The 230686-nt window shown below is 70.1% G+C and carries 197 protein-coding genes and 2 pseudogenes (2 of these 199 cut by a window edge); 111 read left to right on the top strand and 88 right to left on the bottom strand.

Features of this window, described 5'->3' with window-relative positions; genetic code table 11:
- Both OHB49_RS36475 and OHB49_RS36480 read right to left on the bottom strand, forming a co-directional pair.
- Positions 1–1226: the 5' portion of a discoidin domain-containing protein gene (locus OHB49_RS36475; RefSeq protein WP_329165160.1), read on the bottom strand. Its footprint begins 958 nt before the window's first position; the window shows 1226 of its 2184 coding nt (coding positions 1–1226); it begins with the start codon at positions 1224–1226; its stop codon lies off the left edge, out of view.
- 223 nt (positions 1227–1449) lie between these two features.
- A complete protein-coding gene (locus tag OHB49_RS36480; RefSeq protein WP_329165161.1) occupies positions 1450–2325 on the bottom strand; it encodes a metallophosphoesterase family protein in 876 nt (291 codons plus the stop codon).
- A gap of 137 nt (positions 2326–2462) precedes the next feature.
- Between OHB49_RS36480 and OHB49_RS36485 the strand changes: the two genes are divergently transcribed.
- Positions 2463–3455: an aldo/keto reductase gene (locus tag OHB49_RS36485; RefSeq protein WP_326813817.1), complete on the top strand. Its 993-nt coding sequence runs from the start codon at positions 2463–2465 to the stop codon at positions 3453–3455.
- Between the two features lie 22 nt (positions 3456–3477).
- Here the strand turns inward: OHB49_RS36485 and OHB49_RS36490 are convergent, their stop codons facing one another.
- Together OHB49_RS36490 and OHB49_RS36495 are read right to left on the bottom strand one after the other, a co-directional pair.
- Positions 3478–3873: a nitroreductase family deazaflavin-dependent oxidoreductase gene (locus OHB49_RS36490; RefSeq protein ID WP_329165163.1), complete on the bottom strand. Its 396-nt coding sequence runs from the start codon at positions 3871–3873 to the stop codon at positions 3478–3480.
- Positions 3874–4011: 138 nt separating this feature from the next.
- Complete coding sequence (locus OHB49_RS36495) at positions 4012–4932, bottom strand: UbiA family prenyltransferase (RefSeq protein ID WP_329165164.1); 921 nt, start codon at positions 4930–4932, stop codon at positions 4012–4014.
- A 42-nt stretch (positions 4933–4974) separates the two neighbouring features.
- On the opposite strand from OHB49_RS36495, the gene OHB49_RS36500 reads away from it, so the two are divergent.
- From OHB49_RS36500 to OHB49_RS36510, 3 genes are read left to right on the top strand one after another with little or no spacing between them, the layout of a single operon-like run.
- Positions 4975–6039 carry a type III polyketide synthase gene (locus OHB49_RS36500; protein WP_030977389.1) on the top strand — a complete coding sequence of 355 codons (1065 nt, stop codon included), beginning with the start codon at positions 4975–4977 and terminating at the stop codon, positions 6037–6039.
- A 7-nt stretch (positions 6040–6046) separates the two neighbouring features.
- On the top strand, positions 6047–6568 hold the full coding sequence (locus OHB49_RS36505; RefSeq protein ID WP_329165165.1) for an isoprenylcysteine carboxyl methyltransferase family protein: 522 nt from the start codon (positions 6047–6049) through the stop codon (positions 6566–6568).
- On the top strand, positions 6565–7578 hold the full coding sequence (locus OHB49_RS36510; RefSeq protein WP_329165166.1) for an NAD(P)/FAD-dependent oxidoreductase: 1014 nt from the start codon (positions 6565–6567) through the stop codon (positions 7576–7578). The genes OHB49_RS36505 and OHB49_RS36510 overlap by 4 nt, the downstream gene beginning before the upstream one ends.
- Before the next feature lie 54 nt (positions 7579–7632).
- On the opposite strand, the gene lepB is transcribed toward OHB49_RS36510, so the two are convergent.
- Positions 7633–8250 (bottom strand): signal peptidase I, encoded by a 618-nt coding sequence (lepB, locus tag OHB49_RS36515; protein ID WP_329165167.1) that lies wholly within the window; start codon positions 8248–8250, stop codon positions 7633–7635.
- Between the two features lie 155 nt (positions 8251–8405).
- Positions 8406–8978 (bottom strand): hypothetical protein, encoded by a 573-nt coding sequence (locus OHB49_RS36520; RefSeq protein WP_234432995.1) that lies wholly within the window; start codon positions 8976–8978, stop codon positions 8406–8408.
- A gap of 396 nt (positions 8979–9374) precedes the next feature.
- Between OHB49_RS36520 and OHB49_RS36525 the strand changes: the two genes are divergently transcribed.
- Together OHB49_RS36525 and OHB49_RS36530 are read left to right on the top strand one after the other, a co-directional pair.
- Positions 9375–10298, top strand: a complete 924-nt coding sequence (locus OHB49_RS36525; protein WP_329165169.1) for an SDR family oxidoreductase — start codon at positions 9375–9377, stop codon at positions 10296–10298.
- A 1-nt stretch (position 10299) separates the two neighbouring features.
- The gene (locus tag OHB49_RS36530) at positions 10300–11166 is read left to right on the top strand and encodes a MaoC/PaaZ C-terminal domain-containing protein (RefSeq protein ID WP_329165170.1); all 867 of its coding nucleotides are present in this window, start codon (positions 10300–10302) and stop codon (positions 11164–11166) included.
- Between the two features lie 92 nt (positions 11167–11258).
- Here the strand turns inward: OHB49_RS36530 and OHB49_RS36535 are convergent, their stop codons facing one another.
- Positions 11259–12053: an acyl-CoA thioesterase domain-containing protein gene (locus tag OHB49_RS36535; RefSeq protein WP_329165171.1), complete on the bottom strand. Its 795-nt coding sequence runs from the start codon at positions 12051–12053 to the stop codon at positions 11259–11261.
- 120 nt (positions 12054–12173) lie between these two features.
- On the bottom strand, positions 12174–12806 hold the full coding sequence (locus OHB49_RS36540; RefSeq protein WP_329165172.1) for a TetR/AcrR family transcriptional regulator: 633 nt from the start codon (positions 12804–12806) through the stop codon (positions 12174–12176).
- Positions 12807–13114: 308 nt separating this feature from the next.
- Between OHB49_RS36540 and OHB49_RS36545 the strand changes: the two genes are divergently transcribed.
- From OHB49_RS36545 to OHB49_RS36565, 5 genes are all read left to right on the top strand, one after another.
- On the top strand, positions 13115–14287 hold the full coding sequence (locus OHB49_RS36545; protein ID WP_329165173.1) for an acyl-CoA dehydrogenase family protein: 1173 nt from the start codon (positions 13115–13117) through the stop codon (positions 14285–14287).
- A complete protein-coding gene (locus OHB49_RS36550; protein ID WP_329165174.1) occupies positions 14284–15438 on the top strand; it encodes an acetyl-CoA acetyltransferase in 1155 nt (384 codons plus the stop codon). The genes OHB49_RS36545 and OHB49_RS36550 overlap by 4 nt, the downstream gene beginning before the upstream one ends.
- Before the next feature lie 5 nt (positions 15439–15443).
- Positions 15444–15842, top strand: coding sequence for a Zn-ribbon domain-containing OB-fold protein (locus OHB49_RS36555; protein WP_329165175.1), 399 nt, complete (start codon positions 15444–15446; stop codon positions 15840–15842).
- Entirely contained in the window at positions 15839–17968 is a 2130-nt protein-coding gene (locus tag OHB49_RS36560; RefSeq protein WP_329165177.1) for an acetate--CoA ligase family protein, read from the top strand. Before OHB49_RS36555 ends, OHB49_RS36560 begins: the two co-directional genes overlap by 4 nt.
- Positions 17969–18333: 365 nt before the next feature.
- On the top strand, positions 18334–19662 hold the full coding sequence (locus tag OHB49_RS36565; RefSeq protein WP_326743843.1) for an MFS transporter: 1329 nt from the start codon (positions 18334–18336) through the stop codon (positions 19660–19662).
- A gap of 2 nt (positions 19663–19664) precedes the next feature.
- On the opposite strand, the gene OHB49_RS36570 is transcribed toward OHB49_RS36565, so the two are convergent.
- The 8 genes from OHB49_RS36570 to OHB49_RS36605 form a co-directional block, all read right to left on the bottom strand.
- Positions 19665–21152, bottom strand: a complete 1488-nt coding sequence (locus OHB49_RS36570) for an MFS transporter (RefSeq protein ID WP_329165178.1) — start codon at positions 21150–21152, stop codon at positions 19665–19667.
- 325 nt (positions 21153–21477) lie between these two features.
- Positions 21478–24348, bottom strand: a complete 2871-nt coding sequence (locus tag OHB49_RS36575; RefSeq protein WP_329165179.1) for an NHLP bacteriocin export ABC transporter permease/ATPase subunit — start codon at positions 24346–24348, stop codon at positions 21478–21480.
- Position 24349: 1 nt separating this feature from the next.
- On the bottom strand, positions 24350–26629 hold the full coding sequence (locus OHB49_RS36580) for an NHLP family bacteriocin export ABC transporter peptidase/permease/ATPase subunit (RefSeq protein WP_329165181.1): 2280 nt from the start codon (positions 26627–26629) through the stop codon (positions 24350–24352).
- Positions 26626–27432 (bottom strand): HlyD family efflux transporter periplasmic adaptor subunit, encoded by an 807-nt coding sequence (locus OHB49_RS36585; protein WP_030977362.1) that lies wholly within the window; start codon positions 27430–27432, stop codon positions 26626–26628. Before OHB49_RS36585 ends, OHB49_RS36580 begins: the two co-directional genes overlap by 4 nt.
- A gap of 73 nt (positions 27433–27505) precedes the next feature.
- On the bottom strand, positions 27506–27733 hold the full coding sequence (locus OHB49_RS36590; RefSeq protein ID WP_030977360.1) for a hypothetical protein: 228 nt from the start codon (positions 27731–27733) through the stop codon (positions 27506–27508).
- Between the two features lie 1119 nt (positions 27734–28852).
- Entirely contained in the window at positions 28853–29551 is a 699-nt protein-coding gene (locus tag OHB49_RS36595) for an HAD family hydrolase (RefSeq protein ID WP_329165182.1), read from the bottom strand.
- 26 nt (positions 29552–29577) lie between these two features.
- Complete coding sequence (locus OHB49_RS36600) at positions 29578–30063, bottom strand: Lrp/AsnC family transcriptional regulator (protein WP_030977355.1); 486 nt, start codon at positions 30061–30063, stop codon at positions 29578–29580.
- Positions 30064–30150: 87 nt separating this feature from the next.
- Positions 30151–31584, bottom strand: a complete 1434-nt coding sequence (locus OHB49_RS36605) for an APC family permease (protein ID WP_329165183.1) — start codon at positions 31582–31584, stop codon at positions 30151–30153.
- Positions 31585–32345: 761 nt separating this feature from the next.
- Between OHB49_RS36605 and OHB49_RS36610 the strand changes: the two genes are divergently transcribed.
- A complete protein-coding gene (locus tag OHB49_RS36610; RefSeq protein ID WP_329165184.1) occupies positions 32346–33860 on the top strand; it encodes an FUSC family protein in 1515 nt (504 codons plus the stop codon).
- A 134-nt stretch (positions 33861–33994) separates the two neighbouring features.
- Complete coding sequence (locus tag OHB49_RS36615; RefSeq protein ID WP_329165186.1) at positions 33995–35062, top strand: lactonase family protein; 1068 nt, start codon at positions 33995–33997, stop codon at positions 35060–35062.
- A 125-nt stretch (positions 35063–35187) separates the two neighbouring features.
- Here OHB49_RS36615 and OHB49_RS36620 read toward each other — a convergent pair whose 3' ends face one another.
- The 4 genes from OHB49_RS36620 to OHB49_RS36635 all read right to left on the bottom strand — a co-directional run bounded on the left by OHB49_RS36620 (position 35188) and on the right by OHB49_RS36635 (position 39059).
- Positions 35188–36111 carry a sirohydrochlorin chelatase gene (locus OHB49_RS36620; protein ID WP_329165187.1) on the bottom strand — a complete coding sequence of 308 codons (924 nt, stop codon included), beginning with the start codon at positions 36109–36111 and terminating at the stop codon, positions 35188–35190.
- A 119-nt stretch (positions 36112–36230) separates the two neighbouring features.
- Positions 36231–37262, bottom strand: coding sequence for an N-acetylglucosamine kinase (locus OHB49_RS36625; RefSeq protein WP_329165188.1), 1032 nt, complete (start codon positions 37260–37262; stop codon positions 36231–36233).
- Positions 37259–37936 carry a uracil-DNA glycosylase gene (locus tag OHB49_RS36630; RefSeq protein WP_329165189.1) on the bottom strand — a complete coding sequence of 226 codons (678 nt, stop codon included), beginning with the start codon at positions 37934–37936 and terminating at the stop codon, positions 37259–37261. The genes OHB49_RS36625 and OHB49_RS36630 overlap by 4 nt, the downstream gene beginning before the upstream one ends.
- A 34-nt stretch (positions 37937–37970) precedes the next feature.
- Positions 37971–39059 carry a WD40/YVTN/BNR-like repeat-containing protein gene (locus tag OHB49_RS36635; protein WP_030975798.1) on the bottom strand — a complete coding sequence of 363 codons (1089 nt, stop codon included), beginning with the start codon at positions 39057–39059 and terminating at the stop codon, positions 37971–37973.
- Positions 39060–39298: 239 nt separating this feature from the next.
- Between OHB49_RS36635 and OHB49_RS36640 the strand changes: the two genes are divergently transcribed.
- On the top strand, positions 39299–40015 hold the full coding sequence (locus tag OHB49_RS36640; RefSeq protein ID WP_030975799.1) for a cupin domain-containing protein: 717 nt from the start codon (positions 39299–39301) through the stop codon (positions 40013–40015).
- 102 nt (positions 40016–40117) lie between these two features.
- Here OHB49_RS36640 and OHB49_RS36645 read toward each other — a convergent pair whose 3' ends face one another.
- Together OHB49_RS36645 and OHB49_RS36650 are read right to left on the bottom strand one after the other, a co-directional pair.
- Positions 40118–42772: a SpoIIE family protein phosphatase gene (locus OHB49_RS36645; RefSeq protein WP_329166755.1), complete on the bottom strand. Its 2655-nt coding sequence runs from the start codon at positions 42770–42772 to the stop codon at positions 40118–40120.
- A gap of 390 nt (positions 42773–43162) precedes the next feature.
- Positions 43163–44221, bottom strand: coding sequence for a LacI family DNA-binding transcriptional regulator (locus OHB49_RS36650; protein WP_313935976.1), 1059 nt, complete (start codon positions 44219–44221; stop codon positions 43163–43165).
- Between the two features lie 213 nt (positions 44222–44434).
- Between OHB49_RS36650 and OHB49_RS36655 the strand changes: the two genes are divergently transcribed.
- From OHB49_RS36655 to OHB49_RS36700, 10 genes are all read left to right on the top strand, one after another.
- Entirely contained in the window at positions 44435–45682 is a 1248-nt protein-coding gene (locus OHB49_RS36655; protein ID WP_329165191.1) for an extracellular solute-binding protein, read from the top strand.
- 2 nt (positions 45683–45684) lie between these two features.
- The gene (locus tag OHB49_RS36660; protein WP_030975802.1) at positions 45685–46614 is read left to right on the top strand and encodes a carbohydrate ABC transporter permease; all 930 of its coding nucleotides are present in this window, start codon (positions 45685–45687) and stop codon (positions 46612–46614) included.
- 4 nt (positions 46615–46618) lie between these two features.
- Positions 46619–47512, top strand: coding sequence for a carbohydrate ABC transporter permease (locus OHB49_RS36665; protein ID WP_030975803.1), 894 nt, complete (start codon positions 46619–46621; stop codon positions 47510–47512).
- A gap of 52 nt (positions 47513–47564) precedes the next feature.
- On the top strand, positions 47565–49955 hold the full coding sequence (locus OHB49_RS36670) for a glycoside hydrolase family 3 N-terminal domain-containing protein (RefSeq protein WP_329165192.1): 2391 nt from the start codon (positions 47565–47567) through the stop codon (positions 49953–49955).
- Positions 49956–50050: 95 nt separating this feature from the next.
- The gene (locus tag OHB49_RS36675; RefSeq protein ID WP_329165193.1) at positions 50051–51151 is read left to right on the top strand and encodes an endo-1,4-beta-xylanase; all 1101 of its coding nucleotides are present in this window, start codon (positions 50051–50053) and stop codon (positions 51149–51151) included.
- Between the two features lie 37 nt (positions 51152–51188).
- The gene (locus tag OHB49_RS36680) at positions 51189–52457 is read left to right on the top strand and encodes a glucarate dehydratase family protein (RefSeq protein WP_329165194.1); all 1269 of its coding nucleotides are present in this window, start codon (positions 51189–51191) and stop codon (positions 52455–52457) included.
- 61 nt (positions 52458–52518) lie between these two features.
- Complete coding sequence (locus tag OHB49_RS36685; protein ID WP_329165195.1) at positions 52519–54054, top strand: sodium:solute symporter family protein; 1536 nt, start codon at positions 52519–52521, stop codon at positions 54052–54054.
- Positions 54055–54148: 94 nt separating this feature from the next.
- Positions 54149–57331: a glycosyl hydrolase 115 family protein gene (locus OHB49_RS36690; RefSeq protein ID WP_329165196.1), complete on the top strand. Its 3183-nt coding sequence runs from the start codon at positions 54149–54151 to the stop codon at positions 57329–57331.
- Positions 57332–57359: 28 nt separating this feature from the next.
- Positions 57360–57740, top strand: a complete 381-nt coding sequence (locus OHB49_RS36695; protein ID WP_329165197.1) for a hypothetical protein — start codon at positions 57360–57362, stop codon at positions 57738–57740.
- A gap of 155 nt (positions 57741–57895) precedes the next feature.
- Positions 57896–58993, top strand: a complete 1098-nt coding sequence (locus OHB49_RS36700) for an NADH:flavin oxidoreductase/NADH oxidase (protein WP_329165198.1) — start codon at positions 57896–57898, stop codon at positions 58991–58993.
- Positions 58994–59088: 95 nt separating this feature from the next.
- Here OHB49_RS36700 and OHB49_RS36705 read toward each other — a convergent pair whose 3' ends face one another.
- Entirely contained in the window at positions 59089–59709 is a 621-nt protein-coding gene (locus tag OHB49_RS36705) for a DinB family protein (protein WP_030975811.1), read from the bottom strand.
- A 29-nt stretch (positions 59710–59738) separates the two neighbouring features.
- Here OHB49_RS36705 and OHB49_RS36710 point away from each other — a divergent pair, with 29 nt between their 5' ends.
- Together OHB49_RS36710 and OHB49_RS36715 are read left to right on the top strand one after the other, a co-directional pair.
- On the top strand, positions 59739–60353 hold the full coding sequence (locus tag OHB49_RS36710) for a glycoside hydrolase domain-containing protein (RefSeq protein WP_443079600.1): 615 nt from the start codon (positions 59739–59741) through the stop codon (positions 60351–60353).
- Positions 60354–60591: 238 nt separating this feature from the next.
- Entirely contained in the window at positions 60592–63846 is a 3255-nt protein-coding gene (locus OHB49_RS36715) for a LamG-like jellyroll fold domain-containing protein (protein ID WP_329166758.1), read from the top strand.
- Between the two features lie 76 nt (positions 63847–63922).
- On the opposite strand, the gene OHB49_RS36720 is transcribed toward OHB49_RS36715, so the two are convergent.
- Positions 63923–66373: an RICIN domain-containing protein gene (locus OHB49_RS36720; RefSeq protein WP_329165200.1), complete on the bottom strand. Its 2451-nt coding sequence runs from the start codon at positions 66371–66373 to the stop codon at positions 63923–63925.
- 520 nt (positions 66374–66893) lie between these two features.
- Between OHB49_RS36720 and OHB49_RS36725 the strand changes: the two genes are divergently transcribed.
- The 6 genes from OHB49_RS36725 to OHB49_RS36750 all read left to right on the top strand — a co-directional run bounded on the left by OHB49_RS36725 (position 66894) and on the right by OHB49_RS36750 (position 74091).
- Entirely contained in the window at positions 66894–67979 is a 1086-nt protein-coding gene (locus tag OHB49_RS36725) for an ABC transporter substrate-binding protein (protein WP_030975816.1), read from the top strand.
- A 108-nt stretch (positions 67980–68087) separates the two neighbouring features.
- The gene (locus OHB49_RS36730; protein ID WP_329165201.1) at positions 68088–69728 is read left to right on the top strand and encodes a sugar ABC transporter ATP-binding protein; all 1641 of its coding nucleotides are present in this window, start codon (positions 68088–68090) and stop codon (positions 69726–69728) included.
- The gene (locus tag OHB49_RS36735) at positions 69725–70699 is read left to right on the top strand and encodes an ABC transporter permease (RefSeq protein ID WP_329165203.1); all 975 of its coding nucleotides are present in this window, start codon (positions 69725–69727) and stop codon (positions 70697–70699) included. The genes OHB49_RS36730 and OHB49_RS36735 overlap by 4 nt, the downstream gene beginning before the upstream one ends.
- Complete coding sequence (locus OHB49_RS36740; RefSeq protein ID WP_329165204.1) at positions 70696–71760, top strand: ABC transporter permease; 1065 nt, start codon at positions 70696–70698, stop codon at positions 71758–71760. The genes OHB49_RS36735 and OHB49_RS36740 overlap by 4 nt, the downstream gene beginning before the upstream one ends.
- 88 nt (positions 71761–71848) lie before the next feature.
- Complete coding sequence (locus OHB49_RS36745; RefSeq protein ID WP_329165205.1) at positions 71849–72883, top strand: LacI family DNA-binding transcriptional regulator; 1035 nt, start codon at positions 71849–71851, stop codon at positions 72881–72883.
- A 125-nt stretch (positions 72884–73008) separates the two neighbouring features.
- Positions 73009–74091 carry an aldose epimerase family protein gene (locus OHB49_RS36750; RefSeq protein WP_329165206.1) on the top strand — a complete coding sequence of 361 codons (1083 nt, stop codon included), beginning with the start codon at positions 73009–73011 and terminating at the stop codon, positions 74089–74091.
- A 187-nt stretch (positions 74092–74278) separates the two neighbouring features.
- On the opposite strand, the gene OHB49_RS36755 is transcribed toward OHB49_RS36750, so the two are convergent.
- Positions 74279–75808: a glycoside hydrolase family 3 N-terminal domain-containing protein gene (locus OHB49_RS36755; protein ID WP_329165207.1), complete on the bottom strand. Its 1530-nt coding sequence runs from the start codon at positions 75806–75808 to the stop codon at positions 74279–74281.
- 68 nt (positions 75809–75876) lie between these two features.
- Positions 75877–76797: a GNAT family N-acetyltransferase gene (locus OHB49_RS36760; RefSeq protein ID WP_329165208.1), complete on the bottom strand. Its 921-nt coding sequence runs from the start codon at positions 76795–76797 to the stop codon at positions 75877–75879.
- Positions 76798–76933: 136 nt separating this feature from the next.
- Here OHB49_RS36760 and OHB49_RS36765 point away from each other — a divergent pair, with 136 nt between their 5' ends.
- Together OHB49_RS36765 and OHB49_RS36770 are read left to right on the top strand one after the other, a co-directional pair.
- Positions 76934–78010, top strand: coding sequence for a serine hydrolase domain-containing protein (locus tag OHB49_RS36765; RefSeq protein ID WP_063756399.1), 1077 nt, complete (start codon positions 76934–76936; stop codon positions 78008–78010).
- Between the two features lie 86 nt (positions 78011–78096).
- Positions 78097–79044, top strand: a complete 948-nt coding sequence (locus OHB49_RS36770) for a MurR/RpiR family transcriptional regulator (protein ID WP_030975840.1) — start codon at positions 78097–78099, stop codon at positions 79042–79044.
- 62 nt (positions 79045–79106) lie between these two features.
- Here the strand turns inward: OHB49_RS36770 and murQ are convergent, their stop codons facing one another.
- Positions 79107–80015, bottom strand: coding sequence for an N-acetylmuramic acid 6-phosphate etherase (gene murQ, locus OHB49_RS36775; protein ID WP_329165210.1), 909 nt, complete (start codon positions 80013–80015; stop codon positions 79107–79109).
- Positions 80016–80297: 282 nt separating this feature from the next.
- Between murQ and OHB49_RS36780 the strand changes: the two genes are divergently transcribed.
- The 6 genes from OHB49_RS36780 to OHB49_RS36805 all read left to right on the top strand — a co-directional run bounded on the left by OHB49_RS36780 (position 80298) and on the right by OHB49_RS36805 (position 87468).
- On the top strand, positions 80298–82130 hold the full coding sequence (locus OHB49_RS36780) for an ABC transporter substrate-binding protein (RefSeq protein WP_030975844.1): 1833 nt from the start codon (positions 80298–80300) through the stop codon (positions 82128–82130).
- Positions 82131–82263: 133 nt separating this feature from the next.
- A complete protein-coding gene (locus OHB49_RS36785; protein WP_030975846.1) occupies positions 82264–83262 on the top strand; it encodes an ABC transporter permease in 999 nt (332 codons plus the stop codon).
- Between the two features lie 2 nt (positions 83263–83264).
- Complete coding sequence (locus OHB49_RS36790; protein WP_030975848.1) at positions 83265–84176, top strand: ABC transporter permease; 912 nt, start codon at positions 83265–83267, stop codon at positions 84174–84176.
- Positions 84176–85216 carry an ABC transporter ATP-binding protein gene (locus tag OHB49_RS36795; RefSeq protein WP_329165211.1) on the top strand — a complete coding sequence of 347 codons (1041 nt, stop codon included), beginning with the start codon at positions 84176–84178 and terminating at the stop codon, positions 85214–85216. Before OHB49_RS36790 ends, OHB49_RS36795 begins: the two co-directional genes overlap by 1 nt.
- A complete protein-coding gene (locus OHB49_RS36800; protein ID WP_030975853.1) occupies positions 85213–86235 on the top strand; it encodes an ABC transporter ATP-binding protein in 1023 nt (340 codons plus the stop codon). Before OHB49_RS36795 ends, OHB49_RS36800 begins: the two co-directional genes overlap by 4 nt.
- Before the next feature lie 78 nt (positions 86236–86313).
- A complete protein-coding gene (locus OHB49_RS36805) occupies positions 86314–87468 on the top strand; it encodes an anhydro-N-acetylmuramic acid kinase (protein ID WP_329165213.1) in 1155 nt (384 codons plus the stop codon).
- An 88-nt stretch (positions 87469–87556) separates the two neighbouring features.
- Here the strand turns inward: OHB49_RS36805 and OHB49_RS36810 are convergent, their stop codons facing one another.
- Genes OHB49_RS36810 through OHB49_RS36820 form a run of 3 tightly spaced genes read right to left on the bottom strand, consistent with a single transcriptional unit; the run spans position 87557 to position 91586 of the window.
- Positions 87557–89587 carry a prolyl oligopeptidase family serine peptidase gene (locus OHB49_RS36810; RefSeq protein WP_329165215.1) on the bottom strand — a complete coding sequence of 677 codons (2031 nt, stop codon included), beginning with the start codon at positions 89585–89587 and terminating at the stop codon, positions 87557–87559.
- Positions 89584–90957 (bottom strand): diaminopimelate decarboxylase, encoded by a 1374-nt coding sequence (lysA, locus tag OHB49_RS36815; RefSeq protein ID WP_329165216.1) that lies wholly within the window; start codon positions 90955–90957, stop codon positions 89584–89586. The genes OHB49_RS36810 and lysA overlap by 4 nt, the downstream gene beginning before the upstream one ends.
- 5 nt (positions 90958–90962) lie before the next feature.
- Positions 90963–91586, bottom strand: coding sequence for a helix-turn-helix domain-containing protein (locus OHB49_RS36820; RefSeq protein WP_329165217.1), 624 nt, complete (start codon positions 91584–91586; stop codon positions 90963–90965).
- Between the two features lie 114 nt (positions 91587–91700).
- Between OHB49_RS36820 and OHB49_RS36825 the strand changes: the two genes are divergently transcribed.
- The 19 genes from OHB49_RS36825 (at position 91701) to OHB49_RS36915 (ending at position 112892) form a co-directional block, all read left to right on the top strand.
- A complete protein-coding gene (locus OHB49_RS36825; RefSeq protein ID WP_052189902.1) occupies positions 91701–92603 on the top strand; it encodes a MurR/RpiR family transcriptional regulator in 903 nt (300 codons plus the stop codon).
- Positions 92600–93964 (top strand): M20/M25/M40 family metallo-hydrolase, encoded by a 1365-nt coding sequence (locus OHB49_RS36830; RefSeq protein WP_329165218.1) that lies wholly within the window; start codon positions 92600–92602, stop codon positions 93962–93964. The genes OHB49_RS36825 and OHB49_RS36830 overlap by 4 nt, the downstream gene beginning before the upstream one ends.
- A 144-nt stretch (positions 93965–94108) precedes the next feature.
- Positions 94109–95953: an ABC transporter substrate-binding protein gene (locus tag OHB49_RS36835; protein WP_329165219.1), complete on the top strand. Its 1845-nt coding sequence runs from the start codon at positions 94109–94111 to the stop codon at positions 95951–95953.
- Between the two features lie 76 nt (positions 95954–96029).
- Complete coding sequence (locus OHB49_RS36840; protein WP_267006696.1) at positions 96030–97100, top strand: ABC transporter permease; 1071 nt, start codon at positions 96030–96032, stop codon at positions 97098–97100.
- Positions 97097–98011 (top strand): ABC transporter permease, encoded by a 915-nt coding sequence (locus tag OHB49_RS36845; RefSeq protein WP_329165220.1) that lies wholly within the window; start codon positions 97097–97099, stop codon positions 98009–98011. Before OHB49_RS36840 ends, OHB49_RS36845 begins: the two co-directional genes overlap by 4 nt.
- A gap of 2 nt (positions 98012–98013) precedes the next feature.
- Positions 98014–99006: an ABC transporter ATP-binding protein gene (locus OHB49_RS36850; RefSeq protein WP_030975872.1), complete on the top strand. Its 993-nt coding sequence runs from the start codon at positions 98014–98016 to the stop codon at positions 99004–99006.
- Positions 99003–99989: an ABC transporter ATP-binding protein gene (locus OHB49_RS36855; protein ID WP_329165221.1), complete on the top strand. Its 987-nt coding sequence runs from the start codon at positions 99003–99005 to the stop codon at positions 99987–99989. The genes OHB49_RS36850 and OHB49_RS36855 overlap by 4 nt, the downstream gene beginning before the upstream one ends.
- Positions 99979–100773, top strand: coding sequence for a hypothetical protein (locus OHB49_RS36860; protein WP_329165223.1), 795 nt, complete (start codon positions 99979–99981; stop codon positions 100771–100773). The genes OHB49_RS36855 and OHB49_RS36860 overlap by 11 nt, the downstream gene beginning before the upstream one ends.
- Positions 100770–101900, top strand: coding sequence for an o-succinylbenzoate synthase (gene menC / locus OHB49_RS36865; RefSeq protein ID WP_329165224.1), 1131 nt, complete (start codon positions 100770–100772; stop codon positions 101898–101900). The genes OHB49_RS36860 and menC overlap by 4 nt, the downstream gene beginning before the upstream one ends.
- A 4-nt stretch (positions 101901–101904) precedes the next feature.
- Entirely contained in the window at positions 101905–103044 is a 1140-nt protein-coding gene (locus OHB49_RS36870; protein WP_329165226.1) for a M20/M25/M40 family metallo-hydrolase, read from the top strand.
- Positions 103041–103979 carry a S66 peptidase family protein gene (locus tag OHB49_RS36875; RefSeq protein ID WP_329165228.1) on the top strand — a complete coding sequence of 313 codons (939 nt, stop codon included), beginning with the start codon at positions 103041–103043 and terminating at the stop codon, positions 103977–103979. The genes OHB49_RS36870 and OHB49_RS36875 overlap by 4 nt, the downstream gene beginning before the upstream one ends.
- Positions 103980–104305: 326 nt before the next feature.
- Positions 104306–104914, top strand: coding sequence for a helix-turn-helix domain-containing protein (locus OHB49_RS36880; RefSeq protein WP_052189904.1), 609 nt, complete (start codon positions 104306–104308; stop codon positions 104912–104914).
- A 106-nt stretch (positions 104915–105020) separates the two neighbouring features.
- Positions 105021–106337, top strand: a complete 1317-nt coding sequence (locus tag OHB49_RS36885) for an MFS transporter (protein ID WP_030975886.1) — start codon at positions 105021–105023, stop codon at positions 106335–106337.
- Between the two features lie 13 nt (positions 106338–106350).
- Positions 106351–107742, top strand: a complete 1392-nt coding sequence (locus tag OHB49_RS36890; protein WP_329165231.1) for an FAD-dependent oxidoreductase — start codon at positions 106351–106353, stop codon at positions 107740–107742.
- Positions 107739–108926 (top strand): CaiB/BaiF CoA transferase family protein, encoded by a 1188-nt coding sequence (locus OHB49_RS36895; protein ID WP_030975890.1) that lies wholly within the window; start codon positions 107739–107741, stop codon positions 108924–108926. The genes OHB49_RS36890 and OHB49_RS36895 overlap by 4 nt, the downstream gene beginning before the upstream one ends.
- Positions 108923–109720, top strand: a complete 798-nt coding sequence (locus OHB49_RS36900) for an enoyl-CoA hydratase-related protein (protein WP_329165234.1) — start codon at positions 108923–108925, stop codon at positions 109718–109720. The genes OHB49_RS36895 and OHB49_RS36900 overlap by 4 nt, the downstream gene beginning before the upstream one ends.
- A 12-nt stretch (positions 109721–109732) precedes the next feature.
- The gene (locus tag OHB49_RS36905; protein WP_329165236.1) at positions 109733–110638 is read left to right on the top strand and encodes a dihydrodipicolinate synthase family protein; all 906 of its coding nucleotides are present in this window, start codon (positions 109733–109735) and stop codon (positions 110636–110638) included.
- Entirely contained in the window at positions 110638–111417 is a 780-nt protein-coding gene (locus OHB49_RS36910) for an SDR family oxidoreductase (protein WP_329165237.1), read from the top strand. The genes OHB49_RS36905 and OHB49_RS36910 overlap by 1 nt, the downstream gene beginning before the upstream one ends.
- Before the next feature lie 35 nt (positions 111418–111452).
- Positions 111453–112892 carry an aldehyde dehydrogenase family protein gene (locus tag OHB49_RS36915; protein ID WP_329165238.1) on the top strand — a complete coding sequence of 480 codons (1440 nt, stop codon included), beginning with the start codon at positions 111453–111455 and terminating at the stop codon, positions 112890–112892.
- A 135-nt stretch (positions 112893–113027) separates the two neighbouring features.
- Here the strand turns inward: OHB49_RS36915 and OHB49_RS36920 are convergent, their stop codons facing one another.
- The 3 genes from OHB49_RS36920 to OHB49_RS36930 form a co-directional block, all read right to left on the bottom strand.
- Positions 113028–114845: an ABC transporter substrate-binding protein gene (locus OHB49_RS36920; protein WP_329165240.1), complete on the bottom strand. Its 1818-nt coding sequence runs from the start codon at positions 114843–114845 to the stop codon at positions 113028–113030.
- 189 nt (positions 114846–115034) lie between these two features.
- On the bottom strand, positions 115035–116114 hold the full coding sequence (locus tag OHB49_RS36925) for a C40 family peptidase (protein WP_329165242.1): 1080 nt from the start codon (positions 116112–116114) through the stop codon (positions 115035–115037).
- A gap of 37 nt (positions 116115–116151) precedes the next feature.
- A complete protein-coding gene (locus OHB49_RS36930; RefSeq protein ID WP_329165243.1) occupies positions 116152–117912 on the bottom strand; it encodes a glycoside hydrolase domain-containing protein in 1761 nt (586 codons plus the stop codon).
- Positions 117913–118219: 307 nt separating this feature from the next.
- On the opposite strand from OHB49_RS36930, the gene OHB49_RS36935 reads away from it, so the two are divergent.
- Together OHB49_RS36935 and OHB49_RS36940 are read left to right on the top strand one after the other, a co-directional pair.
- Complete coding sequence (locus OHB49_RS36935) at positions 118220–118636, top strand: acyl-CoA thioesterase (protein WP_030975907.1); 417 nt, start codon at positions 118220–118222, stop codon at positions 118634–118636.
- 194 nt (positions 118637–118830) lie between these two features.
- Positions 118831–119217 carry an ArsR/SmtB family transcription factor gene (locus OHB49_RS36940; protein ID WP_052189908.1) on the top strand — a complete coding sequence of 129 codons (387 nt, stop codon included), beginning with the start codon at positions 118831–118833 and terminating at the stop codon, positions 119215–119217.
- Positions 119218–119271: 54 nt separating this feature from the next.
- Here OHB49_RS36940 and OHB49_RS36945 read toward each other — a convergent pair whose 3' ends face one another.
- Together OHB49_RS36945 and OHB49_RS36950 are read right to left on the bottom strand one after the other, a co-directional pair.
- Positions 119272–120654, bottom strand: a complete 1383-nt coding sequence (locus OHB49_RS36945; RefSeq protein WP_329165244.1) for an FAD-dependent oxidoreductase — start codon at positions 120652–120654, stop codon at positions 119272–119274.
- 78 nt (positions 120655–120732) lie between these two features.
- On the bottom strand, positions 120733–121413 hold the full coding sequence (locus OHB49_RS36950) for a DUF305 domain-containing protein (RefSeq protein WP_329165245.1): 681 nt from the start codon (positions 121411–121413) through the stop codon (positions 120733–120735).
- Positions 121414–121577: 164 nt separating this feature from the next.
- Here OHB49_RS36950 and OHB49_RS36955 point away from each other — a divergent pair, with 164 nt between their 5' ends.
- Entirely contained in the window at positions 121578–123068 is a 1491-nt protein-coding gene (locus OHB49_RS36955; protein WP_329165246.1) for an LVIVD repeat-containing protein, read from the top strand.
- Between the two features lie 259 nt (positions 123069–123327).
- Here OHB49_RS36955 and OHB49_RS36960 read toward each other — a convergent pair whose 3' ends face one another.
- From OHB49_RS36960 to OHB49_RS36990, 7 genes are all read right to left on the bottom strand, one after another.
- Complete coding sequence (locus OHB49_RS36960) at positions 123328–123552, bottom strand: hypothetical protein (protein ID WP_267006717.1); 225 nt, start codon at positions 123550–123552, stop codon at positions 123328–123330.
- 60 nt (positions 123553–123612) lie between these two features.
- Positions 123613–123792 (bottom strand): hypothetical protein, encoded by a 180-nt coding sequence (locus OHB49_RS36965; protein ID WP_078852872.1) that lies wholly within the window; start codon positions 123790–123792, stop codon positions 123613–123615.
- Between the two features lie 79 nt (positions 123793–123871).
- Positions 123872–124564, bottom strand: coding sequence for an HAD family hydrolase (locus OHB49_RS36970; RefSeq protein WP_329165247.1), 693 nt, complete (start codon positions 124562–124564; stop codon positions 123872–123874).
- Positions 124565–124583: 19 nt separating this feature from the next.
- Positions 124584–125303 carry a phosphatase PAP2 family protein gene (locus OHB49_RS36975; RefSeq protein WP_329165248.1) on the bottom strand — a complete coding sequence of 240 codons (720 nt, stop codon included), beginning with the start codon at positions 125301–125303 and terminating at the stop codon, positions 124584–124586.
- A 34-nt stretch (positions 125304–125337) separates the two neighbouring features.
- Positions 125338–126273 carry a M56 family metallopeptidase gene (locus OHB49_RS36980; RefSeq protein WP_329165249.1) on the bottom strand — a complete coding sequence of 312 codons (936 nt, stop codon included), beginning with the start codon at positions 126271–126273 and terminating at the stop codon, positions 125338–125340.
- An 86-nt stretch (positions 126274–126359) separates the two neighbouring features.
- Positions 126360–126935 carry a DUF5134 domain-containing protein gene (locus tag OHB49_RS36985; protein ID WP_030975934.1) on the bottom strand — a complete coding sequence of 192 codons (576 nt, stop codon included), beginning with the start codon at positions 126933–126935 and terminating at the stop codon, positions 126360–126362.
- A gap of 144 nt (positions 126936–127079) precedes the next feature.
- On the bottom strand, positions 127080–127466 hold the full coding sequence (locus OHB49_RS36990) for a VOC family protein (RefSeq protein ID WP_329165250.1): 387 nt from the start codon (positions 127464–127466) through the stop codon (positions 127080–127082).
- A gap of 74 nt (positions 127467–127540) precedes the next feature.
- Between OHB49_RS36990 and OHB49_RS36995 the strand changes: the two genes are divergently transcribed.
- On the top strand, positions 127541–128098 hold the full coding sequence (locus OHB49_RS36995) for a GNAT family N-acetyltransferase (RefSeq protein WP_329165251.1): 558 nt from the start codon (positions 127541–127543) through the stop codon (positions 128096–128098).
- A gap of 64 nt (positions 128099–128162) precedes the next feature.
- Here OHB49_RS36995 and OHB49_RS37000 read toward each other — a convergent pair whose 3' ends face one another.
- Complete coding sequence (locus OHB49_RS37000; protein ID WP_078852873.1) at positions 128163–128846, bottom strand: glycerophosphodiester phosphodiesterase; 684 nt, start codon at positions 128844–128846, stop codon at positions 128163–128165.
- Between the two features lie 91 nt (positions 128847–128937).
- Entirely contained in the window at positions 128938–129063 is a 126-nt protein-coding gene (locus OHB49_RS37005) for a hypothetical protein (protein WP_267881595.1), read from the bottom strand.
- A gap of 337 nt (positions 129064–129400) precedes the next feature.
- Between OHB49_RS37005 and OHB49_RS37010 the strand changes: the two genes are divergently transcribed.
- The 5 genes from OHB49_RS37010 (at position 129401) to OHB49_RS37030 (ending at position 134044) form a co-directional block, all read left to right on the top strand.
- Positions 129401–130798, top strand: coding sequence for a DUF6421 family protein (locus tag OHB49_RS37010; RefSeq protein ID WP_329165254.1), 1398 nt, complete (start codon positions 129401–129403; stop codon positions 130796–130798).
- 26 nt (positions 130799–130824) lie between these two features.
- On the top strand, positions 130825–131592 hold the full coding sequence (locus tag OHB49_RS37015) for an SDR family NAD(P)-dependent oxidoreductase (RefSeq protein WP_329166760.1): 768 nt from the start codon (positions 130825–130827) through the stop codon (positions 131590–131592).
- Positions 131589–132650 carry a threonine aldolase family protein gene (locus OHB49_RS37020; RefSeq protein WP_199919259.1) on the top strand — a complete coding sequence of 354 codons (1062 nt, stop codon included), beginning with the start codon at positions 131589–131591 and terminating at the stop codon, positions 132648–132650. The genes OHB49_RS37015 and OHB49_RS37020 overlap by 4 nt, the downstream gene beginning before the upstream one ends.
- Positions 132651–132728: 78 nt before the next feature.
- A complete protein-coding gene (locus tag OHB49_RS37025) occupies positions 132729–133328 on the top strand; it encodes a transglutaminase family protein (RefSeq protein WP_329165256.1) in 600 nt (199 codons plus the stop codon).
- A 23-nt stretch (positions 133329–133351) separates the two neighbouring features.
- Positions 133352–134044 carry a B3/B4 domain-containing protein gene (locus tag OHB49_RS37030; RefSeq protein ID WP_329165257.1) on the top strand — a complete coding sequence of 231 codons (693 nt, stop codon included), beginning with the start codon at positions 133352–133354 and terminating at the stop codon, positions 134042–134044.
- Between the two features lie 30 nt (positions 134045–134074).
- Here OHB49_RS37030 and OHB49_RS37035 read toward each other — a convergent pair whose 3' ends face one another.
- Positions 134075–134797, bottom strand: a complete 723-nt coding sequence (locus OHB49_RS37035; protein ID WP_030975952.1) for a lysophospholipid acyltransferase family protein — start codon at positions 134795–134797, stop codon at positions 134075–134077.
- 218 nt (positions 134798–135015) lie between these two features.
- Between OHB49_RS37035 and OHB49_RS37040 the strand changes: the two genes are divergently transcribed.
- The 5 genes from OHB49_RS37040 to OHB49_RS37060 all read left to right on the top strand — a co-directional run bounded on the left by OHB49_RS37040 (position 135016) and on the right by OHB49_RS37060 (position 139526).
- A complete protein-coding gene (locus OHB49_RS37040; protein WP_030925389.1) occupies positions 135016–135342 on the top strand; it encodes a TlpA family protein disulfide reductase in 327 nt (108 codons plus the stop codon).
- A gap of 196 nt (positions 135343–135538) precedes the next feature.
- Positions 135539–136045 (top strand): flavin reductase family protein, encoded by a 507-nt coding sequence (locus OHB49_RS37045; protein ID WP_030975954.1) that lies wholly within the window; start codon positions 135539–135541, stop codon positions 136043–136045.
- Between the two features lie 200 nt (positions 136046–136245).
- Complete coding sequence (locus OHB49_RS37050) at positions 136246–137031, top strand: electron transfer flavoprotein subunit beta/FixA family protein (RefSeq protein ID WP_329165259.1); 786 nt, start codon at positions 136246–136248, stop codon at positions 137029–137031.
- A gap of 57 nt (positions 137032–137088) precedes the next feature.
- A complete protein-coding gene (locus OHB49_RS37055) occupies positions 137089–138051 on the top strand; it encodes an electron transfer flavoprotein subunit alpha/FixB family protein (protein WP_030980959.1) in 963 nt (320 codons plus the stop codon).
- Positions 138052–138227: 176 nt separating this feature from the next.
- Positions 138228–139526, top strand: a complete 1299-nt coding sequence (locus tag OHB49_RS37060; protein ID WP_329165260.1) for a DUF6986 family protein — start codon at positions 138228–138230, stop codon at positions 139524–139526.
- A 65-nt stretch (positions 139527–139591) separates the two neighbouring features.
- Here OHB49_RS37060 and OHB49_RS37065 read toward each other — a convergent pair whose 3' ends face one another.
- Complete coding sequence (locus tag OHB49_RS37065) at positions 139592–140434, bottom strand: alpha/beta fold hydrolase (RefSeq protein ID WP_329165261.1); 843 nt, start codon at positions 140432–140434, stop codon at positions 139592–139594.
- A 143-nt stretch (positions 140435–140577) separates the two neighbouring features.
- Here OHB49_RS37065 and OHB49_RS37070 point away from each other — a divergent pair, with 143 nt between their 5' ends.
- Positions 140578–141795, top strand: a complete 1218-nt coding sequence (locus tag OHB49_RS37070; RefSeq protein WP_329165262.1) for a M20 metallopeptidase family protein — start codon at positions 140578–140580, stop codon at positions 141793–141795.
- Positions 141796–141815: 20 nt separating this feature from the next.
- Here the strand turns inward: OHB49_RS37070 and OHB49_RS37075 are convergent, their stop codons facing one another.
- On the bottom strand, positions 141816–143006 hold the full coding sequence (locus tag OHB49_RS37075) for an MFS transporter (RefSeq protein WP_329165263.1): 1191 nt from the start codon (positions 143004–143006) through the stop codon (positions 141816–141818).
- Positions 143007–143106: 100 nt separating this feature from the next.
- Between OHB49_RS37075 and OHB49_RS37080 the strand changes: the two genes are divergently transcribed.
- Complete coding sequence (locus OHB49_RS37080; RefSeq protein ID WP_329165264.1) at positions 143107–144093, top strand: ArsR/SmtB family transcription factor; 987 nt, start codon at positions 143107–143109, stop codon at positions 144091–144093.
- A gap of 31 nt (positions 144094–144124) precedes the next feature.
- On the opposite strand, the gene OHB49_RS37085 is transcribed toward OHB49_RS37080, so the two are convergent.
- The gene (locus OHB49_RS37085; protein WP_030975253.1) at positions 144125–145153 is read right to left on the bottom strand and encodes a LacI family DNA-binding transcriptional regulator; all 1029 of its coding nucleotides are present in this window, start codon (positions 145151–145153) and stop codon (positions 144125–144127) included.
- A gap of 184 nt (positions 145154–145337) precedes the next feature.
- On the opposite strand from OHB49_RS37085, the gene OHB49_RS37090 reads away from it, so the two are divergent.
- Positions 145338–146303 (top strand): ROK family protein, encoded by a 966-nt coding sequence (locus OHB49_RS37090; protein ID WP_329165265.1) that lies wholly within the window; start codon positions 145338–145340, stop codon positions 146301–146303.
- A gap of 141 nt (positions 146304–146444) precedes the next feature.
- Here the strand turns inward: OHB49_RS37090 and OHB49_RS37095 are convergent.
- A pseudogene (locus OHB49_RS37095) lies at positions 146445–147349 on the bottom strand (helix-turn-helix domain-containing protein).
- 237 nt (positions 147350–147586) lie between these two features.
- On the opposite strand from OHB49_RS37095, the gene OHB49_RS37100 reads away from it, so the two are divergent.
- Together OHB49_RS37100 and OHB49_RS37105 are read left to right on the top strand one after the other, a co-directional pair.
- On the top strand, positions 147587–148252 hold the full coding sequence (locus OHB49_RS37100; RefSeq protein ID WP_329165266.1) for a DUF4097 family beta strand repeat-containing protein: 666 nt from the start codon (positions 147587–147589) through the stop codon (positions 148250–148252).
- 38 nt (positions 148253–148290) lie between these two features.
- Entirely contained in the window at positions 148291–149262 is a 972-nt protein-coding gene (locus OHB49_RS37105) for an alpha/beta fold hydrolase (protein ID WP_329165267.1), read from the top strand.
- A gap of 247 nt (positions 149263–149509) precedes the next feature.
- On the opposite strand, the gene OHB49_RS37110 is transcribed toward OHB49_RS37105, so the two are convergent.
- The gene (locus tag OHB49_RS37110; protein ID WP_329165269.1) at positions 149510–151552 is read right to left on the bottom strand and encodes an NPCBM/NEW2 domain-containing protein; all 2043 of its coding nucleotides are present in this window, start codon (positions 151550–151552) and stop codon (positions 149510–149512) included.
- A 268-nt stretch (positions 151553–151820) separates the two neighbouring features.
- Between OHB49_RS37110 and OHB49_RS37115 the strand changes: the two genes are divergently transcribed.
- From OHB49_RS37115 to OHB49_RS37130, 4 genes are all read left to right on the top strand, one after another.
- Entirely contained in the window at positions 151821–153110 is a 1290-nt protein-coding gene (locus tag OHB49_RS37115) for an ABC transporter substrate-binding protein (RefSeq protein WP_030975240.1), read from the top strand.
- A gap of 16 nt (positions 153111–153126) precedes the next feature.
- Positions 153127–154041, top strand: a complete 915-nt coding sequence (locus tag OHB49_RS37120; protein WP_030975238.1) for a carbohydrate ABC transporter permease — start codon at positions 153127–153129, stop codon at positions 154039–154041.
- Complete coding sequence (locus OHB49_RS37125; RefSeq protein ID WP_329165271.1) at positions 154038–154964, top strand: carbohydrate ABC transporter permease; 927 nt, start codon at positions 154038–154040, stop codon at positions 154962–154964. Before OHB49_RS37120 ends, OHB49_RS37125 begins: the two co-directional genes overlap by 4 nt.
- Positions 154965–155048: 84 nt before the next feature.
- Positions 155049–155729 carry a formylglycine-generating enzyme family protein gene (locus tag OHB49_RS37130; protein WP_329165273.1) on the top strand — a complete coding sequence of 227 codons (681 nt, stop codon included), beginning with the start codon at positions 155049–155051 and terminating at the stop codon, positions 155727–155729.
- A gap of 103 nt (positions 155730–155832) precedes the next feature.
- On the opposite strand, the gene OHB49_RS37135 is transcribed toward OHB49_RS37130, so the two are convergent.
- Positions 155833–156009: a hypothetical protein gene (locus tag OHB49_RS37135; RefSeq protein ID WP_107055353.1), complete on the bottom strand. Its 177-nt coding sequence runs from the start codon at positions 156007–156009 to the stop codon at positions 155833–155835.
- A gap of 198 nt (positions 156010–156207) precedes the next feature.
- Here OHB49_RS37135 and OHB49_RS37140 point away from each other — a divergent pair, with 198 nt between their 5' ends.
- Positions 156208–157245: an NUDIX hydrolase gene (locus OHB49_RS37140; RefSeq protein ID WP_329165275.1), complete on the top strand. Its 1038-nt coding sequence runs from the start codon at positions 156208–156210 to the stop codon at positions 157243–157245.
- Here OHB49_RS37140 and OHB49_RS37145 read toward each other — a convergent pair.
- Both OHB49_RS37145 and OHB49_RS37150 read right to left on the bottom strand, forming a co-directional pair.
- Positions 157204–157374 (bottom strand): annotated as a pseudogene (locus tag OHB49_RS37145) (MBL fold metallo-hydrolase); the annotation flags it as partial. The gene OHB49_RS37140 and the pseudogene OHB49_RS37145 sit on opposite strands and share 42 nt — an antisense overlap.
- 103 nt (positions 157375–157477) lie before the next feature.
- Positions 157478–158842 carry a dipeptidase gene (locus OHB49_RS37150; RefSeq protein ID WP_329165276.1) on the bottom strand — a complete coding sequence of 455 codons (1365 nt, stop codon included), beginning with the start codon at positions 158840–158842 and terminating at the stop codon, positions 157478–157480.
- Positions 158843–159026: 184 nt separating this feature from the next.
- On the opposite strand from OHB49_RS37150, the gene OHB49_RS37155 reads away from it, so the two are divergent.
- On the top strand, positions 159027–160241 hold the full coding sequence (locus OHB49_RS37155) for a geranylgeranyl reductase family protein (RefSeq protein WP_030975080.1): 1215 nt from the start codon (positions 159027–159029) through the stop codon (positions 160239–160241).
- A gap of 185 nt (positions 160242–160426) precedes the next feature.
- On the opposite strand, the gene OHB49_RS37160 is transcribed toward OHB49_RS37155, so the two are convergent.
- Positions 160427–160876, bottom strand: a complete 450-nt coding sequence (locus OHB49_RS37160) for a nitroreductase family deazaflavin-dependent oxidoreductase (protein WP_030975078.1) — start codon at positions 160874–160876, stop codon at positions 160427–160429.
- 130 nt (positions 160877–161006) lie between these two features.
- Here OHB49_RS37160 and OHB49_RS37165 point away from each other — a divergent pair, with 130 nt between their 5' ends.
- From OHB49_RS37165 to OHB49_RS37175, 3 genes are all read left to right on the top strand, one after another.
- Complete coding sequence (locus OHB49_RS37165; protein ID WP_329165277.1) at positions 161007–161744, top strand: TetR/AcrR family transcriptional regulator; 738 nt, start codon at positions 161007–161009, stop codon at positions 161742–161744.
- A 131-nt stretch (positions 161745–161875) separates the two neighbouring features.
- Positions 161876–163261 (top strand): sensor histidine kinase, encoded by a 1386-nt coding sequence (locus OHB49_RS37170; RefSeq protein WP_443079601.1) that lies wholly within the window; start codon positions 161876–161878, stop codon positions 163259–163261.
- The gene (locus tag OHB49_RS37175) at positions 163258–163923 is read left to right on the top strand and encodes a response regulator (protein ID WP_030975072.1); all 666 of its coding nucleotides are present in this window, start codon (positions 163258–163260) and stop codon (positions 163921–163923) included. The genes OHB49_RS37170 and OHB49_RS37175 overlap by 4 nt, the downstream gene beginning before the upstream one ends.
- Here OHB49_RS37175 and OHB49_RS37180 read toward each other — a convergent pair.
- A complete protein-coding gene (locus tag OHB49_RS37180) occupies positions 163884–164198 on the bottom strand; it encodes a DUF6332 family protein (protein WP_030975069.1) in 315 nt (104 codons plus the stop codon). The two genes, OHB49_RS37175 and OHB49_RS37180, sit on opposite strands and share 40 nt — an antisense overlap.
- 103 nt (positions 164199–164301) lie before the next feature.
- Positions 164302–165816, bottom strand: a complete 1515-nt coding sequence (locus OHB49_RS37185) for an MFS transporter (protein ID WP_329165278.1) — start codon at positions 165814–165816, stop codon at positions 164302–164304.
- 87 nt (positions 165817–165903) lie between these two features.
- Here OHB49_RS37185 and OHB49_RS37190 point away from each other — a divergent pair, with 87 nt between their 5' ends.
- On the top strand, positions 165904–166305 hold the full coding sequence (locus tag OHB49_RS37190) for a MarR family winged helix-turn-helix transcriptional regulator (protein WP_030975065.1): 402 nt from the start codon (positions 165904–165906) through the stop codon (positions 166303–166305).
- A gap of 39 nt (positions 166306–166344) precedes the next feature.
- On the opposite strand, the gene OHB49_RS37195 is transcribed toward OHB49_RS37190, so the two are convergent.
- The 3 genes from OHB49_RS37195 to OHB49_RS37205 all read right to left on the bottom strand — a co-directional run bounded on the left by OHB49_RS37195 (position 166345) and on the right by OHB49_RS37205 (position 168835).
- Positions 166345–167106 carry a maleylpyruvate isomerase family mycothiol-dependent enzyme gene (locus OHB49_RS37195; RefSeq protein ID WP_329165279.1) on the bottom strand — a complete coding sequence of 254 codons (762 nt, stop codon included), beginning with the start codon at positions 167104–167106 and terminating at the stop codon, positions 166345–166347.
- Positions 167107–167127: 21 nt separating this feature from the next.
- Positions 167128–167496, bottom strand: a complete 369-nt coding sequence (locus OHB49_RS37200; protein WP_329165280.1) for an SCO4225 family membrane protein — start codon at positions 167494–167496, stop codon at positions 167128–167130.
- 121 nt (positions 167497–167617) lie between these two features.
- Positions 167618–168835 carry an MFS transporter gene (locus tag OHB49_RS37205; protein WP_078852837.1) on the bottom strand — a complete coding sequence of 406 codons (1218 nt, stop codon included), beginning with the start codon at positions 168833–168835 and terminating at the stop codon, positions 167618–167620.
- Positions 168836–169068: 233 nt separating this feature from the next.
- Between OHB49_RS37205 and OHB49_RS37210 the strand changes: the two genes are divergently transcribed.
- On the top strand, positions 169069–170283 hold the full coding sequence (locus OHB49_RS37210) for an ROK family protein (RefSeq protein WP_030975057.1): 1215 nt from the start codon (positions 169069–169071) through the stop codon (positions 170281–170283).
- Between the two features lie 337 nt (positions 170284–170620).
- Here OHB49_RS37210 and OHB49_RS37220 read toward each other — a convergent pair whose 3' ends face one another.
- Positions 170621–171202, bottom strand: a complete 582-nt coding sequence (locus tag OHB49_RS37220; protein WP_329165282.1) for a DUF4865 family protein — start codon at positions 171200–171202, stop codon at positions 170621–170623.
- A gap of 37 nt (positions 171203–171239) precedes the next feature.
- Complete coding sequence (locus OHB49_RS37225) at positions 171240–171809, bottom strand: TetR/AcrR family transcriptional regulator (RefSeq protein ID WP_329165284.1); 570 nt, start codon at positions 171807–171809, stop codon at positions 171240–171242.
- A 201-nt stretch (positions 171810–172010) separates the two neighbouring features.
- Between OHB49_RS37225 and OHB49_RS37230 the strand changes: the two genes are divergently transcribed.
- The 3 genes from OHB49_RS37230 to OHB49_RS37240 are packed head-to-tail and all read left to right on the top strand — an operon-like array spanning position 172011 to position 175656.
- Positions 172011–172313: an SHOCT domain-containing protein gene (locus OHB49_RS37230; RefSeq protein ID WP_329165285.1), complete on the top strand. Its 303-nt coding sequence runs from the start codon at positions 172011–172013 to the stop codon at positions 172311–172313.
- Positions 172310–173089, top strand: coding sequence for an ABC transporter ATP-binding protein (locus OHB49_RS37235; RefSeq protein ID WP_329165286.1), 780 nt, complete (start codon positions 172310–172312; stop codon positions 173087–173089). Before OHB49_RS37230 ends, OHB49_RS37235 begins: the two co-directional genes overlap by 4 nt.
- Entirely contained in the window at positions 173086–175656 is a 2571-nt protein-coding gene (locus tag OHB49_RS37240) for an ABC transporter permease (protein ID WP_329165288.1), read from the top strand. The genes OHB49_RS37235 and OHB49_RS37240 overlap by 4 nt, the downstream gene beginning before the upstream one ends.
- Positions 175657–175770: 114 nt before the next feature.
- Here the strand turns inward: OHB49_RS37240 and OHB49_RS37245 are convergent, their stop codons facing one another.
- Together OHB49_RS37245 and OHB49_RS37250 are read right to left on the bottom strand one after the other, a co-directional pair.
- Positions 175771–176292 (bottom strand): ATP-binding protein, encoded by a 522-nt coding sequence (locus OHB49_RS37245; protein WP_030975048.1) that lies wholly within the window; start codon positions 176290–176292, stop codon positions 175771–175773.
- Between the two features lie 242 nt (positions 176293–176534).
- Positions 176535–176852, bottom strand: coding sequence for a hypothetical protein (locus OHB49_RS37250; RefSeq protein WP_329165289.1), 318 nt, complete (start codon positions 176850–176852; stop codon positions 176535–176537).
- Between the two features lie 417 nt (positions 176853–177269).
- On the opposite strand from OHB49_RS37250, the gene OHB49_RS37255 reads away from it, so the two are divergent.
- Positions 177270–178403: a PLP-dependent cysteine synthase family protein gene (locus tag OHB49_RS37255; RefSeq protein WP_329165290.1), complete on the top strand. Its 1134-nt coding sequence runs from the start codon at positions 177270–177272 to the stop codon at positions 178401–178403.
- 28 nt (positions 178404–178431) lie between these two features.
- Here OHB49_RS37255 and OHB49_RS37260 read toward each other — a convergent pair whose 3' ends face one another.
- The 3 genes from OHB49_RS37260 to OHB49_RS37270 form a co-directional block, all read right to left on the bottom strand.
- Positions 178432–178917, bottom strand: a complete 486-nt coding sequence (locus OHB49_RS37260) for an SRPBCC family protein (protein WP_329165291.1) — start codon at positions 178915–178917, stop codon at positions 178432–178434.
- A gap of 102 nt (positions 178918–179019) precedes the next feature.
- Positions 179020–179466: an SRPBCC family protein gene (locus OHB49_RS37265; RefSeq protein WP_030975040.1), complete on the bottom strand. Its 447-nt coding sequence runs from the start codon at positions 179464–179466 to the stop codon at positions 179020–179022.
- 88 nt (positions 179467–179554) lie between these two features.
- The gene (locus tag OHB49_RS37270) at positions 179555–180400 is read right to left on the bottom strand and encodes a DeoR/GlpR family DNA-binding transcription regulator (RefSeq protein WP_329165294.1); all 846 of its coding nucleotides are present in this window, start codon (positions 180398–180400) and stop codon (positions 179555–179557) included.
- Between the two features lie 202 nt (positions 180401–180602).
- On the opposite strand from OHB49_RS37270, the gene OHB49_RS37275 reads away from it, so the two are divergent.
- Positions 180603–183041: a hypothetical protein gene (locus tag OHB49_RS37275; protein WP_329165296.1), complete on the top strand. Its 2439-nt coding sequence runs from the start codon at positions 180603–180605 to the stop codon at positions 183039–183041.
- Here OHB49_RS37275 and OHB49_RS37280 read toward each other — a convergent pair.
- From OHB49_RS37280 to OHB49_RS37290, 3 genes are all read right to left on the bottom strand, one after another.
- Positions 183011–185443 (bottom strand): right-handed parallel beta-helix repeat-containing protein, encoded by a 2433-nt coding sequence (locus OHB49_RS37280; RefSeq protein ID WP_329165298.1) that lies wholly within the window; start codon positions 185441–185443, stop codon positions 183011–183013. The two genes, OHB49_RS37275 and OHB49_RS37280, sit on opposite strands and share 31 nt — an antisense overlap.
- Positions 185444–185594: 151 nt before the next feature.
- Entirely contained in the window at positions 185595–186203 is a 609-nt protein-coding gene (locus OHB49_RS37285) for an Rv1733c family protein (protein WP_329165299.1), read from the bottom strand.
- A gap of 388 nt (positions 186204–186591) precedes the next feature.
- Positions 186592–187065, bottom strand: coding sequence for a DUF6643 family protein (locus OHB49_RS37290; protein ID WP_329165300.1), 474 nt, complete (start codon positions 187063–187065; stop codon positions 186592–186594).
- Positions 187066–187322: 257 nt separating this feature from the next.
- On the opposite strand from OHB49_RS37290, the gene OHB49_RS37295 reads away from it, so the two are divergent.
- Positions 187323–188642, top strand: a complete 1320-nt coding sequence (locus OHB49_RS37295) for a TerD family protein (protein ID WP_329165301.1) — start codon at positions 187323–187325, stop codon at positions 188640–188642.
- A gap of 52 nt (positions 188643–188694) precedes the next feature.
- Here the strand turns inward: OHB49_RS37295 and OHB49_RS37300 are convergent, their stop codons facing one another.
- On the bottom strand, positions 188695–189873 hold the full coding sequence (locus OHB49_RS37300; RefSeq protein ID WP_329165302.1) for a glycosyltransferase: 1179 nt from the start codon (positions 189871–189873) through the stop codon (positions 188695–188697).
- Between the two features lie 58 nt (positions 189874–189931).
- Here OHB49_RS37300 and OHB49_RS37305 point away from each other — a divergent pair, with 58 nt between their 5' ends.
- Positions 189932–190717: a glutamate racemase gene (locus OHB49_RS37305; RefSeq protein WP_329165304.1), complete on the top strand. Its 786-nt coding sequence runs from the start codon at positions 189932–189934 to the stop codon at positions 190715–190717.
- Positions 190718–190785: 68 nt separating this feature from the next.
- Positions 190786–191349 (top strand): hypothetical protein, encoded by a 564-nt coding sequence (locus tag OHB49_RS37310; RefSeq protein ID WP_329165305.1) that lies wholly within the window; start codon positions 190786–190788, stop codon positions 191347–191349.
- Positions 191350–191370: 21 nt separating this feature from the next.
- Here OHB49_RS37310 and OHB49_RS37315 read toward each other — a convergent pair whose 3' ends face one another.
- Positions 191371–192546 (bottom strand): O-antigen ligase family protein, encoded by a 1176-nt coding sequence (locus OHB49_RS37315; protein ID WP_329165306.1) that lies wholly within the window; start codon positions 192544–192546, stop codon positions 191371–191373.
- Between the two features lie 194 nt (positions 192547–192740).
- On the opposite strand from OHB49_RS37315, the gene lnt reads away from it, so the two are divergent.
- Both lnt and OHB49_RS37325 read left to right on the top strand, forming a co-directional pair.
- Positions 192741–194333, top strand: a complete 1593-nt coding sequence (lnt, locus tag OHB49_RS37320; protein WP_329165307.1) for an apolipoprotein N-acyltransferase — start codon at positions 192741–192743, stop codon at positions 194331–194333.
- A gap of 33 nt (positions 194334–194366) precedes the next feature.
- A complete protein-coding gene (locus OHB49_RS37325) occupies positions 194367–194846 on the top strand; it encodes an NUDIX hydrolase (RefSeq protein WP_030975009.1) in 480 nt (159 codons plus the stop codon).
- Positions 194847–194934: 88 nt separating this feature from the next.
- On the opposite strand, the gene OHB49_RS37330 is transcribed toward OHB49_RS37325, so the two are convergent.
- A complete protein-coding gene (locus OHB49_RS37330; protein ID WP_329165309.1) occupies positions 194935–196317 on the bottom strand; it encodes an MFS transporter in 1383 nt (460 codons plus the stop codon).
- Between the two features lie 537 nt (positions 196318–196854).
- Here OHB49_RS37330 and OHB49_RS37335 point away from each other — a divergent pair.
- The gene (locus OHB49_RS37335) at positions 196855–197880 is read left to right on the top strand and encodes an alcohol dehydrogenase catalytic domain-containing protein (protein ID WP_329165311.1); all 1026 of its coding nucleotides are present in this window, start codon (positions 196855–196857) and stop codon (positions 197878–197880) included.
- Between the two features lie 574 nt (positions 197881–198454).
- Here the strand turns inward: OHB49_RS37335 and OHB49_RS37340 are convergent.
- Together OHB49_RS37340 and OHB49_RS37345 are read right to left on the bottom strand one after the other, a co-directional pair.
- On the bottom strand, positions 198455–199084 hold the full coding sequence (locus OHB49_RS37340; RefSeq protein WP_329165312.1) for a molybdopterin-dependent oxidoreductase: 630 nt from the start codon (positions 199082–199084) through the stop codon (positions 198455–198457).
- A 145-nt stretch (positions 199085–199229) separates the two neighbouring features.
- Positions 199230–199649, bottom strand: a complete 420-nt coding sequence (locus OHB49_RS37345; protein WP_329165313.1) for a TOBE domain-containing protein — start codon at positions 199647–199649, stop codon at positions 199230–199232.
- Between the two features lie 333 nt (positions 199650–199982).
- Between OHB49_RS37345 and OHB49_RS37350 the strand changes: the two genes are divergently transcribed.
- A complete protein-coding gene (locus OHB49_RS37350) occupies positions 199983–200837 on the top strand; it encodes a PucR family transcriptional regulator (RefSeq protein WP_329165315.1) in 855 nt (284 codons plus the stop codon).
- Here the strand turns inward: OHB49_RS37350 and OHB49_RS37355 are convergent.
- Positions 200779–201192, bottom strand: a complete 414-nt coding sequence (locus OHB49_RS37355) for a TOBE domain-containing protein (RefSeq protein WP_329165317.1) — start codon at positions 201190–201192, stop codon at positions 200779–200781. The two genes, OHB49_RS37350 and OHB49_RS37355, sit on opposite strands and share 59 nt — an antisense overlap.
- A gap of 46 nt (positions 201193–201238) precedes the next feature.
- Here OHB49_RS37355 and OHB49_RS37360 point away from each other — a divergent pair, with 46 nt between their 5' ends.
- The 3 genes from OHB49_RS37360 (at position 201239) to OHB49_RS37370 (ending at position 204200) form a co-directional block, all read left to right on the top strand.
- The gene (locus OHB49_RS37360) at positions 201239–202174 is read left to right on the top strand and encodes a LysR family transcriptional regulator (RefSeq protein WP_329165318.1); all 936 of its coding nucleotides are present in this window, start codon (positions 201239–201241) and stop codon (positions 202172–202174) included.
- 407 nt (positions 202175–202581) lie between these two features.
- Entirely contained in the window at positions 202582–203241 is a 660-nt protein-coding gene (locus OHB49_RS37365) for an MSMEG_1061 family FMN-dependent PPOX-type flavoprotein (protein ID WP_329165319.1), read from the top strand.
- A 695-nt stretch (positions 203242–203936) separates the two neighbouring features.
- On the top strand, positions 203937–204200 hold the full coding sequence (locus OHB49_RS37370) for a DUF6234 family protein (RefSeq protein WP_234432874.1): 264 nt from the start codon (positions 203937–203939) through the stop codon (positions 204198–204200).
- A 143-nt stretch (positions 204201–204343) separates the two neighbouring features.
- Here the strand turns inward: OHB49_RS37370 and zwf are convergent, their stop codons facing one another.
- The 3 genes from zwf to OHB49_RS37385 form a co-directional block, all read right to left on the bottom strand.
- Positions 204344–205801, bottom strand: coding sequence for a glucose-6-phosphate dehydrogenase (zwf, locus tag OHB49_RS37375; RefSeq protein WP_329165322.1), 1458 nt, complete (start codon positions 205799–205801; stop codon positions 204344–204346).
- Between the two features lie 3 nt (positions 205802–205804).
- Complete coding sequence (gnd, locus tag OHB49_RS37380; RefSeq protein WP_443079602.1) at positions 205805–206836, bottom strand: phosphogluconate dehydrogenase (NAD(+)-dependent, decarboxylating); 1032 nt, start codon at positions 206834–206836, stop codon at positions 205805–205807.
- Between the two features lie 280 nt (positions 206837–207116).
- On the bottom strand, positions 207117–207266 hold the full coding sequence (locus OHB49_RS37385) for a hypothetical protein (RefSeq protein WP_329165323.1): 150 nt from the start codon (positions 207264–207266) through the stop codon (positions 207117–207119).
- A 622-nt stretch (positions 207267–207888) separates the two neighbouring features.
- Here OHB49_RS37385 and ltnD point away from each other — a divergent pair.
- Genes ltnD through OHB49_RS37420 form a run of 7 tightly spaced genes read left to right on the top strand, consistent with a single transcriptional unit; the run spans position 207889 to position 214779 of the window.
- Positions 207889–208806, top strand: a complete 918-nt coding sequence (ltnD, locus tag OHB49_RS37390; protein ID WP_329165324.1) for an L-threonate dehydrogenase — start codon at positions 207889–207891, stop codon at positions 208804–208806.
- Position 208807: 1 nt separating this feature from the next.
- Positions 208808–210091, top strand: a complete 1284-nt coding sequence (otnK, locus tag OHB49_RS37395) for a 3-oxo-tetronate kinase (RefSeq protein ID WP_329165326.1) — start codon at positions 208808–208810, stop codon at positions 210089–210091.
- Positions 210088–210762: a class II aldolase/adducin family protein gene (locus OHB49_RS37400; RefSeq protein WP_329165327.1), complete on the top strand. Its 675-nt coding sequence runs from the start codon at positions 210088–210090 to the stop codon at positions 210760–210762. The genes otnK and OHB49_RS37400 overlap by 4 nt, the downstream gene beginning before the upstream one ends.
- Before the next feature lie 51 nt (positions 210763–210813).
- Positions 210814–212121, top strand: coding sequence for an MFS transporter (locus tag OHB49_RS37405; RefSeq protein WP_329165329.1), 1308 nt, complete (start codon positions 210814–210816; stop codon positions 212119–212121).
- Between the two features lie 54 nt (positions 212122–212175).
- Positions 212176–212979, top strand: coding sequence for a 2-oxo-tetronate isomerase (gene otnI, locus OHB49_RS37410; protein WP_329165331.1), 804 nt, complete (start codon positions 212176–212178; stop codon positions 212977–212979).
- Entirely contained in the window at positions 212976–214028 is a 1053-nt protein-coding gene (denD, locus tag OHB49_RS37415; RefSeq protein WP_329165333.1) for a D-erythronate dehydrogenase, read from the top strand. Before otnI ends, denD begins: the two co-directional genes overlap by 4 nt.
- Positions 214029–214044: 16 nt before the next feature.
- Positions 214045–214779: a FadR/GntR family transcriptional regulator gene (locus tag OHB49_RS37420; protein WP_329165335.1), complete on the top strand. Its 735-nt coding sequence runs from the start codon at positions 214045–214047 to the stop codon at positions 214777–214779.
- A 230-nt stretch (positions 214780–215009) separates the two neighbouring features.
- Here the strand turns inward: OHB49_RS37420 and sbnA are convergent, their stop codons facing one another.
- From sbnA to OHB49_RS37470, 10 genes are all read right to left on the bottom strand, one after another.
- Positions 215010–216092 (bottom strand): 2,3-diaminopropionate biosynthesis protein SbnA, encoded by a 1083-nt coding sequence (gene sbnA / locus OHB49_RS37425; protein WP_329165336.1) that lies wholly within the window; start codon positions 216090–216092, stop codon positions 215010–215012.
- Positions 216093–216300: 208 nt separating this feature from the next.
- A complete protein-coding gene (sbnB, locus tag OHB49_RS37430) occupies positions 216301–217371 on the bottom strand; it encodes a 2,3-diaminopropionate biosynthesis protein SbnB (RefSeq protein WP_030973036.1) in 1071 nt (356 codons plus the stop codon).
- Positions 217368–218372: a TauD/TfdA family dioxygenase gene (locus OHB49_RS37435; protein WP_329165338.1), complete on the bottom strand. Its 1005-nt coding sequence runs from the start codon at positions 218370–218372 to the stop codon at positions 217368–217370. The genes sbnB and OHB49_RS37435 overlap by 4 nt, the downstream gene beginning before the upstream one ends.
- Positions 218373–218395: 23 nt before the next feature.
- Positions 218396–221650 carry a non-ribosomal peptide synthetase gene (locus OHB49_RS37440; RefSeq protein ID WP_329165339.1) on the bottom strand — a complete coding sequence of 1085 codons (3255 nt, stop codon included), beginning with the start codon at positions 221648–221650 and terminating at the stop codon, positions 218396–218398.
- A gap of 62 nt (positions 221651–221712) precedes the next feature.
- Complete coding sequence (locus tag OHB49_RS37445) at positions 221713–224247, bottom strand: Pls/PosA family non-ribosomal peptide synthetase (protein WP_329165340.1); 2535 nt, start codon at positions 224245–224247, stop codon at positions 221713–221715.
- Between the two features lie 720 nt (positions 224248–224967).
- Positions 224968–226158: a thiolase family protein gene (locus OHB49_RS37450; RefSeq protein WP_030973043.1), complete on the bottom strand. Its 1191-nt coding sequence runs from the start codon at positions 226156–226158 to the stop codon at positions 224968–224970.
- 115 nt (positions 226159–226273) lie between these two features.
- Entirely contained in the window at positions 226274–226918 is a 645-nt protein-coding gene (locus OHB49_RS37455) for a CoA transferase subunit B (RefSeq protein WP_329165341.1), read from the bottom strand.
- Complete coding sequence (locus OHB49_RS37460) at positions 226918–227700, bottom strand: CoA transferase subunit A (RefSeq protein ID WP_030973047.1); 783 nt, start codon at positions 227698–227700, stop codon at positions 226918–226920. Before OHB49_RS37460 ends, OHB49_RS37455 begins: the two co-directional genes overlap by 1 nt.
- 89 nt (positions 227701–227789) lie before the next feature.
- Positions 227790–229553: an FAD-dependent oxidoreductase gene (locus tag OHB49_RS37465; RefSeq protein WP_329165343.1), complete on the bottom strand. Its 1764-nt coding sequence runs from the start codon at positions 229551–229553 to the stop codon at positions 227790–227792.
- Between the two features lie 14 nt (positions 229554–229567).
- Positions 229568–230686 carry the 3' portion of a maleylacetate reductase and hydroxyquinol 1,2-dioxygenase domain-containing protein gene (locus OHB49_RS37470; RefSeq protein WP_329165344.1) on the bottom strand. It continues 843 nt past the right edge of the window, so 1119 of the gene's 1962 nt are visible here — the last part of the coding sequence; the start codon falls outside the window, past its right edge; its stop codon occupies positions 229568–229570.

Consider the following 230686-nt stretch of genomic DNA (forward strand, 5'->3'; position numbering starts at 1 on the left):
TTGGTGCGCTTGGCCGGGACGAAGACCTTGTACTCGGAGCCGTCCAGGTAGAGGAACGGCTTCTCACGGGAGACCGGGGTGGTGTCGAGCGTGGTGTACGGAGGGTCGGGGAAGCTCTGCGCGGGGGCGCCCTCGACCCCGGAGAACGTCATGTTCCAGACGCCGTTGGTCCAGCCCCCGACCGAGCTGTCGCGGGTGTACCACTGCTGCTGGGAGTACGGGCCGACCTGGCCGTCGATCTTGCTGTCGGCGATGTAGCCGCCGCTGGCCCAGCCGTAGCCGTCGGGCGCCAGGTTGAGCCCGCCCTTGACGTGCATCCGCCGGAACGGCGCGGCCTGCGACACGGCCCAACGGTCCGTGCCGTTCACCGGGTTGAGCGCCAGGTTCTCCGCCGACCGCCAGAAGTTCTGCGTGGCGTTCCCGTTGAACCAGCCGGCGTCGACGGTCACGTCACCGTTGAAGGTCGTGTCGTCCGGCTTGAGGCCGAGTCCCGCGATGGACGTGTAGAAGCCGAGCTGCGCGTTGATGTTGTTGTACGTGCCCGGCTTGAACAGGAGCGCATAGCGGCCGTTCCCGAACTGCGCGGACTCCTGCTGCTTGAAGATCTCGTCCACCTTGGCCTGGATGCCGGGCGTCGACGGGTCGAAGACCAGCACATTCGGTCCCAGGTCGCCACCGCCGGGAATCTGCGGGCCGCCCTGGTCGCCGGTGGTGCCGAACACCTGGAACTCCCAGAGCGAATAGCCGTACGGCGTGGCCCGGGCGGTGCCGGTCAGCCGGACGTAGCGAGCCGTGCCGGAGACGTTCAGGGTCTCCGTGCCGCCGGGGCCGCTGGTGGTGGAGTAGGCGGTGGTCCATGTGCTGTTGTCCGTGGAGAACTCGATCCGGTAGCCGGTGGCGTAGGCCGCCTCCCACTTCAGCACGATCTGGGAGACCGAGGCGGAGGCGCCAAGATCGACCTTGATCCACTGCGGGTCGGAGAAGGCGCTCGACCAGCGGGTGCCGTCGTTGCCGTCCACGGCGGAGGTGGCGGGTGCGCCGGCGTTCTCCTCGCTGGAGGACGTCACCGTTCTGCCCTGGGAGAGCAGCGAGGGCGCCGCGTCGGCCGGGGTCGCGGGGACGAACGCCAGCAGCGAGATGATGAGACCGGCGACGACGGCGAGTACACCGGTGCGTCGTCCGTCCGATGAGGGGGCAGGTCTGCGGAGTACGGGGGGTGCGTACATGGGGGTTCGTCTCCTGAGTCGTGGTGCGGGTGCACGACGCGCAGCCTGAGAGCGCTCTCAGGTTGCGGAAGATGCTTCTCCATTGACTCGGACACGTCAATAGGTGTGCAACGGGTGCTGCTTCAGGGCCCGTTGAGAACAAGAGTTGAACGAACGGTGTGCACCGACCGGCCCATAGGTTTGCCCTTACCGGCGGCGCAGGGCAGTCGGCGGAGTGCCGACTTCAGGGGGTGTCGCCGGACGGCCATGGCGGCAGCCGGACCGTCCGCAGTGGCTCGCGCGGCGGGCGGGCCCGCCACTCGCGCGGGTAGCCGATCGACACCTCCTCGAACCGCACTCCGTCGTGATGGGTCACCCGCGGGATGTGCAGATGCCCGTAGATCACCGCCGCGGCACGGAAGCGGCGATGCCAGTCCCGGGTGAGCTCCGTCCCGCACCACTGCGCGAACTCCGGGTGCCGCAGCACGTCCGTCGGTTCACGCACCAGCGGGTAGTGGTTCACCAGGACCGTGCGGTGGTCCTCGGGGATGCCGGCCAGCCGCAGCTCGGTCTCCCGTACCCGCGCCCGGCACCAGTCGTCGCGCGTCGGGTACGGATCGGGGTGGAGGAAGTGCTCGTCGGCGCAGACGACCCCGGCCCTGTGGGCGACGGCGAGGGACTCGTCCCGGGTGGTCGCGCCGGGGGCGCGGAACGTGTAGTCGTAGAGCAGGAAGAGGGGGGCGACGGTCACCGGCCCGTCCGCGTCCTCCCACACCGGATAGGGATCCTCGGGGGTGAGGACGCCCAGGCTTCGGCAGAGGTCGACCAGGTGCAGGTAGCGTGCCTCGCCCCGCAGTCGCACGGGATCGCTCGGGTGGGTCCACAGCTCGTGGTTCCCGGGGACCCAGACGACTCTCGCGAAGCGCTCGCTGAGCAGCGTCATTGCCCGCTCGACATCGGCGACCTTCTCGCCGACATCACCTGCGACGATGAGCCAGTCGGCGTCGGTGCCGGGGTGCAGGGACGAGACGATGTCACGGTTGTCCGCGTACGCGACGTGCAGGTCGCTGACCGCCAGCAGGTGTCCGTTCAGGGCAAGAACTCCTCGCTCCGTAAGCATCGCCCGGCAGCCACTCTATCGGCATGCCGCACGAGGCGGCCGATAGCCTTTCGGGGAACCGGTGTTCGAGCGGGGCGGCGGTTCGGGGCAGTCATGTGCTCGGCCGCCCCCCAGCGGCCCATGCGTACCGGCGTAGCATGATCCCCATGGAACAGCGCACTCTGGGCAGGACCGGACAGGACGTATCCGTCGTCGGGCAGGGCACCTGGCAGCTCGGCGGTGACTGGGGCGAGGTGCAGGAGGCGGACGCCTTCGGTGTCCTGGACGCGGCGGTCGAGTCGGGCGTCACCTTCTTCGACACGGCGGACGTGTACGGCGACGGCCGCAGCGAACAGCTCATCGGCCGCTATCTGAAGGACCGCCCGGACGCCGGTGTGTTCGTCGCCACCAAGATGGGGCGGCGTGCCGACCAGGTACCGGAGAACTACGTCCTCGACAACTTCCGTGCCTGGAACGACCGCTCGAGGGCCAACCTCGGCGTCGACACGCTCGACCTCGTGCAGCTGCACTGCCCGCCCACCGCGGTCTACTCCTCGGACGAGGTCTACGACGCGCTCGACACCCTCGTCGCCGAGCAGCGGATCGCCGCCTACGCGGTGAGTGTCGAGACGTGCGCCGAGGCGCTCACCGCCATCGCCCGACCCGGCGTCGCGAGCGTCCAGATCATCCTCAACCCGTTCCGCCTCAAGCCGCTCGACGAAGTCCTTCCGGCTGCCCGTGCGGCGGGTGTGGGCATCATCGCGCGGGTCCCGCTCGCCTCCGGACTGCTCTCGGGGAAGTACACCAAGGACACCGTCTTCGCCCCCGAGGACCACCGCTCGTACAACCGGCATGGCGAGGCGTTCGACCAGGGCGAGACCTTCTCCGGCATCGAGTACGGGAACGGGGTGGCCGCGGCCGCCGAGTTCGCCGAACTCGCACCACAGGGGGCGACACCGGCCCAGACCGCACTGCGCTGGATCATCCAGCAGCCCGGAGTCACCAGCGTCATCCCCGGCGCGCGCTCAGTCGAGCAGGCCCGTGCCAACGCGGCGGCGGCATCGCTTCCGCCGTTGCCGCAGAGCACCCTGGACGCGGTACGGGACCTCTACGACCGCCGGATCCGCGCGGAGGTCCACCACCGCTGGTAGCCGGAAGGCGCGGCCGGCCCGGTCAGCCCGTGAGATCGACCCGTACGGTCAGCAGGTTCGTGCCGACCGCCCGGACCGTGGCGCTGTTCAGGCGCGGCAACGTCCTGAGCCGTGCGCGGGCGTCGTCCTGCGGGACCAGGTGGGCGGTCCCGGCATGCCAGCGTCCCTGGATCCGGACCCTGACCTGCGGGTCGGCCTGAATGTTGCGTACGTACTGCGACTTCTCGCCGTACTCCGAGACCAGCCAGAACTCGTTGCCGACGCGGCGTCCGCCGACCGGCGTCCGGCGGGGGAGTCCGGAGGTGCGCCCCGTGGTCTCCAGGAGTGTCTGACGCGGCAACTGTCGGACCATCGGATTGCCGATCCGCCGCTGGAACGACGTGACGGCCCGGAACTTCATCTCGTGATACCTCGACATGCGTGACTCTCCCCGTCGGTGCCGGTGACCCTCGCCGGAGGCCAACCTACGGGACAGCGCTTGAGGGCTGCCCCGTATCCGGCACAGCCCTTGGCCGACGTGCCCGGCGGGGCACAGGATCCGGCGGCGTCCGTGTGATCAGCTCAGAGACGTACCACGCGCGACCAGCAGGGCGATGTCGGCCCCGGCCAGGCCGAGCGTGGCCAGGAACGGCAGACGGCTGTCGGGGGAGGTGCCCAGCGGGAGGCACAGGACGACGGCCAGCGCCCCGGTCACCGTGAGGCCGCCCCAGCCCATGGCGTCCGGCGGTCCGGGCGGGCCGAGAACGAGGACGGCCGAGGCCGCGAGCAGCGCGAGTGCCGCGGCGGTACGGGACCGGCGCCGGCCCAGACGCTGGGGCAGGCCCCGGACGCCCGCGGTCAGGTCGGTATCGATGTCGGGGAGGACGTTGGTGAAGTGTGCACCCACCCCGAGGAGGGCACCCGCGGTCACCACCCAGGCGGCCGGCCAGGGGTGGCCCGGCAGCGCGAGGGTGAGGAAGGCGGGCAGAAGTCCGAAGGCCAGCGCGTAGGGCAGCCACGACCACCGCGTCCGTTTGACGCCGAGGTTGTACGACCATGCGGCGGCCACCCCGATCAGATGCGCGCCGCCCGCCGCAGCGCCGTTCGCGAGGGACAGGGGAGCGCACAGCGCGAGCGCAGCACACGCCGCGACCGACACGCTGCGCATCTGCACCTCGCCCGCCACGAGCGGCTTGTCGCGCCGGTGTGCCGCGGTGTCCCGCGCGAGGTCGATGCGGTCATTGCTCCAGCCGACGGAGAGCTGTCCGGTGAGCACGGCCAGGGCGACCAGACAGCTGCCGAACGCGTCGCGCCCCGCTGCGACGCCCAGGGCGGTGATCAGGGCGGTCACGGCCAGCGCGGGGGCCGGGTGGGCCGACAGGAGGAGCGCCAAGGCGCCGCGGCCGAGGCCACCCGCACGCGCTGCCGCCTCCGCCGGTACGGGTGCCGGCGAGGGCGGTGCGGCCGACAAGGAGTGCGACTGAAAAGTCTGATTCATGATGTTCGATCAAAACATCCCTTCCGCACCTATGGTGACGGCATGACGCGAATCATCGCGATCCATGGTGTGCTCCCGCCGCACCGGTACGAGCAGTCCGGGATCACCGACGCCTTCGCCGACATGTGCCTGCCTCCGGGCGCGGACCGCGGCGTGCTGGAACGCCTGCACCGGTCCGCCGGCGTACGCGGCCGCCATCTGGCACTGCCCCTGGAACGGTACGCCGCGCTGAGCGGTTTCGGCGAGGCCAACGACGCGTTCATCGATGTCGCCCTGGAGCTCGGGGAACAGGCCGTACGCGGCGCCCTGGACCGGTCGGGCCTGGACCCGGGCGACATCGACCTGGTCATCTCCACCTCCGTCACCGGCATCGCCGCCCCGTCCCTGGAGGCGCGGCTCGCCGGACGGATCGGCTTGCGGTCCGATGTGAAACGCGTACCGATCTTCGGGCTCGGCTGCGTGGCCGGGGCAGCCGGCCTCGCGCGGCTCCACGACTACCTCGAGGGCCACCCCGGCCAGGTCGCGCTGCTGCTCTCCGTCGAACTCTGTTCGCTGACCCTGCAACGTGCCGACACATCCGTGCCGAACCTGGTGGCGGGCGCGCTGTTCGGTGACGGCGCCGCTGCCGTCCTCGCGGTCGGCCGGGACCACCCGCACCGTCAGGAACGGTCCGGGCCCGTCGTGGTCGCGACCCGCAGCAGCCTCTACCCCGGCACCGAACGCACACTGGGCTGGGACATCGGCGACCAGGGCTTCCGGATCGTACTCGGCGCCGACCTCCCGAATCTGGTACGTGAGACCCTGGGCGACGAGGTGCACTCCTTCCTCTCCGACCACGACCTCAAGACGCAGGACGTGACGGCCTGGATCTGCCACCCGGGCGGCCCCCAGGTACTCGAAGCCGTACGCGAGACGCTGGATCTGCCTGCCCGCGCACTGGAACTGGCCTGGCGTTCGCTGGCCGAGGTCGGCAATCTGTCCTCCGCCTCCGTCCTGCATGTCCTCAGGGACACTCTGGCGCTCCGCTCACCACCGCCCGGAACTCCCGGACTCCTCCTTGCGATGGGGCCCGGCTTCTGCACCGAACTCGTCCTGCTCCGCTGGTAGCCGCCCCGTGATCCCTTACACCGTCCTCGTCCTTCTGGTCGCCGTCGAGCGCCTCGCCGAACTCGTCACCGCCCGGCGCAATGCCGCCTGGAGCCGGCGCCACGGCGCAGCGGAGTACGGGCAGGGCCACTACCCCGTCATGGTCGCCCTCCACACCGGACTGCTGGCCGGCTGCCTGGCGGAGACCTGGCTCGGCGGCCGACCCTTCCTGCCCGCACTCGGCTGGCCGATGCTCGCCCTGGCCCTGGGCGCCCAGGGCCTGCGCTGGTGGTGCATCACCACGCTGGGGCTGCGCTGGAACACCCGCGTCATCGTGGTGCCGGACCTGCCGCTCGTCACCGCCGGACCGTACCGGTGGCTGAGCCACCCCAACTACGTCGCCGTGATCGCCGAGGGCGTCGCACTGCCGCTCGTCCACACCAACTGGCTCACCGCGACCGCCTTCACCCTGCTCAACCTGCCGCTCCTCGCGACCCGCGTACGGTGCGAGAACACCGCCCTCGCCGGGGCCGCACCGGCGGCGCCGTGATCGACCTGCTGGTCGTCGGCGGCGGACCCGCCGGCCTCGCCACCGCGATCCACGCCGCCGAGGCCGGGCTCGAAGCGGTGGTCGCCGAACCGCGCCCCACCCCGATCGACAAGGCCTGCGGCGAGGGGCTCATGCCGGGCGCCGTGAACGCTCTGGCCGGATTAGGCGTCACCGTCGCCGGACACCCGCTGCGCGGAATCCGCTACCTCGACGACCGCCACCGGGCAGAAGCCCGCTTCGCGCCCGGCCCCGGTCGCGGTGTCCGCCGCACCGAACTGCAGACCGCCCTGGCCGGCCGCGCCGCGGAACTCGGCGTGCGGGTGATTCCCGTGCGGTCGGACAGCATCCGGCAGAGCGCCGACAGCGTGTACGCCGCAGGCGTCACCGCCCGCTACCTGGCCGCAGCCGACGGCCTGCACTCACCGATCAGACGCCAACTCGGCCTGGACCTGCCGGACCCACGCCCCGCGAGGTTCGGACTGCGCCGCCACTTCGCGATCGAGCCCTGGACGGACTGCGTCGAGGTGCACTGGTCACCACGGGCCGAGGCCTATGTCACCCCGCTGGGCCCACGCCTGGTCGGCGTCGCCGTCCTGACCACGGAACGCGGCCCGTTCGACGGCCACTTGGCCCGCTTCCCCCTCCTGGCCCGCCGGCTGCCTGCGAGCGCCACCACACCGGTGCGTGGCGCCGGACCACTGCGCCAGCGGGTCGGCTCCCGCGTGGCAGGACGGGTCCTGCTGGTCGGGGACGCCGCCGGGTACATCGACGCACTGACCGGTGAAGGAGTCTCGCTTGCTCTCGCCGGAGCCGCTCAACTGGTGCGCTGCGTCCGGGACGACCGGCCGCAGGCGTACGAGCGGGCGTGGCGCAAGGTCTCCCGGCGCCACCGCCTGCTCACCGAATCGCTGCTCCTGGCCCGGCAGCACCCGCGACTGGCCCGCCGCATCGTCCCGACCGCGAGCCGTCTCCCCGCGGCCTTCACCAACCTGGTCAACCAGCTGGCCTGAGGAGCGTGGTCCGGCAGCGTCCAGCGTCCACCCGGGCCGGACCGTCGCGACGGGCTACGCCACGGGGTGTGCGATCAGCGCGGGTGGCGCCGGCCGGCGCCGCCGCTTCAACCAGCCGACCAACGTGCAGACGGCACCCGCGAGGGCAAGAACCACGCCGAGCAGCACGCCCAGTCCCAGCACCACCGGCGCGGTGGCATCGTCGAGCACCCGGCCCCGCACGGCCGTCACGGGTACGGTCCCGGGGTCCCCGCTCGCGAAGTAGCGCGAGTCGTAGGAGTTCGCACGATGGTCGCCGAGAAGGAACATCTGCCCGGCCGGTACCTTCACGTCGTACGGTCCGTGCCCGCCGTCGACCTCTCCGTCCTTCAGATAGGGCTCCTTGAGCGGGGCGTCGTCGACCGTCAGGCGTGTGCCGTCGAAGACCACATGGTCGCCCCCCAGACCGATGACGCGCTTCAGCACCGGCTTGCCCTCGAACCGCTCCGGCACGCCGAAGAGCACGACATCGCCTCGCCGTACCTTCGCGCCGGACGTCCTCGCGATGAGAATGCGGTCGCCCGGAGCGTAGGTGGGCTCCATCGACCCGCCGGAGAAGGTGACCATCGTGTAGCCGCTACGGACGGTCCAGAGCGCGCCCGCTGCCAGCACGATCCCCAGGACGGCAAGCACAGTCCCCGTGATCAACAACCCACGCCCAGCGTGCCGCATCCGCCGATCTCCCCTCAGACCCTCACTCCAGCCAGGTGGCTGCAGCGACACCGTAGAGGGTCTCTCCCGACGGGACCGCAGAGGGGTCGGGCGGACCGCCGGGCCGGGGAGTGCCGCTAATCCAAGCCGGATACCTGGAAAACCGTCTGGGCCGTCCGGCGGTCGATACGCTCCCCGAGCTGACGCAGCGCCGTCACCCCGCAGAGCAGCGTCCCGCGCTCCACGCAGGCGCGGGTGTCCTGGTCCAGCCGGTGCCACAGTGCCGGGTTGGCGACGAACACCCGCGGGTCGACCTCGACCCGGCAGCCATCGGCGTCGCGGAGCACCAGACGTTGCGAGACGCCGTCGGACCAGCGGACGGAGACCAGTCGGTCCGTACGCACCGTGTGAGCGCGCAGCAGGCCGCGCGAGGAGAGCCACCCGGCGCCCGCGCGGACCCGTGGTGGCACCAGGACCACGAACAGCGTCGTGGCGAGGGCTGCCCACAGCAGGAAGCGCAGCCAGGTGAGCCGGCCGGCGGCCGCGTCGACCGCCAGCAGGAGCCCCAGGAGCGAGGAGGCGCAGCCGACCGCGAAGCGCACGTGGCCGGCCCAGTCCTCGTCGTACGCCGTCGTACCCGGGGGAGGCAGGACGCGGCCGCGACGGCCGGAGCGGCCGTCGGGCACTGCGCGGGTGATGCGTCGTTCCATGGCGCTGAGGCTAAGGACGGCGAGTCGGCCGGTCATCGTGTCTTGACGAAGTGCTGATGCCGGTGCCGCATGTCCTGACGCATGCCTGACGGTCGCCCGGCAGCCGGCGCAAAGGGCGCGTGAAGACGCAGCCGGTCGGAGCCGACAGCTCGCCAGGTTCGGGCGTGATCGGCCAGCGGCCGTGCGGTCTGATCGGACCTGAACAGAAGGGGCCCGCTCGACGTCCGCTGTGAGGACCGAGCCGCACCGAGGGGTGGCCGTACGTCCGAAGTTGCCGCGCGTGCAGGAGGGTTGACATCCGGCTACCGCACCGAGACGCTTTTTAGAAAGTGATTCTATGATTGGCCGGCTCGCTGAAGCGCCGGGCCGGCGCGGAGTTGCGGACGGGAGAGGCGTATGGGTGGCGTCGTGGAGGGCCGGGTCGTCGTTGTCACAGGGGCGGCACGTGGGATCGGACGCGGGCACGCGCTGGAGTTCGCCCGGCAGGGCGCGAAAGTGGTGGTCAACGATCTGGGCGCGGAGGTCGATGGATCCGGTTCCTCGTCCGGACCCGCGGGCGAGGTCGTGACGCAGATCCGCGAGGCCGGCGGTGAGGCCGTTGCCAACGGTGACGACGTGTCCGACTTCGAAGGCGCTCGCAGGCTGGTGGAGTCCGCGATCAGGCACTTCGGCGACCTGAATGTGCTGGTCAACAATGCCGGCATCTTGCGCGACCGGATGCTGGTGAACATGAGCGCCGAGGAGTGGGACGCGGTGATCAGGGTGCACCTGCGCGGTACGTTCGGTCCACTGCGGCATGCGGCGGCCTATTGGCGGTCGCAGGCGAAGGCCGGCGTGCAGGTCGATGCCCGGGTCATCAACACGACGTCCTCGTCAGGTATCTATGGAAACCCGGGGCAGGCGAACTATGGAGCGGCCAAGGCAGGGATCGCGGGGCTGACCGTGATCGCCTCCCGGGAGCTGGAGCGCTACGGCGTCGCGGTGAACGCCGTGGCACCGGCTGCGCTCACCCGTATGACGGAGGGGCTGCGGTCGGACCGCACGGTGGCGGAGCCCGGCACCTTCGACCCGTCGGCGCCGGAGAACATAGCTCCGCTGGTCGTCTGGCTGGCGGGTCCCTCGGCGCGAGGCATCACCGGTCGGGTCTTCAACGTGCGCGGCGGCCTGATCAGCGTTGCGGAGGGCTGGCATGCGGGGCCGGCCGCTGACAACGAATCACGCTGGGAACAATCACAACTGGACAGGGTGATACCGGCGTTGGTCGACAAGGCCCGTCCGAACGCGCTGCAGAACGGCCGGGCGCCGGGGGAGGACCGCTGACGTGCCCCTCGACCACAGTGTGATCGGCATCGAGTCCCCACCGGTCGAGCGGACCTGGACCTCCAAGGACACCCTGCTCTACGCGGTCGGGGTCGGAGCCGGGCTGGACGACCCGCTGCGGGAACTGGCCTTCACCACGGAGAACTCGCACGGCATCGGCCAGCAGGTTCTGCCGACGTTCGCCGTGCTGGCCGCGCAGGGGGGCCGCAGCCGGAGCATCGGCGAGTTCGACCCGGCGATGCTCGTACACGCGGAGCAGTCCTTCGACCTGCATCGGCCCCTGCCGCCGGCGGGGACCGTGCGTGTCACCTCGAAGATCACCGGGATGTACGACAAGGGATCCGGTGCGCTGGTGACCAGCGAGGCGGTGGCCGTGGATCCGGGCACGGGCGATCCGGTGATCACTTCGCGCAGTGCCGTCTTCATCCGGGGGGAGGGCGGCTTCGGCGGTGACCGGGGGCCGCGTGACAGCTGGCCGGAGCCCGGTCGTGAGCCGGACCACCGGATCACCTGCCCGACCAGACCGGAGCAGGCACTGCTGTACCGGCTTTCCGGTGACCGCAATCCACTGCACTCCGATCCCGCGTTTGCCGCGAAGGCCGGATTCGAGCGTCCGATCCTGCACGGCCTGTGCACCTTCGGGGTGACCGGACGTGCCCTGTTGCACACGTTGGCGGAATCGGATCCGTCCCGGTTCGTCTCCATGTCGGGCCGGTTCAGCAGGCCGGTCCGTCCCGGCGAGTCGCTGACGGTGTCCATCTGGAGGGACGGTGACACCGCGCAGTTCCGTACCACCAAGGCCGACGGAACAGTCGTGATCGATCGCGGACGGGCCGCCGTCCGCGGGGCGGGCGGTCCTGGCGCCTGACGGCCCGTCGCTCCGGGGTGACGCCGTCGGACGCCGTCCGCGGAGACGGCGCGGCCATGGTGTCGCCCCGGGTACGGTCCGGCGGACACCGGTCAGGTGCCGGCCCTGAGGTTGGCAATCGCGGTGGTCATGCAGTAGCCGATCGGGCCTGCGGTGTCGTGCAGTGTGCAGTGCCCGACGGCGACCCCGTCCTCGCTGGTGTGGGCGGCGGACTCCAGCCCGATGGCGTCGCTGAGGGGGAGTCTGCTCAGGCACAGGGTGTAGTCGGCATTGATGAACTGCAGCCCGGTGTCGCCGGCATGGGCGAGCGGACTGGCCGTGTCGGCGGCGAGCGCTGCCCGCACGAACGGCGAGAGCGACTCGCCGGCGACCAGTTCGCACGATTCCCGCAGCCAGGCCCGGCGCCTGCCGCTTCCCTGCCCACCGTCCCGCGCAGGCGTGTTGTGCTCGTCGAACTTCCAGACCGTCCAGGCCCCTTCGCGCGGTGCGGGCAGTTCTTCAGGTGCGGGTGCGTCCCAGGGCGGTGTGGCAGGGACATGGCCCGGCGGCTGCTCGCTGCGCCGCAGCAGCACGGCGCTGGCCCGCGCGACGACGCCGTCGGCGCCGTGCACGGTCGCGTCGGCGACCCGGATGCGACGGCCGTCGCGCACCCGGAGGGTTTCCACCCGCACCGGCGCCATCGGCGCGTTGCGGAACAGGTCGACGGTCAGCCGGGTGAAGTGCAGTCCCTCGGCGGCGTGTTCGCGCTCCAGGGCCCGGGCCGCCAGCGCGCCGAGCAGCCTGCCGTGCATCATGCCGGGCGCCCACCAACTGCGCGCGTGGGGGGCGGGGACGAATACATCTCCGGCACCGGTGAAGAAGGCCTCCTGCTGTTCGGCCTGGGCCACGGGCGTTTCCTTCCTGGAGAACCGACGTGTCGACGTGTCGATGTACCGGGCTGCGCACCGTAGGGATGCCGGTGCACCGGCCGGCCGGTAGCCGTGCGGTCCCGATGTTCCGACCGCTGGTCAGGTGTCCTGGCCGGGTGAGCCGAGTCGGCGGATCAGCACGATCGCGGCTTCGGTGATCTTGTTGGCCTGGCGCTTGTTCGGGCACGTCGCGATCTCGCGTCCCGCTTCCCCGATGATCGTGGTCAGCACCGCCACCGCGAGCCGGTCGACCGAGTCGATGCCGGCGCCGAGCAGCACCGCGTTCTGCCGGACCCACTCCCGGCTGCGTGTGCGCCGGACCAGTTCGAACCCCGGTGGCCCGTCGCCGTCCATGAAGAGCCTGGCCAGATCGCGGCGCTGCCAGGAGCCCTCGAGAAATGCACGGGCGCCCACGACGAACAGATCGAGCGGGTCCTCGCCCTCGCCCGCGGCTCGGGCCGCGGCGACCGCGGTCACCGCGTTCTGCTCATGGGCGGCCTGGTGTTCCTCCCACAGAGCGAGGAAGAGCTCGGTCTTCCCGCCGAAGTGGTGGTAGAGGCTGCCCACGCTGGACCCGGCGCGTTCCACCACCCCGGCGATGCTCGCCTCGGCGAAGCCCTGCTCGCAGAACACCTCACGCGCGGCGTTCAGCAACACCCGGCGGGTCTCCGCGGTGCGGCTCCACTGCCAGGCGTTCCCGCCGGCTGCGGCGCTGCTCGCGCTTCGTGCCATGGGATCCCCTCCTTGCCTTCGTTGACGGGCACCGACACGGTCCACCGTACCGAATCCAATCTTAGAATTGCCGTCGAGGATGTTGCGTCGATGTTTCGTCACGCTTCCTTGATCGTCGCGCCCGCCGTGGTGGCGCGGATACGCAAGTTACCGCCAGGGGTGGCCGGTTGTACGTGAACCGGCTTGCGGCAGGTGTCTTGACACGCTCGTCCGGCCGGGCGCAGGCTGAGCCAATTCCTAGAGTTCCGTTCTAGAAAAGGACCCCGGGTGGTCGCCCGCGCGTCCTGAGAAGGAAAGGACACCGCTCGATGGTCGATTTCTCCCTCAGTGTCGAGGAACGTCAGATCCGGGACACGGTCCGCGCGTTCATCTCCAAGGAGGTGATGCCGCTGGAACAGGAGGTGCTGCGCAACGAACGGGCGGGCGTTCCCGCGATCGCCGTGGATGTCCTGGCCGAGCTGCGGGCCAAGGCCCGCGGGGCGGGCTTCTGGGGAATGAACACGCCCGAGGAGTACGGCGGGATGAACCTGGGCGCCGTCATGTCCGCGATCCTGGCGATGGAGACCGGCAGGACGTACGTTCCCTTCAGCTTCGGCGGCTCGGCGGACAACATCCTCTACAGCTGCAACGACGAGCAGAAGCAGCGCTACCTCATCCCGACGATCGAGGGCGAGCGGCGGTCCTGCTTCGCGATCACCGAGCCGGGAGCCGGATCCGACGCACGCAACATCCGTACCCGCGCGGTGCGCGAGGGCGGCGACTGGGTGATCAATGGGGAGAAGACCTTCATCACCGGCGGCAACGAGGCCGACTTCGTGATGGTGTTCGCCGTCACCGACCCGGACAAGGGCGCGGACGGCGGAGTGACCTGCTTCCTTGTCGACCGGGACATGGGCTGGAAGTCCGAACCGATCCCCACGATGGGCCAGTGGGGCCCGGCGGCACTGGTCTTCGACGACGTGCGTGTTCCTGACGAGAACGTACTCGGTGAAGTCGGCCGCGGCTTCGCGCTGGCGCTCCGGTGGATCGGCCAGGGCCGTTACATGATCCCGGCCCGCGCGATCGGTTCCGCCGAACGGATGCTGCAGATGGCGATCGACTACGCCAAGATCCGGCACTCCATGGGGAATCCGATCGCCGAGTACCAGGGGATCCAGTGGCAGATCGCGGACTCGCAGGTGGAGATCGAGTCCACGAAGTGGCTCACGCTGTACGCGGCTTGGCGGGTCCAGCAGGGCATGGACGCGCGCCACGCCTCCTCCATCGCCAAGCTCAACGGCGCGCTCATGGCCAACCAGGTCGTCGACCGCGTGCTGCAGATCCATGGCGGGATGGGCTACACCAAGGAACTGCCGATCGAGCGCTGGTACCGGGAGTTGCGACTGCTGCGAATATTCGAGGGCACCGACGAGATCCAGCGCCGCACCATCGCCCGCAACCTGCTCAAGGGCCATGTACGGCTGGGCGGGATCGGCGAATGAGGGCCCGCAGGCGCGCGGCCATCGTCGGGGTGGCCGAATCGGAAGTGGGCAGGACCCCGCACCTGACCGTGCTGTCTCAGCAGGCAAGGGCGAGCCGGGGGGCCCTGGCCGAGGCCGGGCTGGGTCCCAAGGACGTGGACGCCCTGTTCGTGGCCGGAAACTGGTCCTGGGCACCCGCGCTGACGCTGGCCGAGTATCTGGGACTCCAGCCGGACTACCTGGACGGCACCAACATCGGCGGATCGTCCTTCGAGGCCCACCTCGGCCATGCGGCGGCCGCCATCGATGCCGGGGTGATCGACGTCGCACTGATCACCTACGGCAGCACCCAGCGCAGCAACCGCTCACGCAACGCCCCACGGCCACCCGCGTCGCTCACCGAGCAGTTCGACCGGCCCTACGGGCTGCCGCAGCCGGTCGGCGCCTACGCGCTGGCGGCCAACCGCTACCTCCACCAGTACGGTGCGACCAGCGAGCAGCTGGCCGAAGTGGCGGTGAGCGCACGGCAGTGGGCGGCGCTCAACCCGGACGCGTACCACCGTCACCCGATCACGGTCGACGACGTGCTCGACTCGCCGATGATCAGCGATCCGCTGCACCTGCTGGACTGCTGCCTGGTCACCGATGGTGGCGGCGCGGTGGTCGTGGCGGCCGAGGACCGCTGGCCCGATGTGGACACCCATCCGGTCGTCGTGCTCGGCCACGGCGAGACCACTACGCACAGCAGCATCGCCCAGATGCCGGACCTGACCGTCACCGGTGCTGCCCGCTCGGGACCGACCGCGATGAAGATGGCCGACGTGACCCACGACGACCTCGACCTGCTGGAGATCTACGACTCCTTCACCATCACCGTCCTGCTGACCCTGGAGTCACTGGGGTTCTGCAAACCGGGCGAGGCCGGGGACTTCGTCGCCCGCGGCCGTACCGCCCCCGGTGGACCGGTGCCGATGAACACCAACGGCGGCGGTCTGTCCTACACGCACCCCGGCATGTACGGGATCTTCCTGCTCATCGAGGCGACCCGGCAGCTGCGGCACGACTTCGCCGGCGACCCGCGCCGTCAGGTCGACGGTGCCGGACTGGCCCTGGTGCACGGAACCGGCGGCGTCCTGTCGTCCACCTCGACCGTCGTACTCGGAAGGAGTTGATCAGCGTGGCGGACCTTGCTCCGGATGTCGAGACGAGGCCGTTCTGGGACGGCATAGCCGCGGGAGAGCTGCGCCTGCAGCGTTGCGGCGACTGCGGCCGTGCGGTGTTCTACCCGAGGGCGCTCTGCCCGCACTGCTTCGGTGACCGGTTGGAGTGGTTCACTTCGCCGGGAATCGGCACCGTCTACTCGTACACCGTCGCGCGCCGCGCCTTCAGCCCCTCCGCCGGAGAGCCTCCCTACACGGTTGCGCTGATCGACCTCGACGAGGGCGTGCGGATGATGTCCAGGATCGTCGGCGGGGACCGGGTAGGCATCGGCGACCGCGTCGAGCTGGAGATCACCCGCCTGGGTGGCGACGACTCTCCCGAGCTGCCGTGCTTCCGGGTGGTGGAGGCGATATGAGCGCGCCCACCACGCAAGCGGGTGCCGAGGCCATGCGCGCGCTGTTCGCCCCGAAGTCCATCGCCCTGGTCGGAGCCACCGACAAGTCGGGCTGGTCGCTGGCAACGTTCGACAACCTGCGCAACCACGGCTTCTCAGGACAGGTCCATCTGGTCAATCCACGCACCGAGATGGTGCACGGACAGCGCGCCCATCGCAGCCTCTCGGACATCGGCGAGCCGGTCGACATGGCCTATGTCATGGTGCCGACACCCGCTGTGCTTCCGGTACTTCGGGAAGGCGCCGGCCTGGGCATCCGGAGTTACGTGGTGCTCACCGCGGGCTTCGGCGAGACGGGTCCGGAGGGCAGGCGCCGGGAGGAGGAGATCCTCGACTTCGCACGCGAGAACCGGCTGACCGTACTGGGCCCGAACGGGAACGGCTACATCAACGCCACGGCCGGGACGACCCCTTACGGCCTGCCGATCCCGGCGCCGCTGCTCGGCGGGCAGGTGGGTGTGGTGCTGCAGAGCGGTGCCCTGGCCAGCTCCATACTCTCCTTCGCGCAGGCCCGGAACGTGGGGCTGAGCCTGCTCACTTCCATGGGCAACGAGACGATGGTGTCGGTCACCGACGTCATCGACTACTTGGTGGACGACCCGGCCACCAAGGTGATCGCATTGTTCCTGGAGTCCGTGCGCCACCCGGAACGGTTCGCCCGCGCCGCCCGCCGCGCCGCCCGGGCCGGCAAACCGATCGTGGCCCTCAAGATCGGGTCGAGCAAGATCGCCTCGCACACCGCGCAGGCCCACACCGGGGCGCTGGTGGGGGACGACCGCGTGATCGACGCCGCGTTCGGGCAGTTGGGTGTGGTCCGCGTCCGTTCGCTCGAGGATCTGATCATCACGTCCGGGCTGCTGGCCCAGGTCGGCCGGATCGACGGTCCGCGGATCGGTGTGGTGACGCCCTCGGGCGGGGCCTGCGAAGTCATCGCCGACCGGGCCGAGCAGGAGGGACTCGAGCTGCCGCCTTTCGCACCGGAGACGGTGGCGCGGCTGAAGGAGATCCTGCCCGGCTTCGCGACCGTGCAGAACCCTCTGGACGTCACCGGGTACGTGGTGGTGGACCGGACCCTGCTCGGCCGCGCGCTGGAGGTCGTCGCCGACGACCCGGGGATCGACGCGGTCATGCTGCTGTCCGACCTTCCCCGGGTGGTGCCGGCCGATCAGGCTCCGACACTGCTGCACTTCGGAGCCACCGCGCAGCGCATCCGCGACGCGAGCCGCCCGGTGATGGTGGCCAGCAACATCCTCACCGACATCACCGAATTCGGCCGTCATGTACAGGAGGAGACCGGCTTTCCGTACGTGGCCGGCGGGATCGAGCATGCGGTGACGGCGATCGGCGCGGCCGTGCGCTGGTCCCGGGAGTTGCCCCGGGCCGCCGCCGGCCCGGTGGGGCCCGCGCCGGACCCCCGGCCGGTGGTGCACGGCCCGACCTCCGGGGTGTGGACGGAGTACCGGGCTTCGCAGCTGCTCTGCGCCAACGGCATCCCGGTCGTGCCTTCCGCCCCGGCCGCAACGGTGGAGGAAGCGGTGGCGGCGGCCGACCGGTTCGGATACCCCGTGGTGCTCAAGGCGGTTGCCGACGGCCTCGGGCACAAGAGCGACATCGGTGGGGTCCGGCTGGGACTGGGAGGAGCCGACGAAGTGCGCCGGGCCCACCGCGACGTATCCGACGTCCTGCGGGAACGCGGACTTACGGGCATCGGGACCCTGGTGCAGCCGCAGCGCAGCAGCGGTGTGGAACTGCTCGTCGGCGTGGTCCGTGACCCCGCGTGGGGGCTGACCATGGCCGTCGGCCTCGGCGGCGTGTGGGTCGAGGTACTGCGGGACTCGGTGCTGCGGCTGTTGCCGGTCGGCGCCGACGACATACGCCGGGCGCTGGGGGAACTGCGCGGTGCCCGGCTGTTGGACGGCGCACGCGGCACCGAGCCCGCGGACCTCGACAAGGTCGCCGAGGTCATTGCCCGTATCGCCGGGCTCGCGGCCGGCCTGGGACCCGGTCTCGAATCACTGGAGGTCAACCCTCTTCTCGTGCAAGGGAGTCGGGTCGAAGCGCTGGACGCCCTGATCACCTGGAACTGAGCCGCACACCTGCGGCACCTGTCCGAGGGCCGCCGCGGTCGCCTGCTGCGACCGTGGCGGCCTTTGCCCTACCGGGGTCCCGCAGGTACCCGCATGCCCCGTTGCCGGGCCGTCGGTACAGGCCGGGTCGTGAGCGTGCGGCCCGGTTCCGAAGCAGCGCGGCCATGCGCCCTCCATCCCGACGGGGGAAGGCCACAGCCCCGGGACGCAGCCGGGAGACATGCACCGCCCTGCCCCTGGCACGGCAGCCCGAGATCGATCGAAATCGCATCACAGAGGGAAATTCTGTTCCGCGGCTCCGCCTGCGACCACGGGGCGGCACCGGTGGGACCAGCCGGAAATCCACTCGCAGAAAGGTCAGAGCGATGAAGCTCTCCTACGTACGCGAACTCGACGAATACCCGACCGGCGGGCGCCGGATGCGGATCCTCACCATGGCCGTCCTCGCCGTCCTGATCGGGTCCTACGAGGGGCAGATCGCCCCCGTGGTTCCGCTGCTGCTCAAAGACCTGCACATGTCCCTGGCCACCTACGGCACGGTGTCCGCACTGGCCACCGTTGCCGGTGCGCTCGCCTCGGTCCTCGGCGGGCGGCTCACCGACAACCTGGGCCGGGTGCGCCTGCTCATCCCGCTCATGCTGCTGACGACCGTCTGTTGCCTGGCGATGACCGCGGTCCACTCACCGACGCAGCTGATGCTGGCCCGAATCGCACTGTCCGTCATCGACGGAATGGCCATGGCCGGCACCGCCCCGCTGGTCCGCGACTTCTCGCCGCGGATGGGTCGCGCGCAGGCGTTCGGCTTCTGGACCTGGGGGCCTGTGGGGGCCAACTTCCTGGCCGCCGCGGTCGCGAGCGCCACTCTGCCGCTCTTCCACGACTCCTGGCGCTCTCAGTTCGTCATCATGGCCGCGCTCTCACTCGTGGTCTCCCTCGTGATCGCGTTCAACATCGCAGACCTCTCACCGCAGTTGCGCGCGCGTATCCAGCAGACCGAACGGCAGGCTTTCACACCGGACGGCCCCGGCACCGCGCCCCGGGCCCGAGATCTGCTCACCCACCGCACCATCTGGGCGCATGTCGTCGGCATCGGACTGTGGCTGATCCTCTACCTGACGCTCTCCCTGTACGGCCCGACCATGCTCGCACATTCCTTCGGCCTCGGCGCGGCCAACGCGTCGGGGATCATGTCGGTCTTCTGGGTACTCAATCTGCTCACCGTCGTGGTGAGCGGCCGGATCTCGGACCGGTTGCAGTTGCGCAAGCCGATCTGTGTGGCCGGCACGGCCGCGGCAGTGGCGATCACGGGCTATCTGGTGATGTTGATGGGTCGTCAGGACATTTCCCAACTCCATCTGATGCTCACCGGCGCGCTGCTGGGCGGCGCACTGGGTGTCGCGTACGGGCCGTGGATGGCGAACTTCTCCGAGGACGCCGAGGACATCGATCCGCGGCTGCAGGGCAGCGCCTGGGGCCTGTTCGGATTCGTCTCCAAGGGGGCGGCGGTCCTGGCCCTGTTCGCCGTGCCGCGCGTGGTGGAGAGCAGCAGCTGGCACACCTGGATGATCATCGCCATGTGCTGCATGGTGCTGTTCATCCCGGCGGTGCTGCTGTTCCACGGGCCGTGGCGGCGTACGGGCACCGAGGCGATGCCCGTGCTCGCGCCGACCGTGGGCAGGGGCGCGGCGGACTGAGATCACGGTGCCTTGCCGACCGGTTCCTCGCTCGGCCGGTTTCCTCCGGTGGTGACGCCCGTCGCCCGGTGCCGGCCGAGTGAGGCGATCACCGACAGTGCGGAGATCACGGTCATGACCAGCAGGGCCAGCCGGTATCCGGTGACCAGCTGCGCGACTCCGTGCGAGGAGACGTCGGCGATCGTACCGGCGAAGACGTACTGTCGCAGGCCGGCCGGCAGCGGACTGGTCACGAGCGACATGGCCAGCGCCGTGCTCACCACGACACCGGTGTTCTGCACCATCAGGCGCATCGCGTTGACGATTCCGATGCGCCGGGACGAAACCCCGTCCAGCAGGGCCGTGGTGTTGGCCGGCATGAACATTCCCGATCCGGCACCGATGAGGACCAGTCCGCAGGCGATCGGCGGGTAGCCGGTGTCCGCCGACATGTTCAGCAGCAGGAAGAGCAGGCCCGCGGTGCCGGTGGAGGTCCCCAGCAGTGCGATGGTGCGCGGCGCCAGTCTCGCGTGCAGCATCCCCGAACACGCCGAGGCGATCATTGCGGCCACCGACAGCGGCAGCACTTTCAACCCGGCCGACACCGGGGACTCGCCGTGCACTGCCTGATAGAACAAGGCGATCAGCAGCACCACCGCCATCCGCGCCACCGAGTTGAGGAACGAGGTGAGCAGGCCGAGCGCGAAGGGCGGGTCCCGGAACAACGTCACGTCCATGACCGGGTGCGGACTTCGTAGCTCGATCATCACGAACAGCGGTACCAGCACGGCGCATACGGCCAGGCAGGCAACGACCACGGGATCGGTCCAGCCGTTCTCACCGACCTGGGACAAGCCGAACAGCAGGCTTCCGAGGCTGATCAGCACGAGCAGATTGCCCGGCGCGTCGATGCCGCTGTCGCGCGCCCGACCGCCCACCTTGCGCAGCGCGACCGCACCCCAGGCCAGACACAGCAGCCCGATCGGCACGTTGTACCAGAACACCCACTGCCAGCCGAACCGGTCCGTCAGAAAGCCACCGAGGGTCGGTCCCACCAGCTGGGCGACGGAGAACGAAGCGATGTAGACGCCCATGCCCCGCCCCAGCTGACGTTGCGGGAACGCGTCGGCGAGCAGGGCCGCACTGTTGGTCAGCAGCATCGCACCACCGGCGGCCTGTACCGCCCGCAGGCCGATCAGGTACCACACGCCGGGCGCGAAGCCCAGGAGCAGACTGGCCCCGGTGTACGTGGCCAGACCGAGCAGATACATGGTGCGGCGCCCGAACATGTCAGCCAGCCGGCCGAACGCGACCATCAGCCCCGTATTGGTCAGCATGAACGACAGCAGGATCCAGTTCGCAGCTGTGGCGCTCGCATCGAAATGTCGCACCACCTGCGGTAATGCGACATTCAGTGAGCTACTGCCCAGCGCCGTCAAGATGCTCGCCAGACTGACGACCGACAACGCGCGCCAGGCGTAACGCAGTTGTACCTCCTCGGGTCCGGACATGGGCGCTCCTCCCAGGATGCGAATTGTAAATCAGAATACTAGAACTCGATTCTGTTCTGGGTGTCCTGAAGGAACCGGGCGCGAAGCGGGTCCGGTTCCTGGCGGGTCGTGCGCACCGTGATGTCCGCCGACCCGGGGACGGTGGGCGGGGCGACGGCGTGGCGGGAGGGCGGGATCTCGCGTGACGGACATCGAGATGCCGGACGTGGGGTTTCCGGGGCTGCGGCGAAGAGCCTCGGAAACCCTGGGCCGTGCCGGACAGATCCCGCCGGGCGTCGCGCGCCGGGCGCGAGCTGCCGGAAACGGCCCGGCGTGAAGGAGCCGTTCAGCGCATCTGACGCCGGACCAGCTCGTGGAGCCGACCATTGGTGTCCGCGAGAAGTTCGGCGGGCGGTCCCTGCTGGACGACACGGCCGTCCGACATGACGATCACCCGGTCGGCGTCCAGGACCGTGGAGAGCCGATGGGCGATCACGATGCGCGTGGCGTTGAGCGAGCGGGTGCTTTCGATCACGATGCGCTGTGTCTCGTTGTCGAGCGCACTGGTGGCCTCGTCGAAGAACAGGATGCGCGGACGCCGCACCAGGGCCTGGGCGATCATCAGGCGCTGGCGCTGGCCGCCGGAGATGGAGCCGCCACCGGCGATCATGGTGTGCAGACCCATCGGCATGCGCTTGATGTCCTCGGCCAGACCCGCCATCGCGGCGGCTTCCCACGCCTCTTCCTGGGTGAAGACCTCGGCGCCGCAGATGCAGTCCAGGATCGATCCGGTGAAGGGCTGGGCGTTCTGCAGGACGACCCCGCAGCTGCGGCGCACGGCCGCCTGGTCGAGGGAGGCCAGGTCCTGGCCGTCGTAGAGCACACTGCCCGACACCGGCCTGTCGAAGCCGATGAGCAGCCTCAGCAGCGTCGACTTGCCGCAGCCGCTGGGGCCGACGATCGCCACGAACTCGCCGGGGCGCACCTGCAGAGACACATCGTCGAGGACCAGGGGACCGTCGTCGGTGTATCGGAAGGAGAGATTGCGCGCCTCGATCTCCCCGGACAGGACGCCCGGCTGGGTGCTGGCGCCGCGCACCTCGGGGGCCTCGTCGAGCACCGGCTTGATCTGCTCGAACATGGGCAGCGCCGCCGCCGCGGAGACGAACGCACCCGTGAGCTGGGTGATGGACGTCAGCAGCATGGTCACGGCCGTGTTGAAGGTCAGGAACGCGCCGGCCGACATCGACCCGCGAGCCGGGCCCGCCAGCAGAACGAACATGGCCAGCGAACACAGCGGCAGATACACCGCGTTGAGGACGGTCGTCAGATTCTTGATCCGGCCCGCGCGCTGCTGCAGTTCGCGGCTTCGGGCGAACTCCCCGGCCCACGCCGCGTACGCGAAGCTCTCCGCCGCGGCGACCCGCAGTTTGGGCAGCCCGCGCAGTGTCTGGAACGCCTGGTTGTTGAGCTTGTTGCTGAGCTCGACCAGCCGGCGCTGCCACCGCAGCTCCCACAGCCCCATGGTGAGGAACACCGCGGCTATGACGATCAGCATCGCGATCGCCGTGAACGCCAGCGGGACGCTGAAACAGAACAGGAGGACGAGGTTCATCGCCCCGACCGTGCCCGCCTGCACGGCGATCGGACCGATGCCGGACAGCACCCGGCGGATGGCGCTGATGCCCATCGCCGCGCTCGCCAGCTCACCCGTGGACCGTTCGGTGAAGAACTTGGTCGGCAGACGCAACAACCGGTCCCACACGGCAGGTTGGAGCGTGCTCTCGATGCGCCCTTCCATGCGCAGGATGGTGAGGTTCTGCATCAGCATGAAGACGGCCGAGACGATGCTCGTGACGATGACGGCCAGCGAGACCTGCACGATGAGGCTGTTCTCGGCGTTGGGTACGTAGACGCCGAGCACCTGTCCCGTCGCGATCGGCACCAGCGCGCCGAGGGCGACCGTCACGACCCCCGCCAGCGCCAGGTTGCGCACGTCGGGCCGGGTACCGCGCAGACTGAACCGCAGCAGCTGCCACTTGCCCATGGGCCGCTCCGGCAGCGGACGGTAGAACATGACCGCACGCTGTTCGAACTCTTCCGCATTGGCCGCGTCGACGCGGGTGCGCCGGCCGGTCACCGGGTTCACCGCGTCGTACCCGCCGCGGCGCCACAGCAGGGCCACCGGCGCTCCGCTCGCGGCCCGGTGCCCCACCAGGGGCCCGGTGTTCTCCCGCCACCAGCGGCGGTCGAGCCGGACCGGGCGCGTACGGATCCGCGAGCCGACCGCGACACGCTCGACCGGATCGATCCGGTCGCTCACCACACCGCTCTTCGACGGCTCCGAGAGCGTGATCCCGGCCGCCTCGGCCACGAGCCGGCAAGCGGCGTACGTCGCGTCGTCGCTCGCGCCCGCCGCACGCGACGAGGTCCTCCGGGAACGCCCGATGGAGGAGAGCAGCGTCCGGTCGGCCTCGTCGCGGACGGCTTCGCCCGCCTTGATGCCGGCTGCCGTGCGGTCCTCGTGCGCGAGCTCCAGCCGTTCGATCCAACGGTCCAGCGCGGACAGCAGCCGGTACTGCTGGCTCACCATGGCCTGCCACATCGCGCCGTCGATGAGCAGGTCGCCTGCCGCCTCCGCGCTGTACGCGGCGCCGTACTGCATGCTGCCGGGGGAGACCGGCAGCCACAGGATGTCGTCGTCGGCCACCGTCTCGTCGACGGTGGTCCGGCCGTCCAGCGGTGCTTCGAACAGCACCCGTCGACTGCGCCCGACGCCGAGTGCCACGGCGTGTTCCAGCAGGCTCAGAGCCGTGTCCCCGGTGTCGTACCAGCTGCGGTACTGACCGTCGTACGCCGCGGCATCCGCGTACTCCGGCCGGTACAGCTCACGCAGCGGGATGCGGCGCAGCACGCACTCCTGCAGGGGCCTGCCGATCAGTGTGTGCCGCGGTCCCTCGACGGGGCCCAGCAACAGCGTCCCGGGTTCCAGCCGGCCGAGGAAGTGCCAGTGGCCCTGTTCCGCCGCGTCGACCGCGAACAGGTCCAGGGCACCGCCCACGACGAGCCACAGAACCTGCGGTCCCTCCAGCGAAAGCCTGCGCAGGCCATGGCAGTCGACCTGTTCGCCGAGGCCTCCCAGGGCGCCGATGACCGCGTCGTGCTCTGCGGGGGACGGGTGCGATCCCGCGCCCTCGAGATGGTGAACAGATGTCACCTCAGTGCTCCTTGACCAGCTCGGCGTACGGACCTCCGGCAGCAACCAGGTCCTCGTGCCGGCCCCGTTCCACGACTGAGCCGTGGTCGAGGACCACGATCTCGTCGCTGTCGCGCACCGTGCTCAGCCGGTGCGCGATCACGACACAGGCGCAGCCGCGCCGCCGCAGATTGTCGATGATGATCTGCTCGGTCTCCGCGTCCAGGGCGCTGGTCACCTCGTCGAGAACGAGGATGCTCGGCCGGCGGACAAGCGCCCGGGCGATCTCCAGACGCTGCCGTTGCCCGCCGGAGAAGTTCCGGCCGTCCTGCTCCACCCGGCTGTGAATCCCGCCGGGGCGCCGGGCGACGACCTCGTACAGGGCGGCGTCCTCCAGTGCGGCGACGACGGCGTCGTCCGGGACCGACGGGTCCCACAGCGCCACGTTGTCGCGCACGGTGCCCTCGAAGAGGAAGATGTCCTGGTCGACGAAGGAGACCGAGGCGGCCAGCGCACTGCGGGAAATGTCCTCCAGACGTTGCCCGTCCACCCGGATCGTGCCCTCCCAGGGGCTGTAGAGCCCCGAGATCAGCCGGGAGACCGTCGACTTGCCGCTGCCGGATCCACCGACCAGCGCCACCTGCTGCCCCGGACCGACGGACAGCGAGAAGCCGGTGAGCAGCGGCTTGTCGAGCGGGCTGTAGCCGAAGGTGATCTCTTCCAGCGTCACATGGCCCTTGAGCCTGCGTGTGCTCGCAGCCGGTTCGGGGCGGGAGTACAGCGAGTCCACCGGGAAGTTCTCGACGTCCTTGAGACGGGCCACATCGGCAGCGAAGTCCTGCACCCGGCCCGCCACCGAGTTGAGCCGTGCGACCGGAGCCGTGAAACGGGTCACCAGCGCCTGGAACGCGACGAGCAGACCGATCGAGATGTGGCCGTCGACGGCCCGCAGCCCTCCGATCCACAGAATCAGGGCGCTGTTGAGGGTCGCGAGCGCGGGGGCGACAACACCCAGCCAGGCGCTCGGCACACCGAGGCGCTGCTGCTCCTCCAGCGTGGTCGCGTGCTGCCCCGCCCAGCGGCGGAAGTATCCGTTCTCGCCGCCGGTGGCCTTCATCGTCTCGATCAGCTGCAGCCCGGTGTACGACGTGTTGGTCAGCCTGGCGCTGTCGGCCCGCAGCTTCTGGGCACCGGTGGCCCGCAGGCGCACGACGATGCGCATCGCCACCACATTGAGCAGCGCCAGCCCCACGCCGATGACCGTCAACTGCGGGTCGTAGATCCACAGCAGGGCCGCGTAGAGCAGGACGACGACTCCGTCCACGCCTACGGCCGTGAGGTCGCGGGCCAGGGTCTCGGCCACGACATCGTTGGACTGCAGTCGCTGGACGAGATCGGCGGGGCTGCGCTGGGAGAAGAAGGTGACCGGCAGTCTGAGCAGATGCCGGAAGAATCGGGCACTGCTGAGCGTGGAGGAGATGATGCGACCGCGCAGCAGGTTCGCCTGCTGCAGCCAGGTCAGCACGACGGTGAGCGCCACCATGGTGCCCATGGCCGCGAACAGGACGCTCAGCAACGAGGTCTGTTCGCCGATCAGGAACATGTCGATGTAGGCGCGGCTCAGTGCAGGCAGCGTCGCGCCGACGGCCACGAGCAGCAGGCTCGCGAGCAGAGCGGCCAGCATCGTGCCCGAGGTGCCGCGCAGCCGCGCCGGCAGGGCGCCCATGATCCCGGGCTTCCTGCCACCGCGGCGGAACCCGTCGCCGGGCTCGAGGACCAGGACGACGCCGGTGAAGCTGGTGTCGAAATCCTCGGCCGTCACGAAACGGCGGCCCTTGTCCGGGTCGTTGATGTGCACGCCTCGCCGTCCGAAGCGGCGGCCCATGCCGTCGTACACGACGTAGTGATTGAACTCCCAGAAGAGGATGGCCGGTGCCTGGACCTCGGCGAGGGCCGCCGGTTCCATCTGCATGCCCTTGGCCTGCAGCCCGTAACTGCGGGCCGCCTTCAGGACATTGCTGGCCCGCGATCCGTCGCGCGAGACTCCGCAGGCGATGCGCAGCTCCTCCAGCGGCACATGACGGCCGTAATGACCGAGCACCATGGCCAGCGAGGCGGCGCCGCACTCCAGTGCCTCCATCTGGAGAACGGTGGGGCTGCGTACGGTCTTGGCCTTCTTGCCCTTCGGTACCGGCCGCGGCCCCGAACGTCGCCTGCTGCCCGCTGCGTTGTCCGGCCGGTGCCGGCCGCGGCCGGGAGGAGGGAGCTGCGGCGCGGTGGGAGAGGTGTGCGGAGCGGTCACGGGAGCAGCCAATCGATCGGACGCTGGTCGGCCAGGTGGATGGCGCCGGTGGCCAGGGTCATGGAGTCGATCGTGTACGGAGGACCCTGGGCCGACGACCACCGGTAGCCGGACTCCGTGGCGGACGACCGGTCGAGCCGCACCAGGACCGCCACCGGCCTGCCGTGCTGCGAGAACTGTTGGCCCAGCTGTCCGTCGCCGAGAAAGCCACTGATCTGCCGGGGTGTCTGTGAATTCCTGCCGACCGCGGCCACCCGGCCGCGCACCACTCCGTACTTCTGGGACGGCACCGACTGGGCGGTCAGATCGACGGAGGCGCCCACCGCAATGCCCGGCCCGCTGTCGCCCGGTACATAGAGCATCACCATCAGGGGATCGTCGGCGCCACGGGTCCGCTCCACACTCGCTACGTCCGCACCCGTGGTGACCACCGCTCCGATCGAGGCCGTCAGGGCGGTCACCCGTCCTGCGGCGATCGTGCGGACGACCCGGTCGCCCTGTTCGGTACGGACCTTGAGCAGCGGCGCGTCGGCGGGCAGGGTCTCGCCTTCCTTGGCGAGTACGGCGGTGACCTGGCCCGCAACGGGGCTCTGCAGGATGTAACTGCCCTGTGCGTGAGTGAAGATGCCGGGCGCCCGGAGTGTGGACGAGACGGTTCCGGTCACCGCCCAGAAGCCGGCGGCGGCCATGACGAGCACGGTGATGCCGAGGGCGAGCCGGCCCTGCGGGCGCGCGAAACGTACCGGCAGGTCGAGTTCCTCCGGCGACTGCAGCTTGGAAAGGGCCTGTTGGCGGAACTGCACGGAACTCTTCCCTTGCTGTCAGGTGTGAGCAGTGAGCCCCGGAACCATGAGGTTCCGGGGCTCACGGACCGTCTCAGAGACCGGCGATGAGGCCGGTGGCCAGGCCGGTGACGGCACCGGTGTTCACGCCGGTGGTCGAGGTGGCGAGGCCGGTGACCGAGCCCACGACGCCGGAGACCGGGGCCACGGAGTCGACGGTGCCCGTGACGTTGCCGAGCAGGCCGCCGACGAGACCGCCGGACACGTTGTCGAGGTCGTTGTCGGAAATCTCGAGGGTCTCGACCTGGGGGGTGTGGTTCATGATGAAGGCTGCCTTTCAGCTTGGTAATTCATAGCGGTAACCCCTTGGTGTGGCCGCCGCATTGGCCAGGATCAAAGCACGTTGACGCCGTGCGCAGCTAATCGGACCGGCGTTGATCAGGGGTTCTTCACGCAATGAATTAGCGCTGCGTGCAGATGTGTTCATGAGTCGGCGGCGGCTTCTTCACAAGCTTCACCATCTGAATTCTCTTTGTCTGAAAGTCCATTTACTTCAACTGGGACACTCGTGTTCAAACCCCCCTGCGACTGGTCCGGACCAGGGTGTCCAGGCGGGTGGGGGTGACCGGTCTGGGCATGAGGTGTGCAGGTTTACGGAAGGTGAGCTGAGAGGCGAAACCAGCAGGTAGGAGCGCTGCTTCGGAGACGTCCCGATGGATGCGGGGTGGTACGTGCACACACGGAGAGCCCTCGACCGACTCGGGAGCCGGGCTTGCCCTTGACGTGCGGGTGAGGGTTTGGCGTCCCCGAGCCCTTCGACCGTCCGGTCCGAACGGGCCCCGATCGCTCAGGCCCGAGCGGGCCCCGATGGCGAGGAGTTCGCCCATGACTGCCGCATCACCCGTAGCGTCCCTGCCCCGCACGTCGCGAGAAGTCCGCCTGCTCGTCTTTCCGGACGGTCTGCTCCGACCGGAGCATTTCCGGGGACGTCCGGACACCTCTGCCGTAGCCGGGCGAGGACGAAGTGATGGGCCGTAACCGGTATTTCCTGGTGTTTCCCGGACTCCGTACGGTGGTCGGCGGCGGGGTGGAAGGCGCCCCGTTCCCCGGCGCGCAGCCCGGGGACCCGCTGTTCGGGATGGCCGTCGGTGAGGTGGTGACGGCCGCCGCGCTTCCAGGAGGACGACCACGAGATGCTGACCGACCCGGTCTTCTGCGGACTGCCCGTGCCCGGCACCGACTCCATGGTCGTCGACTGCGCCACCGGTGAGCCGTTGCCTCTCGGGGAACCCGGCGAGATCGTCGTCCGCGGCCCGTCCGTCCCCACCCCAGCGCGCTCACCGCCGATGCCCTGCACGAGTGGGCGGCCGCGGCGATGGCGGCGTACAGGGCCCCTGGATCGAGCTCCTCGACAGCTTCTCGATGACCGCCACCGGAAAGATCAAGAAGGCCGAGCTCCGACCAGCCAGTCGTACGCGGCCTGCGCCGTGAACTCGCTCTGCCCACCGCGGAAGAGCAGCTCCGCCGCCGTGAACGCAGGATCGGCGGCCGTCGACGCCACATAGGGGACCGCGATGCAGCGCATGCCCGCCGCATGCGCTGCCGCCGCTCCTGGCGCAGCGTCCTCCAGCACCACACAGTCGCCGGGCGCGGCGCCCAGCCGCCGGGCGGCCTCCAGGAACACATCCGGCTCCGGCTTCCCGTGCGCCACCTCGTCGGCGGAGACGTACGCCGTGAGGTACGCGGCGAGTCCCGTGCCCGCGAGCACGGCCTCGATCGCCGCCCGGGACGAACCCGACGCCACGGCCATGGTGATCCCCTCCTGATGCAACCGTTCGACGAACTTCCGCATCTCGGGGAACACTTCGGTCGAAGAGCGCGCCAGTTCCAGATAGACGGCGTCCTGGGCCGCCAGCAGTTCGTCGACGGGCGCCTCGATTCCGTACTCGACCCGCAGCGCCGTCAGTGTCTCGCGGGTGCTGATGCCGATGAATTGGGTGTGGTGCTGCCAGGTGAAGCCGGGTGCGCCGTACCGGGCGAGGACCCGGCGCCCCGCTTCGTAGTAGTTCGGCTCGCTGTCCACGAGAGTGCCGTCGAGATCGAAGACGACCGAGGGGGCTGAGGGGCACCAAGTACTCATGGCACCCAGCATGGCAAGCCCGGTGATCAGCCCGTCGGTCCGGCCGCGGTCCGGCCCACCGATTCGACCAGTGGCAGCAGCCGGTGCGGCACCCGCTCGCGCAGGGCCACCTCGGTACGGGTCCTGACCACACCGGGCAACTGGATCAGCTGCTGGATCACATCCTCCAAGTGCCCGTTGTCACGGGCCACGACCCGGGTCAGCAGGTCCCCGCCGCCGGTGGTCGAGAAGGCCTCGACGATCTCCGGGACGGCGGCGAGGGCTTCGCCCACCTCGTCCAGATGCCCCTGGGTGACCTCCAGATGGACGAAGGCGAGCACCGGGTGGCCGAGCGCGGCGGGGGAGAGGACCGGACCCGTGCCGGTGATCACGCCGTTGCGCTCCAGCCGGTCGATCCGGGCCTGGAGGGTGCCCCGGGCGATGGAGAGGATCCGCGCGTACTCGCGCACGCTGGTCCGCGGCTGCTCGATGAGCAGCCGCAGGATGCGGGTGTCCAGTGCGTCCACCGCCATGGTCCGATGGCCCCTTCCCGGTCGGTCGGTACGGGCTCCGACTGTACCCATGGCGCACCGTCACACCATCCGGTCGTACCGCTCGCTTCAGAGGCGGGCGTTCTCGGGGAGCGCGTCCTCGGGGAGGGTGACCAGCCAGCGGGTGTCCTTGCGGGGGCGGAGGTAGAACGCCCAGTAGAGGGTGGCCGCTGCCATGATCCCACCGGTCCACAGCAGGTACTGGGCCTCCTGCTGGCTGAGGATGTAGACGAGTACGGCGATCAGCACCACCGGCATCGCCGGCCAGAGCGGCATGCGCCAGGCGGGAAGGTCCTTGTGGGAGGCGCGGCGGGCTGCCAGCGCGGCGACCGCGACCAGCAGGTACATGCCCGTCACGGAGACGCCGGTCACGCCGTACAGGGTGTCGAGGTTGACGAAGCACAGCGCCGCGCCCGGGACCCCCACCACCAGCGTGGCGACCCACGGCGAACCGAAGCGGCCGAGGCGGGCGAGGGCGTTGTTGACCGGCTCGGGCCACGCCTTGTCACGGGCCGAAGCGAACAGCACCCGGGAGTTCTGGATGACCATGACGATGCCCGCGTTGATGATCGCGAGTGCGACGCACAGGCTCACGAACGTACCGACCGCCGAGTTGCTCCACGTGGTGACCATCCGGCCGATGTCGCCCGAGGTGAGCGCCGCGAGGTCGGGCGCACCCATGGTGATCGCCACCACGGGGACGAGGATGACGGCGGTCGAGATGGCGAGGGTGGCGAGGACTGTACGGGAGACGTTGCGCCGCGGGTCCTCCAGCTCCTCGGAGAGATAGACGGCGGTGGAGAAGCCCTGCGTGATGAAGAGCGCGATGGCCAGACCTGAGACCACCAGCATCGCGGTGACCGGGCGGGACGTCCCGCCGTCGCTCGCGACCACACCATGCACCAGGCTGCCGGCGCCGCGCTCGGTGTGGGCGAAGCCGAGCACCGCCACCACGGCCGCCGCGATCACTTCGAGCACCAGGAAGACGCCGGTGATCCAGGCGTTGGCACGCAGGTCCAGCAGACCGGCCAGGGTGGCGAGCACCATCACCCCGGCGCCGGCGGCCTCCGCCGGTACATGGACCAGGGGAGCGAGGTAGTCCGCCGTACCCATGGCGATGACCGGCGGCACGATCATCACGACCAGCAGCGACAGCACGAACACCAGCCAGCCGGCGAGCCGGCCGGTCAGGGTGGTGACCATGGCGTACTCGCCGCCCGCGCTGGGGATCAGCGTGCCCAGCTCCGAGTAGCAGAACGCCACGGCGATACAGAGCAGCGAGCCGATCGCGATGGTGAGCGCGGTGGCGGTCCCGAGGTCGCCGAACAGGTCGGGCACGACGACGAAGAGCGTGGAGGCGGGCGTCACGCAGGACAGGGTGAGCAGGGTTCCGCCGACGACGCCGATGGAACGCTTGAGGGCGCGCGGGCCGTCCTGGCCGCCGGGATCGGTTGCCACCGGTGCGGCGCCGGAGGTGACGGGCTGGCTGAGCATGTCGGTCATGGAGCGGTTCCGATCGACTGGGTGTGACGGGTGACGGCGGGAGCGCTATCGCCTCCGTGGCTTGCTGCGATGTTGGTTTCGTCTGCTCCCGGCGCGTTATCGAAACCTGTGGGATCCGTCACGTCAACCGTCGATTACCTTCGGAATTCGTCGCGTTCTGGCTTCTTGCTGGCGGTATTCGTAGAAGGAGGCCTTATTGACGCGGTATTGATGACTGGCGAAATCGGCGCCACTTTCCCGCTTGTGACCTTCGAATGTGAGGCTCTTTGGTGTGGATGCCTGTGATGCGCAGGGCGTGGAGGTGGGGGTGATCAGTGGATCGGTCGCGACGGGAATCGCAGAGTGTCACCGGTCACGTTGCGCGGTTTTTGCCTTGGGGGGGCGGGCGGAGTGGGGCCCGTTCGACGGCATCGGCCCGGACCGTGTGCAGCAGGCTTGCCGCCGTGACCGGTACGGCGGTCTTCGCGGGCCGCTCGGTCTTCGCGGGCCGCTCGCCGCATCGGTCGCGGCGGAAGGCCGGGCCTGCCGCCCGGCAGCATCCGAGACCGCGCCTGGGCGAGGTGCGTGGGACGGTTCGGCCCGGCATCGTCCATTGGTGTTCCTATGGCACACCAAAAGGGTGCTGGGCTATGCCAATGGCACAGGCAGATCGCCATGAGTTGAGCCGGATGAGGTTCAGGTGCTGTCATGAACCCAGTCGATGGCGCTGCGGATCCCGCGGCGCCTTTTTCATGCCAGGACACAGTGGGGAGAGCCAAGCGGTGCTGAAGCGGATGTTGGTGGCTCCGGACCCGGGACGGCTGCGCCTGCGCAACGCGACCCGGGCCGTCTTCGGGATCGGCCTCGCCGTGGCCTTCTCGGGCCTCGCCTCGCACTCGCTCCCCGCGGCGGTCGCCGGCGGCCTGGCCGCACTCCTCGCACTCTTCACGGTGACAGACGCCAGGGTCAGGGACCAGGCGCTCACCACCTCGCTGCTGCCCCTCGTCGGTTTTCCGGTGCTGGCGCTGGCGACGGCGCTGCACGACCATCCGCTCGCGCGCGATCTGGCGTTCCTCGCCGTCGTGTGTGCCGGGGTGTACGCGCGCCGCTGGGGGCCGCGCGGTCATGCCCTCGGGATCTTCGCGTTCATGGCGTTCTTCATGGCGCAGTTCCTGCACGCCGTACCGGGTCAGCTGCCCGAGCTGTACACCGCCGTCGCGCTCTCCCTCGTCACCTCGTCGACCGTCCGCTTCGGTCTCTGGTGCTACGAAAGGCGACTGCCGGTGTCTGTCGTACCCGCGCTTCACGGCGGCAGCGGTCTGGCCCGCACGACCACGCGTCAGGCGATTCAGGCGACCGCTGCCGCTGCCTTCGCACTGGGCGTCGGACAGCTTCTCTCCGCGGACCGCTGGTACTGGGCCGTCGGCACCGTCTGGTGGATCTTCGTGAACACCGCCTCGCGGGGCGAGACGCTGGTCCGCGGCTTCCGCCGGGTCCTCGGCACGGTGGTCGGTATCGCCGTCGGGCTGCTGGTCGCCGTCCCGCTGCACGGGGACACGGCTCTCACCGCCGCCCTCGTCGCCGTCTGCGTCTTCGGGATCTTCTACACCGCCGCTGTCTCCTACAGCTGGATGGTCTTCTTCGTGACCGTGATGGCGGGCCTGCTCTACGGGCTGCTCGGTGTACTGAACCCCGGACTCCTCGTCCTGCGGCTCACGGAGACCGGGGCGGGAGCTCTCGGGGCGGCGCTCGCCGTCGTCCTCGTGCTGCCCGTCACCCTCCATGCGACCACCGATGCCTGGATCCAGCGGGCGCTGCACTGCGTGCACGCGTGTACCGCCGAGGCCGCCGCGCGCCTCGCCGGCTCCCCGACCGCCGACCCCGCCCCGCGCGTGAGCGAACTGGAGGCGCTGCTCGGCCGGGTCCGGCTCTCGCTCGCCCCGCTCGTGCACCCCCTCAACCCGCTGCGGGCCCGCAAGGCGCGCGCCCGGCAGGTCCTCGTACTGCTCGACCTCTGCGCACGTGAGGTGCGCGGCCTCGCCGCGGTGGCCGCCGACCCGGACGCCTCGCACGACGCCCGGCTCGACGCGGCCTGCCGCCGGGTCGAGTCCGCCGTGCTGGCTCTGGCGCAGCCCCGCCCGGTCCGTACGGAACTGCTTGCCGCGCCCGCGCACGCGCCGCACCACCACCCCGGTGCGGAGGCCGCGCTCACGCATCTGCACGCCCTGGAGGGGGCCCTCGCGGAGCTGGCCGCACCCCTGCACACCTCGCCGCGGTCCCCGCTCGTCCCCGCCTGACCTGCGGCTCCGCGGAGGCGGTCGACGACGCCACGGCCCTGGTCTAGACCGCAGGGGGCGCACTGCTACCGTCGCCCCGGAAGATCGTGACGGCCCGGACCGTCGCGATCAGTCGGCGGAGAGGGGCAGCAGCGGTGAACAGCAACGGTGCCGGACGGGCATTCATCGGGTCGTTCACGTCGGCGGGCGGGCGGGGAGTCACCGTCGCCGCCGTGGACCGGGAGACCGGGGCGCTGACCGTCCTCGGCGCGACGGGCGCCGTCCCCGATCCCTCGTATCTCGTCCTGGGCCCCGGCCCCGGATCCGGCTCGACCGCCCTCTACGCGGTGAGTGAGACCGAGACCGGTGCGGCCGCCGCGCTCGACATCACCGGCGATGTGCCGCAGCCCCTCGGTGAGATACGGCCCGTGGAGGGCGACGGCCCCACACATCTGGCAATCGCCGGCGGGCATCTGATCACCGCCAACTACGGCTCCGGCAGCGTCACCGCCCTCCCGGTGCGTGCGGACGGATCGCTGGGCGCCGCCGCTTCCGTGCTCCAGCACGAGGGCAGCGGTCCGCGCACCGACCGCCAGCACGCCCCGCACGCCCACCAGGTTCAGCCCGACCCGTCGGGGAACTGGGTGCTGAGCGTGGACCTCGGGACCGACTCCATACGGATCTGCGCCCTCGACCCGAGCAGCGGGACGCTGCGGCTGCACGGCGAGACCGCGCTGCGGCCGGGCACCGGACCGCGGCATCTGGCCTTCCACCCCGCGGGCACGCACGCCTACGTCCTGAACGAGCTCGAACCGACCGTCACCGTCTGCCGCTGGGACCCGGCCACCGGAGCCCTCGAACCGCTCGCCGAGACGGCCGTCGTGCCCGAGGACGTGGTCGCCGACCCCGAGGCCGTCGTCTACCCGTCCGGGGTGGTCGTCTCGCACGACGGACGGTTCCTCTGGGCCGCCAACCGGGGGCACGACAGCATCGCGGTCCTCGCTCTCGACGAATCGGGCGAGAAGGCGACCCTGGTCACGAACGTGGGCTGCGGTGGCCACTGGCCGCGCGACCTGGCCCTCGACCCCACCGGCCAGTGGCTGTACGCGGCCAATGAGCGGGCCGGAAACGTCAGCTGGTTCGCCGTGGACGCGACGACCGGCATCCCGCGCCACAGGGGCTCCCTGACGGCTCCAGCGGCCTCCTGCGTCGTCTTCGGCTGAACGCGGACGGATCGCCCGGCCGAGCAGCGCGCAGCACACGTCACAGAGCGCGCGTCCACACAGCACACAGCGGGGCCCGTACCGGTCGAATCGTCCGGTACGGGCCCCGCTCTGTGCCGGCCAGGTCAGAGGGCCTGGGCTCCCTGCGGCGTTCCAGGAGTGATGCCCAGCGCCGTCATGTACATCGACAGCACGAGCTTGCCGATCGCCGGGTACGCACCGAGCGGCTCGGCCGTCGCGCAGCCCGCCTCCTTCGCGGCGGCGTCCAGCAGCCCCTCCGCGATCTCGGGACCCACCAGGTACGGCGCCAGGGCCAGCTGCACCGAACCGGAGCCCGTCAGCTGCTCGGCGATCGACGCGACCGAACCCTCTACATCGAGGGCCGCGGCCATCACCGGCACCGCGAGCCGGGCAGCCAGCAGCATGCCGGTGATCCCGGCGGCCTGCACGCCCTCCTCGCCACCCACGGTGGCCAGCACGATGCCGTCGGCGGCCGTGGCCACGGTGAACAGCCTGGCGCGGTCGGCGCGGGCCAGACCGGCCTCGGAGAGGCGTACGTGCAGCGCCTCGGCGAGCAGCGGGTGCGGACCGAGCACATCGGTCAGCTCGACCTGCGCGCGGCTGTCCATGACGGCTTGGCGTATCCGCCGGATCAGGGCACTGTCCGGACCCGCGAGCAGCGGCACCACGACGGCGGCCGGACCCTCGGGCTCGGCGACCTCACGTCCCGCGGCCTTCGCCTGCTCGAAGCGCGCGATGCGCTCGGCGGCTGTGTTCGCGAGCACGGAGGTGAGCGTGGGGTATTCGGCGTCGTCGCCGTCGAGATAACCGATCCGCGCATTGAGACCGGGCAGCTCGGACCGGGCGATGCTGATGACCTCTTCGGCCAGGCTTCGGGTGGCCGAAGAAGGGGTACCGGGAACGGCAAGAACGAGCGCGGCAGCGCCCTCAGGTGCGACCACGGGCTCCGGGCGGCGGTGCCGTCCGGACTGGCGAGGTCGCGGCATTCGTACAGGCAGGCCGGAAGCGGGCCCAGTGGGGGTGCTCATGGCGCCGCATGCTACTGGTTTTGGGTGCCCCGCTGTTCGGGGAGGGCCCAGTCGGGCGTTATCTGTCCGCTTTTATCCGATGAATGGCTTACCGGCCAACTGCCCTGCTCTGTCGGTCCCTACAGTCCCTTCTGTCCGGGCCCGTATGCGGGTACGCACAGCATCGTCGGGTGCAGCGGCAGCCGCAGATCACCGGTGGCCAGCGCCTCGGCGATGCGTAGCGAACCGGTCAGCGGATCACCCGAACCGGGGACCGTCCGCGCCTGCGGCAGTTGCCGGGCGAGCTCCTCGCGCAGCGGAACGAGGAGCGGGTCGCCCATCCGGAACAAGCCACCCGTCAGGGCCACTTCGCACCGCTCGTCGTCCGCCCCGCGCCGCGGGCACACCGCCGCGGCCGCCTCCGCGATATGTCCGGCGGCGTCCCGCAGGATGCCGGCTGCGACCGGATCGTCCCCGGCGCACGCGGCGACCTCGGGGGCGAACGAAGCCAGCAGGGCGGGCCGGTCGGTACGCGGATAGAGCACGCCGGGCAGGTCCGCCGCCGGACCGAACACCGCCTCCAGCCGGGCCAGCAGTGCGACCGATCCGCCGCGCCGCCCGTCGTGCGCACGCATGGCGGCATCGAGGCCGGCCCGGCCGATCCAGGCGCCGCCACCGCTGTCGCCCAGCAGGTGACCCCAGCCGTCCGCCCGGCGCCAGTTCGTCAGATCCGTGCCCAGCGCGATCATGCCGGTGCCGCCGGCGACCACCGCCCCCGGCCGCTGTCCGACCGCTCCGGCGTACGCGGTCACCGCATCGGCGGCCAGCGCCAGCAGTCGTACCCCGAGCGCGCTCTCCAGGGCCGCCGGAAGCTCGGCGCGCAGCTCGCCGCCCAGCGTCGCCATGCCGGCGGCGCCGATCGCCACGGCGGCGACGGGGGCGCCCTCGGCGGCCCGCTCCTGCTCACCGGCCTGGGCGAGCAGCTCCCGGGTGGTGGGAAGCAGCTGTTCCAGCAGATGTCCGGCATCGATCCCGGCCGGTCCGGTGCGCACCGGACCGGCCGGGATCGCGGTGGCCACCGGCTTCTCGGCCCCGACCACGCCGAGCGCCACGCGCAACCCCGAACCGCCCGAGTCCACCCCGAGGACGTACGGCCCCGCGGCGGCCGTCACGGCAGCCGCCAGTCGACCGGTTGCGCTCCCTGGCGCTCCAGCAGTTCATTGGCCCGGCTGAACGGCCGCGAGCCGAAGAACCCGCGGTCCGCGGACATGGGGGAGGGGTGCGAGGACTCGATCGCCGGGAAGTCGCCCAGCAATGGCCGCAGATTCCGCGCGTCACGCCCCCACAGGATGGACACCAGTGGTGTGTCCCGCGCCACCAGCGCCCGGATCGCCTGCTCGGTCACTTCCTCCCAGCCCTTGCCGCGATGCGCCGCAGGCCGCCGTGGTGCCGTGGTCAGTGCCCTGTTGAGCAGCAGCACCCCCTGCCGGGTCCAGGGCGTCAGATCGCCGTTGGACGGTCGGGGCAGTCCCAGATCCGTGTGCAGCTCCCGGTAGATGTTCTCCAGGCTGCCCGGCAGCGGCCGCACATCGGGTGCCACCGAGAAGCTCAGCCCCACCGCATGCCCCGGCGTCGGGTAGGGGTCCTGACCGACGATCAGGACTCGCACCTCGTCGAAGGGCTGCTGGAACGCCCGCAGTACATTCGGCCCCGAGGGCAGGTAGGTACGCCCCGCGGCGATCTCCGCGCGCAGGAAGTCGCCCATCGCGGCGACGCGTTCGGCCACGGGTTCCAGGGCCTGAGCCCATCCCGGCTCGATGATCTCTTTCAACGGTCTTGCTGCCACGGGCCGCACTCTACTGCTCATACGACCGGACCGATCAACCGCCGATGGCCGCCGCCCGAACGCAGAGAACGTCCGGCAGATGCGAGGCGAGCTGTTCCCAGCTGTCCCCGTCGTCGCTGCTCGCGTACACCTCGCCGTTGCGGTTGCCGAAGTAGATCCCGGCCGGGTCGGCGTCGTCCGTGCAGAGCGCGTCACGCAGCACCGTGCCGTAGTGCGTCTCCTCGGGAAGTCCGGCGGACAGCGGCTCCCAGCTGCTGCCGGCGTCGCTCGTGCGGAACACCCGGCAGCGGTGCTCGGCCGGGACGCGGTCGGCGTCGGCATTGATCGGGAAGATGTACGCCGTCCGCGCCCGGTGCGGGTGGGCCGCAGCGGCGAAGCCGAAGTCGGACGGCAGCCCCTCGCCGATGTCCGTCCAGCTGTCCCCGGAGTCGTCGCTGCGGAACACACCCCAGTGGTTCTGCAGATAGAGCCGGTCCGGATCGACCGCGTCCCGGGCGACCTTGTGGACGCACTGGCCGAACTCCGGGTTCGGATCAGGCAGGAAGACCGCCGACACCCCCTTGTTCGACGGGGCCCAGCTCGCACCGCCGTCCTTGGTGCGGAACACCCCGGCCGTGGAGACCGCGACCGTCACGTCCCGCGCATCCCTCGGATCGGTCAGGATCGTGTGGAGCCCCTCGCCGCCCCCGCCGGGCACCCACTTCGAACGCGTCGGATGTTCCCACAGCGGGCGGACCAGCTCGAAGGACTCCCCACGGTCCTCCGAGCGGAAGAGTGCGGCCGGCTCCGTCCCCGCGTACACGACGTCGGGCGCCTCGGCCCCCGCCGGGTGCAGCTGCCAGACCCGCTCCAGGGAGGCGCCGGTGAACGACGGGAATTTCACCGCCGGTTGCTGCGGCTCGACCCATGTCGCGCCCAGGTCGTCGGAGTGGAACACCGACGGCCCCCAGTGCGCACTGTCCCCTCCGACCAGCAGCCGGGGCACCGGACCGCGGGTGTCGATGGCGATCGAGTAGATCGCCTGCGCATTGAAGTGCGGAGCTCCGAACTCCCAGGCGCCACCGCGCCTTCGGCCGATGAAAAGTCCCTTACGGGTTCCCACAGTGAGCAGTACGTCGGTCATGACCGACCCCTTCCGAAACGCCTTTGTCGCGGACACGGGCCAGTCTGCACCCGGCCACTGACAGTGGTGTGCAGAGACGATGTCTGTGCAGGTCGGACGGGGGTGGCGGGCGAGGGGCGGGCCCCGGCAGGGGAGACGCGGCCGCACCCGCACGGGCCGTCTTGACCACCGTCCGGAGCGGGCCGTAGCGTGCGGCAGAAAGCGCTTGCACAGTCGTCGATCCGGACTCAGGAGCACCCGTGGTGACCTTCGAAGGACTGCCCGGCGCCGTGGCCGTCTCCCACCTCCGGGTCTACGACTGGCCCACCGAGGACGGACTGCGCGGTGGTACGCCCCACCTCCACCTCACCTGTTCCGAGGGGTATGTGGTGGTCGGCGGCGCCGGCTCCGTGCAGACCCTCACCGCGTCCGGCTTCCGGCAGACGGCCCTGGCCGCCGGGTCCCTGGTGTGGTTCACCCCCGGCACGATCCACCGCCTTGTCAACGACGACGCCCTGCGTATCGTCGTCCTCATGCAGAACAGCGGACTGCCCGAAGCCGGGGACGCCGTTCTCACCCTGCCGCCCCGGTACCTGACGGACACCGACACCTACCGCGCGGCGGCCGCACTCCCCGCCGACGCGGCAGAGCCGGAACAGGAACGCGCCGCCCGCGCCCGCCGCGATCTGGCCGTCGAGGGCTTTCTCGCGCTGCGCCGCGCCACCGAGGCCGGCGACCCCGAGCCGCTCGCCGCCTTCCACCGGGCGGCCGCCGCGCTCGTGAAGCATCGGACGGACGACTGGCGGGCGCGCTGGGAACAGGGCGCCGCCGCAGCATCCCGGGCAACCGGTGAACAGTTGGACTCCCTGGCGCAGGGGGACGGTGGCCATCTCGCGCGAGCCCGTGTGCACGCCGAACAGCCGTCGGCGTACGGGAAGTTCGGGATGTGCGGCCGGCTCGACGTCTACGGCGGCTGATCCCACCGAAGGCGGCGGCTCGGGCCGTGCTCACCGGGTGCGACCCGCGGCTGGTGGGCGCTCTGCCGTGCTCCATGGCCTCCGGTGCTCCTGGTGGTGCGCTCAGAGCCCCAAGGCGTCGCCGGCCCACTCGGACGCCGGCGTTCCACCCGCGCCCGGCGTCCGTTCGGACCAGATGACCTTGCCCTCGGCGGTGTAGCGGGTGCCCCAGCGTTCGGCGAACTGGGCGACGAGATAGAGGCCGCGGCCGCCCTCGTCCGTCGTCGACGCATAGCGCAGATGCGGTGCGGTGCTCCCGGAGTCGGACACCTCGCAGATCAGCGAGTGGTTGTGCAGCATCCGGACGCGGATGGGGGCGCCGCCGTAGCGGATGGCGTTGGTGACCAGCTCACTGAGGATCAGCTCGGTGGCGAAGATCTCCTCCTCCAGACCCCGGTCGCTGAGCCACCGGGACACTTCCTTGCGGACCCCGGCGACGGCCGACGGGTCGGGCTCGATGTCCCATTCGCCGATACGGGAGGGGGCGAGGGTGCGCGTAGCGGCCACCAGGACGGCGGCGTCGTCACCCGGAGGGGTGGGCAGGAGCGCACTGATCAGGTCGTCGCAGGTCTCCTCCGGAGTCCGGTGCCGTCCGGCCAGCGTGTCGCGCAACGTGTCGAGCCCGGTATCGAAATCCCGCTCGCGCGACTCGACGAGACCGTCGGTGTAGAGCACCAGACGGGTCCCCTCCGGAAGTGGCAACTCCACTGCCTCGAAGGGCAGTCCGCCGATGCCCAGAGGCAGGCCGGCGGGGACGTCGGGGAACCGCACCGTGCCGTCGGGCAGCACCAGGACGGGACCGGGATGGCCGGCCCGGGCAGCGGAGCAGGTGCCGGCCACCGGGTCGTACACGGCGTACAGGCAGGTTGCCCCCGTGACCTCCGCGCGGTCGCCGTCGGCGGGCTCCTCCTGGTCGATGCGCGCCACCAGTTCGTCGACGCGCGCGAGGAGTTCGTCGGCCGGCAGGTCCAGCGTCGAGAAATTGTGGACCGCGGTGCGCAGGCGGCCCATCGTCGCGGCGGCGTGCAGACCGTGTCCGACGACGTCACCGACGACCAGGGCGACGCGCGCACCGGGCAGCGGAATGACGTCGAACCAGTCGCCGCCCACCCCCGCCTGAGCCGGCAGATAGCGGTAGGCGACGTCGAGAGCGTCCTGCTCGGGCAGGCCGCGGGGCAGCAGGCTGCGCTGCAGCGTCACCGCCATCTCGTGCTCGCGGGTGTAGCGGCGGGCGTTGTCGACACAGACGGCTGCCCGGGCGACCAGTTCCTCGGCGAACGTCAGATCGTCCTCGTCGAAGGGTTCAGGATTCTCCGCGCGCCAGAAGTTCGCCATGCCCAGGACCGCGCCGCGGGCGTGCAGCGGAACGGAGAGCAGGGAGTGGACACCGTAGGCGAGGATTCTCGCCGCCTGGTCGGGGTCGGGCCCCTGCCAGCGCGGCTCGGCGGACAGGTCCGGCACCAGCATAGTGTGACCACTGATCAGGCCCAGGGCCGGCGGGCTGGTGGGAACGAACCCGATGATCCTTCCGATCGGATAGAAGGGGTGGTCGCCGCGCACGCCCGCCGCAGCCGTACGCCGCAGGTCCAGCACGGTGCCGAGCGGCACCGACGGCTCCTCACCGTGCAGCACGGACTCGGCGAGGTCGACCGTGGCGAAGTCGGCGAAACGGGGGACCACCACTTCTGCCAGCTCCTCCGCGGTCCGGGTCACATCCAGGGTCGTCCCGATGCGCGCACCGGCCGCGTGGAGCAGAAGCAGCCGCCCCCGTACCTCTGCCGCCCGGCCGGCAAGGGCGGCCAGTTCCGTCGTGTCCCGCAGGGTCGCGACCGTCCCGGCAGGTCCGCCGTGTTCGTCGGTGGGCCGCAGATTGACGGCCAGCAGCCGGTCGCCCGCCACGCTCACCTCGTCGGAGGCGACACGGCCGCAGGCGAGGAGTTCCGCGAGGGGAGGAGGCAGGCCGACGTCCGTCATCGGACGCCCCTCGGCGTCCGCAGGAAGGCGCAGCAGCCGCCGGGCCTCGTCGTTGGCCAGCACCAGCCGTCCGTCGCCGTCGATGATGAGCACCCCTTCGCGTACGGAGTGCAGCACCGCGTCGTGATGCTCGTACAGGCGCGTCATCTCGGCGGGGCCGAGGCCGCGCGTCTGCCGCCGCAGACGTCGGCTGACCAGCGCCGCTCCGCCGGAGGTGAGAGCAAGTGCGGTCACCGCGGAGCCGGCCAGCACCGGAAGTTCGCGGTCGGCCATCTTGGTCACGTTCGTGACCGTGATGCCCACGGACACCAGGCCGGCGGTCGAGCCGTCGGCCCTCGGTACGGGCACCACCGAGTTCACGGCCGGCCCCCGGCTCCCCGGGAAGGTTCGGGTGAAGCCGTGCCCGAGAACCGCCTCCTTGTACGGGCCGAGGATGTGCTTGCCGATCAGCGCGCGATCGGGGTGGGTGTAGCGGATGCCGCGTGTGCTGGACACGACGACGTACTCGACGTGTGTGCTCTTCCGGACTTCTTCGGTGAGCGGCTCCAGCGCGGCGGTGGGATCGGGGCCGTCCAGCGCCGCCACGATGCCCGGGGAGTGGGCGAACGTGACGGCGACGGCGTTCGAACGGCTTCGGGCTTCCTGAATGGCGGCGTGCCGGCCCTGCCACACGAGCGAGAATGCGGCCACGGCGACGAGCAGCACCACGATCGCCAGCTCCAGCAGCAGCACCTGCCCGGCCACGGAGCGCACGCCGAGCAAGGTGTGGGCGTGCCCAGGGCGCGATGATCGAAGCTTTGCCGCATATCTGCCAAAGCCGCCCATAGCTCATTTTTATCAGCTATGTCCATACGAGAATTCGAAGGAATAATCGCTTGCACGGGCAACAGTCTCGGTACCCCCGGGGGTGGGGCCGTCACCGTGCCCCTCTGGCGGATCGTGGCCCCTGCTCGTCCCTGTCCTCGTCGGAGACGCCGGTCCGCAGGCTGCCCGCCCGTGGCCTGCTCGGCTGGTGCCTCACCGCTGCCACGGAGGCCGCCGTCGGCATCGCCCGCGACCTGCTGCTCGCCCCCGGACGATCGATCACCTCTGCAGTGAAACTGTCGAGGGTCCGGCCGCAGGCCGGACGAGACGTCAGAGGCGGGGGGCCGCCGTGCTGCTGCGCACCACCAGGTTGGTCGCGAGGTCGACCCGAGTGGTCGCGGGCTGCTGGCCCCGGCTGAGGTCGAGGACCAGCCGGGCCGCGGTCTCGGCCATCTCGATGAGCGGCTGGCGCACCGTGGTGAGCGGCGGCCCGATCCACCGGGTGAGGGGCAGATCGTCGAAGCCGACGACGCTGAGGTCCTCCGGGATGCGCAGGCCCAGCTCGCGAGCGGCCTCGTAGACGCCGAGCGCCTGCAGGTCGTTGCCGGCGAAGATGGCGGTGGGCGGCTCGGGCAGCCGCAGGAGTTCCAGCCCCGCGGTGTAGCCGTCCTCGTGCGAGAACTCGCCCTCCCGGACCAGATCGGGATCGATGGGCAGCCCCGCGGTCTCCATGGCGGCCCGGTAGCCGTCGACCCGGGCTCGGCTGCACATCATCCGGGACGGGCCGCTGACGACACCGATCCGCCGGTGTCCGAGGCCGGTCAGATGGCGCGTGGCGGCAAGCCCGCCCTGCCAGTTGGTCGTTCCGACCGACGGCACGTCGTCACCCGGGTCGCCCGCCGGATCGACCACCGCGAAGGGGATGTTTCGGCTGGTCAGCTGGGCGCGCTGGGCCGCGGTCAGGTCCGAGAGCACCAGGATCACACCCACCGGCCGACGGGCCAGCACGCCGTCCACCCAGGTCTGGCCCGGTGTCAGCCGGCCGGCGCTCTCGGAGAGCACCAGGCTCAGCCCTTCCTCCCGGGCGACGTTCTCGACGCCCCGGACGACCTCCATGGCCCAGCCGCTGTCGAGCTCGTGGAAGACCAGATCGATCAGCTGCGACTGTGCGGTGGAACCCCGCCTGCGCCGGTAGCCGTGGAGCAGCAGCAACTCCTCCACCCTGGTGCGCGTACCGGGGGCGACGTCGGCTCGGCCGTTCAGCACTTTCGAAACTGTCGGTGCCGAGACCCCGGCCGCGCGAGCGATCTCCGCCAGCGTGGCGGTGCTCTGCGACGGCACGTCGGCAGACGCCTTCTCCTGTGGTGACTGGACCTTTGCAGGGCTCATGCGGGAATCGTAGCTTCATGTCACTCGGATCGGGGAAGGGGCCAGTGTTCGGAAAATCCTTCCGCAAACCTCTTGACGTGCCCGAAACACGACCGTACGGTTCCGGCAACATTCGAAAGACACCCCGAAACATTCGACAGAGGTGCGGTCATGCGGTCGGGCATATTCACTCAGGGCACGCGTACGGCGAGATGGACCGCAGCGGGTGCGGCCATGGTAATGGCCGGTCTGCTGGCGGGTTGCGGTACGAGCGGGGGCAGCGGTAGCGACGGCGGAACCATCACCGCGTACGTCTACGGCGATGACGCGGTCAAGGTTCAGCAGGCCGCGGTCACGAAGTTCAACAAGACCTCGAAGGTCAAGGTCAAGCTGGTGTCGGTGCCCGGCACCGACTACGTGAACAAGCTCCGCAGCGCGATGGGCTCGCCGAGCGCTCCGGACGTGTTCTTCAACTGGGGCGGCGGCTCGATCAAGCCGTACGTCGACGCGAAGCAGCTGGTCGACCTCACGTCGACGGTCAACAGCACCCCTGAGCTCAAGGACGGATTCCTTCCGTCGATCATGACGGCGGGCGGCCTCGACGGGAAGATCTACGGGGTGCCGATGCGCGGCATGCAGCCCGTGATGCTCTTCTACAACAAGTCGCTCTTCGCCGAGAACAAGCTCGAGGCCCCCAAGACCTGGGAGGACCTGCAGAACGCCATCACCACATTCAAGGCCAAGGGCATCACGCCCTTCGCTCTCGGCGGCGCCGACAAGTGGCCCGAGCTGATGTGGATGGAGTACCTGCTCGACCGGATCGGCGGACCCGAGGTCTTCCAGAAGATCCAGAACGGCGACACCTCCGGCTGGGGCGACCCGGCGGTGCTGAAGGCGGCCCAGACCGTCAAGGAGCTCGTCGACCAGGGTGCCTTCGGCAAGAACTTCAACTCCGTCGACTACGGCAACGGTGGCGCGCCCACGCTCCTCAACAAGGGCAAGGCCGCCATGCACCTCATGGGCTCGTGGGAGTACTCGACCCAGCTGGGCAAGGCGCCGGAGTTCGCCAAGAAGGACCTCGGCTGGACCGCCTTCCCGACCGTGGCCGGCGGCGTCGGCGACGCGGCGGACGTGGTGGGCAACCCGACCAACTACTGGTCGATCAACGCGCGCACCAAGCACAAGGACGCCGCGATCGCCTTCCTGAAGACGATGGCCTCGCAGGATTACGCCAAGGCCCTGGTCGACAACGGTGACATCCCCACCACGTCCAACGCGGCCTCGATGCTCAGCACGTCGCCCAACCCGCAGTTTGCCAACGACCAGTACAGCCTGGTCCAGAAGGCGCCCAGCTTCACGCTCTCGTGGGACCAGGCACTGGAGTCCAAGTACGCCACCCCGCTGCTCACCGAGATCAGCAAGCTGTTCGCCGGCAAGTCCACCCCTGAGCAGTTCGTCACAGCGATGAAGGCCGTCAAGTAAGCATGTCCCACCACACTCCGCACGTGAAGACGCGTGGGGGCAGGAAGACGGCCGTCGGCAACGTCGGCCGTCCTCCGGTCAGCTGGGCACTGCCCGGCATCCTCTTCTTCGCCGTCTTCGCGATCGTCCCGCTGGCGATCGCCGTCTACCTCTCCTTCTGCCAGTGGGACGGGCTGAACTCCCCGACCCCGGCGGGCCTGGACAACTGGACCCGGCTGTTCAAGGACCCGGAATTCCGCCAGGCCGCCTGGCTGAGCCTTCTGCTGACCACCGTCAGCTGGGCCTTCCAGACCCCTGTGGCACTGCTCCTCGGGGTCTGGGCGGCGGGCCGGCAGCGCAGCAGGGCCGTGCTCTCCGCGGTCTTCTTCATCCCGCTGCTGCTCTCGACCACCGCCATCGCCATGCTCTTCCACGCCCTGCTGGACCCCAACTTCGGTGTGATCACGGAGATAGGGCCCTGGTTCGGGATCGACCCGAACATCATGGGATCCTCCACCGGCGCCCTGCTCACCGTGGCGTTCGTCGGCGGCTGGCAGTTCATGCCGTTCCACACCCTGATCTACCAGGGCGGCGCCCGCCAGATACCCGAGGTGCTGTACCAGGCGGCCGAAATGGATGGCGCCGGCATGTTCCGGCAGTTCTTCCACATCACTCTGCCGCAGCTGCGCCACACCATCACGACCTCGTCGGTTCTGATGATCGTCGGCTCGCTGACGTACTTCGACACCGTGCTGATCATGACCAAGGGCGGTCCCGGCACGGACACCACGGTCCTGCCGTACCTGATGTACCGGACCGGTTTCCAGACCTACGACCTCGGCTATGCCGCGGCTATCGCCACGGCCCTGGTCGTGGTGGCCACCGCCCTGTCGCTGATCCTGGTCCGCTTCAGCGGTTTCGGGAACATGCGGTCCACCCGGGAAGGTATGTGACGAGATGTCAATCGACACCCGCCCCGAGGCGCCGGCCATGTCGCCCGCGATCCGGCGCCGTGGGGCCGCCGCCCGCCGCCGCAAGAGCTGGGGCAACCCACTCGCCGGTCTGGGCTCGCTGGTCTGGCTCATCATCGTGGTCGTACCGCTCTACACGCTGATCTCCTCGTCGCTGATGCACCAGGACGAGGCGCTCAACGGGGACCCGCTGGCCTTCCCCACGCACCCGACGCTCGACAACTACAACACCGTGCTGAACAGCGGCTTCTCCACGATGCTCGTGAACACGGCGATCGTCGCCGCGTCCACCGTGGTCATCGTGCTGTTGCTCGCGGTGCCCGTCGCCTATGTGGCGGTGCGCACCCGCAGCCGGCTTTCCTCGCTCGCCTTCCGGACCTTCCTGCTCGGCGTGGCGATCCCGGCGCAAGCGGTGATCGTGCCGCTCTATCTGCTCATCGGCAAGATGGGGCTCTACGACACCCTGCCCGCGATCATCCTGCCGACCGCCGCTTTCGCGATGCCGGTGGCGGTACTCGTGCTCAGCGGCACCATGCGCGATGTCTCCGAGGAGATGTACGAGGCGATGGCGCTCGACGGCGCCTCGCCCCTGCGGATGCTGTGGCAGCTGGCGATCCCCATGTCCAAGGCCGGCATCAGCACGGTGGCCATCTACACGGCGCTCCAGGCGTGGAACGGCTTCCTCTTCCCGCTGATCCTGACGCAGTCCGAGGAGAACCGGGTGCTGACCCTCGGTCTCTTCAACTTCATGACCCAGTTCGGTGTCAACATCCCCGCCGTTCTGGCTGCGATCGTCCTCTCCGTCGTACCCATCTTCGCCGTCTACCTCGTGGCACGGAAGGCGCTGATCAACGGACTGATGGGGGTGGGCGGCAAGTAACGCACCCACGCCGCCCCGCACCACCGCACTCATGAGAGGAACCCCTGCCGCCATGGCAATCCCCCCTGCCCCGCATGCCCACCAGGCCTCCCGGCCCACCGCCGTCGACGGCCCGTGGCGCGACCCTTCACTCACCCCCGAGACACGGGTGGCCGACCTCGTCGCCCGGATGACGCTGGAGGAGAAGGCCGCGCAGCTGTACGGAGTCTGGGTGGGCGCCGACGTGGACGGTGACGGGGTCGCACCGCACCAGAACGACATGGTCGACCCGGTCGACTGGGACGAACTCACCACGCGCGGCCTCGGCCAGCTGACCAGGCCGTTCGGTACCGCCCCGGTGGACCCCGGCGTCGGCGCCGTCTCCCTGGCCCGCGCCCAGGAGCGGATCGCGGAGGCCGGCCGGTTCGGTATCCCGGCGCTCGCCCACGAGGAGTGCCTCGCGGGCTTCACCGCCTGGGGCGCCACCGCCTACCCCGTCCCGCTGTCCTGGGGAGCCGCCTGGAACCCGGAGCTGGTCACCGAGATGGCCCACCGCATCGGCCGCGACATGCGGTCGGTGGGCATCCACCAGGGGCTGGCACCCGTCCTCGACGTGGTGCGCGACCTGCGCTGGGGCCGGGTGGAGGAGACGATCGGCGAGGACCCGTACCTGGTCGCCACCATCGGCACCGCGTACGTCCGCGGCCTGGAATCAGCCGGGATCGTCGCCACTCTCAAGCACTTCGCCGGATACGCCGCCTCGGCGGGTGCCCGCAACCTCTCTCCGGTCCGGGCCGGTGCGCGCGAGATGGCCGACGTCGTCCTCCCGCCCTTCGAGATGGCACTGCGGGAAGGCGGCGCCCGCTCGGTGATGCACTCGTACGCCGAGATCGACGGTGTTCCCGCGGCGGCCGACCCGGCGCTGCTCACCGAACTGCTCAGGGACACCTGGGGGTTCGACGGCACTGTCGTCGCCGACTACTTCGGCATCGGCTTCCTGGAGACACTGCACAAGGTCGCCGCGGACCGCGGCGACGCCGCCCGCCTCGCGCTGACCGCCGGGGTCGACGTGGAACTGCCCACCGTCCGCAGCTACGGCGATGAGCTCGTCGCCGCCGTACGGAACGGCTCCGTGGCCGAGGAGCTGGTCGACCGGGCGCTGAACCGGGTCCTGCTGCAGAAGTGCGAACTCGGACTGCTCGACCCGGAATGGTCGCCGCTGCCTGCCGCGTTGATCGGGGCCGACCCCGAGCAGGCGCGTGCCACGGTGGACCTCGACCCGCCGGAGAACCGGGCACTCGCCCGGCAACTGGCCGAGCAGGCCGTCGTGCTGCTCGCCAACCCCGGCGACGCCCTGCCGTTGCGCGGCGACGGCCGGATCGCGGTCGTCGGGCCGCGGGCCGACGACGCGCTGGCCATGCTCGGTTGCTACTCCTTCCCCAGCCACGTCGGGGTCTCGCACCCCGAGGTGCCGATGGGGATCGACATTCCGACCGTGCTCGAAGCGCTGCGGGGGGAGTTCCCCGGCGCGGACATCGGCTCGGCGGCCGGCTGCGACGTGGACGGCACGGACACCTCCGGCATCGAGGCGGCGGCCGAACTCGCCCGCCGCAGCGACGTGTGCGTCGCCGTGCTCGGCGACCGGGCCGGGCTGTTCGGCCGCGGCACCTCCGGTGAGGGCTGCGACGCCGCCGACCTCGCCCTGCCCGGTGTCCAGGGCGAGCTGCTCGACGCACTGCTGGCCACCGGAACCCCGGTGATCCTGGTGCTGCTGACGGGCCGTCCGTATGCGCTGGGCCGCTGGGCGGACCGGACGGCTGCCACCGTGCAGGCGTTCTTCCCCGGCGAGGAGGGCGGTCCGGCACTGGCTGGTGTGCTCTCCGGCCGGGTGAACCCCTCCGGCCGGCTGCCGGTCGGTGTCCCGCACGGCCCGGGCGGCCAGCCGTGGACGTATCTGCAACCGCCGCTGGGGCTGGCGAGCGGGGTCAGCAACCTGGACCCGACGCCGCTCTACCCCTTCGGACACGGTCTGTCGTACACCTCGTTCGAGTGGGACGCCGGCGCAGCTGCCCCGGCCGAGCTCCCCACCGACGGCTCCACCGACATCGAACTCACCGTCCGCAACAGCGGGGACCGCGAAGGCGCCGAGGTGGTGCAGCTCTACGTGCACGACCCGGTCGCCCAGACCACCCGCCCGGAATCGCGGCTGATCGGGTACGCCCGGGTGCAGCTCGCCGCCGGGCAGGCCCGACGCGTGCGGTTCCACTTCCATGCCGATCTGGTGTCCTTCACCGGTATCGGCGGCCGGCGGATCGTCGAACCCGGCGATCTCGAACTGCGGCTCGCGACATCCAGCGCGGCCGACGACGTCAAGCAGACCGTGAAGCTGCGGCTCACCGGTCCCGAGCGCACGGTCGATCACCGGCGCCGCCTCGTCTGCGACACGTCGATCGAACTGATCTGAATCAGCCCCCACTTGAGGGCCCGGGCCTCCCCGCTCCAGCTGCGGGGAGGATCCCGAAACTTTCGACTCGGTACATTCCATCGAAGGGACATGTCATGCGCAAGGCAACTCAGGCTGCCGTCGTCGGCACCGCCGCCGCAGCCCTGCTGGTCTCCACGTTCACCGTCGCCGCCAGCGCCACCCCCGAGAACGCCGCCCACCACACCAAGCCGAAGAGCGACGCGGCGGCCAGGACCCTCGGCGCCCTCGGCAAGCGCGCCGACCTGCGGATCGGCACGGCGGTCGACATGTCGGCGCTCGCCTCCGACGCGGCCTACCGGGCCAAGGCCGCGGGGGAGTTCTCCTCGGTCACCCCGGAGAACGTCATGAAGTGGGAGGCCGTCGAGCCGCAGCGCGGCACGTACAACTGGGCCCCCGCCGACGAGTTGGTGGACTTCGCCAAGGAGAACGGCCAGCTGGTCCGGGGCCACACCCTGGTCTGGCACAGCCAGCTGCCCGCCTGGCTGAACAACGGCGACTTCACGGCCGATGAGCTGCGGGAGATCCTGCACAAGCACATCACCGACGAGGTGACCCACTTCAAGGGCAAGATCTGGCAGTGGGACGTCGTCAACGAGGCCTTCAACGACGACGGCACCATGCGCGACAGCATCTGGCTGCAGAAGCTCGGCCCCGGCTACATCGCCGACGCCTTCCGCTGGGCGCACCAGGCCGACCCCAAGGCCACGCTCTTCATCAACGACTACAACATCGAGGGCGTCAACGCGAAGAGCACCGCCCTCTACAAGCTCGTCACGCAGCTCCGCAAGGAGCACGTGCCGGTTCACGGCGTCGGCATCCAGGGACACCTGGACGTCCAGTACAGCGCCCCGCACGACATCGCCACCAACATGAAGCGCTTCGACGACCTCGGGCTGGAGACCGCGATCACCGAGGCCGACGTCCGCATCCCGATGCCCGCCGACAACACCGAGCTGGAGGCGCAGGCGGAGGCCTACGACGTACTGCTGCGGGGCTGCCTGCTGACCGAGCACTGCACCGACTTCACGGTGTGGGGCTTCACCGACAAGTACTCCTGGGTTCCCGGCGTCTTCACGGGTGAGGGCGCGGCGAACATCCTCGACGAGAACTACAAGGCCAAGGCCGCGTACAACGCGATGAGCCAGGACCTGACGCTGGCCGCGGGCAGGGACTGACAGTGCACATGATCAGCAGCACAGTGGAGGCAGTGCAGTGACGGGCGGCCTCCGGATCCACGCAGTGAAGATCACCCCGGTCGCCTTCCGTGACCCGGCGCTGCTCAACGCGGTCGGCGTGCACGAACCGTACGCCCTGCGTGCGATCGTCGAGGTGGACACCGGCGAAGGCCTCGTCGGCCTCGGCGAGACCTATGCCGACGAAGGTCATCTGCGCCGGCTGCGGGCGGCTGCGGACGCCCTCATCGGAATGGACGTGTACGCGCTCGGAGCCATGCACCGCAAGGTCGCCGAAGTCCTGGCCGCGGACAACGGAGTCGGTGGCTCCGGACTCACCGGGATGATCACCACCAGCAGCGCCGTGGACCGGGTGTTCTCCCCGTTCGAAGTGGCCTGTCTGGACCTACAGGGCAAGGCTGCCGGTCGCCCGGTCAGTGACCTGCTCGGCGGAGCGGTACGCGAATCCGTGCCGTTCAGCGCGTACCTGTTCTACAAGTGGGCGGCGCACCCGGGACAGGAGCCGGACGACTGGGGTGCGGCACTGGATCCGGATGCCATCGTCGCCCAGGCGCGCCGGATGATCTCCGAGTACGGCTTCACCGCGATCAAGCTCAAGGGCGGTGTCCGGCCGCCCGCGGAGGAGGTCGAGGCGGTCCTCGCACTGCGCGAGGCCTTCCCCGGCGTACCGCTGCGGCTCGATCCCAACGCCGCTTGGAGCGTGGAGACATCGGTCGAGGTGGCCCGCCGACTCGAGGGTGTCCTCGAGTACCTGGAGGACCCGACGCCCGAGCTGGACGGCATGGCGCAGGTGGCACGGCAGACGCCGATCCCGCTGGCCACCAACATGTGCGTGGTCGCGTTCGAGCATCTGGCGCCCGCGGTCGAGCAGGGGTCGGTCCAGGTCGTGCTCTCGGACCACCACTACTGGGGCGGCCTGCACCGCTCCAAGCTGCTGTCCGGCATCTGCGACAACTTCGCCATGGGGCTGTCCATGCACTCCAACTCGCATCTGGGGATCAGCCTGGCCGCGATGACCCATCTGGCGGCCGCCACGCCGAACCTCACCTACGCCTGTGACACCCACTGGCCGTGGAAGACCGAGGAAGTCGTGGAACCGGGCGTACTGACGTTCACCGACGGGTCAGTGCGGGTTCCGCAGGGGCCGGGGCTCGGCGTCGAACTCGACCACGACGCGCTCGCCCGCCTGCACGAGCAGTACCTCAAGTGCGGTCTGCGCAACCGGGACGACACCGGTTACATGCAGCGGATCGACCCCCACTACGAGAAGAAGACTCCGCGCTGGTGAGCGACGGCGGCCCAGGGCCGCTGCAGTACCTCCGCGCATCACAGCATTCGAAGGAGCATTCATGGCTTGGCTAGACTGGGCCGCCCTCGGCGGCTATTTCCTGGTGATGCTGCTCATCGGCCTCTGGTCGCACCGCCGCGTCGGTGATGTGAGCGACTACTTCACCGGTGGCGGCCGGATGCCCTGGTGGCTGTCCGGCATCTCCCACCACATGTCCGGTTACAGCGCCGCCGTGTTCGTCGCCTACGCGGCCATCGCGTACAGCTACGGCATCACGGTCTACATATGGGCGTTCCTGCCGCTCGCCTTCGGCACCGCCGTGGGTGCCTGGTTGTTCGCGCCGCGCTGGAACCGGCTGAGGCAGCGATACGCGGTCGCCTCGCCGCTCGAATATCTGGCCAAGCGCTACAACGTGCCCACCCAGCAGGCGCTCGCCTGGAGCGGCGCTCTGCTCAAGGTGTTCGACGTGGCCGCCAAGTGGGCGTCCGTCGCCGTGCTGCTCAATGTGTTCACCGGCATGTCGATGACGGCCGGCATCCTGATCACCGGCGTGGTCACCCTGCTCTACTGCACGGTGGGCGGGCTCTGGGCCGATGCGCTCACCGACTTCGGGCAGTTCGTCATCCAGGGCATCGCGGCGCTCGCCATGGTCTGGGTGGTGCTGGACCGTCTGGGCGACGGCATCTCCGGTCTCGGCACGATCTGGCACAAGCTGCCCGAGGGACACGGCCACCCGCTGGTCGGCCCCTACACCGCCACCTTCCTCGGTGCGTACGTCGTCGTGAAGCTCTTCGAGTACAACGGCGGCATGTGGAACCTGGCCCAGCGCTACATGGCCACGGACACCCCGCAGGCCGCCCGCCGTTCGGCCGGGCTCTCCGCGCTGCTGTACGTGATCTGGCCCGCGGTCCTGCTGTTCCCGCCCGTCGCCGCGGCCGTGCTGCTGCCGGACATCACCGACCCGCAGAAGGTCTACGCACTGATGGCGGAGTCGTACCTGCCGGCCGGACTGGTGGGTCTGACGCTCGCCGGGATGTTCTCGCACACCATGGCCATGGCCTCGTCGGACGCCAACGCCGTCTCCGCGGTGGTCACCCGGGACATCATCCCGGCGGTCGTGCGCCGCGCCAAGGAACTGCCGCCTGCGACCGGACTGTTCATCGCCCGCGTGTGCACGGTCGTGTTCATCACCGTGAGCATGCTCGTCGCCATCGAGGCGGATCACTTCGGCGGGGTGCTGGGCATCATCGTCGGTCTGGTCGCGGCCGTGATGGGGCCGATCTCCATCCCCATGCTGCTGGGACTGCTGCCACTCTTCCGCAAGTGCGGGCCGCGCGCCGCCCTGTCCTCCTGGGCGCTGGGGCTGCTGGGCTACGTCCTGGTGAAGTTCGTGCTGGAGAGCACGGATCAGACCGTCATCATCGTCACGCCGCTGGTGACCTCGCTGGTGGTGTACGTGGTGGTCGGCCTGCTCAGCCCGGAGCCCGACGCGACGGCCGACGCGATCGTGGCCGCGGTGTCGCCCGCCCCTGACGGCGACAACGAACCGGTGGCTGTCGCGGTGCCGCAGGCCGCCGTTCCCGGTGCCTCGGACTGACGCGGCTCCGGACCCGGTACCCCCTACCCGACAACTCGTCAACGTGCACACCCGTCCAATTTGTCATGAGTGTGAACAAAACTGGGAGAGCAGTATGGACAAGCACTTCCCGCAACATGCGAGCCGCAGATCGATTCTGGGGCTCGGCCTGGGGCTCACCGCCCTGACAGCAACACCTCTCGGCTCGCTGCTCGGTCTCTCGTCGGAGGCCCTGGCCGCCGCACCGGGCGCGGCCGGACTGCCGACCGACCCCGGCGCGTACATCTCCTTCACGCCCCGCTCCGGCAGCTTCCCGCTCTTCAGGGCGGGCACAGCGGCCCCCGTCCTGGTCAGCGACCGGGACCACGCGGGTGTCGTCCGGGTGGCCGGTGACCTCCAGGCCGACATCGAGCGCGTCACCGGTGTCCGCCCCGTTCTCTCGCGGGGTGCGACACCGAAGGGCCGCGAGATCGTCATCGTCGGAACCATCGGCCGCAGCCCTCTGATCGACGGGCTGATCGCTGCGGGCAAGCTCAACGTCTCCGGTATCAAGGGCAAGTGGGAGACCAGCCTCCAGACCGTCGTCGAGAAGCCGCTGCCCGGCGTGGACCGCGCCTTCGTGATCGCGGGCAGCGACCAGCGCGGCACGATCTACGGTACGTACGACGTCTCCCGGGGGATCGGCGTATCGCCCTGGTACTGGTGGGACGACGTCACCCCCGTACACCGGGACGGTCTGTACGTCCTGCCCGGCCGCCACACCCAGGGCACCCCGGCCGTGAAGTACCGCGGGTTCTTCATCAACGACGAGAACCCGGCGCTCGGCACGTGGGCACCGGCGTTCTTCGGCCCCGGCAAGGCCCCCGGCTTCGAGGGCGGCTTCAACGCCGACTTCTACGCCAAGATCTTCGAAGTGATGCTGCGCCTCAAGGCCAACTACCTCTGGCCGGCTGTCTGGGGCCGCGCGTTCGCCGAGGACGACCCGAAGAACCACGCCACCGCGAAGGCGTACGGGGTCGTCATGGGCACCTCGCACGAGGCGCCGATGATGCGCGGTATCGAGGAGTGGAACCGGCACGCCGTCGCCGCCGTCCGGGACGGCGCCGGCAACATCACTACCCCCGGACACGACCCCTACGGCGGCACCGGCGAGTGGTCGTTCCGGCGCAACGCCGAGGCGATCAAGGCGTACTGGGCCGACGGCATCCGCCGGATGAAGGACGAGGACTTCGAGGGCGTCGTCACCCTCGGCATGCGCGGCAACGGCGATGTCAGCCTGCCGGACGGCGACGGCATCGAGCTGATGACCGAGATCATCGCCACCCAGCGGCAGATCCTGGCCGAGGTCTCCGGCAAGGACGTCACCACGATTCCGCAGGTGTGGACCCTCTACAAGGAGGTCCAGCACTACTGGGACCGCGGCTTGCGGGTGCCCGACGACGTCACCGTCGTCCTCACCGACGACAACTGGGCCAACATCCGTAAGCTCCCCGACCTCAAGAACGATGCGCGCGAGGGTGGTTACGGCCTCTACTACCACTTCGACTACGTCGGGGTGGGCCGCAACTACAAGTGGGTGGACACCGCTTCGCTGCCGAACATGTGGGACCAGCTCCACCAGTCCGTCGCCTACGGGAACCACGGCCTCTGGGTCACCAACGTCGGCGACCTCAAGGGCAACGAACTGCCCACGCAGTTCTTCCTGGAGTACGCCTGGAACCCCGACCGCTGGACTCTCGACCGGCTGCCGGAGTGGGAGGAGCAGTACGCCCGGCAGAACTTCGGCGAGCAGCAGGCCGAGGACATCGCCGAGGTGCTCCGCAGGTACGCGCAACTGCAGTCCCGGCGCAAGCCCGAACTGCTCAACCGCAAGATCACCCTCGACCCGGCCAAGGACCCCGCCAAGGACGCGTCGGCGATCATCTACGACGACCAGGCCACTCCGTTCAGCCTGACCGACTACCGCGAGATGGAGCGCGTCACCGAGGAGTGGCAGCGGCTCGGTGCCGACGCCGAACGGATCAGCCGCAAGCTGCCCGCCTCCGTCCAGGACGCCTGGTACGAACTGGTCGGATACGAGGTGCAGGCCACCGCCAACCTCTACGCCCTGCGTGAGGCCGAGTTCAAGAACCTGCACTACGCGGCGCAGGGCCGGGCCCTCACCAACGATCTGGCGGCCGCCGCCGAGGCCCGACTCGCCGACGACCTGGCGCTGGCGGACCGCTTCAACACGAAGGTCGCCGACGGGAAGTGGCAGGGGTTCCAGACCCAGCCGCACATCGACTACGGCGATGTGGCCCGTTACGGGCCGAACGCCCCCTGGCAGCAGCCCGAGCTCAACAACGTCGCCATCAAGGACGTGCTGTTCCCCGCGGTCAAGCGCATCGACCTCCCGGCCGGCGCCGAGATGGGCGTGGCCGTCGACGGCTCGGACAAGTGGTGGCCCGAGGAGAGCACCCCGGCCGTGCTGCCGGCCTTCAGCCCGTACCAGAGCCAGGCAGCGCAGTACATCGAGGTGTTCAACCGGGGCGCCGCCCCGTTCGACTACCGGATCCGGACAGGGGCTTCCTGGCTCGTCGCCGACCGCGTCAGGGGCCGGGTCGACAAGCAGGACCGGATCACCTTCCGCGTCGACTGGTCACGGGCGCCCAAGGGTGTCACGGAGGTACCGATCACGGTCAGCGGTCCGGACGGCCGCCAGGTCGTCGTCCAGGCCGTGATCGACCACCCCAAGGAGCGGCGCTCGCAGCTCGAAGGGTTCGTCGAGGCCAACGGATACGTCTCCATCGAGGCGGACCACTACTCCCGTTCCGTCGGCGCCGGCGGAATCGCCTGGCAGCGCATCCCCGGTATCGGACGGACCGGCGCCGGCATGGAGCCCTTCCCGGTCACCGCCGCCCGCCAGAGTCCGGGCGGCGCCGGCCCGCGGCTGGAGTACCGGGTCAGCCTGTTCACCACCGGGCCGGTCACCGTGCACGCGTATCTGTCGCCCCGTAACAACGCGCTGGCGTCCGACGGCCTCACGTACGCCGTCTCCTTCGACGACGACGCGCCGCAGAGCGTGAACGTCACGGCGGTGACGGGATCCGACGACGGCACCATGAACGTCCAGTGGGCGCGCAACACCTCCGACAACGTCAACCGCACCAGTACGGTGCACCACATCGGCCGGGCCGGTGTGCATGTGCTGAAATTCTGGATGGTCGACCCGACGGTGGTGCTGCAGAACCTGGTGGTCGACACCGGCGGCCTCAAGCCCAGCTACCTGGGCCCGCAGGAGAGTCTCCGGCTGAAGTGAGCCATGGGACGGGCAGGGGAGCAGAGCGATGAAGAGTGAGATCGAGGACGCCGACGGACACGGTGCGATCCTGGGCGTGACCCCCGTTGGGGCGGGGGTCGAGGTCCGGGTGTCGGGTCCGGCGGGGGAGCTCTCACTGATCTGCACCCCTGCCCGGTCCCGGGAACTGGCTGCGGCTCTCGCCCGTGCGGCGGACGAGGTGGAGAGCGCGCAGTCGGCGGAGCCCGTCACCGTCACGGCGCAGGAGCTGCGCCGCGGTGACGTACGGGACGGCGACCGGGCCATGATGGTGGAAGCCGTCAGGGTCGACGGGGCCACCGCCTACGTCACCTGGAAGTCGGGCGCCGGGCGCAGCTGGACCCAGGGCTACGACGCGGACGTGGAGATCACGCTGCGGCGCCGCGCCTGAGTCGCGAACGGCTCGCGGACGAGGCCCTTCCCGGAGTCGGGGAGGGCCTCGTCCGCGTTGTCGCGTTGTACGAGAACCTTCGTAATTTGACGGCCGTCGTAGTACGGGAGGTATCGTACTAGTGATCCTGTCGTCCCGGCGAAACGGAGTCCGCCGTGAGTGTCCTGTTCGAGCCCTGCACCTTGAGGTCGCTTGTCATACCCAACCGGGTGTGGATGGCGCCCATGTGTCAGTACAGCGCGGAAGCGGTGGGGCCGAATGCAGGCGTCGCGACCGACTGGCACTTCGCCCACCTCGCGGCACGCGCCGTCGGCGGGACCGGTCTCATCCTCACCGAGGCGACGGCCGTCAGCCCTGAGGGCCGGATCAGCCCCGCCGACCTCGGTATCTGGAACGACACCCAGGTGGCCGCCCTCCGGCGGATCACCACTTTCATCAAGGGCCAAGGCTCCGTCGCCGGCATTCAGCTCGCCCACGCCGGCCGCAAGGCATCGACCGCTGCCCCCTGGCTGGGTGGAGGGCCCGTGGGACCGGACGAGCACGGCTGGCAGCCCGTCGCCCCCAGCCCGCTCCCGTTCGACGAGGGCCACCCCGTTCCGCACGAGCTGACCGTGGCCGAGATCCACGGCGTCGTCGACCAGTTCCGCGAAGCCGCTCGACGGGCGCTCGACGCGGGCTTCAAGGTCGCCGAGGTGCACGGAGCCCACGGGTATCTCGTCGGACAGTTCCTCTCCCCGCACAGCAACCGGCGCACGGACGAGTACGGCGGCAGCTTCGACAACCGCGTCCGGTTCGCCCTGCAGGTCGTCGACGCCGTACGCGAGGTATGGCCCGAGGACCTGCCCGTCTTCTTCCGGATCTCGGCCACGGACTGGCTCACCGAGAACGACGAGGACGACCGTGAGGGCTGGACCGTCGACGAGACGGTACGGCTGGCCAAGGAGCTGCAGGCCCACGGCGTCGACCTGCTGGACGTCTCCAGCGGCGGCAACGCTCCGAACGCCCGCATCACGCCGGGACCCGGATTCCAGGTCCCCTTCGCCGCCCGGGTGCGCGAGGAGACCTCGCTGCCCGTCGCGGCCGTGGGACTGATCACCGAGCCGCAGCAGGCGGAGAAGATCGTGGCCGACGGGCAGGCCGACGCCGTGCTCCTCGGGCGGGAGCTGCTGCGGAGCCCGTCATGGGCGCAGCACGCGGCGCGCGAACTGGGCGGCGAGGTCCACAAGCCCGCCCAGTACCTTCGAGCCGTCTGACACGACACCTTCGTGCCGTCCGACACGACGAGCCCCGGCCGGACATCCGGCCGGGGCTCGGTGCGTTGCGGGCGGCCGCAACGCAGGGCTCTGCGTCAGCCCCGGCGCGCGCGGAACAGGTCGCGGATCAGGGCGATCTCGGCCCCATGGTGCAGCAGTTCCTGATTGACCCACCAGACTGTTTCGATGAACGGATCCTCCGGGTCGCTGCCATGCGGGTACGTGCTGTGCCCCACGGTGTCGAGCGCCGCGTCGTCGGCGCCGAGCAGCGCCTCCCGCCAAGCGGTGGCGGCGGATTCGAAGGCCGCGATCGCCCCGGCGGCGTCCCCGGCGACCACGTAGTCGTCCCGCGTCAGGGTGTGGCTGCCGTTGGTGTGGTCGGCGCGGAGGGCAAGCAACTCGCTGAGGTGACTCAGCCGCCACGCCAGGGTGGTGAACGGCGGCGGTGTGGGGTGCGGCGGCTGCGCCGAGTCGCGGCCCCAGTCACCCGCGCCGACGAGAACGGTCGCTCCGGGCCCGGGCCCCGCCGCGCGCCGCCGGACCGACCAGCAGTCCGGCACCGGCTCCCAGAGGTACTCCTCGTCGGTCATCGACGCGACCTCGACGTCCGTGCCGTTGCCGCTGTCCATGACAGGGCCGGTCATACGGTCGGCGAGGCGCCCCCGCGCGAAGTCGAACTGCTGCAGCAGAGGGATCAGGCGTGGTGGTGTCGCCATCGGACGCTCCTGGAGTGGCTTTTCGGACTGTGCGACACCCACTCGGGGTCACACGCACGTCCGGACCATGTCACAGCCGGTTCGACACCGCGCTCCATTTTCTTGACGACCGGCGGCTCTCCTCGGCGCTACGGGTTCGCCGCCCCTCGGCACGGCGAACGGTCGCATGGCGGCTCACTGTCGAGGCGGGAGCATGGTCGTGGCCGCCCGCGGCACGCCGTTACAACGCCCTGGGGCAGCCGTGGAAGACGCAGGCGACGGTCCGTCAGATGCTCGACACCGTGTACGGTACGGGCCCCGGCGGCCTGCCCGGCAATGACGATCTGGGGACCATGTCCGCGTGGTACGTCTTTTCGGCGCTCGGGCTGTACCCGCAGACGCCGGGCAGCGCCACGATGCTGCTGGGCACCCCGCTCTTCCCGGACGCGCTGATCGGCCGCGCACACGGCAGGGACATCACGATCGGTGCCCCGGACGCCGATGCCGGCCATCCGTACGTCGACGCGGTCCGGGTCAACGGGCGTACCAGCGACCGGTCCTGGACGGATGCGAGCCTGGTCACCCGTGGCGGCACCCTCGCCTTCCGGTTGGCTGAAGCACCCAACTACAGCTGGGGCACGACAACTTCCGGACTGCCTCGTTAGGTGGCGTACCCATCGATTCCGGATCCCGGCGAGCGGGTCGCGCGGCCTGCTCGCCGGGGTGCCGGTCACCGTTTTCTATCGTTGAAAATTCTCTGTGCACGACCGTTGTTATGCGTTTGACGTTGTGGCTCAATGTTCGATTGTGTGCGTGCCTCGTTGTGTGCGAGGCACTTCAGCTCTCGACGAGGACGACGCCTTGAGACGACAACTGCCCCGCCCCCGAGTCCTGTTCAGATCGATGGCCTGTACGGCCGCGCTGCTGATTCCCCTCGGGGCCACTCTGGTCCCTGCCGCTGCGGCCGCCCCTGCTGCCACCGTCCCCGCGAGCGCCGCATCGACCGCCACCGCGAAGGCCTTCGCCGACGACGACCCGACCGCCGATGTGCACGGGCTGAAGGGCGAGTACTTCCGGATGTCCGCCCCGGGCGCCCGCGACTTCGCCGAGCTCGGTGGGGTCGCACTCGACCCGGAGATCAATTTTCCGGGTCTGACCGGGGCGTTCGAGTCCACTACGGGCAGGACGGAGAACACCACAGCCCGCTGGACCGGCAGCATCACAGCCCCCGAGACGGGTGACTACACCTTCGCCGCCAGCGGCGACAACGGCTTCAGGCTCTCCATCGACGGAAACGTCGTCATCGACCACTGGCTGCCGGACTGGGACAACGAGCAGACCAGCAAGCCCGTCTCGCTGACTGCGGGCGAGCCGCACCAGATCCGCCTGGAGATGTTCCAGGACACCGGCGGCGCCAACATGTTCCTGCGCTGGTCCAGTGCGAAGCTCAAGAAGCAGATCGTTCCCGAGTCCGCCTTCACGCCGCCGGCCGACTTCGAGGTCTACCCGGTCGCGCTGAGCGTTGCGGAGGACGGCAAGCGCCTGCAGGCGACCTTCGAGGACGAGGTCGAGAACGTCGGCTCCGTGCAGGACCACCTTGTCATCGAGGCCGACACCTCGCCCATGCCGGTGAAGTCCGTGGCCAAGGCGTCCAACAACTCCCACGCCGTGATCGTGGACCTGACCGCGCCCGTCCAGAAGGGCCAGCAGGTCCGGGTGGCGTACGACGGGAAGGGCGGGCTCCAGGCCGGCGACGAGACGGTTCCCCAGATCAGCCGCACGGCGAAGAACCTCTCCATGCACCGGCTGACCACGACCTGGGGCGACAAGCTCGACCGCAACCACCCGCTGCCCGAGTACCCCCGCCCGCAGCAGGTGCGTGACCGGTGGAAGAACCTCAACGGCCCGTGGGAGTTCGCCGGCGCCACCGCCGACGAGCAGCCGGTCTTCGGCAAGAAGCTCGGCGAGCGCATCACCGTGCCGTTCCCGGTCGAGTCGCAGCTCTCCGGACTCGAACGCCATGAAGACCACATGTTCTACCGCAAGCTCGTGACCGTTCCCAAGAGCTGGTCCGTCGGCAAGGGCAAGGACGGCAAGCGGCTGAAGCTCAACTTCGGCGCCGTCGACTACCGGTCGGTGGTCTGGGTCAACGGCACGAAGGTCGCCGAACACACCGGTGGCTACACCTCCTTCAGTGCCGACATCACCGACGCGATCAAGGGCAGAGGCCCGCAGGAGATCGTCGTCGCCGTCACCGACACCACCGGCCCCGACCAGCCGAAGGGGAAGCAGTCCAGCAACCCGGGCGGCATCGTCTACACCCCGTCCTCCGGAATCTGGCAGACGGTGTGGATGGAGCCGGTCGCCGCGGCCTCCGTGGACTCGCTGACCACGACGCCGGACATCGACAGGAGCACCCTCGCCCTGACCGTCAACGCCGCCGCCGCTTCGTCCGACGCCCGCGTCACGGCGGTCGCCCGCGACACGAAGGGCCGGGTCGTCGGCACGGTCAGCGGCCGGGCCAACACCCCGCTGAGCCTGCCCGTCAGCAAGCAGCACCTCTGGACCCCCGACGACCCGTACCTCTACGACCTCGACGTCACCCTGACGGACGGCCGTTCCAAGGACACCGTCGACAGCTACTTCGGGATGCGCTCCATCGGGATCGCGAAGGTGGGCGGCTACCAGAAGCTCGTTCTCAACGGGAAGCCGTTCTACTCGCTCGCCATGCTGGACCAGGGATTCTGGCCCGACGGTCTCTACACGCAGCCCAGCGACGCCGCGCTCACCTTCGACCTCAAGGCACAGAAGGACCTCGGCTTCAACGCCGTGCGCAAGCACATCAAGGTGGAATCCGCCCGCTGGTACTACCACGCCGACCAGCTCGGCCTGCTGGTCTGGCAGGACTTCGTCTCCAGCGACATCACCGGTGAGAAGGGCCAGCAGGCCTTCCTCTCCCAGGGCAAGCAGATGATGCAGCAACTACACAACTCGCCGTCGATCGGTGGCTGGATCGTCTTCAACGAGGGCTGGGGCGAGTGGGACCGCACCGAGACCGGCAAGATCGCCGAGTCCGTCAAGGCCGCCGACCCGTCCCGCGTCGTCAATGCCCACAGCGGTGTCAACTGCTGCTCATCGAAGGGTGACTCGGGCAAGGGCGACATCATCGACCATCACGACTACCTCAACCGTGAGGCGCCGTTCCCGGACGACCGTGCCGCGATGGACGGTGAGCACGGCGGCTTCACGCTCCGTACCCCCGGACACATGTGGCCGGGGGCGCCGGCCGCGATCTACAGCGGTGTGGCGGACAAGGACGCCCTGACGGCCAAGTACGTCGACAACACCCGTACGTACTACCTGGCGGCAGCCAACGCCGAGCTGTCCGGCTCGGTCTACACCCAGGTCAGCGACCTGGAGAACGAGCTCAACGGACTCTGGACCTACGACCGGCGTGAGATCAAGGTCGACCCGAAGAAGGTACGGCAGATCAACGAGCAGGTCATCGCCGCCGGTGCGGCCGCCGGACACCGCGACGAGGTGAAGGGCGGCGCCGGCTGGCCGCTCGATGAGGGCAGGGGCACGACCTCCGCCGACCTCGGCCCCAACCACAGTAGCCTCACGCTGAGCGAGGGCACCACCTGGACACCTGGTGTGCACGGTTCCGCGCTGAAGTTCAACGGTCAGGGACAGTACGCCCAGACCAGTGGTCCGGCCGTCGACACCACCGGGAACTACACGGTCTCGGCATGGGTGTCGCTGGACTCGCTCCCGGGCAACTACGCGACCGCCGTGAGCCAGGACGGCAGGCGGACCGAGAATCCGTTCTACCTCCAGTACGGGCAAGGGGCCTTCGCGTTCAGCACGCCGGGCGGCCACCGGGCGCGGCTGGAGATGAAGCCGGAGCTCGGCACCTGGTACCACCTCGTGGGTGTGCGCGACGGTGACGAGGTGAAGCTCTATCTCGACGGCAAGCTCGTGTCGACCACCGAGGCCGGTCCCGCCGACGTCAGCACCGGGCCGCTCTCCGTGGGGCGTGCCCAGTACGCGGCGGAGAAGGGCGACTTCTGGAACGGTTCCATCGACCAGGTGAGCGTGTTCGACAGGGCTCTCACCGCCGACGAGGTGAGCGCACTCCACGACAGCGAGCAGTCGTAGCACGACACAGGCCGGCCCGGCAGCGACAGAACACCGTCGCTGCCGGGCCGGCCGCTGTCGGGAGCGGTCCGTCAGGTCACGGAGCCAGCAGTTGCCAGAGGTGGTCGTCGGTGCCGCTGTCGCCGAATTGGACGACGTGGGCGCTGTCGGCGGTGGACATGTTGTCGACGCCGAGGACCTTGCCGGAGTTGCGGTTGCGGATGCGGTACCAGTCGTCGCCGTTGGGGACGAGTTGCCAGAGGTGGTCGTCGGTGCCGTTGTCGCTGAACTGGACGACGTGGGCGCTGTCGGCGGTGGACATGTTGTCGACGCCGAGGACCTTGCCGGAGTTGCGGTTGCGGATGCGGTACCAGTCGTCGCCGTTGGGGACGAGTTGCCAGAGGTGGTCGTCGGTGCCGTTGTCGCTGAACTGGACGACGTGGGCGCTGTCGGCGGTGGACATGTTGTCGACGCCGAGGACCTTGCCCGAGTGCAGGTTGCGGATGCGGAACCAGCCGTCGGACAGCCACCGGGGAGCGTCGGGTTCGGCCGTCGGGAACGCCGTGATGCGCAGCCGCGCCGCCCCCATGGGGACGAGCGTGACCTCCTCCACCGGCTCGGTGCTCAGCGCGGGGCTGTCCTGGAGCGGTGCCACGACATGCTCGCTGTCCGCGGTCCATTCAGGGATGCGGCGCGCGCGTGCGGTCATGGTCAGCGGCGTGCCTTCGAGGGTGAAGGGGTTGTCGCCGGGCGAGCGGCCGGTGGAGCGGTGCCGCAATGATGCGGACGGCTGCTGCTTGTCCAGTACGAGCCCGTAGTTCCAGGCGCCGGTGGCGTGCACCTCGTACTCCGGGAACTGTTCGGTGCCGCCGATGCGCCGGTACTCCTCCCCGATCCGGAGCGAGTACGTGAGCGGTCCGCGGTCGACGCTCACCGCGCCGTGGTTGTCCGCCCAGGTGCGCACGGTGGTGCGCTGGGGGAAGTGCAGGGTGACCTTGTCCCCGTCGGACCAAGTCCGCTCGATCCGGGTGAAGGCCGGGCCCGCCGGTGCGCCGACGCGACGCCCGTTGACCCTGATCTCGGGCTCGGAGCACCAGGCGGGAACCCTCAGCACCAGTGGGAACCGCAGGTGCTTCGGCGTCCTCACGGTCAGCGAGACCGTGTCCGTGAAGGGATAGCCGGTCTCCTCGGTGACGGTGACCTCCGTGCCGCCGGCGACCTTTGCCGTGACCTCGCACGCGGCGTACATGGCGGCGGCCAGACCCCCGTCCGGGGTGGCGAGCCAGAGCTCCTCGACGAAGTAGGGCCAGCCCATGCCGTAGTTGTGCGGGCAGCAGCGGTACTGGTCGACGCCCGGAAGATAGGCCTGCATGGCGAAGCCGTTCTGGAACTGCCGCCCGCTCTTGGGAACGTCGTCCAGATCGACGCTGTTCGCGCTGGTGATGTAGTGGATCGCCCGTCCCGACGGATCCAGCGACGCGGGCAGTGAGTTGAAGGCCAGCTCCTCGCAGCGGTCGGCCCAGAGCGGGTCGCCCGTGATCCTGGTCAGGAGCTGATGGCTGGCCATGAACTCCACGATGCCGCAGGTCTCGAACCCCTGCCGCGGATCGCGGTGGCCAGGGCGCGCGTTCTCGTCGCCGGCGAAGCCGCCGCCGGGGAACTGCCCGTACCGGTCCATGACCTTGCCGTACGTCCCGTACGTGGCCCGGGTGTCGTCGGATGAGCCACTGCGTAGCGCGTACTGGGCGGGTTCGCGGAAGCCCTGCGCGATGTTGACGTTGTGCAGGTTGACCAGATTGTCGCCCCAGTCGGCCCCGTTGGCATGGATCTTGTCGGCCAGGTCGAGCAGGAAGGTGTCCCCGGTGCGGTTGAAGAGCCAGAACACACTGTCCAGGCCGTCGCCCCAACGAAGTGCGATCCAACTCGTGTTGAACGCGCCCGGACCCTGGGCGTTCATATAGCGGAAGAACCTGCTGAGGAACGGGATGATGCGGCCGTCCCCGTTGTACTCCTGCCACGAGCGCAGCGCCTGTACGAGCGGGAGGAACGGCCAGAAGTCCGGGCCGCCGTTCAGTGAGGTACGCAGGGCCTTGGGACCGAAGAAGCCGTCGGGCTGCTGCGTGGTGAGGATCGCGTCGAACCAGCGGCGTACCGATGCCAGGGCCTTGGTATCACCGGTGACGATCGCGAGATCGGTGTACCCGCGCAGCCAGTACGGGACCTCCTCCCAGCCGCCCAGCTCGGGGCGGACCCAGCCGGTGGCGGTGAAGTCGAGGAAGTGCGAGAACTCCTCGTAGTGGCCGCACAACCCGTCGAGCTGGAGCCGGAGTTGGCCGGCCAGCCAGCCGCGTGCGGTGATCCGGCCCGGCGGGAGCTTGAGGAATGCCGTCGGATGCAGAGGAGCGGCGTTGGGGGAGTAGTGGCCTCCGTGGGCGGCTGCCACCCGGTTCTCGGCGGCGGTCGCGGTCGTGGCCCAGCGGCCGGTCGCGGTCGTGGCGGCCGCGGTGGCCAGTGCGCTGGTCATGAGCTGTCTGCGGTTCAGGGGCATAGGGGGAGCTCCTGTTCTGGCGGCTCGAGCGGGCAAGGGGACGGGTGATACGGCCATGACGAGCCGGTCCGGGACCGGCCGCCGTTTCCGCGCATGACAAGAACTGCGGTCGCGCCGGGCTCGGCTCGGACGTCAACTGCATTGCAACGTTGGAAACTTGGCGTTCGGCCGTATGACAGCACGCCGTTCGGAGGCTGTCCAGGGGTGTCACGCCATCGATTCGCCTCCCGCGGGCCGGTCTTGGGGAGTCGTGGGCGTGCGACGCCGACACATTTTGGAAACGCATCGACAACGCTCTTGCCGCCTGTGCCACACCGCCTATATAACGTTGTAAACCGAGCCGCCGACAGGCCGCGCAGGCTCTCACGACCGCAGCTGGAAGCAGCAGTCCGTGCAGCTCGAAGCGGGGCCGTGAGGAATGCAGTGACATCAGCCGCCGAGTGGCTGATGCATCGTCCAGCCATGCCCCGACCGCACGCCCGCCGGTGTGCCGTCATCCCGCCAAGGAGCGTCCCCGCGCATGATGATCCAGCGTCGAACCCGTACCCTCGCCGCGGCCTGCCTGCTCGCCGCCACCGCCACGCTGGCCGCCTCCGGCTGCTCCAAGTCGGAGACCTCGAACAACGCCGGCGGCGACAGCAGCCAGGAAGCCCAGGCCGCCAAGACCCCCGAGGCCGCTTCGGGTTCCGGCTGCTCGCTGCAGACCTATGGCGCGCCGAAGCTGGACCTGAAGAACGCGGTGGTCGGCTTCTCCCAGTCGGAGAAGGAGGCCAACCCGTTCCGTATCGCCGAGACCCAGTCCATCAAGGACGAGGCCGCAAAGATCGGCGTGAAGAAGCTGCTCACCACCAACGCGCAGTCGCAGCTCTCCAAGCAGATCAGCGACATCCAGGACATGCTGTCCCAGGGCGCCCAGTTCCTCATCGTCGCACCGCTGAACTCCGACGGCCTGGAGCCGGCCCTCAAGGCGGCCGCGGCGAAGAAGGTCCCCGTCCTCACCATCGACCGCAAGGTCAACTCCACCGCCTGCAAGGACTACGTGGCCTTCCTCGGCTCCGACTTCGTGGAGCAGGGCAAGCGCGCCGCGGACGCGATGATCAAGACGACCGGCGGCAAGGGCAAGATCGCCATCCTCCTCGGAGCATCCGGCAACAACGTCACCACCGACCGCACCAAGGGCTTCGTCGACCAGATCAAGGCGAAGGCGCCCGGCATGGAGATCGTCGCCCAGCAGACCGGTGAGTTCGCCCGAGACAAGGGGCAGCAGGTCATGGAGCAGCTCATCCAGTCCAAGCCCGACATCACCGCCGTCTATGCGGAGAACGACGAGATGGGGCTCGGTGCCGTCACGGCACTGAAGGCCGCCGGGAAGAAGCCCGGCAAGGACGTCAAGATCGTCTCCGTCGACGGCACCCGCAACGCCGTTCAGGCACTGGTCAACGGCGAGTACAACGCCGTCATCGAGTCGAACCCGCGCTTCGGCCCGCTGGCCTTCGCCACCGCCCAGAAGTTCTACGGCGGCGAGGAGATCCCGGAGAACGTGATCATCTCCGACCGCGCGTACGACGAGAGCAACGCCAAGGCCTCGCTCGGCGGCGCGTACTGAGCCGTACCGACTCCCGTACCGACTCCTCAGGTTCACCGCCGCCGTGGCGCTCCCACCCGCCACGGCGGCTCCGGGCCCACACCTTGGAACAGCGGAAGGCCAAGACCCATGGCACCACCCGAAGCAGTACCTCGGGCACCGGAGGCGACTGCCCCGCCCGCGGCCGACACCGTCCTCGAAGCCCGCTCGGTGAGCAAGAGGTTCCCGGGCGTCGTCGCTCTCGACGACGTGACCTTCTCCCTGCGCGCGGGGGAGACCCACGCGCTGGTGGGTGAGAACGGCGCCGGCAAGTCCACCCTGATCAAGGTACTGACCGGCGTGTACCGGCCCGACGAGGGCGAACTGCGGATGTCAGGCCAACAGGTCAGGTTCGCCCGGCCGTTCGAGGCCCAGCAGGCCGGAATCTCCACGATCTACCAGGAGGTGAACCTCGTCCCGCTGATGAGCGTGGCGCGCAACATCTTCCTGGGCCGCGAACCCAAGAACCGCCTCGGCCTCATCGACTTCGGCCGTATGCACCGCGAAGCGGCCGACCTGCTGGACGGCTTCGGCGTACGTGTCGATCCCCGGAGACCCCTGCACACCCTGGGCATCGGCACCCAGCAGATGGTCGCGCTGGCCCGCGCCGTCTCCGTCAACGCCCGGGTCGTCGTCATGGACGAGCCCACCTCCTCGCTCGAGCCGCGCGAGGTCGAGACGCTCTTCCGGGTCATCGAGAACCTGCGTGGCCAGGGCATCGCCGTCCTCTACGTCAGCCACCGCATGGACGAGCTCTACCGGATCTGCGACCGCGTCACCGTGCTCCGCGACGGCCGCCACATCCACACCGGCGACCTCGCCGACCTCGACCGCATGCAGCTCGTCTCGATGATGCTCGGCCGCGACCTGGCCGAGGTCCGCCGCAACGGCACGACCGGCTTCGCCGCCGAGGGGCACGACGCGGCACGCACCCCCGTACTCACCGCGAACGGGCTCTCCCGCGACCGCCAGCTCCACGACATATCCCTGTCGCTGTACGCCGGTGAAGTACTCGGACTCGGCGGCCTCCTCGGCTCGGGCCGCAGCGAGACGGCGAAGGCCCTGGCCGGCGCCCTGAGCCTGGACGCGGGCGAACTCACCGTCGGCGGCCGCAGGCTGCGCCGGCTCACCTCCGCGGGCGCCATCCGCGCGGGCATCAGTCTGTTGCCCGAGGACCGCAAGGCCGAAGGGATCATCCCCGGTCTCTCCGTGCGCGAGAACATCGTGCTGGCCGCCATGCCCCGCCTGTCCCGGGCCGGTGTGGTCTCCCGCACCAAGCAGGACCGCATCGTCGACATCTTCATGAAGCGACTGCGGATCAAGGCGGCGAGCCCGGAGCAGAAGGTCGGTGAACTCTCCGGCGGCAACCAGCAGAAGGTCCTCCTCGCCCGCTGGCTCTGCCTGGAACCCAAGGTCCTCCTGCTCGACGAGCCGACACGCGGCATCGACGTCGGCGCCAAGGCCGAGGTCCAGAGCCTCATCGACGACCTCGCCGGCGAGGGACTGGCCGTCCTGCTCATCTCCTCCGACATCGAGGAACTCATCGAGGGCGCCGACCGCATCGTCGTCCTGCGCGGCGGATCCGTCGCGGGCGAACTGACGGGCGACGACGTCGGCGAGAGCCAACTGCTCGAAGTGCTCGCCGACCACTCACCTGCGCCCCGCTCCGACGTGGAGTCGGCGCCGGCGCCCACCGGGAAGGCCCCGGCAGCTCAGGAGGACCCGCGATGACCACCCAGGCGACGCTCGCCTCACCCGCCCGTCCGTTCGCGTGGCTGCGGAACCCCGCCTGGTACCAGGAGTACGGCGTGTACGCGGCCGTGGCCGTGCTGCTGGTCTTCAACGCCGTGTTCACCGAGCACTTCATGACCGCCGACAATCTCCGGACCCAGCTGGTCCAGGTCGCTCCCATCGTCATCGTCGCCCTGGGCATGGCCCTGGTCATCGGCACCGAGGGCGTCGACCTGTCCGTCGGCTCGACCATGGCGCTGGCCGCCGCCCTCCTCCCGCTCTACCTCGGATACGGGCTCGTGCCGGCGCTCGCCGTCGCGCTGCTCGCCGGAGCGGTCGTCGGAGCGGTCAACGGTGCCCTGGTCTCGCTGATCGGGCTGCAGCCGATCGTCGCCACGCTCGCCCTGTTCGTCGGCGGCCGGGGCCTGGCCCTGGTCATGGCCGACGGTCAGCTCAAGCAGATCGTCAACCCCGACCTGCTCTCGCTCGGCACCGGGGCCTTCCTCGGCATCCCGCTGGTCGTGCTGATCGCCGCAGTGCTCGCCGTCGCCGTCGCGTTCCTCGTGCAGCGCACCACCTTCGGCCGTCAGATCGTCGCCGTCGGAGGCAACCGGCCCGCCGCCGCCCTCGCCGGACTGCCCGTCCGGCGCGTACTGATCGGTGTGTACGTGCTCTGCGGGGTGCTCGCCGCACTGGCCGGCATCCTCGCCACCGCCAGGCTCACCGCCAGCGACCCCTCCTCGCTCGGCACCCTCATGGAACTCTCCGCCATCACGGCCGTCGTGGTGGGTGGCACCCCGCTGAACGGCGGCTCCATCCGGGTGCTCGGCACCGTCGCCGGCGCCCTGCTGATGCAGCTGCTGCGGGCCACCCTCGTCAAGCACGACCTGCCCGACTCCACCGCACAGATCGCCCAGGCGGCGATCATCATCGCCGCCGTCTACGTCGCCCGGGAGCGTCGGTCCCGATGAACGAAACCACACCCGCCCCCGCAGCCCCGGCGCTCGCGCCGCAGAAGACGCCCGCGTCCGCCGGCCGCAGCGTGCCCCGCCCGCCGTCGGGCGGCACCGAGCCGACCCGCGCACAGCGGCTCGCCGAACTCGTGCAGCGCCAGGGCGTGCTCGCCGTACTGCTCACGGTCGTGATCGTCGCCTCGTTCGTGTATCCGACGTTCGCCACCCTGGACAACGCGCGTGGCGTGACCGTGCAGGCGTCCTTCCTCGCCGTCGTCGCCCTCGGCATGACGATGGTCATCATCACTGGCGGCATCGACCTGTCCGTCGGATCCGTCTTCGCCCTGGGCGGCGTACTTGCCGCCTGGGCCTCGCAGTGGGGTCTCCTGCCCGCCCTGCTCGTACCGCTTTTGGTGTGTGCGGCGATCGGTCTGCTCAACGGGTTCCTGATCGCCCGCGCCGGGATGGCACCCTTCATCGTCACGCTCGCCACCCTGCTCGCCGCCCGCGGCATCCTCCTCGCCTTCACCGACGAGGGTGCGACCACGTACCTGGTGCCCAAGGGCTCCGCCTTCGCCGAGCTCGGGCAGGGCAGCGTCTGGGGCTTCGGCTATCCGATCCTGATCGCCCTGGTGCTGTTCGGTGGCGGCGGGCTGCTCCTGCAGCGCACCTCATTCGGACAGACACTCTTCGCCGTCGGCGGCAGCAGCGACGCGGCCACCCTGATGGGCCTACCCGTCGCCCGTACGAAAATCCTCGTCTACATGCTCAGCGGTCTGCTGGCCGGACTCGCCGGAGCGCTCAACGCGGCCAGACTGTCCTCCGGCGTCACCATCATCGGCGTGGGCATGGAACTGGACGCGATCTCCGCCGTCGTCATCGGCGGCACCCTCCTCATCGGCGGCGCCGGATCGATCAGCGGCACGCTCTGGGGTGTCCTGCTGCTCGCCGTCATCCAGAATCTGATCAACCAGATCGGCTCGCTGAACTCCTCCTACCAGTCGGTGGTCAGCGGTGGGTTCCTTATCGTTGTCGTCGTGGCACAGCGCTATCTGGCGCGTAGCCGCAGAACCACCTGAACCGTGCCGGGCCCGGGTCCGCCGGTCCCGGGCCGGAGCAAGCGATCCCATGCGCGACAGCGCGCGCCGAGTCGAGTCAGGGAGTGCCGTGGGCGTCAGCCTCAAGGACGTTGCGCAACGGGCGGGCGTGTCGATCAAGACCGTGTCGAACGTGGTGAACAACTATCAGCACGTCACACCCAAGATGCGCGCCAAGGTGCAGCAGGCCATCGACGAACTCGGCTACCGTCCGAACCTCACCGCACGCCATCTGCGCAAGGGCCGCACCGGCATCATCGCCCTGGCCGTACCCGAATTCGGCAACCCGTACTTCGCGGAACTGGCCGGCGCGGTCGTCGACGCGGCGGCCCGGCACGACTACACCGTGCTGGTCGACCACACCGGTGGACTCCGGGAGAAGGAACTCCTGGTCAGCCAGGGCTTCCGGTCCCATGTCATCGACGGCCTCATCCTCAGCCCCATCCATCTGGAGACCGAGGACCTGATGGCGCGCACCGAGACGGCGCCACTGGTCCTGCTCGGCGAGCGTGAGTACGAGGCCCCCTACGACCACATCGCGATCGACAATGTGGCGGCCGCCCGCGACGCCGTACGGCACCTCATCGACCTGGGGCACCGCCGGATCGCGTTCCTCGGCTCACGCACCGGACGCGAGCGTCAGCCCGCCCACCTGCGTCTGCGGGGCTGGCGCGAGGAGCTCGCCGCCGCGGGCATCGAGGCCGACGAGTCCCTGGTCGTCGTCACCGACGGATACGGCCGCGAGGACGGGGCCGTCGCCATGGCGGCCCTCCTCGACCGCGGCGAACGGCCCGACGCCGTCTTCGCGTACAACGACCTCATCGCCATCGGCGCCATGCGCACCCTCTCCGAGCGCGGGCTGGGGATTCCCGACGACGTCGCCGTCGTCGGCTTCGACAACATCGAGGAGAGCCTGTACGGAGCCACCACGCTCACCACCATCGCACCGGACAAGGAAGCCATCGCCCGGCTCGCCGTCGACAGTCTCGTCGAACGGCTCTCCGGCAGTCCGGTACCCGAACCTCGACGGCCCCGCCCCGGTTACCGGCTCATCGTCCGCGAATCGACCGTGATGCGGCCGCCCGCCGAGCAGTCCCGCCCCTGAGGGGGGCCTGTCCGGCCGGTCAAGCCGGGCCCGCCGGCCGGACACCCCCCGGGGCTGTCCGGGGCCTGTCCCTAAAATCGCCTGGTCAGCCGTCCGTCACCAGGTTCTCCGAAGAAGGATCTCCGATGCCTCGCCCCACCGTGCACCACCAACCGTTCGGCGCTGCCCACGGCCGCTCCGACGTCGATGTCTGGACACTCGACTCCGGTACGGGAGTCCAGGCCGAGATCCTCACCTACGGCGGTATCCTGCACAGCCTCACCGTGCCCGACACCGACGGAGCCGCCGCTTCGGTCGTACGGTCCCTGGCAACGCTCGACGACTACATGGGGAAGAACCCCTTCTTCGGCGCTCTCATCGGCCGCTTCGCCAACCGCATCGCCCACGGCCGCTTCACCCTCGACGGGACCACCCACGAGATCCCCGCCAACGACCGCGGCCACGCACTGCACGGCGGCCCCGAGGGCTTCCACACCAGAATGTGGCAGGCCACCGGTCACACCGGCGACGACACCGCGGCCGTCCGGCTGACCCTGCACAGCCCCGACGGCGACATGGGGTTCCCCGGAGCGCTCGACGTCACCGTGACGTACACCCTCGACACCGCGGGCACACTCGCCCTCGACTACACCGCGACCACCGACCACCCCACAGTCGTCAACTTCACCAACCACGCCTACTTCGCCCTGACCGCGGAGGGCGACATCCTCGACCACACGCTGCAGGTGGACGCCGACACCTACCTGCCCGTCGACGCGGACGGCATCCCGCAGGGCCCCGCCGCCGACGTGCGCGGCACGCCGTTCGACCTCACCGCCCCGCAGACCATCGGGGAGCGGATCGCGCTGCCGGACGAACAACTGAGCATGGCGGGCGGCTTCGACCACTGCTGGATCGTCCGCGCGCCCGGGACCTCGGATGCCCTGCGACGGGCCGCCCGGCTCACCGCCCCCACGACGGACCGGATCCTGGAAGTCTGGACCACCGAACCCGGCATCCAGGTCTACACCGCGAACCAGCTCGACGGTTCGCTCGCCGACACCGCGGGCCGGCGCCACGAGCGGCACGGCGCGCTGTGCCTGGAGACCCAGCACCTGCCCGACTCACCCAACCGCTCCGCTTACCCCAGCACCGTGCTGCGGCCCGGGGACGTCGCGCGCAGCCGCACCGAGTTCCGGTTCCCGCACCTCGACGCGTCCGCGCGCTGAGCCATCACCGCAGGTGACGGGCGTGCCCGGAGCACGTTCGTCACCCCTGTCGGGGCCCGCGCCTGCTTCAGACAGGGACCGCCGGTCCCGGTCCTGCCCGGCACCGCGTTCACCCGTGCATGGCAGGTACGTAAAGAGTCGCGGCCCGGCCGGTCGAGACCGGCCGGGCATCACGGCACAGCGACGGTCACACTCCGGGAAGCGTCCGCCCTGCGAGGGCCTCCGCGGCCGCCTGCCCGCAGACGCGGGCGGCGCCGTGGGTGTCGATACGGACGGCGCCGCCCGGGCCGGGGTGCGGGACGCCGAGTTCCACCGTGATCGCGTCGGGGCGGCGGGCGAGCAGCACCCGCAGCCAGTCCCGCACGGCGGGCCGACGGTGGGCGTCGCGGACAGCGAGGACGAGCGGCCGGTCGGCGGCCTCGGCGAGGATCCGGTCGGCCTGCGCCGGGTCGAAGGGGGCGAGGGCGGGCAGGGTGGTGCGGACGGTCCCGGGCATCAGTGCGGTGAGGGCGGGACCCAGACCCCATGGAGCGTCGCCCTGGACCACGGTGCCGGGGACGCCGAACTCGACCAGAACGGCAGGGGTTTGCAGCGGCAGCGCGGCAGGGTCATCGGCGCTGATGCGCAGCGCGCGGCGGGCGGCGGCCAGTCCGAGCGCCCGATCGGGTGACGGTGCGGGAACGGACCCGGCCAGGGCCCGCTGCCAGGTGGCGAACGCGGTGGTGCGGGCCGCGGCCTCGGCGAGCCGCTCCTCGCGGAGTTCGCCGCGGACCACCGCGTCCGCGACGGCCGCACGCAGCTCCGCGAACTCGGTGTCGCCGGATCGGTCACCGAGGCAGATCAGATCCACTCCGGCGGACAGCGCGCGGACGGCCGCGCCGACCAGTCCGTAGCGCGCGCGGACCGCCTGCATCTCGATGGCATCGCTGACAATGAGCCCGTCGAACCCGAGCTCCTCGCGCAGCAGTTGGGTGATGACACGAGGGCTGACGGTGGCGGGGCGGTCCGCGTCGTAGGCGGGGATGAGCAGGTGGGCGGTCATCACCGCGCGGGCGCCGGCGGCGAGGGCGGCGCGGAACGGAGGCAGGGCCAGCTCGGCGATGCGGTCGGCGTCCATGGCGACGGTGGGCAGGTCGAGGTGGGAGTCCGTGTCGGTGTCGCCGTGGCCGGGGAAGTGCTTGGCGCAGGCGGCGACCCCCGCGTCGTGCAGCCCGCGCACCCAGGCGGCGGTGTGGCGGGCGACCAGTGTGGGGTCGGCGCCGAAGGAGCGGACGCCGATGACCGGGTTGTCGGGGTTGGAGTTGACGTCGGCGTCGGGGGCGTAGTCGAGGCCGATGCCGACGGCGCGCAGTTCGCCGCCGATGGAGGTGGCGACGGCGGCGGTGAGTTCCGGGTCGTCGACCGTACCGAGGGCGAGATTGCCCGGGTAGGAGGACCCCGTCACGGTCTCCAGCCGGGTGATGTCGCCGCCCTCCTCGTCGACGGCGATCAGTACATCGGGGTTCTCGGCGCGCAGGGCGGCGGTGAGCGCGGCGGTCTGCGCGCGGTCCCGGATGTTGGGGCCGAAGAGGAGTACCGAGCCGAGTCCGCCGGCCAGTCGGCGGCGGATCCAGTCGGGGGCGGTGGTGCCATGGAAGCTGGGCTGCAGCACCCGGTCGGCGAGGGCGAGGAGTTCACCGTCGGCCCGGGTGGGACGGGGGGCGGGGGTGGGCGGCATGGCGGTTCCTCTCGGGCTGGGCGGTCGGTTCCTCGGGACGGCCCGGGGCGGTCGGGGCCACCGTGAGGTCAGACGTCCCTGCTGTACGTCCAGAAGACCCGGCCGAGCTGTGCATCGACGGCGCGGGCATAGAAGTGGATGGGGGCGGTCCAGCCGATCTCCGCCTCGTCGAGTCCGGAGGCGCGCTGGTCGGCGAGGCAGCGGCGGAGCAGCACTGTGCCGACGCCGAGGCCGCGTTCCGAGGATTCGGTGCCCATCGGGCCGAACCAGGAGCGGCGGTTGACGCCGTGGCAGGCGAAGCCGACGTAGACCGGGCCGTCAGCACCTTCGCGGACGGCGACATGGCCACGCGGAGGGGAGTAGGTCAGGGCGCGAGCCGCTTCACCGTCCCAGGAGCCACCCCACTGGTTCATCCAGGCGAGGAACGGCTTCTCGTCCGCGGGCGTGAGGCGGCGGACCTGCACCCCGGCAGCGGCAAGGCGCGCCTCGTCCTCGGCGGTGCCGAGCGGGGCGGTACGCAGGTCGACGCTCAGGTTGAGGCCCTCGGGGCCCCGGGTGTAGCCACTGGATTCGGCCAGGCAGACGGCGCGGGTGTAGCGGATGTCGATGCCGGGCCAGGCGTAGTACGGAGGCCTGCCGCGGATCATCAACCGGCCGGCCCCGGCGGCGACGAGGAGCTCCTCCGCACGGGTGAGCAGAGCGCGGCCGATGCCACGGCTCTGTGCCCCGGGGTGCACGGCGATGAGATCGATGTGGCCGGTGGCGGGGGCGCTCGCAGTGGCGGGGCGGAGTGCGGCGAGGGCGACGCCTGCCGGCTTCCCCTCGTCCTCGGCGAGGATCCGCAGCTGCGAGTGGCCCGCGGTCTGCGACCACAGCAGATCGAACACGTCCTCGGCGTCGCTGTCGTGAACAAGGGCAGCGCGGGCGAGGCTTCGCAGGGCGGGCAGGTCGTGCTCGGTCGCGGTGCGTGCCGCCGGAAGGTTCGTCATGTCTGCTCACCTCGAGTTAGCTCCGGGGACACCGGATTGTAAGTGAATGACATCGGGGCTCGGTATTGCGGTGGAAATTTACCAGCGAGATGATCGGACTGTCAGCCCCCCCGCACCCACCGGAAAGCAGGCCGTGATGACCGTCCGCGAAGATCCCGCGAGTCTCCCCGATCCAGCAGAGCTCGTCAGGAACGCGGTGGAGCAGGGTGTCGTGCCCGGAGCCGTCCTGATCACCGGTCGCGGTGCGCACGGTCCCGTCCGTACCGCCGCGTTCGGCACCACCGCCGACGGCCCGTCGGGGCGCCCGGTCACCGCGGACACGGTCTTCGACCTGGCCTCCCTCACCAAGGTGGTGGCGACCACGCCCGCCGTGCTGCGGCTCGCCGACACCGGGGCCTTGCGACTTGACGACCCGGTGCGCCGCCACCTGCCGGCGTTCACCGGGGCGGGCAAGAGTGAAGTGACGATCCGTCATCTTCTGTCGCACTCCTCCGGACTGCCTCCGCACCGGGACTTCTGGCAGCTCCCCGGCGCCCCCGCCGACCGGGTCGCCGCCGTGCTCGCAGAGCCCCTCGACCACCTGCCCGGCACCGTCGTCAACTACTCCGACCTGGGGTTCATCCTGCTCGGCGAGATCGTCGCCATGGTGGCCGGACAGCAGCTCGACACCGCCGTACGGGAGCTGGTGCTCGACCCGCTGGGCCTGACCGCCACCCGCTACCTCCCGCCCGCGGACTGGCGGGCGGTCACCGCTGCGACCGAGGCACCGCCCGGCGGAGAGCCCAAGCGTGGCGTGGTGCACGACGAGAACGCCGAGAGCCTGGGCGGCGTGGCAGGGCACGCCGGGCTGTTCGGCACTGCGCCGGACCTCGCGCACTACCTTCGTGCCTGCTGGCTGACCGACGAGTCGCCGCTGTCGGCCCGCACCCGCTCCGAGGCGCTCAGCCTGCAGACCGTGGGGCTGGACGGCGCGCGGGGGCTGGGCTGGACGCTGCCCGGCGACGTCTGGGACCACATGTCCCCGCACTGGCCCGCGACCGGCGCCGGGCACACCGGCTTCACCGGCACCAGCCTGGCGCTCGACCCGGTCACCGGGATCTGGGTGGTGCTGCTGACCAACGCCGTGCACTACGGACGCGGGGCGCGGGCGAAGGAGTTGCGACGTGCGGTGCACGCCGCCGTGGCGGCCCGCGCCGAGCCCGTGCGCGGCTGAGCGCCAAGTGGTGCATCAAGGGCCCGAACCGTACATATCCCGGATACTCAGCGACGCGTACCCCAACGAACCCGTAGGATTCCCACATGGCTGCCCCACGTGACCGACAGCGCGGAGGCGGCGACGCCCCCCGGCGCTCCGCAGCACCCACCGCAGAGCGCGCGACGCCGCCACAGACGGTGCTGGTGCAGATCCGGGCCCTGCTGCCTTCTCTGCCACCCTCGGAGCGGCGGGTCGCCGAAGCCGCGATCGCCGATCCGGTCGGGGTGGCCGGGAAGACGATCAGCGAACTCGCCTTGGAATGCAGCACCTCCGAGACCACCGTCGTCCGCTTCTGCCGGGCCGTGGGCCTCAAGGGCTACCCCGACCTGCGGATCAAACTGGCCTCGGCGGCCGGCAGCGAGGACAGCGGCCCCGCCTGGTCCAGCGCCGGCAGCGACATCGGGCCCGGCGACTCGCTGGCCGACGTGGTCGGCAAGCTGGGCTTCGCCGACGCCCGCGCGGTCGAGGACACCATTGCCCAGCTCGACCTCCACATCCTGGAGCGGGCCATCGACGAGGTGGTCGGGGCGAGCGCGGTGGACCTGTACGGCGTCGGCGCGAGCGCGCTGATCGCGCTCGACTTCCAGCAGAAGCTGCACCGCATCGGGCGCCGGGCGACCGCCTGGCCCGACCCCGACGGTGCGCTCACGTCCGCCGCCCTGCTCGGCCGCGGGGACCTGGCGATCGGCATCTCGCACACCGGCGCCACCACGGACACCGTGGCAGCGCTGGGCGAGGCCTGGGACAACGGTGCCACCACGATCGCGATCACCAACTTCCCGCGTTCGCCGATCGCCGAGGTGGCCGACCACGTGCTGACCACCGCGGTGCGTGAGACCACCTTCCGGTCCGGCGCGATGTCCAGCCGGATCGCCGCGCTGACACTGGTGGACTGCCTGTTCGTCGGGGTGGCCCAGCGCAACTACAGCCGTACGACACGTGCGTTGGAGCGCACGTACACGGCGGTGCACCGGCGGCGTTCCCCGCAGTGACCGGCCCCGGGTGACCAGGATGCCCCGCGACCCATCGGGTCGCGGGGCATCCTCGCCCGCTCTCAGGCGAGGGTGCGCAGGGCCGCGCGGACGCTCCCGCCGCCGGCCTCCAGCGCCTCGCGCGCCTGCTGCGGGGAGCAGTCGGCGAGCAGACTGACCAGAGCGGTCTTCAACTCCCCTCCCGAGGCGGCGAGGGCGGCGCCGCAGCGGTCCTCGTCCAGCCCGGTGGCCTCCACCACGATGTTGAGGACCCGGCCGCGCAACTTGTCGTTGGTGGCGGCCACATCGACCATCAGGTTCGAGTACGTCCGGCCCTGCGCCACCATCACGGCCGTGGACAGGTTGTTGAGCACCATCTTGTGCGCGGTGGCGGCCTTCAGCCGGGTGGAGCCCGCGATCGCCTCCGGACCGGTGTCCACCCCCAGGTGGACGTCCACCTGATCCGCCAGCTCGGCCCCGGGGTTGGCGCTGATCAGTGCGGTGAAGGCACCCGCCGCCCGAGCGGCGCGCAGGGCGCCGCCGACGTAGGGAGTGCGGCCGCTGGCGGCGATGCCGACCGCGACGTCGCCCGGCCCCACCTCGGCAGCGTCGGCCGCCCCGGCGGACTCCTGGTCCTCGACGCCCTCCACCGGTTCGACCAGTGCGCGCAGTCCACCCGCGTGATGGGCGACGACGACGCCGGGCGGGAGGCTGTAGGTGGGGATCAGCTCGGCGGCGTCCATCACCGCGAGGCGGCCCGACGTGCCCGCGCCGAAGTAGTGCAGCCGGCCGCCGGCCCGGATCCGGCGCGCCGTCTCGTCCACCAGCCGAGCCATGTCGGGCAGTACTGCGGCGACGGCCTCGGCCGGGATCCGGTCCTCGGCGTTGAGCAGACGCAGCACCTCCAGGGTGGGCACGTCGTCGATGTCGCGGGTGCGGGGGTTACGGCGTTCGGTGGGGGCGTCGATTCGTACCGGAAGCTGCGGGTGCATCGCGGTTTCCTCTCGGTGGGAGGGCGGGGCGGACGAGCGCGCGTAACTTTGCCACATGGTTTGAGAGTTGAGCGTAAGTTTCCGCCAGAGGGGGTGGCGCCGTTGTCGACCTCTCGCCGCGATTCGGGTCATCTCGGACCTCAGCTGTGGCGGTAAATTACGAACTGGATTCAGCCAACGCAACTCATTGACATACCCATGGCGCCGCTCCTACGGTCTGCACACCCCCCAGGCCTTGTCCCACACACTCCACTTCTGCCTGCCGATCGGAGACCACGCGCTATGGTCCGGTTCAAGCACTTTGTCGCAGCGTCCGCCGCCCTCGCGACCCTCGGTACCCTCGCCGCGTGCGCACCGGATTCCGGTGCGAAGAACGGCGCCAACGGCGGTGGCGTCTTCACCACGGTCGACGCGAACAACCCGATCACCCCGGGCGCGCCGATGAACCCGTACAGCCCGAACGGGAACACGTTCCTCAGCTACAACTCGATGCGCCTCGGGTTCGAGAAGAAGAATCCGATGGATGCGAACGACGCCTTCCCGGGCCTCGCCAAGAGCTGGGAGACCAAGGGCGACACGCTGGTCGCGCACATGCAGCCCGACGCCAAGTGGTCCGACGGCAAGCCGGTCACCGTCGAGGACATCAAGATGTCCATGGCCATCGCGCTCACCCAGGGCACCGCCTCGGTCGGCTCGGGCCAGCTGAGTGAGGGCCTCAACGTCGCCTCCGTGACGGCCGTCGGCAAGCACGACATCGAGTTCAAGCAGGCCGCCGGAACCAACAACGCGAACTTCGCGAAGCAGATCCTGGGCCAGTCCATCGTCCCCAAGTCGGTCTACGGCCACCTCGTGCCGGCCGACATCTGGGACACCATCGCCGCAAGCCAGCAGGTGGACGCGGCCCAGGCGAAAGCCGCCCAGGCCGCTGTCGACAAGCTGAACGAGACCGGCAAGGCCATCGCGGCCTTCGCGCCGAAGCAGGACGTCTCGGCCGGCCCGTTCGTGGTCAAGCGTGTCAATCCCGGCTCGGCCATCCTCGTCCGCAACAAGTACTTCTACGACCTGGGCAAGATCGCTCCGAGCCAGGTGGTCATCCGCCACTACTCCGGCAACGAGCAGATCTGGGGCTTCATGAAGAACGGTGACCTGGACGCCGCGCCCTTCACCGCCATCCCCACGAACGTCCTGAACCAGATCCTGGCCAAGGGCTACAAGCGCGCCGACGGCACCTCCTACGTCAACGCCTCCATCGCCTTCAACCAGAGCAAGGCACCGTACGACAAGAAGGAGGTGCGTCAGGCCCTGACGTACATCCTCGACCGTGAGGCCATCACCAAGGTGGGCCAGCCGGTCGGCGGCATGGCGTCCACCGCCCCCGCCGGCATGATCCGCAAGTCGACCGAGCAGTGGCTGGGCGCCGACGCCGTAGGCAAGCTCAACCCGTACGCCCACGACGAGGCGAAGGCCACCGAGCTGCTGAAGGGCGCAGGCCTCAAGCAGAAGGGTGGCAAGTGGTACCTGGCGAACGGCAAGCAGTGGAAGATCACGCTGCAGACCGTCAACGGCTTCAGTGACTGGATCGCCGCCTCCACCGTCGTCGCCAACGAGCTCACCGCTTTCGGCATCGAGACCAAGCCGGCCCTCTCCGCCGACTTCGGCGCCTACCAGACGGACATGGCCGCCGAGAAGTTCGACGTCGGCTGGTGGCTGACCGCCGTCGGATCCGACCCGCGCCAGAACTTCCAGCGCCTGTACGGCGAGAGCGACGGCTTCGTCGCCAACGGCAACAAGGTCACCCACACCGAGAAGAAGGGTGACGGGAACTGGATGCACGGCGACGAGACCTTCACGGTCGACGGGCAGTCCATCAACCCGGGTCAGCTGACGGCCGACCTCGCCGGCCTCGACACCGAGGCCAAGAAGCCCGTCATCACGCAGCTGGTCAAGGCCACCAACCAGGAAGTTCCCGTCATCCCGATCTGGGACTACACCAACGTGAAGTTCACCTACGACAAGAACTTCACCAACTGGCCGAAGAACGGGCAGGACGAGATCCTCGCCAACCAGCCCGGCGTGTGGATGATGCAGGGCTACATCCAGGCCAAGACCAAGTGATCCAGGCCGGGTAACCGCACCGGGCAACTACCGCACGGCGCACCACCGCGGGGCGGCAGCCGCACCAGGCCGTCGCCCCGCTCGCGCGCTGATCCACAACAACCCCCTACGACAAGGAAGGAGGTGCAGGAACGTGAAGGGACTGGCGCGCACCATCGCGATCCGACTGGTCGGCGGCGCGGTCATGATCTGGATCGTGGCCACGTTTACGTTCTTCCTCGTCCACGCTCTGCCCGGCAAGCCGGGCGACGTGGCGTACGAGAAGTACGTCGCCATGGGAATGAACTCCCAGGACGCCAAGGCCAAGGCCTCGATCATCTACGGGTTCACCTCACAGGACCCGCTGCTCACGCAGTACACGCACTACATCGGCGACCTGCTCCACGGTCACCTCGGGATTTCGATCTCCTACAGCGGAGTGCCGGTCGCGGATGTCATCGGCGACGCCCTGCCGTGGACCGTCATCCCGATCATGAGCGGCCTGCTGATCAGCTTCTGCATCGGTGTCAGCAGTGGTGTGGTCGCGGCGGTGAAGCGGTCGTCCCGCCTGGGCGGCGGGCTGAGCCTGGCCGCCTCGATGATCGCCGGCATCCCGTCGTTCGTGATCGCGATCCTGCTCATCACCGTCTTCTACACCAACCTGGGAGCCTTGCCGTACGGGGGCACCGTCTCCGAGACGCTCCTGGTGGACCCCGGATGGAACGTCGAGTACGTGTCGTCCGTCGCGTACCACGCGGTCCTCCCGGTCGCTACTTACGTCCTCATCTCCTACGGCGGCTGGATGCTCAGCATGCGCTCCAGCGTGGTGTCCGTCCTCGGTGACGACTTCATCCTCGCTTCCGAGCTGCGCGGCATCACCCCCAGCACGCGGATGCGCTACATCGGGCGCAACGCGATCCTGCCGCTGTTCACCACCCTCGCCCTCTCGTTCGGCACGTTGTTCGGCGGAGCGATCCTGATCGAGGCCACCTTCAACTACCCCGGCGTCGGGCAGCTGTTGCTGGACAGCATCGGCAAGCGCGACTACCCCCTGATGACCGGCGCCTTCCTGCTGATCACCACCGCGGTGGTGCTTGCGAACATCGTCGCGGACCTCCTCTACTCCGTGATCGACCCCCGAGTGAGGCGCTGACCATGACCACCGTGACGCTCACCGAGCCGCGCCGTCCGGCAGATGCCCCGTCGGCGAGGCGTTCCCGCTGGACCGGCATCTGGCGCGTCCTCACGCGCAAGCCCGGCCGGATCATCGGCCTGTCCATCCTGGTGTTGTTCGTCCTGATGGGCACCTTCGGCCCGATGCTCTACGGCGACCAGCTCGCGATCGACCCGGACGCGATCTATCAGCCGCCGAGCGCAGAGCACTGGCTCGGAACCGACTTCGCCGGTTCCGACGTGCTCCAGGCCACTGTCGTCGGCAGCCGCTACGTACTGCTCACCTGCTCGCTCGCCGCCCTGTTCGCCTCGACGATCGGCACCGCCGTCGGGCTCCTGGCCGGTTTCCACCGCGGCTTGTCCGACTCCGCGCTGATGCGTGTCACCGACTTCGTACTCACGGTCCCCGGCCTGCCGCTGCTCGTCGTGCTCACCACCGTGTGGGAGTTCGACAGCCCGCTGGAGATGGGGTTCGTGCTCGGCGTCGTCGGCTGGGGCGGCATCGCCCGTGCCGTCCGCTCCCAGGCGTTGAGCCTGCGCGAGCGCGGCTTCCTGGAGGCCGCACGCGGCCTCGGGCTGCCCAGCCGGCACATCATCGTGCGCGAGCTCCTGCCGAACATCGCCCCGTACGTGGCGATGCACCTGCTCCTGTCGGTCATCGGCTTCGTCGAGGCCCAGGTCGGGCTGTTCTTCCTCGGCATCGTGCCGTTCACCAGTACCAACTGGGGCGTGATGATCAACCAGGCGGTGTTCTCCGGAGGAGCGCTGCAGAGCCCCGAGGCAATCTTCTACCTGCTGGCGCCACTCACCTGCATCCTGCTCCTGATCATGGGCGTGGTGCTGTTCCTGGACGCGATCGACGAGCTCTTCAACCCGCGACTGAGGGAGCGCTGATGACCACGACGACGAAGAAGGCCGCGCCCGAGGCCGGGGAGGCCGAGGTCCGCGTGCGCGACCTCAGGGTCCACTACCGCATCAACGGTACGGAGTACCCGGCTGTCGCGAACGCCTCCCTCGACCTGCGCCGCGGTGAGATCACCGGCCTGGTGGGGGAGTCCGGATCGGGCAAGTCGACCCTGGCCCTGTCCCTGATGAACGCCGTGCCCGAGCCGGGCCGGATCGCGGACGGCGCCATCCACGTCGACGGCATCGGTGACGTGACGACGCTCGGCGCCAAGGCGATGCGGGCGGTACGGGGTTCGGCGCTCGGATACGTCTTCCAGGCGTCGCAGAACTCCATGAACCCGCTGAAGACCATCGGCAAGCAGATCCTGGACCTGGGCCGCTCACACGGCGTCAAGGATCTCCCGGCCCTGCTCTCCCGCGCCAAGCAGCTCGCCGAGCGGATGGGCCTGGACGGCAACCGCGTTCTGGACTCCTATCAGCACGAGCTGTCCGGCGGCATGCGCCAGCGCCTGGGCATCGTCTTCGCCCTCGTTCTGAACGCCAAGGTCCTCATCCTGGACGAGCCGACCACGGCTCTGGACGTACTGTCCCAGTCCGCGGTGCTGAAGATCATCCGCCAGGTGCACGACGAGAACAACCTCAGCACCCTCATCGTCACCCACGACATGGGCGTGGTCTCGGAGCTCGCCGACAACCTGGCCGTGATGTACGGCGGGCGGATCGTCGAACACGGCCCGACGCTGGATCTCCTCCGCAACCCCACCCACCCCTACACCAAGGCTCTGATCGGCGCCACGGCACGCATCGTCGGCGACCCGGCCGCGGCCCGTGCCCTGCCGGGCCGCCCGCCGGATCTCACCACCATCCCGAGGACGGGTTGCGTGTTCCGCGACCGCTGCGTCTTCAAGATGGACATCTGCGCCGAGGACGAGCCGCAGCTCGCGGAGCACTCGGCCGGCCACCGGCGGGCGTGTCACGCGGACGCCGACGTGGTCGGCCCCACCACCTCGAAGGGAGACGCGTCGTGATCGAGGCGCGCGGCATCACCCGCACCTACCATTCCCGCGGGGCCTTCACCGGCGAGCGCACGGTCCACGCCCTGCGCGGCGTGGACTTCACGCTCCCCAAGGGCGGTGCCGTCGCCTTCATCGGCGAATCGGGCTGCGGCAAGACGACGTTGGGCAAGATCCTCACGGGGATCGAGACCTTCGACGGCGGCGAACTCGTGGTCGACGGAGTGGAGCTCTCCAAGCTCGCGCCGCGTAAGCGCGCCCCGTACTTCCGCCGCATCCAGATGATCCACCAAGACCCGTACTCGGCCCTGAACCCCACCCGCACGATCGAGCAGATCCTCGGCGACCCGCTGCGGATGCGCGCGAAGGAGACGGGCGGCGCCGCTTCGGCCTCCGGTGTACGGGCACGGGCCTCGGAACTCCTGGAACTGGTGGGTCTGGAGCCGGACGGGGTCCTCCCCAAGTACCCGCACCAGCTCTCGGGCGGTCAGCGTCAGCGTGTGGTCATCGCCCGCGCGCTCACCGTCGACCCCGAGGTGCTCATCGCCGACGAGGCCGTTTCGATGATCGACGTCTCGATGCGCCTGGGCATCCTCGCCCTGCTGCACGACCTGCGCGAACGCCTGGGTATCTCGCTGGTCTTCATCACCCACGACGTGGCGACGGCGCGGTACGTCGGCGAGGGCGCCGAGCTGCACGTCATCTACCGCGGGCAGGTCATCGAAAGCGGCCTCACCGACGACGTCATCCAGGGGCCCGTCCATCCGTACACGCAGTGCCTGCTGTCGGCGATCCCGATCATGCGGGGTCTGGAGGAGCCCGGCCCCGACCGGCTGGCGCCGCTCGCCCCGCTGGACGAGAAGGTGGCCACGGACGGCTGCCTGTTCGCACCCCGCTGCCCCTTCGCCACCGAGCGCTGCACAGCCGAACGGCCCGTCCTCGAAGCGGTGGGGGAGTCCGGGCAGCTCCATGCCTGCTTCCACCCCACGCCCCGGCGCGTGGTCGGAGTGGAGATCGCGCCGGCCGCCGTCTGACCTCCGGCCCCGGCATCGGGCGGGCCCGCTCCATCCACGGGGCGGGCCCGCCCGCACCCATGTTCAGAAAGGAACCCTGTGAGAGTCCTGGGACTCAGCTCCGGCACCTCGCACGACGCGATCGACGCGGCCGTCGTCGAATTCAGCCTCGACGGCGACACCTTGCACGGCACCCTCGTCCACGCGGCCGCACACCCCTACCCGGCCGGACTGCGCGCCGAGATCCTGGACGCGCTTCCCCCGCGGGATGTGACGCTGGCCGCGGTGTGCCGCCTGGACACCCTCATCGGGCAGTCCTTCGCCGACACCGCGGCGGCGACAGTGACCGCGGCAGAGCCGGTCGACCTGGTGTGCTCGCACGGCCAGACCCTCTACCACTGGGTGGACGACGGGACGGTGCGCGGCACCCTGCAACTCGGCCAGCCTGCCTGGATCGCCGAACGCCTGGGCGTGCCGGTGGTGTCCGATGTACGCACCGCGGACGTGGCGGCGGGCGGCCAGGGCGCACCCCTGGTGTCGCTCCTGGACACGCTGTTGCTCAGCGGACTCCCGGGTCCGGCGGGGGCGCTGAACCTCGGTGGGATCGCCAATCTGACATCGGTCGGGCAGGGCGCGCCGGTCGCCTTCGACACCGGTCCCGCAAACGCCCTGATGGACGCGGCCGCACTGGCCGGGACCGGCCGGCCGTACGACGAGGACGGCCGGCTCGCCGCCGCCGGACGGGTGGATCCGGCGCTGCTCGCCGCGCTGCTCGCCGAACCGTACTACCGGCGCGAGCCGCCGAAGAGCACCGGCAAGGAGCTCTTCCACGCCGACTACCTGACCGGGCACCTGGCCGGACGTCCCCCGCTCCCGGTCGAGGACCTCCTGGCCACACTGGCCGAACTGACCGCACGCACGGTTGCGGACGCGGTACGGGAGCGAGGCCTGCGGACCCTGGTGGTGTCCGGCGGCGGCGCGGACAACCCGGTGCTGACCGAGCGGATCGGCGCACTGCTGCCGGGAGTCGAACTGCTGCGCTCCGACGCGCTGGGACTGCCCTCGGCAGCCAAGGAGGCGGTGGCCTTTGCCTTGCTCGGCTGGTTCACCGCGCACGGCCTGCCGGGCACGCTGCCCAGCTGCACCGGGGCGACGGGAGGACGGCTGCTGGGCCGGATCACCCCGGGCCACGGGCCGCTGCGGCTGCCGGAGCCGTTGACCGGGGCCCCGGCCGCCGCCCGCTTCAGCTGCTGACTTCGCCTTCGTGCCCGCCCGGCCCGGAGAGCGGACGAACCGGCCGGGTGGGCCGAACCGCGACGCTCCTCCGGGCACGGGCGGCTGCTCAGCCCTGCGCCCCCGCCGCTGCGTCGGTGGTGTCCGAGAGGTCGACAAGGATGCCCATCGCATGCCCGTACAACTCCGCCTCGGCGCGCAGTGAGGCGCTCACGCTGGACGCCTGGCGGAAGCCGTGCCCCTCGCCCTCGAAGAGCAGGTAGCGGTGCCACAGCCCGCGTCGGGCCACCGCGTCGACGATGCGTTCGGCCTGGTCGGGGCGGCAGATGAAGTCATCGGCTCCCTGCAGCATCACCAGCGGGCTGGTGATCTGCCCGGCCTTCCGGATCGGCGACACCCGGTCGAACCGCTCCTGGTCCTCGGGCAATTTCCCGACCAGATACTCCATATATCGGGACTCGAAGTCATGGGTCTGCCCGTAGATCCAGGTCTCCGGGGCACTGATGGGGTAGTACACCGCCCCGCAGCAGAAGGTGTCGGTCGACGTCAGTGCCGCGAGTGTCGTCCAGCCGCCCGCCGAGCCGCCGCGGATCGCGGTGCGCGACGGGTCCGCGAGCCCGGCGGAGGCCAGCTCCGAGGCGACCGTCACCGAGTCCTCGACGTCGGTGACACCCCAGGTGTGCCGCAGCCGGTCCCGGTAGGCGCGGCCGTAGCCGGTGGAGCCGCCGTAGTCGACGGCGGCCACGGCGAAGCCCCGGCTGCAGAAGAGTGAGAACTCCGCATCGGGGGCGGCGCCGTTGGAGTTGGTGGGCCCGCCGTGGATGTGGATCAGCAGCGGCGGTGCCTCGCCTGCCGGGCCGGTGCAGTCCGGGCTGGTGGGCGGGTAGTAGACGTACTGCACATCGCCGCCGTCCGCGGCTTTGGCGACCCGCCGCTCCGGCACTGCCCGCCAGGCGTCGTACGTGGTGTCGCGCTCACCGTTGCAGCGCACCGGAGCGCTGCCGTCGAGCGGTACCCGCAGCACGGCGTGGCCGAGCGTGGGGGAGGCAGCCAGGACCACGGCTGCGTGGCCGTCCGCCCACAGGTCGGAGCCGAACTCCGTCCACTCGGGCGCCAGATCGCGCAGCGTGCCGTCGGCGGGGTCCCACAGTGCGAACCGCTGTTCGCCGACGCCGTGACGCAGCACCACTCCCGCCGCCGTCGCCGCGAACCAGCTCCCGCCGACCCGCCACAGGGCACCCGCGCACTCCCGCTCCATGGGAAGTACGCACTCGGCGTGCCAGTCCCCGTCGGGCGCCCGGGTGATCCGGAAGAGGTTCGCCCAGCCGTCCGGGTCGGCCATCGCGTACAGCGTGCCGTCGGGCGCCCACGCGGCCTGCGGTACGGACACCGCACCGCCGCCCAGCACCCGCACCGGTTCGCCCGCCACGCCGTCGGCCAGCGGCGCGACCATCAACTCGGTGGTCTCCCAAGGCATCTGCGGGTGGTCCCAGCCGAGCCACGCCAGGTGCCGTCCGTCCGGGCTGATCCGCGGGGTGGACAGGAAGTGGTGGTCGCCACCGACCACCCGCAGCCGGTCCGGCGCGGTGGCGGCCGAGCCGTCGAGCGGCACGGCGACGATGTCGCGACGGGTGCGGGGGGCCGGATCCTCGCCCGGTTCCCGGGCCGCCCGGGTGACCTCCCGGACCAGCCAGACCTCGGTGCCACCTGGCGCGAACACCGGGTCCGCCCAGCAGGTCTCGTACCCGGGCGGGTCGGCAGGGGTCAGGGGGGTCAGGTCGCTCGCACCGCCCGCTCCCAGCGGGGCGGTCCCGGCCGCGTACAGCCGCTGGTCGCGGTGGTCGGTGAAGACCAGCAGATGCGGGGCGCCGTCCTGGCCGGGCCGGACCGCGTACGGGCGGCCGCCGTAGCCCAGCGAGCGGTTGCGCACACTGACACCCGTCGGCAGCACCGGCTCGGGGGTATGCCCGGGGCCGGTGCGCAACAGCCGTACGGTGGCGGTCGCCGGGTCGTTGGCGCACCACCAGGTCTCCTCGCCGACGCCGGACGGCCAACTCGTGGCCCTGGAGCCGGCCGCGGCCGAATCGGCGGTCAGCGGTGAGGGCCACTCCCCGTAGGGGAGGACGCGGCGCTCGGTCATCGAAGGTCTCCTGAGAGGTCTATGGCGGCGCCGGCGCCGTCGCGGAGCAGCAGGTCGGCGGGGGTCTCGCGACGCACCATGAGGCGTGCCTGCCCGTCGCGTACGGCGACGACGGCGGGGCGCGGCTGGAAGTTGTAGTTGCTGGCCATGACGTGGTGGTAGGCGCCGGTCGCGGGCACCGCCAGCAGATCGCCGACCGCCAGGTCGGCCGGGAGGGCGATGTCGGGTACGACGATGTCGCCGCTCTCGCAGTGCCGGCCGACGACGAGGGAGTGCACGGGGCGGTCGGTCAGCCTGCGGTTGGCGGTCCAGGCGGTGTACGAGGCCTGGTAGAGAGCGGGGCGCAGGGCGTCGCTCATGCCGCCGTCGACGGAGACGAAGCGTCGCTCGAGGCCCTGCTTGACCACGCCGACCTCGTAGAGCGTGACACCGGCGGTGCCGATCAGAGAGCGGCCCGGCTCCACCGCGAGCCGGACGGAGGCAGGGTCCAGCTCCTCGGCGACCCCGGCCCGCAGCGCGGCTACGAACTCGGCGGGAGCCAGCCGTTGCTGGCCGGGCACATAGGCGATCCCGGCGCCGCCGCCGAGGTCCAGCTCGTCGATACCGATGCTGTGCCGCTCGGCGAGCATGCGGACGAATGCGGCAACCCGCGAGGCGGCCCGCCGGATGCCGGACGGGTCGAGGATCTGCGAACCCAGGTGGGAGTGGATGCCCGTCAGACGCAACGAGGGGATGCCACTGACGGTGAGGACCGCCCGTTCGGCGAATCCACCGTTGACCGGGAAGCCGAACTTCACGTCGTCGCTGCCGGTGGCCATGTAGTCGTGGGTGTCGGCGGCGACGCCCGGCGCGATGCGCAGATACACGTCCTGGACCCGGCCGGCGTCGGCCGCGTAACCGGCGAGCCGGTCGATCTCCTCGGCGCAGTCGACGACGACCACCCCGACGCCGTGTGCCACGGCCGAGCTGAGCTCGGCGGGGAGCTTGTTGTTGCCGTGCAGCACGATGTGGGCGGGGTCGAAGCCCGCGGCGACGGCGAGTTCGAGCTCGCCGACGCTGCACACGTCCAGGTGCAGACGCTCCTCGCCGACCCAGCGGACCATCTCCGGGCAGAGGAAGGCCTTGGACGCGTAGTGCACGCGGTCCGCGCCGGACTCCCGCCACTGGCGGGCCCGCTCACGGAAGTCCGCCTCGTCCACGACGTAGAGCGGAGTGCCGCAGGCCTGGGCGAGACCTGTCAGCGGCACGGAACCCACGTGCAGTTCGCCGTTTATGTCCTTGGCGGTGAGCGGCCAGATGTCCGGCGCTTCGTCCGGGCCCGCGGCGCGGGCGGGGGCGGCGTCGGGCGCGTGGTCGGCGGGTGGAACCACCTGTGTCACTCCTTCGTGAGGACGACGAGCAGAAGCAAGTCGTCGCTGGTCTGCGTGATCTGATGTTCTTCGGATGCGGCGAAGTGGCAGGCGTCGGCCGGATTCAGGACGCGCGCGGTGTCCGCGACACGGAGCCGGCACTGTCCGGCCAGCACCACCACGAGTTCCTCTCCGGCGTGCCGGATCGGTCGGGCGTGATCGCCCGGTTCGCCCCTTATCAGGCGCGAGTGGAGCATGGTCGCGTCATGAGCCGTCATGTTCCAGATTCCCTGACCGTCCGACATTGCGGTCAAGCCCGGAAGTGTGGTGAAACGCGGCGGGAACGGGCTGTTGTCGGAAGTGTCGCCGGGTCCGGCGCCGAGCAGCTCGTGCAGTTCGAGACCCAGCACTCCGGCGAGCTGCGCCAGGCTGCGGACCGTCGGATTCGCCGAGCCGGATTCGATCTGCGAGACATATGCGGGCGAGAGGCCCGACCCGGCCGCGGTGGCGGCCAGGGTCAGTCCTGCCGTCCTGCGCGCCGAGGCAACGACCTTGGCCAGTTGGGCGGTTGCCCGATCGGCGGCGGACGCCTCGACCGGTGAGTCGACGGTCGGCGGGGCGGGGGCTGGAACATCCCTTGACTCAGGCATGCGGTGACAGTAATACTCGCGCCACCTTAGATCAATGTATCCGCCAGCAAGTGATACTCAGGGAAGAAATCCCTGGTCGCAGCGGTGGAGTTCACGGCATGGAGGGAGGTTTTGATGTCTGTCCTGACGCCTGATCCTGTACTCCGGCTGTTGGAGCGCGCGGCTGCGCATTGCGGCTCCGGGGCCGCCCGCCTGCACGCCGTACTTGCTGCGGACTTCCCCGCCGCACTGTCCCGGCGCCCCGCCCAACTCCTGCGGACGGCCGAGGCGAACGCCGAGGATCTCGACCAGCTGCTCGCCATGGCGGGCTTCGCCGACACCGAGGACCTGCGTGCCTGCGCCGCCCGCGAGACGGGCCGCCGACTGCCCGTTCCCGACCAGCGCATCGCCGACCGGGAGGGGGAGCCCGGTGACCGCACCGCGCTGCGCCGCATCCTCGCCCGGGAACAGGAGAACCTGGCCGGCACCCTCGACGCGCTGCATGCCAACGGCGCCCTGGAACTCGCCGCGCGCGCCGTGGTCGCAGGCCGCCGCCGCTGGGTGTTCGGTGACATGAAGTCCATCGGGTACGCGGCTCTGGTCGCCGCCGATCTCTCCGCCGCGCTGCGTGACGTCACCCTCGTCCAGCCAGGAGTGGGAGCGGCTGTCACCGCCCTCGCCGACGCCGGCGACCAGGACGTCCTGATCACCTTCAGCTTTCGCAGTTACAGCCGCCACACCGTACGCGTGGCCCGTGAGTTCCATGCGCTGGGCGGCACGGTCGTAGCAATCACCGACGGCTACGACAGCCCGGTGTGCGCGTACGCCACCCACGTCCTCGCGGTGAACACCCGGAGCGAGTCGCGCACCCACTCGCCGACCGCCGTCACCGCCACCGGCCATCTGCTCGCCTCACTTGCCGCTGCCGGCGCGAAGGGCGCGGCCCGTCGCGCCCAGCGCCGCCACGCACTCACCCGGGCCCTGAGCGACGGCGAGGTCACCACTCCCGCCGACCCTCCTGAGAGGACTGCTCCGTGATCCAGGAGCTCACCGACCCTTCCGCGGAACAGTTCTCCCACCACGAGACACTGGCCACCGACACGATCGACCACTGCTCGCGGCTGATCCGCTTCGACACCAGCAACTACGGCGGCGGCGATTCGCGCGGCGAGCGGGAAGCCGCCGAGTGGGTGGCCGAAGTCCTCGCGGACGCCGGATACGCGCCGCAGGTCCTGGAGTCGGAGCCGCGCCGCGCGTCCACCGTGGTCCGGATCCCGGGCGCCGACGCGCTGGCCCCCGCACTGCTGGTCCACGGTCATCTGGATGTCGTGCCCGCCGAACCCTCCGACTGGTCCTTCGATCCGTTCAGCGGCGAGGTCACCGACGGCGCGGTACGCGGCCGCGGCGCCCTGGACATGAAGGACATGGACGCGATGATGCTGGCCTGCGCCACCGGATTCGCCCGGACCGGTACCCGCCCGCCGCGCGACATCGTGATGGCGTTCGTCGCCGACGAGGAGGACACCGGCGCCTACGGAGCGGGGTTCCTCGTCGACAAGCACCCCGGACTCTTCGAAGGTGTCACCGCCGCCATCAGTGAGTCCGGCGGCTACAGCGTCCATCTGCCCAACGGCCGCCGCCTCTACCCGGTCGCCACCGGTGAGCGCGGCAGCGCCTGGATGACCCTCAGCGCGCACGGCGCCGCAGGCCACGGTTCCCGCCGCAACCCCGACAACGCGGTGGCCACTCTGGTACGCACCGTGGCCGAACTGGCCGCGCACACCTGGCCGGTTCATCTGATCCCGCCGGTCCGGGCGCTCCTCGACGGGCTCGGGTCGGAGCTCGGCATCACGATCGACCCGGCCGACCCGGCGAGCGTCGCCCAACTCGGCGAAGCTGCCCGGCTGGTGGAGTCGACCATGTCCAACTCCCTCAACCCGACCCGGCTGAACGCCGGTTACAAGCACAACGTCATCCCCAGCGAAGCCACCGCCGGCATCGACGGACGGGTCCTGCCCGGCGCCGAGAAGGAGTTCTTCGCCGCCGTCGACGCGGTGCTCGGTACCAAGGTGACCCGCGAGTTCGCCAGCTGGACCGAGCCGGTCGCGGCCGACCACACCTCGCCCGAGTTCGCGGCCATGGCGGACGCCCTGCGCGCCCATGACCCGCAGGCCCTGGTCCTGCCGTTCTGCATGTCCGGCGGCACCGATGCCAAGGCGTTCGCCCGGCTGGGCATCGCCGGCTACGGCTTCGCCCCCGGCACCACCCCGCCCGGCTTCAACAGCTGGGACTACGTACACGGCGTCGACGAGCACGTCCTCACCGACAGCCTCGCCTTCGGTGTCCGGGTCCTGGACACCTTCCTCCGGGCGGACCCCTCCAGCCCCGCATCGGACTGACTCGACGGCCGTCACCGGCCGCACGACAGGCGAGCCACCCGGCATTGCCCCGGCTCGCCACAGCAAGGCAGCACACAGCACGTTCACCGGTACGACGCGGACCCCTTGGTCCGCGTCCTGCCCACGCTCCTGGATTGGCACGAAATGACACACACAATGGTCCGCAGCGCGATAGGCCGACGCGCCACCGCACTGGCCGCCGCAGCCCTCACCGGTGCTCTCGCCCTCGGCTCGGTCGCCCTGGCCCCCGGGGCCGCCGCCGACACCAAGGGCACCACCCTGCGCGCCGCGATGACCGGCAACGGCATCGACTCGCTGAACCCGTTCCTGGCGTACTTCGCCGGCTCGCTGGACGTCTTCAGCGCCGTCTACCCCTCGCTGAACTCCCTGAACACCGACGGAACCCCCGCGCCGTACCTGGCGACCAAGTGGACGCCGTCGGCCGACAAGCTCACCTGGACCTTCACCCTCCGCAAGGGACTGAAGTGGTCGGACGGTCGGCCGATCACCGCCGAGGACGCCGCCTGGACCCTCGATCTGATCCGTACGAACGAGGTGGCAGGCACTGCCAACGGCTCACTCGTCGAGAACTTCGCCTCGGTCACCGCGCCCGACGCCACGACGCTGGTCATCAAGACCAAGAAGCCCCAGGCGAACACCCCGTTCGTGTCCATCCCCTACAGCGGTGTGCCGATCGTCCCCAAGCACGTCTGGGAAAAGCACGTCACGGACCTCAAGGACTTCAAGAACGACTCCGGCGACATCGTCGGTTACGGTCCCTGGACGCTCACGGCCTACAAGCCCGAGCAGTACGTCAAGTACGACGCCAACAAGGACTTCGTCCTCGGCGCCCCCAAGTTCGACCACCTGGTCCAGCAGCGGTACAAGGCCGTCGACGGCGCTGTCGCCGCACTGCGCAGCGGCCAGCTCGACTACGTGTCCGATCTGAATTCCACCCAGTTCAAGGCGCTGCAGAGCGACAAGCGGACCGCCGCTTTCCAGAACGCCGGCCGCCGCTGGATGAGCGTCGCGATCAACTCCGGTGCCCGTACCCGCTCCGGCAAGAAGATCGGCACCGGGAACCCGGCCCTCGCCGACGCCGCCGTGCGCCGCGCCCTCGCGCTGGCGACCGACAAGCAGACCCTCGTCGACAAGGTGCTCGACGGCCTGGGCCAGGTCGGCTCCGGCTACATCCCGCCCACCTGGAAGCAGTGGGCGTGGAAGCCCGCCCCGGGCGAGGAGCAGTCGTACGACATCGCGAAGGCCAACTCCCTGCTGGATGCGGCCGGTTACGCCAAGGGCAAGGACGGTATCCGTGTCTCGCCCAAGACGAAGAAGCCGTTGAAGCTGCGCCTGGGCACCCACTCCGACGCCGCCACCGACACCCAGATCGCCACCTACCTCACGGGATGGATGAAGCAGATCGGTGTCGAGCTGACCGCCGAGCCGCTGAGCTCCACCAAGCTCAACGACGATCTCGCCAAGGGCGACTGGGACCTGCTGATGGACGGCTGGGGCACCGGCCCCGACCCGACGTACCTGCTCTCCATCCAGAACTGCGACGCCCTGCCGCTGGACGACGGCACGAACGGCTCCACGGACTCCTTCCACTGCGACAAGGAGTTCGACAAGCTCTTCAAGCAGCAGGTCACCGAGTTCGACCCGGCGCAGCGCGCGGCGACCGTCGGCAAGATGCAGGACATCCTCTACAAGGCCGACAACAACGTCATCCTGTACTACGCCACGGGCCTGAGCGCGACGAACGCCCGCACCGTGAAGAACCTCGCGGTCGGCAAGGCGGACTCGGCGGGCGTCTACCCGATGCAGTACACCTTCGGCCAGTTCCGCAGCGCGACCCCGGTCGCTTCCGTGAAGGAAGCCTCGTCGGGCTCCACCACTCTGTGGACCGGCATCGGAATCGGCGTGCTCGTCGTGGCGGGCCTCGCCTTCGGCATCAAGCGCCGCTCGTCGGCCGACGAGCGGGAGTAACCAACTCGCCCGCCCCGCGCACCCGGGCGCAGCACCGGGTGCGCGGGGTCCACCAGACCGAGCAGATCGAGAACTCATGACCATTACGTCCGATACGTCCGACAGCGCGAGCGCCGTCGGCCCCGTGCCCGGGAGCGACGCGGCCGACGCCGCCTCCCGCCCGGGCTCGGGGCGGGCAGACTTCCTCCGCTTCCTGGGCACCAAGCTCGCCGCAGCCGCCGTCAGCTTCGTCATCGTCCTGGGCATCGGCTTCGTGATCTTCCAGCTGATGCCCTCGGACCCGGTCCAGACGATGACCCGCGGCCGGCCCACCAGCGATGCGCAGATGGCCCATCTGCGCCAGACACTGGGCCTGGACCAGCCGGTGTGGGAGCGGTTCCTGCACTTCGTGAACGACATCGTCCACCTGGATCTGGGCCGTTCCTGGCAGTACCAGCAGTCCGTCTCCTCCCTCATCGGCGAACGCGTCGGCCCCACCCTGCTCCTGATGGGCACGGCCACCGCGATATCCGTGGTGGTCGGCCTGTGGCTGGGGGTGCGCAGCGGGTGGCGGCACGGCAGCCTCTTCGACAAGATCACTTCCTCGGCGGCGCTGACCTTCTGGTCGGTCCCCACCTACTGGCTGGGCATGATCCTGCTGATCTGGCTCAGCGTCGGCCTCGATCTGTTCCCCTCCGGCGGTATGTCCGACCCGTCGCTCGGCGCCACCGGCTTCGGCCATGTTCTCGACGTGGCCCGCCACATGGTGCTGCCGTGTCTGACGATGGTGCTCGTGGTCTTCGCCCAGTACGTGTCGATCATGCGCTCGTCGATCATCGATGAGCTGGGCAGTCCCTATCTCCTGACCGCCCGGGCCAAGGGGCTTGTCGACGACGCCGTTCGCCGCAAGCACGCCGTGCCCAACGCGTTGCTTCCCTCGGTCACCGTGATCTTTCTTCACCTGGGCACGATGGTCGGCGGTGCGATCACGGTCGAGACCGTCTTCAGCTGGCCGGGTCTCGGCTCGCTGACCATCGAGGCACTCAAGGTGCCCGACATCCCCGTACTGCAGGGCACGTTCATCATCTTCAGCGCCAGTGTGATCCTGATGAACCTCCTCGCCGACGTGCTCTACCGCTTCCTCGACCCCCGGGTGCGTGTGCGATGACGATTTCCGACACCACTGACATCACCGCCGCGGCATCCCCGGCCGGTTCGCCTCCCCGGCTGGCCTCCGTCGGCCGCTTCGCGCGCGCCTACGCCAAGCGCCCGTCCGGTCTCGTCGGCCTGGGCATCCTGCTCGTCGCCACGATCCTCGCGCTCTGCGCCCCGCTCTTCATAGGCCCCGAGCAGCTCGACGTCACCAAGGTCGACGGCCCGCTGCTCTCCGCGCCCGGCTCCGGCTACCTCCTCGGCACCGACCAGGCCGGCCGCTCCGTGGTGGACCTGCTGATCTGGGGTTCGCGCTCCTCGCTGTCCATCGGCGTCATCGCGACCGTGCTCACCATGGTGCTCGGCTCCACGATCGGACTGCTCGCAGGCCACTACCCGGGCAAGCTCGGCAAGGCCCTGATGCATGTCACCGACTGGTTCATCGCGCTGCCCAGCCTGCCGCTGGCCATCTCCCTCGCCGCGGTCCTGGGGCAGGGCACGGCGTCCATCACCATCGCCATCGCGGTGACCTCCTGGACGTCCACCGCCCGCCTGGTCCGTGCCCAGACCCTCGCCGTGGAGGCACGCCCGTTCATCGAGCGCGCCAAGGTCCTCGGCGCGGGCAACCGCCAGGTGATGGTCCGTCATGTACTCCCGAACGTGGCCCCGTTGATCCTGGTCTCCGCCACCCTCACCGTGGCCTCGGCGATCCTCTCCGAGGCCACCCTGACCTTCCTCGGTCTCGGCGACCCGACCGGGGTCTCCTGGGGTTCCATGCTCAATGCCGCCTTCTACCAGGGCGCCATGACCTCCGGTGCCTGGTGGTACGTCGGCACGCCCGGTATCGCGATCCTTCTCGTCGTCCTCGGCTTCACCCTCACCGGGCGTGCCGTGGAACACGTCCTCAACCCGCGGATGGTGGGCTGACCATGACCCTGCTCGACGTACGCGACCTCTCCGTCACCTACCGCGACGGCGACAGCCTCATCCCCGCCGTGCGCGGTGTCAGCTTCACCCTGGACCGGGGTGAGACCCTCGGCGTGGCCGGCGAGTCCGGCTCCGGCAAGTCCACCATGGTGCTCAGCCTGCTGCGGCTGCTGCCCAAGAGCGCCAAGGTCACCGGACAGGTGCTGTACGAAGGCGAGGACCTGCTCACCGCCAAGTGGTCCGCACTGCGCACCGTGCGCTGGAACGGCGCGTCCGTGGTCTTCCAGGGCGCCATGAGCGCCCTCAACCCGGTGCGCCCCATCGGCGAGCAGATCTGCGAGCCGATCCTGCTCCACGAGAAGGTGTCCCCGCGCACCGCCCGCGGACGCGCCGCCGAACTGCTCGACAGCGTCGGCATATCGCCGCAGCGGATGGGCAGTTACCCGCACGAGTTCTCCGGCGGCCAGCGCCAGCGCATCATGATCGCCATGGCGCTCGCCTGCCGCCCCGACCTGATCATCGCCGACGAGCCCACCACCGCCCTCGATGTGATGGTGCAGGCGCAGATCATGGAGCTCTTCACCGAGCTGGTACGGAACTCCGGCGTCGGCGTCATCATGATCAGCCACGACCTCTCGGTGCTCTCCGAGATGTGCGGCCGGCTCGCCGTGATGTACGCCGGCGAGATCGTCGAGACCGGACCTTCGCAGCAGGTCATCGAAGCTCCCCGGCACCCGTACACCGACGCACTGGCCAGGGCGTTCCCCACCATCGGCGACCCCGCGTCCCGGTTCGCGCCCTCCGGACTGCCCGGCGACCCGCCGGACGTCGCGGCGCTCGGCGCGGGCTGCGCCTTCGTCCCGCGCTGTGTGCACGCCGTCGACGCCTGCCGCACGAAGGCCGTCGAGCTGTGGCCCGCGGGCGATCGGCGCAGCGCCGCCTGTCTGCGCGTTCTGGACGCCCACACCCCCGTAACCGAAGGGAGCCAGGCATGAGCACCACCGCCCCGGCCCTGGAGGTCAGCGACCTCCGCATCACCTACCCGGCGCGCGCGGGCCGTGGGCCCGCCCGCGCCGTGGACGGAGCCAACCTGACCGTCGGCCAGGGCGAGATCGTCGCCCTGATCGGCGAGTCGGGGTGTGGCAAGTCCACCCTCGCCCGCGCGCTCGTCGGCCTGATCAAGCCCACCAGCGGTGAGATCCGCTATCAGGGCAAGCCCCTCACCTACTCCGCCCGGGCGCTCAAGGAGTACCGCCGCCATGCCCAGCTGGTGCTCCAGGACCCGGGCGGCGCCCTCAACCCGCGGCAGAACGTCTACGACGCCGTCGCTGAGGGGCCCCGGCTGCACGGTACGACGGAGGAGCTCAACAGCCGTGTGCACACGGCTCTTTCGCGTGCCGGGCTGCGTCCTCCGGAGCGGTTCCTGCACCGCTTCCCGCACGAGATGTCCGGCGGCCAGCAACAGCGCGTCGTCATCGCGGGGGCCCTGGCCCTGGACCCGTCGGTGATCGTCGCCGACGAGCCGGTCGCATCCCTCGACGCCTCGGTGCGCGGCGAGATCCTCAAGCTGATACTCGAACTCCGCGACAGCCTCGGCCTGTCCGCCCTCGTCGTCAGCCACGACCTGGGCCTGGCCTGGAACATCGCCGACCGGGTCGCCGTGATGTACCTCGGCCGGATCGTCGAGGTCGGCACCGTCGAGGAGGTGCTGCTGCACCCCAAGCACCCGTACACCAAGGCCCTGCTCTCGGTGCTGCCCGAGGCCGGACGCGACCAGCGGCCGACCGTACTGACGGGTGAGCCCCCGGACCCGACCCGCATCCCGTCCGGCTGCCGCTTCCACCCGCGCTGCCCGCTCTGGCCGGAACTGGAGGGCGCCGAACGGGCCGCCGCCGGCTGCGACACACGCGAGCTGCCCGTACTGACCGCCGACCCGGCGTCCGCCCAGGCGGCCTGCCATCTCGCCCATGGCCGCTGAACCCGCACTCGCCGTACGCGACGTCGAAGGTCCTGCCGCCATGGCGGCCTGTATCGCCCTGTATGCCGAGGTGATGGGGCTGCGGCCGTCGGACGGGGGCCTCAACCCCCGCCTGCTGACCGCGCTCCAGTCCAACGGAGGCATCGTCGTCGCCGCGTACGAGGGCGACCTGGCGCGGCCGGTCGGATTCGCATACAGCTTCCTGGCCCGCGAGGGGGGCGGCGAGCTGTTCCAGTTCTCGCAGCTCGCCGTGGTCGCCCGCCACCTCCAGGGGCAGGGGGTGGGCCGGCTCCTCAAGCACGCGCAGCGCGAGCGGACCCTGGCCATGGGGCTGACCCGGATCCGCTGGTCCTACGACCCCCTGAAGACCCGTAACGCGCACTTCAACCTGGACGTGCTCGGCGGGCGGGTCCACGTACTCAAACCGTCGATGTACGGCGGCGAGGGCTTCGGCGACGACGCGGGCGAGCCCACCGACCGGTTCCTCCTCGACTGGGACCTGACGCGGCCGGCCACGGTCCGGCCCACGCTCCCCGACCGGGCCTGGCAACCCGGTGAGTGTCTGGCCCAGGGCGACGACCTGCTGATCGCCGTACCCGCCCGCTGGGATCTGCACCGCACCGCCGTAGGAGCGCCCGCCGCCGCCGCACTGCGCACCTCGCTCAGGGAAACTTTCACCGAGGCCCTGGCCACCCATGTCGGGGTCTCCTGCCTGCGTGTCACCGACGACCTCGCGGTCTACCGGTTCGTTCCGCGCGGCACCGACCAGGAGGGCGCCTCATGACGATCACCATCACCGAGATCGAACTCTCCCTTGTACGGCTGGACCTGATCCACGAGTTCGAGACCAGCTCCCACCGCAAGTCGCACCTCGACCACATCGTGGTCAGAGCGACCGCATCCGACGGCACGGTCGGCTGGGGCGAGTGCGCCTCGCCCAGCGACCCCTACTACTGCAGCGAATCCACCGAGAGCTGCTGGTACGTCCTGAGCGAGCACCTCGCCCCCATGGTCCTCGGCCGCCCCTGGGAGCACCCCGACGACGCGGCTGCCCTCACCACCCGCCTCTCGGGCAACCACTTCGCCCGCGCCGGGCTCGACATGGCCTGCTGGGATCTGTACGGGCAGGCCCGCGGCGAGACCCTCGCCAACCTCGTCGGCGGCACCGCCGAGAGGATCAGCGCGGGTGTCAGTCTCGGTATCGAGCCGACCGTCGACGCTCTCCTGGACCAGGTCGCCCGGCATGTCGGCGACGGCTACCGCCGCATCAAGCTCAAGTGCCGCCCGGGCTGGGACCTCGAGCCGGTACGGGCCGTACGCGCGGCCTTCCCCGGTATCGCCCTCCAGGTCGACGCCAACACCGGCTACCGGGCCGACTCCGCCGAGCACCTGGCCGCCCTCACCGCCCTCGACGACCAGGGCCTGCTGATGATCGAGCAGCCCTTCGCCGAGGACGACCTGCTCGGCCACGCCGGCCTCGCCGCCCGGCTCGAGACCCCCGTCTGTCTCGACGAGTCGATCACCTCACCCGCCGTACTGGCCACCGCTCTGCACCTGGGCGCCGCCGACATCGTCAACATCAAGGTGTCCCGGCTCGGCGGAATCGGACCGTCCGTAGCGGTGCACGACGTGTGCCGCGAGGCCGGAATCCCGGTGTGGTGCGGGGGGATGCACGAGTTCGGCATCGGGCGCGCGGCCAACCTCGCCGTCGCCTCGCTGCCGGGCTTCACCCTGCCCTCGGACGTCTCCGGCTCCGACAAGTACTACCGCCAGGACATCGTCACCCCGCCGATCCGTGCCACCGAGGGCCTGGTCCCGGTGCCCGACGCCCGCCCGGGCCTCGGTGTCCATGTCGACGAGTCCCTGATCCGGGCGAACCGGCTGCGGCACGCCGTACTGAAGGAAGGCTGAGCCGATGCGATTCGACGCCGAGCAGCTGCGCGAGCGGGCACTCGCCCGCCTGGAAACCCTCGTCATGGCCGAGAGCCCGTCCGGAGAACCCGAACTCCTCCGGATCGTCAACGCCGATCTGGAGCAGGCTTATCGGGCTCTCGGAGCCCGGGTCACCCGCGAGAGCGGACCGCACGGCGACCACCTGGTCTGCGAGTGGCCGGGCACGGCCCCCGATGACGCACACATACTCCTCATCGGCCACAGCGACACCGTCCTCCCCGTCGGCACCACTGTCGAGCGCCCCTTCACGCTCCACGAGGACGGCGACACCGTCACCGGCCCCGGCGTGTACGACATGAAGGGCTCACTCGTCGCCATCGAGCTGGCCTTCGCCCTACTTCGCGAACAGGGCCTCTCCCCGTCCCGCCCGGTGCGCCTGGTCGTCGTCAACGACGAGGAGATCGGCTCCCCGGACGGCCGCCGCATCATCGCCGCCCACGCCGAGGGCGCCTTCGCAGCCCTGGGCTTCGAACCGCCGCTGCCCGGCGGCACACTGAAGACCGGCAGGCGGGGAGTGGCCCGGGTGCGCATCGACGTCCAGGGCGTGGAGGCGCACGCCGGGCTCGACGCCTCGCTCGGCACCTCCGCGATCGACGAGCTCATCGACCAGATCGCGGTTGTACGGGGTGCCGTCCCGGCGCCGCCCGCCGCCGAGTTCAACATCGGCACCATCAGCGGCGGCACCCGCGCCAACGTCGTCGCCGGTACGGCTTCGGCCGAGATCGGTCTGCGGTTCGCCACGCCTGCCGCCGAGGCCGCCGTACTCGGCGCTCTCGACTCCCTCACTCCGGTCCGCCCCGACGCAAAGGTGACCGTCACCCGGCTGTCGTACCGCCCCGCCTGGGAGCGCGACCCGGCGAACCCCCTCGCCGCGCGACTCGCCGCGCTCGCCGCCGAGCGGGGCACCGATCTGCTCACCGGCACCTCGGGCGGTGCAGGTGACACCAATCTCACCGGCTCGCTCGGCATCCCCACCGCCGACGGCCTCGGCCCGGACGGTGCGGGCGCCCACTCCATGTCCGAACGCGCCTCGGTCGCCTCACTGCTGGACCGTGCCGCTCTGCTCGCCGCCTACCTCATCGCACCCGAGGAGTCCGCATGACCTCCCCCGAAAACACCGGCCTGCTCCGCCCGTCCGCTCTCCGAGCAGGTGACCGGGTCGCCGTCACCGCCGCCTCGGGCGCGCCGCGCGCCGAGGACCTGGAGAAGGGCGTCGCGGCCCTGGAGAGTCTCGGCCTGATCGTCGACGTGCTGCCCTCGGCGCGCGCCGCCGGCGTCCCTCTCGACTATCTCGCAGGCGACGACGCCACCCGCGCCGCCGACCTCGCCACCGCTCTCACCGACCCCCGCTACCGTGCCGTCTTCATGGCTCGGGGCGGTTACGGCGCCCAACGCACCCTGGAGGGCGTCGACTTCGCTTCCCTGGGCACCCCCGCGCCGCGTGTGCTCGTCGGCTACTCGGACGTCACCGCGCTCATCGAGGCGGTCTCGGTGCACCTGGGCTGGGTGTCGCTGTTCGGACCGATGCCCGTCTCGGACGACTTCACCCCTGGTTCGTACGCCTTCGACTCCCTGGCCAGGACCCTCTTCACCCCGGCCGAGGCCACCCGTCTCACCTTCCCCGCGGCCCGCACCCTGGTGGGCGGCACGGCCGCGGGCGTCACGCTCGGCGGCACCGCGAGCCTGCTCTGCTCCTCGCTCGCGACCCCCACCTCGCGCCCGGCACGCGGCGGCATCCTCTTCCTGGAGGACGTCGACGAGGAGCCGTACCGGCTGGACCGCATCCTCACCCAGCTGCGCCGGTCCGGCTACCTCGACGGGGTCGCGGGCATCCTCTGCGGAACCTTCACCGGCTGCGGTGACCCGGCCGAGATCGACGCCCTGCTGCTCGACCGGCTCGGCGACCTCGGCGCCCCCGTGCTGGCCGGCGCCGACATCGGCCACGGCGTCCCGATGCAGACCTTCCCGGTCGGCGTCCCGGCCCGCCTCGACGCCGACGGGGGCACGCTCACCTTCGACGGACCGGTGCTCGCCTGAACGGACCGACGGCCGGTCAGATGCCCTTCGGGGGGTGGCCGGGAGCACCGGACGGAGAAGTGCGGCCGCGGCGGGGAGGAGTTCCCCGCCGCTTCCGCATGTCCTGACCAGGACTGATCATTCGCAGTCGACCGCCGCGCCGGACGCGGTACGGACCACCTTTCATTCAGTTGAAGTTCTTCACTCTGAGGGGTTGTTTTCAATCTGGTGAAGCTCTTCAATATGACCAAGCCCGGGTCGCCGAGGCCGCACATGCTCCGCCGGAGCGCTCGCTGTTCAACGGCGAAGCTCCTTCCGTCCCCACGCCACTGAGGCAGGTCGAAGCTGTGAGTGACGCAACCTACGTACCCCAGGACGGTCAGCCGGATCTGGACGCGCTCGTCGCCACAGTGGGAATCCAGATCAAGGCACTGCGCAAGCAGGCCGGTTACACCCTCGACGACCTCAGCCGAGGATCCGGTGTGAGTACCGGACTCATCAGTCAGATCGAACGAGGCAAGGGCAATCCGTCCTTTGCCACCCTGGTCCAGATCGCGCACGGGCTGGACATCCCCATCGGCAGGCTCTTCCACCTGACCGAACAGATCAGCCCCGTGGTGCGGCGTGCCGAACGGCGCACTCTCGATTTCCACGGCACCGATGGACCCGACGACGCCAGCTACGAGCTGCTCACCCCTACGCTGAACGGCGCGCTCGAGGTCCTCTGGGTCGAGACCCAACCGGGGCATGACACCAGCAGCACCCCGTTCCGCCACAACGGCGAAGAGTTCGGAATCGTTCTCTCCGGCGTCAAGGACGTCTATCTCGACGGCGTCCGGCACCGGCTCGAGGCCGGTGACTCGATCACGTACTCGTCGAGCGTCCCCCACTGGTACGCCAACCCCGGCGACGAGCCGTCCACTTCCGTCTGGGTCATCACCCCGCCCAGCTGGTAGGCCCCGCCTCCGCCGTACTCCGCTCCCTCAACGCCCCGGCCGTCGGCCCGGGCGCAGGTCCCGCACGGCCTGAGCCGTGCGCCTTTCACCGCGAGGTGCCCCCGCTATGGCATCGCTCCACGAAAGATCAGCCACCGCAGTCCGTACTCCCCTCTCCCAGCGGCGCGCACTGCTGGCCCTCGGCGGCGGCAACGCCGTCGAGTGGTACGACTGGATGGTCTACGGCCTGCTCGCGTCCTCCATAGGACCGCAGTTCTTCCCGTCCACCGACGGCCTTTCATCGACCATGTCCGCCCTGGCCGTCTTCGCGGTGGGGTTCGCCGCCCGGCCACTGGGCGCCATCGTGTTCGGCACGCTGGCCGACCGGCTGGGCAGGCGGCTGGTCATGCTGCTGTCCATCGGATCGATGGTCCTCACCACCACCGTCATCGCAGTGCTGCCCACCCACGCGGTCATCGGCGTGTGGGCAGGCGTGATCCTCCTGGCCTGCCGGATCCTGCAAGGGCTGTCCACCGGCATCGAGGCACCGCTCAACTCCGCCTACATCGTGGAGATGGCGCCGGAGGGCCGCACCGCCCGCTTCGGCAGCATCATCAGCATCTACGTCCAGGTCGGCATCGTCGCGGCGTCACTGGTCTGCTTCCTCACCAGCGAGGCCGTCGGCCCCGAGGTCATGGGTGACTGGGGCTGGCGCATCCCGTTCGTGATCGGCGCGTTGGGCGGCCTCTTCTTCCTCTGGCTGCGCCGCTCCCTGCCGGAGACCCTGCACACCGCGGCCGAGGCCGCGGACCCCGCCACCGCCGGGAAGCCCCGGAAGACGGGGGAGGTGTGGGCAGAGGTCGCCCACCACAAGCTGGCGCTGCTCACCATCGTCTTCGTCGTCGCAGCCGCCCAGGCGATCAACTACACCTGGACCACCGGTCTGCCCAACCTGGCCCGCTCCGCATACGCGGAGGATCCCAGCACCGTGTTCGCGGTCACCACCCTGTCGGGCGTGGTCGTCGGCGCGCTCTACCCTCTGGTCGGCCGGCTCGCCGACCGGAAGCGGATCTCGCGGACCTTCGTCGTCACCCGCCTCGCCGTCGTCCCGCTGGTGTTCGTCGTCCTCGCCTACCAGGGCAAGGGGATGACCACCTTCGCCCTCGTGATGCTGGTGGGCGCCCCGGTACTGGCCTTCACGATGGGCCTCTACAACACGGTGTCCGCCACCTTGATGCCGGCCAGCTGCCGCGTCACCGGCGTCGGTCTCGGCTACGCAGTCGGCGTCGCCGGCTTCGGCGGCACCGCCCCGTACGTCCTGCTGTGGCTGCAGGACGCCGGCGCCGGATGGGCGTTCCCTGTCTACGTCGCCGTGCTGTGCCTGCTCAGCGTTCTGCTCTACATGCTCGCCTTCCGCCGCGGTTCCGTTCGCGCCGGAAGCTGAAAGGAGTCCCCCCATGTCCACAACAGCCGCGCCGTCCGGCGCACTCGTCCAGGGACAGTCCGTCACACTTGACGCCGTCGAGGCGCCGGTCGTCCGGCGTTCGGACGTGGTCGTGGTCGGCGGAGGCCCCGCCGGTGTGAGCGCCGCGGTCTCCGCCGCCCGCAGCGGGGCAAGCGTGACACTGCTGGAGCGCTACTCGGCGCTCGGCGGACTCGCCTCCGGCGGCATGGTCCTCGTCCTGGACGACATGATCAACGGCGACGAGATCACGGTCACCGGCATCGTCGACGAGTACGTCGAGCGGATGGCCAAGCTGGGACTCGCGGTCTACCCGCCGGCCGAGGAGCGCGTCTCCTCCCAGGAGATGTGGAACAAGTGGGGCCGCTGGGGGGCATTCGACTTCCACTCCCACACCAGCCCCAAGCCGATCTGCTACGCGGTCGCCTTCGACCCCGACGGCTGGAAGCGCGTGTCCAACGACCTCGTCCGCGAGAGCGGGGTCGACCTCCGGCTGCACAGCTGGTTCTCGCGGCCGATCGTCCAGGACGGGGCGGTCAAGGGCGTCGTCTGCGAGACCAAGTCCGGCCCCCAGGCGGTCATGGGGGATGTCGTCATCGACACCACCGGGGACATCGACGTGGCCTCCCGGGCCGGCGCCACGTACGACAAGGACAACTACCTCGTCACCCTGGTCTTCCGGCTCGGCGGCGTGGACACCGCGGCCGCGGAGCGCTTCGAGCAGGAGAACCCGCGGGAGGCCCGCGCGATCAACCGCAAGATCAAGCGGCTGCTCGGCGGCGCCTGGGAGCTGTGGTGGCTCAAGACGCCCGTACCCGGTGTGGTGTGGTGCAACGCGCCGCACATGACCGGCTTCGACGGCACCGACCCGGAGTCGCTCACCGAGGCCGAGTTCGAGGCGCGGAGCCGTATCGGCAACGTGCTCGACCACATCAGGTCGGACCTGCCGGGCTTCGCGAGTGCGTATCTGCTCGATGTCGCCGAGCAGATGGGTGTCCGCCAGACCCGTCTGCTGCAGGGCGAGTACGTCGTCACCAAGGACGACGTCACCTCCCGTCGCCACTTCGCCGACAGTGTCTCGCGCGGCCGTGACTACTACACGCCGTACCGCTCGCTTCTGCCGCGCGGCGTCGACCAGTTGCTGGTCGCCGGCCGCCACTACTCGGCCACACCCGAGGCACAGCGCATCTCGCGCGAGATTCCGCCCTGCATGGCCATGGGCCAGGCCGCCGGTATCGCCGCGGCGACCGCGGTCGAGCAGGGCGTCCTGGTGCGGGACGTCGACCCGGCCATGATCCAGAGCCGGATGCGCGACCAGGGCGCCGACCCGGGCGACATCCCCGCCGAGAACGCTACCGTCGACGCGACCGTGGAGGCCCGCGCATGAGCACCGTACAGCCGCTGAGCGGCATCACCGTCGTCGACTTCACCCAGGTCTTCATGGGCCCGTCGTGCACGCAGCTGCTCGGCGACTACGGCGCAGATGTGATCAAGGTGGAGCGGCCCGGTACGGGCGACATCGCCCGTACCTCGATCCCGGACCCCGCGGGCCTGGACAACCCCATCTTCCTGTCGATCAACCGCAACAAGCGGAGCATCAGCATCGACACCCGTACCGAGGAGGGCCTCAAGGCCGTCCAGGAGCTGGTGCGCGGCGCCGACGTCGTGGTCAGCAACTTCCGGGCCGGCGTCATGGAGCGTCTCGGCCTCGGTTACGAGGCCCTTCGGGAGCTGAGCCCGCGGATCATCTGGGCATCCGGAACCGGCTTCGGCACCTCGGGGCCTTACGCGCACAAGGGCGGCCAGGACGCCATCGCCCAGGCGTACAGCGGTGTGATGTGGCGCCGGGTCGCCGACGACGACCCCGTGACGCTCTACCCGACCACGCTGTGCGACTACACCACCGGTATGCACCTGCTCCAGGGCATCCTGCTCGCCCTGCTGCATCGCGACCGGACGGGCGAAGGGCAGAAGGTCGAGGTGTCGATGTACGACTCCATGCTCCACATGCAGATGCAGGAGGCGTGCCAGCAGCTCAACCGCGGATCCGAGATCAACTGGGCCGCCATGCCGCTCACCGCCGTGCTTCCCACCAGCGACGGTGCACTGATCATGGTCGGCGGCTTCAAGGCCAACCCGCTGCACCACATCAGCCGCGCCCTGGAGCTCGACGAGGACCTGGGCGAGCGCGCCGAGTTCGACACCCTCGAGAAGCAGTTCACCCACAGGCCCGAGCTGCAGCGCATCTTCGCCGAGGCGGTCGCAGGCAAATCCACCGACTACTGGGTCAAGCGCCTGGAGGAGGAGGACATCCTCTGCGCCCCGGTGCGCAGTCTGGAGCAGACGCTGGACGACGAACAGACCGCGGTCAACAACATGATCGTCGAGATGGACCACCCGGTCGCGGGCCGCATCCGCGCGCTCAACGCGCCGATCCACCTGTCCGAGGGCGCGGCCACCGTCCGCCGGGTGCCGCCGCAGCTGGGCGAGCACGGCGAGGAGATCCTCGGCGAACTCGGCTACGACATGCAGCAGATAGCCGTGCTGCGCGAGAAGGGCATCCTTCGATGAGCGACCCGTACACCGACGAGGTGCGCTACGAGCGCGACGGGCACGTCGCCCGGGTCACCATCAGCCGCCCCAAGGTGCTCAACGCCGTCGACGCGAAGACGCTGGCCCGGCTGAACGAGATCTGGGCCGAGATCGAGGCCGACCGAGAGGTCCGCGTCGTCGTGGTCACCGGCGACGGCGACCGGGCGTTCTGTGTCGGCGCCGACATGTCCGCCGACGCGGTCGGCAAGACCGGCCTGCAGTACTGGGCCGACCTCGACCCCAACGGCTTCGGCGGCCTGAGCCTGCGCACCAGCCTCGACGTCCCGGTCATCGCCCGGGTCAACGGCTACGCGCTCGGCGGCGGCATGGAGATGGTGCTCGGCTGCGACATCGTCGTGGCCGCAGAGAACGCCAGGTTCGGCCTCACCGAACCACGCGTCGGCCGGATTCCGCTCGACGGCGGCGTCTTCCGGCTCGTCCGCCGGCTGCAGCACACTCAGGCCATGGGACTGCTGCTCACCGGGCGCAAGGTGCCCGCGGCCGAACTGCACCGCATGGGACTGGTCAACGAGGTCGTACCGGCCGAGGAGCTGGACGAGGCCGTCGACCGCTGGGTCGCCGACATCCTCGCCTGCGCCCCCACCTCGCTGCGCGCCATCAAGCAGATGGTGCAGCGCACCGAGCACCTGTCGGCGCGGGAGGCCCACGCGATGCGGCTGCCCGCCCTCACCGAGGCGCTGGACAGCGAGGACGGCAAGGAGGGCGTGCTCGCCTTCCAGGAGAAGCGCGCGCCCGTCTGGCCGGGCCGGTAAAGGAGAGCATTCATGGTCGACAATTTGTCCTCCGGCGTCTGGGGAGTGGTCGCCACACCGTTCCTCGGCCCGTCCCTGGAGGTCGACGAGACCAGCCTGTCCCGGCTGGTGAAGCACTACGAGGGGATCGGTGTCACCGGCCTCACCGTGCTCGGCGTCTTCGGCGAGGCCGCCCGGCTCTCCGGCGAGGAGCGCCGCACGGTGCTCGAGGCGGTCGCCGCGTCCGTGGAACTGCCGCTCGTCGTCGGCGTCACCGGGCTCGCCACGGCACCGGTGATCGAAGAGGCCCGGCAGGTACGCGAGGTGGTCGGGGACCGCCTCGCCGGGCTCATGGTCCAGGTCAACTCCCCGGACCCGCGCGTCGTCGCCGCGCACCTGAACGCCGTGCACGACGCCACGGGCGCAGGCATCGTCGTCCAGGACTACCCGGAGGCCAGCAAGGTCGCCATCCGTACGGCCGACCTGGTCCGCGCCGTGCAGGCGGTCCCCTCTGCGGTCGGGGTGAAGGCCGAGGCACCGCCGACCCCGGCGGCCGTCGCGGTCCTGACCGCCCAGCTCGACGTGCCCGTCTTCGGCGGCCTCGGAGGGCTCGGTCTGCTGGACGAGCTGGCGGCCGGGGCCGCCGGCGCGATGACCGGGTTCTCCTGCCCGGAGGGCCTGGTCGCCTGCGTCGACGCCTGGCGCTGCGGCGGTTACGACGCCGCCCGCGAGGCATACCTGCCGTATCTGCCGCTGGTCAACTTCGAGGCCCAGGCGGGAATCGGACTGGCCGTCCGTAAGGAGGCGATCCGGCGTCGCGGGCTGGTCATGGAGTCCGGCGTGAGGCCGCCGGCCGCTGCCATGCCGGAGTCGCTCGTCCCGCAACTGGAGCGGCACCTGGGGCCCGCCCTGGCCGCTCTGCAGAAGGAGGTGCGGTGATGGATCTCGGAATCCGTGGACGTACCGCCGTCGTCGCCGCCTCCACCGGTGGCCTGGGCCGCGCGGTGGCCGAGGCGCTCGCGGCCGAGGGGGCCGCTGTCGTCGTCGCCGGACGGCGCGGTGACCTGGCCGAGGAGATCGCCGCCGGGCTGCCCGAGGCCGTTGGTGTCCAGGCCGACCTCACGGCACCGGACGGGCCGCGTGAACTGATCGAGGCCGCCCGCGCGGCGTACGGTGACCCGGACATCCTGGTACTCAACGGCCCGGGCCCGAAGCCCGGCCGCGCCGTCGATCTCGACGGCGCCGGCACGGACCTCGGATCGGCCGTGGACTCGCTCCTGCTGGCCCAGCAACGTCTGGTCGCACAGGTGCTGCCCGGCATGCGGGAGCGCGGCTGGGGGCGGATCCTCGCCGTCGGCTCCAGCGGTGTCGCCGAGCCGCTGGCCGGCCTGGTGCTGTCCAACGCCGGCCGGGCCGCCCTCGCGGCCTACCTCAAGACCCTCGCCGCCGAGGTCGCCCGCGACGGAGTCACCGTCAACCTGCTGCTGCCGGGCCGGATCGCCACCGACCGGGTCGCGCAGCTCGACGCCGCGCGCGCGGAACGGGAGCAGCGGCCGGTCGCCGATGTCACGGCCGACTCCCGGGCCGCCATCCCCGCCAGGCGGTACGGCACCCCGGAGGAGTTCGCCGCAGCAGCGGCCTTCCTCTGCAGCGCGCCCGCCTCGTACGTCACCGGAACGGCACTGCGGTGCGACGGCGGCCTCGTCCGCAGCCTGTGACCGGCCGGAACACACCTGATGAAGGAACACAATTCATGAGCACTGTGCATCGGATCAGCAACCTGATCGGTGGCAAGGACTTCCCCGGCGACGGCTACGAGCGTCGCAATCCCGCGGACCCGTCCGACCTGGTGTCCGTCTCACCGGCCTCCGGCGCGGATGCCGTGGACGCTGCGGTCACGGCGGCCTGCGACGCCCAGCCGGGCTGGGCGGCACTGCCCGCACCCGCGCGCGGCGCCATCCTGATGGACGCGGCGGAGATTCTGCGCGGCCGTCACGAGGAGATCGCCCGTGACCTGGTGCGGGAGGAAGGCAAGACGCTGGCCGAGGCCCGGGGCGAAGTCCGCCGGGCGATCGATGTGTTCCGCTTCTTCGGTTCCGAGGGCTGGCGGCTCGGCGGTCCGACGCTGCCCAGCTCGCAGCCCGACACCCTGGTGCACACCCGCCGCGAGGCGCTGGGCGTGGTCGGACTGATCACCCCGTGGAACTTCCCGATCGCCATCCCGGCCTGGAAGACGGCGCCGGCACTGATCGCGGGAAACGCGGTGGTCCTCAAGCCCGCCGAGCTCACCCCGGTGTCGACCCGTCACCTCGCCGACGCACTGGTGCAGGCGGGTCTGCCGGCCGGCGTGCTGAATGTGGTGCACGGCGCCGGGCCGGTCGTCGGTGAAGCGCTGGTGACCGACCCCCGGGTGTCGGCGGTGTCGTTCACCGGGTCCACGACGGTCGGCATGCACATCGAGCGCACCGTTCACGAGCGACGCGGCCGGGTGCAGGTCGAGATGGGCGGCAAGAACGCCTTGGTGGTGCTCGACGACGCGGACGTCGAGCAGGCCGCGCGGATCGCCGCGGCCGGCGGCTTCGCCCTCACCGGACAGGCGTGCACCGCGTCCTCCCGGGTCATCTGTACCCCGGGCGTGTACGAGGCCTTCGTGGCGGCGCTCACCAAGCAGGCGGAGCGCTACCGTCCGGGCAACGGTCTGGACGGTGGCACGCTGATGGGCCCGGTGGTCAGCGAGCAACAGCTCGCCGGTATCGCGACGGCGATCGAGCGAGCCCGGGACGAGGGCGTGACCGTCGCAGCCGGCGGTGACGCCCCCCAGGGCCTGATGCTGGCACCCACCGTGCTCACCGGTGTCGGCCGGGACAGCGCCGTGGCGCGTGACGAGATATTCGGCCCTGTGGTGGCCGTGCTCGTCGCCCAGGATCTCGACGACGCGATCGAGCTGGTCAACGGCTCCCGGTACGGGCTGGCCGCAGGCGTGTGCACCCGGAGCCTCGCCCACGCCCAGCGGTTCGCTGCGCGGGTCCGGGCCGGCGTGATCAAGGTCAACCGCCCGACGACCGGACTCGACCTGAACGTGCCCTTCGGAGGTGTGAAGGATTCGTCCAGCAATACCTACCGGGAGCAGGGAACCGTGGCCACCGAGTTCTACTCCTGGTCCAAGTCCGTCTACATGGGCTGGGACGACTGAGCCACTGACCAGCCCCACGATCCCGCGGACCGCTGCGGTTGCCGGAGCCCCTTCGGGCCCGGCAACCGCAGCGGTTCTGTCGTCGGCCGGGGCACCGAAGCCGTGACGGCCTCGGTGCCCGGTCCGGTGCGTGGGCTACTCGCGGTCGCCCGCTCCGGCCTTGCGGCGGCGGACCGCCAGCCCGCCGACGACGCCGAGCACCGCCACAGCACCGACGCCGGCGGCCACGGTCCCGGTGGACATGGAGGAGTCGGCGCTCTTGGCGGCCGGTGCGGCCTTGGTGTAGTTCCAGAAGGAAAGCTGGGTGGGCATCACGCCTGCCGCGTCCGCCTTGCCGGAGACAAGGCCCTTCACGGTGTCCGTACGGGCCGCGTACAGGCCGTTGTCGTAGTACAGGATCATGTCCTGGTTGTGCCGGTACAGGATGTCCTGCATCCGACCGACGATCCGGGCGCGCTCGGCCGGGTCGAAGGCCTTGATCTGCTCCTGGAAGAGCTTGTCGTACTCCTTGTCGCAGTGGAACGCGTCGGTGGAGCCGCTGGTGCCGTCGTCCTGCGGGCGCGTGTCGCAGGTCTGGATGCCGAGCATGTAGCTCGGGTCGGGGCCGGTGCCCCAGCTGTCCATCAGCATGTCCCAGTCGCCCTTGGCGAGGTTGTCGTTCAGCTTGGTCATGCCGAACGGCTGGATGGTGACCTCGATGCCGATGTCCTTGAGCCAGCCCTTGACGTAGGACGAGATCTGCGCGTCGCCGGTGCTGTCGGAGTGGATACCCAGGCGCAGATTCAGTTTCTTGCCGGACTTCGGGGCCGTCCGTATGCCGTCCTTGCCCTTCTTGTAACCGGCCTCGTCGAGCAGCGCGTTGGCCTTGGCCGGGTCGAAGTCCGTCGCCTCACCGGGCTCGGGGGTCCACGCCCACTGGCTCCAGGCGGGCGGCAGGTAACCCACACCAGGCGCGCCCAGGTTGTTGAGGACCTTCTTGACCAGCGTCTTCTTGTCCGTCGCGTAGGCGATGGCGGTGCGCACGGCCTGGTCGGCGAGCACGGGGTTCGCCGTGCCGATCGCCTTCTCGTTACGGGTTTTCGCCCCGGCGTTGATCTCGATGGCGCTCCAGTGGTGACCGGGCGTCTGGAAGGCCTTGACGTTCTTCTCGCTCTGCAGGGCCTTGAACTGGGTGGAGTTCATCGTGGTGACGTAGTCGAGCTGCCCGCTGCGCAGCGCTGCCACCGCGGCGTCGGTGCTCTTGTACTGCTGCTCGAGCAGGTGGTCGAACTTGGGGGCGCCGAGGAAGAAGTCCTTGTTGGCGTCGAGCTTGGCGTACTGCTCGGTCTTGTAGGTGGCGAGCTTCCAGGGGCCGTAACCGACCAGCGGAAAGCTGTTGTTCTTGAAGCTCTTCAGGTCACCGGTGTGCTTCTCCCAGATGTGCTTGGGCACGATCGGGATGCTGCTGGGGGTGGAGACGTACAGCATGTTCGACTGCGGATCCTTGGTGGTGATCACCAGGGTGTTCGCGTCGGGGGCCTCGACCTTGGCGAAGTTTCGGACCAGTGAGCCGTTGGCGGTGGCGGCGGTCTCGTTCGTCATGATCAGGTTCAGCGTCCAGGCGGCGTCCTCGGCCGTGATCGGCTGACCGTCGGACCACTTCAGACCCTTGTGGATCTTGAAGGTCCAGCTGAGCTTGTCGGCGGAGGTGGTCCAGGAGTCGGCGAGGTAGGGCGCCGCGCTGCCGTCCGGGCGGAGCGAGTTCAGCGACGGGTAGACCTGACCGAAAATGTCCAGGGCGCCGTCGAAGTACGCAAGGAAGGGGTTGAGGGTGTCCACTCCGGAGGTGTCCATCGTCACCCGGAGGGTGGTGCCGGCGTCGTCGGCCTGGGCGGCGGGCAGGGGAAGCGCGAGGATCGGCAGGGCGAGAGCGGCGAGGGCGGCGGCGGCTCTGCGCGGGATGCGCACGTTCACAGGGGGCAACTCCCTTGGGCGGGGACGGGAATGCAGCGGAGGGGCATTGGCTGGTGTGCATCTTCGTAAGTGACATGCGCCAAAGTCCATAGCGACGGCAGAAATTTACAAAGATCCACTGGCGAAAGCGGCGGCCGGCCCACATCGTGCGGAGCCGGCCGCCTGAGCTGAGCTGAGCTGGGCTGAGCGTCAGCCGGTGAGGTGGTAGTAGCCGAGCAGGTCGCTGTGCGAAGCGATGGTGTCGTCGCGCACGTACGAGGCCGTCTCCGGGGCGTTGACCATCATCGCCACCCCGTTCACGGTGCCGGTGTAGACCCCGACATGGTGCACGGTCGCCGCCGAGCCGCCGAAGAACACCAGGTCACCGGGGATCGCGGTGGCAGCGGTGACCTTGGTGAAGCGCGGGTTGACCACCTGGTCCTTGGTGGTCTGGCCGATGTCGCCGGCCCCCGCCCGCCAGTACAGCCAGCGGGCGAATCCCGAGCAGTCCAGGCCCACCTCCTTGTCGGCCGGGCACGGTGTGATCGAGCCGCCGTAGCCGTCGCAGATACCGATCGACGGGCCGAAGTCCGTCTCGTGGCCGCCGCCCCAGACGTACTGGATGTTCTGGCCGGTGGCCTGCTCGCCGAAATTGACGACCGCCGCGTAGCGGCCCGAGCCGAGGTCGGTCGGTTGCTGCGGCGCCGGGTCGCCGTACAGCTTCGCCTTGGTGGCGGGGTTCACCACACCGGAAGCCGGCAGCCCCACCGAGGACTGGTAGGTGCGCACCGCATTGGTGGTGCCGGTGCCGAGGACATGGTCCACGGTCAGCGAGGCGCCATGGGCGTTGAGCTTGTTCTGCAGCTCGGTGACGCAGCCGTCGTTCTCGTTGGGCTCCAGATCCACCGGGCAGCGCAGGGAGCGCAGGTCGATGGCGACCGTGGGGTCCTCGTAGTACAGCGCGGACTTGGTGGCCGGGCCTACCAGACCGTCCGAGGTGAGGCCCTTGGAGGTCTGGTACGACTGGACCGCCGCAGTCGTCGCCGGGCCGAAGTCGCCGTCCACCGTCAGCGAGGCGCCGCCGAAGTTGAGCAGCGTCTGAAGCTCGGTCACACAGCCGCTCAGCTGCCCCTGCTTGACGGTGCTCGGGCAGTCGGAGGAGAGCAGATTGGTCCGTGCGGGAATGGTGGCCGCCGCAGCGGGCATCGCGGTGCTCAGTGCGAGCAGTCCCGCTGCCGCCGCGACCGCGAAACCGCGGCCGGCCCGGCGGAGATTTCCGTACACAGGCATGGTTCTCCCAGGAGTCTGAATCGCCATGGATCGGGGGTTACTTGCCGGCTTGCAGGGCGGACCAGGACAGATTCCCGACGATCCCGTCCGAGGTCAGACCCTGGGCGGTCTGGTACGCCTTGACCGCGGTGGTGGTCGCCGGGCCGAAGTCGCCGTCGATGGTGAGCGTCTGACCGCGGGCCGCGATCAGCGCACGCTGCAGGCGCTTCACGTCGGTGCCGGTGGAGCCGGACTGCAGGGTCGGCCTGGTGCCCGCGGACAGCAGGGCGGTCCAGGTGTGGGAGTCGACGGTGCCGGTGACCGGCAGCGACTTGGCGCTCTGGAAGGACTGGACGGCGCTCGTGGTGCCCGAGCCGAAGGCCCCGTCCACGGTGCCGGTGAAGTACCCCTGGCGCGTCAGCAGGCACTGGGCGGCGCTGACCAGGCCGCCGGAGGAGCCCGCGGAGATCGATCCGTACGCCGAGAAGTCGAGGCTCGCCGTGCAGGAACCGGCGAACGGTCCCACTCCGACGTCCAGGTAGTCGCGGTCGATGTTGATGGTCACGCCGCCCCAGGTCTCGTCGGTGTCCCCGCTGAGCTGGTGGATGCGCTGGTGGTCGGCCCAGTACTCGTCGGGAACGTAGGGCGTGGCGTCGTTGTCGGCCTTGCCGTTCCAGCGGGCGAACCAGATGTGGTCCGGCATCGTGTACGTGCCGGTGGTGTACTCCCCGGCCAGGTCGGCCATGGAGGTGGCGGAGGTGTAGACGCCGGAGAGGTAGCCGCTGGTGTGCAGTTCCTCGGTCCAGGCGCTGAGGAAGGTCATCACCGCGTTACTGCATGCGGTGTTGGTCTGGTCGTACGCCTCCATGTCGTCGTAGAGCACGCTGCCCTGCGGCAGCCCGAGCGCGGCAGCGGCGGCGACGGCTTCCTGCGCCTCGCTGTGACCCTGGCTCGCGGCGGTGGAAAGGGTGGACGACACCTTGTGGCTGAAGGAGTTGCACGGCGCCTGGAGTCCCACATGGATGGGGATGATGTGCCAGCCCGCCGAGGTCTGCGTCTGGATCCACGGCGCGGTCAGATTCGGCTGGTCGCAGGCGGCGCTGATGCCGCTGATGTACACCCCGATGGCCCGGAACGGCGAGGCTGACCAGGCGGACATCTGTGCGTTGGACGGTGCCGCGCACGGGTCGAAGCCGAGACCCGTGTACGTGCCGGGCTGCGCGGCGACGGCGGACGCGGACATGGCCTCGGCCCGGCCCGCCGGGGCTGCGGACAGTGTCACCGCCTCGGCGTCGGCGTCGAGATCGGCGCTGTCCAGGATGGTCTGCGCGGCGGCATCGTCCGCGCCCACCGAGGCGGTGACCAGCACTCCGGCTGCCGGCACCGCCTGGCGTATCCGCCCGGACGGAGCACCGCCGGTCCGCGGGGCCGCGGCCCTGGCGGCGCCCTTGGGCGCGATGCGGGTGGAGTCGTCCACCGACTTCCGGCCGGTGGCGTCCAGCGGTTCGATCACCAGCGCTTCGGTGCGGCCGACCAGCCCGGCCGGGCAGGTTGCCTGACCGGCATCGGTGGCGTGGCCGAGGTAGACCGCGTGGCGGTCGAAGCGCACACAGGTATCGGGTTGCGCGGCCAGGTCGATGACCGGCCAACTGCTGGGCACACGTACGTGATAGCCCCGGTAGGAGACATCCTTGGCGCCGTCGGCGGCGCCCGCCGGTGCTGCGGCGGTGGCCAGGGCGGCGGTGCTCAGTGCGGCCAGCGCGGTGAGCACGGTGGTCGCGACGCGCAGGTGCGCTCGTGGTGGTCTGGGCAGTCTCATGGCACTCCAGGTCGGCCTCTGGGATGGACAGGACATGCGCCTTTCACCCGGACCACGGGGCCGGCTCGCATCGTTGTGCGGCGCCGCCGTGGGCAGGGCAGGCGAAAGGTAGCGCGTCATTGAGTTGCGTTGCACTACCTATTGCCGAAAATTTCTTACCAAGCTCGCGAAGCCGTGCCGATCGCCAACCGCACTGACCGGTCCGGAAGTTCGAGGCCGAACCTCACGGAGTACAGCTCCCGCGTGCAGCGGTTTCGGGGGTCCCGGCACCGGGAATGACGGACTGCGCAGCAATGTTGCGACGTTCATGACCTTCTTTGTCGATGTGACGGTGCGCGGCTACGAGCTCGACACACAGGGACACCTGAACCAGGCCGTCTATCTGCAGTACGCCGAGCACGCCCGGTGGGAGCTGCTGCGAGCGGCCGGCCTGCCGCAGGAGAAACTGCTGGCCAGCGGCGTGGGTCCGGTCGCGCTCGAAGTGACGGTGAAGTTCCTGCGGGAGCTGCGCGGCGGCGAACGGGTGCGGGTGACCTGTCAGTTCGTATACGGCAGCGGGAAGACCTTCGAGGTGGTGCAGAAGATCATCAAAGAGGACGGCACAGTCGCGGCGGAGGTCACGGGCGTGGCGGGCATGCTCGACCTGGCCGCCCGCAGGCTCATCGCCGATCCGGCCGGCCATCTCGCCTCTCTCGCCGGAAACCCGGATCTGCTCAGCGGCTGACCGCAGGCGGCCCGGCCGTGCGGGAGGCGGCGCGCATGGCGGCCCCGCCTCATGTGTGGCGTCGGCGCAGCGCCCGCTCTCGTGCAGGGGAAAGGATCTGTTCCGGCGGTCCTGTGCCCGTGCTGCGATGCACGGCAAAGTACGATGGGTCTCGTACCATGGAGCTTCCGGACGAAGCGACGACAGGAGCCGACGTGACCGCGACCAGCGCCACTGCCGCGCGTGGCACCGCCGCCCCGGGCGCCGGTGCCCGCGTGCTGGCCCACCCGGCACGTGAGGAGATCCGCATCGAGGCGGTGCTCCACGCGCTCTCCGACCCGATGCGCCTGCGGGTGGTCCGCGAGCTGGCCGCCGCCGAGGGCGAGCTCACCTGCTCCCGTATCGAACTGCCGGTGTCCAAGTCCACCACCACGCACCACTTCCGGGTGCTGCGCGAGAGCGGCATCGTCAGTCAGACCTACCGGGGCACCGCCAAGATGAACGGGCTGCGCCGCGACGACCTGGACGCGCTCTTCCCCGGACTCCTCGACAGCGTTCTCGCCGCCGCGACCCGGCAGGCGGACCGGCTCGGCGAAGGCTGACAGCGCGTTCGGCGGAGGCCGACATCGCGCCGCGGGTCGTCCGCGGTCCTCGATTCAGCGCCGGTCACTGTGTGCGGCCTCCAGCAGTCCCGCCCAGTCCGGGATCTTCACGGGCCCACGGCCGAGCGACCGCCCCAGTGCCGCTTCCGCCCGCTCGATCGACTGCCAGCCGTCCCACTCCACCGGCCGCAGCCCCCGAGCCCGCATCGCGGCCACCGGATCGGGGGCCGCCGGCCGCCGCTCGAGCAGTGGCGCGTCGTCCAGCAGCGAAGCGACCGTCTCCTTTGCGCACGACCGGTTCGAGCCGATCACTCCGGTCGGCCCCCGCTTGATCCACCCCGCGACATACTCGCCGGGTGACGGAACCCCGTCGCGCAGCACCCGCCCCGCCAGATGGGGCACGGTGCCGTGGGCCGGATCGAACGGCAGACCGGGCAGCGGCAGCCCGCGGTAGCCGACGGCCCGCAGTACGAGCTGGGCGTCGATCTCCTCGTAGGTACCGGTGTCCTGTATGCCTCCGCCGCCGTCCGGTGCGGTACGCGCGAACCGCACCCCGGCCACCCGCCCGTCCCGTTCGAGGAGCTCGACCGGGCGCAGATAGAACCGCAGGTGGATCGTGCGTGCCGGGTCCGGCCCGGCGGCAGGGGCATCGGCTTCCGCCCACCCGCGCAGCACCTCGATATTGCGCCGCGCCACCGCCGGCAGCGGCACCGGTGAATCAGCCTGCGCCCCGGCGGAGGCGTATGCCGGATCGAGGGCCAGCTCCGCCCTGTCCACCACGACCCGCGCCCCCGGCAGCCCACCCAGCTCGCGCAGCTCCTTGGTGGTGAACCTGGCCTGGGAGGGTCCGCGCCTGCCCGCCATGTGCACCTCGCGCACCCGGCTGCCGGCCAGCGCGCCGAGGGCCGGGTGCGGGACATCGGTGGGCCGCAGCTCCTCGGCGCTGCGCGCGAGGATCCGCGCCACGTCGACCGCCACATTGCCGACCCCGATCACCACGACCGAACGGGCCTGCAGAGCAAAGTGGTCGGCGGCCGAGTCGGGGTGCGCGCTGTACCAGGAGACGAACTCGGTCGCCGAGTGGCTGCCGGGCAGATCCTCGCCGGGAACGCCGAGACCGCGGTCGGTCGCCGCCCCGACGCAGTAGACCACCGCATGGTAGAGCTCGCTCAGCCGATCGGGTGGCAGTCCCTCCCCGCCCACCTGGACATTGCCGAGAAAGGTGATCCGCTCGTGCTCCAGGACGGTTCGCAGACTGTTCTGCAGCGACTTGATCTTCTCGTGGTCGGGGGCGACGCCGTAACGCACCAGGCCGTACGGGCAGGGCAGCCTGTCCAGCACATCGACCCGGACATCGGGCACCCGGGACTGCTGGACCAGACACTGCGCGGTGTAGACCCCGCTGGGTCCGGAGCCGACGACGGCGACACGAAGCACGGTGCACCTCTTCCCGGAGTGTGCCTCCAGCATCGCACCGGTCGGCGGGGCAGGGGAGAGACGCGGCCGCGCGGCGCGTCAGATGGACAGCGCGCGCATCCGGTCGATCTCGACCGTCTGCTGGGCGACGACGTCGCCGGCCATCTCCTCGATCTGAACGTTGTTCCCCTCCGAGAGGGCCTCGGTCGCCATCGTGATCGCTCCCTGGTGGTGGGTGATCATCAGCTTCAGGAAGAGTTCGTCGAAGGCCTTGCCCTCGGCCGCGCGCAACTGCTTCCGCTGCGCCTGCGTCGCCATACCGGGCATCCCGGCGTGGTCGTGGCCACTCGTGCGCTTCTCGCCGCCATTGTGTTTGAGCCATCCTTCCATGGCACCGATCTCCGGCTTCTGGGCTGCGGAGATGCGCTCGGCGAGCCGCTTGACCGGGGTGGACGAGGAACGGGACGGCACCAGGGCCGTCAACTCCAGCGCCTGGGCGTGGTGCTGGATCATCAGCTGCGCGTAGCGGAAGTCGGCCGAGTTGGGAGTGTCGTCGACGGTGGCCTTCGCCGCTTCCTCGGCGGACAGCGTCTGCGCGGGCTCTCCGGGCTTGCCCGGTGCCACGACCGAAGGGCCCCCGCCTGCCCTTGCGTTCGCGTCATGGTCTCCGCCGCCCGCATCGCACGCACCGAGGGAGAGCACGGCGGCCGCGACGGCGGCGAGGACCAGGGATCTGCGCACCTGCGCAACCTGACGGTATATCAACAAGGCTGCCTCCATCGGTATATGGGGTGGTTGCAAATCGTTCGGCACACTTGCGCGATCTCAAGTGCCGGGAACTTTCATTACGTTCCTGTTGCCATCTGTTGGGATACCCGTGGGAAGGACGATACTGCCGGGGTCAGTCAACCGTTCAACCACGCATTGGTACAGGGGAGGACGCAGTGACTTCGTTGCACACCACCCAAGTGCGGCGCAGACGTCTGGGTGTGGCGGCAGCCGCCGCCGGGCTCTTCGCCACTCTGCTGATGGCCGGACCAGCGGCCGCGACACCCGACCCCGGTGATCACCCAGCCATCGGTACCGGTCTCTCCGCGAGCCAGGAGGCTGTGGCCGCGGCCGCCATCGAGGACGGCGAGATACCCGGCGTGGACGAGATCGTCCACAGCGACAACATCACCCCGCTGGCGAACATCCCGAAGGACGCGCTCAAGGGCCTCAACACGGACCTGGCGTTCCAGGGGAAGTACGCCTTCGCCGGGAACTACGACGGCTTCCGGATCTTCGACATCAGCAACCCGAGGTCCCCGAAGACCGTCGCCCAGGTCCTCTGCCCCGGATCGCAGAACGACGTCTCGGTCTCCGGGAACCTGCTGTTCCTGTCCACCGACTCGTCGCGCAGCGACAACTCGTGCGCCAGCACCACCCAGCCCGCCACGGAGAAGTCCTCCTGGGAGGGCATGAAGATCTTCGACATCAGTGACAAGCGCAACCCGAAGTACGTCGCCGCCGTCGAGACCGCGTGCGGCTCGCACACCCACACGCTGGTTCCGGAGCGCAGCAGCGTGTACGTGTACGTGTCCTCGTACTCGCCGAACGAGACGTTCCCCGACTGCCAGCCGCCGCACGACGGGATCTCCGTCATCAAGGTGCCGCGCAAGTCGCCCGAGAAGGCCGCGATCGTGAACTTCCCGGTGCTCTTCCCGGACGGCGGCAACCCGGGCGCGCCCACCAACCCGGGAGTCTCCAAGACGACCGGCTGCCACGACATCACGGTGCTGCCTTCGAAGGACCTGGCAGCCGGCGCCTGCATGGGCGACGGCCTGCTGTTCTCCATCAAGGACCCGGAGAACCCGAAGATCATCGACCGGGTCCAGGACAATGTGAACTTCGCGTTCTGGCACTCGGCGACGTTCAACCAGAAGGCGGACAAGGTCGTCTTCACCGATGAGCTCGGCGGCGGTGGCGCCGCCACCTGCAACGAGGAGATCGGGCCGAAGCGCGGCGCCGACGGCATCTACGACATCGTCGGCAGGGGAGACCACCGCAAGCTGGTCTTCCGCAGCTACTTCAAGATCGACCGTCCGCAGGCCGCCACCGAGGTCTGCGTCGCCCACAACGGTTCGATCATCCCGGTGAAGGGCCGAGACCTGATGGTCCAGGCCTGGTACCAGGGCGGAGTCTCGGTATGGGACTTCACCAACTCCTCGGCGCCGAAGGAGATCGCGTACTTCGAGCGCGGCCCCGTCAGTCTGGACGCCGTCACCACGGCCGGCCCCTGGTCGGCGTACTACTACAACGGCTACATCTACTCCAACGACATCGCCAAGGGCTTCGACGTCCTGAAGCTCGACGACCGGCGGACCGACCCCGCGAAGCGGGTGCGGATGCCGGAGCTCAACGTTCAGACGCAGCCGGACTACTTCGACCACTGACACGGCCGCGCAGACATCGCCGAACCGTAGGCTCACGCCGAGTGCCGCCGGGCGGATCCCCGCCCGGCGGCACTCGGCCGCCACCGTGGTGCGACGTCTCGTTGACCGGCGTCCGGCGCGGGCGCATGCTGTACCTCTGCGTTGACCGGTTCATGCCGTCCGTCATCAGCGCGGCCCCCGACCGGTGCCCGCGAGCCCGGCCGACCGGGGTGGCTGCCTGATTCCGGCGACGCAGGGGATCGCCGGAATCAGCTGTTCCTTACGCGGCTTCGTACCGGTGGGCCCGGCCGCCCCGCCACTCGACCCATTCCGGACTGTCGAGGATGTGCTCGGGGTCGTCGAGCCCCGCACCCTCCAGGAAGACGATCACATCGTGATCGGAGTGGGCCAGCCCCAGGATCTGGAACCGCCCGTCACGCTGCACGGTGACGCGGCGCCCGCCGGAGGGGGATGGGCGGAAAATCACGATCGGGGGAGAAGTCATGCCTCCAGGGTGCGACGCGCCGAAGGCGGCCGCACAGCGAATGGCCCAGCCGGTCGGTCGTCAGGCGGCAGACCTCGCACTCCCGCCCGTCACCGCGGCCCACTCCACCAGCAGTCGCTGGTACTCCTGCTCGTCGTCCGGTGAAAGACATCCGCCAGAACGCTGCCACAGGTCACGAATCTCTTCATTCACCACTGCGGCGGAACGCATGGAATTGGAGGAGTGCGGAGAACGGGACATGCCTACAGGCTAAGGCCCCGATGTGACAATCCGACCCATTGGGCGTCAGGGACATCTCTCACATGTCTCCTTGCCCGGATCATGGAACCAACCCGAGCGCCCGCAGTCCGTCCGGCCGTTGCTCCACAGGCAGATGGTCCACGAAGCGCACCTTGCACCCCAATGCCGCCGCTCCACCGTCCGCGTGTCGGCTGTCGCCGACCATCACCACATCCGTGGGATCCTGTCCGACAAGCGTGCAGGCGATGTGAAAAAGCTGTGGGTCCGGCTTCTGGATGCCGTGCTCGTACGACAGGACGTAGGCGTCGACGAGGGCGTCCAGACCGTGGGCGCGGAAGACCGGTCGAAGGTCCCAGCCGATGTTGCTGACCACGCCGATCCGGGCCCCGTTCGTGCGCAGCGCCCCCAGCACCTCGGCCGCATCCGGGTACGGGCGCCACGCCGCCGGTGACTTGTGCCGGTCGTACAGCGCGTCGTACAGCCCCGGATCCGGCAGGCCGACCTGGCGGGCCAGCCCGGTGTACGCCGCCCGGTGCCGTTCCGCGCTCTCGTCACGGGTGGCCCACACCTCGGCCAACCGGTCGGGTACGCGTTCCGGGTCCGGGCCGCCCGGCAGCGCCCCGGCAGTCGTCAGCTCCTCCACGTACCGGTCGAAGTCCTCATCGGTCACGGTCGCCTCCCGCTCGGCGAGGACCGCGCCCAGCCAGGACCGGACCGATTCGACGCGGAAGAGCGTCCCGGAGAAGTCGAAGAGCGCACCCTTGAACACCATGGGTCCGATCCTTGCTCCTTCAGGGACGACCGGGCAAGGCCGCCCCGCCTGCGCCGCCCCGCCCACACCCCCCGTACCGTGCGAACCCGGCGATCGAGAACGCGACCACCGCCGCTCCGAGCAGCCAGCCGCCGAGCACATCGGTCAGCCAGTGAACCCCCAGGTAGAGCCGGGTGAGCCCCACCCCGATCCCCGAGACCCACGCCACCGTGAGCGCCGCCCACCACACCCGTCGCCCCGCGCCGTGCCGGCGCAGCAGCCACAGCAGCAGGCCGCAGCTCACCACGGCCGTCATGGCGTGTCCGGACGGGAAGGCCGCGTAATGGGCGGAGTCCACCGGGTCCGGCCACCGCGGCCGCTCCCTGCCCACGGCGGCCTTCAGACCCTGCTGCAGCAGGGTGGCGAGCAGGCTCGTCGCCGCCACCCATCCCGCGAGCAGCCGGGCGCCGCGCCACCACAGCCCCACCACGGCGACGGCGATCAGGGCACGCATCGTCCAGGGATCCCACACCCAGTCCGTCAGGATCCGGTTGGCGTGGACGAGTCCGGGCTCGGTCACCGCCCGCCGGTGCAGCGCGTCGGCGACCGTGCGGTCCACCGACATCAGCGGTGACCAGCCCACGGTGACCAGGATCAACAGCACCAGGGCGAGGGATCCGCAGACGATGCCCGTCCCGAGAGCCGGCACGGGGGCGGGCGCGCGGTCCGGCGGGGAAAGGGGCGGTGAGGGGGAGCGCATGGGGGTGATCTTCGCGGACGGACCGCCGCACCCGCTATCCCAGCGCGCTGAGTCCCGGCACGAAGGCCACCAGGAGCGGCACCACCGGCACCAGGGCGGCCGCCGCGGTCAGCCGCAGCCGACGTCCGGCGGTGAGCCGCTCCACCGGGGACAGCAGCCGGTTCACCCGCAGCGGCAGTTGCGCGTCCGGCGTCGGGCAGGGGCCGAACACGCCCCGGTCCTCGTTCAGTTCGACCAGCGCCAGAGCGATCGTCAGCCGTCCGAAGCGCCGTGACGCCACATCGTCGGCGGCCAGTTCGACGAGCCGGTGCATCTCGTCGCGGAACGCGGCGAACACCGGGACCTGCGGGAACCCTGTCGCCAGCGCCGCGGAACAGTGCAGCAGCCAGTCGTGCCGTGCCTGGGCGTGCCCCTGCTCATGAGCCAGCACCGCATCCAGCTGGCGGCCTTTCAGCCGACCAAGTGCCGCGGTGGTGATCACCAGTTGGGGCGCGGTCCCCGGCAGCCACCAGGCATCCGGGCGTTCGCCCTCCAGCACCACGAGCGGGCCGCCGCCGGGCTCCTCGCCGGGCATCAACGGGGAACGGACCAGCAGTTCGGCCCGGCGCCGCCGGCGCCGCAGCCGTGCCCGGCGGATCTCCCGGGTCAGCATCGCACCGCTCCAGACGCCGCCGAGCGCCAGCAGCACGGCGATGACGGCGGACCACGGCCCGTACGCGGCCAGCGCGTACGCCTCCACCACGGCATGGGGCGCGGGCGCGAACACCTGCCCGCGTACCGCCTGCCAGGCGGCAGCCGCGCTGAAGGTCATGGAGAGCCCGAAGGACAGCAGCACTCCTGCGACCACGCACTGCCACACCCACAGGGCCACGACGGGCTCGCGCTCCGGCCATTCGGCCCGCGCCATCAATCGCGGGGTCACGACGGCGGCCAGTGCACCGAGCAGCAGCAGCGCAAGCGAGACCAACATGGCGTCAGCCTATGAGCGGCGCACTACCCACGGGTATGGCTGCGCTCGGCAAGTGACGTACGCCACGGACTGCCGTGCCTCCTGTCTCACAACGTGAGCAACATCGCGAACATGGCGATCCCCATCGTCAGCCTGCAGGCCAGCGCAAGCTCGGGCCGTGCGCCCCATGCGCCCCCGGTCGGCCCGCCGCCCGCGCCCACCGTGGCGGCGACCGGTATCAGCCGCGCCCCGGACCGCAGCACATAGGCGGCGTAGTAGACGAGCAGCATCCCGGTCAGCAGCGGCAATCCCCCGGCGACCTGTGCCACCTGATGCCCGCCGTGCCCGGTGTGCCCCCCGGGCGCCGCCATCGCCACCGCCATGTAGACCATCGCCAGCGAGCCGACCAGATGGTGCAGATGGTGCCCCTTGTGCCGGGCGAACCACAGGGCGCGCAACGCGGCCCCGCCGAACAGCACCACGTACACCGCCCATCCCCACACGGGCGGCGTGACCACCGCGGCGGGCACTGCCATGGCCGCCATGCCGAAGCCCATCAGGGCCTCCGCGCGCGCCGTTCTGCGCTCCTCCTGCGTCCCGTTGCGCATCCGCAGCAGGCAGTACGCGCCCGTCACCCCGCACAACGCCATCAGCAGCCAACTGGACATCGCCGGTCCGTGCACAGCGCACCTCCCCAGGACGTACGACGTCGGTGTCGACTAGTCGATGCCCCGGCCGGACAGGTCGTACGCGGCGCACTGATGTACGAGGGGAGCGCGTGGCAGGAACTCGCCGGAGGGAAACACCACTTCCGCGCCGTCGAGGGATCAGGGCCGGGAGCGCAACGGGTGGTCCGCCGGCACCTCGACGACCGCGATCCGGACCCCGTCAGGATCGGAGATCCACATCTCCACGAGCCCCCACGGCTCGCGCACCGGTGGCCGCTCCACGTCGACGCCGCGGGCCGACAGCTCCTCGTACGCCGCCTGGACGTCCGCGACCTGGACCCACAGCCGCAGCGCGGGCGAGGGCGGCGCTGCGGAGCGCCCGGAGACCTCGAGGAAGCCACCGCCGAGAAAGTAGACCGTGCCCCGCTCGGGACCGGTGCCGAACTCCCGGTACACCGGGAGCCCGAGGGACTCTCCGTAGAACACCCGTGACCGCTCGGGATCCGTCGGGCTCAACAGGACCCTGCTGCTCAGCACATGCACCATGGCCAGACCCTAGGCACAGAGCTCCGGGTTACGCTGCTGCGGCACGGCCCAGCAGAGAAACGGAGAGCCTCACCATGGACACCGCCCCGCCCCGTGACTCGGGACAGCTGACCTTCCGAGACGCGACCGACGCCGATGTGCCCGCGCTCGTGACGCTGATCGAGTCGGCGTACCGGGGGGACTCCAGCCGGGCCGGGTGGACCACCGAGGCGGACATCCTGGACGGGCAGCGGACCGACCCGGACGGGGTCCGTCAGGTCCTCGAGGCTGCCGGCAGCCGGCTGCTCGTGGTGGAACGGGACGGCGAGCCGATCGCCTGCTGCCAGCTGGAACACCGCGGCGAGGCCGCCTACTTCGGGATGTTCGCGGTCCGCCCCGAGTTGCAGGGCGGCGGACTCGGCAAGGTCATCATCGCCGAGGCGGAGCGCACCGTTCGGGAGAGCTGGGGCGCGACGGAGATGCACATGACCGTGATCTCGGTGCGCGAGGAGCTGATCGCCTGGTACGAACGCCGCGGCTATCGCCGTACGGGAAAGCTGACCCCGTTCCCGTACGGCGACGAACGCTTCGGCATTCCGCAGCGTGACGATCTCGCCTTCGAACTGCTGATCAAGGATCTGAAGGCCGTCTAGCAGTACCCGGTACGACCGGTCGCACGCAGCAGGCAAGGACAACCAGCAGTTCCGCGTACTGCGACTACGCGGTGAAGCGGCCGGCGCGGCGGATCTCCGGGAAGTCGGTGGTCGCGCCGTCCAGCCCCAGGCCGCGAGCCAGGCGCAGATGATCCTGGGTGTTCACCACCCAGCCGATGACCTTCAGGCCCTCGGCGTGCGCCTGCTCGACGACCTCCAGGGTGAGGCGGCGGATGTTCAGCACGAGCGTCGCCGCGCCCACCGCTTTGGCCCGGTCCACCACATCGCTCTTCCAGCGGCTGGCGACGAGCGCGGTCCGCACCCCTGGCACGAGCTGGGCGATCTCGGCGACCGCCTCGTCGTGGAACGACAACACCTCGACCCGGTCGACGAGATCGCGTCGCCGCATCACTTCGGCCAGCGCCCGGGCGGCCGCCACGTCCTTGATCTCCGCCTGCACGGGGGAGCGCACGGCGTCGAGCACCTCCTCGAAGACGGGCACCCGCTCGCCTTGCCCGGCATCGAGTTCACGCAGCTCGGCGAGGGTTTTCTCGGCGATCAGGCCCGCGCCGTCGGTCGTACGGTCCACGTCGGCGTCGTGCATGACGGCGAGCGCGCCATCCTTGCTGAGATGAAGGTCCAGCTCGATGGCGTCCATTCCGGCCCGTTCGGCGTGGACGAACGACCGCAGAGTGTTCTCCGGCTCGACACCCATCACCCCGCGATGACCGATGGTGAGAAAAGTCAAGGCAATCTCGCTTCCGTCGACGGCGGCTCCCCGCGTGGTGCTCCTACCCACGCGGCAGTACGGCACTACAGCCTTGCGGCAATTCGGCAGCCTAGCGACCCGGCGTGAAGAGGGGGGCGGCCCCGCGCGGGGGCGTGGCGCCGTGCCCCTGGATCTCGGCGGCGCCGAGCAGGAATCCCGTGATGACGGCTGCGACCAGGACGGCACGGATGCTCACGCGGAAACTCTCCCGTTGGGTGGGTGGTGCGCCAGGGGGCGGTACGGCAGTCGGCGGGGGTGTACGCCGTCCGTCCTACCGCCGGCGGCAGGTGTGCCGCGAGCCGTGTCACTCGTGTGTGGGCGCGCCGTGCCCGGCCTTAACGAACAGGTGTACGAGTCAGAGGCGCCGCGCTTCCTGCCCGGCCGACGGAAGCGGTCGCGAGAGCGAGATACGACAGGAAAAATAGCGGTGACCATGGGGGGTCGGCAGGATAATTTTCTGAGGCCCACTTGTCTCGAGGAACCGCACACGGATACGGTTGCTTAACGCGAGGTTCTCCCGTGGAGGAAGTGTGATGACGGAAATTCTTGTGCTCGATGCCGCCGCCGGCGCGATAACTGCTGCCCAGCGGGTGGTCGAGCAGCCGGCCTGGCCTGCGCTCAAGAATGCCGTGGAGGAGATCCGCCCCTGGCAGTCGAAGGACGGATCGATCGACTTCGACGCCGACGGCGCGCCCTCCCCGGCCACCGTCCGGGCGACGCTGGACCGGGCGATCGCCGCGATCGAGGAGCTGGCCCCGCTGCTCCCGCACGACGCCGCGTACCACCGCGCCCTTGTCATGGACCTGCGTCGCTGGGCGGACGGCGGCTTCGGCGTGCCGGACTTCCTGGACTCGCTGCTCGCCTTCCAGCCTGCCAGGAACCGCGCCGACGGCCTGCAGCACCTGGTCGTCTTCGCGATGTACACGCAGAACGGCAACCCGGACCGCAACCTCGAAGCGGTCGTGCTGCGGATGGTCTGGCCCGAGTGGCTCGCCGAGCTCGAAGCCACCCGTTATGACAACCCGCTGTTCTGCGGCATCACCTTCGAGGACTTCACCTCCGGTTACGACACCAACTCCGCGGTGCTCTTCCCGGAGACGATCGCCGTGCGCGAGGCGCCCGAGCGCTTCAGCTGGGGCGGCATCTTCTGTGACCGCGAGGCCGCTCGCTTCCGCCGTGTCACCGAGGCCTCCGTCGAACTGCTCGGGGTCGAGCTGCCCGAGGACATCCGCGACATGGTCGGCGACCAGCAGCGCTGCGAGCAGGCTTTCGTGCTCTGGGACATGGTCCACGACCGCACCCACAGCCACGGCGACCTGCCGTTCGACCCGTTCATGATCAAGCAGCGCCAGCCGTTCTGGATGTACGGCCTGGAGGAGCTGCGCTGTGACCTCACCGCCTTCAAGGAGGCCGTGAAGCTGCAGGCCGACGGCTTCCCGCAGGGCCGCGACGTGCAGTACGCCGTGCTCTTCGACCGGATGTTCCGCTTCCCGGTCACCGGCGAGCGCGTCCGCAACTACGACGGTCTCGGCGGCCAGCTGCTCTTCGCGTACCTGCACAAGCACGACGTGATCCGCTGGACCGACAACACCCTGAAGATCGACTGGGACCGCGCCCCGCAGGTCACCAACCAGCTCTGCGGCGAGATCGAGAAGCTCTACCGCGACGGCATCGACCGCCCGAAGCTGGTCCACTGGTTCGCCGCGTACGACCTGGTCTCGACCTACCTCGCCCCGCACCCCGGCTCCCGATGGGCGAAGGGCCCGGACGCGCTGGACCTGACGCAGCCGCCGCGCAAGCTCGTGGACGACGTGCTTCCGGACGAGTTTCCCCTGAGCATGTTCTATGAGGCGCTCTCCAAGAAGCTGAAGCATGTGATCGCCTCCACCAAGGGGATCACCGCCGCGCACGCCGAGCAGGCAGCCGCGTGAGCGCCCGTACCGAGGAGGCGATGGCCATGAACGCAAACGGCACGGGCAACGGCAACGGCGCGCTCGAAGGCGCTGTCATCGCGGTCGCAGGAGCCGCAGGACCGGCGGGCCGGGCGACGCTGCTCAGGCTCGCGGACGCCGGCGCGATCGTGGTCGCCTCGGACGCGGACCCCACCCGGCTGGCCGAGGCCGTGGACGCCGCGCGGTACGCCCACGGCGGCGCCACCGTCACCGGCGACACCGTCGATCTCCTCGACCTCGCCGCCACCCGCGAATGGGCGGCCAGGACCGAGAAGGAATTCGGCCGGATCGACGGCCTGGTCCATCTCGTCGGCGGCTGGCGCGGCAGTGCCACCTTCGCCGAGACCGACCTCGCCGACTGGGATCTGTTGGAGAAGCTGCTGATCCGTACCGTGCAGCACACCTCGCTGGCCTTCCACGACGGGCTGCTGCGCAGCGACCGCGGCCGCTTCCTGCTGATCAGCGCGGCCGGGGCGAGCCAGCCCACCGCGGGCAACGCCGCCTACGCCGCGTCGAAGGCCGCCGCCGAGGCCTGGACCCTCGCGCTCGCCGATGCCTTCCGTAAGGCGGGGGGCGACGAAGGGCCGAAGACGGCGGCTGCGATCCTGATCGTCAAGGCACTGGTGCACGACGCGATGCGCGCCGAGCGCCCGAATGCGAAGTTCGCGGGCTTCACCGACGTCAAGGAGCTGGCCGATGCCATCGCCGGCGTATGGGAACGGCCCGCCCCGGAAGTGAACGGAAAGCGTCTGTGGCTGACCCCGCAACCATGAGGACCGACGCGCGACGTCACCACGATCCGCAGGTGCGCGGTTTCGCCAGTGACAACTACGCGGGTGCCCACCCGGAAGTTCTCGCGGCCATCGCCCTGGCCAACGGCGGTCACCAGGTCGCCTACGGCGAGGACGACTACACCGAACATCTCCAGCGGGTCATGCACAGCCACTTCGGCTCTACTGCGGAGGCGTTCCCGGTCTTCAACGGAACGGGCGCGAATGTCGTCTCCCTCCAGGCGATGACCGACCGCTGGGGTGCGGTGATCTGCGCCGAGTCCGCGCACATCAACGTGGACGAGGGCGGTGCCCCGGAGCGTGTCGGCGGCCTGAAGCTGCTGACCGTCCCGACGCCGGACGGCAAGCTCACCCCTGAGCTCATCGACCGGCAGGCGTACGGCTGGGACGACGAGCACCGGGCCATGCCCCAGGTCGTGTCCATCACGCAGAACACCGAACTCGGCACGGTCTACACGCCCGACGAGATCCGGGCCATCTGCGAGCACTCCCACGAGCGGGGCATGAAGGTCCATCTCGACGGGGCGCGGATAGCCAACGCCGCGGCGTCGCTGGACGTACCCATGCGCACGTTCACCAACGCGGTCGGGGTCGATGTCCTCTCCTTCGGCGGCACCAAGAACGGGGCGCTGTTCGGCGAGGCCGTCGTCGTCCTCAACCCGGACGCCGTACGGGCCATGAAGCACCTGCGCAAACTGTCCATGCAGCTCGCCTCGAAGATGCGCTTCGTGTCGGTGCAGCTGGAGGCGCTGCTCGCCCGGGACCTGTGGCTCCGCAACGCCCGGCACGCCAATGCCATGGCCCAGCGGCTCGCCGAGGGCGTCCGTGCGGTCGACGGCGTGGAGATCCTCCACCCGGTGCAGGCCAACGCCGTCTTCGCACGGCTGCCCCACGAGGTGAGCGAGCGGCTCCAGAAGCGCTTCCGCTTCTACTTCTGGGACGAAGCCGCCGGTGACGTGCGCTGGATGTGCGCCTTCGACACCACGGCGGACGACGTCGACGCATTCGTTCTCGCGCTGAAGGAAGAGATGGCCAAGTAGCGCGAGCGGTCGTATGAATATGCGGTCGACCGGAAAGTAATTGTCTTCCGGTCGACCGCTTCCGTATGCTCTCCGTGTATGGAGCTGACACAGCAAGTCCCCGAGATCGCCGCCTATCTCGCTGCTGACGAGGCCATCGATCATGAGCATCCGCTCGTGAGGGAGACCGTCGACCGCCTTCGCGCCGAGACTGTCGATGCATACTCATACGCAGTCGCGGCCTATGAGTGCGTACGCGACACCATTGAGCACTCCGTCGACTCGGGTGATCTGCGGGTCACCTGGCGGGCCTCCGACGTCCTGGCCGCCCGCCATGGCATCTGCCACTCCAAGTCCCACGCGCTGGCCGCTCTGCTGCGCGCGGCGGGCATTCCGGCCGCGCTCTGCTACCAGGGCTTCGTCGACGACAACGGGAGTCCGGACGTCCTGCACGGCCTGATCGCCGTGCGCCTGCCGGGGCGGGACCGGTGGGACCGTCAGGACCCCCGTGGCAACAGGCCCGGTATCGACGCCCAGTTCTCGCTCGACGGGGAGCGGTTGGCCTGGGCGATCGGACCGCAGTCCAATGGAGTGGACTATCCAGTACTCTATGCCGCACCACACCCGGCAGTTCTGCGCGCCATGCAGTGCGCCGAGGACCGCACGCAGCTCTGGCGCACTCTCCCGACCGCGCTCTGAACCGTTTCGAGGCAAGGCAGCCGATGACCCCGACGCTCACCGTTTCCGACGACGTACGCACGCTCGCCCCCGGCTTCACCTGCCTCGCCGTCGAGGCGCGCGGCCTGGTCAACGGGGAGAGCAACGAAGAAAGTTCGGCCCTGCTCGACGATGCCACCCGACGGCTCGTCGCGCGGCTCGACGGCAGGGCGCCGCACGAGGACCCTCATGTCGCCGCCTGGCGGGACACCTACACCGCCTTCGGCGCCAAGCCGTCCCGTACCCGCAACTCCGCCGAGGCTCTCGCCAGGCGGGCCCTCACGGACGCGGGTCTGCCGCGCATCAACCTGCTGGTCGACCTCTACAACGCGATCAGCGTCGCCCATCTGATCCCGGTGGGCGGCGAGGACACCGACCGCATCAAGGGCGCCATGCGGCTGGTGCGCTCCACCGGCCAGGAGCCGTTCCGCATCGTCGCGGGTGGCGAGGAGGCCGTGGAGCACCCCGAGCCCGGCGAAGTCGTCTGGTGCGACGACGAGGGCGTCACCTGCCGGCGGTGGAACTGGCGGCAGGGCGTACGCACCCGGCTCACCGAGGAGTCCGTCAATGCCTTGTTCCTGCTGGAGAGCCTCGCCCCCATGACGATCGGCGAGCTCGAAGCCGCAGGCGCCGAACTCGCCGAATCGCTGGAGAAGCTCAGCCCCGGAGCGCAGATCACCGTCCGCACCCCGGAGTGACGTTTCAGCCGTGTCCGTGACCCGGTCGGGTCAGCTCGTCTCGCGTACCTCGGCGGCCGTCGGAGCCGTACCGCCGAGATGCGTGGGCACCCACCAGGTGTCGCTCGCGTCCCTCGGCCGCACCGGATACGCGCGCTGGGCAGCTTCGAGAAGCTCCTGCACCCGCTCGCGCAGCCGCCGGGTGATCGCACCCGCGTACTGGTCGGTGGGGGCTTCGACCGGCTCACCGACCCGGATCGTCACCGGGATGTGGCTGCGCTTGAAGTTGCGCGGCCGGCCCTTGGTCCAGATCCGCTGGGTCCCCCACAGCGCCATCGGGATCAGCGGTACGCCGGCCTCCTGGGCCAGTCGTGCTGCGCCCGACTTGAAGCTCTTCAGGGTGAACGACTGGGAGATGGTCGCCTCGGGGAAAACGCCGATGATCTCGCCGGACCGAAGTGAGGCGAGTGCGTGCGCGTACGCGTCCTCGCCCTGCTTCCGGTCGACCGGGATGTGCTTCATGCCGCGCATCAGCGGACCGGAGATCTTGTGCCGGAAGACCGATTCCTTCGCCATGAAGCGGACCAGCCGCTTCTGCGGCAGAGCGGTCAGCCCGGAGAAAATGAAGTCGAGATAGCTGATGTGGTTGCTGACCAGTACGGCACCGCCGGTCTTCGGGATGTGCTCCGAACCCTGAGTGTCGATCTTCAGGTCCAACGCCTTGAACATGGTGCGAGCGGCGCCGATGACCGGCCGATAGACGAGTTCTGCCATCTGGGGAAGACCCTTCTTCTGCGCCTGAGGAGGGTTCTCCCGGCGGAAGTTACGCAGCCGTAGGTTTTCGGCATTGCGCCGATCGTGCCCCATGTGCGTCGCGCTGGCCAGTCTCCGCGAGCACGGGGCGCGAGATTCTCGTCACGTGGAGCGGCCGGGAATGCCTCTGCGTCCCGTGGTGCTGACCCTTTGCGAAGAGCTCTGACAGGAGGCCGAAGGTGGACGGGCAGACACATGCGGGAAGGCTGGACGCAGCCCAACTCGGCGCGGAATTGGGGGACCGGGCCACCCTTGTGCAGTTCTCGAGCGCCTTCTGCCAGCCCTGCCGGGCCACCCGCCGCACCCTTGACGAGGTGGCGCGAATGGTCGACGGCGTCGCCCACGTCGAGATCGACGCCGAGGCGCATCTCACTCTCGTGCGCGAACTCGACATCAGCCGCACCCCGACCGTGCTGGTGCTCGACGCGGCCGGCCGGATCGTCCGGCGAGCGGTCGGGCAGCCACGCACCGTGGATGTCGTCGCGGCACTGGGGCACGCGATGTGACGGACCGTGATGCATCTCCCACATTGCGGAACCTACTTGACTGCACCCACCACGCATCGTCAGTCTGACGCTATGCCGCCGGAACTCCTTCTCCACAGCCGGGCCCACGTGGACCTGGCCCGCAACGCGAGTGCGCGCTGTCCGGGTGCCTGAGCACCCACGGCCCCGTACGCCTCCCTCGCAGAAGGACATCTCCATGACGGCTTCGCCCGAGCTCGGCACCGCCCGCACGGCATCCCCCGACCTCCTCCGCTCCGTCTTCCGGCAGCACGCCGCCGGTGTCGCCGTGATCACCGCGGCCGGCGACCGGCCGGTCGGCTTCACCGCCACCTCCCTGAACTCCGTCGCCGCCGAGCCGCCGCTGATCTCCTTCGGCGTGGGGACCTCGTCGTCCAGCTGGCCGGTCGTGGCGGAGGCCGAGCATGTCGGCGTGCACATACTCGGCGAGCACCAGCAGGAACTGGCCGCCACATTCGCGCGCAGCGGCGCCGACCGGTTCGGCCCGTCCACCTATTGGCGCAACGGGCCGGAAGGAGTGCCGGTACTCGGCGGAGTGCTGGCGTGGCTGGTCTGCCGCGTGGTGGCGCGCATCCCGGCGGGCGACCACCGGATCGTGATCGCCGAGGCGGTCGTCGGCGATCCGACCGGAGCCGGCCGTCCGCTCCTCTACCATCAGGGTCGTTTCACGGCGCTGCGGGACTGAGAGATCCCAGGCGGCGCACGGGCGCCGAGCGTCGGCTAGGTCACAGTCAAAGCGCTTGCTTATGGGTGCCGCACTGGGTGTACTGACGAGTAATATTTCGCTCGGAGCGTCGGTCGCCCCGACCGGAATCCGCCCCATCAGGCGCCTATGCTGCGTGCATCAAGGCAGCCCAGAAATGACGATGCAGTAGGAGAGCCGGCGTGAGCTTGAGGATCGTTGTCTGTGTGAAGTACGTGCCCGACGCTACTGGTGACCGGCATTTCGCCGATGATCTGACGCTGGACCGTGAGGATGTCGACGGTCTGTTGTCGGAGCTGGACGAGTATGCGGTGGAGCAGGCTTTGCAGATCGCGGACGAGGCGGATGATGCGGAGATCACCGTGTTGACGGTGGGTCCGGAGGATGCCAAGGACGCGTTGCGCAAGGCGTTGTCGATGGGTGCGGACAAGGCTGTTCATGTCGAGGACGACGATCTGCACGGTACGGATGTGATCGGTACGTCGTTGGTGCTGGCGAAGGCGATCGAGAAGACGGGTTACGACCTGGTCGTGTGTGGGATGGCGTCGACGGACGGGACGATGGGTGTGCTGCCGGCGGTGCTGGCGGAGCGTCTGGGTGTTCCGCAGGTGACGTTGCTGTCGGAGGTGAAGGTCGAGGGCGGCACGGTGACCGGGCGTCGTGACGGTGACAGTGCGTCGGAGCAGTTGCAGGCGTCGTTGCCGGCGGTGGTGTCGGTGACGGACCAGTCGGGTGAGGCGCGTTACCCGTCGTTCAAGGGGATCATGGCGGCGAAGAAGAAGCCGGTCGAGTCCTTGGATCTGGAGGATCTGGGCATCGAGGCGGGCGAGGTCGGTCTGGCGGGTGCGTGGACCGCGGTGGACTCCGCGGCGCAGCGTCCGGCTCGCACGGCGGGCACGATCGTCAAGGACGAGGGTGAGGGCGGCAAGCAGCTCGCCGAGTTCCTCGCGGGTCAGAAGTTCATCTAGAGCCGGCTGTTCGGTCCGTTCCTCGTTCCTTCGTTAGTTGCAGGAGATTGAAGTCCCATGGCTGAAGTTCTCGTCTATGTCGATCACGTGGACGGTGCCGTCCGCAAGCCCACTCTGGAGCTTTTGACGCTGGCGCGTCGGGTGGGTGAGCCGGTCGCGGTCGCGCTGGGTGCCGGTGCCGAGGCCACCGCGTCGGTGCTGGGTGAGCACGGTGCGGTGAAGGTCCTTGCGGTGGATGCTCCCGAGTTCGCGGATTATCTGGTGGTGCCGAAGGTGGATGCGCTGCAGGCCGCGGTCGAGGCGGTGTCCCCGGTCGCGGTGCTGGTTCCGTCCTCCGCCGAGGGCAAGGAGATCGCGGCCCGCCTGGCGGTCCGGATCGGCTCGGGCATCATCACGGACGCCGTGGATCTGGAGGCGGGTGAGCAGGGCCCGGTGGCGACGCAGGCGGCGTTCGCGGCGTCGTTCACCACGAAGTCCCGTGTTTCCAGGGGGGTCCCGGTGATCACGGTGAAGCCGAACTCGGCGCCGGTCGAGGCGGCCCCGGCCGCGGGTGCGGTCGAGGCCCTGTCCGTGAGCTTCTCGGCGCAGGCCACCGGCACGAAGGTGCTGTCGCGGACCCCGCGTGAGTCGACCGGGCGTCCGGAGCTGACCGAGGCCGCGATCGTGGTCTCCGGTGGCCGTGGTGTCAACGGTGCGGAGAACTTCGCGATCATCGAGGCGCTCGCCGACTCGCTCGGTGCGGCGGTCGGTGCCTCGCGTGCCGCGGTCGACGCCGGCTGGTACCCGCACTCCAACCAGGTCGGCCAGACCGGCAAGTCCGTCTCCCCGCAGCTGTACATCGCGTCGGGTATCTCCGGTGCGATCCAGCACCGGGCCGGGATGCAGACCTCGAAGACCATCGTCGCGATCAACAAGGACTCCGAGGCCCCGATCTTCGACCTCGTCGACTACGGCGTCGTCGGCGACCTCTTCCAGGTCGTCCCCCAGCTCACCGACGAGGTCAACACCCGCAAGGGCTGATCCTCCGAGGAGCTGTACCCGTTCTCGACGGTCCGGGGCCGCGTGGTGTGTTCTCACCGCGCGGCCCCGGACCGTTTCTGATCACCATTGACGCAGGTCCGACAGCCTTATAACTTCACTATACGGATTACTGATTCCGGGAAGCGGAAACAGTGAGAGTGTGGAGGGTGCCGAAAATGGGTCAGCAGGAGAAGGTGGCAACGAGCCTCGCCGGTGCCGTCAGCGAGGAGATCAGCGCCTCCCTCACGGCGGTGGACACCGAGCTCGCCCGCCGCTACCCGGGAGACCCCGGCACCCGCCAGCCCGTCCACACGGTCTACGTCCCCGGCGACATCTTCACCGCCGGCACCATCCGCTCCTGGGGCGACCAGGCTCTGAAGGCCCTCGACGAGCATGCCCCCGACGCGGCCTCGTTCGCAGCCGTCCTCGGCATCCCGGAGGAGCTTGCCGCGCCTGTCCACGACCGCGTACGCGCCAAGCTGAGCCGCGAGCCCGTCGAGGACCTGCGCATCGACTTCGAGGACGGCTACGGACCCCGGCCCGATGCCGAGGAGGACGAGGCGGCCGCCCGAGCCGCCCGGCTGATCTCGGAGGCGTACGAGAACGGCACGGCGGCCCCGTACATGGGCATCCGGATGAAGTGCATGGAGGCCGCCGTACGCGACCGGGGCATCCGCACCACGGACATCTTCCTCACCGGGCTCATGCGGGCGGGCGGCCTCCCCGAGGGCCTGGTCCTCACCCTTCCCAAGGTGACGTACCCCGAACAGGTCACCGCCTTCGTCCGGCTCCTCGAAGCCTTCGAAGAGGCCCACGGTCTGCCGTCGGGCCGGCTCGGCTTCGAGATCCAGATCGAGACCAGCCAGTCGATCCTGGCCGCCGACGGCACCGCCGCCGTGGCCCGCATGATCGACGCCGCGCGCGGCCGCGCGACCGGCCTGCACTACGGCACCTTCGACTACAGCGCCTGTGTCGGCGTCAGCGCCGCCTACCAGGCGAGCGACCACCCGGCCGCGGACCACGCCAAGGCCGTCATGCAGGTGGCCGCCGCAGGCACCGGCGTGCGCGTCTCCGACGGCTCCACCAACGTCCTCCCTGTCGGCCCCACCCACCAGGTCCACGAAGCCTGGCGACTCCACTACGGCCTCACCCGCCGTGCCCTGGCCCGCGCCTACTACCAGGGCTGGGACATGCACCCGGGCCACCTGCCGACCCGTTACGCGGCTGTCTACACCTTCTACCGCGAGGGCCTGGAACAGGCCGCGGCCCGACTCGCCGCCTATGTGGCCAAGGCGGGCGGCGACGTGATGGACGAGCCCGCAACCGCCAAGGCCCTCAGTGGATACCTGCTGCGCGGCATCGACTGCGGCGCCCTGGACACCCCCGAGGTCGCCCGCCTGACGGGACTGACCCGGGCGGACCTCGACGCCTTCGCCTCGCCGCGACGCGGGGGACTGACGGTGACTGCTCCGTAGCGCGCTTGGTTTCAGGCCCGTGCCGGAACCCGCCCTCAGCAAGGCGTGGGCTCCGGCCCGTACCGTCAGCCCCGCAGGAACGTCTCGACGGTCCCGCTGAAGCGGAAGGGATCGTCGAGCCACGGGAAGTGGCCGGCGCCCGGCTGGACGGCGAGTTCGGCCTTGGGGAACAACCCCGCGACGGTGGCCGCGACGCGAGGAAGCGGACCACTGTCCAGCTCGCCCGCAAGGATCAGCACCCGGGCGTCCAGCGCGGCGATGGCGTCGCGGGCCGCGGCAGGGGCGAAAGCGCCGTCCGACGCGTAGACGTCCGCGGCCCCGTAGTTGCTCTGCTCGACGTCGGCTGCCGCGTGGGCCTGGGCGGCCGCGTCCCAACGCCCGTAGAAGAACGGGGCGATGGCATCCCAGTCGGCTTCGGTGGCGGAGCCTGCCCGGACGGCCTCGTACGCGTCCCACGCGGTCTTGAACCACGGCTCGGCCGTGCGCAGGGCGGCGCCTTCGCGACGATGCTCCTCGGTGAAGTCGACACCGAGGGCGCGCGCACGGGCGGTGATCAGCGTAAGCGTCCGGATGCGCCGGGGATGCCGGGCCGCGTGGAGGATCGCGAGATCGCCGCCCGCGGAGTGCGCAAGCACGTCCACGCGATCCAGACCGAGGTGTTCGCGGAACGCCTCCACATCAGCCACCTGCCGGTCGACGCGGTAGGTGGCCGGGTCGGCGGGGATGCCTGAGTCGCCGGTGCCCCGCAGGTCGAGCATGACCAGTCGGCGTCGGCTCGACAGCCCACCCAGATCGCCGAGGTAGGCGGAGGCACGCATGGGGCCACCGGGCAGAACGAGCAGCGGCTCGCCTTCACCCACGACGTGATAGGCGAGTTCGGTTCCGTCAGCAGCGGCGAAGGCAGGCATGGCGTAATCCTGATGACCGTACGGCAGGGACGACAAGCGGTTTACGCAGAGCTCCCCGGCCACGCCGGTCGCCCTTGTCAGGACCGGGTGGCACGGGAGCCGAAAACGGTGAGGATAGGGGGACCGACTCGCGAGGAGACGCCATGACCGATGCAGCTCGCCGCCCCGCCGACCTCCGTGGATCCGCCGCCGCGCTCCTGCCCGAACTGGTCGCGCTGCGCCGCGCCCTGCACCGGGAGCCCGAAATCGGCCTGGAACTGCCGCTGACCCAGGCGAAAGTACTGGCGGCGCTGGACGGGCTGCCCCTGGAGATCACCCTCGGCAAACAGCTCGCCTCGGTCACGGCCGTGCTGCGTGGCGCGCTGCCCGGTCCGGTGGTGCTGCTCCGCGGCGACATGGACGCGCTGCCGGTGCAGGAGACGAGCGGGCTGCCGTACGCCTCAGAGATCCCCGGCGTGATGCACGCCTGCGGCCACGACCTGCACACCGCCGGACTGGTCGGCGCCGTACGGCTGCTCTGCGAGCGGCGCGACACACTGGCCGGAACCGTGGTGTTCATGTTTCAGCCCGGCGAGGAAGGCGACGCCGGGGCCCGGGTCATGGTCGACGAAGGTGTGCTCGACGCTGCGGGAACCAGGCCGGTGGCCGCATACGCCCTCCATGTCGCGTCCGCGCAGCTGCCGCACGGTTTCGTCGGCACCCGCCCCGGACCGATCCTGGCCGCCGCCGATGCGCTCGACGTGACCGTGCGCGGGCGCGGCGGGCACGGGTCCAGTCCGCACAGCGCCCTGGACCCGATCCCGGCGGCCTGCGAAGCCGTAACAGCTCTGCAGACCATGGTGACCCGCCGCTTCGACGCCTTCGACCCGGTTGTCGTGACCGTTGGCAGCTTCCACGCGGGCACCACCCACAACGTCATTCCCGACGAGGCCGTGTTCTCCGCGACCATCCGGTCCTTCTCCGCCGAGGGGCGGGCCCGTGTGCACGATGAGGCGCCCCGGGTCGTACGCGGCATCGGGGAGGCGCACGGGATGACCGTGGAAGCAGTCGTCGACGAGGGCTACCCGGTCACCGTCAACGATCCCGCCGAGGCGGCGTACGCAGCCGAGACGGCGGGCCAACTCTTCGGAGCCGACCGCTACTTCGAGCTGCCGAACCCGATCGCCGGGGCCGAGGACTTCGCCTTCATCGGTCAGCAGATCCCTTCCGCCTATCTGATGCTCGGCGCCTGCCCCGCCGATCTCGACCCCACCACAGCCCCCTACAACCACTCCCCGGAAGCGCTCTTCGACGACTCCGTGCTGGGTGATGCGGCGGCGCTCCTCGCGCAGCTGGCGCTCGGACGCCTCAGCAGGAGCTGAGGACCAGGCTCACCGGCCCCTCAGGCCGCCAGTTCGTGCTCCATCCGGCGTGTGATCCGGCCGGCGAGGGCGAGGGGCGCGAGGGAGCAGAGGACACCACCGAGCAGCGCCGTCCACCACAGGACGGCCGGGCCGATACCTGTATAGAGGGCGACGCCCACGGTGAGGGCGGTGAACCGGGAGACTCCCCAGGTCCACTGGAACGCTCCCTGGTAGCGGCCGCGTGCGTGCGCCGGGGCGAGGTTGGCGACGATCGCGGAGGCGATCCCGGACACGCACGCCTCGCCGACCGACCAGACGACCACCGACAGTGTGTAGCCCACGACGCTGTCCGCGACACCGGTGAGCGCCACACCCCCGGCGATCAGTACGCTGCCCGCCGCGTGGACCGGAATCTGCGGGAACCGGGCGAGCCGGGCTGTCGCGAACGGCTGCAGGACCACCACCAGCACCGCGTTGACCGCTGCCATCGCCCCGTAGACCGCGGGCGAGAGCGCACTGTCATGGATGGCCAGTGGCAGCGCGACCTCGGTCAGCGAGTAGACGAAGAGCTGGACTCCGAACAGCGGGAGCAGTGCGAGCATCAGCCGGTCCCGGAGGACGACGCCGTATCCGACGCCGTCGCGCGCCCCGGTCCGGTCCTTCGCCGCCCGGGTCTCGGTCACCCGGGTGGCGACGACGACGGTGTACGCGAGCATCGTCCCGGCGTCGACCGCGAAGAGCAGCCAGTAACCATGCGCGGCGAGGAAGCCACCGAGGACGCCTGCCGCCGCCGTGCCGATGTTGATGCCCCAGCCGAACAGGGCGTACGCGCGCCGTCGGCGCTCCGCGTCCACGGAGTCGGCCATCAGCGCGTACACGGCAGGGCTGATCATCGCTCCGGTCGCGCTGAGCAGCAGTGCGGCGCAGGCCATCGTCAGCACACCCGGTGCCACGAAGAGCGCCCCCTGCGCCGCGGATGCGCCGAGGAGACCGATGAGCATCGTCGACCGGCGGCCGATCCGATCGGCGAGCAGTCCGCCGATCGCCGGTCCGATCAGGTTGCCCGCGCCGAGTGCGCCGAGGACGTACGAGGTCTGCGTACCGGTGATGCCGCGTGCTGCGAGGAAGAACACCAGGAAGGGCGTGACCAGATAGCCGAGCCGGTTGATGATCGTGCCGGCGAAGAGGGTCCAGACCGTGGGCGGCAGGCCGCGAAAGGTGGAGAACATGCGAGGAGCGTGCAGCCCGACAGCTGTGCCGGACCATTGATTAAGCTGAGACCGAATCCAATGAGCGGTCGGCTCGGGAACTCCGGACAGGTGGGGGCACATGGAGTCGGAACTCAGCTTCTCCACCGCGGACTTGGCGCAGACCCGCTTCGCCGTCTCCCCGATGTGGGAGATCGTCACCAGCTTCCGGCTGCTGCGGGCCGAGGCCGAGCCGCCGCTGCACCGGCGGTGGGCCGCACAGGTGCGGCCCCGGCTGGTGGAGGCTGGGCTCGACCGCGGGTGGCTCGCTGAGCTGATTCCCGCAGGCGGCTACCTCGCGGATTTCCTCAATCCGACTCCCCCCGCCCCGTTCCCCGAACTCGCCGGTGAGTTGGAGGCGATCCGGCAGACCTCTCCTGAGCGGGTACGGACCGATCTCGGCAGACTCGGCGTCGAGCGGGATCTCGGGCGGTCCGCGCGGCTCAGGCTGCTGGGCGAGGCACCGGAAGCGGCGCTGGAGAAGGTCGCCGCGGAGATCGAGATCTACTGGGAGCTGGCGCTCGCACCCTACTGGGCCCGGATCCGCCGCCTCCTCGAAGCCGATGTCTTCCGCCGGGCGCGGCAGGTGGCCGAGCTCGGTGCCGCACAGGTCCTGAACGAGCTGCACGAGTCGGTACGTTGGGACGAGGACAGCCTGCGCCTGGTCCGCCGACACTGTGCCCTGACCCGCGCCGACACGGGCGCGGGGCTCCTGCCGGTGCCCTCCGTGTTCGCCTGGCCGCGAGTGCTGACGCGCTCAGTGGCGCCGGACCCGCCACAACTCGCATATCCGGCACGGGGTATCGGCACCCTCTGGGAGCCGCGGACCCCTGTCGCCGGTGAGGCGGTCGCCGCCGTCCTGGGCCGCTCCCGCACCCTGCTCCTCACCGAGCTCGACACCCCGGCCTCCACCACTGTGCTCGCCCAGCGCTCGGGACTGTCCGCGGCCGGCGTCTCCCAGCACCTCACGGCCCTGCGGAATGCGGGCCTGGTCACCGCCCACCGGGCCGGACGCTCGGTCCTCTACGCACGTACGTCGGTCGCCGACGCGCTGCTGACGCCCACCTGAGGTTGATCGAGCCCACTGCCGACGCCCCGGCTCAGGCAGGCGGCAGTTCGCCGGAGCCGCGGGCGATGAGTGACGTCGGCAGCTCCACCCGCGCCGGCGCGTCGTCCGCGCCGTCCAGTCTGCGGAAGAGGTGCTCGGCCGCCGTCCGGCCGACGGCCGCGGCGTCCTGGGAGATGACCGTGATGCCCAGCAGGTCGGCGAGCTCGATGTCGTCGAAGCCGACCAGGGCGACCGGACGCTCCCGGTCCGCCAGCACGCGTACCGCCGTGACCGTCACACGGTTGTTGCCGGCGAAAAGGGCCGTGACGGGTTCGGGGCCGGAGAGCATCGCCTCGGCCGCAGCCCGGACCCGCGCGGGGTCGGTGGAGCCGAGGGAGACCCAGGAGTCCTGGACGGTGATCCCGGCGTCCACCATCGCGGCGTGATAGCCCCGCAACCGCTCGGTGGCGGTGTGGATACGGGGCTGGTCACCGATGAATCCGATCCGGCGGTGGCCGTGCGCGATGAGATGGGCGACACCCTCGCGGGCGCCGCCGAAGCTGTCGGAGAGGACGATGTCGGCGTCGATCCGGCCGGCCGGACGGTCCACGAAGACGGTCGCGATGCCCGCCTTTATCTCCGGTTCCAGATAGCGGTGGTCGTCACCGGCCGGGATCACGATCAGTCCGTCCACCCGGCGGGCGCACAGCGCGAGCACGAGTTCCTGCTCGCGCTCCGGGTCCTCCGCGCTCGACCCGTTGATGAGCAGGGCTCCGTGCGCGCGGGCCACTTCTTCCACGGCGCGGCTCAGCGGCCCGTAGAAGGGGTCGGCGAGATCCTCGAGGACCAGGCCGATGGAGGCGGTGCGGCCCTTGCGGAGCACCCGCGCGCTGTCGTTGCGGCGGAAACCGAGCGCCTCGATCGCTTCCTGAACACGGCGCTCCGTGTCGGGCGTGACCCCGGGCTCGCTGTTGACCACGCGGGAGACCGTCTTGAGGCCCACTCCGGCGCGGGCGGCGACATCCTTCATGGTCGGCCGGTTGCCGTAACGGGGCTCGTGATGACGGGCGGTCTCTGCCACGGTGCGCTGTCCTGTCGTCGGGTGCGGGGCTGTCCGGCGGGCCCGCAGTCGGTGCTGCGGAGCGGGCCGGAAGCTGTGGCGTCGAGCATAGGCCCTGGACAACGTTGTCAGCTGAATGGAGACTATGCAGACTATTTACTGAAGATGCAGGTCCCACCCCCTCACCCATCCGGAGCCCACACCGATGCATACCGACCTCGTTGCTGCGCTCGACATCGGCGGCACCAAGATCGCCGGCGCCCTGGTGGACGGCACCGGTGCGCTTCTCGTACGGGCGCAGCGGCCGACGCCTGCCCGGGAGAGCGGCGAGACGGTGATGGGTGCGGTGGCGGATGTGCTGGCCGAGTTGACCGCCTCGCCGCTGTGGGGGCGGACGACCGCCGTCGGTATCGGCAGTGCCGGCCCGGTGGACGCTTCGGCGGGTACGGTCAGCCCCGTCAACGTTCCCGGCTGGCGCGACTTCCCGCTGGTGGAGCGGGTACGGAAGGCCGTCGGCGGGCTGCCCGTCGAGCTGGTCGGCGACGGGGTCGCGATGACCGCTGCCGAGCATTGGCTGGGTGCGGCCCGCGGTTATGACAACGCGCTGTGCCTCGTCGTGTCGACCGGGGTGGGCGGCGGTCTGGTCCTCGGCGGCAAGCTTCACCCGGGCCCCAGCGGCAATGCCGGTCACATCGGTCACATCAGTGTGGATCTGGACGGCGACCTGTGCCCGTGCGGTTCGCGCGGCTGCGTCGAGCGGATCGCCAGCGGACCGAACATCGCGCGACGCGCCCTGCAGGGTGGCTGGCAGCCCGGCCCGGACGGCGACGCCACGGCCGCCGCCGTGGCAGCGGCCGCCCGGGCCGGACACCCGGTCGCCATCGCGTCGTTCGAGCGCGCCGCCCAGGCGCTGGCCGCCGGAATCGCCGCCACCGCCACGCTCGTCGAAATCGACATCGCAGTGATCGGCGGGGGAGTGGCGGGCGCGGGCGAGGTCCTTTTCGCCCCGCTGCGCCGCGCCCTGCGCAACTACGCCACGCTCTCCTTCGTGCAGCAGCTCACGGTGGCCCCTGCGGTGATGGGCACGAACGCCGGCCTGGTGGGGGCAGCGGCCGCCGCAACGTCGGTCAGGCCGGGCGGGGCGGCCGCCGCGGCGGCGCTGAGCGGCTGAACGCGGACCGGCCGTCGGGCGGGTCCGACTGCCGAATCGCGCGCCGTGACCGGCCTTGGGGACCATCGGTACAGCGGATATCGGTGAGAACGATCACGGCCGTGGGCGGATGCCGTCGCCGTGCGCGGACCGGGGGTTGGATCATCGGAACGAAAACCGGCGCTCAGCATCCATCGGTCCTGGTGGGCAACTGCCGGAGCACCGGCGGTCGGACAGCCGTGAAGCCGTCCCATGTCTCCCAGAGGACGCAGCCGGGCTTCGTCTCATGGCTGTGACGATCGAGACGGCCGTCCATCCGTGCTCCGGGCTTGGTCGGGCGGTGTCGTCCAAGGTTGTTTCGGATTTGGTGTGGAGGACTTCGCGGGCCTGTTCGGCGGCGCGGGTGATGCTTTCGCTGATGAAGTCGAGGAAGCGGGCGATGTTCTCCAGGCGGGTGGCGGCGGGGGTGTGGGGTCCGAGGACGGCGACGCCTCGGCGCGCTGTTTCGACGAGCTGGTCGTTTGATCGGGCGCCGGCGATCGTCGCCTGGTAGAAGAGTTCGTCGTCGACGACGTAGCGGTCGCGGCGGCGTTCGTCGCGTTCTCGGCGGACGAGGCTCTGGCTCTCCAGGAAAGCGATCGCCTTGGAGATGGACGCCGGGCTGACCTCGAGGCGCTGGGCGAGTTGGGACGCGGTGAGGCTGCCCGCGTCGGTGAGAAAAGACAGGTCAGTACCCGGGCCGCCATCTTCGCCAGGCCCGAAGCCATGAGGACGGTGGTGAAGTTCTCCTCGTACTCGGCCACGGCCTCGTCGTCGCGTCCGTGCGGCTGGGGCCCCGACTCCGGGCATCGGGAGGAGGCGGGCCTGCGCCGGTGGGCGCGGTGTTCGGTGGCGCGGTGGGCCAGGTCGGCGCGGTACGCGGTGGGGCCGCCGTTGCGCATCACCTCACGCGTGATCGTCGAGATCGGACGGTCGAGGCGTCGGGCGATCTCGGCGTAGGCGAGGCTGTCGGCCGGCCCCAGCGCGATCTGCCGACGTTCCTGCTGGGTGAGTCTGCCTCCCGGCATCGCTATCTCCTCGGTGGTCCTTCGTGGCGGTCCCTGATCCCCTCGCTATAGCGTTCACTTCTCATCCATTGCAATGGTTAGAGCAGTGTCGTTGCGTTAGGCTCGTGACCGTTGCAACAGTTTCTCGTCTTCTAACTGCATAAATGTCAATTCTGCGCAACGAGCGTGTTGTCGGATCATGGAAAGCAACGTAGCGTTTCCGGTGTCAGAAACAACGAACGACTACGGGAGAGCACGATGCAGAAGTTCGACACCTCCGCCCCGATCTCCGCCGTCCTGGACATTCCCGCCGGACGCATCCGGTTCATCGCCGCAGACCGCGCCGACACCACCGTCGAGGTCCTGCCCGCGGACGCCTCGAAGGGCCGCGACGTGAAGGCGGCGGAGCAGACCGAGGTCGCATACGCCGACGGCGTCCTGCGGATCACGGCCTCGACCCCCAACAGTCAGCTGTTCGGCCCCTCCGGATCCCTGGAGGTCACCGTCCAGCTGCCCGCCGGCTCCCGCATCGAGGCCAAGGCCGCCGGCGCCGAACTCCGCGGCGTCGGACGCCTCGGCGACATCGCCTTCGAAGGCGCGTACCGCCAGATCAAGATCGACGAGGCCGCGAGCGTCCGCCTCACTGCGCTCGACGGCGACGTCGAGGTCGGCCGGCTGGGCGGCCCCGCGGAGATCAGCACCGCAAGGGGCGACATCCGGATCGCCGAGGCTGTCCGCGGCACGGTCGTGCTCCGCACTCAGTCCGGCGACATCTCGATCGCCGCCGCTGCCGGTGTCTCGGCCGCCCTGGACGCCGGCACCGACTACGGCCGCGTCAGCAACTCCCTCAAGAACGACGGCACCGCAGAACTCGACATCCGCGCCACCACCTCCCACGGCGACATCACCGCCCGCAGCCTCTGAAGAAGCACAGCCAGGACTGTCCGGCCGCGCCCACCACGATGGAGATCCCCTCGGTCGCCGAGGACGCGGCCGTCCGTCCCGAGGGGCCTGCGATCCACGTGCAGGACCTGGAGAAGCCGTACAAGACCCCCTCACGCGATCAGGTGGAAAACATGACGAAGAACAGCACTTCCTCAACGAGTTCGAAGTGGACCGGCATGGTGCCGGTCGACGATTCGGCCCTGGCCGTCACCGACACCGGCGGTCCCGGTATTCCTGTGGTCTACCTCAATGGCCAGTTCGCCACTCAGGGGTACTGGCGGCGGGTCATCGCTGAACTGGGGACGGGGTGGCGGCACATCACCTACGACGAGCGGGCCCGCGGCAAATCGAAGCGTTCGGCGGACTATTCCTTCGAGGCAGCCGTCCGGGACGTCGATGCCGTTCTCGCGGCCAGGGGTGTGGACCGGGCGCTGGTGGTGGGCTGGTCCTACGGGGCGGTCGTCGGGGCGCACTGGGCGGGCCGGAATCCGGAGCGGGCCTTGGGCGCCGTCCTGGTCGACGGCGCGTTCCCCCACGACTGGCTCGACGAGGCCATGGAGCAGCGGATCCGGAAGCTGTTCCGGCGGATGAGCTGGTTCCTGCCGCTGCTGCGCCCGACGGGCCTGGCTCCGCGGATGACCGCCGAACAGCAGGCGAACAGCAACATCGAGCTCGGCAGGCTCTCCCGCGAACGCGAGCTGGGCCCCGTGCTGGACAACATCACCGTCCCGGTGCGCTATGTGGTCGCCTCGGGGACGTCCTTCGGAAGCCGCGGTGACGAGCAGGAACGGATTCGCACCAGCCTCGATGCGGTGACCGCCCACAACCCGAACATCCAGATCGGTGCGAAGGTCGCCAGCAACCACGGTGCGCTCCTCAAGAAGGACTTCCCGGCCATCGCCGAAGCCGTTCGCGAGGTCGCCGCCCTCGACCGCGGGGACGCTGAAGACGCGCAGCGGACTGATGGCAACCACACGTCCTCGCCGTGATCGTCATCATCGTCCAGCTCGACCGCGTCCGGTTCGGGCCGGACCGTCACCAGCATCCGGGCCGTCGCGACACCAGGTCCGTACGCTGTGCCCGCCGGACACTCGTACCGGACCTGGCGCCCGTACCGGACCTAAGCACCGGGTCCGGGCCTGGCACCCGGCCCGGACCCGGCGCCAGGTCCGGACGGGGTCCGGCCCGGCACCGGCCCGGGTGCAGTTGCCGATCCGACTCAGTGCCCCGTTCTGCTCAGCAACCCATCCGCAGGTCCGCCCAGTCCGCGTGGTCGGAGTCGACCCCGTCCCCGCCGTCGGTGACCACCAGACGTACCACCTGCGCACCACTCACATCCGCGGTGATCGGCTGCGCCGACATCGCGTTGGTCAGCACCCCGGTCGACGCCACCTTCGTGCCGTCCGCCCAGATCTCGAACGCCACGGTGCCCTTGGCGCCCTTCTCGTCGTCGACGCCGACCTGTGCGGTCACGGCGCTGCACGCGCCGGCGGCGTAGAACTCGACCGCGCTCTGCGCGTGCACCCCGAGCCCCTTGGCGAAGACCGTGCCGCCGATGGTCAGCGGATTTCCGTCGCCCGCGTCGCTCTCGCCGTTGCTGGTGTCCTTCTCGACCGGTCCCCAGCCGTTGGAGGCGGAGAGCTGCGGCAGATCGCTGAGATAGCTGCTGCCTGCCGGTGGCGCCACCACCACATGGGCCTGGAACGGGACCGAGGACCGGACACGCGTCCCGGACGGTGAGCGGTACTGCGCCGAGAGCGTCAGATCGTACGTACCGGTGGCCGTGCCCGCGGGTGGCGTCACCTGCCAGCGTGTGGTCAGTGCCTTGCCGGTCGGCACGGTCGCGGATCCGGTCGGCGACAGCGGCTTGATCTGCCAGCCCGACGGGCCGGTGAGCGCCGCGGAAACCCTCTTGGCGGGTGTGCGGCCCAGATCGGTGACCGTCGTCGTCAGCGGCGCGGTGCGACCCGCTTCCACCAACGGGCTTCCGTTCAGGCCCAGTTCCACGGCGGGCGGGTGCGCGTCCCACTTGCGGTCGGCGGCGACGCGCAGCAGGACCGTGCCGTGTGCCGGGACGGTCGCCGAGATGGTGCCTGCCGTGTTGTACGTCGCGTGCTCCCACAGGTCGCGCATCGTGTACGCGGCGGCCTGCGGCAGCCCCGCCGCCTTGGCCGTCGTCGAGATGCGCTGAGCGCTCCCGGACTCGTTGAAGAGCGCCACGACCCGGCTGCCGTCCTGCATCTCCTTGGCGACGACCCACCGTCCGTCGGTGGAGGAGAGCACAGTGCCCTGCTTGCCCAGCGGGTCCTGATCAACGGCGATGACCTCCCGATTGGAGAGGATCTCGAAGGTCTCCGGTGTCGCCTTGCGCAGATCGGAGCCGATCAGCAGCGGCGCCGCCATCACGGACCACATGGAGAAGTGGGTGCGGTACTCGGTGTCCGTCATGCCGCCGTTGCCGACTTCGAGCATGTCGGGGTCGTTCCAGTGCCCCGGTCCCGCGGCGGAGGCGAGCGGCAGGTTCTGCTTCATGATCGACAGCATGCTGCCCCAGCTGTCGCTGATGTCGCCCGTCGTGCGCCAGAGATTGCCGACGTCGGCGGCCCACTCCCAGGGCTTGTTCTCGCCCCACTCGCAGATGCTGTAGACGATGGGACGGCCGGTGGCCTCCAGCGCGTCACGCATGGTCGTGTAGCGCAGCTTCGCATCGACGCCCTGGTTGTTGCAGTTGTCGTACTTGAGATAGTCGACGCCCCAGTCCGCGAACTGCTGCGCATCGCTGTACTCATGGCCCAGCGCACCCGGCAGGCCGACGCTGTCGCACGTCTTGGTGCCGGCGCTGGTGTAGATGCCGAGCTTGAGCCCCTTGGAGTGGACATAGTCCGCGACGGCCTTGATGCCGTTCGGGAAGCGCACCGGGTCGGCCTCCAGCTTGCCGTCCGCGTTGCGCTGCGGCTTCGCCCAGCAGTCGTCGAGGTTGACGTACTGGTAGCCGGCGTCCTTGAGACCCTTCTCGACGAAGATGTCGGCGATGCCCTTGACCATCGACTCGTTGAACTCGGCCCGGCAGTGGGTCGAGTTCCAGTTGTTGAACCCCATCGGCGGGGTGAGAGCGAGACCGTTGCCGGACTGCGGGGCGGCCGCTGTGGCAGTGGCCGGAGCCGGTGAGTCCGCCACGGCGGGAGCGGTTGCTCCTGCCGTGCAGAGCAGCCCGGCCGTCAGCGCTCCGATGACTCTTCCATGGCTTGTGCGGGTTGTACGGGTTGGAAGATGACGCATCGTTACGTTCCTCCATACTCGTGCCGGATCGGATGACGTCATGTGCACGTCAGTGACGCGCGATTACGTTAGGGCGTGTTGAAGTCTGTTGGAAGGGGAGCAGTAACGGTTGTTCGGTATCTCGTCAAAACCCTTGACGACACCTTGGCTTGGGGGTGAGATCCAAGCGCACGTTCGGTTGTGTTGGGTTGGCATCCCGGAGGAGGGGGTCATGGCGCACTCTTCGTACGACAGTTCAGACGTGCCGGGCAGTGTGGCAGGACATCGGATGTCCCGGCGAAGTCTGTTGCGGGGTGCGGCAGTCGGCGCGGGCGCGATCACGCTGCCTTCGCTGCTCACCGCATGCGGCAGTGGCCCCGGTGGTGACGGCAAGACGATCCACATGGGGTCGAATTCGTCCGACCCCATTCCGAAGAAGGCGTTCGCCGATGCGTTCAAGGCGTACGAGGCGCAGTCCGGTGGCCGCAAGATCGCGGTGAACACCGTTGACCACAACACCTTCCAGGAGAACATCAACAAGTACCTGCAGGGCAATCCGGACGATGTCTTCATGTGGTTCGCGGGCTACCGGATGCAGTTCTTCGCCAAGAAGGGTCTGCTGTACGACATCAGCGACAACTGGCAGCACTACGAGGGCTTCTCGGACGCGCTGAAGGCCCAGTCCACCGGTGAGGACGGCAAGCAGTACCTCACGCCGTACTACTACTACCCGTGGGCCGTCTTCCACCGTAAGAGCCTCTTCGCCGACCGTGGCTACCAGGCGCCCAAGACGCTCGACGAGTACGTGGCGCTCGCCAAGCAGATGAAGAAGGACAAGCTCGACCCCATCGCGTTCTGCGACAAGGACGGCTGGCCCGCGATGGGCACCTTCGACTACATCAACATGCGGACCAACGGCTACGAGTTCCACAAGAGCCTGATGGCCGGCGAGGCGGCCTGGACGGACAAGCGGGTCAAGGAGGTCTTCGACACCTGGCGACGTCTCCTCCCGTACTGCCAGCAGGGCGCCAACGGCCGCACCTGGCAGGAGGCCGCGACCAGCCTGCAGAAGAAGGAAGCCGGCATGGCGGTCTTCGGCCTGCCGCACCCCGGTGCCCAGTTCCCGAAGGGTGAGCAGGAGGACATCGACTTCTTCCCGTTCCCGGTCATCAACCCGGAGCACGGCCAGGACGCGGTCGAGGCCCCCATCGACGGCTTCCTGCTGGCGAAGAAGTCCAAGAACCTCAAGAACAAGAAGAACGTGGAGAGCGCCAAGGACCTCCTGAAGTGGCTGGCCACCGGGAAGGCCGAGGACATCTACCTCAAGAGTGACCCCAACAACATCGCGGTCAACGACCAGGCGGACATCTCCCAGTACTCGGCGCTGCAGAAGAAGGCCGTGGAGCTCGTCTCCGGCGCGAAGCAGATCTCGCAGTTCCTGGACCGCGACACCCGGCCGGACTTCGCCTCGACCGTCATGATCCCGGCCATCCAGCAGTTCATCAGCAACCCGAACGATGTGGACGGTCTGGTCAACGGCATCGAGCGGCAGAAGAAGACCATCTTCGCCTCCGACTGAACCTGGAGTACCGACCGTGTCGTTCCTCTCGGGGCGGCGAACCGAACGACGGGGCCCGCGGCGATTCTCCGGCCGCGACCTCGTCGTCATCGGTCTGCTGCTCGGCATACCGGTCCTGCTCGACATCGCCGTCGTGTGGGGCCCGACCCTCGCCTCCGTCGTGCTCTCCTTCACCAGCTGGGACGGCATCGGTGACATCAAGTGGGTCGGTACGCAGAACTACGCGAACCTCTTCACCAACTACCCGCAGTTCTGGCCCGCCGCCCGGCACAACCTGCTCTGGCTTGCCTTCCTCGGCCTCGTCGCCGCGCCGTTCGGACTGCTCCTCGCCGTACTCATCGACCGGGGCGTGCGGTTCAGCCGCTTCTACCAGTCGACGCTGTACATGCCGGTCGTGCTGTCGCTGGCCGTGGTCGGCTTCATCGCGCAGCTCATCTTCTCCCGCGACCAGGGCGCCCTCAACGCGATCATCGGGGACACCAAGTCGCCGACCGACTGGCTCGGCGACCCGGACCTCAACATCTGGATGGTTCTGCTCGCCGCGGCCTGGCGGCACACCGGCTATGTGATGATCCTCTACCTCGCCGGGCTCAAGGCCGTCGATACCTCGCTGAAGGAAGCCGCCGCCATCGACGGGGCGAGCGAGGCCCAGACCTTCTTCCGCATCGTCTTTCCCACACTGCGGCCGGTCAACGTCATCGTCGGCGTCATCACCGTCATCGAGTCCCTGCGCGCCTTCGACATCGTGTACGCCGTCAATCACGGCCGCAACGGACTCGAACTGCTCTCGGTGCTCGTCACCGACAACATCATCGGCGAGGCCAGCCGGGTCGGCTTCGGCTCCGCCATCGCCGTCGTCCTGCTGACCGTCTCCCTCGGATTCGTCGTGACGTACCTGGTCCAGGAGCTCCGAGGGGAGAAGAACCGATGACCGTCGACACCGCCCCCGCCCGCCCCGCCGCACAGCCCGCGCCTTCGGCACCCGCAGTCGGGCGGCGCAGAATCCGCCCCGGCCGGCTCGGGGTGCACGCCTTCCTGATGGCGGTCTCGCTCGCGTTCCTCGCTCCGCTGCTGCTCGCGGTGTACGCCTCGCTGCGGCCGTACGAAGAGACCTCCGAGTACGGCTACTTCTCGCTGCCGAAGCATCTCTCGTTCGACTACTACCGGCAGGCGTTCACCGACTCGGGGATGACGAAGTACTTCGTCAACACGATGATCATCGCGGTCCCCGGGGTACTCGTCACCCTCTTCCTCGCCTCGTTCGTGGCCTTCGCGCTGGCCCGGCTGAAAATGCGCGGTGGGATCGTCCTGCTGATGCTCTTCACGGCCGGGAACCTGCTGCCGCAGCAGGTGATCGTGACACCGCTGTACGTGGTGTTCAACCGCATCCCGCTGCCGTACTGGATGTCCGACTCGATGACGATGTACGACTCCTACTGGGCCGTCGTCGTCGTGCAGATCGGCTTCCAGATCGGCTTCTGCGTCTTCGTCCTCGCCAACTTCATGCGCACACTGCCGCAGGAGATCCTGGAGGCCGCCATCGTCGACGGCGCGGGCGTCTGGACGCAGTACTGGCGGATCACCCTGCCGCTGTGCCGACCGGCTCTCGCCGCGCTCGGCACACTTCAGTTCACCTGGATGTACAACGACTTCCTCTGGGCACTGGTCTTCGTCTCCGACGGCGACAAGCTCCCCATCACCTCGGCCCTCAACAACCTTCGCGGGCAGTTCTTCACGGACTACAACCTCCTGGCCGCGGGCTCGGTAATCGTAGCCCTGCCGACGCTCGTGGTCTTCCTGCTGCTCCAGCGCCACTTCATCGCGGGGCTGACACTGGGATCGAGCAAGGGGTAGAGCTCCCATGCCGGTCTCTGATGACCCGTCACACGACTCTGTGGACAATGCCGTTGGATCATGACCCACTATGATCGCCTACCCATGGACGTGAACACAGGGAACGAGATGATTGCCGTCCCGCCGGGGCGCGTGACGTTGTCGGATCGGCGGACGCAGCGGAGCTGGTCGGTCGATCTTGCGCCCTATCGGCTGGCCGCGTTCCCGACCACGCAGGCGCAGTACGCACAGATCACCGGTCGACGGCCGAGCAGTGGGCAGGGCGAACGGTTGCCCGTCGAGGGCGTTTCGTGGTGGGACGCGGTCCGGTTCTGCAACGCCCTGTCCCGACGCGAGGGGCTGGCCCCCGTCTATTGCCTCCATGCCGACGACGAGGGCGTCGAGTGGGACATGGCTGCTGACGGATACCGACTACCGACCGAAGCGGAGTGGGAGCACGCGTGCCGTGCCGGTACGGCCGACGCGCGGTACGGGCGGCTCGACGAGATCGCCTGGTATCGCGGCAACTCGCACGAGCGGATTCACGATGTGGCCGGCAAACAGCCCAACGCGTGGGGCCTGTACGACATGCTGGGCAATGTCTGGGAGTGGTGCTGGGACATCTACGATGCCGAGGTCTACGGCACCTATCGGGTGCTGCGTGGCGGTGGGTGGTTCGACGAGCACTGGAGCTGCCGGGCCTCGGTGCGGCGCCGAAGCCACCCGACCTTCCAGGTCGACGACGTCGGATTCCGCATCGCGCGCTCCGTCTTCTCCGAACTCTGAGAGCGACGTCGCCGACGACATGAACACCGGCCGCCCGCTGCGCACAGCGCGCCGGGCGCTACCCGCGGCATCCGACCGAGCCCGCCGACTCCCACGGGCCGGATCAATGTCTCCGGTCCGCCGACTGCTGCGGTACGACCACCAGGAACGCGTCCTCCTCCAGGTCCATCACGACCTCGGCCGCCATGCCCTCGACGCGGCGTGCTGCCGCGAACTCCTCCGCAGGCCAGCTGCCCCGCGGACCGCCCGCCGGGAACCGCTCCAGTACTGTGCGCCGCACGGTGTACCCCCTTGCCCTCGACGGCTCCAACGACCTCCCGCCGTCGTCGTTACGGCCGGGCGGACGTCCGGACTCGTACAGTGGGACGCCCGTCGACGGCTGCCGGTGGCCCCGTTCGTGCAACAGGATCGCCACGGTCGGGTTTTCGCGGCAGGGTGTTGCGGGCAAGCCACAGGGGGCTACGGAAGAGGGGGAACCGTGATCGTCTGGGTCAACGGTGCGTTCAGCGCGGGCAAGACGAGCGCCGCGCGCGAACTGATCGATCTGATCCCGAACAGTACCTTCTACGACCCCGAACTGATCGGCGGGGCGCTGCGGCAGCTGTTGCCCCAGAAGAGACTGGCCGAGGTGACCGACTACCAGGATCTGCCGATCTGGCGGCGGATGGTGGTGGACACGGCAGCGGCTCTGCTCGCCGAGCTGCCAGGGGTGCTCGTGGTGCCGATGACGCTGCTGCGGCAGGAGTACCGCGACGAGATATTCGGAGGGCTCGCCTCCAGGCGCATTCCGGTGCGTCATGTACTGCTCTCATCTGAGGAAACGATCCTGCGGCAGCGGATCGCCGGTCGTGAGGAGATACCGGACGACCCGGAAGCGAGCGAACGCGTACGGCAGTGGGCCTACGAGCACATCGAGCCCTACCGGGCGGCTCTCGACTGGATCACCGCGGACGCCCACACCATCGACACCAGCACACTGACCCCGCAGGAGACGGCCGAGCGTATCGCCGAGGCCGTACGCACCGGAGCGGCCGGCGCGTGCGAGATCGTGCAGACGCCCGAGCCGACCGCCGAGACACTCGCCGCCGGGGTGTTGCTCTTCGACGAACACGACCGGGTCCTGCTCGTCGACCCCACGTACAAGCCCGGTTGGGAGTTCCCCGGCGGAGTGGTGGAGCGGGGCGAGGCGCCGGCCCAGGCAGGGGTACGGGAAGTGGCCGAGGAGATAGGGATACAGCTCGACCGGATACCGAAACTGCTGGTCGTCGACTGGGAGCCACCGAACCCACCCGGGTACGGAGGACTGCGGCTGCTCTTCGACGGCGGCCTGCTGCGCCGCGAGGAAGTGGACCGGCTGCGGCTGCCCGGCTCCGAACTGCGCGACTGGCGGTTCGTCACCGAGGCAGAGGCCGCGACGATGCTGCCGCCCATCCGGTACGAACGGCTTCGCTGGGCCCTGCGGGCCCGCGAGCGGTCAACCGTGCTCAACCTGGAAGCCGGAGTCCCGGTCGGCTGACGCCCGCAGCACCGCCGCCGCGTCGACGGTGAGCGGATCACCGTGCCCGAAGCAGACGGTGGACGGTGCCGGTGCGGCCGGCCGCCGGAACGAGGCCAGGGCCTCGGCCCGGTCGGTGTCGAAGACACCCGGCGGCGACCCTGCTGGCTCGTCGCGGCGCAGCACCCGGACCCGCGCGTACGCCGTCGAGGAGTGCTCCCGCCGGTGCCGGACCGGCGGGAGCAACGCGGGATCAGGCCCCCTTGGACTCCGCGTAGTTCCGCAGGAAGAGCGCCTCGGCGACCGACAGCCGCTCCAGCTCCTCGGGCGACACGCTCTCGTTCACCGCGTGGATCTGGGCCTCCGGCTCGCTCAGGCCGATCAGCAGGATCTCCGCCTCCGGGTAGAGCGTCGCGAGAGTGTTGCAGAGCGGGATCGAGCCGCCCATGCCGGACGACTGCATCTTCTCGCCGGGGTAGGCGGTCTCCATGGCCTGTGCCATCGAGGTGTACGCCGGGCTGGAGATGTCCGCGCGGAACGGCTGGCCCTGGCCCACCTGCTCGACGGCCACCCGTGCACCCCACGGGGCATGCGCCTTCAGATGGGCGGTCAGCAACTGCGTCGCCTCGGCGGCGTCCTGGCCCGGCGGCACCCGCAGGCTGACCTGCGCCCGCGCCGTCGCCTGCAGGGACGGCGTCGCGCCGACCACGGGTGGGCAGTCGATGCCGATGACGGTGACGGCCGGCCGGGCCCAGATGCGGTCGGCGACCGTACCCGTCCCGATCAGCTCCACACCGTCGAGCACCTTCGCGTCCGTGCGGAACTCGGCATCCGGGTACTGCAGTCCCTCCCAGTCGGCGTCCGTGACGAGCCCGTCGACGGTCGTGGTGCCGTCCTCGGCGCGCAGTGATGCCAGCAGGTGGATCATCGCGGCCAGCGCGTCGGGCGCGGCGCCGCCGAACTGTCCGGAGTGCAGGTTGCCTTCGAGGGTGTCGAGGGTGACGCGGAGCATCGTCATCCCGCGCAGTGTCGCGGTGACCGTCGGCAGACCGACCCGGAAGTTGCCCGTGTCGCCGATGACGATGGTGTCCGCGGCCAGCAGATCGGGGTGCGCCTCCGCGTACCGCTCCAGACCGCCGGTGCCCTGCTCCTCCGAGCCTTCGGCGATCACCTTGACGGAAACCGGGACGCCGCCGTTCGCCTTGAGCGCGCGCAGGGCGAGGAGGTGCATGATGAAGCCGCCCTTGCAGTCCGCCGCGCCGCGGCCGAACCAGCGGCCGTCGCGCTCCGTCAGCTCGAACGGCGGGGAGAGCCAGGCGGACTCGTCGAGCGGCGGCTGCACGTCGTAGTGTGCGTAGAGCAGCACGGTCGGGGCGCCGGCCGGACCGGGCAGGAAGCCGTAGACCGACTGGGTGCCGTCGGGGGTGTCGAGCAGGGCGACGTCCTGGAAGTCCTCGGCGCGCAGTGCGTCGGCGACCCAGTTGGCGGCCGCCTCGCATTCGCTCTTCGGGAACTGCGCGGGATCCGCCACCGACTGGAAGGCCACCAGCTCGGCCAGCTCCGCCTTGGCGCGGGGCATCAGCGAGGCGACAGTCTCGGAAATCGGATGGGCGGTCATGGGCACGCTCCTCATGGGTGCGACGTTATGTGTACGAATCCGTCTGCACGAACGCCGTGGGTGCGGCGTTGCATGTATGGCGAACGCACGGTCGATCCTCCCACAGCGGGGGACGGCCGCAACGCGCCGTAGGATGCCGTGAGCAGTGTGGGCCACTGGTCGGGATCGGGAGCAGAAGCACATCGTGAGCAGCGAGAACGCAGACGCCGGACGTGAGCTGGAAGAGTTGTCCGTGTGGGACGTCGTCGTGGTCGGCGCCGGACCGGCCGGAGCCTCCGCGGCATACGCGGCGGCGGTCGCCGGCCGGCGGGTATTGCTGCTGGAGAAGGCGGAACTGCCCCGGTACAAGACCTGCGGCGGCGGCATCATCGGGTATTCGCGTGATGCGCTGCCGCCCGGGTTCGAACTGCCGTTGCAGGACCGGATCCACGCGGTGACGTTCTCGCTGAACGGCAGGCTGGCGCGGACGCGCCGGTCCAAGCGGATGCTCTTCGGGCTCATCAACCGGCCCGAGTTCGACGCAGGCCTGGTCGAGGAGGCGCAGAAGGCGGGCGCCGAACTCCGGACCGGAGTGACGGTGACACGGGTCGAGCAGCACGGCGCCGCGGTCCCGGACCGGCGCACGGTCGCCGTGGTGCTGTCCGGCGGTGAGACCGTCCTCGCCCGTGCGGTGGTCGGCGCCGACGGCAGCGCGGGACGCATAGGGGCCCATGTCGGGGTGAAGCTCGACCAGGTGGACCTCGGCCTGGAGTCGGAGATCCCGGTCCCGGCCACGGTCGCGGAGGACTGGGCGGGGCGGGTACTGATCGACTGGGGCCCGATGCCCGGCAGTTACGGCTGGGTGTTTCCGAAGGGCGACACCCTGACCGTCGGTGTGATCTCGGCGCGCGGTGACGGCGCGGGGACCAAGCGGTATCTGGAGGACTTCATCGCCCGGCTCGGCCTCGCCGGTTTCGAGCCGAAGATCTCCTCCGGCCATCTCACGCGTTGCCGCAGCGACGATTCGCCGCTGTCGCGCGGGCGGGTGCTCGTCTGCGGCGACGCGGCGGGCCTGCTGGAGCCGTGGACCCGTGAAGGCATCTCGTTCGCGCTGCGTTCGGGGCGGCTCGCCGGCGAGTGGGCGGTCCGGATCGCGGAGTCGCACGATGCGGTGGACGCCCGCCGCCAGGCGCTCAACTACGCGTTCGCCATCAAGGCCGGACTGGGCGTCGAGATGGGTGTCGGCAGGCGCATGCTGAAGCTCTTCGAGCGCCGCCCGGGCATACTGCACGCGGTGCTGACCGGATTCCGCCCGGCCTGGAAGGCGTTCGCCGGGATCACCCGGGGGACGACTTCGCTGGCCGAGCTGGTCCGTACGCATCCGCTGGCACAGCGCGCCCTGTCGGCGATGGACCGCTAGACGGACCAGGGGAAGGATCCGCACCGACGGGCCGGCGGACTCCGGAGAAGCCGGAAGGTTCGGAAAGGCTGACCGTCAGGTGCATGGCGGCCTGGACGGGCTGGAAGGTCCTCGACGGCGGGCCGGGGGGACGGCGCAGGGCACGGTCGGCCCGGTCCCGGGCCGGATGAAGGTACTCCGGGCCGTCAGGCCTCGATCGTGACCCGGAAGATCGGGTGGTCGGGGGCGATGCGGCGCAGCTCCTCGACGGGCGAGTCCGGGCCGACGCCGCCGAAGAAGACGCCGACCTCCGCCTTCCACCGCTTGAGGTATGCGCGCAGCAACTCGGGCTTCTCGTCGTCGGGAACCTCGGTGGCGGTGAAGACGTCGACCTTCTTGCCCAGGTGGAGCTCGCCACCGCCGGCCGCGCGCATGTTGTGCGTCCACTGGACGTGGCCGCGGGGCGCGACGAGGTACTGCCGGCCGTCCACGGTCAGGAGGTTGACCGGGGTACGGCGCCACTCGCCGCTCTTGCGGCCGCGGACTGCCAGGACCCGTGAGCCCCAGACGCTGATGCCGCGCCGGGTGATCCAGGCGACGGTGCGGTTGAAGACGTTGACGGTGAACCAGCCGGGCTTCTGCACGTGCACGGACATCGAGATTCCCCTTCGGAAAGTGTGAGCACTGCTCTCGCTTGAGATCAGTGTGCACGTGCTTGGCACTCAAATGCAAGAGCACTGCTCTCGTTATTAGTCGGTGCTCCAAGTTCATGGCAGACTGATCGCCATGAGCACCATCCGAGGAGCCAGGGAACGGGCCCGTATCGAAGTCACCGCCGCCATCAAGGACGAGGCGAGGAAGCAACTCGCGGCCGACGGCGCCGCAAGACTCTCGCTGCGCGCCGTCGCCCGTGAACTGGGCATGGTCTCGTCCGCGCTCTACCGCTACTTCCCCAGCCGCGACGAGCTGCTCACGGCCTTGATCGTGGATGCGTACGACGCCGTGGGCGAGGCCGCCGAAGCCGCCGACCGGGCATCCTGCGCAGGACCGTCCGCCTCCGCCCGCCACCTCGCCCGCTGGACCGCGGTCGCGTGCGCGGTACGCGACTGGGCCCTCGCCCACCCCCACGAGTACGGTCTGATCTACGGCTCGCCGGTGCCCGGTTACACCGCGCCCCAGGCGACGGTCGGCCCCGCTTCCCGCGTCGGCTTCGTCCTCATCGCGATCGTCGGCGACGCCCACCGCACGGACGGTCTCGCGCTGCCGCCGCTCGCCGCCGAGCTGCGTTCCGATGCCGAACGGATGGCCGCCGACTTCGCCCCCGACCTCCCCCCGGCGGTGGTCCCCTCGCTCGTGGCCGCGTGGTCGCAGCTTTTCGGGCTGATCTCCTTCGAGATCTTCGGGCAGTTCAACCGGATCGTCGAGGCGCGGGAGGCCTTCTTCCGGCAGGCCGTCGGCGAACTGGCGCGTCACGTCGGACTGCTCGGCGGCGGGAGCGGCCGCAGAACGGGCAGCGGTGCCTGAGCCCGCCGCAGCCCGCCCTTGCCCCCGCCCCCGCTCGCAACCCGCGTCGACGGTGTACTCCGCCGGGAGTACGCGTGATCACCACGCCCGGCTGACGCCGCTGCAGTGGCCTGCCGTCTAGCGTTGCCGGTATGGAAGAGCAGCGCTCACACGGAAGCGGCGGTCCCCCTCGGGTGCAGGGCGGACCGCCGCAGCGGCGGTCCTGGATGCACGCGGGCCCCGGCGGACCGTGGTGGCACGACGGCCCGCCGCGCTGGCTGACAGCGAGGAACGCGCGGTCCGCCGACCGCCTGCCGTGGGCGTCCACCCTCCTGCTCGGTGCGATCGTCATGATCGGTTCGACCGTCGCGGCCCGGGGCCAGCTCGGCGAGCGCGCCTCGTTGGACCTCTTCGCCCGGGCGCTGCTCCTCATCGCGGTCGCCGTACTGCTGCTGCGCCACCGCCACCCCGTCCTGGCGGTGTTCGTCTCCGCGGCTGCGGCCATGGTCTATCTCGGGGCCGGTTACCCGTACGGTCCGGTCTTCCTGGCCGTCGCCGTCGGATGCTTCAGCGCCGTGGTCGCGGGACACCGGCGGGCGGCCTGGTCGGCCGTGGGGATGGTGTGGGTGGGGCATCTGCTGGTGGCCCACTGGCTGTACCGCTGGCTGCCGCCGAGCGGTGACTCCGCCGCACCGTGGGGGCAGGAACTGGGCGTCGCCGCCTGGGTGGTGGCGATCGTCGCGGCAGCGGAGTTCGTGCGCGTACGCCGTGAGCAGTGGGCCGCACAGCGGGCCGAACGCGACGCCGCGGAGAAACGGCGGGCCGATGAGGAGCGGCTGCGCATGGCCCGGGAGCTCCATGACGTGCTCGCTCACAGCATCTCCGTCATCAATGTCCAGGCGGGCGTCGGACTCGCGCTGCTCGACTCCGACCCGGAGCAGGCGCGTACGGCCCTCACCACGATCAAGGCAGCCAGCAAGGAGGCTCTCGGCGAGGTCCGTCAGGTCCTGGACACGCTCCGTACCCCCGGCGACGCGCCCCGGGCCCCGGCCCCCGGCCTCGACCGGCTGCCCGAGCTGGTCGATCAGGCGGCGAGTGCCGGACTGACCGTCACGGTGGAGACGGACGGCGTACGGAACGCCGTCCCGCCCGGTGCGGATCTGGCGGCCTTCCGGATCGTGCAGGAGGCGCTGACGAATGTGGTGCGGCATTCGGGCTCGCGCAGCGCGCGGGTCCGGATCGGTTACGGGGCCGGCCGCATCCGGCTCCGTATCGACGACGACGGACCCGCCACCGGCAGTGACGCCGGGGGCAGCGGCAACGGGCTGGCCGGCATGCGGGAGCGGGCCGCCGCGCTGGGCGGCACGATCGAAGCGGGACCCCGGCCCGACGGCGGCTTCCGGGTGCGGGCCGAGCTTCTGCTGCGCCCGGCGTCACCGGAAGGCACCGCCCTGGACGCGACGGGGAACCCCGGGCAGGACACGACACGGAACGCGACGGGGGACACTGTGCAGGACACGACGGAGGAGACACCGTGATCCGCGTACTGCTCGCCGATGACCAGCTGTTGGTCCGGGCCGGTTTCCGCGCCCTGCTGGACGCCCAGCCGGACATCGAGGTGGCGGGGGAGGCCGCCGACGGCGAGGAGGCCGTACGTCTGGTGCGCGAACTGCGGCCGGACACCGTGCTGATGGACATCCGGATGCCGCATCTCGACGGCCTCGCCGCCACCCGCACGATCACCGGGGATCCGGACCTCGACGACGTCAAGGTGATCATGCTCACCACCTTCGAGCTCGACGAATACGTCTTCGAGGCGATCCGCTCCGGCGCCTCCGGCTTCCTGGTCAAGGACACCGAACCCGAGGAGCTGCTGCGGGCGGTACGGGCCGTGGTGGGTGGTGACGCCCTGCTCTCGCCGGGAGTGACCCGACGGCTGATCGCCGAGTTCGCGGCCCGCTCCAAGGAGCCTGCGGCTGCGACGGGACTGAGCGAACTCACCGAACGGGAAAGGGAAGTGATGACGCTGGTCGGTATCGGCCTCTCCAACGAGGAGATCGCCCGCCGACTCGTCGTCAGCCCGCTCACCGCCAAGACCCATGTCAGCCGCACCATGGTGAAGCTCGGTGCCCGCGACCGGGCCCAACTCGTGGTGCTCGCCTATGAGTCGGGGCTCGTACGCCCCGGTTGGCTCGGCTGAGACGGAGCCTGCGGGCCGTGCGTGGCGGCCGGACGCCGACTGCCCCGGCGTGGAAAGCCCCACAGCACGTCGACGAGGCGGGCGACGAAGACGACGGCTGCGACGACGGCGCCGATCCGGACCAGCACACGTTCGGCCGTACGGGGAAGATCGAAGTACACGGTGGTCATGGTGACCGCGACGAAAGCGGCCGCGGCCAGAAAGGCCGCGCTCACCAGGGCGAAACCGATCTCGACGGTCATGGCGTCCCGGTCTTCCTGACTTCGGCGTCCCATGTTCGAAGTGTCACAGGGGCGGTGTGCGGCGGACAAGGATGCCTCGCCGCCCACCGCCCCGTTCCCCCTCGCCGGTCAGCCATGAGGGGCAGTGCCGGGCCGGTCAGTCCCGGACCGCCACCTTCTGTGCGGCCGACAGCTGGGCGGCCGATGCCTCGGCGGCGGCCCGGTCGCCCTCGGACGACGCGACCAGCACGGAGTGCTGCACCGGCCTGCGGCGACGCAGGCCGGTCAGCGTGATCAGCAGCCCGGCGAACGCGATCGCCGTCACCACCACGAGGCCCGGCCGGTAGCTGTCGAGGACCGCCTGCGAGGAGCCGTCGCCGCTGCCGTGTGCCGTGATCACCGCCGTCACGACGGCCAGGAAGATCGCCCCGCCGACCTGGATCGAGGTGTTCAGCAGGCCCGACACCATGCCCTGCTCGTCGTCGTCGACCCCGTTGGTGGCCTGGATGTTGAGCGACGGGAAGGTCAGTGCGCAGGCCGCGCCCAGCAGCAGCATCGAGGGCAGGATGACCGCCGCGTACGACGGGGTGAGGGTGATCCGCAGGAAGAGCCCGTAGCCGACGACCAGGAAGGTGAAGCCGGCCGCGATCACACGCGGCGTCCCGAACCGGTCGACCACATCGCCGATCTTCGTCGACGACAGCGCGACCAGCAACCCCGCGGGCAGGAAGGCCAGCGCGGTCTGCAGGGCCGACCAGCCGAGCAGCGACTGCATGTACTGGGTGACCAGGAACTGGAAGCCGACGTAGCTGCCGAAGAATGCGGCGGCGCCCAGCTGCGCCCTGACCTGGCTGCCGGAGCGCAGCACACCGAGCCGGATCAGCGGGTTCGCGGTGCGTCGCTCGATGGTGACGAAGACGGTCAGCAGTACGGCGACGGCGAGGAACGACAGCAGGGTCCGGGCCGAGGTCCAGCCGGCTTCCGAGGCCTGGACGACGGTGAACACCAGCAGCAGCATGGATGCCGTGCCGGTGACGGCGCCCGGCAGGTCGTAACCGCGGCGGGTGTCCTCGCGGTCGCTGTGCGGGATCAGCCTCAGCCCCGCCACCAGGGCGATCAGCGCGATGGGGGCGGGCAGCAGCATGGTCCAGCGCCAGGACAGCTGGGTGAGCAGACCGGACAGCACCAGGCCCATGGAGAAGCCGGTGGCCGCGCACGTGGTGTAGATGGACAGCGCGCGGTTGCGCTGCGGGCCTTCCTTGAACGTCGTGGTGATGATCGAGAGCCCGGCCGGCGCGGTGAACGCGGCGCTCAGCCCCTTGATGAAGCGGCTGGCGATCAGCAGCGGCCCGGAGTCGACGAATCCGCCGAGCAGCGAGGCGAGGGCGAAGACGCCGAGCGCGATCAGGAAGACCTGGCGCCTGCCGAGCAGATCGGCCGCGCGGCCGCCGAGGAGCAGCAGTCCGCCGTAGCCGAGGATGTACCCGCTGACGATCCACTGCAGGGTCGAGGTGGTCAGGTCGAGGTCGTCGGCGATGGACGGCAGAGCGACGCCGACCATGGAGACGTCCAGCGCGTCCAGGAACATCGCGGCGCAGAGCACGAGCAGGGTGCCCCACAGGCGCGGGCTCCAACGCGCATGGGAATCGGAGACGTTGAGCGGAGAGGTCATGACGACGAAGGTACATGCATATGCATTGAATGCAAGTGCATTTAATTCCGATGCAACAAACGGCTCCATCTCTGCTAACGTGCGGTCATGGCAGCCAACAAGCCCGAGCGGGTGCTCGTCGAGGAGTGGCGGGACATCCTTGCGCTGCATGCCAGGACGTTGTGCGAGCTCGATCGTGAGCTGCACCGGCACGGCCTCGGCGCCAGCGACTTCGAGGTGCTCGACGTCCTCGCGGAGGGCGCCGCGGAGGACGGCGGTGCCGCCTATCGCGTACAGGAGCTGGCCTCCCGGGTCCATCTCAGCCAGAGTGCGCTGTCACGCCTGGTCGCACGGCTGGAGAAGGACGACCTCGTGTGTCGCGGGATGTGCAGCGAGGACCGGCGCGGAGTCCGGGTCGAGCTGACCGCGAAGGGCCGGGCGCGTCATGCCGAGGTCAAGCCGCTGCAGCGGTCGGTGCTCGCCCGGATGCTGGACGGCGCGACCGGCTGAGTGCGGTACCGGCCGCCGCGCCTCGTTCCCGTACGTCTGTCAGGACCAGGTGACCCCGGAGTTCTCGCACCACAGGCGGGCCAGCCCCCGGTCGCCCGTCACCGTGACCGCGGTGAGCGGCAGCCTGTTCCAGAGCGTCAGATAGAGCCCCTCGGCCGTCCCGCTCAATTCGCAGTCGCCGGACCCCGCCCGGTGTGTGTCGGCCTTCGATTCGCGTTCGGCCTGCGGCGGCTCCGACGAGAGCCGTACGGTCCACGCGTCGCCCGTGTCCGTGGCGCGTACCCGCAGCGTGCGTGGTGCATCGATGCGCACCCGGCTCTTCGGGCGGGCGTGGAACCCGAGCAGCAGCTCGTCGATCCCGTCCAGCGCCTGGCCGGCCGCCACGGTCGAGAGCGGGCCGCCGCACGCGGACTCGGCGTCCACCCGGTGAATCGTCGTCTCGTGGGCCTGCCGCCGTGCCCAGAACACCAGCGGGGAGGGCGCGGGCAGAAAGGTCCAGCACTCCAGCTCGGTTGAGGCGCTCTCCAGCGCGTTCACCAGCAGGCCGTGCCCCTCGCGGAACCAGTCGAGCAACTCCCCGCCGTCCAGATCGGGTTCGCCCCCGTCGGGGTGGTACGAGGTGTGCCCCTCGGCGACGTACGCGGTCGCCCAGCGGTGCACCATGCCGGTGTGCCGGAGCAGATTGCGCACCTGCCAGCCCGGGCATGTCGGCACCGAAGCGCCGGGCCCGGCCTGCTCCGCCGCGGCGGCCAGCAAGTGTCCTGCTTCCGTGAGGGACTTGACGTGGTCCGTGGTCTCCATGGCCGAGATTGTGCCAGTGGCTCAGACGCCCTGGGGATGGGCGGTACGGGAGCATCCTCCGCCGCGCACCAGCCGTACGAACCAGCCGAGGGCAAGCGCCTGCAGGAGGACGGACACGACGAGGGCGAGATATATGAACCAGGCCGGCCCGGCCGCGTCCACTCCCCACAGCTCGCTGCCGACGAAGAACACGAACACTGTCGGCGCCGCGAGCAGGAACAGCCAGACGCCCGCGAACGAGGCGTCCTCGTGTGGGACGAACAGTGTGTCCACGGCGACAAACACCGCCGCCGCCAGCACCACCCCGAGGTAGATCAGCGAGGCGGCATTGCCGAAGGTCAGCCGTACGAGCGTGCGGAGGTGCTGCTTGTTCATGACCGGCTTGTTCATGGCCTGCTCCCCGTGGATGGTCGATGCCTCCATCGTGCGGCCGGGGAGCCGGTCCTGCCTGAGTACGCCTACTCAATCAGGCCGATGTGCGTGCAGTGGAGGTCTGGAATGCGTATGGCGATCAGGCGCGGGCCGTCGCATGCCGTGCCGCGTACCCCAGCGCCGCCGCGGCACCGGCGAGCAGCGCCACCGTCGTGAGGGCCAACGGCAGCGAGAACCAGTCGGCCAGGAACCCGATCGCGGGCGGCCCGAGGAGCATCCCGCCGTAGCCGATCGTCGACGCGACGGCCACTCCGCTCGGGCCGGCCAGCTCGCCGGCCCGTCCGACCGCGACGGGGAAGATGTTCGCCAGGCCGAGTCCGGCGACGGCGAAGCCGAGAAGGGCGAGCCAGGTGGTCGGTGCCAGCGATCCGAGGAGCATTCCGGCCGCGCCCGTCGCGCCGCCCGCGACGAGCGTGCGGGTCTGGCCGAGCCGTTCGAGCAGGGCGGTGCCGGTGAGCCTGCCCACGGTCATGGCCAGGGCGAACAGCGAGTATCCGGCGGCAGCGACGCCCGGACGGGCGTGCAGGTCCTGAGCCAGATGGAGCGCGCTCCAGTCGGCCAAGGCCCCTTCCCCGTACGCGGTGCAGAGCGCGATCACGCCGAACAGCAGGACCAGGTTGCGGGCCCGGCCCGCCATCCGGCGTGGCGGCTCGGCAGGGTCCGCCGCGGTCGCCGCCCGGGGGGCCGGGTACCGGAGCAGGGTCGGTCCGGCGGCGGCGGTGACCAGCAGTCCGACCCCGGTCAGGATGAAGAGATGGGTGGCGGGGGAGAGGCCACCGGCGACCAGTCCGCCGAGTCCGGCGCCGAGCATGCCGCCGAGGCTGAACGCGGCATGGAAGCTCGGCATCACCGGGCGCCCCAGGCCGGCGACCAGATCGACCGCGGCGCTGTTCATCGCGACGTTCATCGCGCCGTATGCGGCGCCGAAGACCAGCAGGACCAGACCGAGCGTGAGTGCCGAGTGCGTCTGCGCGGGCAGGGCGATGGCGAGCGAGAGGAGCGCTCCGCAGACCACCGTCAGGGGGTGGTTGCCGAACCGCCTGCACAGCCGTCCGGCGAGCATCATGGTGATGACGGCTCCGGCGGAGACCCCGAGCAGGGCGAGGCCGAGTGTGGATGCGGAGGCGCCGGTCTGGTGCTTGATGGCCGGGATGCGGACCACCCAGCCGGCGAAGAGGAAACCGTCGAGGGCGAAGAACACGGTCAGCGCGGTACGGAGGCGGGCCGACGAGGGTGGGGCGGTGTCTCCGCCTGGTCCCCCCGGTAGGGCCGTCCGCAGTTTGTTTAGTTGCGGCACAAAAGAAGCATAGGGGCCCGTGGACTAGGGATGCAAGACGGCGGACCGCCAGGGCCGACAAGGTCGGAGGGTGCGATCACAGTGACCGGGAGGAGCGACCGGGGAGGGGTGATCACGGTGACCAGGAGAGGTGGCCGCCGCGGGCGCGAACGGCGTGCGCCGTGGCAGCACGCGGGCTGGAGCGCCCGACCGGAGCGTCGGCAGTTGCTCCGGATCATGGGAGACTCGCCCCCATGAACGGCAAGGCGACCACCACCCGGACGAAGTTGGAGAGGGGCCGGAGCGCGCTCGGGCCTGCCCTGGAACTGGTCCACACAGGACGCGCGCCCACCCGCGCCGTGCTCACCTCGGAGCTCGGCGTCACCCGCGCGACCGCCGGTGCGGTCGCCGCGGAGCTGGAGGCGCTCGGTCTCATCCGCGTCGACTCCAGCCCCGGTTCCGCGGCAGGCTCGCAGGGCCGCCCCTCGCACCGGCTGGCCATCCGCGAGTCCGGCCCGGTCGCCATCGCCGCGCAGGTGCATGCCGACGGGTTCCGTGCCGCGCTGGTGGGGCTCGGCGGCCGACTCGTCGCCACGGATCCCGGCTGCGTCACCGTCACATCGGACCCGGCCCAGGTCGTGGGCGAAGTCGTCGACGCATGCGCCCGCTTGCTGCGCGACAGCGGGCTGCGCTGCGTCGGTGCGGGCCTCGCCGTCCCCTCCGCCGTGGCCGAACCGGAGGGCACCGCTCTCAACCCACTGCACATCGCCTGGCCGGCAGGATCCCAGGTCCGTGAGATCTTCGCCACGTGTGTACGTGAAGCCGGCATCCCCGGCCCCGCGTTCACCGGAAACGATGTCAACCTCGCCGCGCTCGCCGAGCACCGGCACGGCGCCGGCCGCGGAGCCCAGCATCTGCTCTGCGTGGCCACGGGCCACCGCGGCGTCGGCGGCGCCCTCGTCCTCGACGGCCGCCTGCACACCGGCAGTTCGGGGCTGGCCCTCGAGGTCGGCCATCTCACCGTGAACCCCGAGGGGCGTCCGTGCCACTGCGGCGGTCGCGGCTGCCTCGACGTCGAGACCGACCCGCTGGCCTTCCTCGTCGCCGCCCGCCGCGAACCGGGCCCCGAGGAGTCGCTGCTCAAGCAGGCGAGCGACCTGCTGCGCACGGAGTACGAGGACGCGGCGGTACGGGCCGCGTCCGACGAACTGATCGACCGGCTCGGCCTCGGGCTGGCCGGACTCGTCAACATCCTCAACCCGGACCGGATCATCCTCGGCGGACTGCACCGCGCACTGCTCGACGCCGACCCGGAGCGACTGCGCGCCGTCGTCGCCGATCGCAGCCTGTGGGGGCGCAGCGGCAGTGTGCCGATCCTGCCGTGCACCCTCGATCACAACAGCCTGGTCGGCGCGGCCGAACTGGCCTGGCAGCCGGTTCTCGACGACCCGCTGGCCGCACTGGCCTGAACCGGCGGCCGCGGAGTGCGGGCCGTCCCGGACACGGTCGAGCAACTCCGGTGTGCAGTGCGCGGCTTGGTGCAGACCGGTGGCCGCCACCACATCCCTCCCCGTCGAATGGGCCGGTGACGCAAGCATGTCGGCCCCGCGCCCATCCCGTACGGTGTCCACTGCACCACCGACCGGCCCCTGAGAGCCCGGAAGTCGCGCGGCCGCTCGGCCGCTCGCTCGCGGTCGTCCAGCTCCTGGCCCGGCAGGGCCGGGCTGCGCAGAAAGAGATGGTCGTGGGCCTCGCACACGCCCAACTCCCTGGCAGGGATGTCGCCGAGGACCGTGCGGACCGTGGCTACCACTGCCTGCCCTCCCCGAGCCGCTCCCGCTCCGGCATGGACAGATGCAGCACCTCGTAGCGCTCTCCGGGGGCTTCGGGGGCGTCGTGCTCCCAGAGCGTGAAGTGGAGCATCTCCCAGTGGCGGGGGTCGACGGCCAGCGCCATGGCGACCGCGCCGGGGGCCTTCGCCGACGTCCCGCTCTCCTCCAGCTCTGCCTCGACCGCGTCCGCCGGGGCCACCGAGGCAGGGATCGGCGCACGGTGGCGGGTCGCCGTGCGGGGGAGGGCGGCCGACGCGGGGCCTTCCGCGTACGACAGGCCGGTCCAGTGCTGCACCTCGGGACGGCCGAAGTCATCGACGATGCCCTGGAATCCGGGCCCCCAGAGGAACGCGTTCATGCCCTCGGGTGCCTTCCACAGGTACAGCGGCGCGTACTGATCGACCGGCGAGTGCTCGCCGCGTTCGCGTATCAGGTACGCCTTGATGCCCAGGCCGGGGAAGGTGTCGAGGAGGTGGCCCCTGGTTGCGACGCGGGTACGGATGATCCCCATGTCGTAATGGGCGGGCAGGGTGATCTCGTACTGCTTGGCATGCATCGCGTACTCCTCAGGCAGTAGTGGTGCGTGGGAGAGGTCAGGCGGAGCCAGTGCGTGGGGCGAGCAGCGAGAGCGGGCCCCTGACGCCCGCGTCGAAGGCCGCGGTCGAGCCCGAGGCGCGAGCCAGCACGTAGCCGCCCTGCACTGTCGCGACCACCGTCGCCGCTATCTCGTCCGGGTTCAGCGAGCGATCGAACTCGCCTTGGTCCAGGCCCTGCCGGACGACCTCGCCGAGCCGTCCGCGCAGCCAGCCGATCGTCTCGTCGACGGGTGCGCGCAGCTTGTCGCTGGCGATGACATCCGGGTCCATCGTCAGCCGGCCGACCGGGCAGCCGCGGAGCACGTCGCGCTCACGCCGGAGGTACGCCGAGATCCGTTCGTACGCCGATCCCGGGCCGCCCAGCACCAGTTCGGCGCCGGCCCGCAGCTCCGCCGCCGTGCGCACGATGGCGGCCAGTGCCCGATCGGGTTTGCCCGCGAAGCGGTGGTACATGCTGCCCTGGCCGGCGCCCGCGTGCTGCTGGATCGCCTTCGGGCTCGTGCCCACATATCCGCGCTCCCACGGGAGCTCCCGGGTGGCTTCGATCAGACGGTCCGGAGTGCTCATGAGCTCTGTACATACCAGTAGGTACAGAGCTCCAGGGATCTCGGCCGGTCAGCGGGAGCAGGTGCCCGAGGGCCGCGTACTCCCAAGGGGGTACGCATACGGCCGCTGGCCGTACGACGACTCGGACCCCCTCCCGGAGCCAGGCTCGTCAGCGACAGAACAACAGCACAACAGAACCTCGCACCGAGGGAGCTGACCGAGATGAACACCCTGGCCTACTCCGGTGGACCCGGACCGTGGATCCTCCTCTTCCCGCTGATCTGGGCGGCCGTCGTCGTCACCCTTGTCACCGTGCTGCGCCGTACCGGCCGGCGCGGCGGCCGACCTGGCCCGTGGGGCCTGCGCACCGTTCACGGCGCTCCAGGTCTCCCCGGCGAACAGTCGCCCATCGCCCTGCTCGGCCGTCGTTTCGCGGCGGGTGAGATCGACGAGGACGAGTACTGGCGACGGCTCTCCGTACTGGACGAGCAGTTCGGCCGTACCGGTCGGGGAGGTGCCGCGTGACCACCACGCTCAACTCGACCGCCACCGCCACCGCCGCCCGCGTCGTCGACGCCGTGAAGATCTACGGCACGGGCGAGACCGAGGTCAGGGCCCTGGACGGGGTGAGCGTCGGCTTCCCGGCCGGCCGCTTCACCGCGATCATGGGGCCCTCCGGTTCCGGCAAGTCCACCCTGATGCACTGCGCCGCCGGCCTCGACACCCTCACCTCCGGTTCCGCCCTCATCGGCGACACCGACCTCAGCGCGCTCGACGACCGCAGGCTCACTCTGCTGCGCCGGCAGCGCATCGGCTTCGTCTTCCAGGCCTTCAACCTGATCCCCACCCTCACGGTCGCCGAGAACATCACCCTCCCCATGGACCTCGCCGGCGAGCGCGGTGACCAGGAGTGGATCGACGCCCTCATCGACACCGTGGGCCTGCGGGACCGGCTGCACCACCGGCCCGGCGAACTCTCCGGGGGGCAGCAGCAACGGGTCGCCGTGGCCCGCGCCTTCGCGGGACGCCCCGATGTCGTGTTCGCCGACGAACCGACTGGCAATCTCGACTCCCGATCCGGCCAGGAGGTGCTGCGGCTCCTCGGCCGCACCGTCCGGCAGACCAGCCGTACGGTCGTCATGGTCACCCATGACCCGGTCGCCGCCGCCCACGCCGACGAGGTCGTCTTCCTCGCCGACGGACACCTCGTCGACCGGATGCCGGATCCCACCGCGGAGCGCGTACTCGACCGGCTCAAGGCCATCGACCTCACACCCGGCACGACGGCGCGGACGCCATGACGAGCACCCGCGCCTCCGTGCGCCTCAGCGTCTCCTCGCTCCGTGCCCACAAGCGCCGGTTCGCCGGCACCTTCACCGCCGTACTGCTCGGTGTCGCCTTCCTCGCGGGCACGCTCGTCATGGGCGACACCCTGCGGGCGAGCTTCGACACGATGTTCGCCGACGCCGCGAGCGGTACGGACGCGGTCGTCCGCAGCGCCAAGGTGGTGACGGTGTCCGGCGAGGGGGAGGGCACCCGGCAACCGGTGAGCACCACCCTGGTGAAGAAGATCGAACAGACACCCGGTGTCGCCGCCGCGGCGGCCGACATCCAGGGCGCCGGCCAACTGATCGCCACCGACGGTAAACCCATCGGCGGCCAGGGCCCGCCCACCCTCGCGGGCAACTGGATCCAGGACCCCGAGCTCAACCCATACGAACTCGCCGAGGGGCGCGCCCCGTCCGCATCCGGAGAGGTCGTCATCAACCGCGGCACCGCCGACAGGGGAGGGCTGAAGATCGGCGACACGACGGTGCTGCGCACCCCCGACCCCGTGCGTGTCACGGTCGTCGGTCTGGCCACCTTCGGCGGCGAGGACGGCATGGGCCAGGTCACCTACACGGGGATGACGCAGGCCGACGCCGAGAAGTACCTCACCCCGAAACCCGGCGAGGCCGCCGACATCCTGGTGCGTGCCGCGCCCGGCACCAGCCAGCAGGAGCTCGTGGACGCGCTGACTCCGGTGCTGCCCGAAAATACCGAAGCCATCACCGGCCAGGCCTCCGCCACGGAGAACCAGAACATGATCTCCGGCGCCTTTCTCGGCCTGTTCACCACGCTGCTGCTGGTGTTCTCCGGGATCGTCCTGCTGGTCGCGACCTTTTCCATCCACAACACGTTCGCGATCGTCGTCGCCCAGCGCACCAGGGAGAACGCCCTGCTGCGCGCCCTCGGTGCCTCCCGTCGGCAGATCCTCGGGTCGACCCTTGTGGAGGCCGCCGTCGTCGGAGTGATCGCGTCCGCCGCGGGACTGGCCGCCGGCATCGGCATCGCCGTCGGGCTGCAGGCGCTGTTCCCCGCCGTCGGCTTCCCGTTCCCCGAGGGCGCGCTCGTGATCAGCGGTGTCTCGCTGCTGCTGCCGCTCGCCGTCGGCGTCATCGTCTGTCTCGGCTCCGCGCTCCTGCCCGCCGTTCGCGCGGGACGCACCGCACCGCTCGCGGCCCTGCGCGAGACCGCCGTCGACGACTCGGCGGCCTCCCGGATCCGCACCGTCACCGGCGTCGCGCTGCTGCTCACCTCCGTCGGCGCGATCACGACGGGCATCCTGGCCGATCCGTCCGTCTGGCTGTCTGCCGCGGGCGCGGTCCTGGCGCTCGCCGCGTTCGTCGTGCTCGGTCCGGTCGCCTCCTCGTACGCCGTACGGGTCCTGGGCGCACCGCTCGACCGGCTGCGCGGGGTCACCGGCGGACTCGCCAGGCGCAATGCCCTGCGCAGCCCGAAGCGGACCGCCGCCACCGCCACGGCGCTGATGATCGGCGTGGCCGTCGTCTCGCTCTTCACGGTCTTCGGCGCCTCTCTGAAGGCCACCATGAACCAGACGGTGGACCGTTCCTTCGCCGGTGATGTCGCCATCAGCGCGCCCGCGTTCGGCGCCGGTGGCAGCGGTCTCAGCCCCGGGCTGGCCCCCGCCGTCGACCGGCTGCCCGACGTGGCCACCACGGTCGGCCTCGGCAAGGGAGTGGCGGAGGTGAACGGGGCGGGACGCGCCCTGACCGTCACCGACCCGGCCGCGCTGGCCAAGGTCTTCGATCTCGGCACGGTCCGGGGATCGATGAACGCACTGGGCGCGAACGGCATCGCCGTGTCCGGCACCGAAGCTGCCGAACGGGATCTGCACGCCGGTTCCACCGCCCGGCTCACCTTCACCGACGGCAAGCAGCAGATCTTCACGGTGCGCGCGCTCTACGACCGGTCGGAGCTGGCGGGCGACTATGTGATCACCCGGCAGGCGTGGGCTCCGCACCGTGCGCAGGACTCCGACACGTTGGTCGCCGTGACGTTCGAGGACGGGGTGTCCACCGCCGATGGCAAGGCGGCCGTCGAGAAGACCGCGGCGGCGTACGGCAGTCCGGATGTACAGACCCGTGGCGAGTACGCTCAGTCCTCGGCCGGCTCCATCGACATGATGCTCACACTGGTCTACGCGCTGCTGGCGCTCGCGGTACTGATCGCGCTGCTCGGCATCGCCAACACCCTCACCCTGGCCATTCACGAACGCACCAGGGAACTGGGCGTGTTGCGGGCCGTCGGACAGACCCGGAGCCAGCTGCGGGCCATGGTCCGCTGGGAGTCCGTCCTGGTCGCCGCGTTCGGCACGGCGGGCGGCCTGCTGCTCGGCGGATTCCTCGGCTGGGTGCTGGTCAAGGCGTCCGAAGGCGCTGGTGACACCCCGTTCGCCTTCGCGCTGCCGCCGACGCGGCTCCTGGTGGTCGCCCTGGTGGGGATCACCGCCGGGGCGCTGGCCGGATGGCGACCGGCGCGGCGTGCGGCACGCCTCGACGTGCTCCGCGCCATCGCTGCCGATTAGGCGACCACCGCGGCACGCACGAAGAGCGGAGCGCCTCAGGGCGCTCCGCTCTTCGCGGCTCTCTGATCCGAAAGCGAGGCTCTGCGGCGCCCGCCAGGGATCTTGGGACAGCCCTCAGCCCACCGCGGCGGACCGGGCGTCGGTGTGGGCCACCTTCTCCAGGGACGGGGTGTCGACATCGCCGAACGGACCGTCGGTCGTCGCCCCGTACACCGAGTGCGGCCGCACCGCGGCGAACAGGGAAGGCGCCGGGAGGGTGAACCAGACGACCTTCCCGGCCCGGCCCCGCGGCAGGACCCCCCAGCTCTCGCTGACCGCGGCGATCAGGGCGAGCCCGCGCCCGGATGTGCTGGACGCGTCGGCCTCGCGCACGGTCGGCAGCCGCGGGTCGTGGTCGTGGACGGAGACAGTCAGTCGTTCGAGCAGGAACTCGATCTCTACGGTGCACGTTTTGTCCGGCTGCGCATGCCGGTGGACATTGGTCAGCAGTTCGGTGACGCCCAGCGCTGCCTGGTCGATCAGAGGGTCCAGATGCCAGTAGCGCAATTGCGCCGAGATGATTCTGCGGACCTGGCCGATCCGCGACGGCAGGGCCTGGAGCTCCACCGTGCAGTGCCTGCTTGGCTCGCTGATCACGGCTGCGACTCCCCGAAATAGGTCCGGAAGAAGACGGCGGAACGGAGTCGGCGGAGAGCCGGCTGCCGTTCCCGGGCCGGCGGACTGGATCGCAGTGTCACCGCCGGTGAACCATGAGTGACGTGTGTCCAATGTCGCTCAGTGGTAACGGCTCCGCAACTTGCGGTGTCCGGGCGGCTCCGCTCCGTCAGCACCGCTCTGTCGCCCCTGTGACATCGGCTGTGCGAGGTCGGCCCGTGATGTCAGTCCAGTCGGGCCCCCGCACCGCGCAGGGCCTCGAGGAACCGGTGCGACGGGCCCACTCGGTCCCGCCTGTGGTCGCGCTGTCCCATCGTCAGCCGGTAGCGCGTCCCGTTGAATCGCGCCACCGCGGAGTCCGTACCGGCGAACCAAGGCCGGCCCGCACTGACCACCCCTACCGGGGCGCTGTCGATCTCCCGGCCGTAGCTGGTCAGCAGTACCACCCGGCCGTCCTTCACGATCACCTGCCCGGCTCTCGTGAGCGAGCGGGCCCATCGTTCGATCCGTACCCCCGTCGCGCTGAACTCCGTTTCCGTCATGACTGCTTCGCCCCCTTTCTCATGCTTCCGACGGCAAGTCTGCATGTGGCTCGGCCGGTGCACCAGACCGTCTCGGGGCCGGATGTCGCAATTGCGCCAGGGCGGGCGGCGGCCGTCCGGGCCGCCGACACCAAAGGGCTGTCCCGTAATCCCTGGTGGATAGGCGCGCGGCGTCAGATGGGATGCATCGCAAGGCGGAGGGGCGTCCTCGTGCCGGGCGTATTCGGGCGTCCCGACAACGCGGCGGGATGCCGTAGCTGTCGTCGCGCGCCCGCCAGGGATTACGGGACAGCCCCAAGGCAGCGCTATGGACCCCCAAAGTCAATGTTTGTGCAGGTAGGGGGCATATCGTTGATGTGCAGAGTCCGGGGGTCCGGGGGGTCCGGCTGTCCGGTGACGACGAGCAGGAGCGTGCTGATGGACACCAATGGGCACAGGCTCGACGGCCAGGTCGTGGCGACCGTCGACGTCGACCGCACCGACCACGAGTACCGGGCCTGGCTGAATGACGCCGTGCGCAAGGTCCAGGCCGACGCCAACCGTTCCGCCGACACGCATCTGCTGCGTTTTCCGCTGCCCGAGGCCTGGGGGATCGATCTTTACCTCAAGGATGAATCGACGCACCCCACGGGCAGCCTCAAGCACCGGCTGGCCCGCTCGCTCTTCCTCTACGGGCTCTGCAACGGCTGGATCCGGCCGGGCAAGCCGGTGATCGAGGCGTCCAGTGGCTCGACGGCCGTCTCGGAGGCGTACTTCGCGAAGCTGATCGGGGTGCCGTTCATCGCGGTGATGCCGCGCACCACCAGCCCCGAGAAGTGCAGGCTGATCGAATTTCACGGCGGCCAGTGCCACTTCGTCGACGACGCCCAGAAGCTGTACGAGGAGTCGGCCGAACTCGCCGCCGAGAGCGGCGGTCACTACATGGACCAGTTCACCTACGCCGAGCGGGCCACCGACTGGCGCGGCAACAACAACATCGCCGAGTCGATCTACCAGCAACTGAGGCTGGAGCGCTACCCGGAACCCACCTGGATCGTGGCCACTGCCGGTACCGGCGGCACCTCGGCGACCATCGCCCGCTATGTGCACTACATGCAGTACGACACCCGGATCTGTGTGCCCGACCCGGAGAACTCCTGCTTCTTCGACGGCTGGACCCACCATAACGCCCTCGCCACCAGTGACTGCGGTTCACGCATCGAAGGAATCGGCCGGCCCCGGATGGAACCCAGCTTCGTGCCCGGCGCCATCGACCGGATGATGAAGGTGCCGGACGCGGCCAGTGTCGCCACCGTGCGCGCCCTGGAGCAGGCCATCGGCCGCAAGGCCGGGGGTTCCACCGGCACCGGGTTGTGGAGTGCGTTCAAGCTCGTCGCCGAAATGCTGGAACAGGGCCGTACCGGCAGCGTCGTCACGCTGCTCTGCGACCCGGGCGACCGCTACCTCGACAAGTACTACTCCGACAGCTGGCTCGCCGGACAGGGCCTCGACATCGCCCCGTACGCCGCGACGATCGAGCGCTTCCTGGCCACTGGCATGTGGCCCCGCTGAGCCAGTCCCTCACCCGCGATCCGAGCCTTCAGGCGGGGGTGGCGGCGAGCCGCTCGTCGAGATTGCGCACCGCGTCCCGGAACGCCCGGCCCAGCCCGGCCCGGCCCAGCCGCAGGGTGAACCGGAACGGCGCCGGCCCGTCGGCGGCGAAGGTCCACTGCACCCTCGTGCCCGCCCCGGTCGCGGCCGGGGAGAGCCGCCACTCCTCCAACAGGGCTTGCAGTGCGGGTGCGTTGGTCTCGTCGACCCGGTAGGCGTACCGCTCGCCCGGCTCCTTCGCGAGAACCGTCTCCCGGAACATGGTGCCGCCCTTGAGCCGGACCTCGCGGCCCGCGCCGGCTGCGGTGGGGCGGGCAGCCGTCACTGCGGTGAACCAGGAGGGCCAGCCCTCGACGTCCTCGGCGAGCGCCCGGTACACCGCCTCGGGGGGTGCGGACACCTCGGCGGCGAACACCAGCCGCAGCGGAGCGACCGGGACGAAGTCGAGGTCCACGGAGCGGAGTCGGCGTGCCATGGAACGCACCTCCCGTGCGATCGGCCGCGGACGCACCCCGTCCGCGAGGAGCCACACGATATCTGTCGTACCGTCAGATGTCCGCACCGGTACGTGCCGCAGCTACGGCCGCACCGGGTCGTCCAGGAGGCCGTCCAGCACCCGGCGGAAGATCCGGCGGCCCGCGCCGGAGAGCAGAGCGTCTCCCCAGTGCGGCAGCAGCCGGACGCGCAGCTCCTCCACCCACACCACGTGCGAGCCGCACTCCGCCGGATACACGTCGATCGAGGCCCGGCCCAGCACCAGGGAACCGCGCTTCTCCAGGCGGCAGAGCCCGGCCCGGCCGGCCGCGGGCGGTGCCCAGCGCACCACTTCCATCGGGTCGTCGAACCCCAGCGGGCCCACGCCCGTGCGGGCCACGAAGACGGTCCCGATTCCGGTGGGAAGCCCCGGCGGGACACTGATCCGGGTGAGCGGGAGATGCGCGGCGTGCCGTTCCCAGTCGGTCACCAGGCGCCACGCCTCGGCGGCGGGAAGGGGACTGAATCGCTCGATCCGGAAGACGGCCACGGCACGATTCTAGGACGTGACGGGCACGTCGCGCGCAGAGCGGAACGTGTCGCTCGGCTCTGTGCCGCCAGGGATTACGGGACAGCCCTCAGCTGTCGGACGGCTCGTCCCCGGTGGTCGCACCCGCCACCACCAGGCCCGGCAGGTGCTCCTCGATCTCCTCGCGGGCCTGCGCCGACAGACCGGAATCGGTGACGAGGGTGTCCACCTGCTCCAGCGTGGCGAACGAACTCAGGCCCACCGTTCCCCACTTGGTGTGGTCGGCGACGACCACCACCCGCCGCGCCGAGTGCACGAAGCGCCGGTTGGTCTCGGCCTCCGCCAGATTCGGCGTCGACAGGCCGGCCTCGACCGAGATCCCGTGCACCCCGAGGAACAGCACATCGAAGTGGAGCGAACCGATCGCCTGATCGGCGACCGGCCCGACCAGGGAGTCCGACGGAGTCCGTACCCCACCGGTGAGCACCACCGTGGCGGCCCCGGCCCGCGGTCCACCGGTCGCCGCCGAACGCTGCGCGGTGTGGAACACATCGGCGACCCGTACCGAGTTCGTCACCACCGTCAACTCCGGTACGTCCAGCAGATGCTGGGCAAGCGCATACGTAGTCGTACCACCGGAGAGCGCGATCGCGCTGCCGGGCACGGCCATGGTCGCGGCCACCCGTGCGATGTCCTCCTTGGCGGTCAGCTCCAGCGTCGACTTCACCTCGAAGCCGGGCTCGTGCGTGCTCGCCTCGACGACCGGCACCGCGCCACCGTGGACCTTCTCGATGACACCCTGACGGGCCAGTGCGTCCAGGTCCCGGCGGACGGTCATGTCGGAGACGCTGAGTTTGCGGGTCAGCTCATTGACCCTGACCCCGCCGCGCCTGCGCACCTCGTCGAGGATCAGGGCACGCCGCTGCTCCGCGAGGAGGTTCTGATTCTCGCTCAACGCCGGGTCCGGTCCTTCCCTCTCGCCTGTAGCAGGCTGCCGTCTGTCGGACGGGGTCATCCTGCCACGCAGCTCCGTCCGGCGCCGCACTGGGGAGATTCGGTGAGACAGGTGCCACCGCGGCCGCTGTTCCGCGATTCTGGTGACTGCGCATCAGCACAGCCCCCGGAACGTCGCGAGAGCGAGAGAGCGAGTCACCCACGTGCCCCCTGTCACCCAGGCCCCGCAGAGCACGGGGGCCGCGCTGGAACTGCTTGTCCACGGCGTCGGCGGAGCCACTCCCCAGGACATGCTCGACGATCCGCGTATCGCCCGGGTCACCGGTGACGCGACGGCGGCCATCTACCGTCGCACCGGGGACATCGACGCCGAGCAGTACCCCGAGCGGTACCGGGACGGGCCCATCGAGGAGGCCTACTGCTGGTCCAACCTCACATCCGGCAATGGTTCCCGCGCGCTCTGGCTCCTGCTGCTCCCGTTCATGGTCGTCAACCTGGCCCACTGGATGCGGCCCACCGCCAAGGGCCGCACCCGCGCGGTGCGGCTGTACGGCGTGCTCGTCCGGCTCGTCGCGCTCAGCCTCACCGTGCTGCTCACCGCGGCAGCCTGCGAGGTCGCCCTCGATCTGGTGGCCTGGCAGTGCGCGGGCGTTCCCGACTGCTCGAACCGGCGGTCCTGGCTCGGTTTCCTGTCGACGGCGCAGGGCGGCTGGTGGTCGCAGCCGGGCCGCCGGCTCGCGCTCGCGGCCGTGGTGCCCACCGCGCTGGTGGGACTGCTCTGGTTCTTGTCCAACCGGACCTGGAGCGCGTACGAGTCGCAGCGCCCGCTCACGGGCGCCGGGCCGGACGAAGACGCTCCTGACGAAGACGGTCCCGACGACGGTCCTGCCGCCCTTCCCAGCGGTCGCTCCGGCGGCCCTTCCGTCGGCGGGACCGACGCCACCTCCGCCCCCGTCGTCCGTCCCGCCCTCGGCCGCCCCGGCTTCTGGTACGGCCGGCGGCTCGTCGCCCGGCTGCGGGCCGCGCACACCGCCGCCGGGTTCCTGACCGTGGCGGCCTCCGTCGCGGGCGCCGCCGCCCGGCACGACCGAGCCGTCAGCGGCCCCGTGCCCGACCTCCTCGGCCGGCTGATCGAGGCAACGCTCGTGCTGGGCACCCTCGTTGTGCTCTGGGTGGTCTGCCGTCGTGGCCGCAGCGAGCGGCGGATCGACAACCGGCTCGACCGCGCCGTCATCAGCTGTCTGCCGGGCGCCGCCCTCGCCCTGCTCGTCCTCGCCGTCGTGTACGCCGCCTGGTCCCGCCCCGGCTGGGTCTCCGCGGGCTCGCTCCCCGGAGACGTCACCTTCCGTGTCCTCACCGTCGGCCAGGGCGCTCTCGTGGTCGCCCTCACGGTGGTGGCGCTCGGCCTGTACCGCCGGACGCCCGAGCCACGGACGGTCATGTACGGACTCGGTGGCCCCGCGGTCGCGATGCTCGCCTGTGCCCTCGGCGGCGTCATGTCCGGCGGGGTCGCCCAGCGCGTCGCCGACTGGCTCGACGGCTCCGGCACCCCCGGCATGGGGCGGGCGTCCGTCATCGACGGGCCGCCGGTGCTGCTCAGCTGGCAGGCCTCCGTCATCCCCGTGCTCCTGGTGCTGTTGCTGGTCCCCGCCGCCGTGCTGGGCGTACGCACCTGGCTCGCCGCCCGCGCTCTGGAACCGGAGGTCGACCAGGAGTACGGGCAGAAGGGGCCGGACGCCGCCCGTACCCGGCAGATCGCCAGGACCCGGGCCACGGCCGCGCTGACCGACTCCGCGCCCTGGCTGCTCGGCCTGGTCTCCGGCGCCACCCTGCTGCTCGGAGCGGGGGCCGTCGCCGGCGCGTGGCTGAGCGGAGAGGTGCCGGGGCTGGCGCTGGACGGTGCCGGCCCGTTCATCGAGTCGGTGGCGGAAGCGGCCCAGTCGACCGGATCGTGGATGGTCGGTTTCGGCTTCATACTCTTCGTCACCTGGGGGCGGCGCGCCTACCGCGACGCGTCCGCCCGGCGCACCATCGGCATCCTCTGGGACGTCGGAACGTTCTGGCCGCGCGCCGCTCACCCCTTCGCGCCGCCGTGCTACGCCGAGCGCGCCGTCCCCGACCTGGCGTCCCGGATGTCCGGCTGGACCGGCCGCACCCGCGGCAGGCTCGTCATCTCCGGCCATTCCCAGGGCAGCGTTCTCGCGGCGTCCGCGGTCTGGCAGCTGCCCGCCGAGGCCCGGAAGCGGGTCGCCCTGCTGACCTACGGTTCGCCGATCGAGCGGCTGTACGGGCGCTGGTTCCCGGCCTACTTCGGTCCCGGACCGCTGCACGGACTGCACCGCTCCGTGCGCTGCTGGCGCAATCTGTGGCGGGCCACCGACCCGATCGGCGGCCGGGTCCGGCTCGACGGTGGGTCCGAGCCCGAGGTGGACCGGGGGCCCCTGCGGGACCCGCTGGTCTACGGGCGTACGCCGGAACATCCGCTGCCGGAACCGGTGCTGGGTCACTCGGACTACCAGGCCGACCCGGTCTTCGCCGAGGAGAGGGCCGCGCTGCTCGCCCGGCTCGGCCCGTTCCTGCCCCGCCAGGCCGACGGGGGCTCCGGCGAGGCTCAGGGGAGTTCCGGCAGATCCTCCGGGTAGAGCAGGGTGAGGTCGTCCGTGTTCGGCTCGGCGAGCTGGGCGACCCGGCCCGCATGCCGCTCGACCATCGACTCGAAGGTCTGGCGGGCCGTGCGGCCGTTGCCGAACGCGGGGCCCTTGGGCAGCTCGGTGAAGTACTTCAGCAGTGCGTCCCCGGCGCCTTCGGCCAGGCTGTACTCGTGCTCGTCGGCCTGCTGCTCGACGATCCGCAGCAGCTCGGCGGGCTCGTAGTCGCTGAAGGTGATGGTCCGTGAGAACCGGGACGCCACACCGGGGTTGACGGTGAGGAACCGCTCCATCTCGTGGGTGTAGCCGGCGACGATGACGACCACCGCGTCCCGGTGGTCCTCCATCAGCTTCACGAGCGTGTCGATCGCCTCGCGGCCGAAGTCCCGGCCCGAGTCCTCGGGTGACAGGGCGTACGCCTCGTCGACGAACAGCACGCCACCGCGTGCCCGGTCGAAGGCCTCCTGGGTGCGGATGGCGGTCGAACCGATGTGTTCGCCGACCAGATCGACCCGGGACACCTCGACGAGATGCCCGCGCTCCAGCACGCCCAGTGAGGCGAGGATCTCGCCGTACAGCCGGGCCACGGTGGTCTTGCCGGTGCCGGGGGAGCCGGTGAAGACGAGATGGCGGCGCACCGAAGCTGCTTTGAGCCCGGCCTCCAGACGGCGGCGGCCCACCTCGATCATGTCCGTGAGGCCCCGCACCTCGCGCTTGACGCTGTCCAGGCCCACCAGCGCGTCCAGTTCGCCGAGAACGGCGCCCGACGTACGCACCGGCTCGGCGGGCACGTCGATGACGGAGGGCGCTACCGCACGCTGCGTGGGTACCGCACCGAGCACCCCGGGGGCCGCCTCGGTCGCCGTCAGCACGGTGGGCGGCGGGGGAGGGGGAGTGCGCAGCCCGCTCTCGTCGCTGGTGCAGTCCTCCACGACCGGGCCCACCCCCTGACCGTCGCCGTGCGAGCCGCCTTCGGCGAACTCGTAGCCTCCGCGGGCACACCGCTCCGTGCGGCATCGGGTCAGCGTCGTACGGCAACCGTCCATCACATGGAAGCCGTATCCGTCGCTTCCGGTGACCCGGCAGCTGTGGAACGTGCCGCGGCCCTCGGCCGAGACATAGAAACCGGCCTCGGCGGGCGAGGTGACCGTGCAGCGCTCGATGGTCGGATCGGCGCCCTTGGTGACGATGACGCCGGTCTGCGCCGCGTCTATGGTGCAGTTGTTCAGCGTGCCGCCGCTGCCGTGGTCACGGAACCAGGCACCGGTCGACGCCTCCCGGATCCGGCAGTCGTCGAGCTGCGCGGTGGCTCCGTCGCTCACCGACACCGCCGTGTTGCGGACCTGGGTGAGATCGCTGTCGACGACATCGGCGCGTGAACCCCGGTCGAGGACGAAGATCGCGTCCGGCACGTCGTGGACCCGGCAGGAGTCCAGTATCACGGTTGCCCCGTCGCTCACCCAGACCGCCGGGTAGTCACCCGTACTGTCGTGGATCTCGCACTGGTTGGCGTCGACCCGGGTGCCGGGGTCCCATACGGAGAGGCCGTTGCGGCCGAAGCGGCGCACCGTGGACCGGGTCAGCGTGAGCACCGAACGGGAACGCAGATCCACCGCGTTCTCCGGGATGTCATGGATGTCGCAGTCGGCGAGCGTCAGCACCGCGTCCGTGTCGAGCGTGACCCCGTCCGACGAAGTGCGGTGCACCGTGCAGTCGGTGAGATGGGCGGCGGCGCGGGCCGTCACCTGTATTCCGCTGCCCTTGATCTCGTACACCTCGCAGCCGACCCCCTCCAGGGCGCTGCCCTCACCGGTGACACTCAGCCCCGCGCCCGAGGTGTGATGGATGCGGCAGCGCTCCAGCCGCGGATGCGCACCGTCGCGCACCGAGACCCCGGCCTGTCCGGCAGCGACGATCTCGCACTCCTCGAACACCCCGCCCGCACCGTCGAGTACGGCGATGCCGACCCCGGCGGGGTTGTCGACCGTGCAGCGGCGCACGGTGGGGCGGGCCGCACCGCGCACCTCGATCCCGGCGGCGGACCGCGTCACGATCCGCAGATCCGTCAGTTCCGGAGCACCGTCCTCGATGAGGAGCGCGGGGGCCGCCGAGTCCTGGCCCTCCACATGCAGATCCTGGACGACGGCGGAGGCGCGGAGCGTCAGCGGTACGCCGTCGACCGGCGCGATCCGTACGGAGCCGACTGAGCCCTCCGGGCCGCGGAGCGTCACGGCGCGGTGCAGGACCAGATTTTCCCGGTAGGTGCCCGGCGCGACGGTGAGGACATCACCGTCCGCCGCGGCCTCCAGGGCCGCGGTGAGGGAGGCGTATTCGCCAGTGCGGCGCCGCCACCGCGATGTGCCGGTGTGCGTCACCTGGACCGTGCCCTGTGCCATGGCGCTGCTGTGCCCCCACCTCGTGCGTGTGCGATGCCCTGACCACCGGTCTCTCGGCAGCGGTCATTCCGGGTCCGCCCGCCGAAGAGGCGGGCGGGCCGGTCCACCGTAGCGCGCGCGGAGGGCGGGAGTTGACGCGATCAGCAGCTCGTCAGCTGCCGGTGCCCGTCCTGCCCCAGTCCGGACCGGCCTCCGCCCATGCCCGGTCGAGTTCCGCATACCGCCGTTGCACCATGCGCCATACGACCAGACGCCGCCCGGCCTCGACCAGACCGACGCAGATCAGCGTCACCCCGAACCCGGCCAGTGCCGCATGCGTGCGGGCCGTCGCCGAGTCCATGGGGCGCGGCGCCGGGCGACCCTGCGGATCCGTCCAGATCCGCACCCGGGCGCCAGGGTCCGTGACCCGGGAGGAGGTCACCACCTTGCCCCTGAGGGGTGTGCCGTCCGGGGCCTTCCAGCGCGCCAGCACCGCCGTCTGTGTCGCACGCTCCGAGGGCACCTCGGGGTCGGTGACCAAGTGCCGCGCCCCCGGCGCCAGGCGCACCACGACCGCCGTCGTGGCATGGCGCTGCGTCTGCTGGAACCGCACCGACTGCTGCAGGACGTCGTCGGTGAGCGCCCCGCACAGCCAGCCGAGCGCCGGCGCCGCCAGCACCATCAACAGCATTGCGACCAGAGCTACCCATGCCTCACGCCGGTCGGTGGCGCGGCGCAGGGGATTGTGTCTCCAACGCCAGACTCCCGATACCGCTCGCACAGATCTGCACCCCCTTCCGCATCCGTCATAACCTGATACGGCACAGTTCGCGCGCTGGAGCAGCGAAGAGAGAGCTACTTCACCCTGTCCAACGCGCGGGCGACCCCGGTGAGTTCCCCCTCGACCGGCCCGTGGTGATCAGGTGGTGATGAGACGACCGCCAGCGCCGTGCGCGGCTGCTGACGTGGTGCGACGGCCCGGTCCGCGGCGTCGGAGGGCATCCGGCGGCGGTCGCCGTCGAGTCCCCATGGCTCGACGGCGCGCTGACTGGATGCATGGGCACAGCACGCAGTGCGGGAGGACGCATGCCTGCGTCCTGCCGGTCCCCGGACAGACCCGTGTGCGGCGGGTCGCTCCGGCTCGGTGCGCCTTGCTCCGTCCCTCCGGCTCAGTACCCCCGGCCCTGGTACGGGCGGTTGTACGGGTCCTCGTACGGAGAGGGCGTGGGTGCGGGCCGCGGCGACGCGGGACGCATCGACTCGTACCCGGTACCCGGCGCGGGGCGCTGCTGCTGGGGCTGAGGCGCCTGATAGCCGCCACGCATCCCGGTCGGCTGCTGCGGGATGTACGGCGCCGGGGCGTGCTGCAGATGAGCCGGCTGCATCGGCGCGTAACCCTGCTGCTGCGGGTAGCCGTACGAAGGGTTGGGCTGGGAAGGCGCCGCGGGAAGAGCCGGCAGAGCCGCCGGGAGTGCCGGCAGGTAGCTGTTGTAGCTGTTGCCGCTGTCATAGGCGGCAGGCACTCGGATCGGGGCGATCTGAGGGCTGCCTCGCTCCGCGACCAGGGAGTCGTAGATCGGAGTGTCGGGGAACGACGGTGCGGCGTAGTAGCCGCTGCCGTAGGTGGAGCGGGGGGAGGTCATGGAACATAAGTTAAGCCCACGATGTGCTGGTTGGGGAGCCCGATAAGAGGGTTGGTTTACGGGATGTGAGTGAACCAGGATCCCCAATGCGAGCGAACTTGGGAAAAAAGGGCACCAGAGCGCGTTGGAATCGTGTAAAGGACGAGTTCACGGGGGGTTACCGGCAGATCGCCGGACGGGGTCGGTCATCGCTGTGGGCTCCACGAGGGAGGGCGGATTAGGTTGGCCCGGGAAAGACTTCGGCAGCCGTACTCGCGATGGGGGCGAGCATGACCATGCTTAAAGGAACCAATGTTCCGGTGGCGGCTCAGGCCGTGCGGGTCGAATTGGGGTGGCGTACCGCGCCGGGCGCACCGGACGTGGACGGATCGGCGCTCCTTCTCGTGTCGGGAAAGGTACGCAGCGACGCGGACTTCGTCTTTTACAACCAGCCGGTGCACGCCTCGGGCGCGGTACGTCACGAGGGCAGACGGAGCGTGGCCGACGGCGTCACGGACAGCCTCGCGGTGGACCTGGAGCGGGTGGAGCCCGCCATCGATCGCGTCGTCGTGGCCGCCTCGGCGGACGGTGGCACCTTCGGGCAGGTGACGGGGCTCCACGTACGGATCATGGATGCGTCGGACGGCACCGAGATCGCACGCTTCGACAGTGCCGACGCGACGGTGGAGACCGCGTTCATTCTTGGTGAGCTGTACCGGCGCCAGGGGGCCTGGAAATTCCGGGCCGTGGGCCAGGGATACAGCACCGGTCTCGAAGGTCTCGCCACGGACTTCGGTATTTCCGTCGACGAACCGCAGCAGCCTCAGCTGGCGACGCGAGTCGACCTGCCGCCACCGCCGCAGGTGCCCGCCGGGCAGCACCCTCAGTCCCCGCCTGCCGCCCCGATGGCACCACCCGTACCTCCGGCACCGCCTGCCGCCCCGCCGGTCGCTCAGCCCGTCCGGCTGACCAAGGTGACGCTCACCAAAGACGCGCCCTCGGTCTCCCTCGCCAAGCAGGGCGGCACTTCGGGAACCATGCGCGTCAATCTCAACTGGCAAGTGCGCAAACAGTTCACGGGCTGGGGCAGCAAACTCGGCAGAGCCATCGCCAACCACGCGGACCTCGATCTTGATCTCTGCGCCCTCTACGAACTGACCGACGGCAGGAAGGGAGTTGTCCAAGCGCTCGGAAACGCCTTCGGCGCTCTCGGGCAGCCCCCGTATATCCACCTCGACGGAGACGATCGCACCGGCGCCGTCTCCACCGGCGAGAACCTGACCATCAACCTCGATCACAAGGACCGGCTCCGCCGCGTCCTGATCTTCGTCACGATCTATGAAGGCGCCCGGAGTTTCGCCGATCTGCACGCGACCGTCACCCTGCAGCCGCAGCACGGCGCCGCGATCGACTTCTCGCTCGACGAATGCACCGTCCCCTCCACGGTCTGCGCGCTCGTACTCATCACCAACAACGGGGGAGACCTCACCGTGCAGCGTGAAGCCCGTTATCTCGTACCCGAGCGCGGGGTGAGCCCGCAGCGCACCATCGACTACGCCTACGGGTGGGGGATGAACTGGACACCCGGCCGTAAATGACCCCCGGTCCGTCCGGTCCCGCCACCGTCGGCGGACCGGTGCCGCCATCCGCTCATCGGTCCGGCGCGGCCTCGGGACGGGCGTAGGTACGTCCCTTCCAGGCCGCGCCACGGCCCCGGTAGTGCTGCAACGCCGAATCGACCGTCATCAGCAGGTAGAGCACGGCGGTGAACGGCAGGAGCGGGGCCAGCCAGAGCGACTGCCGGTAGTAACCCAGCATCGGCATGTACGTCCCGGCCATCACCGCCCACGCCGCGCCACCCGCCCACGCCGCCGGCGCATCCCCGCCCAGCAGCCCCGCCGCGAGCGTGACCGGCGGTGCGAGATAGACGAGCGCGAGGCCCAGCACCGTACCGACGAGCAGCAGCGGGTTGTGCCGCAACTGGGCGTACGCGCTGCGCGAGACCATCCGCCAGAGATCCGCCAGCCGGGGATACGGCCGCACACTGTCCACCCGCTCCGCGAGCCCCAGCCAGATCCGGCCGCCGCTGCGCCGCACCGCACGCGCCAGCGACACATCGTCGATCACCGCCTGCCGGATCGACTCCGGCACTCGCGCCCGCTCCGCGGCACCGGTCCGCAGCAGCACGCACCCGCCCGCGGCGGCCGCGGTCCGCGCCGTCGCCCGGTTCACCCACCGGAACGGATAGAGCTGCGCGAAGAAGTACACGAAGGCCGGCACGACGAGGCGCTCCCATGCACTCGCCACCCTCAGCCGCGCCATCTGCGAGACCAGATCGAACCCGCCCGAGCCGGCAGCGGCGACCAGCTCCCGCAGACTGTCCGGCTCATGCGCGATGTCCGCATCCGTCAGGAGCAGGTACTCCGGCGCCGGCTCCCGGGCCCGCGCCAGGGAGATCCCGTGCCGCACGGCCCAGAGCTTGCCCGTCCACCCCGGCTCGGGCTCTCCGGGCGACACCACCGTGACCGGAAGCCCGCCGTACCGCACGGACAGCGCACGGGCGAGGTCCCCCGTGCCGTCCTTGCTGCAGTCGTCGACGAGGATGACCTCCGCGGCCCCCGGATAGTCCTGGGCCAGCAGCGACGGCAGACTCACCGGCAGCATGTCCGCCTCGTCACGGGCGGGCACCACGATCGCGACCGACGGCCAGCCGTCGGGGGCCGTACGCCGTGGCAGCCGCTGGTCGGTCCGCCAGAAGAACCCTTGTCCCAGCAGCAGCCACACCCATGCGGCCAGCGAACCCACGGCGATCCAGGCAACGGCACTCATTCGCCGCAGTCTGCCCCACTGTGACGAGACCGCAAGGGCGGTCGACTATGGTGACCGGGTGAAGATCGCGCTCATGGACTCCGGAATCGGCCTGCTCGCGGCGGCCGCCGCGGTACGCCGGCTGCGGCCCGACGCCGATCTGGTGCTCTCCTCCGACCCCGACGGCATGCCGTGGGGCCCTCGTACGCCGCAGGACGTGACCGCTCGCGCGCTCGCCGTGGCCCGCGCTGCCGCCGCCCACCGGCCCGACGCACTGATCGTCGCCTGCAACACCGCCTCCGTACACGCCTTGCCGACGCTCCGCGCCGAGCTGGAACCCACGCTGCCGGTCGTCGGCACCGTCCCCGCGATCAAGCCGGCCGCGGCCGGTGGCGGCCCGGTCGCGATCTGGGCCACCCCCGCCACCACGGGCAGCCCGTACCAGCGCGGACTCATCGGTGACTTCGCCCGCTCGGTCGCCGTCACCGAAGTCCCGTGCCCCGGTCTCGCCGACGCCGTGCAGAACGCGGACGAAGCCGCGATCGACCGTGCCGTCGCCGCGGCGGCCGCTCTCACTCCACCGGACGTAAGGGCCGTCGTTCTGGGCTGTACCCACTACGAACTGGTCGCCGAGCGGATCCGGGCCGCCGTACAGAAGCCCGGCCTGCCACCCGTCACGCTGCACGGCTCCGCCGGGGCCGTCGCCGCCCAGGCGCTGCGCCGGATCGGCGCCGCACCCGCTCCTTCGGCCGAACCGGCCACCTCGCTCACCGTGCTTCTCAGCGGCCGCGCCGCCGAGCTGCCGGACGCCGCCCTGGCCTACGCCGAGGGCCTGTTGCTGGGGGCGGTCAGTCCCGCCCGCTGAGCCTGCGGCGGCCCGGTGAGGGCCGTCGGACCCGTCGCGGCTGCCCGGATTCTGAGTACGCTGCTGGCATGAGGGACCACCCCCGAAAACCGACGCATGCCGGAGCCGAGGCGCCTCCCGCCGTCTGGACCGGCCGGGCCACCAACAAGGCCCAGTGGGTGCTCGCCGCCGCCGGTGCGGCCTGCACGGCCCTGGGTATTCAGCTCGCCGTGAGCTCCAACTGGACCTCCGGCGTCATCCCGCTCCTGATGTCGGTGATCGGCTGCGTGGCGGCCGGACTCCTCATGCTGTTCGGCACGCTCGCCTTTGTGAACGTGGCCGTCCGGGTCGACGGGCACGCCCTCGAAGTACGCTGCGGCCACATGGGCCTGCCGCGCCGCCGGATCCTGCTCACCCACGTGGTGGGCGCGGATTTCGTACCCCGGGTCACCCCCCGCCAATGGGGCGGCTGGGGCTACCGCTGGCGCCCCGAGCAGGGCACGGCCGTGGTGGTCCGCAAGGGAGAGGGCCTGGTGCTCAGGCTCGGCGACGGCCGGACCTTCACGGTCACGGTGGACGACGCGGAGGCGGGCGTACGGTTCATCCGCGAGCAGCTCCAGCTGCCGGCGGCCGGCGCAGCGACCGGTGCCTGAGCGGGTAGGAGCCTGAGTGCTTCAGCCGCCCCCGGTCGGTCGGAGCGGGGTGTGATCCGCCCGCGGGCCGCGCTCGGCCCTGATCCGCGTCCCGTGCGCGGAACGTCCCGCATCCTCGTCACCCTCCGTACGGGTCCCGTCGGCCGCTCCCGCCGTGTCCGAAGCGGCGCGGCCGTCCCCGATGGGCAGCCGGGCCGATGCCAGCCCCGCGAGCAGTCCTGCGCCCGCCGTCACGGGCGTGAAGCTCAGCGCATTTCCGACACTCGCCAGGGCCGCCAGCGCGGTGAGTGCGGCGCCCGCCGTCAGGACGACTGCCGTGGAGCGGGGAGAGCGCCAGAGCACGTACAGCAGCCAGCCGAAGGCCGCACCCAACAGCGTCACTCCCACCACGCCCTGCTCGGCGGCCTGCTGCAGCGGTGCCGAGTGGGGCTTCCCGTCGGACCGCAGGGTCTGCTGGGCGGTCGGGCTCATCTCGGCGAACCGGTCGGGTCCGACGCCCAGCACCGGATGCTCCTTGGCGAGCGTCACCGCGTCCTGCCACAGAAGCACGCGGTTCCCGGTGAGCTGGCCCTCCAGGGAGATCATCAGGCCGTCGGGCAGGGCTTCCTCCGCCACCGCCCATGACGCACCGACGACCAGCGCCGTGACCAGTGCGAACCCCGCGAGCCCGAGCAGCCTGCGGCGCATCCTCGCCGCGGCGAGCGAACAGAGCAGTACCCCGAGCGCCGCGACGAAACCGGCCACCGACTCCATGGTCAGCGCGGCGCAGGCGGTTCCGAACGCGAGCAGCCGCAGGGTGAGGCGCAGGGGAGCCCGTCGGGCCGCCGCGGCCGCGCAGCAGGCGGCGCCCGCAGCCAGGACCAGCAGCGCGGCCGCCGCCCCGGTGTGACCGGGCGCGATGTCGACGGCGGCGGTGGCACCCGGCATGCCACTGCTGCGTGAGAGAAGGGCCATGACGAGGGCGGCGACGGCGGTGGCCGTGGCGGTGGCCACCGGCAGCAGCGTGCCGCAGATCCGACCGCAGGCGAAGCCCGCGGCGACGGCCAGCAGTGCCAGCAGCACGCCCTCCGGTCTGGTCTCCCGCCCGGCCGCGCTGACCAACGACCAGATCGCGCAGGCGGCGAGAATCACCGCTCCGGCTCCGTCGGACGCGTTGCCGCGTTCCCGAGCCGCGTACCCGCCTGCCGGTGCAGTCATCCGTCCGACCCCCCGAACTGTGACCGTCCCGTCCGCGACGGCCGGATGCGGCCGGTCGGCGGGGGACTGGCGCACACGGTAACGGCAGTGGTGCGACTTTGTGGAGGAAAAGCGCAGGAACGATCCGGCAGGGAGGATTCCGGCAACGGCACGGGACTGCCCCGCGCACAGCCGACCACCGTAGACTCCGCCTGGTGAGCGCCACCATCACCCCAGTCGACGACCCGCAGTCCACCCCTACGGCCGGGGGCAGACGGCTTCTGCCGGGGCTCGTACGGCCTGCCGCGGCCGTGCTCTCGGGGGTGATGCTGTACCTGAGCTTCCCGCCCCGGCCCCTGTGGTGGCTGGTTCTGCCCGGCTTCGCACTGCTCGGCTGGACCCTGCACGGACGTCGGCTCCGCGCCGGTTTCGGCCTCGGTCTGCTGGCCGGCCTCGGCTTCATGCTGCCGCTGCTGCACTGGACGGGCGAGGAGGTCGGCCCCGTCCCATGGCTGGCGCTCGCCGTCGCCGAAGCGCTGTTCGTCGCGGTGGGCTGCATCGGGATCGCCGCCGTGTCCCGGCTCGCCTGGTGGCCGGTCTGGGCCGCCGCCGTCTGGACGCTGGACGAGGCGGTCCGGGCCAGGGTGCCCTTCGGCGGCTTCCCCTGGGGCAAGATCGCGTTCGGACAGGCGGACAGTGTGTTCCTGCCGCTCGCGGCCGTCGGCGGCACACCGCTGCTCTCGTTCGCGGTGGTGCTGTGCGGCTTCGGCCTCTTCGAAGCGGTGCGTTCCTTCCGTACGTACCGCAGCACCGGTCAGGTCCCCCGAGCCGCGGTCGCCGGCGCGGCCGCCGCGGTCCTCGTACCCCTTGCCGGGGCGCTGGCCGCGCTGCCGCTCGTCGACGACTCGGCGGAGGACGGCACCGCGACCGTCGCAGCGATCCAGGGCAACGTGCCCCGCCTCGGACTCGACTTCAACTCCCAGCGCCGCGCCGTCCTCGACAACCACGCACGCCGTACCGAACAGCTGGCCCGCGAGGTGAAGGCGGGCAAGGTACCGCAGCCCGACTTCGTCCTGTGGCCGGAGAACTCCTCCGACCTCGACCCCTACCGCAACGCGGACGCGCGGATCGTCATCGACGAGGCCGTGAAGGCGATCAACGCCCCCACCGTGGTCGGCGCGGTCGTCGAGCCCAACACCGGTAAACTGCGCAACACCCTCATCCAGTGGGACCCGAACGGCGGCCCCGTCGCCACGTACGACAAGCGCCACATCCAGCCCTTCGGCGAGTACATGCCGATGCGCTCGATCGCACGCGTCTTCAGCTCGGACGTCGACCGGGTGCAGCGCGACTTCGGACCGGGCAAGAAGGTCGGCGTCTTCGATCTGGCGGGCACCCAGGTGGGGCTCGTCACCTGCTACGAAGCCGCCTTCGACGATGCCGTACGGGACACCGTCGAACACGGCAGCCAGCTGATCGCCGTCCCCAGCAACAACGCCACCTTCGGCCGAAGCGAGATGACGTACCAGCAACTGGCCATGAGCCGGGTGCGGGCCGTCGAGCACAGCCGGTCCGTCGTCGTCCCCGTCACCAGCGGGGTCAGCGCGATCATCCGCCCGGACGGGACGATCGTCCAGCAGACGAAGATGTTCACCGCGGACGCGCTGGTGGACAAGGTGCCGCTGCGCTCGTCCCTGACCCCCGCGACCCGGCTGGGCACGCTCCCCGAAGGGCTGCTCGCGCTGATCGCCGTGGCGGGACTGGGCTGGGTGGCTGTCCGGTCGGTACGGGTCCGCCGCGCGCGGTGAACCGCACCGGGCGGGCCACGTATGGTCGTCCCCATGGCCACTCCTGACTTCATCCGCGAACTCCGTGTCACTGCCGGTACACAGCTGCTCCTGCTGCCAGGCGTCACTGCCGTGGTCTTCGACGACGAGGGCCGGGTGCTGCTCGGGAGGCGCGCCGACACCGGCAAATGGGCGATCATCGGTGGTATCTGCGAGCCGGGGGAGCAGCCGGCCGTGTCGGCGGTCCGTGAGGTGTACGAGGAGACCGGCGTGCACTGCGTGGCGGAGCGGGTGGTGCTCACGCAGATGCTCGATCCCGTGCAGTACGCGAACGGCGACCGGTGCCAGTTCCTGGACGTCACCTTCCGCTGCCGGGCGACCGGGGGTGAGGCGCGCGTCAATGACGACGAGTCGCTGGAGGTGGGCTGGTTCCCGGTCGACGCCCTGCCGCCGCTGAACGAGTTCGGGCTCCTGCGGATCAAGCAGTCGCTCACCGACGAACCCACCTGGTTCGAGCCCGCCGGGCAGCAGTGACACATGAGTAGCAACCGCTCATGAAGACGCCGGACGGGCTCGACCACTCAGCCCGTCCGGCGATTCGATGGCTCACACAGTCAGATGCTCATGCGGTACGGGCGTCGGCGGCCACAGCCGCGGACGCGTCCCGCTCCGGTGCCGTCTCGATGTTCTCGAGGTCGCGGTGCCGGGTCTCCTTGGCACAGACGACCGCCAGGACGGTGATGAGCGCCGCCGCGATCACATACAGCGAGATCATTGTCGAGCTGTGGTAGTTCTCGAGCAGCGCGGTGGCGATGAGCGGCGCCGGGGCACCGGCTGCGACCGACGAGAACTGAGCGCCGATCGACGCACCCGAGTACCGCATCCGGGTCGCGAACATCTCCGAGAAGAAGGCCGCCTGAGGCGCGTACATCGCCCCGTGGAAGATGAGCCCGACCGTGACGGCGAGCAGCAGGCTCCCGAAGCTGCGGCTGTCGATCAGCGCGAAGAACGGGAACATCCACAGCCCCACACCGACCGCCCCGATCAGATAGACGGGCTTGCGGCCGAACCGGTCCGACAGCGCGCCCCACACCGGAATGACCGCGAAGTGGATGGCGGAGGCGACGAGCACGGCGTTCAGCGCCGTCTGCTTGCTCAGCTCAGCGGCAGTCGTCGCGTACACGAGGATGAACGCCGTGATCACGTAGTAGCTGATGTTCTCCGCCATCCGGGCCCCCATGGCGATGAGCACATCCCGCCAGTGGTGCCGCAGCACGGCGACGAGCGGCATCTTCTCGGCCGCCGCGGCGGCCCCCTTGCGCGCCTCGGCCTGCGCCAGCGCAGCCTTGAACACCGGTGATTCATCGACAGAGAGACGAATCCACAAGCCGACGATCACGAGCACGCCGGAGAGCAGGAACGGGATGCGCCAGCCCCAGGCCCCGAAGGCGGAATCCGACAGCAGCGCGGTGAGCGCGGAGAGCACCCCGGTCGCGAGCAGCTGCCCGGCCGGTGCCCCGGTCTGCGGCCAGGAGGCCCAGAACCCACGCCGCTTCGCATCCCCGTGCTCCGATACGAGGAGAACGGCTCCGCCCCACTCACCACCGAGGGCGAAGCCCTGCACCAGTCGCGGGACCGTGAGCAGTATCGGAGCGGCGACACCGACGGTGGCATGCGTCGGCAGCAGCCCGATGGCGAAGGTCGCCGCACCCATCAGCAGCAGACTCAGCACCAGCAGCTTCTTGCGGCCGAGCCGGTCGCCGTAGTGTCCGAACACCAGGGCGCCGAGCGGTCGGGCCGCGAAGCCGACCGCGTAGGTGAGGAAGGAGAGGAGCGTTCCGACGAGCGGGTCGGACTCGGGGAAGAACAGCTTGGGGAAGACGAGAGCGGCTGCTGACCCGTAGAGAAAGAAGTCGTACCACTCGATGGTGGTCCCGATGAGGCTTGCGGCGACGATGCGCTTGAGCGAGCGGGTGGTCGGTGGAGCGGATGCCGAGGCGGCCATGGGTACCACTTCCGGACGGTTGCGGGGACGTTTCCGTGTCGCCACACCGTAGGAAGGGGCAGGTCAGGGGCGTATGTGGTGGGGGACCATAGTTCTCGGGTCGGGTGTGCGCGGGACCACCATGACAGGCATGTCGAGACTGCTGCGAGGACCGAACCGAAGCCGGCGGGCCCCTGTCCGAGTTGTGTTGTTGGGCATGGTTCAGTGCCCTGGTGCTGACTCCTGTGCTGGTCAGTGCTGACCTGAAACCAACCATTCGGGTACGTCTCAGCGCGTTGCGCCGCATCAGGGGTTCGTTCGCGGCCATCAGCCCAGGTCGCTCCGTCCGGACAGTCGCGCTGGGCATCCTCGACCACGTCGACGCCGGTAAGAGCACCGTCACCGAGCGAAGGCGCGTACCTGGGGACGGCCGGCTGACGAGGCAGATCAGGTCGCGATCGATGCCCAGCTGGTCGGGGGTGTCAGCCGCGCGCCGTCGGGCCGGAGCTGCTCTACTGGCTTCAGGGGGCGTCGTACCCGTAGCCCGGAGAGATGCAGATGAGCACCTACCGAGTCGCCCAGGTCTCCGCCCCCAGCGGTCCGTTCGCGATCGTCGAGCGGGAGATGCCGCAGCCGGGCCCAGGCCACGTACGGATTGCCGTGGATGCCTGCGGGATCTGCCACAGCGACGCATTTTTCGTGACTGCCGGCGTCCCCGGCGTACGGTTTCCGCTGGTACCCGGGCATGAGATCGCCGGGCGCATCGAGGAGCTCGGCGAGGGAACGCAGGACAAGGGCTGGCATGTGGGCGACCGGGTGGCGGTCGGCTGGTTCGGCGGCAGCTGCGGTCACTGCACGCCCTGCAGGCAGGGCGACTTCGTCGTGTGCGAGAACCTGAAGGTGCCCGGATGGGCGTACGACGGCGGTTACGCCGAGGCGGTGATCGCCCCGGCAGACGCGCTGGCCCGGATCCCCGACGCGCTGGCGGCGCCCGATGCGGCGCCCCTTGGCTGTGCGGGGGTGACCACGTACAACGGGCTGCGGCGCAGCTCCGCCCGGCCGGGCGACCTGGTCGCCGTGCTCGGCATCGGCGGCCTCGGCCACCTGGGGGTGAAGTACGCAGCCGCCATGGGCTTCGAGACCGTGGCCATCGCCCGCGGAGCCGGCAAGGCCGACTTCGCCAAACAGCTCGGTGCGCACCACTACATCGACAGCACGGCGGACACCACCGTCGCAGACGCCCTGCAGTCCCTCGGCGGCGCCAAGGTCGTCCTGGCCACCGCCGCCAACTCCGCCGCCACCACAGCGACCGTGGAAGGGCTGTCCCCCCGCGGCGAGCTGGTCGTCATCGGCGCGGACAGCGAGCCACTGGGCATCAGCCCGAACCAGCTGCTCATGAGTGGCAAGATCGTCCGGGGCCATCCGTCCGGCACCGCACAGGACGTGCAGGACACCATGGCGTTCAGCGCCCTGCACGGAATCCGCCCGATGACCGAGATCGTGCCGCTGGACCAGGCCGATCAGGCGTACCAAAAGATGCTCTCCGGCGCCGCCCGCTTCCGGATGGTGCTCACCACCCGCTGACGCACCCGGCCCTCGGCCTTTCGCCAGCGAGCCGCCCGGGCGGCATACTCGTGGGTGGTGCGCAGGGCTGAGAGGAAATCGTCCGTAATAGGCGCCGACCCTCCTCATCGTCCATCTCGCACACGCGCACCGCTCGGCCATGCCGAACACGGACCCGGTCCCACGGGCCGTAACGCTCTGACACAGCTCGCCAGAGGGACTCGTTGGTGCAGCAGACGTCGGACGTCGTAGCCGGTGAGCCGGCAGCGGTCGCCAGCCGTCCTTGAGTTCTACGTCCACCTCGACGGTCGGGCGGAGGTCGCGAAGTGCGGTGCGGTGTAGGGATTCTGGAGTTCAGACTCTGATGTCGTCATCCGTTGCCATACTGCCGTGTCCTGGTGACGGTTCGGGAACGGGGAGACGCGCGCGGGCCGCCGTGGGTTCACCACCGGCGCTGCCAGAGGCCCTGCCGTTGAACGCGCGAGCTTGATCGCCACGGTTCCCGCCAGGCGTCTTAGGGCACCACCGTAGGCGCCCTCGGCAGGGGGCCTGATGATCAAAACGGTGGTGTGCGGCAGGGATCACGGGACAGCCCCTAGGCAGCCGGAAGCGTCGGCCCGTCGCCCTCCTGCTCCTGGTAGGAGTAGCGCTGCTCCTGCCAGGGGTCGGCGATGTTGTGGTAGCCGCGTTCTTCCCAGAAGCCGCGCCGGTCCTCGGTCAGGTACTCGATGGCACGCAGCCATTTGGGGCTCTTGTAGCCGTAGAGGTGGGGAACCACCAGCCGCAGGGGGAAGCCGTGCTCGGCGGTGAGGGGCTCGCCGTTGTGGTGGGTGGCCAGGAGGGTCTCGGAGGTGGCGAAGTCGGCAAGGCGGAGGTTGGCGGCGTAGCCGTACTCGGCCCAGGCCATGACATGCGTGACTGCAGGGGTCGGCGGGACCACGTCCAGGACGGCGGTGGCGGGGATGCCGTACCACTCATGGTCGGTGGAGGTGGGGCCGGTCGCGCAGTGCAGGTCGGCGACGACCGTGCGGTGGGGCAGCCCGGCCAGTTCGTCGAAGGTCCAGTTGCGCTCGGCGCTGGTGGCGCCGTGCACCCGCAGGCTCCAGCGCTCGGGACGGAAACGGGGGACGGGCCCGTAGTGCGAGACCGGCCATCCCTGCACGTGGCGCTGGCCAGGAGGGATGCGGGACGGTGTGCCGGCCGCGGTGGGATGGTCGACGGTCAATCCCCGCCCCTTTCGCCTCCTGCCACGTCTGTGTCCCGAGCAGCGTAAGCGATCACCTGCGGTGATGCCGAGGGCGGGGCTGCGCGGCGCGCGGGTACCCGGGGCGAGCCGGTCCTGTGCGGTGGTGTTCCCGGCTGACATCGCGTCACGCCCCGGCGAGGGACACCTCGGTCGACTTGATCAGTGCGACGACGCTCGATCCGGCAGTGAGGCCGAGGTCGGTGACGGCCTCCTTGGTGATCGCTGCGGTCAGCTCGCCGCCGACGACGGTGACCTTTACGGAGGCCATGGCGCCACCGGTGGCGACGTCGGTGACGGTGCCAGGCAGCCGGTTGCGGATGGACAGTCCGGCCACCGCACCGGTGGCCAGGGCCACCTCGGTGGACTTGACCAGGGCACGTACGGCGGATCCTTCGGTCAGGCCGAGATCCTTGACGGCCTCCAGGGTGATCGCCGCGGTGAGGTCCTGGCCGCCGTCGAGGCGGACCTTGACCGTTGCCATGACCTCTCCGGCCGTGACGGCGGTGACGGTGCCAGGGATCTGATTGCGGATGCTCAGGCTCATGACGAAGCACCTCTTCGAAGAGTCGGGGAATGTCAGGCTTTTGCGTGCGGTGGCTTCCCAAGCCAGCCGGATCCGGCGACGCCGTTGGGGTGCGTGTCGCATCCGCAAGGTGCGGCGGCGGAAGAACCATGCATTTCAGTGGCCCGTGAACGACAGGGGGCTTCCCGCGGCGTGCACCCGCGTACCGAGGGCGATACGTCTCGCTGCCGTCGGACACCGGCAGATGCAGACTTGTCCTGCTGATATTCCTTGCATCTACTACGCCACACCCGTCGACGGGTGAGCATCTGCACGCCTGCGAGGGTAGGGTCTTTGGGGAGGTGGCAGCCCGTGATGCCCGTGGTCCAGGTCCTGGAGCACACACCGCAAGAGGGTCCGTACGCCATCGGTGACGCCCTCAGGGTGGCCGGTCTGCCGTTGCGGGTGTGCCGCATCCTTCGTGCCTGCGGGCTTCCCGCGGAAGGCCCGTACCGTGTGATCGTCGCCGACACGGGAGGCCGGCGGGCGGGACTGGCAGAGGGGGCGCTTGCCGAAGTGGTGGCCCGCCTGGGGCCGGGGCCTGCTGCGGTGGGGCGTCTCCCGGAGGGCACCGCATTCGCGGTCGTCCCCGAAGCCGATGGCGTTCCCATTCCCGTTGCGATGAGTGAGGTCTGGCCCCTCGTCGCCGCCTGCGCGCCGCCCCTACCGTTGCACGGTGGCGTCGGAGCGCCGGCCGCCGGCCCGCTCCAGCTGCCCGGGGCGCTGGTCGAGGCCCGTTACGCGCTCGCCTCCGCCCGCAGCGCCGCCCCGGAGACCTCGCTCCTCACCGACGCTGCGACCCTCACCAGTCTCGGCACTCTCCTGGCCGGGGTCCCGGCGGAGGTCCGCACCGCCTACAGCCGGTCCGTCCTCGGTCCGCTGCTCGACATCAAAAACGCCTCCGCAGCCCCACTGCTGGAGACCCTGAAGTTCTTCCTTGCCTGCGACGGATCCTGGGCGCGCACGGCTGAGGCCCTGCACCTGCACGTCAACACGGTCCACTACCGAGTCCAGCGCATCGAGCATTTCACCGGCCGGGACCTGTCCAGCCTCTCCGACCGCCTGGACCTGTGGACCGCCCTGCTGTGCCGCACCAACCCGGCGCTGCCCGCTACGAGCGGCCTCCCGACCGATCGACGTGCACGCTCGTCGACTTCACGCGCGCGGTGACCGTGACGCCGACCGCGAGGCCCAGATCTTCCACTGCCTCCCGGGTCACGAGCGATTCCACCCGGTGGGGCCCGGACTGGATCTCGACCCGGGCCACGACGTCGTCCACATCCAGGGCGGTGACGATGCCCGTGAACGCGTTACGCACGGAGGTGGGCGGAGCCTCGTCGGGGACGCCCCGCACATCACCCGCCGCCCGCTCCTGCGCGAACCGCGCCAGCCCCGCCCCGTCGATCACCCGGTTCTCGGAGCTGCCCCGCCCCATGGGCAGCCGACCGCCGTCCGCCCATCGGCGCACGGTCTCCGGACTCACCCCCAGCAGGCGCGCGGCCTGCCCAATGCTGTACGTCGGCACACCGAAACCCTAGGCCCTGCCCGTACGGTACCCACGGAGGTCGCGCATGCTGCTGCGTCAGCTGGAATACCTGGTCGCCCTCGCCCGTGAGCGTCACTTCGCGCGCGCGGCGGCCGCCTGCTACGTCTCCCAGCCCTCGCTGTCCGCGGCGATCCGCCGCCTCGAACACGAGCTGAACGTCCCGATCGTGCGGCGCGGCCGGCGCTACGAAGGCCTCACCCCGGAGGGCGAGGTGGTCCTGGCCTGGGCGCACCGCATCCTCGCCGAAGGCGACGCCCTCCGCCATGAGCTGTCCGCCCTGCGCGACGGCCTGGCCGGCACCCTTCGCCTGGGCGTGGTCCCCACCGCACTGCCCGCCGCCTCTCTCCTGACCACCCCATTCTGCGACCGTCACCCCCGCGCCCGGGTGAGCATCGAGTCGCTGTCGTCGGCCGACATCACTCACGGTCTGGCCGAGTTCGAACTGGACGCGGCGATGACCTACCTCGACGACGACTCCTTGCGCGGCGTGCGCCGACTCCCGCTGTACGAGGAGAGATATGTGCTGCTGACCCCGGTCGACGGGCCGCTCGGGGTCGCCCCGGCGGCGAGTTGGTCGCAGGCTGCCGCCCTCCCGCTGTGCCTGCTCAACTCCCGTATGCGCAACCGCCGCATCATTGACGAGTGCTTCGCCGCCGAAGGTGCTACCGCCGCCCCCGCGATCGAGTCGGACAGCGTCGCCGGGCTGTACGCGCACCTGCCCGGCGGCCGCTGGTCGAGCGTGATCTCGCACGCGTGGCTGCACATGTTCGGCGTACCCGACGGAATGCGGGTCGTACCCCTGGAGGGACCTGCACGCGGGCCAAGGGTCGGGCTGGTCGTCGCCCGCAGCGAACCCCAGTCGGTGCTCGCCGAGGCGCTGCTGACGGCAGCCCGGGAGGCGGGCGTACGGGACGCGCTCGACGACCTGCTGCACACGTACCTGGGCGGCGGACACGGCTGATGGACGCGGCCTGTCCCGGCATGACGAGGGATGCCTTGACCTGGGAGTTCGACGGAGGGGGCGGTGAACAAACTTGCCGGTAACGCAGTTGAGGAGCCGTGGCATGACCAAGTTGCTTTGCGTCCTGTACGACGACCCCACTCGACGGATACCCGACCACGTACGCCCGTGACGACCTCCCCTCGATCGACCACTACCTCGGCGGCCGGACCGCACCCACTCCCGAGGCGATCGATTTCACGCCGGGCCACCTCCTCCGCAGTGTCTCCGGCGAGATCGGCCTGCGGGACTTCCTGGAGAAGGCCGGGCACACCCTCGTCGTCACTTCCGACAGGGACGGCGACGGCTCGGTCTTTGACCGCGATCACCGCGGGCATCGCCTCCGACGGTCCAATAGGGTCGGAGGCATGACGACACCCCTTGCCGGCAGTGCCTTCGACTCGCTCCGCCTCGACGCCGTGCCCGACCAGGAGGCATTGCGCCGGGTCTACGAACTCCCCAACGATGCGGCCGTGCGGAAGCAGATGACCGAACTCACCGAGCAGACCCGGAGGTTGATCGGCTGCTCATCGCTGGTCCTGGTCGCCAGTGCGGATGCCGAGGGCAACTGTGACGTCTCCCCGCGCGGCGGCCCCGCCGGGTTCGTCGCCGTCCTGGACGCACGGACGGTGGCGATACCGGACGCGACCGGCAACAAGCGGCTGGACACCCTGCAGAACGTCGTCGCCACCGGACGGGCCGGGCTGCTGTTCGTCATTCCGGGGCGCACCACGACGCTCAGGGTGAACGGCCGGGCCTGCGTCTCCACCCGCCCAGAGCTGCTGTCGCAGCTGACCGCCGTGGGTAAGCCGCCGGCCAGTGCGCTGGTGCTGGGGATCGAGGAGGTGTACCCGCACTGCCCCAAGTCGCTGCTGCGCAGCGGGGCCTGGAAGCCGGAGCAGTGGCTGCCGGCGGACGCCCAGCCGGCCTCGGCCGAGGTGACGCTGGCCCAACTGCGGATGCCGGAGCTGACGATCGCCGACATCGAGCAAGCCGAGGCGGACTCGCTGAAGTACCGGTACGAGTAGCGGGCCGACCTGCGATTGCTGAACCACCAGCCGGCCGAACCCCCAGGCCGGCACGCCCCAAGATCAATCGCGGGGCAGCCCGTAAGTTCTCGGCTGCATGTAGTCCCCCCGCCTCAGCGGGGTCAATCCCGTACAGAACCGCGGCGGCCACTGCCTGCTTCACGCCACAAGCCTCCTGCTCATCGGCCGGTGCGAGCCACAGTGGTATCAGACGCGACGCGGAAGACGAGGAGTCCATGCGTAGGTAGTGGCAGGCGCCGTTGATGTGCAGCGCGAGAACGTAAACGTCACCGCCGTCAGCCTTGCCGGAGACCACGCGCACGGTGTCCCGGGCGGATATGAGCCGCTTGTCCTTCAGCAAGTCCACAGCGCCCTGCGGAGCATGCGAATATCCTGCGGTAGCTATTTGCCGGTACACATTCGCCCCGGTGGGCTGCCGCGCGAGCAGCTCCCCCATCTGCGCCGCGAGGCTGCCGGGCGCGGGCTGCTCGGCATCGGTCGGCCGGTGGCAAGCCGACTGCGCCCCTGCGGCTCCGATGAGGGCGACGCATCTGAGTAGCTGTGCTCATGTGCGGTGCCTGCCACGACAGCATGCTGGGCGGCATGCGAACAACAGGCTGTCACGCGGAAACAGGACGGTGGTGGGTGTGAGGCCCGGGGGTGAGCCGTCGACGGGCGAGCAGGTTGGGGTCAGCGTGGCCCTACTCATCATCGACCTGATGGTCATCGCTTGGTTGGTGTTCCGGTACGGGATGACGGGCTGGGCCGACAGCTACGACCACGGCAATCCGTCCAGCGCGCCCAAGGAAGCGTTGCGGGGAATGTGGCTCCTGGTCGGCGGCGCAGTCGTCACAGGCGGTGGTCTACTTGCTCTGCGATGGCGTATTCCTGGCGTCGTGCAGCTGGTTGTCCTGGGAGTCGGAGCAGTGCTGCTCGCCTACTTCGCTGCCCGTGAATAGCGCACGTCGGTTTGCACCGCAACGCACCACCTCCCCGGCTCCCATCCCGTCCGCCTTCGACCCACACACCGCGGAGCCTTACCCGCCTGGATGTTGGTGAGACAGGAGGGTGGATGAGACATGCGAGCTGTTCATTACGGCGCTCAGCGGCGGTCGGGCAGACTCCAGCGGTACGGAGCGATGAGCCGGTCGATCGACTCGGGTCCCCAGGATCCCGGGGTGTACGGCTCGACCGGCGGTGGGGTCGCCAGCAGAGGGGCGGATGCCTCCCACAGACGCTCGATCCCGTCGGAGCGGGTGAACAGGGACTGGTCTCCCAGCATCGCGTCCAGGATGAGGCGTTCGTATCCTTCGAGCGCGTACATCGAGTTGAAGGAGTCGGCGTAGTCGAAGACCATCCCGGCCTCCTCCAGGCGCATGGCAGGGCCGGGCTCCTTCACCAGGAAGCGAGTGGCGATCCGGCCGGGGTCGTCGAAATCGATCACCAGCTCGTTGTTCCGGGCTTCCGCGCCGCCCCGCGCGGGCAGCGGGAACATGCGGAGGGCCGGTTCCCGGAATCCGAGCGTCACGACGTGCCTTCCTTCTCCGAGCGACTTGCCCGAACGCAGGAAGAAGGGCACACCGGCCCACCGCCAGTTGTCGAGTTCGACGCGCAGCGCGATGAACGTCTCGGTGTCCGACCGGGGATCGACGCCCGGCTCGTCGCGATACCCCTCGTACTGGCCACGGACGACCTGTGTCGGGTCCAAGTGCCGCATGGACTGGAAGACCTTTTCCTTCTCGTCCCGCAGCGACTTCGCCGTGAGTTCGGCCGGGGGCTCCATCGCCATGAAACCCATGAGCTGGAAGAGGTGAGTGACGATCATGTCACGGAAGGTGCCGGTGCCTTCGAAGAACTGTGCCCGGCCCTCGATCCCGATCTTCTCAGGCACGTCGATCTGTACATGGCTGATGTGGTCGCGGTTCCAGACGGGCTCGAAGAGACCGTTGGCGAACCGGAGGGCGAGGATGTTGTCCACGGACTCCTTGCCGAGGAAGTGGTCGATGCGGAAGATCCGGGACTCGTCGAACACGGAGTGGATCGTCGCATTGAGGGCCTGGGCCGAGGGGAGATCCGTGCCGAAGGGCTTCTCCACGATGACGCGGGCGTTCTCGGCGAGGCCGGTCGCGCCCAGCATCTCGATCACGGAGGCGAAGGCCGTCGGCGGAACAGCAAGGTGGAACAGCCGGCGGGGTTTGCCTCCGACGGCGTGCTCGGCCTTCCGTACGGCCGAAAGGAGCGGCTCGGGGTCGTCGGGGTCCGCCGCGCCGAATGTCAGCGCTTCCTCGAACTCCTGCCACTCCGGGCCTTCCGGCTTCGATCTGCCGAATTCGGCGGTCGCCTCCCGGGCCCGTTTGCGGAAGTCGTCGTCGCTGAACGCAGCCTGGGACGGTGCCGAGCCGACGATCCGGTAGCGGGCCGGCAGCAGCCCGGCCTTGGCGAGATGGAAGAGTCCTGGCAGGAGCTTGCGCCGGGCGAGGTCACCGGTCGCACCGAACAGCACGACGACGTGGTCGTCGGGGACCGGACCAGTGCTTTCGGACTCGGGGCCGCTGGTCATGGTTCACCGCGCCTTCTCGGCGTGACCGCCGAATTCGCCGCGCATCGCGGACAGCACCTTGTCCCGGAACTCGCCCAGCCCGCGCGATTCGTACCGCTCGGTGAGCGCGGCGCTGATGACGGGCGCGGGCACGCTCTCCTCCACTGCCGCGACCACTGTCCACCGGCCCTCTCCGGAGTCGGAGACCCGGCCGGCGAAATCGTCGAGTTCGGGCGAGCGGGACAGCGCGTCGGCCACGAGGTCGACCAGCCAGGAGCCGACGACGGAGCCGCGGCGCCACACCTCGGCGACCTCGGCCACGTCGATCTCGTACTGGTAGGCCTCGGGTTCGCGCAGCGGGGCGGTCTCGGCGTCGACGGAGCGCGAACGCAGGCCCGCGTCCGCGTGCTTGATGATGCCGAGCCCCTCGGCGATGGCGGCCATCATCCCGTACTCGACCCCGTTGTGGACCATCTTCACGAAGTGGCCTGCGCCGCTCGGGCCGCAGTGCAGATAGCCCTGGGGTGCGGTTCCGTCGGTCCGGGTCCTGCCGGGGGTGGGCTCGGCGTCCCCGGTGCCCGGGGCGATGGCGCGGAAGACGGGGTCCAGCCTGGCTACCGCCTCTTCCTCGCCGCCGATCATCAGGCAGTAGCCCCGCTCCAGGCCCCAGACACCGCCTGAGGTCCCGCAGTCCACGTAGTGGATCCCGCGCGGAGCGAGCTGCTTCGCCCGGGTGATGTCGTCCCGGTAGTACGAGTTGCCGCCGTCGATGACGGTGTCACCGGGGTCGAGCAGGGCGGCCAACTGGTCCAGTGTCGACTGCACCACTCCGGCGGGGAGCATCAGCCAGACGTTTCTGGGCTTCTCCAGCTTGTCGACCAGGTCGTGGAGGGAGGAGGTCGCGGTCGCCCCCTCCTTCTCCAGCTCCTGTACGGTCTCCCGGTCGAGGTCGTAGACGACACAGCGATGGCCGTCACGCATCAGTCGGCGCACGAGATTGGCGCCCATCCGGCCGAGCCCGATCATGCCGAGCTGCATGGGTGTGTCCGTGGTCATGGCCGACTTCCCGTTCTTCGGAGCGCGGTGGTGACGGATGACAGCGTTGGCGGAGGAGCCGTGGCCGGGCTCCGGCTCGTGGGCGATGCCGTCATGTCCTCGCCCTCTGCCGCGACTGCACCGGTTCCCGTGCGACCTCGGCCACCCCGATGCGGGATGATTCCGAGATTCGTGAGCACGAGGGGCACCCGGTGAGTGCCGAACTGTTCGGCCGTCCGGAACCTTTGAGGGTTTCCTGAAGCTCATCCGGAACTTCAGTAGTCAGGTCCGGGTTCTGGACCTACTTCATGAGTGCTTCTTTGTCCTTGGGATGACGCTCAGCCAATACCGTGAGGATGATTTGAACAGTTCCGGTGTCCTGTTTTCGGTCCGCGAGGGTCGATATCTTGCAGAGTTCGCCGTCCGGAAGAGATCTGTAGTCGTCGCTCATCACAACCACTCCCGACCGTAGTTGCTCTGAAGTGGGCTCACCTTCGGTGGCATGCATGGTGTGCCCGGCGTTGCGAGCGGCCTCGGTCAGTGGTCCCTCGCCCGTGGCCGAGGCCCTAATCTAGCGTCGGCGAATGATGGAACCGGGCATACCGGGCCGCACAGGGGCCGGGAATTCTGCCTTCTTTGCGTATCCGCTGCAGCAGACCAGAGGCAAGGGGTCCTCGGCACCCTCGTGGTCGAACACCTCCTCTTATTCACATTCGAGAAGACGGCTCATCATGAACTCGGCTTCATCGGGTGGGATGTCGATTCCGATATGCACGCGAGGCATCGACGTACGCCTCGACGTCGCCGAGAGCGTCGGCGGCGACACGCGAAGTCGGCCACACACGGAGACGGCCGGCCCGTCGGCCCGGATGCGTGGGCCGCGCTGTCGGGTTCGCTTCGACGGCCCCGGCTGACGCGTGGGGCTCGGTCGCCGGCGTGCGAAGCAGCCACTGCGAATGTGACGAGCAGCACACTGGTGTGAAATCCACTCCTCAGGTCATCATATGACCCGATCACCAAATGGATCACGAGCCGGGCTGTGCCCCGGGACGGCGCAGCGAGACGGGATGGGCATGAACGAGCAGGACAGGCCGGCACGGCCACGCGTGGGCGTGGTGGGACTCGGGGCCATGGGTCTCGGCATGGCCCGCAGTCTGCGGAACGCGGGCTACGACGTGGGCGTGCACGATCTGCGACCGGAGGTGGCCACGGAGTTCGCCCGTGACGGCGGGACGGCATTCACCTCGTGCGGCGACCTGGCGGCGGCCGTCGACGTCCTGGTCGGCGTGGTGGTCAACGCGGCGCAGGTCGAATCGGTGCTGTTCGGTGCGGACAGGGCGGGCGACCGGCTCCGCCCGGGCACTGCCTTCGTGATGTGTTCCACGGTCGACCCCGGCTGGTCCGCCGGGCTCGAGGGGCGCCTGGCCGAGAAGGGGGTGCTCTATCTGGACGCGCCCATCTCCGGTGGTGCCGCGCGCGCGGCGGCCGGCGAGCTCACCATGATGACGTCTGGCTCCGCCGCGGCGTACGCGGTCGCCGATCAGGTACTGGAGGCCATGAGCAGCACGGTCTACCGCCTGGGAGACCGCGCCGGACTCGGCTCGAAGGTCAAGATCGTGAACCAGCTGCTCGCGGGCGTGCACATCGCCGCGGCAGCCGAGGCGATGGCACTGGGCATCAAGTCCGGCGTTCCGGCCGAGGCCCTCTACGAAGTCATCACGCACAGCGCCGGCAACTCGTGGATGTTCGAGAACCGCATGGCGCACGTGCTCGCCGGTGACTACGCGCCCCTCTCCGCGGTCGACATCTTCGTCAAGGACCTGGGGCTCGTGCTCGACGCCGCCCGGCCCGAGAAGTTCCCACTTCCCCTCGCCGCCACCGCCCACCAGATGTTTCTCCAGGCATCGGCGTCGGGTCTGGGAGCCGAGGACGACAGTGCGGTCATCAAGATCTTCCCGGGGATCGACCTGCCCGAGCAGGCGGGGGTCTGACATGGCAATCCGACTCGGTTGCATCGCCGACGACTTCACCGGCGCCACGGACCTGGCCAACAACCTGGTACGCGCGGGCATGCGCGTGGTCCAGCTGATCGACGTGCCGCCGGCCGGCGCCGACGTGACGGTGGACGCGGACGCCGTGGTCATCGCGCTCAAGTCGCGCACCGTCCCGGCGGCCGACGCCGTCGAGGCGTCGCTGCGGGCACTCGCCTGGCTGCGGTCCGCGGGTGCCGAGCAGATCTACTTCAAGTACTGCTCCACCTTCGACTCGACGCCGGCCGGCAACATCGGTCCGGTCACCGAGGCCCTGATGGACGCACTGGGCACCGACTTCACGATCGCGACGCCGGCATTCCCCGACAACGAACGCACGGTTTTCAAGGGGCATCTCTTCGTCGGTGACGTACTGCTCAGCAAGAGCGGCATGCGCCACCACCCACTGACTCCGATGACCGACCCCAACCTGGTCTCCGTCCTCGGCGCGCAAACCACGCGAGCGGTCGGCCTCATCGATCACACGGTCGTGGCGGGCGGCGCCAAGGCTGTCCGGGCCCGCATCGACGCCCTGCGCGAGAACGGCTTCGGGCTGGCCATCGCCGACGCCGTCTGCAACGAGGACCTCGTGCGTCTGGGTGCTGCGGTCCAGGGGTTGCCCCTGGTGACCGCCGGCTCGGGGCTGGCGATCGGCCTGCCCGCGAACTGGGGGTTCGTGCCGTCCCCAGCCGCCGCGCAGCTGCCACCGGCCGGCGGTCACATGGCCGTCCTCTCCGGATCGGTCTCCGCCGCCACGAACCGTCAGGTCCTCGCGTTCGTGCGCAGCGGCCGGCCCGCGTTCAGCGTGGACCCGCTGCGCATCGCGGCCGGTGAGGACGTGGTCGGCGAGGGCCTGGCCTTCGCCGAGTCCCACCTGGCCGACGGGCCCGTCCTCGTCTACTCCACCGAGGCACCCGACACGGTCCGAACCGTCCAGGGCAGGCTCGGCGCCGCCAAGGCGGGTGAGCTGGTGGAGCAAACCCTCGCCCGCATCGCGCAGGGGCTCGTGGAGCGCGGTGTCCGCCGGCTCGTCGTGGCGGGCGGCGAGACCTCTGGAGCCGTCGTCCAGGCGCTCGGCATCACCGGGCTCCGGATCGGACCGCAGATCGACCCCGGTGTGCCGTGGTGCGCGGCGGCCCTGCCCGACGGGGAGACGCTTCACATCACGCTGAAGTCCGGCAACTTCGGAGGTCCCGACTTCTTCACCGCCGCGTTCGACCTGCTGGATGAGGAGGCGCCGTCGTGACCCGGCCCATGAGTACTGCCGTCGACGAGGCCCGCGAGGAGATCGTCCGGGTAGGGACAAGCCTGTTCGCCCGGGGCTATGTCCACGCCAGCGCCGGCAACATCAGCGCCAGGGTCGGCGACAGTCATCTGATCACGCCGACCGACGCCGCCCTCGGCTTCCTCGAACCCCACCGCCTCGGGCTGGTCGACGCCCGTGGCGAACAGATCGCGGGCGATCGCGCCAGCAAGACACTGACGCTGCACCGACGCATCTGCGCAGCCGACCCCACGGCCCGGTTCGTCATCCACACCCACTCCACGCACCTGGTCGCGCTGACCCTGGCCGGCGTGTGGAGCCGGGACGACGTGCTTCCGCCCCTCGCGCCCTACTACGTGATGAAGGTCGGGCACGTTCCGCTCATCCCGTACCACCGGCCCGGCGATCCGCGCGTGGCCGACCTGGTGACCGCCCGGATCGCCGATCGCGCGGCGAGCGGCACCCCGATCAGGGCCGTCCTGCTCGACAGGCTGGGCCCCGTCGTCTGGGGGCCCGACGCGGCCACCGCCCTCGCCGTCCTCGAAGAACTCGAGGAGACGGCACGTCTCTGGCTCCTGACCGACCGTCGACCGGAGCCGCTCCCCGCCCACGCCATCGACGGACTGAGGACGACGTTCGGCGCCGCGTGGTGACCACTTCCTGACCTGCAAGAGAATCCCCTGAGCCGCACGAAGGATTCCGCCATGCCCATGCCTGTAACGGCGGCCGAGGTTCCCGACCTCGTCCGCGAGAACGCCGTCTTCCGCAAGGTCGTACGGCGTATCGTCCCCTTCCTCATTCTCTGCTACGTCTTCTCCTACCTGGACCGGGTCAACGTCGGCTTCGCGAAGCTGCAGATGTCCGACGACCTCGGTTTGAGCGAGGCGGCGTACGGCCTCGGTGCCGGCCTGTTCTTCATCGGCTACTTCCTCTTCGAGGTCCCCTCGAACCTGATGCTGCAGCGCATCGGTGCTCGCACCTGGATCGCCCGGATCATGATCACCTGGGGCCTGGTCTCGGCCTCGTTCGTGTTCGTCACCGACGAGACGATGTTCTACGTGCTCAGGTTTCTCCTCGGTGCCGCGGAGGCGGGGTTCTATCCGGGGGTCATCCTCTACTGCACGTACTGGTTCCCGTCGCACCGTCGTGGCCGGGTGATCGCGATGTTCATGTCGGCCATCCCGGTGGCCGGCATCTTCGGCAACCCGCTGTCGGGCTGGATCATGGACCGCTTCCACGGCGTGAGCGGCTGGCAGGGCTGGCAGTGGATGTTCGCGCTCGAAGCGATACCCGCGCTGGCCATCGGTGTGGCCACGCTGTTCTACCTCGACGACGGCGTGCGCAGTGCGAAGTGGCTCACCGATGAGGAGAAGGCCGTCGTCGAACGGGCGATCGCCGACGACGTCGCGCACCGGACGGTGCACGGCCGGGTCGTGGACGCCTTCCGCGACCCCAAGGTGTGGCTGATGTGCCTCATCTACTTCTGCTTCGTGATGGGCCAGTACGCCCTGACCTTCTGGATGCCCACGTTCGTCCAGTCCACCGGAATCGAGGGCAACTTCGCGATCGGAGCACTCAGTGCCGTGCCCTTCCTGGCCGCACTCGTCGCGATGAACCTGTTCGGACGTTCGGCGGACAAGCGCCGTGAGCGCCGCTGGCATCTGGTCGTCCCGAGCCTCATGGGCGCCCTCGGGTTCTCGCTGGCGGCCGGGTGGTCCGGATCGACCGCCCTGTCCCTGGTCGCGCTGTCCTTCGCCGCCGCCGGAGTGCTGACCTGCGCGCCGCTGTTCTGGTCGCTCCCCACCGCATTCCTGGGCGGTACCGCTGCCGCGGCCGGCCTCGCCGTGATCAACTCGGTCGGCAACCTCGCCGGCTTCGTGAGCCCCTACATGATCGGCGCGCTCAAGGACTCCACCGGTTCCACCTCGTTCCCGATGTACGTCCTGGCATTCAGCCTCTTCGTCGGGGCCGGCGCGGTCCTCACCACCAAGAAGCAGATCGTCAACCGATGACCGGACCCGGCACGGGTCCTGCGCCCGGTGCCGGTTCCGAACACTGGAGCAAGCATGCCTAGGTTCGCCGCGAACCTGTCCATGATGTACACGGAACACAACTTCCTCGACCGCTTCGCCGCCGCGGCGGCAGACGGTTTCGAGGCCGTCGAGTACCTCTTCCCCTACGAGTACGACGCCACCGAGCTGCGTCGCCGGCTCGACGACCACGGCCTGCGACAGGTGCTCTTCAACGCACCTCCCGGGGCGTGGGAATCGGGAGAGCGTGGTATCGCGGCGCTGCCCGGACGCGAGGTGGAGGTCCGCGCCGGGATCGACCGGGCACTCGAATACGCCGTGGCGCTCGGCTGCCCGCGGGTCCACATGATGGCGGGGCTGGTGCCGCCGGACGCGAAGCCGGCCGAGCTCGCCGAGCACCGCGACACCTACCTGGCCAACCTCGCCCGGGCCGCGGACCAGGCCGCCGCGGCGGGCGTCGACATCCTGGTCGAGCCGATCAACGGCCGTGACATGCCGGGCTACTTCCTGAACAGGCAGGCCGATGCCCACGCCCTTGTGCAGGACGTCGGAGCCACCAATCTCAAGGTGCAGCTCGACCTCTACCACTGCCAGATCGTCGAGGGCGACCTCAGCGAGACCCTCCGCCGCGACCTGCCGACCGGACGGGTCGGCCATCTGCAGGTGGCGGGCGTGCCTGACCGCCACGAGCCCGACCGGGGCGAGGTCGACTTCCGCCATGTCCTCGGCGTCGTGGACGACCTGGCCTTCGACGGGTGGATCGGCTGCGAGTACCGCCCCCGCGCCGGCACGAGCGAGGGTCTCGGCTGGCTGAACGACTACCAAGGAGAAAACGCATGAGGATCGTCATCACGGGTGGCTTCGGCTTCCTGGGACGGCAGGTCGCCGACAGACTGCTCGAGACGCGGACGTTCCGGGGTGTACCGATCGACCGGCTGGTACTCGCCGACCGCTTCGTTCAGGCCGATGCGCCGACGGCGGCCGACCCGCTCGTGGACATCGTGCAGGGCGACCTGACCGACCGCCTCGACGACCTGTTCGCGGAGCCCGTGGATGTGCTGATCCACCTCGCCTCCGCGGTCTCGGCCGAGTGCGAGGCCGACTTCGACCTCGGCATGAGCGCCAACGTGGACGGGACCCGCGCGCTGCTCGAAGCCGCCCGGGCACAGTCGGTCGCCGGCGGGCCGACAGCGCGGGTCGTGTTCTCCAGCAGTGTCGCGGTCTACGGTTCCGACCCCGCGCTGCCCCTGCCCCCGGTGGTCAGCGAGTCGACCCTGCCGACGCCACGGTCGAGCTACGGCACGCAGAAGCTCGTCTGCGAACAGCTGATCGCGGACTACACCCGCCGCGGTTTCGTCGACGGACGCGTCACCCGCCTGATGACCGTGTCGGTGCGGCCGGGCAAGCCGAACGCGGCGGCCTCCGGCTTCCTGTCCTGCATCATCCGCGAGCCGCTCGCGGGCCTTCCGGCGACCTGCCCGGTGCGCCCCGACCTGCGGGTGGCCCTGGCCTCACCACGACGCACGGTCGAGGGAATCCTCCGCGTCGCCGAGGCCGAGCGCGGCGAGGGGCCGGGCCGCCTCAACGGCGGCGTGCCGGTCAATCTTCCGGCGCTCACGGTCACGGTCGCCGAGATGCTGGCCACGTTGCGGCGGGTGGCCGGCGACGCCGTCGCCGACCTGGTCACGATCGCGCCCGATCGTGACGTCGAGGCCATCGTGGGCTCGTGGCCCGCTGTCTTCGACAACGCGCGCGCCGACGTGCTCGGGCTGGAGGCCGATCCGAGCTTCGAATCGGTGGTGCGGGACTACCTCGAAGACCACTCCGACGCGGTCGTGGCCGACGCACTCCTCACAGCCAGGCCGGCCCGGCCCGCACCGATAGACTGACGATATGTTTTCCAAGGTGAGCGGTCCCGTCCGGCTCGCGGATCGGGTCGCCGCGATCCTTGCGGAGGAGATCGAGTCCGGGCGGCTGGCCGAGGGCGACAAGCTGCCGACCGAGGTGGAGCTGGTCAAGCAGTTGGGAGTCAGCCGCACGGTGGTGCGCGAGGCCGTGTCGAGGCTCCGCAATGCGGGGCTGGTCGAACCGCGCCAAGGTCTCGGTGTCTACGTCCTGCCCCGGCGCACACGACCGCTCGATCTCGAGGCCGCCGACACCCGGTCCAAGGTCCGGCAGATCGTTGAAGTACGCCGCGCCCTGGAAGGCGAGGCCGCCCATCTCGCAGCCACCCGCGCCACACCGGCCGACCTCGCCCGGATGCGTCAGGCCCTGGCCGCGATCGACGCGGCGGTCGCGGTCGGCGGTGACGGCGCGGAGGAGGATCTCGCCTTCCACCGGTCCATCGCGGAGTCGACAGGGAACGCGGTGATGGTCTCGACGGTGCGGTACCTCGGCGAGGTGCTGCGCAGCGGCATACGCGTCACGCGCGCGAACGAGGCGCGACGGGGCGACTTCATCGAAGCCGTCCGGCAGGAGCACCACGCCATCCTGGCCGCCATCGAGGCCGGCGCCGCCGAGGAGGCGCGCGCCGCCGCGCGCCGCCACTTGAAGCACGCCGCCTCACGGCTGCAGGACGCGGACGACGGATTCTGGACCGAGACCGAGGACCTCGACGTGGACCTCGACGCCGGGCCCTGACGCGGCGTAGTCCCGGAATGCGGAGATCGAACAGGCCCGTCCGTACTCGATGAACGAACGGCTCAGGTTCGTCGAGGCCGAGGGTTACGGCGGCGCGGATCCGCTTCCGTCCCCTGGAACATTCCGTGACGCCTCTGCAGTCGCGCCGTCGGGTGCGCTGTACTGCGGCTCTCCCATCAGGGTCCGTCCGCATGCGGCTTCGGGCAGCCGCTTGTTCCCACCGAAAGAACCTAGGTCTTACGATCCTGGAGCTGATGGTGCTGGTCGCCGTTGCGGTCGCCGGGCTGCAGGTCCAGCCGCCGGCGCCACCGTGCCACCGGCGCGTCCGCGTCTGCCCAGGAACCGGCGGGCACCTCGCGGGAGTTGAGCACGTCCTCGCCATAAATGTCCTGCAGCCAGTTGGTGTGGTAAATGGTGTCCAGGTAGCGCTCGCCGAGGTCCGGGCCGATCGCCACCGCGGTGAGTTCGCGCGCGTCATGCCGGGCCAACCAGTCCGTCGCGCCGCTGACCACCGTGCCGGTGGAGCCGCCCAACAGGAATCCGCGCCTGGCCAGACGATGACAGGTACGGATGGTGTCCGCCTCCTCGACACGTATCACCTCGTCCACATAGGACTCGTCGAGCAGCGGCGGTCGCATACTCATCCCCAGGCCGGGAATCATCCGGCGGCCCGGCGAACCGCCGAAGGACACACTGCCGACGCTGTCCACCGCGATGATCCGCACCGGCCGGTGCCATTCCCGGAAGTAGCGCGCGCAGCCCATCAGGGTTCCGGTGGTGCCGGCCCCGACGAACAGGACGTCCAGCCGCGGGAACTGGCGGGCGATCTCCGGCGCTGTCGTGCGGTAGTGCGCCTTCCAGTTGCTCGGATTGGTGTACTGGCTGAGCCACACGTACCGGTCGTCGGAGGCGCACAGCGCGCGGATGTACTCGATTCGCGCGCCGAGAAAGCCGCCGTTGGCCTCCTGGTCGGCGATCACGTGCACCTGGCTGCCCAACGCCTCCATCATCAACCTGGTCGACAGGTTGCCGCGGGCGTCCGTCACGCACAGGAACCGGTAGCCCTTGCTCGCCGCGATCATGCTCAGTGCCACGCCGAGGTTTCCGGACGAGGACTCGACCAGGATCGACTTCGGCGTCAGGACTCCATCTCGCTCAGCGGTCTCCACCATCTCGGTCGCGGCCTTCAACTTGATCGAGCCGGCGAAGTTGAAGCCCTCACACTTCAGGTAGAGCGAGTGCCCGACGATCGACCGAAGGTCGACATAGAGCTCCTCTTCGTTGAAGGCGTAGGGAACGGATATGACGGGCACCGTGGTCTCCTCTATCTGGCGCAGAGCAGTTTCGGAACGTCCATCCGACCGCGGGCGGGCCTCTCGCTTCTTGTGGCCGGGAGCCCGTGTCGAACCGACCGGGCGGCCCCGCGTCAGCGGCCGCTGTTCCGTATGTCCTGACCTGCGACTTGACCGGGGATCTCTGCTGGGACCGGCCCTGCACAAGCCTCCTGGAATCTCGGCCGGCTCATCCGTACCGGCTCAGTTCGTGGAAGAAGTCGTCGACGACGTGCAACTCGCCCCTACGGACCACTTCGTCGTAGACGTCCTTGCCCACCGCGAGGTCGAGCACCCCGAGGCCGAAGGGCGAGAACACCACCGGCCGGTCCGTCGGCACCGTCACGCGCCCGGCCATCACGTCGTCCAGCGTGCCGTGCAGGAAGTCCCGGTTGCCCGTGAGCTGCTCCGCCAGATGCGGCGAGGTGTCGGCCTTCAGACAGTGCTCGACGTCATCGACGATGTTGGTCGAAGCGAGCAGGACCTCCGGCGCGAGATCGCGCAGCGACACGTGCAGCACCAGTGGATTGTGTGCGAACCATGACAGGTCGCTGACATGCGGCTGGCCGGCGACGGTCGCGAATACCACCAGGTCGCTGTGTCGGATCAGCTGCTCGGCGCTGTCGTGCACGGTGATCCGGCCGCTGGTGCCCGACTGTTCCAGGTAGCACCGGAAGCCTGCCGCGCTGTCGGCGGACAGGTCGTGCACGCCGATCTCGTCGAACGACCAGCCGGTGCCCGCCAGGAAGGTGTGGATGTAGCGGGCGATCAAGCCCGCCCCGAAGAACCCGACTCGCGTCGGGCGCGGCCGGTCGCGGCTGAGCCAGTCGGCCGCCGCCGCCGCCGATGCCGCAGTCCTGGTGGCGCTGATGATCGAGCTTTCCAGACAGGCGAACGGGTAGCCGGTGTCAGGGTCGTTGAGGATCAGCACGGCCGAGGCCCTCGGGATGCCCGCCGTCACGTTCTCCGGGAAGCTGGAGATCCACTTCAGGCCGTCCACCCGCACCTCCCCGCCGATCGAGGCGGGCAGCGCGATGATCCGGGAGGACGGGCGGTCGGGGAAACGCAGGAAGTACGACGGCGGGTTCACCGAATCACCGGCGCCGTGCACCCGGTAGGTCGCCTCGACCAACTCCACGATTCGTTTCTCGCGTCCGTGCAGCGCGCGCTGGACCTGGGCACCGGAGATCACCGCGAACGGTGGCACGGTGATCGGCGCGGACAGTGCGGTCTTCGTTGCGGTGGAAGCGACGGCGGTCATCCTGTGGTCACCTCGACGGTCGGCGAGCAGTCGGCCAGATGCACCGGGTCGGCCATGGCGACGAGCACTTCGCGCGGTCCCTCGAAGGGCTCCCTGCTGTGCGCGGTGCGGATGTTGTCGACGAGCATCAGGTCGCCGGCCTGCCACGCCTCGCGTGCGGTGTTGGCCTCGTAGACGCTGTTGAGCAGCTGCACGACGTCCTCGGCGATCGGGTCGCCATTGCCGAAGCGGGTATTGAACGGCAGCCCGTCGGCGCCGTAGAGGTCCACCAGGTACTCGCGGACCTCGGGGGCCATCGTCCACTCGTTGAGGAACGCGATCTGGTTGAACCAGCAGCGCCGGCCGGTGACCGGGTGACGCACCACGGCGCTGCGGCGCTGCCTGGTGCGCAGCCCACCGTCGGGCTGCCACTCGAACGTGATCGCGTTGGCGCGGCAGTAGCTCTCGACGGCGCCACGGTCATCGGTGCCGAACGCCTCGGCGACGGTGGCCCCGATCTCGTCGTTGTAGCTGCGGGTGAGCAGCCAGCCCTCCCGCTCGAACCGCTCGGTCAACTCGGCGGGCAGCGCGTCGAGCACGGTCGATGAGTCGGCCACCGCGGTCGCTCCGCCGTCGGCGGGCGCGCTGAGACAGGCGAACATCATCATGCCGGGGAACTCAAGCGTGTAGCTCAGTTCGTGGTGCATGCACATCGGCTGGTTCGGAGGCCACTTCGATGAGGAGTACACGCCGTCGGAGTAGGTCCGCCGGGGCGCGAAGACCTCCTTCTCGGTCATCAGACCCGCGGCCAGCTTCGAGAAGACGGCGCCCGTTCCGACCGCGTCGCGCAGCCCGAGGCCGCGGACCAGGACCGAACCGTGCTCGGCGACGACAGCGCGCAGCGCGTCCCGGTGCTCGGCCGCCCAGCTCAGCGCGTCGCCGGTGGTCTCGGCCCGCAGCAGCGGGAGTTTGCCGGGTTCACGTTCCACGTCGACCAGCGACGCCGTGGATAGGGACGACATCTCGATGTCCTTTCAGTTGCCAGTCAGGAAGAAGCGAACAGATCGGCGGCGCGCAGCACGGCCTCCGCCGCCTCGGTCGGGCGGGTGCGCGGGAAGTAGTGGCCTCCGTCGGCGAGCTCGTGCAGGTCGACCTGTTCGGCCAGGAGCTGCCAGTCGCGGTACCGGCGCGGGTAATCCGCCGCGCTCGGGTCGTCGGCGGCAACGACCACGGTGACCGGCGCGGACAGCTTGAGCGCCGGTGGGTTGTCCAGGGCGTCGGCGAAATAGTGGTGTGCGGACACACAGTCGTGCCGGTAGGCGGCACCGATGTGCTCGGCGTGCCGGGCATCCAACTCACCGAGCTCGGTGTATCCACCGTCCGCGCTCAGCCCCGCGGCGATCTCGGCGTCGCTTCGCCCGGTCAGCTCCGTGATGGTGGCGCGCCGGTCGGCGGCGCTTCCGAGCAGCTGCGCGCCGAGGAACACCCGCTGGACGTCCACCCCGCGCTCCTGCAGCTTCCTGGCCGTCTCCACGGCCGACGCGGTGCCCGAGGAATGGCCCCACAGCAGGACCTTCGTCAGGCCGTGCCGGATGATCTCGTCGACGACCTGCTCGACCACCTGTGCCATCGGCGCGAACGGCTCGCTCTCGGCAGCCACGTCGTGACCGGGCAGCTCGACGGCGAAGACCGCCGGGCCGCCGGCCGACAGTGCCCTGGCCATCGGCTGGAAGTTCACCGCGTTGCCGCCGGCGTAGGGGAAGCACACCAGGGCAGCGGGCTGCGTACCGTCCGATTCCGACAGCGACTGAAGCAGCCCGGAGCGCCGCTCGGACCTGCCGTCGACCAGCCCGGCCAGATCGGCGAGGACCGGGTGCCGGGTGACGTCCTTGAGGGACACCACGCGGTCCAGGGTGATCGCCAGCTTCACCGCCGACAGCGACGTGCCGCCCCGGTCGAAGAAGTGGTCCCGCCGTCCGATCTGGTTCTCCGGGATGCCGAGCACCTTCGCCCATGCGGCCGCCAGTTGCTGCTCGGTCGGGGTGGTGGGCGCGCGGTACTCGTCCTGGACGGCACCGAGTTCTCCGGCGAGCGCCCGCAGAGTCTCCCTGTCGATCTTGCTGTTGGCCGTCAGCGGCAGACTTTCCCGCCAGTGGAAGGCCGACGGCACCATGTACTCGGGCAGCGACTCACCGAGCCGGTCGAGCAGGACGCCGGCCTCGAGTTGCCGCCGACCGGAGTAGAACGCCACCAGGTGCTTGCTCCGGTCGGCCCGCTCGGTGACCACCACCGCACCGTCGCGAACACCGGGCACCCGCAACAGGGTGTTCTCGATCTCGCCGATCTCGATCCGGAAGCCACGAATCTTCACCTGGTTGTCCCGGCGGCCGAGGAACTCCAGCTTGCCCCCGGGCTGCCAGCGGCCGTAGTCGCCGCCCCGGTAGAGCCGGGCACCCTCACGGTGCGGATCGGCCAGATAGGCCTGCCGGGTGCGCTCCGGGTCGTTGACGTATCCGCGGCCGACGCAGACGCCGGAGAAGACGATCAGACCGGGGGCGCCGAGCGGTACCGGGGTCAGGTGCTCGTCGACGACATACACGTGCACGTTGTTGACCGCGGGACCCAGCAGGATCCGGTCCCCGTCGGGCATGCGGTCCATGACCTCGTGGTTCGTGTCGTCCGAGGTCTCGGTCAGCCCGTAGGCGTTGACCAGCTTGATCCCGGGCTGGGAGGCGAACCATCGCTGCGCGAGCTCCTTCTTCAGCGCCTCGCCGGTGACCGACACGCACCGCAGGTCCGGCAGCTCGCGGGGGCGCTGCTGCAGACAGGACACGACGACGTCCAGGTAGGAGGGTACGACCTGGAGGACGGCGACCCGGCCGTCAATGATCTTGTCGACGAACCGCTGGACGTCCAGGATCACCTCCTGCTCCACCAGCAGGGTCCGTCCGCCGACCAGCAGCCCGGAGACCAGTTGCCACAGCGAGATGTCGAAGCACTGGGGTGCGGTCTGGGCGACCACCTGTCCCTCGCCGATCCCCAGGTCGTCGATCTTGGCGTAGAGGTGGTTCAGCATGCCCGCGTGCTCGCACATCGCGCCCTTGGGCTCGCCCGTGGAGCCGGAGGTGAAATAGATGTAGGCGAGCTGGTCCGGCTCGACGCGGAGGCTCAGATCGTCGTCGGCATGGTCCTCCTCGTAGGCAGCGCCGACGAAGAGCTTCTGGATCCCGGACAGAGAGCCGAGGGCCTGGTCGAGCGTGGAGGTGCTGCCGGGTTCGGTCAGCACGAGTCCGCATGCGGCACGGGAGAGCATGGTCGCGACGCGATCGGCCGGGAAGTGCGGCTCGATGGGCAGGTACACGCCGCCGGCCTTGAAGACAGCGAGGACGGCGGCCATCCAGTCCAGGTTGCGCTCGGTCACCACCGCGACGACACCCTCGCGGCGCAGCCCCCGCGCCAACAGGGCTCGTCCCACCCGGTTGGCGCGCGCGTTGAGTTCCCGATACGTCAGCTGCTGCTCCCCGTGCACCGCGGCGACGGAATCCGGGTGAGCGGCCACCCGCTGCTCGAACAGCTCGTGGAACCGGTGGTCCGGCAGCTCCCGGCGTGGACCGGCGAGTTCTTCGAGCTGGAAGTGGAGTTCCTCGGCGGAGAGCAGGCTCTGCCGCGCGTGCTCGGCGTCCGGATCGGCGGCGACGAGCGCGAGCGCGGTGAGGTGGTAACCGGCGATCCTGACGGCGCAGTCCGTGTCGAGCGCCTCGGTCCGGTACCGCAGTCGCAGCATGAGGCGGCCGTCGCGTTGCGAAACTCCCACCCACAGCACGGTGTTACCGGCGATTTCGCCGCCCGAGCCGTGCGGATCGAAGACGGTCTCGATCGGCGGTTCGGCCAGGCCCAGCTCGCGCCTGAGCTCATCGACCGGAAAGTCCTTGTGCAACAGCAGATCCGACACGGCTCGATGGGCATCCATCAGCAGCGCCCGCCACGGGCCGAGGTCGGTCTTCAGCCGGCAGGGCAGCGGCCGGCCGCCCTCCACAGTGACGTAACCGGTCGCGACCTCGCGCTCGCCGGACAGTGCGGCAAGCACCTTGGCGTGCGCGGCCAGCAGCACGGAGTCGAGCGGCACCGCCAGGTCCTTGGCCAACCGGCCCAACGCTGCCACGACGTCGTCCGGGATCGCCGCTTCGTGTTCGCCGACGCCCGTCACCGGATCGAGGGTCCACCGCGGTACGGCGGTGAATCCACCGGCGAGGAGCACCGCGCGCCAGAATTCCCGGTCGGCCTGCACTTGCTTTCCCATCTGGTCGTCCCTCTCCATTCACCGTCGCCACCGAGCCGTTCGCGCCGACAGGGGCGGCGCTGCTATCCCTTCCGCGTCAGTGCCTCGGGCTGATAGGAGGCATCTCGCATCTCCGTGGCGGGGTTTCCTCCCCAGCGTGCGTGCTGTGGGACTTCTTCGCCTTTCATGAGAAAGGAGTCGGGGGCGAGTGCCGCGCCGTCGCCCATCGTCACGCCGTAGTGGACGTGGGCTCCCACACCGAGGGTGCAGCCGGCGGCGATGGTGCTGCGATCGGACTTGAAGGTGCCGTCCTCCTGCGAGTGGCACTGGATCTTGCTTCCCGCATTGAGCGTGCAGTCGCTCCCGATGGTGGTGAGCGTCCGCTCCGTCAAATAGCAGCCGTCGTCGAAGACCCTGCTGCCGATCCGAACACCCAGCATCCGCCAGATCACGTTTTTGAAAGGGGTGCCGTTGAAGACATTGAGATACGTGTCGGGCACCTTCCAGAGACGCTCGTGCCACCAGAAGTACGGGTCGTAGATGGAACACAACTGCGGTCGCAGCGTACGGAATGCCGCGATACCACGCTCCACCAGTACGAAGTAGACAGCGGTGAACCCGAGACTGAGCACCAGGAACACAGCGATCAGCACATGTCCGTACGCGTCGTACAGTTCGGCGTTCGCGAGGCCGAGCATCGTGAGCACGAAGAAGTGCAGCCACCGCACGAGCAGGAAGAACACCATCGAGCGGATGTTGTAGCGGTTCTTCGCGGCGAGGCTGCGGCGCAACTCGTCGCCGGTCCGAAGGTGGTCGAACCGGGAGTCGCGCTCTACCGACCGGGGAATCTCGAAGCAAGGCGAGCCGAGCAGGCCCACGCCCTCGCGCACCTCGCCGTCGAGCGGAACCATCACCTTCGTCGCAAGGAGACAGTTCTCACCCGTTCTGGCCCCTGAGGGATAGGCGATGTTGTTCCCGAGAAAGTTGTATGGCCCGATCGAGGCCCGGGACACCCGGAAGGACGTGCTCGAGAAGTCGGCGTTCACGATGGAGAGCCCGTCGGCGACCATCGTCCCGCTGCCGACAGAGCACAGATACGGGGTCTCGTGCTGCACTTCCGTGCCGAAGTTCGACCCGGTCTGCTCGACCCGGGACAAGTCGTACCCGAGGCCGCGCAAGTATTGGACGATGTAGGAGCTGTCACCGAACAGCCATTTGAAGAACTTGATGTTGGTCATGCGCCCGATCGCCCGGTGCGCCGAGTAGTGGAAGCCGTACAGCGGATAGACCTTGTCCGGCTCGACGACCAGGTTAAGCAGGCGCGGAACGGTGAACAGTACGGCCAGACCCACGACGACGAAGCCGAAGAACAACACCAGGGACAGGATCAGCGCGTCTACGTAGAGATCCGTCGATGTGAACCCCATACTGCCCGGGCCCAGCCGGTTTTGCAGCGCCGGAACCAGGGTCACCAGCATGTACGCGCCCCCGACAGCCAGCGGCACGTAGAGGAAGAACAGCTGGAGCACGGTGACGAGACCGAAGCCCGCCCGGCGCAGCGTGCTGCACCTGGCCGGCCCGATCCTCAGGTAGTCGTGCTGCGTGACCTGTGCCGGGGATCCGTGCCAGCGCTGACCGCCCGGGACCGCCTGGCCGCTGTACAGCGTGGACGTGTGGCCGAGCTGCGCCCCGTCGCCCATCGATGTGTCGATGTCGAGGACGGTCTTCTCGCCGATGAACACGTCCCGGCCAAGGGTGACGCGGCCGGTCTGGATGCGGCCGGCATGCGCCCGGTAGCAGAGGAAGAACGAGTCCTTGCGGATCACCGTGTCGGCGCCGATCGTGAGCAGGTCGGGGCAGACCGGAACGTTGCGGGAGAGGATCGTGACCCCCTTGCCGATCCGCGCGCCCAGGGCCCGCAGGTACAGCACGTACAAGGGATTGCCGACAAAGAAGATCATCGGGTTGGCGTGGATCAGCACCTTGACGGTCCAGAACCGCAGATACGTCAGACCCCAGACCGGGAACTCGCGCGATTTCCACCGGCCGACGAGGAGCCATTTGGCCGCGATGGGGAAGGTGCACAGGCCGACGAAGCCGGCGCCGCCGAAGACGAACGATCGCAGGTAGATGTCGATCACATCCGAGCCGGCGGCGACCCATGCATAGCCCAGGTCGGCAACAAGTCCGGCGAGGAATGAATATCCCAGGAAGAGCAGGAACTGCAGCGTTCCGCAGAGGGCGTACCGCACCGTGCCGACCGGGGTCACCACCTCGGTCGACGCCGTGACCGACGACTCGACAGGGACGGGCGCGGCTTCCGCGAGCCCCGTCGCCAGGCTTCGGATCGTCGGGTTCCGGTAGATGTCCTTCATCGACGCCGACGGGAGGTCCGGCCGCTTCCTGACCCGTGCGCAGAAGTGGGCCATCACCAACGAGTTGGCGCCGAGATCATCGAAGAAGTGGCTGTCGACCGACACCCGTTCGACGCACATGACGTCAGCGAGCACCTTGGCGAGATCTCTCTCGATGCCGGTCTCCGGGTCGGTGTACCCGCACGTGTCGTTCGCGGATTCATTCGGCTCGGGCGTCAGGACTTCGAGGGATTTCTCCTCCATGCGAGCTCCTTGAGGAACTTTCGAGAGTCGTCGGCCATGACGGTCGGCGTCCTGCTACGCGCGCCTTTCGATGGCCGGATCGAATAGTCCGGAAGTCATGAGGCCGGGTCTGTTGTCCGGTTCAATAACCGTTGCCTCAGTCTCAGCTGACCACCGTCGGGCTGCCACTCGAACTGCCCGGTTCATTCCTTGTCCACGGTCCCGGCCGGTGCGACGGCGACGAGCTGCGGATCGGTCTTGCCCTACTGCATGCGAGTGGCGTGTGCATGACCCTGGAGGGAGCTGCGCCGGGGCGCGTGACAGTCAATTGGGAGAGCGCGGCGGGGTGGTGACGGCACCCGAGACGCCGCGGCTTCGAGGCGGCTGAGCGGCGCCCACACGCTTCTCGGTGGTGGCGCGGTGGCACACGCGGCCGAAACCATCTCATGTGACTGGATCCGGTGAGGTACGGCCATCCGGGGGTAACGGCCCAAGGGCTGTCCCGTAACCCCCGGCGGGCGCGCGACGACAGCTACGGCACCTCGCCGCGTTGTCGGAACGCCCGAATACGACCGGTACGAGGACGCCCCTCCGCCTTGCGATGCACCGCATCTGAGCCGCGCGCCGATCCACCAGGGATTACGGGACAGCCCTTGGCGACCGCTTCCCTCACCTGGGTCCCCACCGCGCCCACCGCCCCGGCCATCACTATGCCGCGGGTCGCCGACGCCAGGGCTCGAGTCAGCGCTCCAGGACCAGGGCCAGTCCCTGCCCGACACCGATGCACAGCGCGGCCAGCCCCGTGCCCGAGCCCGCTTCGGCGAGCTGGTGGGCGACTGCTCCGGCGATGCGGGCGCCGGAGGCGCCGAGGGGATGTCCGAGGGCGATGGCTCCGCCCCTCGTGTTGAGGAGGCCGGAGTCGAGGTCGGGCAGGGCCGCGAGGCAGCCCAACGCCTGGGCGGCGTAGGCTTCGTTGAGCTCGACGGTGTGCAGGTCGCCGAAGCCGCGCCCGGCCCTCGTCAGGGCCTTGCGAATGGCATCGACCGGGCCCAGACCGAAGTACTGCGGCTCGATGCCGGTCACGGCGCCTGCCCGGATCCTGGCCAGCGGCTCGCGGCCGATCTCGGCCAGCCCGGCCTCGTCGGCCAGCAGCAGGGCTGCGGCGCCGTCGTTGAGGGGCGAGGCGTTGCCGGCTGTGACCGTACCGCCCTCACGGAAGACGGGCTTGAGACGGGCCAGCGCATCGAGAGACGTGTCGTCCCGGATTCCCTCGTCGCGGGCGAGATCGACCCCGTCGACGGGAACCACCTCGGCGTCGTAGGCACCGTCCTTCCACGCCTGTGAGGCCTTCCGATGACTGGCGAGCGCGAAGACGTCCTGGGCCTCGCGGGTGATTCCGTACTTGTCGGCGATCAGCTCTGCGCTCTCGCCGAGCGGGATGGTCCACTCCTCGGGCATGCGCGGGTTGATCATCCTCCAGCCCAGGGTGGTGGAGTACAGCTGCTGGTTTCCTGCCGGGAAGGCTCGTTCCGGTTTGGGCAGCACCCACGGGGCGCGGCTCATGGACTCCACCCCGCCTGCCACCGCGATGGAGACATCGCCGAGCGCCACCGCACGGGCGGCCTGGATGACGGCCTCCATCCCCGAGCCGCACAGCCGGTTGACGGTGGCTCCGGGGACCGTGACGGGCAGGCCGGCCAGCAGTACCGCCATGCGGGCGACATCGCGGTTCTCCTCCCCGGCGCCGTTGGAGTTCCCGAAGAGCACATCGCCGATGAGGCCCGGGTCCAGGGTGGGGCTACGGTCGAGCAGACCACGCAGCACGCCGGCGGCGAGGTCGTCGGGGCGTACCGAGGACAGCGCCCCGCCGTAGCGGCCGATCGGGGTACGGACGGCGTCGACGACGTAGACGTCCCGCAGGTACTCGTTCATCGGGACTCCTTGTGGTGGAGAGTGATGTGGGGGGTGGGTAATGCCGGCCCGCCGGTCCGGGGCGCTGTCCAGGAGCCTCGGCCGACGGGCGATCAGGGGGATGGGCCGACCGCGGTCAGCCGATGGCGTCGGGCACTCGCACGCGCGCGGCGGTACGGCTGACGACGTCGTCCGTGCTGACGTCGGGAGCCGTTTCGACGAGGACGAGACCGTCCTCGGTGACGTCCAGGACGCCGAGGTCGGTGATGATGCGGTCGACGCATGCCCTGCCGGTCAGGGGCAGGGTGCAGGCCTCGACGATCTTCGGGCTGCCGTCCTTGGCGCAGTGGTCCATCACGACGATCACCCGCCGGGCGCCGTGGATGAGATCCATCGCACCGCCCATGCCCTTCACCATCTTGCCCGGGATCATCCAGTTGGCGAGGTCGCCGGCGGCGGAGACCTGCATGGCCCCCAGAATCGCGGCGTCGATGTGACCGCCGCGGATCATCCCGAAGGACAGTGACGAGTCGAAGAAGCTCGCGCCCGGCAGCACCGTGACCGTCTCCTTGCCCGCGTTGATGAGATCCGGGTCCACATCCGCGTCGGCCGGGTACGGGCCGACGCCGAGGATGCCGTTCTCCGACTGGAGCACCACGTGCACCCCTTCGGCGATGTGCTCGGGCACCAGCGTGGGCAGTCCGATGCCGAGGTTCACGTAGTCGCCGTCCTGGATCTCGGCGGCCGCGCGTGCGGCCATCCCGTCCCTGGTCCAAGCCATCAGCGCCGCACCGTCCCTCGTACCGGAGGCGCGGAAACAGTGCGCCGTTCGATCTGCTTGTCCTCGGCCTGCTCCGGGGTCAGTTCGACCACCCGCTGGACGAAGACGCCGGGGAGATGGATCTCGTCCGGGTCCAGCTCGCCGGGCTCGACCAGTTGCTCCACTTCGGCGACGGTGACGCGGCCGGCCATGGCGGCGAGCGGGTTGAAGTTGCGGGCCGAGCGGTGGAAGACGAGATTGCCGTGGCGGTCGCCCTTGGCGGCGCGGACGAGCGCGAAGTCGGTGGTGATGCCGTGCTCGAGCACGTGACGCCGGCCGTCGAACTCGCGTATTTCCTTGGGCGGTGAGGCGACTGCCACGGTGCCGTCCGGTGCGTAGCGCCAGGGCAGGCCGCCGTCGGCGACCTGGGTGCCGACCCCTGCGGGAGTGAAGAAGGCGGGGATGCCGCAGCCGCCGGCTCGCAGGCGCTCGGCGAGCGTGCCCTGCGGCGTCAGCTCGACCAGCAGTTCCCCCGAGAGGTACTGGCGGGCGAACTCCTTGTTGTCGCCGACGTATGAGCCGGTGACACGGGCGATGCGACCCGCGGCGAGGAGGACGCCCAGGCCGCCGCCGTCCACGCCACAGTTGTTCGACACCACGCTGAGCCCGCTCGCGCCGGTCGCGTACAGCGCCTGGATCAGCACGTTGGGAACACCGCTGAGGCCGAAGCCGCCCACGGCCAACGATGCTCCGTCCATGACGCCGGTCAGCGCCTCCTCGGCGGTGGCGACCACCTTGTCCATGTGCACTGCACTCCGTTCGGGTCCGGCAGATCGCCGGACCGGCGTCAGCCTCGGTTCGTGTGATCCTGTGTCGGGCATGTGCCGTGCCGTCAGCACTGGAGCACGGCCCTCAATGCGCCGAGCAGCTCGGCGCAGGCCGAGGAGCCGGCCTGCGGTGCCCGGGAGGACCGCCAGGCGATGTGTCCGTCCGGGCGGACGAGCAGGCAACCGTCCTCGGCCGTCCCCGATGCCCGGCGCCACTCGCCGTAGGCGTCGCGGCTGTCCTCGGAGCCGATGCGCACGCACGTCAGCGAAATCCCCAGGGTGTCCCCGCATTCGGCCGCCGCGGCCTCCCACACGCCACCGGACAGCCCGGTCAGCACGGTGAAGGTGCCCTTGCCGACGATGTCCAGCGTGGACAGCCGGTTGCCGTCGCCGTCGACGAGCCAGGCGTGCGGCAGTTTCGCGCCGGGCCGGGTCGAGGGCTGGTGGAACAGCTCCGGATCCCGTGCCCACACCTCGTCGGCGTCGCCGTCCGGGACGACCGCGGGGGAGACGTAACGCTGGTTCATCTCGACGCCGTGGGCGTTGAACTCGTAGTTCTTCAGCTGGATGGCCTCTTCCAGCGCCTGCCGCCGTTTGGTGCCGTCGGCCGTCTCGCTGCGGCATGCGGCGAGGCCGCCCGCGATGTCGTCCTCCTCGCTGTACTCGTCGAGTCCGAGCGCCTGGAAGATCGGGCCGAACTGGTCGCGGCTGAGGTTGGCGCGGTCGACGATCTGCTTGCCGACCGGCGCCCGCTCGGCGGTGTACGAGTCCAGCAGCCCGGGCCCGGCCTGACCACGGATGACCATGGCGAGCTTCCAGGCCAGGTTGTACGAGTCCTGGATCGAGGTGTTGGAACCGAGGCCGTTGGACGGCGGATGCCGGTGCACCGCGTCCCCGGCGCAGAAGACGCGCCCGGCCGAGTAGGTCGTGGCGTAGCTGTGGTTGACCGTCCACAGCGAGCTCGACGTGATCTCGACGGGGATGTCCCGGTCGCCGATGAGGTCGTGGACGATGTCCCGGGCGGTCGCCTCGTCCATCTCGGGCGGGGGCTGGTCGATGTCGTATCCCCACACCAGCAGCCATTCGTTCCATGGCCGCACCATGCGCACCAGGCCCATGCCGATGCCGCCCATATGGGCGCCGGGACGCATCACCCAGTACAGAACGCTCGGGCGGTGGGCCACGTGCCGGGAGAGATCGGCCTTGAAGGTGATGTTCATGCTGCCGGCCTTGCCGCTCTGCCCGGCGATCGGCAGCCCGATCTGCTCGGCCACACTGCTGCGGCCGCCGTCCGCACCGATCAGATAGCGGGCGCGCACCGTGAACTCGTCTCCGCGCAGCCGGTCCCGGAGCCGGGCGGTGACTCCGTCGGCATCCTGTTCCAGGCTGAGGAACTCCGTGTCGAAACGGACCTTGGCGCCCCGCTCCGCGGCGTTCTTCACCAGGATCGGTTCCAGATAGGTCTGCGGAAGGTCGATCATCTGCACGGGGCTGGCGGCACCGTACTCGGTCGCCGCGTGCGGTCCGGTGCCCCAGCTGCGGATCCGGCCGATCTCCTCGCCGGCCAGGGCGGTGCACAGGACGGTGTCGCCCATGAGCTCGGCGGGGCTTCCGGCCGCGGTGGCTTCGGCGTCGACACCGAGGTCGCGCAGCACCTCCATGGTGCGCTGATTGGTGATGTGCGCGCGGGGGGTGTTGGCCAGCCAGCCGTACTTGGTGACCAGCAGGGTGCGGATGCCGTAAGTGGCCAGAAGCAGGGCCGCGGAGCCGCCGGCGGGGCCGCTGCCGACCACAAGGACGTCGGTGTCGTAGGAGTGGGTCGATTCCATGGGACTGCTCCTCGTCAGCTTGCCGGTGCGTCGGCGATGTGGGCGATGCGGAAGGTGAACTGCAGGCTGCGCCACTCACCGTCGACGGCGCGGCCGTCCGGGGTGGGGCCGGTGCGGGGCGCGAAGTCGATGACGAGGCCCTCCTTGACGCCGAACACGGTGTCGGAGTCCAGGTAGGGGCCGCCCTTCACGAACAACTGGGTGACCAGGCGCCGGTGGCCGGGTGCGGAGATCATGAAGTGGAGGTGGGGAGCGCGGTACGGATGACGGCTGACGGCCTGGAGCATCTGCCCCACCGGACCGTCGTCCGGGATCGGATACTCGGCCGGCAGGATCGTCCAGAAGCGCAGCCGTCCCTCGGCGTCCGTGCGCAGGCGTCCTCGCAGCACCGGGCCTTCGTGCTCGGGCAGCTGGACGTCGTAGAACCCGTCCTTGTTGGCCTGCCACACATCCACGACGGCGTCCGGCAGTGGGTGGTCGTCCGTGTCGGTGATGCGGATGTCGGCCCACAGGGGAGTGCCGGCGACACCCCGTGAGATGTCGGCGCCCTGCGCGGTCTCCGGCGGGCCGTCCGTGTAGAACGGTCCGAGCACCGCTGACGGTGTGGTCTCGGGGGTGCGCGAATTGGTGAGCAGGTCGACGATGCTGGAGACCCCGAGCGTGTCGGACAGCAGCACGAACTCCTGACGGGTGCTCGTGCAGATCTGACCGGTGCGGGTCAGGAAGTCGATGGCGTGCTGCCACTCCGATTCGGTGACGTCGTTGCTTGTCACGAAGTGGTGCAGGTGCCGTACGAGGTCACCGAGCAGCTGCCCGACCCGCGGGTCCGGTGCGTCGGCGAAGCTCGCCACCACCTGCTCGGTAAGGCGCTCCAGGTCCGCAGGCGCCCCGAGTGCCGGGGGAGCCTGCACCGCGGGAACTGCCGGACGGCGGCCCCGCCAGGCATCCTGCAGCAGGCTCTCGATGCCCTGGTACGTCAGCTCCCGGGGGTTCGGGTACGGCGTGGCGACGGCCAGCCGCGCGGCCTCCGGCAGATCCGCTTGCGCCATGCCCAGCCGGTCCAGCGAGGTGGGGCCTCCCACGGAGGCGATCAGGTCGAACACCCCGCTCGGGGCGTCTGCCACACCCAGTGC

Origin of the sequence: Streptomyces sp. NBC_01717 (assembly GCF_036248255.1) — a bacterium.
Classification (GTDB): Bacteria; Actinomycetota; Actinomycetes; order Streptomycetales; family Streptomycetaceae; genus Streptomyces.

Coding starts and splice junctions, on each gene's coding strand:
- OHB49_RS36705 (WP_030975811.1), bottom strand. CDS start 59,709: ATGGCGACACCACCACGCCTGATCCCTCTGCTGCAGCAGTTCGACTTC.
- OHB49_RS37115 (WP_030975240.1), top strand. CDS start 151,821: ATGTCCCGGCGAAGTCTGTTGCGGGGTGCGGCAGTCGGCGCGGGCGCG.
- OHB49_RS37465 (WP_329165343.1), bottom strand. CDS start 229,553: ATGGAATCGACCCACTCCTACGACACCGACGTCCTTGTGGTCGGCAGC.
- OHB49_RS37070 (WP_329165262.1), top strand. CDS start 140,578: ATGACCGATGCAGCTCGCCGCCCCGCCGACCTCCGTGGATCCGCCGCC.
- OHB49_RS37260 (WP_329165291.1), bottom strand. CDS start 178,917: ATGGCACGCCGACTCCGCTCCGTGGACCTCGACTTCGTCCCGGTCGCT.
- OHB49_RS36835 (WP_329165219.1), top strand. CDS start 94,109: ATGACACACACAATGGTCCGCAGCGCGATAGGCCGACGCGCCACCGCA.
- OHB49_RS37060 (WP_329165260.1), top strand. CDS start 138,228: ATGGGTCAGCAGGAGAAGGTGGCAACGAGCCTCGCCGGTGCCGTCAGC.
- OHB49_RS36650 (WP_313935976.1), bottom strand. CDS start 44,221: ATGAGCCCTGCAAAGGTCCAGTCACCACAGGAGAAGGCGTCTGCCGAC.
- OHB49_RS36910 (WP_329165237.1), top strand. CDS start 110,638: ATGGATCTCGGAATCCGTGGACGTACCGCCGTCGTCGCCGCCTCCACC.
- OHB49_RS37450 (WP_030973043.1), bottom strand. CDS start 226,158: ATGAACGAGTACCTGCGGGACGTCTACGTCGTCGACGCCGTCCGTACC.
- OHB49_RS36925 (WP_329165242.1), bottom strand. CDS start 116,114: ATGCCTGTGTACGGAAATCTCCGCCGGGCCGGCCGCGGTTTCGCGGTC.
- OHB49_RS37405 (WP_329165329.1), top strand. CDS start 210,814: ATGCCCATGCCTGTAACGGCGGCCGAGGTTCCCGACCTCGTCCGCGAG.
- OHB49_RS36740 (WP_329165204.1), top strand. CDS start 70,696: ATGAACGAAACCACACCCGCCCCCGCAGCCCCGGCGCTCGCGCCGCAG.
- OHB49_RS36525 (WP_329165169.1), top strand. CDS start 9,375: ATGGGTGGCGTCGTGGAGGGCCGGGTCGTCGTTGTCACAGGGGCGGCA.
- OHB49_RS37310 (WP_329165305.1), top strand. CDS start 190,786: ATGAGGGACCACCCCCGAAAACCGACGCATGCCGGAGCCGAGGCGCCT.
- denD (WP_329165333.1), top strand. CDS start 212,976: ATGAGGATCGTCATCACGGGTGGCTTCGGCTTCCTGGGACGGCAGGTC.
- OHB49_RS37160 (WP_030975078.1), bottom strand. CDS start 160,876: ATGTCCGTGCACGTGCAGAAGCCCGGCTGGTTCACCGTCAACGTCTTC.
- zwf (WP_329165322.1), bottom strand. CDS start 205,801: ATGACCAGCGGCCCCGAGTCCGAAAGCACTGGTCCGGTCCCCGACGAC.
- OHB49_RS36480 (WP_329165161.1), bottom strand. CDS start 2,325: ATGCTTACGGAGCGAGGAGTTCTTGCCCTGAACGGACACCTGCTGGCG.
- OHB49_RS36810 (WP_329165215.1), bottom strand. CDS start 89,587: ATGACCGAGCGCCGCGTCCTCCCCTACGGGGAGTGGCCCTCACCGCTG.
- OHB49_RS37455 (WP_329165341.1), bottom strand. CDS start 226,918: ATGGCTTGGACCAGGGACGGGATGGCCGCACGCGCGGCCGCCGAGATC.
- OHB49_RS37240 (WP_329165288.1), top strand. CDS start 173,086: ATGACGAGCACCCGCGCCTCCGTGCGCCTCAGCGTCTCCTCGCTCCGT.
- OHB49_RS36885 (WP_030975886.1), top strand. CDS start 105,021: ATGGCATCGCTCCACGAAAGATCAGCCACCGCAGTCCGTACTCCCCTC.
- OHB49_RS36635 (WP_030975798.1), bottom strand. CDS start 39,059: ATGACCGACGTACTGCTCACTGTGGGAACCCGTAAGGGACTTTTCATC.
- OHB49_RS36825 (WP_052189902.1), top strand. CDS start 91,701: ATGTCTGTCCTGACGCCTGATCCTGTACTCCGGCTGTTGGAGCGCGCG.
- OHB49_RS36500 (WP_030977389.1), top strand. CDS start 4,975: ATGACGCGAATCATCGCGATCCATGGTGTGCTCCCGCCGCACCGGTAC.
- OHB49_RS36730 (WP_329165201.1), top strand. CDS start 68,088: ATGGCACCACCCGAAGCAGTACCTCGGGCACCGGAGGCGACTGCCCCG.
- OHB49_RS36915 (WP_329165238.1), top strand. CDS start 111,453: ATGAGCACTGTGCATCGGATCAGCAACCTGATCGGTGGCAAGGACTTC.
- OHB49_RS37105 (WP_329165267.1), top strand. CDS start 148,291: ATGGAGATCCCCTCGGTCGCCGAGGACGCGGCCGTCCGTCCCGAGGGG.
- OHB49_RS37435 (WP_329165338.1), bottom strand. CDS start 218,372: ATGTCGTCCCTATCCACGGCGTCGCTGGTCGACGTGGAACGTGAACCC.
- OHB49_RS37080 (WP_329165264.1), top strand. CDS start 143,107: ATGGAGTCGGAACTCAGCTTCTCCACCGCGGACTTGGCGCAGACCCGC.
- OHB49_RS37385 (WP_329165323.1), bottom strand. CDS start 207,266: ATGAGCGACGACTACAGATCTCTTCCGGACGGCGAACTCTGCAAGATA.
- OHB49_RS37075 (WP_329165263.1), bottom strand. CDS start 143,006: ATGTTCTCCACCTTTCGCGGCCTGCCGCCCACGGTCTGGACCCTCTTC.
- OHB49_RS37365 (WP_329165319.1), top strand. CDS start 202,582: ATGACGACACCCCTTGCCGGCAGTGCCTTCGACTCGCTCCGCCTCGAC.
- OHB49_RS36765 (WP_063756399.1), top strand. CDS start 76,934: ATGACCGTCCGCGAAGATCCCGCGAGTCTCCCCGATCCAGCAGAGCTC.
- OHB49_RS36495 (WP_329165164.1), bottom strand. CDS start 4,932: ATGAATCAGACTTTTCAGTCGCACTCCTTGTCGGCCGCACCGCCCTCG.
- OHB49_RS37030 (WP_329165257.1), top strand. CDS start 133,352: ATGACCCCGACGCTCACCGTTTCCGACGACGTACGCACGCTCGCCCCC.
- otnK (WP_329165326.1), top strand. CDS start 208,808: ATGGCAATCCGACTCGGTTGCATCGCCGACGACTTCACCGGCGCCACG.
- OHB49_RS36980 (WP_329165249.1), bottom strand. CDS start 126,273: ATGTTGGTCTCGCTTGCGCTGCTGCTGCTCGGTGCACTGGCCGCCGTC.
- OHB49_RS37335 (WP_329165311.1), top strand. CDS start 196,855: ATGAGCACCTACCGAGTCGCCCAGGTCTCCGCCCCCAGCGGTCCGTTC.
- OHB49_RS37065 (WP_329165261.1), bottom strand. CDS start 140,434: ATGCCTGCCTTCGCCGCTGCTGACGGAACCGAACTCGCCTATCACGTC.
- otnI (WP_329165331.1), top strand. CDS start 212,176: ATGCCTAGGTTCGCCGCGAACCTGTCCATGATGTACACGGAACACAAC.
- OHB49_RS36590 (WP_030977360.1), bottom strand. CDS start 27,733: ATGAACCACACCCCCCAGGTCGAGACCCTCGAGATTTCCGACAACGAC.
- OHB49_RS36930 (WP_329165243.1), bottom strand. CDS start 117,912: ATGAGACTGCCCAGACCACCACGAGCGCACCTGCGCGTCGCGACCACC.
- OHB49_RS36840 (WP_267006696.1), top strand. CDS start 96,030: ATGACCATTACGTCCGATACGTCCGACAGCGCGAGCGCCGTCGGCCCC.
- OHB49_RS36600 (WP_030977355.1), bottom strand. CDS start 30,063: ATGGCGGTGGACGCACTGGACACCCGCATCCTGCGGCTGCTCATCGAG.
- OHB49_RS36965 (WP_078852872.1), bottom strand. CDS start 123,792: ATGTCCCGTTCTCCGCACTCCTCCAATTCCATGCGTTCCGCCGCAGTG.
- OHB49_RS36905 (WP_329165236.1), top strand. CDS start 109,733: ATGGTCGACAATTTGTCCTCCGGCGTCTGGGGAGTGGTCGCCACACCG.
- OHB49_RS36755 (WP_329165207.1), bottom strand. CDS start 75,808: ATGCCGCCCACCCCCGCCCCCCGTCCCACCCGGGCCGACGGTGAACTC.
- OHB49_RS37180 (WP_030975069.1), bottom strand. CDS start 164,198: ATGGGACGCCGAAGTCAGGAAGACCGGGACGCCATGACCGTCGAGATC.
- OHB49_RS36695 (WP_329165197.1), top strand. CDS start 57,360: ATGAAGAGTGAGATCGAGGACGCCGACGGACACGGTGCGATCCTGGGC.
- OHB49_RS36890 (WP_329165231.1), top strand. CDS start 106,351: ATGTCCACAACAGCCGCGCCGTCCGGCGCACTCGTCCAGGGACAGTCC.
- OHB49_RS36780 (WP_030975844.1), top strand. CDS start 80,298: ATGGTCCGGTTCAAGCACTTTGTCGCAGCGTCCGCCGCCCTCGCGACC.
- OHB49_RS36870 (WP_329165226.1), top strand. CDS start 101,905: ATGCGATTCGACGCCGAGCAGCTGCGCGAGCGGGCACTCGCCCGCCTG.
- OHB49_RS36550 (WP_329165174.1), top strand. CDS start 14,284: ATGAGGGCCCGCAGGCGCGCGGCCATCGTCGGGGTGGCCGAATCGGAA.
- OHB49_RS36665 (WP_030975803.1), top strand. CDS start 46,619: ATGTCAATCGACACCCGCCCCGAGGCGCCGGCCATGTCGCCCGCGATC.
- OHB49_RS36485 (WP_326813817.1), top strand. CDS start 2,463: ATGATCCCCATGGAACAGCGCACTCTGGGCAGGACCGGACAGGACGTA.
- OHB49_RS37315 (WP_329165306.1), bottom strand. CDS start 192,546: ATGACTGCACCGGCAGGCGGGTACGCGGCTCGGGAACGCGGCAACGCG.
- OHB49_RS36725 (WP_030975816.1), top strand. CDS start 66,894: ATGATGATCCAGCGTCGAACCCGTACCCTCGCCGCGGCCTGCCTGCTC.
- OHB49_RS37360 (WP_329165318.1), top strand. CDS start 201,239: ATGCTGCTGCGTCAGCTGGAATACCTGGTCGCCCTCGCCCGTGAGCGT.
- OHB49_RS37230 (WP_329165285.1), top strand. CDS start 172,011: ATGAACACCCTGGCCTACTCCGGTGGACCCGGACCGTGGATCCTCCTC.
- OHB49_RS36855 (WP_329165221.1), top strand. CDS start 99,003: ATGAGCACCACCGCCCCGGCCCTGGAGGTCAGCGACCTCCGCATCACC.
- OHB49_RS37045 (WP_030975954.1), top strand. CDS start 135,539: ATGACGGCTTCGCCCGAGCTCGGCACCGCCCGCACGGCATCCCCCGAC.
- OHB49_RS36850 (WP_030975872.1), top strand. CDS start 98,014: ATGACCCTGCTCGACGTACGCGACCTCTCCGTCACCTACCGCGACGGC.
- OHB49_RS36970 (WP_329165247.1), bottom strand. CDS start 124,564: ATGGTGTTCAAGGGTGCGCTCTTCGACTTCTCCGGGACGCTCTTCCGC.
- OHB49_RS37100 (WP_329165266.1), top strand. CDS start 147,587: ATGCAGAAGTTCGACACCTCCGCCCCGATCTCCGCCGTCCTGGACATT.
- OHB49_RS36690 (WP_329165196.1), top strand. CDS start 54,149: ATGGACAAGCACTTCCCGCAACATGCGAGCCGCAGATCGATTCTGGGG.
- OHB49_RS37255 (WP_329165290.1), top strand. CDS start 177,270: ATGGACACCAATGGGCACAGGCTCGACGGCCAGGTCGTGGCGACCGTC.
- OHB49_RS36770 (WP_030975840.1), top strand. CDS start 78,097: ATGGCTGCCCCACGTGACCGACAGCGCGGAGGCGGCGACGCCCCCCGG.
- OHB49_RS37015 (WP_329166760.1), top strand. CDS start 130,825: ATGAACGCAAACGGCACGGGCAACGGCAACGGCGCGCTCGAAGGCGCT.
- menC (WP_329165224.1), top strand. CDS start 100,770: ATGACGATCACCATCACCGAGATCGAACTCTCCCTTGTACGGCTGGAC.
- OHB49_RS37185 (WP_329165278.1), bottom strand. CDS start 165,816: ATGACCTCTCCGCTCAACGTCTCCGATTCCCATGCGCGTTGGAGCCCG.
- OHB49_RS36795 (WP_329165211.1), top strand. CDS start 84,176: ATGACCACGACGACGAAGAAGGCCGCGCCCGAGGCCGGGGAGGCCGAG.
- OHB49_RS37150 (WP_329165276.1), bottom strand. CDS start 158,842: ATGACCGCCCATCCGATTTCCGAGACTGTCGCCTCGCTGATGCCCCGC.
- murQ (WP_329165210.1), bottom strand. CDS start 80,015: ATGCACCCGCAGCTTCCGGTACGAATCGACGCCCCCACCGAACGCCGT.
- OHB49_RS36655 (WP_329165191.1), top strand. CDS start 44,435: ATGGTAATGGCCGGTCTGCTGGCGGGTTGCGGTACGAGCGGGGGCAGC.
- OHB49_RS36750 (WP_329165206.1), top strand. CDS start 73,009: ATGCCTCGCCCCACCGTGCACCACCAACCGTTCGGCGCTGCCCACGGC.
- OHB49_RS37165 (WP_329165277.1), top strand. CDS start 161,007: ATGAGCACCATCCGAGGAGCCAGGGAACGGGCCCGTATCGAAGTCACC.
- OHB49_RS36715 (WP_329166758.1), top strand. CDS start 60,592: ATGGCCTGTACGGCCGCGCTGCTGATTCCCCTCGGGGCCACTCTGGTC.
- OHB49_RS37325 (WP_030975009.1), top strand. CDS start 194,367: ATGGCCACTCCTGACTTCATCCGCGAACTCCGTGTCACTGCCGGTACA.
- OHB49_RS37195 (WP_329165279.1), bottom strand. CDS start 167,106: ATGGAGACCACGGACCACGTCAAGTCCCTCACGGAAGCAGGACACTTG.
- OHB49_RS36520 (WP_234432995.1), bottom strand. CDS start 8,978: ATGGAACGACGCATCACCCGCGCAGTGCCCGACGGCCGCTCCGGCCGT.
- OHB49_RS36735 (WP_329165203.1), top strand. CDS start 69,725: ATGACCACCCAGGCGACGCTCGCCTCACCCGCCCGTCCGTTCGCGTGG.
- OHB49_RS37460 (WP_030973047.1), bottom strand. CDS start 227,700: ATGGACAAGGTGGTCGCCACCGCCGAGGAGGCGCTGACCGGCGTCATG.
- OHB49_RS37130 (WP_329165273.1), top strand. CDS start 155,049: ATGGACGTGAACACAGGGAACGAGATGATTGCCGTCCCGCCGGGGCGC.
- OHB49_RS36565 (WP_326743843.1), top strand. CDS start 18,334: ATGAAGCTCTCCTACGTACGCGAACTCGACGAATACCCGACCGGCGGG.
- OHB49_RS37220 (WP_329165282.1), bottom strand. CDS start 171,202: ATGCATGCCAAGCAGTACGAGATCACCCTGCCCGCCCATTACGACATG.
- OHB49_RS37300 (WP_329165302.1), bottom strand. CDS start 189,873: ATGAGTGCCGTTGCCTGGATCGCCGTGGGTTCGCTGGCCGCATGGGTG.
- OHB49_RS36675 (WP_329165193.1), top strand. CDS start 50,051: ATGCGCAAGGCAACTCAGGCTGCCGTCGTCGGCACCGCCGCCGCAGCC.
- OHB49_RS36820 (WP_329165217.1), bottom strand. CDS start 91,586: ATGCCTGAGTCAAGGGATGTTCCAGCCCCCGCCCCGCCGACCGTCGAC.
- gnd (WP_443079602.1), bottom strand. CDS start 206,836: ATGACCACGGACACACCCATGCAGCTCGGCATGATCGGGCTCGGCCGG.
- OHB49_RS37020 (WP_199919259.1), top strand. CDS start 131,589: ATGAGGACCGACGCGCGACGTCACCACGATCCGCAGGTGCGCGGTTTC.
- OHB49_RS36490 (WP_329165163.1), bottom strand. CDS start 3,873: ATGTCGAGGTATCACGAGATGAAGTTCCGGGCCGTCACGTCGTTCCAG.
- OHB49_RS36595 (WP_329165182.1), bottom strand. CDS start 29,551: ATGAGTACTTGGTGCCCCTCAGCCCCCTCGGTCGTCTTCGATCTCGAC.
- OHB49_RS36895 (WP_030975890.1), top strand. CDS start 107,739: ATGAGCACCGTACAGCCGCTGAGCGGCATCACCGTCGTCGACTTCACC.
- sbnB (WP_030973036.1), bottom strand. CDS start 217,371: ATGACCGCCGTCGCTTCCACCGCAACGAAGACCGCACTGTCCGCGCCG.
- OHB49_RS36995 (WP_329165251.1), top strand. CDS start 127,541: ATGGACACCGCCCCGCCCCGTGACTCGGGACAGCTGACCTTCCGAGAC.
- OHB49_RS37055 (WP_030980959.1), top strand. CDS start 137,089: ATGGCTGAAGTTCTCGTCTATGTCGATCACGTGGACGGTGCCGTCCGC.
- OHB49_RS36935 (WP_030975907.1), top strand. CDS start 118,220: ATGACCTTCTTTGTCGATGTGACGGTGCGCGGCTACGAGCTCGACACA.
- OHB49_RS36545 (WP_329165173.1), top strand. CDS start 13,115: ATGGTCGATTTCTCCCTCAGTGTCGAGGAACGTCAGATCCGGGACACG.
- OHB49_RS36720 (WP_329165200.1), bottom strand. CDS start 66,373: ATGCCCCTGAACCGCAGACAGCTCATGACCAGCGCACTGGCCACCGCG.
- OHB49_RS36845 (WP_329165220.1), top strand. CDS start 97,097: ATGACGATTTCCGACACCACTGACATCACCGCCGCGGCATCCCCGGCC.
- OHB49_RS36875 (WP_329165228.1), top strand. CDS start 103,041: ATGACCTCCCCCGAAAACACCGGCCTGCTCCGCCCGTCCGCTCTCCGA.
- OHB49_RS36560 (WP_329165177.1), top strand. CDS start 15,839: ATGAGCGCGCCCACCACGCAAGCGGGTGCCGAGGCCATGCGCGCGCTG.
- OHB49_RS37210 (WP_030975057.1), top strand. CDS start 169,069: ATGAACGGCAAGGCGACCACCACCCGGACGAAGTTGGAGAGGGGCCGG.
- OHB49_RS37250 (WP_329165289.1), bottom strand. CDS start 176,852: ATGACGGAAACGGAGTTCAGCGCGACGGGGGTACGGATCGAACGATGG.
- OHB49_RS37025 (WP_329165256.1), top strand. CDS start 132,729: ATGGAGCTGACACAGCAAGTCCCCGAGATCGCCGCCTATCTCGCTGCT.
- OHB49_RS36685 (WP_329165195.1), top strand. CDS start 52,519: ATGGCTTGGCTAGACTGGGCCGCCCTCGGCGGCTATTTCCTGGTGATG.
- OHB49_RS36660 (WP_030975802.1), top strand. CDS start 45,685: ATGTCCCACCACACTCCGCACGTGAAGACGCGTGGGGGCAGGAAGACG.
- OHB49_RS37290 (WP_329165300.1), bottom strand. CDS start 187,065: ATGACCTCCCCCCGCTCCACCTACGGCAGCGGCTACTACGCCGCACCG.
- OHB49_RS36570 (WP_329165178.1), bottom strand. CDS start 21,152: ATGTCCGGACCCGAGGAGGTACAACTGCGTTACGCCTGGCGCGCGTTG.
- OHB49_RS37125 (WP_329165271.1), top strand. CDS start 154,038: ATGACCGTCGACACCGCCCCCGCCCGCCCCGCCGCACAGCCCGCGCCT.
- OHB49_RS37295 (WP_329165301.1), top strand. CDS start 187,323: ATGGGGGCGAGCATGACCATGCTTAAAGGAACCAATGTTCCGGTGGCG.
- OHB49_RS36860 (WP_329165223.1), top strand. CDS start 99,979: ATGGCCGCTGAACCCGCACTCGCCGTACGCGACGTCGAAGGTCCTGCC.
- OHB49_RS37345 (WP_329165313.1), bottom strand. CDS start 199,649: ATGAGCCTGAGCATCCGCAATCAGATCCCTGGCACCGTCACCGCCGTC.
- OHB49_RS37445 (WP_329165340.1), bottom strand. CDS start 224,247: ATGGAGGAGAAATCCCTCGAAGTCCTGACGCCCGAGCCGAATGAATCC.
- OHB49_RS36960 (WP_267006717.1), bottom strand. CDS start 123,552: ATGACTTCTCCCCCGATCGTGATTTTCCGCCCATCCCCCTCCGGCGGG.
- OHB49_RS36975 (WP_329165248.1), bottom strand. CDS start 125,303: ATGCGCTCCCCCTCACCGCCCCTTTCCCCGCCGGACCGCGCGCCCGCC.
- OHB49_RS36620 (WP_329165187.1), bottom strand. CDS start 36,111: ATGAGCACCCCCACTGGGCCCGCTTCCGGCCTGCCTGTACGAATGCCG.
- OHB49_RS37200 (WP_329165280.1), bottom strand. CDS start 167,496: ATGAACAAGCCGGTCATGAACAAGCAGCACCTCCGCACGCTCGTACGG.
- OHB49_RS37190 (WP_030975065.1), top strand. CDS start 165,904: ATGGCAGCCAACAAGCCCGAGCGGGTGCTCGTCGAGGAGTGGCGGGAC.
- OHB49_RS37350 (WP_329165315.1), top strand. CDS start 199,983: ATGCCCGTGGTCCAGGTCCTGGAGCACACACCGCAAGAGGGTCCGTAC.
- OHB49_RS37330 (WP_329165309.1), bottom strand. CDS start 196,317: ATGGCCGCCTCGGCATCCGCTCCACCGACCACCCGCTCGCTCAAGCGC.
- OHB49_RS37440 (WP_329165339.1), bottom strand. CDS start 221,650: ATGGGAAAGCAAGTGCAGGCCGACCGGGAATTCTGGCGCGCGGTGCTC.
- OHB49_RS36540 (WP_329165172.1), bottom strand. CDS start 12,806: ATGGCACGAAGCGCGAGCAGCGCCGCAGCCGGCGGGAACGCCTGGCAG.
- OHB49_RS36670 (WP_329165192.1), top strand. CDS start 47,565: ATGGCAATCCCCCCTGCCCCGCATGCCCACCAGGCCTCCCGGCCCACC.
- OHB49_RS37035 (WP_030975952.1), bottom strand. CDS start 134,797: ATGGCAGAACTCGTCTATCGGCCGGTCATCGGCGCCGCTCGCACCATG.
- OHB49_RS37010 (WP_329165254.1), top strand. CDS start 129,401: ATGACGGAAATTCTTGTGCTCGATGCCGCCGCCGGCGCGATAACTGCT.
- OHB49_RS37090 (WP_329165265.1), top strand. CDS start 145,338: ATGCATACCGACCTCGTTGCTGCGCTCGACATCGGCGGCACCAAGATC.
- OHB49_RS37280 (WP_329165298.1), bottom strand. CDS start 185,443: ATGGCACAGGGCACGGTCCAGGTGACGCACACCGGCACATCGCGGTGG.
- ltnD (WP_329165324.1), top strand. CDS start 207,889: ATGAACGAGCAGGACAGGCCGGCACGGCCACGCGTGGGCGTGGTGGGA.
- OHB49_RS36900 (WP_329165234.1), top strand. CDS start 108,923: ATGAGCGACCCGTACACCGACGAGGTGCGCTACGAGCGCGACGGGCAC.
- OHB49_RS36950 (WP_329165245.1), bottom strand. CDS start 121,413: ATGGAGGCAGCCTTGTTGATATACCGTCAGGTTGCGCAGGTGCGCAGA.
- OHB49_RS36990 (WP_329165250.1), bottom strand. CDS start 127,466: ATGGTGCATGTGCTGAGCAGCAGGGTCCTGTTGAGCCCGACGGATCCC.
- OHB49_RS37225 (WP_329165284.1), bottom strand. CDS start 171,809: ATGAGCACTCCGGACCGTCTGATCGAAGCCACCCGGGAGCTCCCGTGG.
- OHB49_RS36760 (WP_329165208.1), bottom strand. CDS start 76,797: ATGACGAACCTTCCGGCGGCACGCACCGCGACCGAGCACGACCTGCCC.
- OHB49_RS37170 (WP_443079601.1), top strand. CDS start 161,876: ATGGAAGAGCAGCGCTCACACGGAAGCGGCGGTCCCCCTCGGGTGCAG.
- OHB49_RS36605 (WP_329165183.1), bottom strand. CDS start 31,584: ATGACCGACATGCTCAGCCAGCCCGTCACCTCCGGCGCCGCACCGGTG.
- OHB49_RS36790 (WP_030975848.1), top strand. CDS start 83,265: ATGACCACCGTGACGCTCACCGAGCCGCGCCGTCCGGCAGATGCCCCG.
- OHB49_RS37110 (WP_329165269.1), bottom strand. CDS start 151,552: ATGCGTCATCTTCCAACCCGTACAACCCGCACAAGCCATGGAAGAGTC.